The sequence below is a fragment of the Psychroflexus curvus genome (assembly GCF_020164585.1).
Taxonomy (GTDB): domain Bacteria; phylum Bacteroidota; class Bacteroidia; order Flavobacteriales; family Flavobacteriaceae; genus Psychroflexus; species Psychroflexus curvus.
Map to the genome: position 1 here is coordinate 115,344 of NZ_JAIQZF010000006.1, position 202,690 is coordinate 318,033.

Annotated in this window: 172 protein-coding genes and 1 tRNA gene (1 of these 173 running past the window's edge); 81 read left to right on the plus strand and 92 right to left on the minus strand. The window is 36.8% G+C overall.

All coding sequences use genetic code 11. The annotated features are described in order from the left end of the window. Positions 1 to 242 carry the 5' end (the start) of an acyl-CoA carboxylase subunit beta gene (locus LB450_RS10335; RefSeq protein WP_224488201.1) on the minus strand. 1,387 nt of this gene lie to the left of the window's left edge, so 242 of the gene's 1,629 nt are visible here — the first part of the coding sequence; it begins with the start codon at positions 240 to 242; its stop codon lies beyond the left edge, outside the window. A gap of 291 nt (positions 243 to 533) precedes the next feature. Here LB450_RS10335 and LB450_RS10340 point away from each other — a divergent pair, with 291 nt between their 5' ends. Continuing rightward, on the plus strand, positions 534 to 5,501 hold the full coding sequence (locus LB450_RS10340; RefSeq protein WP_224488202.1) for a translocation/assembly module TamB domain-containing protein: 4,968 nt from the start codon (positions 534 to 536) through the stop codon (positions 5,499 to 5,501). Then, on the plus strand, positions 5,494 to 7,767 hold the full coding sequence (gene tamL / locus LB450_RS10345; protein WP_224488211.1) for a translocation and assembly module lipoprotein TamL: 2,274 nt from the start codon (positions 5,494 to 5,496) through the stop codon (positions 7,765 to 7,767). The genes LB450_RS10340 and tamL overlap by 8 nt, the downstream gene beginning before the upstream one ends. Before the next feature lie 40 nt (positions 7,768 to 7,807). Here the strand turns inward: tamL and panB are convergent, their stop codons facing one another. Continuing rightward, positions 7,808 to 8,626 (minus strand): 3-methyl-2-oxobutanoate hydroxymethyltransferase, encoded by an 819-nt coding sequence (panB, locus tag LB450_RS10350; protein ID WP_224488213.1) that lies wholly within the window; start codon positions 8,624 to 8,626, stop codon positions 7,808 to 7,810. Between the two features lie 89 nt (positions 8,627 to 8,715). Here panB and LB450_RS10355 point away from each other — a divergent pair, with 89 nt between their 5' ends. The 5 genes from LB450_RS10355 to LB450_RS10375 all read left to right on the plus strand — a co-directional run bounded on the left by LB450_RS10355 (position 8,716) and on the right by LB450_RS10375 (position 14,866). Next, the gene (locus LB450_RS10355; RefSeq protein ID WP_224488215.1) at positions 8,716 to 9,888 is read left to right on the plus strand and encodes a GlmU family protein; all 1,173 of its coding nucleotides are present in this window, start codon (positions 8,716 to 8,718) and stop codon (positions 9,886 to 9,888) included. Positions 9,889 to 9,908: 20 nt separating this feature from the next. Beyond that, positions 9,909 to 10,892: an acyl-CoA dehydrogenase family protein gene (locus LB450_RS10360; protein ID WP_224488223.1), complete on the plus strand. Its 984-nt coding sequence runs from the start codon at positions 9,909 to 9,911 to the stop codon at positions 10,890 to 10,892. Between the two features lie 97 nt (positions 10,893 to 10,989). Next, positions 10,990 to 11,907 carry a YihY/virulence factor BrkB family protein gene (locus LB450_RS10365; RefSeq protein ID WP_224488232.1) on the plus strand — a complete coding sequence of 306 codons (918 nt, stop codon included), beginning with the start codon at positions 10,990 to 10,992 and terminating at the stop codon, positions 11,905 to 11,907. A 171-nt stretch (positions 11,908 to 12,078) separates the two neighbouring features. Further along, the gene (rpsA, locus tag LB450_RS10370; RefSeq protein WP_224488242.1) at positions 12,079 to 13,908 is read left to right on the plus strand and encodes a 30S ribosomal protein S1; all 1,830 of its coding nucleotides are present in this window, start codon (positions 12,079 to 12,081) and stop codon (positions 13,906 to 13,908) included. Between the two features lie 124 nt (positions 13,909 to 14,032). Beyond that, the gene (locus LB450_RS10375) at positions 14,033 to 14,866 is read left to right on the plus strand and encodes an alpha/beta fold hydrolase (protein WP_224488244.1); all 834 of its coding nucleotides are present in this window, start codon (positions 14,033 to 14,035) and stop codon (positions 14,864 to 14,866) included. A gap of 75 nt (positions 14,867 to 14,941) precedes the next feature. Here LB450_RS10375 and msrA read toward each other — a convergent pair whose 3' ends face one another. The 3 genes from msrA to LB450_RS10390 all read right to left on the minus strand — a co-directional run bounded on the left by msrA (position 14,942) and on the right by LB450_RS10390 (position 17,595). Then, the gene (gene msrA / locus LB450_RS10380) at positions 14,942 to 15,592 is read right to left on the minus strand and encodes a peptide-methionine (S)-S-oxide reductase MsrA (RefSeq protein WP_224488246.1); all 651 of its coding nucleotides are present in this window, start codon (positions 15,590 to 15,592) and stop codon (positions 14,942 to 14,944) included. Between the two features lie 123 nt (positions 15,593 to 15,715). Continuing rightward, positions 15,716 to 16,498, minus strand: a complete 783-nt coding sequence (locus LB450_RS10385) for a zinc ribbon domain-containing protein (RefSeq protein ID WP_224488247.1) — start codon at positions 16,496 to 16,498, stop codon at positions 15,716 to 15,718. 2 nt (positions 16,499 to 16,500) lie between these two features. Then, positions 16,501 to 17,595 (minus strand): Nif3-like dinuclear metal center hexameric protein, encoded by a 1,095-nt coding sequence (locus LB450_RS10390; RefSeq protein ID WP_224488256.1) that lies wholly within the window; start codon positions 17,593 to 17,595, stop codon positions 16,501 to 16,503. Between the two features lie 48 nt (positions 17,596 to 17,643). On the opposite strand from LB450_RS10390, the gene lpxK reads away from it, so the two are divergent. Together lpxK and LB450_RS10400 are read left to right on the plus strand one after the other, a co-directional pair. Next, a complete protein-coding gene (lpxK, locus tag LB450_RS10395) occupies positions 17,644 to 18,642 on the plus strand; it encodes a tetraacyldisaccharide 4'-kinase (protein WP_224488257.1) in 999 nt (332 codons plus the stop codon). 98 nt (positions 18,643 to 18,740) lie between these two features. Continuing rightward, positions 18,741 to 19,001, plus strand: coding sequence for a type B 50S ribosomal protein L31 (locus LB450_RS10400; protein WP_224488260.1), 261 nt, complete (start codon positions 18,741 to 18,743; stop codon positions 18,999 to 19,001). 127 nt (positions 19,002 to 19,128) lie between these two features. Here LB450_RS10400 and LB450_RS10405 read toward each other — a convergent pair whose 3' ends face one another. The 6 genes from LB450_RS10405 to LB450_RS10430 form a co-directional block, all read right to left on the minus strand. Then, positions 19,129 to 21,357, minus strand: coding sequence for an NADP-dependent isocitrate dehydrogenase (locus LB450_RS10405; RefSeq protein WP_224488261.1), 2,229 nt, complete (start codon positions 21,355 to 21,357; stop codon positions 19,129 to 19,131). Positions 21,358 to 21,520: 163 nt separating this feature from the next. Beyond that, positions 21,521 to 21,871, minus strand: coding sequence for a 50S ribosomal protein L19 (rplS, locus tag LB450_RS10410; protein ID WP_164004839.1), 351 nt, complete (start codon positions 21,869 to 21,871; stop codon positions 21,521 to 21,523). Positions 21,872 to 21,978: 107 nt separating this feature from the next. Continuing rightward, positions 21,979 to 22,656: a tRNA (guanosine(37)-N1)-methyltransferase TrmD gene (gene trmD / locus LB450_RS10415; RefSeq protein WP_224488263.1), complete on the minus strand. Its 678-nt coding sequence runs from the start codon at positions 22,654 to 22,656 to the stop codon at positions 21,979 to 21,981. 1 nt (position 22,657) lies between these two features. Next, a complete protein-coding gene (locus LB450_RS10420; RefSeq protein WP_224488265.1) occupies positions 22,658 to 23,956 on the minus strand; it encodes an MFS transporter in 1,299 nt (432 codons plus the stop codon). After that, a complete protein-coding gene (locus tag LB450_RS10425; RefSeq protein WP_224488267.1) occupies positions 23,956 to 24,567 on the minus strand; it encodes a hypothetical protein in 612 nt (203 codons plus the stop codon). The genes LB450_RS10420 and LB450_RS10425 overlap by 1 nt, the downstream gene beginning before the upstream one ends. Before the next feature lie 91 nt (positions 24,568 to 24,658). Next, positions 24,659 to 26,107 (minus strand): glyceraldehyde-3-phosphate dehydrogenase, encoded by a 1,449-nt coding sequence (locus tag LB450_RS10430; protein ID WP_224488268.1) that lies wholly within the window; start codon positions 26,105 to 26,107, stop codon positions 24,659 to 24,661. Between the two features lie 219 nt (positions 26,108 to 26,326). On the opposite strand from LB450_RS10430, the gene LB450_RS10435 reads away from it, so the two are divergent. Continuing rightward, the gene (locus LB450_RS10435; protein ID WP_224488270.1) at positions 26,327 to 26,965 is read left to right on the plus strand and encodes a MarC family protein; all 639 of its coding nucleotides are present in this window, start codon (positions 26,327 to 26,329) and stop codon (positions 26,963 to 26,965) included. Between the two features lie 152 nt (positions 26,966 to 27,117). On the opposite strand, the gene LB450_RS10440 is transcribed toward LB450_RS10435, so the two are convergent. After that, positions 27,118 to 27,819, minus strand: coding sequence for a DUF429 domain-containing protein (locus LB450_RS10440; RefSeq protein ID WP_224488272.1), 702 nt, complete (start codon positions 27,817 to 27,819; stop codon positions 27,118 to 27,120). Positions 27,820 to 28,017: 198 nt separating this feature from the next. Continuing rightward, positions 28,018 to 29,424: a dihydrolipoyl dehydrogenase gene (lpdA, locus tag LB450_RS10445; protein WP_224488273.1), complete on the minus strand. Its 1,407-nt coding sequence runs from the start codon at positions 29,422 to 29,424 to the stop codon at positions 28,018 to 28,020. Positions 29,425 to 29,719: 295 nt separating this feature from the next. Between lpdA and nhaC the strand changes: the two genes are divergently transcribed. From nhaC to LB450_RS10500, 10 genes are all read left to right on the plus strand, one after another. Then, entirely contained in the window at positions 29,720 to 31,192 is a 1,473-nt protein-coding gene (gene nhaC / locus LB450_RS10450) for a Na+/H+ antiporter NhaC (RefSeq protein WP_224488275.1), read from the plus strand. Positions 31,193 to 31,195: 3 nt separating this feature from the next. Next, positions 31,196 to 31,912: a bacillithiol biosynthesis deacetylase BshB1 gene (bshB1, locus tag LB450_RS10455; protein WP_224488277.1), complete on the plus strand. Its 717-nt coding sequence runs from the start codon at positions 31,196 to 31,198 to the stop codon at positions 31,910 to 31,912. A 145-nt stretch (positions 31,913 to 32,057) separates the two neighbouring features. Further along, a complete protein-coding gene (locus tag LB450_RS10460; protein ID WP_224488279.1) occupies positions 32,058 to 32,471 on the plus strand; it encodes an IS1/IS1595 family N-terminal zinc-binding domain-containing protein in 414 nt (137 codons plus the stop codon). 113 nt (positions 32,472 to 32,584) lie between these two features. Further along, positions 32,585 to 33,805 carry a hypothetical protein gene (locus LB450_RS10465; RefSeq protein WP_224488281.1) on the plus strand — a complete coding sequence of 407 codons (1,221 nt, stop codon included), beginning with the start codon at positions 32,585 to 32,587 and terminating at the stop codon, positions 33,803 to 33,805. 2 nt (positions 33,806 to 33,807) lie between these two features. Next, on the plus strand, positions 33,808 to 34,080 hold the full coding sequence (locus LB450_RS10470; RefSeq protein ID WP_224488283.1) for a DUF4212 domain-containing protein: 273 nt from the start codon (positions 33,808 to 33,810) through the stop codon (positions 34,078 to 34,080). 6 nt (positions 34,081 to 34,086) lie between these two features. Further along, positions 34,087 to 35,877 (plus strand): sodium:solute symporter family protein, encoded by a 1,791-nt coding sequence (locus tag LB450_RS10475; RefSeq protein WP_224488284.1) that lies wholly within the window; start codon positions 34,087 to 34,089, stop codon positions 35,875 to 35,877. Positions 35,878 to 36,157: 280 nt separating this feature from the next. Continuing rightward, positions 36,158 to 38,854: a sensor histidine kinase gene (locus LB450_RS10485; protein ID WP_224488288.1), complete on the plus strand. Its 2,697-nt coding sequence runs from the start codon at positions 36,158 to 36,160 to the stop codon at positions 38,852 to 38,854. Beyond that, on the plus strand, positions 38,851 to 39,225 hold the full coding sequence (locus LB450_RS10490; RefSeq protein WP_224488296.1) for a response regulator transcription factor: 375 nt from the start codon (positions 38,851 to 38,853) through the stop codon (positions 39,223 to 39,225). The genes LB450_RS10485 and LB450_RS10490 overlap by 4 nt, the downstream gene beginning before the upstream one ends. Positions 39,226 to 39,236: 11 nt before the next feature. Next, positions 39,237 to 43,097 (plus strand): acetate--CoA ligase, encoded by a 3,861-nt coding sequence (gene acs, locus LB450_RS10495; RefSeq protein WP_224488298.1) that lies wholly within the window; start codon positions 39,237 to 39,239, stop codon positions 43,095 to 43,097. Between the two features lie 162 nt (positions 43,098 to 43,259). Further along, positions 43,260 to 43,335, plus strand: a tRNA-His gene (locus LB450_RS10500). Positions 43,336 to 43,390: 55 nt separating this feature from the next. Here the strand turns inward: LB450_RS10500 and LB450_RS10505 are convergent. Continuing rightward, positions 43,391 to 44,728, minus strand: coding sequence for a M28 family peptidase (locus tag LB450_RS10505; protein WP_224488300.1), 1,338 nt, complete (start codon positions 44,726 to 44,728; stop codon positions 43,391 to 43,393). Positions 44,729 to 44,827: 99 nt separating this feature from the next. Here LB450_RS10505 and pheT point away from each other — a divergent pair, with 99 nt between their 5' ends. From pheT to lysA, 4 genes are all read left to right on the plus strand, one after another. Further along, the gene (gene pheT / locus LB450_RS10510; protein ID WP_224488302.1) at positions 44,828 to 47,254 is read left to right on the plus strand and encodes a phenylalanine--tRNA ligase subunit beta; all 2,427 of its coding nucleotides are present in this window, start codon (positions 44,828 to 44,830) and stop codon (positions 47,252 to 47,254) included. A gap of 72 nt (positions 47,255 to 47,326) precedes the next feature. Beyond that, on the plus strand, positions 47,327 to 47,767 hold the full coding sequence (locus tag LB450_RS10515) for a hotdog fold thioesterase (RefSeq protein ID WP_224488304.1): 441 nt from the start codon (positions 47,327 to 47,329) through the stop codon (positions 47,765 to 47,767). A 98-nt stretch (positions 47,768 to 47,865) separates the two neighbouring features. Then, complete coding sequence (locus tag LB450_RS10520; protein ID WP_224488306.1) at positions 47,866 to 48,588, plus strand: hypothetical protein; 723 nt, start codon at positions 47,866 to 47,868, stop codon at positions 48,586 to 48,588. 262 nt (positions 48,589 to 48,850) lie between these two features. After that, the gene (lysA, locus tag LB450_RS10525; RefSeq protein ID WP_224488308.1) at positions 48,851 to 50,056 is read left to right on the plus strand and encodes a diaminopimelate decarboxylase; all 1,206 of its coding nucleotides are present in this window, start codon (positions 48,851 to 48,853) and stop codon (positions 50,054 to 50,056) included. A gap of 34 nt (positions 50,057 to 50,090) precedes the next feature. Here lysA and LB450_RS10530 read toward each other — a convergent pair whose 3' ends face one another. From LB450_RS10530 to LB450_RS10555, 6 genes are all read right to left on the minus strand, one after another. After that, a complete protein-coding gene (locus LB450_RS10530) occupies positions 50,091 to 52,121 on the minus strand; it encodes a protein-disulfide reductase DsbD family protein (RefSeq protein ID WP_224488310.1) in 2,031 nt (676 codons plus the stop codon). Further along, positions 52,114 to 53,430: a tRNA lysidine(34) synthetase TilS gene (gene tilS / locus LB450_RS10535; RefSeq protein ID WP_224488312.1), complete on the minus strand. Its 1,317-nt coding sequence runs from the start codon at positions 53,428 to 53,430 to the stop codon at positions 52,114 to 52,116. The genes LB450_RS10530 and tilS overlap by 8 nt, the downstream gene beginning before the upstream one ends. Before the next feature lie 33 nt (positions 53,431 to 53,463). Then, positions 53,464 to 54,771, minus strand: a complete 1,308-nt coding sequence (locus LB450_RS10540; RefSeq protein WP_224488682.1) for an anthranilate synthase component I family protein — start codon at positions 54,769 to 54,771, stop codon at positions 53,464 to 53,466. Positions 54,772 to 54,776: 5 nt separating this feature from the next. Then, positions 54,777 to 55,304 (minus strand): NADPH-dependent FMN reductase, encoded by a 528-nt coding sequence (locus LB450_RS10545; RefSeq protein WP_224488314.1) that lies wholly within the window; start codon positions 55,302 to 55,304, stop codon positions 54,777 to 54,779. Between the two features lie 87 nt (positions 55,305 to 55,391). Next, positions 55,392 to 55,586, minus strand: coding sequence for a hypothetical protein (locus LB450_RS10550; RefSeq protein ID WP_224488316.1), 195 nt, complete (start codon positions 55,584 to 55,586; stop codon positions 55,392 to 55,394). Positions 55,587 to 55,688: 102 nt separating this feature from the next. Beyond that, positions 55,689 to 56,159 carry a DUF4442 domain-containing protein gene (locus LB450_RS10555; RefSeq protein ID WP_224488318.1) on the minus strand — a complete coding sequence of 157 codons (471 nt, stop codon included), beginning with the start codon at positions 56,157 to 56,159 and terminating at the stop codon, positions 55,689 to 55,691. Positions 56,160 to 56,416: 257 nt separating this feature from the next. Here LB450_RS10555 and LB450_RS10560 point away from each other — a divergent pair, with 257 nt between their 5' ends. From LB450_RS10560 to LB450_RS10570, 3 genes are read left to right on the plus strand one after another with little or no spacing between them, the layout of a single operon-like run. Continuing rightward, positions 56,417 to 56,761 (plus strand): PadR family transcriptional regulator, encoded by a 345-nt coding sequence (locus LB450_RS10560; RefSeq protein WP_224488320.1) that lies wholly within the window; start codon positions 56,417 to 56,419, stop codon positions 56,759 to 56,761. Continuing rightward, positions 56,754 to 58,325, plus strand: coding sequence for a PspC domain-containing protein (locus tag LB450_RS10565; protein WP_224488322.1), 1,572 nt, complete (start codon positions 56,754 to 56,756; stop codon positions 58,323 to 58,325). The genes LB450_RS10560 and LB450_RS10565 overlap by 8 nt, the downstream gene beginning before the upstream one ends. 5 nt (positions 58,326 to 58,330) lie before the next feature. After that, positions 58,331 to 59,176 carry a GIN domain-containing protein gene (locus LB450_RS10570; RefSeq protein ID WP_224488330.1) on the plus strand — a complete coding sequence of 282 codons (846 nt, stop codon included), beginning with the start codon at positions 58,331 to 58,333 and terminating at the stop codon, positions 59,174 to 59,176. A gap of 160 nt (positions 59,177 to 59,336) precedes the next feature. Here the strand turns inward: LB450_RS10570 and LB450_RS10575 are convergent, their stop codons facing one another. The 11 genes from LB450_RS10575 to purL form a co-directional block, all read right to left on the minus strand. Beyond that, positions 59,337 to 60,527 carry an LETM1-related biofilm-associated protein gene (locus tag LB450_RS10575; protein ID WP_224488332.1) on the minus strand — a complete coding sequence of 397 codons (1,191 nt, stop codon included), beginning with the start codon at positions 60,525 to 60,527 and terminating at the stop codon, positions 59,337 to 59,339. An 88-nt stretch (positions 60,528 to 60,615) separates the two neighbouring features. Continuing rightward, positions 60,616 to 62,391, minus strand: coding sequence for an AMP-dependent synthetase/ligase (locus LB450_RS10580; protein WP_224488334.1), 1,776 nt, complete (start codon positions 62,389 to 62,391; stop codon positions 60,616 to 60,618). Positions 62,392 to 62,525: 134 nt separating this feature from the next. After that, positions 62,526 to 64,238: a gamma-glutamyltransferase gene (ggt, locus tag LB450_RS10585; protein WP_224488336.1), complete on the minus strand. Its 1,713-nt coding sequence runs from the start codon at positions 64,236 to 64,238 to the stop codon at positions 62,526 to 62,528. A gap of 21 nt (positions 64,239 to 64,259) precedes the next feature. Beyond that, entirely contained in the window at positions 64,260 to 65,120 is an 861-nt protein-coding gene (locus LB450_RS10590; protein WP_224488338.1) for a universal stress protein, read from the minus strand. Positions 65,121 to 65,125: 5 nt separating this feature from the next. After that, the gene (locus LB450_RS10595; protein WP_224488340.1) at positions 65,126 to 66,733 is read right to left on the minus strand and encodes a BCCT family transporter; all 1,608 of its coding nucleotides are present in this window, start codon (positions 66,731 to 66,733) and stop codon (positions 65,126 to 65,128) included. A 21-nt stretch (positions 66,734 to 66,754) separates the two neighbouring features. Next, on the minus strand, positions 66,755 to 67,888 hold the full coding sequence (locus tag LB450_RS10600) for a hypothetical protein (protein WP_224488342.1): 1,134 nt from the start codon (positions 67,886 to 67,888) through the stop codon (positions 66,755 to 66,757). Between the two features lie 192 nt (positions 67,889 to 68,080). Then, complete coding sequence (locus LB450_RS10605) at positions 68,081 to 69,601, minus strand: SusD/RagB family nutrient-binding outer membrane lipoprotein (protein ID WP_224488344.1); 1,521 nt, start codon at positions 69,599 to 69,601, stop codon at positions 68,081 to 68,083. A 12-nt stretch (positions 69,602 to 69,613) separates the two neighbouring features. Then, positions 69,614 to 72,883 (minus strand): SusC/RagA family TonB-linked outer membrane protein, encoded by a 3,270-nt coding sequence (locus tag LB450_RS10610; RefSeq protein ID WP_224461186.1) that lies wholly within the window; start codon positions 72,881 to 72,883, stop codon positions 69,614 to 69,616. A gap of 430 nt (positions 72,884 to 73,313) precedes the next feature. Then, positions 73,314 to 73,481 carry a hypothetical protein gene (locus LB450_RS10615; RefSeq protein ID WP_224488346.1) on the minus strand — a complete coding sequence of 56 codons (168 nt, stop codon included), beginning with the start codon at positions 73,479 to 73,481 and terminating at the stop codon, positions 73,314 to 73,316. Between the two features lie 9 nt (positions 73,482 to 73,490). Continuing rightward, positions 73,491 to 73,991, minus strand: coding sequence for a cupin domain-containing protein (locus LB450_RS10620; protein WP_224488348.1), 501 nt, complete (start codon positions 73,989 to 73,991; stop codon positions 73,491 to 73,493). Positions 73,992 to 73,994: 3 nt separating this feature from the next. After that, on the minus strand, positions 73,995 to 77,663 hold the full coding sequence (gene purL, locus LB450_RS10625) for a phosphoribosylformylglycinamidine synthase (protein ID WP_322962778.1): 3,669 nt from the start codon (positions 77,661 to 77,663) through the stop codon (positions 73,995 to 73,997). A gap of 492 nt (positions 77,664 to 78,155) precedes the next feature. Here purL and LB450_RS10630 point away from each other — a divergent pair, with 492 nt between their 5' ends. The 5 genes from LB450_RS10630 to recG all read left to right on the plus strand — a co-directional run bounded on the left by LB450_RS10630 (position 78,156) and on the right by recG (position 85,871). Further along, positions 78,156 to 79,232 (plus strand): DUF3810 domain-containing protein, encoded by a 1,077-nt coding sequence (locus LB450_RS10630; protein ID WP_224488352.1) that lies wholly within the window; start codon positions 78,156 to 78,158, stop codon positions 79,230 to 79,232. A gap of 11 nt (positions 79,233 to 79,243) precedes the next feature. Further along, the gene (locus LB450_RS10635) at positions 79,244 to 82,234 is read left to right on the plus strand and encodes an amidohydrolase family protein (RefSeq protein ID WP_224488355.1); all 2,991 of its coding nucleotides are present in this window, start codon (positions 79,244 to 79,246) and stop codon (positions 82,232 to 82,234) included. Between the two features lies 1 nt (position 82,235). Continuing rightward, complete coding sequence (locus LB450_RS10640) at positions 82,236 to 83,528, plus strand: amidohydrolase family protein (protein WP_224488357.1); 1,293 nt, start codon at positions 82,236 to 82,238, stop codon at positions 83,526 to 83,528. Between the two features lie 5 nt (positions 83,529 to 83,533). Beyond that, on the plus strand, positions 83,534 to 83,680 hold the full coding sequence (locus LB450_RS10645) for a hypothetical protein (RefSeq protein ID WP_224488359.1): 147 nt from the start codon (positions 83,534 to 83,536) through the stop codon (positions 83,678 to 83,680). A gap of 88 nt (positions 83,681 to 83,768) precedes the next feature. After that, a complete protein-coding gene (gene recG, locus LB450_RS10650; protein WP_224488361.1) occupies positions 83,769 to 85,871 on the plus strand; it encodes an ATP-dependent DNA helicase RecG in 2,103 nt (700 codons plus the stop codon). Between the two features lie 312 nt (positions 85,872 to 86,183). Here the strand turns inward: recG and LB450_RS10655 are convergent, their stop codons facing one another. Genes LB450_RS10655 through LB450_RS10670 form a run of 4 tightly spaced genes read right to left on the minus strand, consistent with a single transcriptional unit; the run spans position 86,184 to position 92,351 of the window. Then, positions 86,184 to 87,578: an efflux transporter outer membrane subunit gene (locus tag LB450_RS10655; protein WP_224488363.1), complete on the minus strand. Its 1,395-nt coding sequence runs from the start codon at positions 87,576 to 87,578 to the stop codon at positions 86,184 to 86,186. Between the two features lie 3 nt (positions 87,579 to 87,581). Next, positions 87,582 to 90,740: an efflux RND transporter permease subunit gene (locus LB450_RS10660; RefSeq protein WP_224488365.1), complete on the minus strand. Its 3,159-nt coding sequence runs from the start codon at positions 90,738 to 90,740 to the stop codon at positions 87,582 to 87,584. A 5-nt stretch (positions 90,741 to 90,745) separates the two neighbouring features. Next, positions 90,746 to 91,864, minus strand: coding sequence for an efflux RND transporter periplasmic adaptor subunit (locus tag LB450_RS10665; RefSeq protein ID WP_224488367.1), 1,119 nt, complete (start codon positions 91,862 to 91,864; stop codon positions 90,746 to 90,748). Between the two features lie 7 nt (positions 91,865 to 91,871). Further along, positions 91,872 to 92,351 (minus strand): GbsR/MarR family transcriptional regulator, encoded by a 480-nt coding sequence (locus LB450_RS10670; protein ID WP_224488369.1) that lies wholly within the window; start codon positions 92,349 to 92,351, stop codon positions 91,872 to 91,874. 263 nt (positions 92,352 to 92,614) lie between these two features. On the opposite strand from LB450_RS10670, the gene LB450_RS10675 reads away from it, so the two are divergent. From LB450_RS10675 to LB450_RS10685, 3 genes are all read left to right on the plus strand, one after another. Beyond that, a complete protein-coding gene (locus LB450_RS10675) occupies positions 92,615 to 93,208 on the plus strand; it encodes a fasciclin domain-containing protein (RefSeq protein WP_224488371.1) in 594 nt (197 codons plus the stop codon). 261 nt (positions 93,209 to 93,469) lie between these two features. Then, a complete protein-coding gene (locus LB450_RS10680) occupies positions 93,470 to 93,895 on the plus strand; it encodes an NUDIX domain-containing protein (RefSeq protein ID WP_224488373.1) in 426 nt (141 codons plus the stop codon). Between the two features lie 12 nt (positions 93,896 to 93,907). Next, on the plus strand, positions 93,908 to 94,291 hold the full coding sequence (locus LB450_RS10685; RefSeq protein ID WP_224488375.1) for an acyl-CoA thioesterase: 384 nt from the start codon (positions 93,908 to 93,910) through the stop codon (positions 94,289 to 94,291). Positions 94,292 to 94,301: 10 nt separating this feature from the next. Here the strand turns inward: LB450_RS10685 and LB450_RS10690 are convergent, their stop codons facing one another. Next, positions 94,302 to 94,595 (minus strand): DUF3817 domain-containing protein, encoded by a 294-nt coding sequence (locus LB450_RS10690; RefSeq protein WP_224488377.1) that lies wholly within the window; start codon positions 94,593 to 94,595, stop codon positions 94,302 to 94,304. An 85-nt stretch (positions 94,596 to 94,680) separates the two neighbouring features. Between LB450_RS10690 and galE the strand changes: the two genes are divergently transcribed. From galE to LB450_RS10710, 4 genes are read left to right on the plus strand one after another with little or no spacing between them, the layout of a single operon-like run. Next, a complete protein-coding gene (gene galE / locus LB450_RS10695; RefSeq protein ID WP_224488378.1) occupies positions 94,681 to 95,706 on the plus strand; it encodes a UDP-glucose 4-epimerase GalE in 1,026 nt (341 codons plus the stop codon). Between the two features lie 15 nt (positions 95,707 to 95,721). Continuing rightward, positions 95,722 to 97,257, plus strand: a complete 1,536-nt coding sequence (locus LB450_RS10700) for an NAD(P)H-hydrate dehydratase (RefSeq protein WP_224488381.1) — start codon at positions 95,722 to 95,724, stop codon at positions 97,255 to 97,257. Between the two features lie 37 nt (positions 97,258 to 97,294). Beyond that, complete coding sequence (gene hutH / locus LB450_RS10705; RefSeq protein ID WP_224488383.1) at positions 97,295 to 98,785, plus strand: histidine ammonia-lyase; 1,491 nt, start codon at positions 97,295 to 97,297, stop codon at positions 98,783 to 98,785. Positions 98,786 to 98,828: 43 nt separating this feature from the next. Beyond that, positions 98,829 to 99,245, plus strand: coding sequence for a hypothetical protein (locus LB450_RS10710; protein ID WP_224488384.1), 417 nt, complete (start codon positions 98,829 to 98,831; stop codon positions 99,243 to 99,245). A 90-nt stretch (positions 99,246 to 99,335) separates the two neighbouring features. Here LB450_RS10710 and LB450_RS10715 read toward each other — a convergent pair whose 3' ends face one another. The 5 genes from LB450_RS10715 to recF form a co-directional block, all read right to left on the minus strand. After that, the gene (locus LB450_RS10715) at positions 99,336 to 100,169 is read right to left on the minus strand and encodes a hypothetical protein (protein WP_224488386.1); all 834 of its coding nucleotides are present in this window, start codon (positions 100,167 to 100,169) and stop codon (positions 99,336 to 99,338) included. A gap of 81 nt (positions 100,170 to 100,250) precedes the next feature. Further along, on the minus strand, positions 100,251 to 101,462 hold the full coding sequence (locus tag LB450_RS10720) for a bifunctional alpha/beta hydrolase/OsmC family protein (RefSeq protein ID WP_224488388.1): 1,212 nt from the start codon (positions 101,460 to 101,462) through the stop codon (positions 100,251 to 100,253). 4 nt (positions 101,463 to 101,466) lie between these two features. Next, entirely contained in the window at positions 101,467 to 101,766 is a 300-nt protein-coding gene (locus LB450_RS10725) for a DUF721 domain-containing protein (RefSeq protein ID WP_224488390.1), read from the minus strand. Further along, positions 101,756 to 102,181 carry a hypothetical protein gene (locus tag LB450_RS10730; RefSeq protein WP_224488392.1) on the minus strand — a complete coding sequence of 142 codons (426 nt, stop codon included), beginning with the start codon at positions 102,179 to 102,181 and terminating at the stop codon, positions 101,756 to 101,758. The genes LB450_RS10725 and LB450_RS10730 overlap by 11 nt, the downstream gene beginning before the upstream one ends. After that, positions 102,171 to 103,265: a DNA replication/repair protein RecF gene (gene recF / locus LB450_RS10735; RefSeq protein ID WP_224488401.1), complete on the minus strand. Its 1,095-nt coding sequence runs from the start codon at positions 103,263 to 103,265 to the stop codon at positions 102,171 to 102,173. The genes LB450_RS10730 and recF overlap by 11 nt, the downstream gene beginning before the upstream one ends. Positions 103,266 to 103,409: 144 nt before the next feature. On the opposite strand from recF, the gene LB450_RS10740 reads away from it, so the two are divergent. From LB450_RS10740 to LB450_RS10770, 7 genes are all read left to right on the plus strand, one after another. After that, on the plus strand, positions 103,410 to 104,177 hold the full coding sequence (locus tag LB450_RS10740) for a tetratricopeptide repeat protein (protein WP_224488403.1): 768 nt from the start codon (positions 103,410 to 103,412) through the stop codon (positions 104,175 to 104,177). Positions 104,178 to 104,179: 2 nt separating this feature from the next. Beyond that, the gene (gene ribH, locus LB450_RS10745) at positions 104,180 to 104,689 is read left to right on the plus strand and encodes a 6,7-dimethyl-8-ribityllumazine synthase (RefSeq protein ID WP_224488404.1); all 510 of its coding nucleotides are present in this window, start codon (positions 104,180 to 104,182) and stop codon (positions 104,687 to 104,689) included. Positions 104,690 to 104,777: 88 nt separating this feature from the next. Beyond that, positions 104,778 to 105,071 (plus strand): hypothetical protein, encoded by a 294-nt coding sequence (locus LB450_RS10750; RefSeq protein WP_224488406.1) that lies wholly within the window; start codon positions 104,778 to 104,780, stop codon positions 105,069 to 105,071. A gap of 3 nt (positions 105,072 to 105,074) precedes the next feature. Continuing rightward, positions 105,075 to 106,922 (plus strand): DNA mismatch repair endonuclease MutL, encoded by a 1,848-nt coding sequence (gene mutL, locus LB450_RS10755; protein WP_224488414.1) that lies wholly within the window; start codon positions 105,075 to 105,077, stop codon positions 106,920 to 106,922. Beyond that, positions 106,923 to 107,675, plus strand: coding sequence for a rhomboid family intramembrane serine protease (locus LB450_RS10760; RefSeq protein WP_224488416.1), 753 nt, complete (start codon positions 106,923 to 106,925; stop codon positions 107,673 to 107,675). Between the two features lies 1 nt (position 107,676). After that, positions 107,677 to 108,561, plus strand: coding sequence for a rhomboid family intramembrane serine protease (locus LB450_RS10765; RefSeq protein WP_323670372.1), 885 nt, complete (start codon positions 107,677 to 107,679; stop codon positions 108,559 to 108,561). A 5-nt stretch (positions 108,562 to 108,566) separates the two neighbouring features. Continuing rightward, entirely contained in the window at positions 108,567 to 109,598 is a 1,032-nt protein-coding gene (locus tag LB450_RS10770) for an endonuclease/exonuclease/phosphatase family protein (RefSeq protein WP_224488422.1), read from the plus strand. Here the strand turns inward: LB450_RS10770 and LB450_RS10775 are convergent. From LB450_RS10775 to LB450_RS10865, 19 genes are all read right to left on the minus strand, one after another. Further along, the gene (locus tag LB450_RS10775) at positions 109,588 to 110,220 is read right to left on the minus strand and encodes a WbqC family protein (RefSeq protein ID WP_224488424.1); all 633 of its coding nucleotides are present in this window, start codon (positions 110,218 to 110,220) and stop codon (positions 109,588 to 109,590) included. The genes LB450_RS10770 and LB450_RS10775 overlap by 11 nt on opposite strands. A gap of 3 nt (positions 110,221 to 110,223) precedes the next feature. After that, positions 110,224 to 111,792 (minus strand): signal peptidase I, encoded by a 1,569-nt coding sequence (lepB, locus tag LB450_RS10780; RefSeq protein WP_224488426.1) that lies wholly within the window; start codon positions 111,790 to 111,792, stop codon positions 110,224 to 110,226. Between the two features lie 11 nt (positions 111,793 to 111,803). Further along, entirely contained in the window at positions 111,804 to 112,520 is a 717-nt protein-coding gene (dapB, locus tag LB450_RS10785; RefSeq protein ID WP_224488434.1) for a 4-hydroxy-tetrahydrodipicolinate reductase, read from the minus strand. Position 112,521: 1 nt separating this feature from the next. After that, complete coding sequence (locus LB450_RS10790; protein WP_407692575.1) at positions 112,522 to 113,055, minus strand: DUF5683 domain-containing protein; 534 nt, start codon at positions 113,053 to 113,055, stop codon at positions 112,522 to 112,524. 37 nt (positions 113,056 to 113,092) lie between these two features. Then, positions 113,093 to 113,995: a ParB/RepB/Spo0J family partition protein gene (locus LB450_RS10795; protein WP_224488438.1), complete on the minus strand. Its 903-nt coding sequence runs from the start codon at positions 113,993 to 113,995 to the stop codon at positions 113,093 to 113,095. Between the two features lie 4 nt (positions 113,996 to 113,999). Next, the gene (locus LB450_RS10800) at positions 114,000 to 114,764 is read right to left on the minus strand and encodes a ParA family protein (protein WP_224488447.1); all 765 of its coding nucleotides are present in this window, start codon (positions 114,762 to 114,764) and stop codon (positions 114,000 to 114,002) included. Positions 114,765 to 114,851: 87 nt separating this feature from the next. Next, complete coding sequence (locus tag LB450_RS10805; RefSeq protein ID WP_224488449.1) at positions 114,852 to 115,733, minus strand: SDR family oxidoreductase; 882 nt, start codon at positions 115,731 to 115,733, stop codon at positions 114,852 to 114,854. A gap of 62 nt (positions 115,734 to 115,795) precedes the next feature. After that, positions 115,796 to 116,713 (minus strand): 1,4-dihydroxy-2-naphthoate octaprenyltransferase, encoded by a 918-nt coding sequence (gene menA, locus LB450_RS10810; protein WP_224488450.1) that lies wholly within the window; start codon positions 116,711 to 116,713, stop codon positions 115,796 to 115,798. A 4-nt stretch (positions 116,714 to 116,717) separates the two neighbouring features. After that, entirely contained in the window at positions 116,718 to 118,055 is a 1,338-nt protein-coding gene (gene purB / locus LB450_RS10815) for an adenylosuccinate lyase (protein ID WP_224488452.1), read from the minus strand. 70 nt (positions 118,056 to 118,125) lie between these two features. Continuing rightward, positions 118,126 to 118,803, minus strand: coding sequence for an SIR2 family NAD-dependent protein deacylase (locus LB450_RS10820; protein ID WP_224488454.1), 678 nt, complete (start codon positions 118,801 to 118,803; stop codon positions 118,126 to 118,128). Positions 118,804 to 118,808: 5 nt separating this feature from the next. Then, on the minus strand, positions 118,809 to 119,579 hold the full coding sequence (locus tag LB450_RS10825) for a carboxypeptidase-like regulatory domain-containing protein (protein ID WP_224488691.1): 771 nt from the start codon (positions 119,577 to 119,579) through the stop codon (positions 118,809 to 118,811). 63 nt (positions 119,580 to 119,642) lie between these two features. Further along, entirely contained in the window at positions 119,643 to 121,403 is a 1,761-nt protein-coding gene (locus LB450_RS10830) for a DEAD/DEAH box helicase (protein ID WP_224488455.1), read from the minus strand. Between the two features lie 68 nt (positions 121,404 to 121,471). After that, entirely contained in the window at positions 121,472 to 122,044 is a 573-nt protein-coding gene (gene rdgB / locus LB450_RS10835; protein WP_224488457.1) for an RdgB/HAM1 family non-canonical purine NTP pyrophosphatase, read from the minus strand. Next, the gene (locus LB450_RS10840) at positions 122,041 to 123,372 is read right to left on the minus strand and encodes a DUF58 domain-containing protein (RefSeq protein ID WP_224488459.1); all 1,332 of its coding nucleotides are present in this window, start codon (positions 123,370 to 123,372) and stop codon (positions 122,041 to 122,043) included. Before LB450_RS10840 ends, rdgB begins: the two co-directional genes overlap by 4 nt. Then, on the minus strand, positions 123,372 to 124,358 hold the full coding sequence (locus LB450_RS10845; RefSeq protein WP_224488461.1) for an AAA family ATPase: 987 nt from the start codon (positions 124,356 to 124,358) through the stop codon (positions 123,372 to 123,374). Before LB450_RS10845 ends, LB450_RS10840 begins: the two co-directional genes overlap by 1 nt. A 3-nt stretch (positions 124,359 to 124,361) precedes the next feature. Then, on the minus strand, positions 124,362 to 125,561 hold the full coding sequence (locus LB450_RS10850) for a DUF4350 domain-containing protein (RefSeq protein ID WP_224488470.1): 1,200 nt from the start codon (positions 125,559 to 125,561) through the stop codon (positions 124,362 to 124,364). Further along, the gene (locus LB450_RS10855; protein WP_224488472.1) at positions 125,554 to 126,327 is read right to left on the minus strand and encodes a hypothetical protein; all 774 of its coding nucleotides are present in this window, start codon (positions 126,325 to 126,327) and stop codon (positions 125,554 to 125,556) included. The genes LB450_RS10850 and LB450_RS10855 overlap by 8 nt, the downstream gene beginning before the upstream one ends. Beyond that, a complete protein-coding gene (locus tag LB450_RS10860; protein ID WP_224488474.1) occupies positions 126,317 to 127,201 on the minus strand; it encodes a hypothetical protein in 885 nt (294 codons plus the stop codon). Before LB450_RS10860 ends, LB450_RS10855 begins: the two co-directional genes overlap by 11 nt. Next, a complete protein-coding gene (locus LB450_RS10865) occupies positions 127,176 to 128,150 on the minus strand; it encodes a stage II sporulation protein M (protein WP_224488476.1) in 975 nt (324 codons plus the stop codon). Before LB450_RS10865 ends, LB450_RS10860 begins: the two co-directional genes overlap by 26 nt. 32 nt (positions 128,151 to 128,182) lie before the next feature. On the opposite strand from LB450_RS10865, the gene LB450_RS10870 reads away from it, so the two are divergent. Further along, positions 128,183 to 128,899 carry an RDD family protein gene (locus LB450_RS10870; RefSeq protein WP_224488478.1) on the plus strand — a complete coding sequence of 239 codons (717 nt, stop codon included), beginning with the start codon at positions 128,183 to 128,185 and terminating at the stop codon, positions 128,897 to 128,899. Continuing rightward, positions 128,900 to 129,529 carry a trimeric intracellular cation channel family protein gene (locus LB450_RS10875; protein WP_224488480.1) on the plus strand — a complete coding sequence of 210 codons (630 nt, stop codon included), beginning with the start codon at positions 128,900 to 128,902 and terminating at the stop codon, positions 129,527 to 129,529. 2 nt (positions 129,530 to 129,531) lie between these two features. Here LB450_RS10875 and LB450_RS10880 read toward each other — a convergent pair whose 3' ends face one another. Further along, complete coding sequence (locus LB450_RS10880; protein ID WP_224488488.1) at positions 129,532 to 130,248, minus strand: peptidylprolyl isomerase; 717 nt, start codon at positions 130,246 to 130,248, stop codon at positions 129,532 to 129,534. Here LB450_RS10880 and LB450_RS10885 point away from each other — a divergent pair. The 3 genes from LB450_RS10885 to LB450_RS10895 all read left to right on the plus strand — a co-directional run bounded on the left by LB450_RS10885 (position 130,236) and on the right by LB450_RS10895 (position 132,770). Further along, positions 130,236 to 130,874, plus strand: a complete 639-nt coding sequence (locus LB450_RS10885; RefSeq protein WP_224488490.1) for an NUDIX hydrolase — start codon at positions 130,236 to 130,238, stop codon at positions 130,872 to 130,874. The two genes, LB450_RS10880 and LB450_RS10885, sit on opposite strands and share 13 nt — an antisense overlap. Positions 130,875 to 130,914: 40 nt before the next feature. Beyond that, positions 130,915 to 131,733, plus strand: coding sequence for a lysophospholipid acyltransferase family protein (locus LB450_RS10890; protein ID WP_224488497.1), 819 nt, complete (start codon positions 130,915 to 130,917; stop codon positions 131,731 to 131,733). 86 nt (positions 131,734 to 131,819) lie between these two features. Next, a complete protein-coding gene (locus LB450_RS10895; protein ID WP_224488499.1) occupies positions 131,820 to 132,770 on the plus strand; it encodes an aldo/keto reductase in 951 nt (316 codons plus the stop codon). Between the two features lie 308 nt (positions 132,771 to 133,078). On the opposite strand, the gene miaE is transcribed toward LB450_RS10895, so the two are convergent. From miaE to LB450_RS10910, 3 genes are all read right to left on the minus strand, one after another. Then, positions 133,079 to 133,663, minus strand: a complete 585-nt coding sequence (miaE, locus tag LB450_RS10900) for a tRNA-(ms[2]io[6]A)-hydroxylase (RefSeq protein WP_224488501.1) — start codon at positions 133,661 to 133,663, stop codon at positions 133,079 to 133,081. 5 nt (positions 133,664 to 133,668) lie between these two features. After that, positions 133,669 to 135,540 (minus strand): DNA polymerase III subunit gamma/tau, encoded by a 1,872-nt coding sequence (locus LB450_RS10905; protein WP_224488502.1) that lies wholly within the window; start codon positions 135,538 to 135,540, stop codon positions 133,669 to 133,671. An 83-nt stretch (positions 135,541 to 135,623) separates the two neighbouring features. Then, entirely contained in the window at positions 135,624 to 135,797 is a 174-nt protein-coding gene (locus tag LB450_RS10910) for a YqaE/Pmp3 family membrane protein (RefSeq protein WP_224488504.1), read from the minus strand. Positions 135,798 to 135,950: 153 nt separating this feature from the next. Between LB450_RS10910 and LB450_RS10915 the strand changes: the two genes are divergently transcribed. Then, positions 135,951 to 139,193 carry a S41 family peptidase gene (locus LB450_RS10915; RefSeq protein ID WP_224488512.1) on the plus strand — a complete coding sequence of 1,081 codons (3,243 nt, stop codon included), beginning with the start codon at positions 135,951 to 135,953 and terminating at the stop codon, positions 139,191 to 139,193. 99 nt (positions 139,194 to 139,292) lie between these two features. Here LB450_RS10915 and LB450_RS10920 read toward each other — a convergent pair whose 3' ends face one another. Beyond that, positions 139,293 to 139,811, minus strand: a complete 519-nt coding sequence (locus LB450_RS10920; RefSeq protein ID WP_224488521.1) for a GNAT family N-acetyltransferase — start codon at positions 139,809 to 139,811, stop codon at positions 139,293 to 139,295. A 102-nt stretch (positions 139,812 to 139,913) separates the two neighbouring features. On the opposite strand from LB450_RS10920, the gene LB450_RS10925 reads away from it, so the two are divergent. From LB450_RS10925 to LB450_RS10945, 5 genes are all read left to right on the plus strand, one after another. Beyond that, complete coding sequence (locus LB450_RS10925) at positions 139,914 to 140,678, plus strand: MBL fold metallo-hydrolase (RefSeq protein WP_224488523.1); 765 nt, start codon at positions 139,914 to 139,916, stop codon at positions 140,676 to 140,678. 28 nt (positions 140,679 to 140,706) lie between these two features. Further along, on the plus strand, positions 140,707 to 142,074 hold the full coding sequence (locus LB450_RS10930) for an alpha/beta hydrolase family protein (RefSeq protein WP_224488532.1): 1,368 nt from the start codon (positions 140,707 to 140,709) through the stop codon (positions 142,072 to 142,074). 15 nt (positions 142,075 to 142,089) lie between these two features. Further along, positions 142,090 to 142,839, plus strand: coding sequence for a hypothetical protein (locus tag LB450_RS10935; protein WP_224488534.1), 750 nt, complete (start codon positions 142,090 to 142,092; stop codon positions 142,837 to 142,839). A 135-nt stretch (positions 142,840 to 142,974) separates the two neighbouring features. Then, positions 142,975 to 144,006 (plus strand): PAS domain S-box protein, encoded by a 1,032-nt coding sequence (locus tag LB450_RS10940; protein WP_224488536.1) that lies wholly within the window; start codon positions 142,975 to 142,977, stop codon positions 144,004 to 144,006. 295 nt (positions 144,007 to 144,301) lie between these two features. Continuing rightward, positions 144,302 to 145,333, plus strand: a complete 1,032-nt coding sequence (locus LB450_RS10945; protein ID WP_224488538.1) for a PAS domain-containing protein — start codon at positions 144,302 to 144,304, stop codon at positions 145,331 to 145,333. Between the two features lie 121 nt (positions 145,334 to 145,454). Here LB450_RS10945 and LB450_RS10950 read toward each other — a convergent pair whose 3' ends face one another. The 6 genes from LB450_RS10950 to aroQ all read right to left on the minus strand — a co-directional run bounded on the left by LB450_RS10950 (position 145,455) and on the right by aroQ (position 154,007). Beyond that, entirely contained in the window at positions 145,455 to 147,866 is a 2,412-nt protein-coding gene (locus LB450_RS10950) for an alpha-ketoacid dehydrogenase subunit alpha/beta (protein WP_224488540.1), read from the minus strand. 208 nt (positions 147,867 to 148,074) lie between these two features. Then, positions 148,075 to 151,098 (minus strand): AAA family ATPase, encoded by a 3,024-nt coding sequence (locus tag LB450_RS10955; protein ID WP_224488542.1) that lies wholly within the window; start codon positions 151,096 to 151,098, stop codon positions 148,075 to 148,077. After that, complete coding sequence (sbcD, locus tag LB450_RS10960; protein ID WP_224488544.1) at positions 151,095 to 152,306, minus strand: exonuclease subunit SbcD; 1,212 nt, start codon at positions 152,304 to 152,306, stop codon at positions 151,095 to 151,097. The genes LB450_RS10955 and sbcD overlap by 4 nt, the downstream gene beginning before the upstream one ends. Before the next feature lie 8 nt (positions 152,307 to 152,314). Next, positions 152,315 to 152,995 (minus strand): DUF2490 domain-containing protein, encoded by a 681-nt coding sequence (locus LB450_RS10965; protein ID WP_224488546.1) that lies wholly within the window; start codon positions 152,993 to 152,995, stop codon positions 152,315 to 152,317. A 2-nt stretch (positions 152,996 to 152,997) separates the two neighbouring features. Then, entirely contained in the window at positions 152,998 to 153,570 is a 573-nt protein-coding gene (locus LB450_RS10970) for a hypothetical protein (protein WP_224488548.1), read from the minus strand. Positions 153,571 to 153,590: 20 nt separating this feature from the next. Then, on the minus strand, positions 153,591 to 154,007 hold the full coding sequence (gene aroQ, locus LB450_RS10975; protein WP_224488550.1) for a type II 3-dehydroquinate dehydratase: 417 nt from the start codon (positions 154,005 to 154,007) through the stop codon (positions 153,591 to 153,593). 396 nt (positions 154,008 to 154,403) lie between these two features. On the opposite strand from aroQ, the gene LB450_RS10980 reads away from it, so the two are divergent. Genes LB450_RS10980 through LB450_RS10990 form a run of 3 tightly spaced genes read left to right on the plus strand, consistent with a single transcriptional unit; the run spans position 154,404 to position 157,334 of the window. Then, a complete protein-coding gene (locus tag LB450_RS10980; RefSeq protein ID WP_224488552.1) occupies positions 154,404 to 155,177 on the plus strand; it encodes a LexA family transcriptional regulator in 774 nt (257 codons plus the stop codon). After that, positions 155,178 to 155,834 carry a DUF2461 domain-containing protein gene (locus tag LB450_RS10985; protein ID WP_224488554.1) on the plus strand — a complete coding sequence of 219 codons (657 nt, stop codon included), beginning with the start codon at positions 155,178 to 155,180 and terminating at the stop codon, positions 155,832 to 155,834. A 9-nt stretch (positions 155,835 to 155,843) separates the two neighbouring features. After that, the gene (locus LB450_RS10990) at positions 155,844 to 157,334 is read left to right on the plus strand and encodes a BCCT family transporter (protein WP_224488556.1); all 1,491 of its coding nucleotides are present in this window, start codon (positions 155,844 to 155,846) and stop codon (positions 157,332 to 157,334) included. A 56-nt stretch (positions 157,335 to 157,390) separates the two neighbouring features. Here LB450_RS10990 and LB450_RS10995 read toward each other — a convergent pair whose 3' ends face one another. Next, the gene (locus LB450_RS10995; RefSeq protein ID WP_224488558.1) at positions 157,391 to 158,551 is read right to left on the minus strand and encodes a 3-deoxy-D-manno-octulosonic acid transferase; all 1,161 of its coding nucleotides are present in this window, start codon (positions 158,549 to 158,551) and stop codon (positions 157,391 to 157,393) included. 159 nt (positions 158,552 to 158,710) lie between these two features. Here LB450_RS10995 and LB450_RS11000 point away from each other — a divergent pair, with 159 nt between their 5' ends. The 3 genes from LB450_RS11000 (at position 158,711) to LB450_RS11010 (ending at position 160,841) form a co-directional block, all read left to right on the plus strand. Then, the gene (locus tag LB450_RS11000; protein WP_224488566.1) at positions 158,711 to 159,877 is read left to right on the plus strand and encodes a DegT/DnrJ/EryC1/StrS family aminotransferase; all 1,167 of its coding nucleotides are present in this window, start codon (positions 158,711 to 158,713) and stop codon (positions 159,875 to 159,877) included. Between the two features lie 216 nt (positions 159,878 to 160,093). Further along, complete coding sequence (locus LB450_RS11005) at positions 160,094 to 160,432, plus strand: type II toxin-antitoxin system HigB family toxin (protein WP_224488568.1); 339 nt, start codon at positions 160,094 to 160,096, stop codon at positions 160,430 to 160,432. Next, positions 160,395 to 160,841: a helix-turn-helix domain-containing protein gene (locus tag LB450_RS11010; protein WP_224488570.1), complete on the plus strand. Its 447-nt coding sequence runs from the start codon at positions 160,395 to 160,397 to the stop codon at positions 160,839 to 160,841. Before LB450_RS11005 ends, LB450_RS11010 begins: the two co-directional genes overlap by 38 nt. 228 nt (positions 160,842 to 161,069) lie before the next feature. Here the strand turns inward: LB450_RS11010 and LB450_RS11015 are convergent, their stop codons facing one another. The 6 genes from LB450_RS11015 to LB450_RS11040 are packed head-to-tail and all read right to left on the minus strand — an operon-like array spanning position 161,070 to position 165,722. After that, complete coding sequence (locus LB450_RS11015) at positions 161,070 to 161,345, minus strand: ATP-dependent Clp protease adaptor ClpS (protein WP_224488571.1); 276 nt, start codon at positions 161,343 to 161,345, stop codon at positions 161,070 to 161,072. A 45-nt stretch (positions 161,346 to 161,390) separates the two neighbouring features. Next, positions 161,391 to 162,215 (minus strand): 50S ribosomal protein L11 methyltransferase, encoded by an 825-nt coding sequence (prmA, locus tag LB450_RS11020; protein WP_224488573.1) that lies wholly within the window; start codon positions 162,213 to 162,215, stop codon positions 161,391 to 161,393. 1 nt (position 162,216) lies between these two features. Beyond that, on the minus strand, positions 162,217 to 162,969 hold the full coding sequence (tpiA, locus tag LB450_RS11025) for a triose-phosphate isomerase (RefSeq protein ID WP_224488575.1): 753 nt from the start codon (positions 162,967 to 162,969) through the stop codon (positions 162,217 to 162,219). 18 nt (positions 162,970 to 162,987) lie between these two features. Next, positions 162,988 to 164,055 (minus strand): ABC transporter permease, encoded by a 1,068-nt coding sequence (locus LB450_RS11030; protein WP_224488577.1) that lies wholly within the window; start codon positions 164,053 to 164,055, stop codon positions 162,988 to 162,990. Between the two features lie 6 nt (positions 164,056 to 164,061). Beyond that, positions 164,062 to 165,156 (minus strand): BT_3928 family protein, encoded by a 1,095-nt coding sequence (locus LB450_RS11035; protein ID WP_224488585.1) that lies wholly within the window; start codon positions 165,154 to 165,156, stop codon positions 164,062 to 164,064. 23 nt (positions 165,157 to 165,179) lie between these two features. Further along, complete coding sequence (locus tag LB450_RS11040) at positions 165,180 to 165,722, minus strand: DUF1599 domain-containing protein (RefSeq protein WP_224488587.1); 543 nt, start codon at positions 165,720 to 165,722, stop codon at positions 165,180 to 165,182. Positions 165,723 to 165,925: 203 nt separating this feature from the next. On the opposite strand from LB450_RS11040, the gene lon reads away from it, so the two are divergent. Next, positions 165,926 to 168,373: an endopeptidase La gene (gene lon / locus LB450_RS11045; protein WP_224488589.1), complete on the plus strand. Its 2,448-nt coding sequence runs from the start codon at positions 165,926 to 165,928 to the stop codon at positions 168,371 to 168,373. Positions 168,374 to 168,643: 270 nt separating this feature from the next. Beyond that, entirely contained in the window at positions 168,644 to 169,666 is a 1,023-nt protein-coding gene (porQ, locus tag LB450_RS11050; protein WP_224488591.1) for a type IX secretion system protein PorQ, read from the plus strand. Position 169,667: 1 nt separating this feature from the next. On the opposite strand, the gene LB450_RS11055 is transcribed toward porQ, so the two are convergent. Next, on the minus strand, positions 169,668 to 170,672 hold the full coding sequence (locus LB450_RS11055) for an arginase family protein (RefSeq protein WP_224488593.1): 1,005 nt from the start codon (positions 170,670 to 170,672) through the stop codon (positions 169,668 to 169,670). A gap of 112 nt (positions 170,673 to 170,784) precedes the next feature. Here LB450_RS11055 and LB450_RS11060 point away from each other — a divergent pair, with 112 nt between their 5' ends. The 9 genes from LB450_RS11060 to ribB all read left to right on the plus strand — a co-directional run bounded on the left by LB450_RS11060 (position 170,785) and on the right by ribB (position 179,566). Then, positions 170,785 to 171,927, plus strand: coding sequence for a trans-sulfuration enzyme family protein (locus tag LB450_RS11060; protein WP_224488595.1), 1,143 nt, complete (start codon positions 170,785 to 170,787; stop codon positions 171,925 to 171,927). Positions 171,928 to 172,052: 125 nt separating this feature from the next. Then, the gene (locus tag LB450_RS11065) at positions 172,053 to 172,691 is read left to right on the plus strand and encodes a peroxiredoxin (protein WP_224488604.1); all 639 of its coding nucleotides are present in this window, start codon (positions 172,053 to 172,055) and stop codon (positions 172,689 to 172,691) included. A 41-nt stretch (positions 172,692 to 172,732) separates the two neighbouring features. Further along, positions 172,733 to 173,047, plus strand: a complete 315-nt coding sequence (locus tag LB450_RS11070) for a thioredoxin family protein (RefSeq protein WP_224488607.1) — start codon at positions 172,733 to 172,735, stop codon at positions 173,045 to 173,047. Then, positions 173,028 to 173,276 (plus strand): DUF6952 family protein, encoded by a 249-nt coding sequence (locus LB450_RS11075; protein WP_224488609.1) that lies wholly within the window; start codon positions 173,028 to 173,030, stop codon positions 173,274 to 173,276. The genes LB450_RS11070 and LB450_RS11075 overlap by 20 nt, the downstream gene beginning before the upstream one ends. Before the next feature lie 97 nt (positions 173,277 to 173,373). Next, the gene (locus LB450_RS11080; protein ID WP_224488610.1) at positions 173,374 to 173,748 is read left to right on the plus strand and encodes a diacylglycerol kinase family protein; all 375 of its coding nucleotides are present in this window, start codon (positions 173,374 to 173,376) and stop codon (positions 173,746 to 173,748) included. Between the two features lie 51 nt (positions 173,749 to 173,799). After that, positions 173,800 to 176,196 (plus strand): DNA translocase FtsK, encoded by a 2,397-nt coding sequence (locus tag LB450_RS11085; protein ID WP_224488620.1) that lies wholly within the window; start codon positions 173,800 to 173,802, stop codon positions 176,194 to 176,196. A gap of 11 nt (positions 176,197 to 176,207) precedes the next feature. After that, complete coding sequence (locus LB450_RS11090) at positions 176,208 to 176,861, plus strand: LolA family protein (RefSeq protein WP_224488622.1); 654 nt, start codon at positions 176,208 to 176,210, stop codon at positions 176,859 to 176,861. Between the two features lie 10 nt (positions 176,862 to 176,871). Beyond that, positions 176,872 to 178,440: an LptF/LptG family permease gene (locus LB450_RS11095; RefSeq protein ID WP_224488624.1), complete on the plus strand. Its 1,569-nt coding sequence runs from the start codon at positions 176,872 to 176,874 to the stop codon at positions 178,438 to 178,440. Next, positions 178,433 to 179,566: a 3,4-dihydroxy-2-butanone-4-phosphate synthase gene (ribB, locus tag LB450_RS11100; RefSeq protein WP_224488626.1), complete on the plus strand. Its 1,134-nt coding sequence runs from the start codon at positions 178,433 to 178,435 to the stop codon at positions 179,564 to 179,566. Before LB450_RS11095 ends, ribB begins: the two co-directional genes overlap by 8 nt. A 72-nt stretch (positions 179,567 to 179,638) precedes the next feature. Here the strand turns inward: ribB and LB450_RS11105 are convergent, their stop codons facing one another. The 5 genes from LB450_RS11105 to LB450_RS11125 form a co-directional block, all read right to left on the minus strand. Beyond that, on the minus strand, positions 179,639 to 180,505 hold the full coding sequence (locus LB450_RS11105) for a sigma-70 family RNA polymerase sigma factor (protein ID WP_224488628.1): 867 nt from the start codon (positions 180,503 to 180,505) through the stop codon (positions 179,639 to 179,641). A gap of 116 nt (positions 180,506 to 180,621) precedes the next feature. Beyond that, the gene (locus LB450_RS11110) at positions 180,622 to 181,050 is read right to left on the minus strand and encodes a hypothetical protein (protein WP_224488630.1); all 429 of its coding nucleotides are present in this window, start codon (positions 181,048 to 181,050) and stop codon (positions 180,622 to 180,624) included. Then, the gene (locus tag LB450_RS11115; protein ID WP_224488632.1) at positions 181,047 to 181,436 is read right to left on the minus strand and encodes an alkyl hydroperoxide reductase; all 390 of its coding nucleotides are present in this window, start codon (positions 181,434 to 181,436) and stop codon (positions 181,047 to 181,049) included. Before LB450_RS11115 ends, LB450_RS11110 begins: the two co-directional genes overlap by 4 nt. 117 nt (positions 181,437 to 181,553) lie before the next feature. Further along, positions 181,554 to 182,099, minus strand: a complete 546-nt coding sequence (locus tag LB450_RS11120; RefSeq protein WP_224488634.1) for a carboxymuconolactone decarboxylase family protein — start codon at positions 182,097 to 182,099, stop codon at positions 181,554 to 181,556. A 109-nt stretch (positions 182,100 to 182,208) separates the two neighbouring features. Further along, on the minus strand, positions 182,209 to 182,643 hold the full coding sequence (locus LB450_RS11125; RefSeq protein WP_224488635.1) for an FKBP-type peptidyl-prolyl cis-trans isomerase: 435 nt from the start codon (positions 182,641 to 182,643) through the stop codon (positions 182,209 to 182,211). 187 nt (positions 182,644 to 182,830) lie between these two features. Here LB450_RS11125 and LB450_RS11130 point away from each other — a divergent pair, with 187 nt between their 5' ends. Together LB450_RS11130 and LB450_RS11135 are read left to right on the plus strand one after the other, a co-directional pair. Continuing rightward, on the plus strand, positions 182,831 to 183,265 hold the full coding sequence (locus tag LB450_RS11130) for a DUF2452 domain-containing protein (protein WP_224488645.1): 435 nt from the start codon (positions 182,831 to 182,833) through the stop codon (positions 183,263 to 183,265). Positions 183,266 to 183,270: 5 nt separating this feature from the next. After that, entirely contained in the window at positions 183,271 to 184,116 is an 846-nt protein-coding gene (locus LB450_RS11135) for a dienelactone hydrolase family protein (protein ID WP_224488646.1), read from the plus strand. Between the two features lie 79 nt (positions 184,117 to 184,195). On the opposite strand, the gene upp is transcribed toward LB450_RS11135, so the two are convergent. After that, on the minus strand, positions 184,196 to 184,858 hold the full coding sequence (upp, locus tag LB450_RS11140) for a uracil phosphoribosyltransferase (protein ID WP_224488648.1): 663 nt from the start codon (positions 184,856 to 184,858) through the stop codon (positions 184,196 to 184,198). A 131-nt stretch (positions 184,859 to 184,989) separates the two neighbouring features. On the opposite strand from upp, the gene LB450_RS11145 reads away from it, so the two are divergent. Further along, positions 184,990 to 186,951: an aconitate hydratase gene (locus LB450_RS11145; protein ID WP_224488650.1), complete on the plus strand. Its 1,962-nt coding sequence runs from the start codon at positions 184,990 to 184,992 to the stop codon at positions 186,949 to 186,951. Between the two features lie 138 nt (positions 186,952 to 187,089). On the opposite strand, the gene hpf is transcribed toward LB450_RS11145, so the two are convergent. Further along, the gene (hpf, locus tag LB450_RS11150; protein ID WP_224488652.1) at positions 187,090 to 187,392 is read right to left on the minus strand and encodes a ribosome hibernation-promoting factor, HPF/YfiA family; all 303 of its coding nucleotides are present in this window, start codon (positions 187,390 to 187,392) and stop codon (positions 187,090 to 187,092) included. A gap of 269 nt (positions 187,393 to 187,661) precedes the next feature. Between hpf and LB450_RS11155 the strand changes: the two genes are divergently transcribed. Further along, a complete protein-coding gene (locus LB450_RS11155) occupies positions 187,662 to 190,583 on the plus strand; it encodes an FAD-binding and (Fe-S)-binding domain-containing protein (protein ID WP_224488654.1) in 2,922 nt (973 codons plus the stop codon). Here LB450_RS11155 and LB450_RS11160 read toward each other — a convergent pair. Both LB450_RS11160 and LB450_RS11165 read right to left on the minus strand, forming a co-directional pair. After that, positions 190,578 to 191,375, minus strand: a complete 798-nt coding sequence (locus LB450_RS11160) for a hypothetical protein (protein ID WP_224488656.1) — start codon at positions 191,373 to 191,375, stop codon at positions 190,578 to 190,580. The genes LB450_RS11155 and LB450_RS11160 overlap by 6 nt on opposite strands. A gap of 30 nt (positions 191,376 to 191,405) precedes the next feature. Then, on the minus strand, positions 191,406 to 192,236 hold the full coding sequence (locus LB450_RS11165; protein ID WP_224488664.1) for a UDP-2,3-diacylglucosamine diphosphatase: 831 nt from the start codon (positions 192,234 to 192,236) through the stop codon (positions 191,406 to 191,408). 207 nt (positions 192,237 to 192,443) lie between these two features. Between LB450_RS11165 and aroC the strand changes: the two genes are divergently transcribed. From aroC to LB450_RS11180, 3 genes are all read left to right on the plus strand, one after another. Then, a complete protein-coding gene (aroC, locus tag LB450_RS11170) occupies positions 192,444 to 193,502 on the plus strand; it encodes a chorismate synthase (RefSeq protein WP_224488666.1) in 1,059 nt (352 codons plus the stop codon). 5 nt (positions 193,503 to 193,507) lie between these two features. After that, a complete protein-coding gene (locus LB450_RS11175) occupies positions 193,508 to 194,833 on the plus strand; it encodes a dicarboxylate/amino acid:cation symporter (protein ID WP_224488668.1) in 1,326 nt (441 codons plus the stop codon). An 80-nt stretch (positions 194,834 to 194,913) separates the two neighbouring features. Further along, entirely contained in the window at positions 194,914 to 195,846 is a 933-nt protein-coding gene (locus tag LB450_RS11180) for an SMP-30/gluconolactonase/LRE family protein (RefSeq protein WP_224488670.1), read from the plus strand. A 75-nt stretch (positions 195,847 to 195,921) separates the two neighbouring features. Here the strand turns inward: LB450_RS11180 and LB450_RS11185 are convergent, their stop codons facing one another. The 4 genes from LB450_RS11185 to LB450_RS11200 form a co-directional block, all read right to left on the minus strand. Beyond that, complete coding sequence (locus LB450_RS11185) at positions 195,922 to 197,730, minus strand: acyl-CoA dehydrogenase family protein (RefSeq protein WP_224488672.1); 1,809 nt, start codon at positions 197,728 to 197,730, stop codon at positions 195,922 to 195,924. Between the two features lie 127 nt (positions 197,731 to 197,857). After that, complete coding sequence (locus LB450_RS11190) at positions 197,858 to 199,045, minus strand: acetyl-CoA C-acyltransferase (RefSeq protein WP_224488674.1); 1,188 nt, start codon at positions 199,043 to 199,045, stop codon at positions 197,858 to 197,860. 118 nt (positions 199,046 to 199,163) lie between these two features. Beyond that, entirely contained in the window at positions 199,164 to 201,569 is a 2,406-nt protein-coding gene (locus tag LB450_RS11195) for a 3-hydroxyacyl-CoA dehydrogenase/enoyl-CoA hydratase family protein (protein WP_224488676.1), read from the minus strand. A 1-nt stretch (position 201,570) separates the two neighbouring features. Beyond that, entirely contained in the window at positions 201,571 to 202,029 is a 459-nt protein-coding gene (locus LB450_RS11200) for a MarR family winged helix-turn-helix transcriptional regulator (protein WP_224488678.1), read from the minus strand. Between the last annotated feature and the right edge of the window lie 661 nt (positions 202,030 to 202,690).

Here is a 202,690-nt window from a genome sequence, read left to right on the forward strand (position 1 = left end):
CCACCAGGACATCCGCCATGCTCTTCGTACATTCCATCTCCGGCAAAAGCTCCTATTTCTATAGAATCTTTCTTATCGTCAAGCAGGAAATCAATACGCTCCCTGGCTGTCATTTTACCTTTGCTGTGATGTTTTTCAATCTTTTTTTCACCTCCACCAAGGCTTACTTTAGCAAATCTACTTCTGAGATCGGAAACCAGAAGTTTGTTGTGATCTTCGTTTTTATTGAATTTTATATCCATGAATAAGGCTCTATAAGTTGAGTTGCTAAAATACAAAACCAATCCAATAAACCTTAAACGTTTGAGTTTACTCTGTATTTATTTTTCTTCGGATTTTGTTCTTAATAGCATTATTTTGCTTATTTAACTTAATTTAAACGCCATAGATCATTGATAAAAGCGATGTTATCATAAATTTGATTTTTATTTAAACTTGTGACTAAAAACCAGTCTTCTTTTCGACCCCTACATAAAAAGATACTTAGAATTCTACTAAGGTTCTTTCTCGGTCTCCTCATACTCTTTATTTTAATGGTTCTTTTTGTTAGAAGTCCATGGGGACAGGGTATTATAGTGGATGAGGTTACAGATTATGTCAGCGAAAAGGTGGATACCAAATTTAAAATTGGCAAACTTTACCTTACGTTTTCCGGAAATTTAACCTTAGAAGAGCTTTATCTTGAAGACAGGTCACAGGATACCTTAGTGTATTCTAAATATTTAGAAGCTAACGTGCCATTTCGACCACTTTTATTTGGTGACGAAATCCAAGTTGATTTTGTGAAATGGGACGGTCTTAAGGCCAATATAATTAGAAAAGACAGTATCGAGGGTTTTAACTTTCAATACATTATCGATGCTTTTGCCGTTCAGGGTGAAAGCGAATCTACAACTCAGAAAAACACTGAAAACACAACTGAAATTTCTGTAGGAAGTATTTCTTTTACTGATTTTGATCTCACTTATTACGATGAGGTTACCGGGATCGATTCTGAATTACATCTGGGGAGTTTAGAAGTGGATAGCGAAACAATTGATCTTCAAAACATGAAGTTTCATTTGTCTGAAGTCAGCCTAAGTGACACTTCTATCGCTTTTTCTCTAACTAAACCTGCAGTAACTTCAGAAGAGGAAGAAGAAGTTACGTCACCTTGGATTTTAGTCGATGAACTTAGCATTAAAGGTGTCGATATCAATTACAATTCTTTGCCAGATGGCATCGCTTCTGAAGCTTATATCGATGATTTTTACTTTTCTGACTTAGATATCAATCTTGACACTCAGGTTGTTGCTTTAGACCAGCTGGTGTGGAAAGACAGTCGAGTTAAACTCGAAATGGAATCGAGCTCAGCTTCTGATGAAAAAACTGAAAAAGTGGCAGAGTCCAGTCAGGGCTTTTCCTGGCCTCAATGGAAAGTGAATGTGAATGCGATCGATTTTCAAAATCAAACAATAGAATTTTATCAAAATGAGAAACGACCAAGGAAAGGTGAGTTTTCTGCAGAAGCTTTGTTTTTTGAAGAGTTTAATTTTAATCTAAATGATCTCATAGTTTCTAAAGACGAAAACCTGAGTTTTAATCTCAATGACCTTCGTTTCAGAGAGGGTAGTGGACTTGTTTTGGAAGAATTCCAGATGCAAACGCGATTAACTTCAGAAGAAACTACTCTGAATGATCTGAAGTTAAAATTAAATAATAGTTTAGTTTTTGCTGATTTCAATCTAAAGTACGCAACACTGGATGATCTTATAAATTCACCATTAACTTCTACTTTGGAATTTGATGTGAGTAGGCTTAAAGTCAATGTAAAAGATGCTTATGTGTTTTCATCTGAACTGAAAACTAACGATCAGCTACGGAATTTAGCTCAACATAATTTCGAAGGTAATTTTAAGGCCGAAGGGAATTTAGAAAAATTAAGGGTTTCCAAATTCAACCTTAACTGGGGTGAAAACACTCAGCTGCAACTGAAAGGGGATTTAAGCCAGTTTACAGATGTCGATAACTTAGGTTTCAATATCACAAATTTGACTGCTAAATCCAACAAACAGGATTTGTCTGAATTTATTTCAGAAGAGGACTTGGGGATTTCTTTACCAGAATCCGTTATTTTGAGTGGGATTTTCAGAAAAGTTGGCTCTGGTTTTTCGACTAAAAGTCAGTTGAAAAGTTCCTTGGGTAATATTCAGTTAGATGGGTATTTCAATTCCACGAACGCAATCGATTATAGAGTTAATTTTGATATCAAATCACTAAAACTAGGAGAATTACTACAAAATAAAGAGCTCGGTGACTTGAGCATGCAACTGAATTCAAACGGTAAAGGAAATTCAATTGACGAGCTTACGGCTGAGCTTTCATCAAAGGTGGATAGCATTCGCTGGAAAACTTATACCTTTTCAGGGATGGAAATCAACGGCAATCTAGAGGATGGAAATGGTGATGTAAGATTTGACTATACCGATGAAAATCTAAAATTTGACTTTGTCTCCAACATTGAATTAGATTCTGTTTCTCCTAAAGTGGATTTAAAGTTTAATTTGGAAGGAATTAATACGCGAGAACTCGGGTTCACTTCCAAAGATATAAGAGCTAAGCTGTTGGCCAATGTTCAATTTGAAGGCAATTCAAATCAATTTCAACTCGATGCTCAGCTTGAGGATACTCGTGTGGTTTATGATAATAGTTCTTATGACTTAGGAAATTTTGACTTTTCTTCAAAAGTGGATTCCACCCAATCCACAGCAGAAATCACAAGTCAATTTCTGAATGGAAACTTACAGGCTAATCATAATATTGAAGGAATTCTCAATGCGCTTCAAAATCATTTTGAAAAATATACGAAGGATTCTGTCTTGCCAAACAAATCTGCTCGTCCTGTCAATTTTGATGCTGATTTGAAATTTATCGACTTTCCCATCTTATCTGAAGTTTTCGTTGAAGGTATCCAGGATATGGATACTCTGAGGGCTTCTATTCACTTTGATGAGGAGAACAATCAATTAACCTCTAGCCTTAAGCTTCCTTATCTTAGCTACAACGACAGCGAGATTGTGGGATTGAACTTAGACCTAAATTCTACCGGGGATTTTGCAGAATTCAAATTTGTACTGGACAATATTGTAGCAGAGCCTTTAGATGTTGCTAAAACTCAACTTGATGGTGAATTTAAAGACAGTCAGCTCAATTTGAATTTGAATGCCTTCAAAGATGATAAGGACTATTTCAGTTCTGCTGTTTCTATCAGCTTTGAAGATGAAGAGCTCTACAGGTTGAATGTGTCGCCAGATAAATTGATATTGAATGGTTCTCCATGGATTATTCCTGAAGATAACGAGATCGTTTACCAGAACGATACCGTTAAAGTGACTAACTTCAAATTCACTAGAAATCGACAGGAAATTGAACTCACCAATAAATTAGATTTTGAAAACTACCATCTGGGAATTATTTTTGATAATTTTAGATTATCGACTATTACCAATTATTTAAATCCAGATGATAAATTGGCCAGTGGTAAATTGAGCGGGAATTTGGTTGTGATAGAACCTTTTAGTTCAAATGGCTTGATTTCTAATCTGGACATTGAAGATTTAAGAATTACAGAAGTTCCATTAGGAAATTTAGCATTCAAAGCTGAGGCAAGTTCAGGTGATAATTATAAACTCAATTTAAGCCTTAAGGATGCAGGTATAGATCTTGCTGTAAATGGAATCTATCAAACGAATACTTCAGAAACCACTGTTGATTTTGATATCGATCTAAGAACACTGGAAATGCAAACTTTAGAAAAATTTGCTACAGATTACATCAAAAATTCTAACGGAAACTTGAAAGGAGACTTCGAGGTCAATGGACCTTTAGATGAATTGGATTACAAAGGTTTTTTAGCATTCGATGGAGTTCAATTCAACTTATCAACTCTAAATACTCTACTCCAGTTTAAAAATGAAAGAATTGAGTTAACCAAAAACAAGGTCAGTTTTGATAACTTCACAGTTGCAGATCAACAAGACAATACCCTTACTACATCTGGATTTATTGATGTTGAAGAACTGATAAATCCAAAGTTTGATTTGTCTTTTGACGCCAACAACTTCCAGCTTTTAAACTCAACAGCTGAAGATAATGATTTATACTATGGAAAACTTGTTTTTGATGCTTCAGCAAAATTAAACGGAAATCTGGACTTGCCAAAAGTGGATTTAAACCTCAGCATAAAAGAGGAAACAGACTTAACTTATATAGTTCCAGAATCCCGGGCAAGTATAGAAGAAAGAGATGGTGTTGTTGTTTTTGTAAACAAAGACCATCCAGACAATATTCTCACTAAAAAAGATGATGAAGAATTGAAAGTAGTTTTAACGGGAATCGATCTAAACAGCACTATAAATATCCAAAAGCAATCCAAGGTTGCAGTTGTTTTTAATGAAAGGACCGGAGATAATGTGGTGGTTCAGGGTGGAGGAGATTTTAAGTTTTCTATATCTAGAACTGGGAAAATGAATCTTGTTGGTAAGTATGAAGTCACAGATGGAAGTGTGGAACTAAATTTTTACAATATAGTAAAACGAAAATTTAATATAGCGCCATCAAGTTCTGTAACATGGAATGGCAACCCCTATAATGCGGATTTGGATTTAAGAGCAATCTATAAAGTAGAAACCTCTGCCAGCTCACTTATGGCTTTTCAAACTGCCGGTGAGAATGTCGCAACTCAAAATAGATATAAGCAGCAACTTCCGTTTTTTGTTTATATGGATGTTGGTGATGAACTGATGTCTCCAGAGCTTTCTTTTAAGTTGGATATGCCGGAGGATAGACAAGGAGTAGCAAGCGGTTCAGTATATGGAAGAATTTCTCAGGTCAACCAGGAGGAAGACCAGTTGAACAAGCAGGTGTTTTCATTGCTGGTGCTCAATCGATTTTACCCCGTATCTGGAAGTGATGGAAGTCAGGGGGGACCAGCAACTATAGCAAGAGATAATATCAATCAGGCCTTGTCCGATCAATTAAACAGGTTTTCAGATAAGCTAACTGGCAATACAGGTGTTTCACTTAATTTTGACGTGAATAGTTATACAGATTACCAGGGGAGTACAGCTCAGGAACGAACCGATGTAGATATTTCAGCTCAAAAGAAATTATTTGACGACAGACTTGTTGTAGAGGCAGGGAGTCAAGTGAACGTTCAGGGAGATCAAAGACCTGGAGAAAGTCAGGGAGTTGTTGGAAACGTAAGTGTGGAGTACTTACTTACCGAAGACGGTCGCTGGAAATTGAGAGGGTTTAGGAAAAGTGAATATGAAAATGTGATAGATGGACAAGTCTTCATCAGTGGAATAGCGCTTATATTTACTCGAGAATTCAATAAGTTTAAAGTGCTTTGGGATAGTGCTTACAGAGAATCTTTGAAAGAAAAAGAAGTTGAAGTTGAAACTGAATCAAAGGAAGATTCTGAAGACAAACAAGAACCTGAAACCAAAACAAATGAGTAGATTTATAAAATTATCACTTTTTATACTTTTTGCTTTCTTGCTATTGTCTTCCTGCAGTGTCAGAAAATATTTACCTGAGGATAAAACCTTATACACTGGCGCTGAAATAAAATTTGAACGCAAAAAAGACGACGATATAAGCAAGCTAGAGGCTAAACTGAAATCTGCGGTTTCCCGAAATACAAATTCAAAAGTTTTAGGAATGCGTCCGGGTCTTTATTTTTATTTCAAGGCCAATAAGAAAAATCCTGGATTTATCAATAAATTCCTCAATAAACAAATCGGTGAGAATCCCTATTATTTTAAGAATGAAGATGTTAGAGCTGCAGAAGATATTCTTAATAACAGATTGGAAAACAGTGGTTACTTTGGCAGCAGGGTAACTACTAAGATTGAAACAGACTCCTCAGACCAGTCAACATCGGTGTTGTATTCTATTGACTTATCTAAACCTTACAGGCTAGGGTTGTACAAGCTTAATAAAACCACAGGAGATTCACTTCAGATTTACGAGGAGATAAAAGCATCGCTTCGGTATTCAGAACTAAAAGAAAACAGCCTTTTTGATTTAGATCTTTTAAAATCAGAACGTGAGCGAATAGATCAGTACTTGAAAGAGCGTGGTTTCTATAATTTCAATTCAGATTTTTTAATTTTTGAAGCAGACACAAATGCCTATGATAATCGCCGATTCAATTTATTTTTAAGATTAAAAACCGAGGTTCCAGAAAAATCATTGGTGCCTTATATAGTCGATGAAGTTAATATTCATCCCAACCGAACCCTTTCTAATGAAGAGAAAGTAAAAGATACGCTATTTTATAAGGGGTATAATTTTATTCAGGATTCAGTTTTTATTAGGCCCAAATATTTAAAACCTTACGTATTAATAAACCCAGGAGAGACCTACAATCCAAAGTTATCACGCTACACCAGTCGAAGACTGTCTTCTATCAGGACATACAAATTTGTAAATATAGATTATCAGGAAACCGACACCCTTACCGGCGAGAATGGAAAAAGACATCTCAATGCAGAGATTTATCTTTCCCCAATGAATAAGCGATCATTAAGGCTGGAGCTGCAAGGTGTCACCAAATCAAATAATTTTGCAGGACCCAATCTTAGCCTTGTTTATTCCAATAGAAATGTGTTTAAAGGAGGAGAATTGTTGAGGTTATCATTAAACGGTGGTTATGAGCAGCAGTTTTTTGGTAAAACGGGGAATCAGGGATTGAGCAGTATTCAATTAGGCCTGAACGGGTCTCTGTTATTTCCACGATTGATTTTTCCTATTGATCTCAATGAAAGTTTCAAATATGCCATTCCTAAAACTAAAGTAAGTTTGAGCATTGACTATCTCAACCGAACACAATTATATAATTTGAGCTCTATTTCTACTTCATTTGGCTATTTATGGGAAGGAAACAGTTATGTGACTCATCAGTTAAGACCCATTAATCTAGAATACGTTAGCTTAGGTAATACCTCAGAGGAATTTGATGAGATTTTGGATAGTAATCCTTTTTTAAGGAGAAGTTTTGAGCAGCAATTTATAGCAGGTCTCACTTATAATTTCACTTATAATGAAATAAAAGATCAAACAACCAGCGAAGGTCTTTACTTCGGTTTCAATTATGATATGGCCGGAAATGGTCTTAATTTATTTGGATCTCAAAACGAAGAAGGTCAAAATGAATTTATAGGCCTGGAATATGCCCATTACTTTAAGGCTGATATCGATTTGAGGTATCATTTAAGATTAAACCGAAAACGAAAAAAGTTAATAGGTAGAATTTTTGCCGGAGTGGGGCGACCTATGGGAACTACAGAGTCTCTCCCTTTTGTAAAACAATATTTTTCTGGAGGACCTTACAGCATAAGGGCTTTTAGAATAAGGTCTCTTGGGCCGGGAACTTATTCGTCAGAAGATGGAAGCAATTCCTTTTTCGACCAATCTGGGGATATCAAGTTCGAAGCCAACCTGGAATATAGATTTCCAATTACAGATTACCTCAATGGGGCATTTTTTGCGGATGCAGGCAATGTCTGGCTTATGAATGACAACAAGGCAACACCTGGCGGAAAATTCACATCGAATTTTATCAACGAAATTGGAGCTGGTGTAGGTTTAGGACTTCGGGTCGATGTTCAGGGATTTGTCATCAGACTGGATCTGGCAACCCCCGTAAAAGAACCCACAACCTCCTGGTATCTTGATTCATTAAATCCGGTTCTCAATTTCGCAATAGGTTATCCTTTTTAATTTCTAAAATGAATCTGCCAGTTAAGATTAGCAGCCGAATTTAATACTGCTCTTCATCAGAGGGAAACTTCTTAGCTTTAACGTCGTCGTTATAATGTTGTATCGCCTCTGTCATAACTGTATTTAAATCAGCATAACGTCTTAAAAATCTAGGGCTAAATTCCTTATTCATGCCTAGCATATCGTGCAAGACAAGTACCTGCCCATCTACACCGCCTCCTGCACCAATCCCAATCACTGGAACTTGAACGCTTTTAGCCACTTCTTCAGCCAATTTGGCTGGAACTTTTTCAAGAACGATGGCAAAACACCCAATGCGCTCAAGCATTACAGCATCTTCTTTAAGCTTTTGAGCTTCATATTCTTCTTTTGCCCTCACAGTGTAAGTTCCAAACTTGTAAATGGATTGAGGTGTCAAGCCCAGATGCCCCATCACAGGGATACCTGCTTTTAAAATTCGTTTTATAGAATCCTTTATTTCGCTTCCACCTTCAAGTTTAACAGCGTGAGCACCGCTTTCTTTCATTATTCTTATGGAGGATCTTAAAGCCTCTTTGGGGTCGCTTTGGTAACTTCCGAAAGGTAAATCTACAATGACCAAAGCTCTTTTTACTGCGCGTATTACTCCAGATGCATGGTAAATCATTTGGTCTAAAGTAATGGGAAGCGTAGTTTCATGTCCAGCCATGACGTTGGACGCCGAGTCTCCAACCAAAATCACATCTATTCCTGCCTGATCTACGATTTGAGCCATCGTGAAGTCATAAGAAGTCAGCATAGAAATCTTCTCAGAATTGGCTTTCATCTCAATTAAAGACTTTACAGTAATTCTTTTGTATTGCTTTTTGGCTACGGACATAATTTTAGTTTTATTTGAAGAGCTAAATTACTTAATTTTAAACTCAGGCTCAAACGATTTCATATTTCGTTACTTAAACACGTATTCTCATGACTATTATCCTTTTTGATGACCATTTACGGTCACAGTTTCTTCCGTTAACTTTTACAAAACCTATATCAGAATTACGTTTGGGGATACTCACCCTTAAAGAAAAGTGGGAGCGTATATCTAAAGCTACCGTGTCTCACAAGACTCAGGAGTATTTAGCGAAGAAATATCCCGAGCAGTTAGCAGAAAACAATCTATATGTCAATGCCAGATATTTAGCTTCAACTAAACTTCTGGAAGCTATAAAAAACTTAAATGATGATGAAGTTTTAAAACATGATGAAATTATTTTGGCTTACCGGTTAAAGAAAAATGAAGGTTTAGATCTTTCAAAATTGAAAGAAGTACAAGCAGATATCGAGTTGGAATTTGTTGAAAGTGCTACAGATTTATTTTCAAAAAATTACAAAGCCATTAAAGATGACTTTACTTTACTCACTGAAGGCAGAACTTCCCAACCCATCCCAGAAACAGTAATCTGCTTTAATGCAAACCAGATTTTTATTGAGGAAGGGGCCAGATTATATAATGGAACGCTCAATGCCACAGACGGCCCTATTTATATCGGGAAAGATGCTGAGGTGATGGAGAATTCAGCCATCAGAGGGCCTTTTGCTTTGTGTGAGCATTCAACTGTAAAAATGGGCGCGAAAATTTATACGGGTACCACCATTGGTCCGCATTCCAAAGTAGGGGGAGAGGTGAGTAACTCTATGATTTTAGGGTATTCCAACAAAGGACATGATGGTTTTTTAGGCAATTCAGTTATTGGAGAATGGTGTAATCTTGGCGCAGATACCAACACATCCAATCTGAAGAATAATTACGCCAATGTCAAACTTTGGGATTACGATTCAGCTCGTTTTAAAGATACCGGACTTCAATTTTGTGGTCTCATCATGGGCGATCATTCCAAATGCAGTATCAATATGATGTTCAATACCGGAACTGTTGTAGGCGTTAGCGCCAACATTTTTGGGTCAGGATTTCCTCGGAATTTTGTTCCGAGTTTCAGCTGGGGCGGGAGCCAGGGCGTTATGACTTACAAGCTGAACAAAGTTTTTGAAGTCGCTGAACTAGTGATGAAACGCAGAGGTTTGACCTTGACAGCAGACGATAAAGCGATTTTGGAAAACGTTTTTGAAATGACCTCAAGCTACCGTCGAGACTAAGATATTTGTAGAGTAAGTTTATGAGAAAAATCAAAAGTGAAGATTACAAGCGGCCGCAAATTTCTGAAGATTTATTAGAGGAATTATTTAAAAGGAATTGGTTTAAACTTTTTGTGCCAAAAGAGTATGGCGGACTGGAATCCGATTTAAAAACGGCGAGCCAGTACATCGCTGAAACCTCAACACACTTTGGAGGTCTGGGGTGGGTGTTGAATTTGGGTGCAGGAGCCAACTGGTTTTCTGGTTTTTTTGACCCTGAGACTGCCAAAACTATTTTTTCTTCTCCAAAAACAGTTATAGCAGGAAGTGGTGCGGATAGCGGCAGGTTTAAAATAAAAAAGACATCAGTTATTCTGAATGGCAGTTGGGGCAAGTGTTCAGGGGCTGCTCACGCTAACTACTTCAGTCTGAATGCAAAAAATGAAGAGACAGGGGAACTTTCATCTTTTGCAGTCCCGAGAGCATCAGTAGAATTTTCTGAGGATACATGGGAGATTTTTGGCTTAAAAAGCACCTCTTCTCTGACGATTAATCTGAACAATATCCGGGTTCCTGAACATTTTGGATTTCAAATCAATTCCATCAAAAATCATTTGGATTATAAAGTATTTCATATTCCATTTGAACAATTTGCCCGCATTTGTATGACATCTTGCTTTATTGGTATAGCACAATGTTTTTTAAACACACTTCAAACGGAACAGGTTTTTGATAAAAACTTTGAAACTGTCACTGAATCACTTCAGCAAAAAATCACGAAAGCAAGACAAAATCGAGATGCTTTTGCAGAACTGATTCAGGAGAACTCAAATGAAGGTAGGCTTGAGGATAAAATTCAGGCTGATTTGCGAAATGAACTTGGCAAAGGGAATATGTTGATTTTTGATGACATTCAGGAATTATTTAAGAAAGGAGGTTTGCCCATGGTGGAAGAAGACCGGGTTTGTCATTGGGCATACCGTGATGTATTGACAGCTATTCAGCATCATATGATAAAGCCTTGAAAGTCTAACAAACAATAAGTAAAACTATTAAATTTACCTAAAGCTTTTCTAAGTTATGACTTGTACTTCTATTTTTGCTTCTAGATATTCATAGTAGATGAAAAAAAAGATAAAAGCATTTTTAAAGTTGAAATACGTGCAAATTTTGGTAGATTCTATCAAAGATTTCACCTCCAACGAATCTATGAGTTTTGCAGCCGGAACCGCTTTTTATACCATATTTAGTCTTCCTGCTTTATTAATTATAATTTTAAATGTGGGAGCAAGCCTTTATGAAAGGTCAGAAATAAGAGAAGAGCTCTTTAATCAGATTACTAGTTTAGCAGGAGAGGAATCAAGGCAAACTTTAGAAAGTATTTTAGAAAATTTCGCTCTAAATGCTGACAATGCCTTTTCTGCTACACTTGGTATTTCAATACTTATTTTCAGTGCAACTACAGTTTTTGTGAGTCTTCAAAAGGGTATAAATCACATTTGGCACATCAAGCCAAAACCAGATAGAGGCTGGCTTAAACTGGCAATAGATAGGGTTTTAAGTTTTTCTGTAGTCTTAGTGATTGGCTTTATCCTTATTATATCCTTAATTTTAGATGCTGTCGTTTCTTATTCATTTGGCAAATTGGACGACGTATTTCCTGATCTTAATCTGGAACTGATTTCTACTGCTCAAATTGTTCTTTCCCAGCTTATTTTGATAGTGATTTTTGCTTTGATGTATAAAATCCTGCCAGATGCCAAGGTGAGATGGAAGGATACGTGGGCTGGAGCCGTTGTAACTGCCTTACTTTTTATTATTGGTAAGTTCCTTATCGGTTTCTACATGGGTACCAATAATTTAAGTTCGACTTATGGTGCTGCAGGTTCCCTTGTTATCCTATTGGTTTGGATTTATTATTCAGTAGTCATCTTTTTATTTGGAGCACAGGTGACTTATTACATTGCAAAAAATATCGGAGGAGGTGTCAAGCCTAAAGCACAGGCCGTAAGAGTTGAAGAAAGAGAACTAGAAGAATAATCGATAAAATTTTTAACTAAGGTTTTGATTATCAAAAAATAGCTGTATTTTTGCAATCCTTTTAAATGCAAGACAAGAAACGTTTAAAGGGTTGATTTTAAATAATTTAATCTCTTCTGTAAGTTTGCTTGAGTTTCTTGGACGAACAGAATACAAATTTTAAATCAGCATATGGCTGAAGACAAAACAACCAAAGAGCAACAATTTGTTGCAGGCTCAGAAGAATCAACTCCTAAAGTTGCCCCTTCTGAACAACAAGAAAACCCGAAACAATTTCTAGAGGATTTCAACTGGCATAAATACGAAGAAGGTATTGATGAAGTTGATGATGCACAGTTAGAGCAATTCGAGAAGTTAGTTGAGGAAAATTTCGTTGATACACTTCATAACGAAGTTGTAGACGGAACAGTAGTTCACCTTACCGATCAAGATGCTATTATAGACATCAATGCGAAAAGTGAAGGTGTAATTTCTTTAAATGAATTTCGTTACAATCCAGATCTTAAAGTAGGAGATAAGGTAGACGTTCTCATCGACATAAAAGAAGATGCAGAAGGTCAACTTATTCTTTCTCATAGAAAAGCGAGAGTCATCCGTGCATGGGAGCGTGTTAACAAAGCTCAGGAAGACGGTACTATCGTGAATGGTTCAGTGAAATGTAGAACAAAAGGAGGAATGATTGTAGATGTTTTTGGCATCGAAGCATTCTTACCAGGTTCTCAAATCGATGTGAAGCCTATTCGCGACTATGATGCTTATGTAGGAAAGAATATGGAATTCAAGGTGGTTAAAATCAACCATGAATTCAAGAATGTTGTTGTTTCTCACAAAGCGCTTATCGAAGCGGATATCGAAGAACAGAAAAAAGAAATCATTGGTCAGTTAGAAAAAGGACAAGTATTAGAAGGTGTTGTGAAAAACATTACTTCTTATGGAGTCTTTGTAGACCTTGGTGGAGTAGATGGATTGGTTCATATTACAGACCTTTCCTGGTCAAGAATCAACCATCCGAACGAAGTTGTAGAACTAGATCAAAAATTGAATGTTGTTATCCTTGATTTCGATGAAGATAAAACAAGAATTCAATTAGGTTTAAAACAATTACACAAACATCCTTGGGATGCTTTAGATGAAGGCCTTAAAGTAGGTGATGTTGTTAACGGTACAGTTACGGTTATCGCAGACTACGGTGCATTCATTGAAGTTGAAGAAGGTGTAGAAGGATTGATCCACGTTTCTGAAATGTCCTGGAGTACTCACTTAAGATCTGCTCAGGATTTTGTAAACGTTGGTGATAAAATTGAGGCTAAGATTCTTACTCTCGACAGAGAAGATAGAAAAATGTCTCTTGGTATCAAGCAATTGACTCCAGATCCATGGACTGACATTACAACTAAATATCCTGTAGGTTCTAAACATGTTGGTGAAGTAAGAAACTTTACAAACTTTGGAGTATTTGTAGAACTTGAAGAAGGTATTGATGGTTTAATTTATATTTCTGACTTGTCTTGGACTAAGAAAATAAAACATCCTTCAGAATTTTGTAAAGTTGGAGATAAACTGGATGTAGTTGTCTTAGAACTTGATGTGGAAGGACGTAAATTAAGCCTTGGACACAAGCAAACTGAAACAAATCCTTGGGATAAATATTCCGATGAATTTGCTGTAGGGACAAAGCACACAGCATCTATTTCTGAAATAGTTGATAAAGGTGCAACTGTTGAGTTTAACGAAGATGTAACAGCTTTTGTTCCACAACGTTATCTTGAAAAAGAAGACGGAACAAAACTAGTTAAAGGTGAAGCAGCAGAATTTCTCATTATTGAATTCAATAAAGAATTTAAGCGTGTTGTAGCTTCCCATACTTCAATCCATAAGGAAGAAGAGGCTCAGATCGTTAAGAAGGCTTCTAAGAAGTCTGAAGATGAATCTAAGAAGACTACTTTCGGAGATGCCAATGCAGAATTGCAGGCTCTTAAGGATAAGATGGAAAATAAATAAATAGTAGTTTATTTTAAAACTGAAACCCTGCTTGTAAAAGCAGGGTTTTTTTATGGTTAAACTTATTTTAATTCACTTCTATCTTTTAGGATTTGCTTTACCTTAGGATGAAAACAAAATAGTCATGAACGAATTAAACTCATCATCTTTAGAAAAATCTAGAGCTATTAAACTAGCCTATAACGATTATGGTTTTGGACAGCCTGTTATTTTAATTCATGGATGGCCCTTAAATCGTGTCATGTGGGAATACCAGGTAGACACCTTAGTCGATTCTGGGTATCGAGTCATTTCTTACGACAGGCGTGGTTTTGGACAAAGCTCAAAGCCCTGGGAGGGTTACGATTACGATTCATTAGCCAAAGACCTTAAAGATATTATAGAGAGTCTTAAACTGGAAAACGTAATTCTTGTCGGATTTTCAATGGGTGGAGGAGAAGTGGCCCGCTTTGTAGGTAGTTATGGGACATCTTCCATAGCAAAAGCAGTTTTAGTATCTTCGGTTACTCCGTTTATGTTGAAAACTGAAAACAATGATGCCGTAGATGCCTCCGTTTTTGAAGGAATGAAAGAAGGTATTTCAAAGGACAGACCTCAGTTTTTTAAGGATTTCGGCAAAAACTTTTATAATTACGATGCATTAGAAGGAGAACGAATAAGTGAGGCCATGCTTCAACTCACCTGGAATCTTGCCCTGCAGGGTTCTAGAAAAGCTACTTTGGATTGTGTTGATAGTTTTGGAAAAACTGATTTTAGAGACGATTGCAAAAAATTCGATATTCCAACTCTTATTGTACACGGCGATGAAGATCAAATCGTGCCCATTGATGTTTCAGCAAAAAAGGCTAAAGAATTAATTCCAAAATCTCAACTTAAAGTCATTGAAGGCGCGCCTCATGGATTGATGATTACTCATCACGAGGAATTCAATTCTATTTTATTGGACTTTTTGAAATAAATTCTGTTTTGAAATATGATAATAAAAAGCCGCAACTAGCGGCTTTTTTGTTAATATCAATAGGTGAGAACGGTATTACCGTTCTGATTTTGATTTCAAGAGTTCTGGAAATCTTACTTTAAATCTTCTGAATCTCGGCACCGAAACATTTTTGATGTAGGGATTGTTTGGATTGTTGACCTTGTAGTCCTGATGATAGCCTTCTGCCATCCAAAATTTATCAAAAGCCATAACTTCTGCTGCTATGGGTTTGTCGTATTCCTTGGAAAGACTTTCAATTTTGTCTTCAATGATTTTCTTTTGTTTTTCATTTTGATAAAAAATGATAGATCGGTACTGAGAACCAATATCTGGCCCCTGTCCGTTTTGTTGTGTCACATCCTGTGATCCAAAATAGACATCCACAAGGCTTTCAAAAGTTACGACTTCAGGGTTGTAAATAACCTCCACAGCCTCAGCATGTCCTGTTGTTCCGGTGTTTGAAGATTGGTAAGTCGGATTTTTCGTATGACCACCTGAATAGCCTGAAAAGACTTCTTCTACACCTTTTACACTTTCGTAAATGGTTTCCACACACCAGAAGCATCCGCTGGCAAAGTAAGCGCGTTTATAAACCTCGTCATCAAAACTTTCTGAAGCTTTCTCACTTGGGGAACTTGAGTTTTGAGCTTTTCCACAGCTTACAAAAGCGATGGAAAGTAGTATTAAACTTAAAAATGATTTCATTGTTTTTTTATTTCCAAAAGTAGGGGTTAATAAGAGTGACAGAAATTAAGGTCAAGTTAAATTTTAAACACAAAAAAAGCTCGAAGAGAACCTCGAGCTTTTTATGTAAAGTGATAAAGAGGTTTACGACAGTTTAGTAAACATCTTCTCCATTTTTTCTTCTTCTTCTCTTGCCAGTTCCTGATCTACAAGAATTCTTCCACTGTGCTCATCGATGATGACTTTACGTCTTGCAGCAATCTCCACCTGAACCTGTGGTGGTATAGTAAAAAATGAACCTCCGGAAGCACCACGCTCAATTGTTACAACGGCCATACCGTTCTTCACATTGTTACGTATTCTGGTGTAAGCTTTTACCAGACGCTCTTCAATGTCTTTTTTGAATTTGTCTGACTTTTCAGTTAAAGCTGTTTCTTCTTTTTCAGTTTCTTTTAAAATATTGTCAAGCTCGGACTTCTTGTGGTCTAGGTGATTTTGTCTTTCAGCTAACTTTTCTTTGGTCTCTTCTATGACAGTCGTTTTGTGCTCTATTTGTGCACTGTATTCTCTAATGTGTTTTTGAGCCAATTCGATTTCCAGTTCCTGGAATTCGATTTCCTTGGTTAAAGCATCAAACTCTCTGTTATTTCTAACGTTGTCCTGCTGACCTTTATATTTTTTGATCATAGCTTCAGCATCCACTATGAACTGTTTTTTCTCTTTTATCTTCTCTTCCGTTACCTTCAGGTCAGATTCTAACTTTTCAATTCTTTTGGTGAGTCCTGCAACTTCATCTTCCAAATCTTCAACTTCAAGAGGTAGTTCACCTCGCATATTTCTTATTTCGTCAATACGTGAGTCTATTAGTTGTAAATCGTATAGAGCTCTTAATTTCTGCTCTACGGTAACCTCTTTTTTCTTTGCCATAATCAATAGTATTGAATCGGATTGGTATTAATATTAGATAAAACGAGTGCAAAATTAGGGAATTTTTTCGTAAGATAAGCATGTATTAAATCTTTTGTATACTGCTCGCTTTCATAATGTCCTATATCTGCTAAAATGATCTGATCTTCAGCTTTATAGAAGTCGTGATATTTCAAATCGGCTGTAATATAGAGGTCAGCTTTTGCTGCTTTTGCATTTTCAATCGCAAATGCTCCACTCCCACCGAGTACCGCAATGCGTTTAATCGGTTGATCGTTGAGTTGAGAATGTCTTATCACTTTTGTTTTGAAAACTTCTTTTATAAGTGATAAAGTTTCGGTAATTCCCAAAGGTATAGCCAATTCTCCTAGCATTCCAATCCCTCTGTGCTGATCCTTATTTTCTAAAGTTTCTACTTCATAAGCTACTTCTTCATAAGGATGACTTTCAAAAAGCGCTTTTAATATTCTGGATTGTAAGTGGGAGGAAAACGTCATATGGATTTGGATCTCTTTTTCAAACTGTGTTTTTCCCGGCTCGCCAATGGTAGGATTGGACTTTTCATTTCCATTGAAGGTGCCAATGCCTTTAGCGTTAAAACTGCATAAGTCATAATTGCCAATACTGCCACCACCAGCTTCAAACAAAGCGTTTCTCACTTTCTCTGCATTTGCTTTTGGCACATAAGTCGTTAGTTTTTTAATGGTTTTGGATTTAGGAATTAGAACCGAGGTGTTTTTCAGTCCCAATTTTTCGCAAATCATACCGTTGACGCCGTTGGAGACATTATCTAGTGCGGTGTGCATTGCATAAACGGCGATATCGTGTTTTATGGCCTTATGGACCACGCGTTCAACATAGGTTTTTTGGTTCAGTTTTTTGAGACCAGAAAAAATGATAGGATGAAAGCTAATTATCAGGTTACAATTATTATCAATAGCTTCATCCACAACAGCTTCCAGTGCATCCAGAGTTATCAATGCACCAGTCACCTCCATGCTCTTTTTACCTATAAGTAAGCCGGTATTATCAAAATCTTCAGCATAATAAGAAGGCGAAAGTTCTTCAATAGCTTCAATAAAATCGTTTACAATCATCAGAAATTTATTTTAAACTCTAAATTTAAAAATTATAATTTCGCAGTCATGAAATTATTAAGATATTTACTCTTTCCTTTTTCAGTCTTATACGGCTGTATCATGTCCATGCGTAATTTTCTTTACAATACAAATCTCCTTCAATCCAAGGCTTACCCTCTTCCAGTCATTTGCGTTGGCAACCTGAGTACTGGTGGGACCGGTAAATCACCTATGATAGAGTTATTGGTGAGGACCTTAAAAGACAAATACCAACTCGCAACCTTAAGCCGCGGGTATAAGCGAACGACAGATGGATTTCTTGAAGTTCAATCTCATTATACCTCATCCGAAGTAGGGGATGAACCACTTCAATTCAAAATCAATTTTCCAGAAATTACTGTGGCTGTAGATGCTAATAGGCAAAGAGGAATTTCAGAATTACTTAAAAAACACCCACAACTAGATTTAATTTTGCTTGACGATGCTTTTCAACATAGAAAGGTGAAACCAAGCCTGTCTATCCTTTTAACGACTTACAACGATCTTTATACTCGGGATTTCATTCTGCCAACAGGAAATCTTAGAGAGTTTCAAACCGGAGCCAGACGAGCTCAATTGATTATCGTTACCAAATGTCCGGCAACACTTTCTAAAGGTGAGCAGAACAATTTAAGACATCAGCTCAAACCAAAACCTTATCAACACCTTCTGTTTTCTGCTATTCTTTATTCTGATTTTGTTATCAGCAAGACTGAACGTGAAAAGTTAGCTAGCTTCAATGATTTCACGCTTGTCACTGGTATTGCCAACCCAGAACCGTTATTGAGCCATCTGAAGTTGTTAGATAAAAACTTTGAACATATTCAGTTCTCAGATCATCATGAATTTTCTGAAAGTGATTTAGAGCTGCTTCAGAAGAAACCTAAGTTACTGACCACGCAAAAGGATTTCATGAGATTGAAATCAAAGTTGAAAACAGATCAATTGTTTTATGTACCTATTGAAACTCAAATTTTGAATCAGCCAGAATTTCTTAAGACTTATTTAGAAGAAGCTTTATTCTGACGCAGTAAAATATTGTTTTAATAAATCAATTATTTGTTTGTGTAATATAATCTTTTGGTTAAATTTGCAACCTGAAATAAATTAGTAAAGACGTTACGATGAAAAAAGGAATACATCCAGAAAATTATAGATTAGTAGCATTTAAAGATATGTCTAACGAAGATGTATTTTTAACAAAGTCTACGGCTCAAACTAAAGAAACCATCGAATTAGATGGAAGTGAATATCCTTTGATAAAGCTTGAGATTTCAAGAACTTCTCATCCTTTCTACACAGGTAAAACCAAGCTTGTGGATAGTGCTGGACGAATCGATAAGTTCAAAAACAAATACAAAAAATTCAAGAAAGAAGAAAAATAAGCTTAACGCTATTTTAAATACAAAGCCTTCCATTGTGAAGGCTTTTTTATGTCTAAACTTTTGTTCTGAGCAATAAAAAAGCCTTGAGATGAATACTCAAGGCTTTTAACTTTAGTAAAATACACTACTATTTTCTATCAATAATAGAGTTTAATGTTGCACTAGGACGCATTCTTTGAGTCACTATGTCTTCGTCTGGAAAGAAGTATCCTTTGATGTCCTGTGGATTTCCTTGGGCTTTAAGAAGCTCCTCATTGATTTTGCCTTCATTCTCTTCAAGATAGTTAGCTACTTTTTCAAATTCAGATTTCAGAACACTATCTTCATTTTGTTCAGCAAGTGCTTTAGCCCAGTAAAGTGCCAGGTAGAAGTGTGTACCCCTGTTATCGATTTCATTTACTTTTCTGGAAGGCGACTTGTCATTCTTCAAATATTGACTGTTAGCCTTATTTAATGTTTTAGCAATAACTTTTGCTCGTTCATTGTTAGTTTTATCGGCTATATCTTCAATAGATACGGCTAATGCAAGGAACTCACCTAAAGAATCCCATCTGAGGTGACCTTCTTTTACAAATTGCTGCACATGTTTTGGAGCAGAACCTCCAGCTCCGGTCTCATACAATCCGCCACCTGCAAGAAGTGGAACAATAGAAAGCATTTTGGCACTGGTTCCCAATTCCAAAATAGGGAAGAGGTCGGTTAAGTAATCTCTTAATACATTACCCGTCACGGAAATCGTGTCTTTACCAGCTTTCACTCTTTCAAGTGTATATTGCATAGCTTCTTTTGGATTCATGATTTGAATATCCAATCCTGATAAATCGTAATCTTCGAGATATGTTTTTACCTTTTTAATAAGATTGGTATCATGAGCTCTATTTTCATCAAGCCAGAAAATTGCAGGCTGACCAGTATTTTTGGCTCTTTTTACGGCAAGTCCTACCCAGTCTTTAATAGGTAAGTCTTTGGTCTGGCACATTCTCCAAATGTCTCCTTCCTCGACTTCATGAGATAGTAAAGCATGTCCTTCAGCGTTCAAAACATCAACACGTCCTTCTTTTGGAATGATAAAAGTCTTGTCATGAGAGCCATATTCTTCAGCCTTTTTAGCCATTAAACCTACATTGGACACATTACCCATTGTGGTGACATCAAAGGCACCATGTTTTTGACAAAACTCAATAACCTGTTGGTAAATTCCAGCATAGCTTCTGTCTGGAATCACTGCTTTCATGTCCTGAGTTTTATCATTTTTATTCCACATTTTCCCGCCAGATTTCAAAGCGGCTGGCATAGAGGCATCAATAATGACATCACTAGGAACGTGTAAGTTGGTGATTCCTTTAGAAGAATCTACCATAGCCAAATCTGCTTTTTTCTCGTAAATAGCTTCGAGATCGCTCAAAATTGCTTTAGACTTCTCTTCAGGAAGTTGAGATATTTTATTATAAACATCGCCAAGACCATTTGTTGGATCTACACCTATTTCTTTGAACTCAGCTTCATATTTATTGAATACCTCTTCAAAGAAGACAGTGACTGCATGGCCAAAAATGACAGGGTCTGATACTTTCATCATTGTAGCTTTGAGGTGGATAGAAAAAAGGACATTTTTTTCTTTTGCATCCTTAATTTCGTCAGTTAAGAACGTTCTTAAAGCCTTGGCATTCATTACAGAAGCGTCAATTACTTCATCTTTTTCTAAAGGAGTAGACTCCTTTAGAACAATGCTTTTTCCATCTTTATCCACATGAACAATTTTGACATCGTCTTCCTGTTGTAAAACTACAGACTTCTCACTTCCGTAAAAATCACCTTCAGACATTGCAGACACGTGAGATTTCGAATCATCGCTCCATTCCGCGAGCTTGTGAGGATGATCTTGTGCGTATTCCTTTACAGGTTGCGCGACACGACGATCGGAGTTTCCTTCCCTTAATACAGGATTTACAGCACTACCAAGAACTTTTGCGTATCTTTTCTGTACTTTTTCTTCATCGCTATTTTTAGGACTTTCTGGATAATCCGGAACCTTATATCCTTTGTCTTGTAATTCTTTTATAGCAGCTGTCAATTGTGGAACAGAAGCACTTATGTTTGGAAGTTTGATGATGTTTGCTTCTGGTGTTTTAGCCAGTTTACCTAAATAAGCTAAATTATCCTCTACTTTCTGATCATCAGTGAGATAATCATCAAAATTGGAAAGTATTCTTGCTGCCAGAGATATATCTTTCGAAGTTATTTTTATATCAGCAGTTTCAGTAAATCTTCTCACAATAGGTAAGAATGAATATGTCGCTAAAGCAGGTGCTTCATCCGTTTTGGTGTAAATAATTTTAGTACTATGATCTCCCATATGTAGTTGTTTATTTTTTTTGAATAAATTATATAAAATTGAACCCTTCAAATATAAAGATTAACCTTCTAAAAACCTTATCAGCTAGGTTATAAACCTGTTAAAAGCAAAAAACCTTCTCTCAAAATTGAAAGAAGGTTTTTTATACTTTAGAAAATCAAACTTAATTAGTTCTTTTTTCCTTAATTCTTGCTTTTTTACCTGTAAGGTTTCTGAAGTAATAAATTCTGGCACGTCTAACGCTACCTCTTTTATTAATTTCAATTTTTTGAATTGCAGGCATGTTGATTGGAAAAATCTTTTCAACTCCTACTGTACCACTCATTTTACGAATGGTAAAAGTTTTGGAAGCACCAGAACCTTTTACTTGTATCACAACACCTTTAAAGAACTGTGTACGTGTTTTCTGGCCTTCTTTAATTTCGTAGTAAACTGTGATAGTATCACCAGAAGAAAATTTTGGAAAATCTTTCTTTTCTACAAATTCGTCTTGAACAAACTTTACTAAATCCATTTTATTTTAGTTTTCTGTTATCCAAACCAACATTCACGCATCTCGTCAGAGGTTGATTTAGCGATTGCAAAAGTAAACAAAAAATACAATTATGCAAGCGATTATTTCTAATCTTCCAATAAATCGGGTCGCCTGTCTTTAGTTCTTTGTAAGGCCTTTTCATCTCTCCAGTCATCCACTTTCTGTTGATGGCCACTTAATAAAATCTTCGGAACTTCATAGCCTTTGTACTCTGCTGGTCTAGTATAAATAGGAGGGGATAACATGTTGTCCTGAAAGGCATCTGTGAGTGCTGAAGTCTCATTTCCGAGAACGCCAGGAATTAACCTGATGATAGAATCAGATAAAACAGCAGCAGCCAGTTCACCTCCGGAAAGGACATAATCCCCGATGGATATTTCCTTGGTAATGAACATTTCTCTCACTCTTTGGTCTACTCCTTTGTAATGACCGCAAAGCATAATTAGATTTCCTTTTAAGGACAATGAATTAGCCATACTTTGATTAAGAACATCGCCATCTGGAGTTAAGTAAATAACTTCATCGTAATCTCGTTCAGACTTTAGTTTGGAAATACATTTATCGATAGGCTCTACCATCATAACCATTCCTGCGCCACCACCATATTGATAGTCATCAATTTGTTTGTAGCTGGACGTTGTATAATCTCTAAGGTTATGTAAATGGATTTCAACTAACCCCTTTTCAATAGCTCTTTTGAGTATGGATGCTTCAAAAGGGCTTTTTAATAAATCGGGAACAACGGTAATGATATCAATTCTCATTTTAAACTTTTTTAAGTGTGAAGCTCAACATTATACAGCCTGCCAAAAGCAAGAGAAAAAACCAAAACTGGTAAGCAAGCCCAAAATATTCTGCTATCAGCCCAAAACTTGCAGCGACCATTGTAAACAGACCTATAAGGGTATTGGCAACAGAAACGTAAGTGGGTCTTTCGTTATCTGGTGCGTAATCTATAATGTACGTTTTTCGGCTTAATCTGGCTCCTGCGTAAGCAACCCCATTGATGAACAGAACAGGCATGAAATAATAAAAATTGAGAAAATCAGAATCAAAATAAACAAATACCAAGGCATAAAGTATACTCAGTATGGAAAGGCCGGCAGAAATTCTCATAAGTTTAAGACTGGATTTATCTGCCAGTCTTCCCCAAAAGGGACTACTTACGATTTGTGCTAAACTGCCAATAATGATGATGAAGCCTAAATAATTCCAATTATCCTGACTTGCATCTTTTGCCACTAAAATAAAAAATGGGTTAAGAAGAGGTATCGCCATCAGTAATGCTCTGGTGATGATGAAGTTTCTGTAAGAAGTGTCTTTTCTCAAAAGGGAGGCTCCGGTTCTAAATTCTTGAATTGGGCTTCTCCCACCTTCTGTAGACCCTGGTTCTTCTTCGATAGCAGAGAAAATAACAGCTGCAGCCATCCAAAGTATAGAAGCTATGGCAAATAGACTTACATAGAGCCATTTGCTGTCTTCACCTTTAAGGAAAAATACCAACACACCTCCAGCGATTAAGGCTAAAGCTCCTCCAAAAGTAGATCTATAACTCAACATTTGTCCTCTTTCGCCTTTAGGAACTGTTTTCCCCGTTACATCCTTAAAGCTAACAGAGCCTACTCCTGAAGCAATACTGAAAATAAGCAGCAGTAAAACTAGTGCATAACTTACTAGAATTTGATTTTCGATGATGGCTAACAGAATCGCTGAAACTAATAAACAGATTCCCTGCGTAAGCCCAGCACCAACCCAATAAGGTTTTCTTTTTTCTTTTTTTCTTAGTTGACCACTAACAAACAGCTGGGGCAGCAGCGACCCTACGTCTTTTATAGGGACCAACATACCAATGAGGAAAACTGGAGCTCCAAGAAAACTTAAGATCCAGGGTAAAGTAAGTCCCGGGCTAATCAATTTCTCAGCGAGTTTGGTCAGGCTACCGTTAAAAATATTTAAGGTGAAGTTTTTAGGGACTTTGGTGCATTCAGAATCTGGGATCGATGCACATGCTCTTGTTTCCGCATCTTCTGTCAGAAAATCATAAAATTCCTCTGTCTTCGACATTACTTGGTGTTCCCCTTGTTGAATTTTTGATTTTTATTCTTTTCGTCTTGGAGCTGTCTTCCTAATTTTTGTTGTTTTTCTAGAGCAATACGTTTGTAGTTTTCATAGTCAGCATCAAGATTTTTCAAATTCTGTCTTGCTTCTTTGGTCAGTAAATTACTTCTATTGAATTTGAACAGCAAGAATAAAAGAAGGGCTACTAAAACTACGACAATGGACCAGGCTACGGTATTATACAGAGATTTGGTTAAAGACGTCCCGAAAAATTGGATTTCGTCTTTCTGATTTTGAAGATTTGTAAGTTGAGTATTTAATTCTGAAACTTCCTTTTTCAGAGATTGTATTTGTTGCTCCTGGGACTGAATACTATCCTTCAATACTGAAATTTCAGTTGTCAAAAGATCAAATTCTGTTGAAATCTTTTCAATAGCAGCATTAATACTTACTTTTTCAACTACTTTATACTGTTGATAATTGTTGGATTCTTCAACGACAGATTTGAGATTTTCAATAGCTGTTGGTGTTTTCGCTTGCTCTTCTTCAGAAACATCCTGTGAAAAGCCTAAACTTGTAAATAATAAAGCAACTAGAACAAAATGTAATGGTCTCATATAAGTAATTTTCGCAAAAGTATCTAAAATGCTTTTAATACGAATCAATTTAAAAAAATAAAATCCTTAATTTCTTAAGGATTTTTATTGTTTAGTAGTAAGTAAATCGCCTTACGTTGGAGATATATTTAGCCAGTCGTATCACTTGGTGGCTATAGCCAAACTCATTATCGTACCAAATGTATAGTACAACAGAGTTTGTGCTTTCATCTGCAATGGTTGCATGACTGTCAAAAATGGCAGGGGCCGAAACCCCGACAATATCTGAAGAAACGAGTTCATTATCGATGGAATATTTGATTTGCTCTACCAAATCACCGCTAAGGGCAGCCTCTTTAATTTTGGCGTTGAATTCTTCTTTTGTTGTTTTGGTCTTAAGGTTAAGATTCAGAATAGCCAAGGAGCCATTTGGAACAGGAACCCGTATGGCATTGGAAGTTAATTTTCCTTCAAGTTTTGGAAGGGCTTTGGCTACCGCTTTGCCGGCACCGGTTTCGGTTATGACCATATTGAGAGCAGCAGCACGGCCTCTTCTGTATTTGCTATGCATGTTGTCTACCAGATTTTGATCATTGGTGTAAGCATGAATAGTTTCGAGATGTCCGTGTTCCACACCGAAATTGTCTTCAACAGCCTTAAGAATAGGAGTAATGGCATTTGTAGTGCAGGAGGCTGCAGAAAAAATGGAGTCTTTATGGATGTCATGATTTTTGTGGTTTACCCCGTGAACAATGTTGGGAATGCCTTTTCCTGGGGCTGTTAGTAAAACTTTTTCACTCCCCTTGGATTTCAAATGCCTGCTTAACGCTTCTTTGTCTCTGAAAGCTCCGGTATTATCTATAATTAAAGCTTTATCGATGCCATAAACCGTATAATCAATATCTTCCGGCTTGTTGGCAGAAATTATCTTGACGGTGGTGTCGTTTATGATTAAGGCAGAATTCTCCACATCAATTTGAACTGTTCCATTGAAGTCAGCGTGAATAGAATCATTTTTTAACAATGAGGCTCTTTTCTCTAAAACATCCTGAGTGATTTCTCCTCTGGTTACGATGGCTCTCAATCTCAACTGATTGCCTTTGCCTGTTTTGGCCATCAATTCTCTGGCGATAAGGCGACCAATTCTACCAAACCCGTAAAGCACAACATCTTTTGGAGTAATCGAGTTGAAATTCTCAGCATCTTTGAGTTTGTTGGAGATAAAGCTCATCACATTTTGATCCTTATTTCCGTTTTGTAAATACTCAAACGTAAGTTTTCCTATATCTAATTTTGATGGAGGGAGATTTAAATTTTTGATGCCTTCAGCTACTTCAGTAGAGTCAAAAATAGAAATAGGTTTATCTACGAATTTTCCTGCGTATTCGTGAAGTTTTAGAATTTCTCCTACATTTTTGTTGATAAGTGAATTTCTGAATAAAACGAGTTCGATGGATTTTTCATACCAAAGTTCATTGACGATGCTGATGAATTTTACAGAAGCACGACGTCTGTCGGCCTGGAAGGAAAGTTCCTTTTCATACACTTGAGATGGATTCATTGCGAAATAGAATTTTTAAAATTTTGGCAAAAGTATTAAACTCAATCGTTTTCGTAAGTAGTTTTTTAGGATAAAATTAGAATTTTTTTCTTCTCTAGAATTGAATTTATAATTGATTTTCTAAAAAAAACTTAGTGTGATTTTTATTAAGGGATGTATTGAAAATCAGAAAATTCAAAATACTTTTGCAAAATTTAAAACCAACTTATTTTACTTCAAATGACAGAGTTAATCTCTTTTGGAATTTTATCGTTTACCACTTTCTTTACTATTATCAATCCGCTTGGGGTTATGCCTATTTTCATGACCATGACTTCAGATTTGGATAAAGAAAGTCGAAAATCTACTGCCAAAAAGGCTATTATAGCTTCTTTTGTCACCATCATCATCTTTGCTTTTACAGGTCAGATTTTATTTAAGTTTTTTGGTATTTCTGTGAATAGCTTCAGAGTGGTAGGAGGGATTATCTTCTTCTTGATGGGTATGGATATGCTGCAGGCCAGATTGGGGAAAGTGAAAGTCCAGGAGGCTGAAATTAAAACTTATGTCAACGATATTTCCATTACGCCATTGGCAATCCCGATGATTTGTGGACCAGGAGCTATTACTAATGCCATCGTTATGATGGAGGATGCCCAGTCTGTAGAAATGCAGGCGGTTCTCATCGGCGCTATCATCCTGGTGATGGGAATTACCCTGACTATTCTGTTGAGTGCAGGTAAAATCATTAAAATTCTTGGTCAGACAGGTAATAACGTCCTGATGAGATTGATGGGGCTTATCATTATGGTAATCGCCATAGAATTCTTCCTGAGCGGTTTCAAACCTATTTTTCAAGATATTATAGCGCGGAGTTAAAGCCCATCCCTAACCCTTCCCTCCCGATCCCGATAGCTCTCGGGACTATCGGGAGGGAAGGGAATTAATAAATAAAGGAGAAGAGTATACGTTCTCCCTCCCCTGGAGTGACTTATAGGGAGGTAGTTCCCCCTTCGGGGGCTAGAGGGCATTCAATAGACAACTTTGACAAAGATTCCTTTATCGTCTGTATGTTGTTCATCTTCAATAACGTTTAATTCAGACGAATTGCCTTTTAAATTGGACACACAAAGCACCATCGCATCCAAAATATCGTCTGGTTTGACTTTTGATTTTGGAAAGGTTTCAGTTATGTTTTGATATAGTTTTTTAAGCTGAGGGTACTGCTTTTGAAGCAATTGAAAGCGTTCCAGAAACCCTTCTTTGGTTGATTTTTTTGTTTGAATCACTTCTGATTCGTTTAAATACTTAAAGCAGATTTCCGGATGACTTTCAAAAAATTCCAGTTCATTAGCTTTAATCTCCAGGAATTGATCTACTTCTTTTATTTTTTTGGAAATGTTGTAGCTCTGTATAGAAATGCTTTTTCCAAGAATGTCTTTATTTAGCTTTCTGGCCTCATCATAATCTTCAGCATAAATGGCTTTACGGCAAGCTGGAGTGAATATGGTAGAAGACCGGTTTCCAAGCTCTTTCCTCAATTTGGATTCGATGGTTCTTGTAAAATTTTCAGAAGACAAACCAATAGGAATATCGATTAAAACTCTTCGAAGATCTGGATGTGTTTTCATCAATTCATCAATCGATTTTACCGCCTCAAAAGAGAATTCTTCAGCATCGTGAAGAATGACAATCCAGCCAAGCGGACAGGAATCTATTCCAGCTAGTTTCATGTGTTGAATGCTTTAGGTGAACTAAAAATAGTAAATTATAAATAAAATTTTGATTCTTTCTGCAACTCAGGACGTATCAATAAGTTAGTTTTTATTTGAAGCTAGCTAACTTAAACATTTGAGTTAGCCTAGTCAAAATCTAAATAAAAAAAGCCGATACATGAGGATATCGGCTTGATTGTAATTCATTTTTTAAGCTTAAATATGTAAAGCTCTGTCGCCAGTTGCCGCAAGGGCAGCTTCTTTCACAGCCTCGGCGTAGGTTGGGTGAGCGTGACTCATCCGTGCGATATCCTCGGCACTAGCACGGAACTCCATAGCCGTAACCGCTTCGGCGATAAGGTCGGCCACTCGAGCACCTACCATATGTACACCGAGAACCTCATCTGTTTTCTTATCTGAAAAGATTTTCACAAATCCATCCACATCTCCACTTGCTCTAGCTCTTCCCAGCGCACGCATAGGGAACTTACCAGTATTAAATTCGATGTTTTCGTCCTTCAGTTGATTTTCATTTTTTCCAACGGAAGCTACTTCCGGCCAGGTGTAAACCACGTTTGGTATAAGGTTGTAATCGATATGTGGTTTTTGTCCCGAAATGACTTCGGCTACAAATGTACCTTCTTCCTCGGCTTTGTGAGCAAGCATAGCACCTTCAATTACATCTCCGATAGCATAAATATTTTCTGTAGAGGTTTGTAACTTTTTATTGACGACTACTTTGCCTTTGTCATTGATTTCAACGCCGGCTTTATCTGCATTCAAACCCTCTGTATATGGTCGACGTCCTACAGAAACCAGGCAGTAATCTCCCTTAAATTCAATTTCTTTTCCATCTTTATCATCTGCTTTTACAATGACTTCATCACCTTTTCGCTCAACAGATTTTACTTTATGAGAAAGCTTAAATTTGGCTTTTTGCTTTTTCATGGCTTTCATCAATTCCTTGCTCTGGTCTTTGTCCATGCCTGGAATGATGCGGTCCATAAATTCTATAACGGTGACTTCTGCGCCTAGTCTTTTGTAAACCTGACCTAGCTCAAGACCAATTACCCCGCCACCTATCATGATAAGGTGTTTTGGAATTTCTTTTAGAGAAAGCGCCTCGGTAGAAGTGATGATTCGTTCTTTATCGATGTCTATAAAAGGTAAGCTCGAAGGCTTACTTCCAGTGGCAATGATGGTGTTTTTAGCCTCAATTTCGGTTTCCTTACCATCGCTGTCTGTAACGATGATGTGCGTTTTGTCTTTGAAAGAACCAACACCCTGGAGCGACTCAATATCGTTTTTATCCATGAGGAAATCGATGCCTTTTGTAGTTTGTTCTACCACGCCAGACTTGCGTTTCATCATATTTTCTAAGTTGACTTTTACGTCTCCTGAAATATCGATACCATGTTCTTCAAAATGCTTAATAGCATCCTCGTAATGATGAGAGGAATCAAGTAAAGCTTTGGATGGTATGCAGCCTACATTAAGGCAGGTTCCGCCTTTGGTGGCGTATTTTTCAATTATAACAGTTTTTAATCCTAGTTGTGCGCAACGTATGGCTGCTACATAGCCTCCAGGTCCAGAGCCGATTACGGCTACATCATATGTGTTCATAAAACGAATTTTAGTTTCTTAAATAAAGTATTACAAATTTACACCTTCTGTCATAAAGGGCAATTGAATCGCTCCAAAACCTTGTTAAATTCCTGGAGGATTTCTACTTGTTGTTTTATTATCTCGATTTTGCTTTCTTTGAAACTCAAACAGGATTAATCTGATGAGTTTGTTATTTTAAAGAAGCTAGGGGCTGGTTATAGATTGATTATAAGTTGAGTTTGATAAAACTAAAGCTTTGTTTTGTGAAATAAGCCACAAAATTGTAACATTACGTCGATTTTAAAATCTTAACATGAGTGAATCTATAAATGCAACCGAGGAAGACCCGTCCAGCAACAAAATAAGACTCAGTATCTGGCAAGCTTTAATACCAGTGATTGCACTTATTGGGATGCTGGCTTATAATGTTTTTATATATGGAGATGATTCACTAGCGGGTTCCAATCAGTTTATATTGCTTATGGGTGCTGCTGTAGCGGCCATTGTTGGTGTTTCTAAAGGAGCCAGGTTTGAAACGATGATCGATGATGTTGCCAAAAACATTAAATCTACAACCGAGCCTATTTTAATTTTACTTATGGTTGGAGCCCTGGCTGGGACCTGGCTGCTAAGTGGAATTATCCCAGCTATGATTTACTACGGATTACAGATTTTGAATCCCACTATATTTCTTGCGGCTTGTGTGATTATATGCTCTGTTATTTCGATTGCTACCGGGAGTAGCTGGACAACATCCGCCACCGTAGGTATTGCCTTAATTGGTATCGCGGAAGCACTGGACGTTTCTGTTGCAATGACTGCTGGAGCTGTATTATCTGGTGGTTATTTTGGAGATAAATTATCACCGATGAGTGACACGACTAACCTTGCACCGGCTATGGCAGGCACAGATTTATTTACTCACATTAGATACATGACCATTACGACCGTACCAACGATAATAATCACACTAATTGTTTTTGTTATTATTGGTTTGAATCTTGATACAACTGGTCAAACCAATCCCTCAGAAATTTTGAATAGCATTGAAGCTTCTTTTAATGTGTCCGGATGGTTGTTTGTAGTACCGATCTTGGTTATTATACTTATTATCAAGAAAACCCCTCCATTGATAGCCTTGCTTATAGGCACGCTACTAGCTGCAGTTGCAGCACTTATTTTTCAGCCAGATTTGGTAAGATTAATTGGAGGAGGTGAGACACTTACTTTTGAAACCGCTTACAAAGGAATAATGAACGCCATAACTGTTGACATTACTATTCCTACAGATAATATAATTTTGCAGGGTTTATTTTCAGCTGGAGGTATGGCAGGAATGCTAGGAACCATATGGTTGATTATCTGTGCTATGGTATTTGGCGGTATTATGGATGCCATTGGAGCTTTAGAACGAATAAGTGAAGCTCTTCTGAATTTGTTTACGTCCACTTTTGGTTTGTTTTTCAGTACAGTCACGAGTTGTTTGGCTTTAAACCTGACCGCATCCGACCAGTATCTGGCTATTGTAGTTCCAGGTAAAATGTTTGCAAAAGCTTATGAAAAGAAGGGTCTGGCACCAGAAAATTTAAGTAGAACGTTGGAAGACTCTGGTACTGTAACATCAGTTCTGGTTCCCTGGAATACCTGTGGAGCTTACCATAGTGGAGTTTTGGGTGTGCCGGTAGTCGATTATTTTTTCTATGCGATATTCAACTATTTGAGTCCTTTTGTCACTTTGTTTTTTGCTGCATTCAATATTAAGATAAGACAATTGAGAAAAAAATAAATTATGAAGTTAGATATATTAGCTATTGGAGCACACCCTGATGATGTTGAACTGAGTTGTTCTGGAACTCTGGCTAAGGAGATTAGTAAAGGTAAGAAAGTTGGAATTTTAGATTTAACTAGAGGCGAATTAGGTACTCGTGGTACAGCTGAAACCCGTGAAAATGAAGCAAAAGACGCTGCTAAAATACTTGGTGTAAGCATGAGAAAAAATCTTGAATTCAGTGATGGATTTTTCACCAACAATACGGCCCATCAACTTGAAATCATTAAAGTTTTAAGAAAATACAGACCAGATGTGATTTTATGCAATGCTATTCACGATAGACATATAGATCACGGAAAAGGGAGTAAACTCGTTAGCGATTCATGTTTTTTAAGCGGTTTAAAAAAAATCGAAACCATTTGCGAAGGCAATACTCAAAAGGAATGGAGGCCTAAACATATTTACCATTACATACAATGGTATGATATTGAACCAGATATTGTAGTGGATATAACAGGGTTTATGGATAAGAAGATAGCATGCGTCAAAGCCTATAAAACTCAGTTTTACGATACACAAAGCAAAGAACCGGAAACACCTATTTCCAGCTCCAATTTTTTTGATAGCATTACCTACAGGGCAAGAAACCTTGGTAGAATCATCAATACTGAACATGCGGAAGGCTTTACAGTGGAACGCTATCCAGCGGTGAATTCCATTTTTGATCTTATCTAAAAGCCTTAATTTAAACGATAGAACACCCTGTCTCGACCTATTGAGACAGGGTTTTTTATTTTCAAGTGTTGTTAATCAATAATAATTTAAAATCTGCATATAAATTATATCGCTAAATTGATATATTTATGCAAAATAAATATATATGAAGTTTTGTCCTCAATGTCAATCAGAACAAATTGTAAAGAGTGGAGTCATTAATGATCGCCAACGCTATAAATGCAAGTCATGTAACTATTTTTTTACGGTTAATAAATTAGGAAAAAAAATAGATCAATACTATGTTACTAAAGCTCTTCAGCTTTACCTAGAAGGTCTTTCTTACCGCGAAATCGAACGTATTTTAGGAATTTCTCATGTAAGCGTGATGAACTGGGTGCGCAAGTATAACATCCAAAAAGTACAAAATGCAGATGTTCACCCAACTTACAAAATATTGAGTCAGGCTGAGCTTGGCAACTATTTTTCATCTGCAGAAAACACGAGGGGCTCTGGCATGATTATCACAGAACTTGGAGATAAGTTTATGGTGATAAAATGGGAACGCTTTAAAGAATAAGTATATGTTTTAGCATAAATATATATTATATTTTATTTAACAAACAATTATTTTGAAGTTCGTAACAAGTTATTAGCAATAAATAGTATAATTATTTAAAAACTTGTTACTCGATGAGATATTATGTTACATTATTAATATGTATTACATCTTTTGTAAGTCATAATGCTTTTTCACAGGGATCTCCAGATTATAAAGGGGGATTCAAAATTCAGTTTGATGAAGAGCAACCCGAAAAATTCTTAAGGATCATCTCCTGGGCTCAAGTTCAAATGAACTATCAGGATGATGTTCCGGAAAATGTGAGTCAAACCAATTTTCTGCTTAGAAGAGCTCGTCTTCTTTTTATCGGGCAAATCTCAAACGATTTTACCATTGTGTCTCATATCGGGCTCAATAATTTGAGTTCTCAAAACATGAATCCTGTTGGTATTGGAGACGAAGCTCAAGTTTTCCTTCATGATGCGTGGGTGCAATACAATTTGGGTGAAAAACTTACTCTTGGTGGAGGCTTGCATTACTTCAATGGTATTTCTCGGTTAAATAATCAATCTACCCTGAACATGTTGACCTTAGACAATAACAGGTCCTCCTGGTCTACATTGGGGCTTAGTGATCAATTTGCCAGGCATATAGGTGTTTTTGCCAAAGGTGAGTTTGGCAATTTTCAATACCAGGTAGCCGTCAACAATGCTATTAGCAATGGGTTAGATAATCGCCTTCCTGCTAAAAATCAGTCAACTTATACTGGACTTGCCAATCTGGGTTCTGCCGATGCACTTTACAACTATGCAGGCTATTTTACGTACCATTTATTCGAAAATGAATCCAATTATCTTCCTTATAAAGTGGGGTCTTACTTAGGAGGTAAAAAAGTTTTGACTCTAGGTACCGGTTTTTTTGCACATCCGAATGGAAGTTCGATTCAGAGTCAAAATGGAGTAGTAGGCGAGGACGTCATGCTTTATGCATTTGATGTGTTTTATGATGCTCCTTTAGGAAGCACTAATGCTGCACTGACAGCCTACGCTGTATTTCAGAATAACGATTATGGGGAGAATTATCTATTTGGCCCCTATGGTACCGGCTCTATGTTTTATGGCCATACAGGTTTAGTCATCCCAAGTCAAAATCAGGCGCTTAAATTTCAGCCCTATCTTTCTTATGGCGTACAGAGTTTTGATGCTACAGATGATAATCAAACTACATTGGGTATTGGAGCTAATGCCTACTTCAGCGGTCACAACTCAAAATTGACTTTAGAATATAAATCCCAATCTTTTGGAACTATAAACCAGAAAACAGTTAGCCTTCAGGCTATGATATATTTATAATTATGGAAACAGATAACAACAAAAAACAGAAACATGCTACCGCTTACTGGAAGGAAAACCTGAAATACCTTGCCATACTTCTCCCCATTTGGTTTTTGGTTTCTTATGGAGCGGGCATACTTTTTAAAGACTGGCTAGATCAGTTTCAGATTGGTGGCTTTAAGCTAGGCTTTTGGTTTGCACAACAAGGTTCTATTTACGTATTCATCATTTTGATTTTCGTTTACGTGAGGTTAATGAACAAATTAGATAAAAAATACGGATACGATAAATAAAAAACTATGGATGCTCAAACACTAACTTATATTTTCGTCGGCGTTTCATTTGCTATTTACATTGGAATAGCTATTTGGAGCCGTGCAGGTTCAACTAAAGAATTTTATGTTGCAGGAGGCGGCGTTTCGCCCCTGGCAAATGGTATGGCAACGGCAGCCGACTGGATGTCTGCAGCCTCTTTTATATCCATGGCGGGGATCATCTCGTTTATGGGATATGATGGCTCAGTGTTCTTGATGGGCTGGACAGGCGGTTTTGTCTTATTAGCCTTGTTATTAGCGCCTTACTTAAGAAAATTTGGAAAATTCACCGTTCCCGATTTTATAGGAGATCGTTATTATTCCAAGACAGCTCGAGCTGTAGCTGTCTTTTGTGCCTTAATCGTTTCTTTCACTTACATCGCCGGTCAAATGCGTGGGGTTGGCGTTGTATTTTCTAGATTTTTGGAAGTTGAAATCGAAACCGGTGTCATCATCGGTATGATTATAGTTTTGTTTTACGCAGTTTTAGGTGGTATGAAAGGTATTACTTACACACAAGTTGCTCAATACTGTGTCCTGATCTTCGCTTTCCTGGTTCCTGCTATTTTCATCTCTTTCCAGGCAACAGGAAATCCTATTCCTATGTTTGGTATGGGCGATACACTGGCAAGTCAGCCAGATACATATATGCTGGATAAATTGGATGGCTTGAGTCAGGAATTAGGGTTCAATGAATATACCGAAGGTTCAAAAAGTCTGATAGATGTGTTCGCCATTACTTTAGCTTTGATGGTAGGAACAGCTGGTTTGCCTCACGTTATTGTAAGATTTTTCACCGTAAAACGGGTGAAGGATGCACGTAAGTCTGCAGGATATGCTTTGCTATTTATAGGTATTCTCTACATTACAGCTCCAGCGGTAGCCTCTTTTGGTAAATTGAATCTGATGCAAACTGTAAATAAAAAAGAGTATGCTGATATGCCAAGTTGGTTCACTACCTGGGAAGATTTAGGTTTACTGGCATGGACAGATAAAAATTCTGATGGGAAGATCCAATATTTAGGTAAAGCTAAAGAAGGGGGAGACGCCTTAACAGGAATACCACAATTTAAAGATAATGAGAGAGGAGAAAGCGGGCAACGTGTCGTCACAAATCCTTCTGAAAATAAGAATGAGTTATACGTCGATAATGATATTATGGTGATGGCCAATCCAGAAATTGCAGATTTACCCAACTGGGTTTTTGCTTTGGTTGCTGCGGGATGTTTAGCTGCTGCACTGTCTACTGCTGCCGGTCTATTATTGGTGATTTCATCTTCAGTATCTCACGATTTAATTAAAAAAATGGTGTATCCTAAAATTTCAGATAAAGGAGAATTAATTGCTGCACGTTTAGCATCTGTAGTTGCTGTAGTGATAGCTGGTTACTTTGGAATTAACCCCCCAGGCTTTGTGGCTGCCGTTGTCGCACTGGCCTTTGGGCTGGCTGCTGCTTCTTTCTTTCCCGCTATTATTTTAGGGATTTTCTATAAACGAATGAATAAAGAAGGCGCTGTCGCTGGTATGATTGTGGGTATTTCGCTTATGCTGTTTTACATGGCAAAATTCAAATTAGGTTGGATAGGAGAGATTCCTGACAAATCAGAGTGGTGGTTTGGAATTTCTCCTGAAGGTTTTGGTACCGTAGCTATGCTTGTCAACTTTATCGTATCTATAACCATCAGCAAGTTTACTGCAGCACCTCCGGCAGATGTTCAGGAGATGGTAGAAAATGTAAGAATTCCTAGCGGAGCAAGTGAAGCTTCCGGACATTAAAACAATTTATATATTCTCAGGAGTTTGCAGTTATAAACGCATTCTCTTGAGAATTTTAATTAAATTAAAGACTTATTCCGAATCGAATGAAAAAGAGACATCAACAGAAACTTATTTTTTTAAGCTTTGGCTTGATTTTACTTTTCAATATCCCTTTAGTGCTTGCTTTTAATCAGGTCACTTCAGTTTTAGGATTTCCGTTGTTTTATTTTTTTGTATTCATAATTTGGTTAGCTAGTATTATCATTTCCTTCTCGATTCTTAAAAAATATTCAGATCAATGAGTAAAACCGCACTCATAGCGCTCATTTTTGTCTATTTGGGAATTTTATTTCTCATTGCTCTTTTTGCTGAAAAAAATAAAGGCTCAAAACTGGTTTCACATCCCGTTGTTTATGCGCTTTCCCTGGCGGTGTACTGTTCAGCTTGGACTTATTATGGCAGTGTGGGCATGGCAGCCAAGTCTGGAGTTGAGTTTCTTACGATTTACCTCGGCCCTATCATTGCTGCTCCCTTATGGATTGTTTTATTGAAGAAAATCATTCAACTTTCCAAAGTGTATAACGTTTCAAGTATTGCTGATTTTATTTCTCTTAGATATGGAAACAGTAGGTCACTTGGAGCTTTTGTGACCCTGGTTTGTGCTGCAAGTATTATTCCTTATATCTCACTTCAACTCAAAGCGATTTCTGAAACCTTCGAAATTGTTTCTACTTCTACACTTGGCATTGAAGGCTCTTCTGTGATTACAGATTCTACTTTTTATATCGCTTTAATTTTAGCCGTCTTTGCCTCCTTCTTTGGAACTTTAGCTCTGGATGCTTCCAAAAACAAAACAGGAGTTATGTTTTCTGTTGCTTTTGAATCTGTTTTGAAATTAACTTTCTTTCTTATTGTGGGGGTTTATGTCACCTACTATGTGTTTGATGGCACTTCAGATATTTATGAGCAGGCTGAACTAGGCTTAGACTTAAATCAGCTAAGTACCATCAAGGGTTTGAGCGGTGGCATCAACTGGTACTTCAGTATAGCGCTTTCTTTTTTAGCTATTTTCTTACTGCCACGTCAGTTTCAAACTTCAGTGGTTGAATTCACTAACCGAAAACAGCTTAAAACCTCCATTTGGTTTTTCCCGCTTTACCTTTTATTATTTAATGTGTTCGTCATTTTTATTGCCTGGGGTGGAATGCTGATTTTGGGCAATCAAGCCAACGCCGACTACTTTACACTTCTGATTCCCTTGCATTTTGGAGATCACTGGCTAGCCATATTAGTCTTTTTGGGGGGTCTTTCAGCAGTAATTTCTATGGTAGTAGTATCCACTGTAGCTCTTTCCACCATGTTGAGTAATAACCTCATTATCCCTTACGGCTTTATTAAGAATCTGACCAGGAGCAAATCGTTTAAAAACGAAAAAACCATCAAAAACATAAGACGACTTTGTGTGTTTAGTTCTATAATTTTGGCTTATTTACTTTATGCTCTGTTTGATCCGAAGGTTTCTTTGTTTTCAATCGGCCTTATTTCTTTTCTGATCATCGCCCAGTTAGCTCCAAGTTTTTTTATAGGTATGTTTTGGAACAGAGGCTCAGCTTTAGGTTCGAAAGCAGGAATCATACTCGGTATGATGATGATAGGGTTTACGTACCTGCTTCCTTTTATTACTGAAAATGTGTTGAGTAACAGTCAATTTGTAGAAAACGGACTCTATGGTGTACAGATGCTTAAGCCTTATGCGCTTTTCGGGATTGACTTACTGAACCCTGTTAACCATGCCTTGTACTGGAGTTTACTGTTTAATACAGGTGCTTATTTGGTTTTATCCGTCATCAAAAAAGGAAATTACCGAGAACGAAATTATGGAGAAATGTTTGTCAATAGTGAACGTGTAGTAGAGCTTAAAGAAAATGCTTACGTCTGGAAAGGAGAGGCCAACGTAGAGGATATACAGAATATATTGGTGCGTTTTCTCGGAGAAACCAAAGCAAATAAGGCTTTGAGAGTTTTCAGAAAGCGCTATCAGGTGAATCCAGAAGAAAAATTGGCAGATGCCAGATTTATCAATTTCTCTGAACGACTGCTGACCGGTGCTGTGGGAAGTGCTTCAGCTAAAATTTTAATTTCAAATGTGGCGAAAGAAAAGCCGGTGTCTCTGGTTGAAGTTTTAAAAATATTAGAGGAAAACAAAGAAACGATTTCCGTCAATAAGTCCCTGGAAGAACAATCTCAAAAATTAATCAAACTCACTTCTGAATTAAAATCTGCTAACGATGAACTTAAAATACAGGATCAACTGAAGGATGACTTTTTAGACACGGTAGCCCACGAACTCAAAACACCGATTACTTCTATCAAAGCAAGTTCTGAAGTATTAACAGAAGCAGAGGACATGCCATTTGAACTTCGTCAAAAGTTCCTGAATAATATCATCCAGGATACAGAACGCCTGAATGTGTTGATCAATGATATTCTGGATTTGGAGAAAATGGCTTCAGGAAGAGATGTTTTAAATTTAAAGCTTCAAGCTTTGGATAGGTGTATTGAAGATGCAATCAATGGCATTAGCAGTATCGCTAAACGGAAAAATGTAGACGTCAGATTTCAGAGCAAAACTCAAATTCAAACGGAATTTGATTATAGCAAAATGCTTCAGGTGTTTACTAACTTACTTTCAAATTCTTTAAAATTTGTTTCAGAAAACGACGGAAAAATAAAAGTATTTCTTGAAGAAAATTCAGAAGGAATCAGTTTTAAAATAAGAGATAATGGAAAAGGAATACCCGAAGAGGAACTTGATTTGATCTTTAAAAAATTCTATCAGTCCAAAAATCAAACCTTTAAAAAACCTTTAGGTAGCGGCTTTGGATTAGCGATTTGTAAACAAATTGTCCAGATGCATGGAGGCGAGATTTTTGCTAATTCAAACCTTGAGAAAGGTGCAGAACTCATTATAAAATTACCAAAACGAAACGCATGAAAAAGATTCTACTTGTAGATGATGAGCCTAACATAATCATGGCACTGGAGTATACGTTGAGAAAAAATGACTACGAAATCTTTATCGCCCGAGATGGGGAGGAAGCTGTTGCACTCGCAGAAAAACTGGTGCCTGATTTAGTGATTTTGGACATTATGATGCCCAAAGTGGATGGTTATGAAGTACTGGAACATTTGCGCGAGCACAACTCGCTTAAAGAGTCTACTCAGACTATTATTATCAGTGCTAAACAAAAGCAGAGCGATGTACAGAAGGCTTTGAGCCTTGGAGCTAAAGCATACATCAAAAAACCCTTTTCTATGAAGAAACTCTTGAATACTGTAAGTGAATTATTAATACACAATCCTTAAAATACACTGTTATGAATTATAAAGAAGTTTATCAAAAAAGTATCGAACACCCGGAAGAATTCTGGATGGAAGAGTCTAAAAATATCAAGTGGTTTAAAGCCCCGACCAAAGCACTGGAACAAACCACTGAAGGGATTTACCACTGGTTTCCAGATGGAGAAACCAACCTGAGCTATTTGTGTTTAGACCAGCATGTAGAAGATGGATATGGAGATGAGATTGCTCTTATTTATGACTCTGCTGTCAGACAAAAACAGTTAAAATATACTTATAGTGAGGTACTGGAAAAAGTATCCAAACTGGCTGGAGGCTTGAAGGATTTAGGCGTAGAAAAAGGGGATCGAGTTATCATTTATATGCCGATGATTTCTCATTCCTTGTTCAGCATGCTGGCCTGTGCCAGGATAGGAGCGATACATTCAGTTGTTTTTGGAGGTTTTGCCCCAGATGAATTGGCGATGAGAATAGACGATGCTAAGCCCAAAGTGATTATCACGGCGACTTCAGGAATTGAAGTGGATAGGCTTATTGCTTACAAACCAATGGTGGATGAAGCCATTGAAAAAGCCAAGCACAAAGTAGAAAAAGTTGTGGTTTTCAACAGAAAACTAGGAGTCGAATTTGAGGGAAAACCTTACGACATCGATTATACTAAATTGATGGAAAGGGCTAATCCCACTCAAGCAATTGCTCTTAAATCTAAAGACCCTTCCTATATTCTATATACTTCTGGAACTACGGGTTCACCAAAAGGAGTCGTGAGAGATACAGGTGGTTATGCCGTAGGTCTAAAATATTCGATGACTAATATTTATGGAACCAAACCTGGTGATGTGTTCTGGGCTGCTTCGGACGTGGGCTGGGTAGTTGGGCATAGTTATATTGTCTATGCACCGATGATTCACAGGAATACAACGATTATTTATGAAGGCAAACCTATCAAAACTCCAGATGCCGGCGCGTTTTGGAGGGTGATTGAAGATCATAAAGTCAATGTTATGTTTACTGCTCCAACCGCCTTCAGAGCGATTAGAAAAGAAGACCCAGATGGTGAGTTTATAAAAAAACATGATATTTCTTCTTTAAAATATCAGTTTCTAGCCGGTGAGCGATGTGATGAAACCACTTTAAAGTGGGCAGAAGAACACCTCAATGTTCCTGTGATTGATCATTGGTGGCAGACAGAATCGGGCTGGTCTATTGTGGCCAATTATATGGGACTGGATGCTTTACCAGTAAAACCTGGTTCGGCAGGAAAACCTGTCCCTGGTTATGACCTGGCGATTCTTTCTGAAGAAGGCGAAACCTTACCAGCCAACACTGAAGGTTTTATCTGTTCCAAATTACCGCTCCCTCCTGGATTCATGCAAACGCTTTGGAATAATCACGAACGCTACAAAAACGGATATTTAAGTAAATTTCCAGGCTATTACTTCTCTGGTGATGGCGGCTATATCGATGAAGAGGGCTATGTTTTTATCACTGGCAGAATTGATGATGTGATAAATATTTCTGGTCATCGCCTTTCTACGGCGGCTTTGGAAGAAGTTGTTTCTCAACATCCCTCCGTTGCTGAATGTGCCGTTGTTGGATTACAGGATGAGCTGAAAGGGGAAGTTCCGCTGGCTATTGTCGTTCCCAAAACGGGCGAAGAGGGCTATGAGTCTTACAAAATGCAGACTGAAATTGTTCAGTTAGTCAGAGATAAAATTGGTGCTATAGCTGCTTTAAAGAATGTGGTCATAGTCAAACGACTGCCAAAAACAAGAAGCGGTAAAACCTTAAGAAGAACCTTAAGAAAGCTTGTCGCCGGACAACCCTATAAACTTCCTTCAACAATTGAAGATCCAATGGTCATCAGTGAGATTATTGAAACCTTTAGTCAGGAGAAGATCGGAGCTTTTAGTAAAAATAAAGATCAGGTCACTCAATCTTTAAAAGGACTGACCAAGAGTTATTACAACATTGATTCGCTAGCGAAGTATATGGATGTATACAGGATTTCACAAAATGACCCGGAAAACTTCTGGGCTACCATTGCTGAAAGAAATTTTGTGTGGAAACGCAAGTGGGATTCGGTCTTGAAATGGAATCCTGAAAAAGCGGAGGTGAGCTGGTTTGGGGGAGCTCAACTCAATATCACCGAAAATGCTATCGACAGGCATTTAAAAACCAGAGGAAACAAAACCGCGATTATATGGGAACCCAATAATCCCGACGAAGAAGCACTTCATATCAGTTACACCGAATTATCGAAGCGAGTCAATAAAATGGCAAATGTGCTCAAGAAAAACGGAGTACAGAAGGGAGATAGGGTTTGCATTTACCTACCGATGATCCCCGAATTGGCCATTTCGACTTTAGCCTGTGCGAGAATAGGAGCAGTACATTCTGTGGTTTTTGCAGGATTTTCAGCATCTGCGCTGTCTTCAAGAATCAATGATTCAGATTGTAAGATGGTGATCACTTCGGACGGATCCTATAGGGGTTCTAAAAGCATTGATTTAAAAAGCATTGTAAACCAAGCCTTGGAAAGTACTCCTTCAGTAGAATGTGTTCTGGTCGCTAAACGCACCTTCTCAAAAATTGAAATGATTGAAGACCGTGATGTCTGGCTTCATGAAGAATTAAAACAGGTGGATGATAAGTGTGAAGCAGAAGTGATGGATGCAGAAGATATGCTATTCATTTTATATACTTCAGGATCCACGGGAACTCCAAAAGGCATGGTGCATACCACCGCTGGTTATATGGTTTACACTGCTTTTTCTTTCAAAAACGTCTTTCAATATAAAGAGAATGATGTGTATTGGTGTACGGCAGATATCGGTTGGATTACGGGACATTCCTACATAGTGTACGGACCACTTTTGAATGGTGCTACAACGCTCATGTTTGAGGGAGTACCATCTTACCCGGATTATGGTAGGTTTTGGGATATTGTAGAGAAGTACAAAGTCAATCAGTTTTATACCGCACCAACAGCCATAAGAGCTTTGGCAAAACAAGACATCGAATTTGTCAATACATACGATTTATCTTCTCTGAAAGTTCTCGGAAGTGTTGGAGAGCCTATCAATGAAGAAGCCTGGAACTGGTATAATGAAAACATCGGTAAAAAGAAATGTCCAATAGTAGATACCTGGTGGCAAACGGAAACTGGCGGAATCATGATTTCTCCGATTCCATTTGTAACACCAACCAAACCGACTTATGCCACACTGCCTTTACCGGGAATTCAACCTTCATTGATGGATGACAAAGGAAATGAAATAGAAGGTAATTCTGTGTCGGGTAAGCTTTGCATCAAGCAGCCGTGGCCAAGTATGGCAAGAACCGTTTATGGAAATCATCAGCGCTATAAAGACACTTACTTCTCAGCTTTTAAGGATGTGTATTTTACGGGTGACGGGGCGCTCAGAGATGAGGTTGGATATTACAGAATTACGGGTAGAGTAGATGATGTAATTATCGTTTCCGGACATAATCTAGGTACCGCGCCAATAGAAGATGCTATCAACGAGCATCCAGCCGTGGCAGAATCGGCTATCATAGGATTTCCTCATAATGTCAAAGGAAATGCTCTGGCGGGTTTTGTTATTCTGAAAAATGAAGGGGAAACCAGAAACAAGGAAAATTTAAGCAAGGAAATCAATCAGTTAATCGCCAGTAAAATTGGGCCTATCGCAAAACTAGATCGCATTCATTTTGTCTCTGGTTTGCCTAAAACCAGAAGTGGAAAAATCATGAGACGTATTATGAGAAAGATTTCTGCAGGAGAAACAGACCAGATAGGTGATGTTTCTACCTTGCTGGATCCTGATATTGTAGAAGAAATCAAGGAAAAAGTTCAGCCTTTTTTGGATGAATAAATAACTTTAATCAATAGAAATTTTTAATGAGAGTTATAACTTAGTTAGTATTAGGATGCTGAATAGGTTATAAATTCCAATATTAATTTTTCTTCTTATTTATCTAAATCGTTTTGTAGAATGCAATATTATATTAAATTTGCATCGTCTTACGAGACAACTGGTGGATGTAGCTCAGCTGGTTAGAGCACTGGTTTGTGGTACCAGGGGTCGTGGGTTCGAGCCCCATCTTCCACCCAAAAAAAAGGTCTTATCGATTTCGATAAGACCTTTTTTAGTTTAGATACTTTTCCTTACCGCATCGTTTTTGAAGGAAACACCACCACACTTTCATGCCCGTCTTTGCCTATAGCCGCTATTCCGAAGAAGAAATTATCGATAATAATTCCATCGACAGTAACTTCGTTGACGTTCTCGACATATCTGAAGTGATCCCAGGTTGGGGAAGTCGTAGATCTCCAATACACCTTGTAGCCTTTAACATCTTCCGGGTTTTCTTGTTCCCATTTGAATCTAACTGAAGGTTCTACAATACCACCGATAGCCACTTCAGAGGGAGCAGGAGGGGCCCAGGCTAAACTTGCCATGGAGATAGCGTTGACGGCAGTCAGTTTCTTGACATAATCAAAATTGACGTGCTCTATCACATCACCATAAGCAATACCACTTTCAACCCTTATGTCCTGGTGCTGCTGATTATAGTTTTCGTGAGCTTCCATGATTCTAATTCCGGGATAACCTAAGTCATTAAAGGGTCTGTGGTGTCCGCCACGTCCAAAACGGTCTAAACGGTAAATCATTATCGGATTCATTTCTGGCATATAAGTTTGTGTCGTTTCATAAACATACCTTGCCAGTTGTCTTGATTCTCCGTCGACTTCACCTCCGTAAAAACGTTTCATTTGTCGTTCCCTATCGGTTTCAGTTGGATTATGAGCTTCACTAAAAATTCTAAAACTTCTATTGTCTATAACTCCATCAAGACCTTCAATATTTCCAATCATATCATTATTCAAGATCCCAATGATATTCCAGTCGTTTTCTTTAGCGTATTTAGCCAAAAACTGACCGCCGTATAAACCTTGTTCTTCACCGCTTAATCCTACGTAAATAATGCTGTGATCAAATTCATATTGAGAAAGCACTCTTGCTGCTTCCATTGTTCCGGCCATTCCAGTAGCATTATCATTGGCTCCGGGAGCATCTGTCTCAAAATCCTGAGTATCGGATGCTCTAGAGTCGATATCCCCACTCATAATGATATAAGAATTTGGGTATTTTTTCCCTTTCTGAATCGCAACTACATTTTTGACTTCAGCAGTTTTTGGTATTCTGCTTCCGTCTTCTGGAGTTACGGTTTCACCTTGAAAAAAGACGTCCAGGCAATTATCACAGTTACCAGAGATTTCTTCAAACTCTGTTTTGATCCAGCGTCTGGCAGCACCGATACCACGGGTATCGCTCTCCGTCTCGCTGAAGGTGTTACGAGTTCCAAAATCAACAAGGTTTTGAATGTAATACTCTAGTTTTTCTGCAGATACGTCGTCAATGATATCATAGATCTTAGTATCTATCTGACCGTAAAAGACAGTCGAAATGGTCAAAAAGGCTATTGTAAGTGTAATTTTCATATAAATAAATTTTGGCTCAATTTACTATAATTTTAGAGGAATAAAAATTTTTAGAGCTAAGTGGGTTTGTTATCTTTGCGCCTTCTATAGATATATATTATGAAGATTTCTTATAATTGGTTAAAGCAATTTCTAAAAACCAAATGGACTGCCGAAGAAACTGAAGTTTTACTTACTGATCTTGGATTGGAGGTAGAAGGAATCACAGACTTCGAATCTATTAAAGGAGGATTGGAAGGTATAGTTGTAGGCTATGTCGAGTCTTGTGAATCTCATCCCAATGCCGATAGGCTGAAGATTACCAAAGTGAATATTGGTCAGGATAAACTGCTTTCAATTGTATGTGGGGCCCCAAATGTAGCACAAGGACAAAATGTTCCTGTGGCCACTATTGGTACTACACTTTATGATGAAAAAGGTCAGCCATGGCCTATCAAAAAAGGTAAGATAAGAGGAGAAGTCAGTGAAGGAATGATTTGTGCAGAAGATGAAATTGGTATTGGAAAAAGCCATGCCGGAATTATGGTTTTAGGTGAAAATTTGATTCCAGGAACACCTCTCAATCAGGTTTTTACAGTAGAGAAAGACCAGGTCTTTGAGATCGGACTTACTCCCAACCGTGCAGATGCGATGAGCCACTGGGGTGTGGCAAGAGACCTGAGAGCTGGTTTGATTCAGAATGAAGTTAATATTCCTCTAGATACTCCCTCGGTAAGCAGTTTTCATTTAGATAATAGGAGTTTAAGAGTCCCTATTTCTGTTAAAACACCTGATCTTGCTCCAAGATATTGTGGTGTAAGTCTTTCTGGGCTGGAAGTAAAGGATTCTCCAGACTGGCTTAAAAACAGGCTTAAGGCTATTGGGATAAATCCTAAAAACAATATTGTAGATGCAACCAATTATGTTCTCCACGAGTTAGGTCAGCCTCTACATGCCTTTGATTTGGATAAAGTCAAAAACAATAAAATTGAAGTAAAAACGTTAAAAAGCGGAACCAAATTCACCACTTTAGATGGTGTTGAAAGAGAACTCCATGAAGAGGACTTGATGATATGTGATGCCGAAAAACCGCTTTGTATCGCTGGCGTTTTTGGTGGAGCAGAATCTGCAGTGACTCAAAGCACTACCAATATTTTCCTTGAAAGTGCTTACTTCAATCCTGTAAGTATTAGAAAAACGGCAAAACGTCATGGACTCAATACGGATGCTTCCTTTAGATTTGAAAGAGGAATCGACCCTCACATTACAGAATTTGCCTTAAAGCGAGCTGTGATTTTAATTCAGGAAATTGCTGGCGGAGTAGTCTCCAGTGATATTGACGATTTTTACCCCAAGAAAATAGAAGACTTTCAAGTCTTCTTAACCTTCGATAAAATCAATCAACTAATTGGTCAGGAGTTGGATACAGGCGTTATCAAAACGATACTGACTTCTCTGGATATAAAAGTGAACAATGTTTCTGAAAGTGGTCTGGGACTTACGATTCCTGCCTACAGAGTGGATGTTCAACGCGAAGTAGATGTGATTGAGGAAATTCTGCGAGTTTATGGTTACAACAACATTGAGTCTGACAGTAAATTTAATGTTTCTGTCGCTAACTCGTCCAACTATGACGATTATAAAATTCAGAATAAAATTGCAAACCAATTAGTCTCTCAGGGATTCTTTGAAATTATGTCTAATTCCCTCACGACGAAGGCTTATGTGGAATTGGCAGAGGACCTTAAAGAAGAACATAATGTAGATATACTCAATAACCTGAGCAATGACCTTGGCGTCATGAGACAATCGATGTTATTTTCTGGATTGGAGTCAGTGAGTTATAATATCAATCGTAAAAAAACCGACTTAAAGTTTTTTGAATTTGGTAAAACCTATCATAAGGTTGATAACGACTTCAAGGAATTTAAACATTTAGCCTTGTTCCTCACCGGTTCAAAAACTCCTGATTCCTGGTCTCATCGTGAGGAAAAGACCAGTTTCTTCAGGTTAAAAGCTTATTTAGGGTTAATCTTTGAAAAGTTGGGCTTACCAAGTCTAGACTATCAATCCGTTGAATCTAAATCTATCTCTGAAGGACTTACAGGAAAACTGAACTCTCATGCTATTGTTGAATTTGGTAGAGTTAATGTCCAAATTTTGAATCACTTTGATATCAATCAAGACGTGTTGTATGCCGATATCAATTGGGATAATGTGTTGAATGCACTCCAGAAAAAACAATTAAAGATCAATGCCATACCTAAGTTTCCTTCAACCCAAAGGGATTTTGCCTTGTTGCTGGATCAGGGAGTTAAATTTGATGACTTAAAAGAAACGGCATTTAAAACAGACAAAAAAATACTACAAGAGGTTGATTTATTCGATGTTTATGAAGGTGATAAGCTTCCTGATAACAAGAAAAGTTATGCACTTCGCTTTAAGTTTATGGACAACAAGAAAACACTTACCGATAAGCAAGTTGATAAAGTGATGAAGAAATTGCAAAGCCAATTCGAAATAAAATTCAACGCCACTTTAAGGTAGATTATTAAATAACTTATATTTAATCCCTAGGCTTAAGCGTCTAGGGATTTTTTTGTTTTAAAAACTGATTTTATGGATTTACAGGATGATTTTATAAAAAAGATGATAGAAGAGGTTATCCCAATTCACAAGTTTTTGGGTCTGGAATTGCTTCATATAGAAAAGGATTATGTAAAGGTAAGAGTACCCTTTAGACCTGAAGTCGTTGGAGATATTCGTTCCAATAGATGGCATGGAGGCATTATTACAACGGTGATGGATTCAGTAGGAGGTATCGTTGGAGGGACTCATTTAAGTTCCATTAAAGATAAAATGGCAACTATCGATATAAGAGTTGATTTTTTATCGCCTGCTTTTGGCAAAGCTATAATTGTGGAAGGAAAGACCTTAAGGCTTGGCTCGAGAATTTTTGTCGCCAACATGAAATGCTTCTTAGAAGGGGATGCTGACCAAGTATCTGTAGCTGAAGGAAGAGGGGTTTATAATTTTATTCGATTAAACCAAAAGCGATAAGGCATTGAATATATACTTAATGGGTGTTAAATTTTCAAGTTGCAATTGCTTGAATTTAACTTACTTATTACTTTTATACCGAATGTTGAAAAAGATATATGATGTTTCCAAGAACAAACCTTAAAACACAGCTGAACAAAGAAAAATTCAAAACAACTTCTAACGAAGCTATTTTGAAACAGATTCATAAGGTCCTAAAAGACGTTGACGATAGAAATGATGAGATTTTAAATAAGGTAACTTCTGGAGATTCCAACGATTTTAACGAATTTGATTTTGATAAGCTTGAGTCCAGTGAAATTTACCATATTGATCAGATTGAAAAAATCTGCATCACGTACAGACTACGATTTTTAGATTCAAAATATTTTAAGGGTAAATTGCCTTATGAAGCGATTTCTAAAATTAAAACCTTAGAAAAAGAGCATGAAACCAGTTTGAAAGGCTTTAAAATTATGGCACCTTCCAAGTTGTTTAAATTAGAAAATGCAGATGATCCTTTGTTATTTGCACCTATTGGAAATGACTATTACTACTTGATTCACAAATGGGGAAACGATCTGAGTCCATTTCGTAAACTGATGATGTGGCCCTTTAAAACCTTTGAAAATTTTATGATTTTCGTATTCTTATCGGCCCTGATTTGTACCGCTCTTGTTCCTAGCGGTTTCTTTATGAGTCAGGATAATATCAGAACAGAATTTATTTTGCTTTTCTTATTTATGTTCAAGTGGATAGCGGGTATTGCTTTGTATTACGGTTTTGCAAAAGGTAAGAATTTTAACACAGCCATCTGGAGAAGTAAATACTATAATGCTTAAAATTGCAACATGATTATTTTTCAATTTATATACCAGCAGTTATCTCCCGCAAAATTTTGCGGGTTTCTTTTTAAGTCTTACAAAACCAAACTTAAAAGAAAATTAGTTTCCAAACTGATAAAACAAAAACGCATCAAAATCTCAAAAAAGTGCTATCTGAAATCTAAGATAGCGGCATAATCCCTTATTCATTTATGTTTACTATTTTAGCCGGATTAAAAATTTTAACCCGAATAACCTTATACATTAAATTTTAAAAACAATGACACACGCAGACCTTTTAAAAATCACACAAGAATTTGGTAGCCCAGTTTACGTTTATGATTCAGAAAAAATCACCAACCAGTATAAACGTTTGACGGAAGCTTTCAAAAAGGTCAAACACTTGCGTCTTCATTATGCGGTAAAGGCTTTATCCAATTTGAGTATTCTTAGATTATTCAATCAGCTTGGTAGTGCTTTGGACACAGTTTCCATTCAGGAAGTGAAGTTGGGTATTGCTGCTGGTTTTGAACCGGGTAAGATTATTTTTACTCCAAACGGTGTTTCAATGGAAGAGCTCGAAGAGGCAGTAGAACTTGGCGTTCAAATCAATATCGATAACCTGCTTATTCTTGAGCAGTTTGGAGCTAAGCATCCTACTGTTCCTGTTTGTATCAGAATCAATCCACACGTGATGGCGGGTGGAAACACAAATATTTCTGTTGGTCATATCGATTCCAAATTTGGAATTTCGATACATCAAATGCCACATGTTCTTAGAATTGTTGAAAATACTGGCATGACTATCAATGGAATACATATGCATACAGGAAGCGATATTCTCGATATTGGAGTGTTTCTTCATGCAGCAGAAATTCTTTTTGATGCTGCCGCTCAATTCAAAAATCTTGAATTTTTGGACTTCGGAAGCGGATTTAAGGTACCTTACCACGAAGGGGATATTGAAACCGATGTTGAAGAATTAGGAGCTAAACTGACCAAACGTTTCAATGAATTCTGTAAATCTTACGGTAAAGAATTAACCCTTGCTTTCGAACCTGGAAAATTCTTGGTTTCTGAAGCTGGTTTCTTTTTGGCTAAAGTGAATGTGGTCAAACAAACCACATCTACTGTATTTGCTCAAATCGATTCCGGGTTTAATCACCTTATTCGTCCTATGTTTTATGGATCGAAGCATGATATTATCAATATTTCGCACCCCAAACGCAACAAGCGATTTTACTCTGTTGTAGGTTATATCTGCGAAACCGATACGTTTGCTAACAATAAAATGATTTCAGAAATAAGTGAAGGCGATATTTTAGCATTCAAAAATGCCGGAGCTTATTGTTATTCCATGGCCAGCAATTACAACTCAAGATTTAGACCACCAGAAGTGTTATGGCATAAAGGTGAAGCTCACCTCATCAGACAAAGAGAAACTTTTGAGGACATTGTGAGAAATCAGATAGAAGTTGCTTTATAAACTTTATAATTCATTTCATACAAAAAAGATAGAGCTATTTAGTTCTATCTTTTTTTTTGGTTTTGAAGTTTTCCAGACCCGTTTCCAACCAACTTAAATAAGCCTCAGAAGAGGGTTCGTAAGCATTGGTTACATTCAGAATTTCCAAGTCTGGTGAGAGTAACACATAATAAGGCTGAGAATTATTTCTGAAATTCAACGTCTGGAACGTAGCCCATTTATCACCAATAGTTCTGATTTTTTTAACCGACCCATTTTTTCGTTCTAAATTGAAACGGTTTTCTTCATCTAATTTGGCTTTGTCATCCACATAAAGCGAAATTAGGATGTAGTCATTTTTGATAATGTCATAAACTTCAGGAACACTCCACACCTGTTCTTCCATTTTTCTACAATTCACACAGGCCAGGCCAGTAAAATCTAATAAAATAGGTTTGTTTTGAGCTTTAGCAGCTTCTAATCCGTTGTCAAAGTTTTTATAGGCTTTCAGTCCTAGTGGACCTTCGGTTTCTTTTTCATACACGCTGTAAAACAGAGGAGGAGGGAAGCCACTTATTAATTTCAGGTTAGCATGTGAACTATTCGTGAGTCCCGGGATTAGGTAAATCACAAATGCTAGAGTTATAATTCCTACAAAGATTCTTCCTTTGCTCAATTTCTGTAGAGGGCCGTCATGTGGAAATTTCAGTTTCCCAAAGAGGTACAACACCATGGCGACTCCTATCACAATCCAGATGCCAATAAAGACTTCTCTTTTCAAAATCCCCCAATGTTGTACTAAATCTGCATTCGACAAAAATTTGAAAGCAAGTCCCAGTTCTAAAAACCCTAAAACTACTTTTACTGTATTGAGCCAGCCACCGCTTTTTGGCAGAGAATTCAACCAATTGGGAAATAAGGCAAAAAGTGCAAAAGGCAAAGCTAAAGCCAGACCAAAACCGCCCATACCAAACGTCAGCATGGTGGCGCCGCCATCAGCCGTGAGTGACCCACCGAGTAAGGAGCCTAAAATAGGGCCTGTACAGGAAAAAGACACCAAGGCAAGGGTTAGCGCCATAAAGAAAATCCCAACAATTCCGCCTACACTCGTTGCTTTTTGGTCGAGTCGGTTGCTCCAGGAATTTGGAAGTGTGATTTCATAATACCCAAAAAATGAGAACGCAAACACAAGAAAAATAACGAAAAAGACCACATTTAAAATAGGATTTGTGGAAATGTTGTTAAGAATTTCTGGGTTGACGGAGTCGATAAGATGAAAGGGTAAACTCAGCAACAGGTAAATCAAAAAGATGAACACACCATACATAATCGCATTGATAAGTCCTAGTTTTTTGGTTCTGGCGCCTTTAGTAAAAAACGAAACCGTCAACGGAATCATAGGAAACACACAGGGTGTCAGTAGAGCGATAAGTCCTCCTACAAAACCTAAGAGAAAAATGCTAAGGTTACTGTCTTCCTCTTCTTCTGAATTTATTTGGAACTCACTTTCACCTTTAAGATCGAGTTTTAAAGCTTCTGTTTTTACTTTATCCTTGCTTTTTATTTCGATAGCTTTTGTCTCTGTGACTATCAAGTTAGAATTTTCTATACTGAAGCTAAAGCGCTTCTGATCCTGAGGCAAACACATCTCGTCATTACAGATCATGAAAAGGATTTCAAGGTCCAGCGAACCTTCCTTAGCCCTCACTTTAAAATCCTGCTTAAAGGTAGCTTGATCAAGGAAATAGGTTAAGTCGGTTTTAAAGATTTCGTCAAACTTGGTAATTCCATCGGGTTCCTGAGTTGAACCTGCTTTTTCTAAAATAGCAGAATCAAATTCAAAATTGAATTCGGTTGGAATTGGCCCATTTTCATCTTTTTTTAACTCAGTTTGAGAGGGTAAATGCCAGCCTTCGTCAATTTGAGCAGTAATTTCAACAGTGAAAATACTATCAGATTTTTTGACTACGGAAGCTTCCCAGCTGGAGGGGTTTATGGAATTATCTTGTTGTTCAAAACCAAATTGAGCCCAGGATTGAGCTGTAATAAGTAGAGAAAAAACTAATAATAAGTAGGTTCTAATCATTTAAAATTTCAATTTTGAGGATATCCTCAGTTGTAGGGCTTACTTTATACCTTTCATCTGTTCTTAAATTTAAAACCCAAATGATATCACCGTTTCCATTGCAAAGTAAAAGCTGTGAAGACTTGAGGTGTGGACTTATTTTTTCATCTTTTAGAAAATCACTCAATTTCTTTTTGCCCTCCATTCCAAACGGGTAAAAGTAATCACCATTTTCTAAAGATCTCACACTTAAGGGAAACTTAAGTTTAGACCTATCGATGTAGGCCACATTGGAATTGAAATCCCCAAGCTTTTCTACTTCGTTAAGTTTTAATTTAAAACCATCTAAGTCAATATTGTTTTGGTCTTCATCAATTTTAATAGGTTCAAACCTTTGATTTGAAATGGTAGATAAGACCAGTTTTCCTCGATCTTTCACAAGTAAATGAGAGGAAGAGCTAACTCGTTTACCAGTCTGAGCTTCAAGCAAATGATACACATCATCCCATTCTGTAAAGCCGAAAACCTCCAATAGTTGATATAAAATCGCTTTTTGGTTTGGAAAACTGTTTAGCTTTTCAATGTCGATTTCATAATGCTCGCCCTTTTTTCTGACCAGTGTTTTAAAAAGCAAATTGGTATAATCTTCAATCAGAAGTTCAGAATCCTGTAACTTCTGAAGACTGGATTCAAAGTTGGACAAAAATTGTGGGTTTAAGTCCATCAATGAAGGTACAACCTGGTGTCTTATTTTATTTCTTAAGTATTTTGTGGTCTCATTGCTTTGGTCTTCTCTCCATTCAATATGGTGTTCAATCGCAAAGCTCCTGATGTCGTCTTTTGGGAATTTCAGAAGAGGTCTTCTTATATATTTATTTTGACTTGGTATTCCTGTAAGCCCTTTAAGGCCAGTAGAACGGTTTAGATTGATGATAAAGGTTTCCAGACTATCATTAAGGTGATGGGCAGTGAGCAAAAAATTGTATGGAGTTGTTTTTATCAACTCATGAAACCAGTTGTAACGTTGGTTTCTAGCCGTAATTTGAACGGATTCTTTGTGTTCATCAGCTATTTTCTCAGTCTCAAATTCTTTGGTAAAAACCTCACAGCTCAATGATTTGGACAGGTCTTCAACAAAAAGAGCATCTTTTTCACTTTCTTTTCCTCGTAATTTAAAATTGCAATGGGCTAAAGCAAAATCTAAATTTGCATTAAAACACAGATGCGCCAACACCACAGAATCTACACCACCACTTGTGGCAATGATGAATGGCTGACTCAGCAATTCTGGAAACTCAGATTCTATATGTTTTTGGAATTGGTTTTGCATTTGTATAAAAGCACAAAATTAAACTTTATTGCCTTATTCTTCAGTAACAATAGTCGCATTAACAACATATTGTAACGCCTTGCCTTTTACAAGACATTCTTCATATTCCTGTTCAGGATTTGCCAGAGACGTTAAGGCGCTACCTACCATATAGGAAAGGTAGTTCTTTTCTGAATTGTAAAGCAAAGTTCTGATGACCACATTGAAATCGAAATCATTTTCAGGGGTGATATAGCCAATAGCTCCACTGTAAAGACCTCGTTTGGTAGATTCATAGGATTCTGCAATTTCCATGGCAGAACACTTGGGAGCTCCAGTCATGCTCCCCATGGGAAACAATGATTTCAAGATTTCAGCGACGGAGTAATCGGTTTTTACTTGAGAAGTGATAGTCGAAACCATTTGGTGAACCTGTTCATAAGAGTAGATTTTACATAGCTCTTCCACTTTTACAGATTTTTTTTCAGCTGTTTTTGACAAGTCATTTCTAACTAAATCTACAATCATGATATTTTCTGAAATCTCCTTAGGATCGTTTTGTAAGTTGAACTTTAATTGCTCGTCTTCTGTTCGGTTAGCGCTTCGCCTTGCTGTGCCTTTGATGGGCTGTGAAATCAATTTCTGATTTTCTTTTTTCAAAAAACGCTCCGGACTGGCGCAAAGGGCATAATAATGCTCTAATTTCAAAAAACTGGAAAATGGAGCTTTTGAAACTGAATTCAGATGGTCAAAGGTAGCATGAGGATTAATTTGGGCATAGTCGACAAAGAACTCCTGGCAGAAATTAACTTCATAAATATCCCCTCTTTGGATATGTGCTAATACCTGTCTGGCCTTTGCAACATATTCTTCTTTATTCCATTTGGGGGTAAATCTGAAAGGTTGAGAGGCTATGTTGGGCAGGTCTACTTTCAGTATTGACTCAAAATCAGTTTCAATTTCATCATCGACCATGTTTAGGTAATGCGCTTCTAGAGTATCTTCTTTTAAAAGCCATATTTTTTTTGGCTGAATAAAATAGAGTTCGGGAAATTGAAGTTGATCTTCATTTTCAGATGTAATAAATTCAGTGTCGTTTTTTAAGTCATAACTCAAATACCCAAATAACCAATCTTTGGTTTTAGTTTGATATTCATCCAGCCTTTCAAAAGCGTTCCGATCGTCAGATTTTATGGCTGTAAAGGCATCAACGGCGAGTACAGCTTTATAGTCTTGGTACAAATGCTCTTTGTGATTGGAGTCTAAAAAAATGATTTCTTCAAATTGCTTTCCCCAATAAAAAAGTTTTTTTTTGAAATCTCCTTTGAATAAATTCTTCTGAAATGTCCTGACTGTCCTCAAATTTCTCAAAAATCGTTCTCAAAATTAGTTAACAAGGATTCCAGATGTGTTTTATAGGTTTTGGTCATGCCATTATGGCCAAAGTTTTCACCAAATGAGGGCAAACTAAAGTGATGTATCACGTTACCTCCAAATTTCTTAAAATTGTTAATGGTATATTCCAAGCTCGATACCGCCCCGCCTTTACCTGGAGAGGTTGACATTAAAAGAATCGGCTTGTCTAGTAGGTATTTGCTATCACTTCTGGACAACCAGTCGGTCACATTTTTAAAAAAAGAGGACATGGTTCCGTTGTGTTCATTTACAGCAACGATTAATGCATCAGCGTTTCTAATTTCAGACCTTAATTTTTGAATATCGCCAGGTATTCCTTCAGAATTTTCAAGAGTTTCAGAATAAATAGGAACTTTTAAAGGTTTTAAATCGACGTAATTCACCTCAGAATTTTTTATAAAACTCAAAGCGTAGTGTAACAATTGATCGTTGATGGATTTTTCTGAATTTGATCCGGTAAAAGCTAAGACTTTTGACATTTTAATTTTTAGTAAAGGTACATATAAATGAAAAATCCACTATTTCAAAGGAGGAATAATGGATTTAAAATTGGGTGAAGTTTAATATTAATCTAGGTATACCAAACTTTGTCTTAAAGATGGATTTTTTTTAATCAAACTTAAAATAAAGTCTCTAAGTTCGTCGAGTTCATAAGGAAGTAAACGTTCTGTTGCCTTCTTTAGTTCTTTGCAAAATAAGCTGACATCAAAACTTACTTTTTTCAAAATTTCTTTAGTGTAAACAAACATTGCTCTAGGCATATTTCAAAATTTTTAGAGTTATGTAGAAGTGTTTCATTCAAATGTTTTCGTGAATATAACAAATTTATGCTTTTTGGGTTATGATAAATGTCATTAAATATATCAAAAATTACCATAATTTTTTTTTTTTCTGATTGTCCATTGAAATTTGAATTCTGATACAATCTCGCCAGTTTCGTTTTTTGCAATGGAAGTCATCCAGAATTTTTGACCTTCGGGATTTGTAAGACATTTACTGATATTTTCTTTCACCAGATCCACATCTTTACAATTGAAGGTTATTTTTCCTTTTGCCTTCTTATGAAATGATGAAGAATTTTCCTGAACCAACATAGAGATCTTCTCACCACTACCGCTGATTTCTTTCATTACAATTGCTCCTGTGCTCAATTCTGCAGCCATTGCCTGTACTGCAAAATACATGCTGTTAAAGGGATTCTGATTGATCCATTTATGAGTGACAGTTGTGATACACTCCTTTTCGTTTATCGTTTTTAAACGAACACCACATAGCCATGCTGAGGGTAATTTGGTAAATAAAAATAGATTTATTTTAGAGGGGGATAGCTTCATTTAAATACAATTTTAGAGCATTAAGGTAGTCATTTATTCAATTTAATGATGGGTTTTGAATTATTTTTGAATAATAAATTGCTTCACTGATAACTTAAAAAACAAGTTATATCCCTTGTTTTTACTACTGATTTGGAAGTATTTTCACATAAAGCTTTTGCTTCTATATGTTAATTAAAGATTAAATTATAATACTATGTATTGCAAAGTAGTGTTTAAAAAACATATCTTTGTATTGTATTATTTAAAAGGAGACTATGAAAATTGAAAACACAAAAGCTCAAATGCGCAAGGGAGTCCTGGAGTATTGCATTTTATCGGTGCTGAGTCACGATGATGCTTATGTTGCAGAAATTCTTGACACATTGAAGTCTGCAAAGTTGCTTGTGGTGGAGGGAACCATTTACCCTTTATTGACAAGGCTTAAAAATGCAAAGCTACTATCGTATCGATGGGAAGAATCAACAGGTGGACCACCAAGGAAATACTACCAACTTACCGAAGAAGGGAAAGATTTTCTTAGCGAACTTTCAGAAACTTGGACGGAATTGAGTTTTGCAGTCACAAAAATTACTTCTAAAAAACAAACTAACGATGAATAAGACAATTAACATTAACCTCGCAAACGTGTTCTTTCATATCGATGAAGATGCGTTTATTAAACTTGATAGATATTTAAAAACTATAGAAAGCTATCTTGCTAAAGAAGAAAGCAAAGACGAGATACTTCAGGATATTGAAGCCAGAATTGCTGAGCTTTTTACAGAATCAATGATTCATGAAAAGCAAGTTATTACCCTTTCACAAGTGAACGACATGATTGCCATCATGGGAGAACCAGAAGCTTATAAAATTGATGATGGGGATGATTCAACATCATCTTCTTCAAAATTCAAATCTTCCAGAAAGCTATATAGAGATATTGAAAATAACTATATAGGTGGAGTTTCAGCTGGTCTTCATCACTACTTGGGGCTCAATCTTCTTGTAATCAGATTGATTTGGATCATCTCAGCTTTATTTTCCTTTGGGGCTACAGTTGCGATTTATGTTATTCTTTGGGCAGTAACTCCAGCAGCAAGAACAACTGCTCAAAAACTGGATATGCAGGGAGAGCCAGTGAATTTGACCAATATAGAGCGTAAGGTAAAGGAAAGCTATTCCAAATTTGCCGATAAAGTTGGAGATATAGATTATGATAAATATGAACAACAAACCAGATCTGGAATCACAAAGTTTTTTGATGGTTTAGGAGAAGTTTTAAAAGCCCTTGGTGTTTTTATATCTAAATTTTTAGGCATTATATTGTTAATCATCTCTGGTGTAGTTTTGGTTGGATCTATGATTTTTCTGTTCAGTTTTGGGACTATTTCCATCTTCGAACTTGGAGACTTCAACAATATGGATATGTTCTCACTTGGTATTCCTTACTGGATACAAGTGGTTTTATTCTTCCTTGTTGGAGCGATTCCTTTTTTCTACCTACTTATCTTAAGTCTGAAACTACTCTTTTCAAATCTAAAATCGATCGGTAGAATAAGTCATATCACCTTAATAGGAATATGGATACTTTGTATCATCGTCATCACCACCTTAAGTGTAAAAAAACAACTCGAGCTTAGTTATGATGCTGAAGTTATAGAGGTAAAGTCATTAGCCCTTACTTCTGAAGATACGTTAAGAATCAAGATGGATACTAATCTTATGTATTCAGATGATCTTAGACAAAGTAAACTTCAGAAAATAGTTAAAGATGGATCTAATACGTCCAGATTATACAGTTCCAATGTATATGTCAATTTTAGAACCTCAGATGATGAGGAGTTGAAGGTGAGAGTAACCAAAAAGAGCTACGGCTCAAGTGAATCAATAGCCAGAGAAAGAGCTTCCTTAGTAGATTATGACTTCGAATTGGATAATTCCAATTTAAAACTCGACAACTACTTTCTCACTATGCCAGAGTTTATGAAACAAAATGTAAAAGTTGAAGTCACAGTTTATATTCCTGAGGATCAGATTATTTATTTGGATAAGAACCTTATGGATTTTAGCAGAGTCAGGAACTTTAGAAGCTCGGATTACAACACCTATCTAGGCTATGATCAAAATACCTGGAAGCCTTTAGATAGCATTATTAAAACAGATTCATTAACCACTCAAAATTAAACCTAATGAAAACTATTACTTACTCATTATTATTTAGCCTTTGCTTATCGCTTTTTAGCTGTGCCTTCAATATGGATTACCCTGAAAAGATCAAAGGAGAGGGAGAAGTCATCACAGAACAAATTGTGCTGGATTCTTTTAAGGATTTGGAACTCAAAAGGGGCTGGGAGGTCACCTTACAACCTGCTTCTTCCAACTATATGGTGGTAGAAGCCAACGAAAATTTGTTTGAAGTTCTTGAACACGAAAATATATCTGGAAAATTAGTCATTGGATCATCCAAACAAATTGCTAGCGCAGATGCAAAACAGATCACTCTTTATTTTACTGAGAAACTGGAGTCTTTAAAAGTATCTAGCGGAACTGAAGTGAGTTCTCCAGAGCGACTAAATTTCGATAACCTCATTTTAGACCTTTCAAGTGGCTGTGAAGTAACTTTAGACTTGGACTTAAGGTCTTTAGATTTAGAAACTTCAAGTGGTTCTGAGGCTAATTTAATTTTAAAATTGGATGATTTATTTGTAGATAGCTCTAGTGGTTCTTCAGCCGATATAGAAGTGAATGCAATTTCAACTAAAGTGGAATCATCTTCAGGCTCTGATGTTTTTTTGAAGGGAAGTAGTGGTCAATTGGAAGTCAGAACCTCAAGTGGTTCTAGCGTTAATTCAAAAGCATTGGAATCTGAAAAAGTTACCGCAAAAGCTTCTTCTGGATCTTCTATTTCAGTTTATCCACTAGAAGATCTTGAGGCAGAAACGAGTAGCGGCGGGAATGTGTATTACTATAACAAGCCTTTAGGAAGTTTGGATTTGAATAAATCAAAATCTGGAGGAGTCATAAAACTGAAATAAATTCAATAGACCTTAATCCTAAGTTTATGATCGCATTAGTTAAAATTATTACGGTTATCTTGATTTACTGTTTAGAATGTTATACCAATTATAACTTGTCATGAGATTAAAGGAAAAAACAGTATTCCCTTGATCTCAGTATATGGTATAATTGGTATTATTAATCCTTCTCATAGTTTTCGTTGAAGGCTGAAGGTAAAAGCTGCGGAATGAACTTTATGATAATAGGTAATAACACACTTCCTCCTGGTAATACGAAAATAGCCAGTGAGGGAATGCTTTTAAAAATGTCATAAAGCTGAGCTTTGACCTTTGATTTTTCATTAGTATCCAGCTCTCGTTGTGTGGATTGAGATAGAAGATAGACTAACTCTTTGCTTTGGATAATTTCTTTATAAAGCCGATTTTTATTTCTGCTCAACAAGAGTTTTACAGCTTTTTGGTTTTTCTGATAAAAGTGATTTAAAGGATTGCTGAAATGAAAGTAGGCAATGTTTTGTCTGTGTTTTGAAACAAATTTAAAGAGAAATTCAATACTTGTAGTAATTTGAGACTCTGAAAGTTTTAAATCAGAGCCCAGAGTATTCATGAATTTCAATTCATTGATTTCGATTTCTTCATCGCTGTAAACCGCCATACAGGCAAGATCAAAAATATATAGACCTCCCATATTATCCAAAACGCTGTTATAATCAATAGCTTTGGTATTCAATTCCTTTTCAGAACTAGTAAAACTATAACGTAAAGAGCTTTTCAAAAGCTTTAAGATGAGCGAATCATAAGTGGTTTTGTTGGTTTTTTGATCCAGTGCTAGGTAAACCGTTTGCATAATTAAACCCTCCATGGATTTTGCATACTCACTTGGTTTTGCAGAAGTCAATAAGGTTTTTCTGTAAGTCAATACATCTGTGAACAACAAAGCGTTGGTAATAAGGTGACTGAAATTTTTCTGAATAATACCTTCGTTGGTTTGGACCCGTTTGTGAATCAATTGCTCTAACCTTTGAGCTGCTTTGGTTTTGAATTTGAAAATCGACTTCAAAAACTCTTTTTGAAAATGAAGCGATTCATAAAATCCAATAAGTCTGTTTATGATTTCGCTGCTGGGCTGGTCTTCACAAATTTGATGATCCACATAAACCAGGCTAACTAGGAGGTTGATTTTAGCTAATTCCTGTTGCGTGTATTTAAGATTTTTGGTAAGCGGAATTAAAGCACTTTGACTGGACCCGTAGACAAAACCTGTAGTTCTTAGCCTATCATAAAATTCATTCTCATTCAAAGACAGAACTGTGGATTCACTGATGCGGTGCAAACACTTTATAAGCCAACCTGAAGCTGATGGATTCATAGAACAAAGAAACTTTATTTTTTATTATAATCGATATAAAATAAAAAAGGAGTCTAAAATTAGACTCCTTTTTGTAAGTGTTAACTCCTTAGTTGGAGTAAATTTTATTGTAAAGGTCCATGTACTTTTCTTTAATCACTTTTCTTTTTAGTTTCATAGTAGGAGTGAGCTGTTCCTCTTCAATTGTCCACACATCAGGAGTCAATTCGAATTTTTTGATCTTTTCCCAATTTCCAAATTTTTGATTGTAAAAATCGATCTCTTCCTGAACTCTGTCTATTAACTCCTGATGTTTTACCATTTCAGAAAGCGAGTTTCCAAGATGAAGGTTTTTACGCTCTCCCCATTCTTTAACAAATTCTTCGTTCAACTGAATCAAAGCGGCTGGCATTTTCTCACCTTCTCCTACAACCATAATTTGTTCTATGAAGCGGGATTGTTTCATGACATTTTCTATAATTTGAGGAGCAATATATTTACCGCCAGACGTTTTGAACATTTCTTTCTTTCGGTCAGTAATTTTAAGAAATCCATCACTATCAATCTCTCCAATGTCTCCCGTGTGGAAATAACCGTCTTTTAAGACTTCATCTGTTTTTTCTTTGTTTTTATAGTAGCCAATCATTACTTGAGGGCCTTTCACAAGGATTTCACCATCTTCAGCGATTTTTACTTCGGTTTCAGGAATTGGCCGACCTACAGTTCCAATTTTGAAACCACCATCGCGCATGTCATTTACAGATACTACAGGAGATGTTTCTGTAAGGCCATAACCTTCCATAACACCCATTCCCGCTGCATTAAAAACTCTTGCTAATCGTGGTTGTAATGCCGCACTTCCGGATGCAATCACCTGTAAATTTCCTCCCAGAGCTTCCTGCCATTTGGTGAAAATCAATTTTCTGGCAAGTTTTAAACGGGTTTCATACCACCAGCCGTTTCCTTCGTAAGGTTCGTATTTTAAACCAAGTTCCACTGCCCAGAAAAATAATTTTTTCTTTACACCAGTGAGGTCAGCACCTTTAGCAATGATTTTGTCATACACTTTTTCAAGGAGTCTGGGCACTGCAGACATCACTTCAGGTTTCACTTCCTTAAGGTTATCGCTTATGGTCTCAATAGATTCAGCAAAATAAATACTTACACCACTAAACTGGTACATGTATTGCAACATACGTTCGTATACATGACAAACGGGTAGAAAACTTAAGGCTTTCGCATTACCTTTATCTAATGGGAGTCGTGAAGAACTGTTGATGGCATTACTGGCAATATTTTTGTGGGACAGCATTACCCCTTTTGGTCGCCCGGTGGTTCCAGAGGTATAGATTAAGGTGGCTAAATCGTTTTCGGTGACCTTGTTCATTAAAGACAGAACCTCATCTTGATTACTTTCGTCGGCACCTAATTCCAAAACCTCAGTCCAGTTTTTAGCCCCTTCTATCTGATCGAAGGTGTAAACTTCTTTTAGAGATTCAATTTCTCCTTTTACAGCCATAACTTTGTCATAGACTTCTTTATCCGACACAAAACAAAATTTCGATTCGCTATGATTGAGAACATAGGCATAATCTTCTTCAGAAATGGTTGGATAAATAGGAACATCCTGAGCTCCAAGTTGCATGATACCAATGTCCATGATATTCCACTCCGTTCTATTGTTGGTTGAAATAATAGCGACTTTATCATTGGGTTTTACACCAAGTCTCAAAAGACCTCTACTTATTTTATTGAGCTGTTCTACATACTCTTTTGAAGAGGTAGATTTCCAGACGCCATCATATTTTGTAACTAGAGCGTCGTTTAGATTATATTTTTCCAGTTGGTAATAAGGAAAATCAAATAAGCGTTTAAGTGATGACATGTGATTTTAAATTTTTAATTAGGGAAAAATAATGAATATTTCCTTTAAATTCTATTAAATCTATTTTTTAAGCAGTTCATTTTTATTAAAATCTTAAAAATGATATTTAAATATTTGTAAATCAATAAGTTAATCTAAAACCCAAGGGCGGTATCATCTCCGCGATAATCTGCACCACCTTGTAACTTTCCATTTGACAATTTTAAAATGGCATCTACTTTTCCTAAAATTTTAGATTCCTGCTGAATAACCTTATAATTTCTATTTCTTAAAGAATCTAACAATTGAGATTCAAATCCAATAGTTTCAAATGTAATCACATCCGGCCACCATTGGTGGTGAAACCTGGGAGCATTGACGGCCTCCTGCATGGACATATCAAATTCGTAAACATTCAAAATCGTTTGTAGCACAGAAGTTATAATGGTTGAGCCACCCGGAGTGCCAAGGCTCATCCAAAATTCTCCATCCTTTTCAACAATACTGGGTGTCATGGAACTCAGCATTCGTTTTCCAGGCTCTATGGAATTAGCCTCAGCACCTATAAGCCCAAACATATTAGGAACTCCAGGTTTTGCACTAAAATCATCCATTTCGTTATTTAGGAAAATTCCGAGTGCATTACTGAATAATTTAGACCCATAAGCACCGTTCAAAGTTGTTGTAGCAGCAATAGCATTACCAAATTGGTCTACGATAGAGTAGTGGGTGGTTTCTTCGCTTTCGTAGCCTGTTATTTGACCGTGTTCAATTTCATCTGATTTTGTTGCCGTTTCGAAACTAAACCCCTGCATCCGTTGTTTAAGATAATGTTCGCTTAAGAGACTATCCTGTGGAATTTTTACAAAATCTGGATCACCTAAATAAAAACTTCTGTCTGCATAAGCTCTGCGTTCAGCTTCAGTAAGTAATTGAATGTATTTGGTAGAGTTATGACCTAAAGCTTTCAGATCATAGTCTTCAAGCATTTTCAAAATTTGACCTAATACAATTCCTCCGCTTGAAGGCGGTGGCATGGAAATGACATTGAGGTCTTTATAAGAGGTTTCAATGGGCTCCCTCCAAATCGCTTCGTATTCTTTTAAGTCCTGAAGAGTTATAATCCCTCCATATCTCGAAATAAAATCGACTAAAATCTCAGCAGACTTTCCTTCATAAAATTCAGCTTTACCATTGATTGAAATTCTTTCTAAAGTTTTTGCTAAAGCTAAGTTTTTTAAAGTATCACCACTTTGAAATTGCCTAGAAAACAGAATAGAATCCTTATTCACCTCCAAAAATGTAGATTGAAGTTTATTTAGCATATCCGCCTGCTTCGAGGTCACTACAAAACCAGTTCTTGCCAAATCAATACTTGGCTGAAGTAACTCTGATATAGGTAAAGACCCGAATTTTTCATTGACTTTAAACAGGCCTGCAACTGTACCAGGGACACCAATAGCCAGACTTCCAACTCTGCTTAATTGAGGATTAGGTGTTCCTGTTTCGTCAAGATACATAGTTTTAGTAGCAGAGAGCGGAGCTTTTTCCCTATAGTCTAAAGCGCCTGTTTGACCTTTATGGGTTCTATATACCATAAAACCGCCACCACCAAGATTACCTGCAAAAGGATAGCAAACTGCCAGAGCTATTTCTGTTGCTACCATAGCGTCAAAAGCATTTCCTCCCTTTTTTAAAATAGTAAGTCCTATTTCTGAAGCTTCCTGACGAGCAGAAACCACCATCGCAGAGTCTGCAATAATGGTTTCAGTTTTTGCTTCGTTGGTTTGACCCGGCCTCGTTTGACAGCCTAAGCTAAGCGCGATAAACAGCGAAAGGCTGAAATATCTTAAAATAGATGAATCCATAATTAATTTTGAATCACAAAATTAATCTTTAATAATGAGTAAAGGTATTTTTAATTCTCGATTAAATAAATCTTCAGTTATACTTCCCAAAGTAAGATTTGAAATTGGATTTGAACCTTTGTCTGATACCATAAGCAGGTTGACATCATTTTTATAAGCTTCTTTTTTCAGCCGGCTTGCTACATTAGCTTCTCGTCCTAGTATTTTATGTTGTTTTATATCATTGGAATTATCAACTTTTCTAAGAAAATTGTCGAATCTTTTGTCGATGTATTCATCCAACTTCGGATTTATTTTGGAGTTATTTAAATAAGGAGAAAAATGAACAGGTAAACTATAGACATGAACAGCTTCAATTTCAATATCATGTTTAGTTTTTAAAAAGTCGGCAAAAACAAAGCATTTTTTAGATGAATTCGAAAAATCTGTACCAACCCAAACTTTCTTCATTTCCATATTAGCATCCTGAGGCACCCACAAAAACTGGCATTTTGTTGTTCTCAACAACTTGAAAGCCAGAACACCAGAACCCTCATCATTGTTTTTATTTCCCATAATGAGCAAATCAATATTGTATTTATTGACGATGTAACTAATGATGGATTCTGTATAAGGATCGTCGGAAATGAGTACTTCCCACTCAATTTCAGAGGTGAAATTATTTTTGACTTTTTCGTTAATTTCTTCCGTGATAAGTTCTTCTAGATCTATATCTTCTAGCTCTTTTTCAAGCATATCTGAAATTTCGTAGCGTTTTATGTTATGAACGAAATAAATCTTGTCAACACTTACAATATCAGCAAAAAAAGAACTGTATTCGATGAGTTGTTGATCGATATCTGATAAATCTAAGCCTACTAAGATTTTTTTAATTGGTTCCATAATGATTATTTTTTATTTCTTTTCTTGATAATATTACTTACAATATTTTCGTAATCTTTCTTTTGATCGTCTTCTTTGGACTGCTCACGTTTCAGCACTTCATCTTTTAAGCCTCTATATAATGAAAAGCACATAATAAGGAGTATGATAGCGAAAGGTAAGCCTGTGGCAATAGATGCGGTTTGCAGAGCTCCAAGACCACCACCAATAAGTAAAACTGCTGCTACAGCACCTTCAGTTATAGCCCAGAAAATACGCTGACCAACTGGAGCTTCTATTTTTCCTCCAGATGTCAAACTATCGATAACTAAAGATCCAGAATCTGATGAAGTTATGAAAAAGCCCATTATTAAAATTATGCCCACAACATTTAGAACTACAGTGAACGGGAAATTTTCAAAAAAGATAAATAAAGCAGTTGCAACGTCGTTATCTACTGCAGTAGCTATTGTATTATCTCCGTTTAAAATCATATCCAATGCAGAAGTTCCAAAAGCAGTAATCCAAAAAAATGTAAGTAAACTTGGCACAATAAGTACGCCAAGTATAAACTCTTTGATGGTTCTTCCTTTAGAAACTCGTGCGATAAAAGTTCCTACAAAAGGGGACCAGGCTATCCACCAACCCCAGTAGAATAAAGTCCAGTTATTTTGCCAGTCACCACCTGTAAAGCTTTCATTCCACAGGGAAATTTCAACAACGCTGCTAAAATAATTTCCAAGATTTTCCAGATAGCTTTCAAAAATGAAAAGAGTTGGGCCTAAAATAACAACCAAAAGGAGCAAGACAACCGCTATTCTAATATTCCATTCACTCAATACTTTCACACCTTTATCTACTCCCAGTACAACCGAAATGGTTGCAATACCAGTAATTCCTGCTATAAGCAAAACCTGAGTTGTGATTCCAGAACTCATTCCAAAAACCTGTTCAAGACCAGCAGCAACCTGTTGCACGCCAAAACCCAGAGAAGTGGCTAAACCAAATAAGGTCGCCAGCACAGCAAAAATATCTATAACATCTCCAATAACTCCATAGATTTTATCTCCCAAAAAAGGATAAAACACACTCCTAATGGTGAGTGGTAAGCCTCTGGAATAGGTGAAAAATGCAAGAGCCAAACCAACCAAGGCATAAATTGCCCAAGCATGAAAGCCCCAGTGCAAAAATGTATAGTTCATAGCTTCCTTGGCAGCAGCTACCGTGTTTGCTTCTGCTCCAGGAGGATTTCCAAAATGCGTCACGGGTTCAGCAACACTCCAGAAAAGCAAACCAATACCCATACCAGCGCTAAAGAGCATCGAAAACCACGATAAAGTTTTGAATTCCGGCTCAGCATCTTTTCCACCAAGCCTTATTTTCCCATATTTACCAAAGGCTAAGAAGAGAACAAATATCAAAAAGACATTCACACTCAATACAAATATCCAGCCACCAAATTCAGCAACCTGGGTTTGGGTTTTGTTAAAAAATTCTTCCGCAGCATCCCCGTAAATGAGTGTAAGAACGATACCGATGACTATTAAGATAGTAGAAGAAAAGAAAACAGGACCATTGATTTCTAAACCAAAAATTGATTTTTTTTCATCACTTCTTGTTACTTTTTGAGACATAAATTGACTATTTAAGTTAAATTATCTTGATTTATTATCTGTTAAGAAATAATATCCAAAATTGATATTAAATCTTGCTTCCCAGCCTAAATTGGGTTTACCTGCACCGAGTTCATTGGTGAAATCACCTCCAAACCAGGAGTGATTATATCCTAGAGCATAATCTACATAAATATAAACATCTGCAGCTGAAACTAACATACCAGTCACATTCATTGCAGAGTTTTTAAATCCTTCAGCTTTTTTATCCATATAACCGAAGTCATTGTAAAACTGAAGATTAGTTATTGGACCAATATCTACAGGTAAATCATAAGATATGGCAGCGGTATACATTTCATAATCAGATGCAATATCATAAGGGAAGCCATAAGCTCCCATTTTTACAATATCCCTGCTTTCACCTAGAGCATTAATTGGGTTGTGTCTGGTCGTAATCAAAGAGGTTTTTAAATTCCATCGTTTATAAAAAACTTCATGATGTAAAGCTAAAGAATAATGGTCACCAACCTCTTTGGTATCAATATTATATAATCCGCCGTATTGAGCTGAAAGACCTAATCTTTGTTTAAATTCTTTTCCAGTTTTGTAAACAAATTTTCCGTTAAGCTGATTTATTTCTTTATTTCTCCCTACGATATCGTAGGCGTAACGCTCTGAATTTACTGGTCTGGAGCCTCCCAGGCTATATAGCTCGGATCCTTTAAAAAATGCCAGCTGATATTCAAATTTATCTCCGATATTCATGTATTTAAGACCCAAATCATGGTCGTCTTCTAAGCCTACATAATAGGTCAAGTTAAAAAACCAATTATGAGAATTATAAGTTTGAATTCCAAAGGGGACTTGAGTTAAACCTAGCTGTATGTCTTCCCTATCATTGACCTTATAACCTATCCAACCTTGTTTCATAAAACCACCACCAAAACCAGGAGCATAAAATCTGTATTCCGCATTTAGATAGACATCTTTATATTTCGCTTCTGTATTTATTCTAATAAAATCATAGACAAAATCTCCTCCGATATCTTTTTGGTCAGAATCCCAAGAACTAACAAGGTAATTGTAACGTAGAGCTCCACCAACATCTACAATGGGCTTGTCTTGTGCATAATTTAAAAGAGGAAGCAGAAATAATACCAAAAACCTTTTCATCAACCTATTAATTTGTAAAGTTAAAATTAACTAATAATTAAAGATATGAGCTTATTTCACTTGTATTTTTAATATTATTTAATTCTATACAAAAAATATGTTAATTTAATTTCGAGCTATTTTATTATACAAAAGACATAAAAAATCCCCTTACCGAAAAGGGGATTAATACATTTGATTTGATAGGGCGGCTTATTCCATCAAATACATTTTGGCATTTTGATTATTCCCGCCTAATCTGGAAACAGCTTCCTGATAATTTTCAGAATTCAAACTCTGTTCATTACCTGGATATAAAAACCTTACTGGCATTTGATCGCTGTTTAGATTTTCGCAAGGAACAGTCAAGAACTGTACAGCATCAACTGCAAAGTCATCACCATTATTGGCTTCATAAACCATTCTTCTGACATCAAAAAAGGGCTCCATTCCATGAAAAAAGGTAGCAATCCATTTTTGTTCCCAAATTTTGTTCAAAGTGTTGTCAAAGGCGACGCCAGAATTATCGTAAAAGTCATTAACTCCTGTCCATCCAAAGGTTTCTAAGCTTACATTGTAGTATTCCATTGAAGCAACGATACCGTTCTTGTAATGCGTTTCTGTATTGTTTGGTATCAAACCTTTAAAAGCGGCTTCAGCTAAAATAAGTTCTTGTTCTGCGTAAGTGGTTAAAATTCCGTTTGCCTGTTTTTCTCCAGAAGGATGGCTTGGGTAATCGTAATATCTGGCACCAAGTCTGGATCCTCCTTTATCACACGATCCAATAGCATTTCCATTGTCTGCGCCAGAATATGTAGCCTGTGCGCTCACAAATGTATTAATTTCTGTAATGTTATCCGGACGAGCGTAAACACCAAGACGTGGATCTGAATAATTCTCGAGCATGTTCACAGCTGGCTTTGCCATAACAACTGCATCGAAGTCACCTTGTTTAAAAGGAAAAATGGGGAAGTTATTTGGGAAAGATCCTAAATAATTCAGTGTCGCATTATCATTATTACTTTCAAAAAGATTTCCTTCAGCAAGTATAGTCTGCATGTCTCCAGACACATCTCTTTTATTACTTAAATGTAATAATATTCTCAGCTGAAGCACATTGGCTAATTTTTTCCATTTAGAAGGATTTCCATTATAAATGATATCACCTTCAACTTCAATATTGTTTGACACGGCTTCGTCAAGTAAAACTTCAGCTTGCTTCAAACGCTCGAGTAGTCCTCCATCACCATCTAAGATTGCTTGTTGTTGGTCATAAGCAGGGGTGAAGTTGTCAGATTCAGTTCCAGCTATAGCTTCAGAATACGGAATATCCCCATAAGCCATTGTCAGTGATGAATAAACCCAAGATTGCATTATGATGGCCGCTGCTTCCGTAGCTGTGTCCCCTTTGTTTGAGGCTATATTTTCAGCATCAGCAAAGTCAGCTAAGGCATCATATTGATTAAGCCAAAGTGTGGTAAAAGCATTCCACTCATACCTGTCTACCTCACTTCTTAAAGTTTTAGCTGTGATTTGAGCTATATTATTGGCGAGAAGAAAAGATTCTTTTACCATTGAGTTCATAGAACTTCTGGTTGCACCTGTTAATAAAACACCAGGAGAAACCACTTCAGGTTCATTAGGATTAGAGTTTACAGATTCAAAGTCAGAATCACAACTTATAAGCATAAGCATTACAAGCATTAAACTCCATATTGATTTAATATAAGTCATCTAAATTATTTTTTAAAGTTTGATATTTAAGGCTAATCCGAAGCTTGATGTCGATGGCAGTGGGTTACTGCCAAAACCATTGACAAAAATCCCATTCCTAATTGAAAAGGTTTCTGGATCTACAGTTGGAACTTCTGTGATTAAAAGCAAATTTCTACCTACCGCAGAAAGTCTAACTGATTCTATGCCATATTCTTCATAAAAACTCTTTGGCACATCGTAAGACAAGCGAACTTCTCTCAATTTAAACCACGTCGCATCGTAAGTAGCTGCTTCTATATTATCACGGTTAAACCCATTTCCATAGTAAGCATAGAAATAATCACGAGTTGGAACTGCAGTTTCATTCGGCGTACCGTCCGCATTTACCCCGGGACCAACTACACCAGCACCTGTTCCGGGAACCGGTGAATAAACTGGTTCACCCGCACCGTTGTAGGACACATTGTATTCCTGCCTTCCCTCCAGAGTAGATATATTTAAATTCGGATCATTATTGTTTGTAATAGTACCACCAGTATTAAACAGGGCGTGACCTCTAGAATAAAAGTTACCACCAACCTGACCGTCGAATAAGAAACCAAATGTCCAGTCTTTATATTTGAATGTGTTTTGCCATCCTATGCGAGCATCTGGCTGATAAGATCCTACTGTAACCTTTTCTTCGGTCATTTGTGGAATACCATTTTCATGTATAATGTTTCCGCTAGCATCTCTTTGAAAACCTAAACCTCTAAGCTGACCAAGTTTCTCACCTTCAACTGCTACGAGCTCTAAATCCTGAGAACCGCCATCACCAGGAAACACATCCGCTACTATTGGATAACTCCCTTCAACACCGTCTGGCAAAGACTCTACAATAGCTTCATTAATACCAATATTAAAATTAGTATCCCAAGAAAAATCTTCTGTTTCTATAGGCGTTGCATTAAGTTGAATTTCAAAACCTTTACTTCTAATTTCACCAGCATTTACTAATCTTGATTCCTTACCACTTGTTGTTGGTACTGGTAGAAATATAATTTGGTCCTTACTCAAGTTATTGTAATATGTAAAATCTAAACCTAATCTGTTATTGAAAAATCTTACGTCCGTACCGACTTCATATGAAATAGTACGCTCAGGTTTCAAGTTTGGATTAGTTGCGAATGTATTATTTGTGAATGCTGGATTATCTCCAAATAAAGCTTGTGGCTGATAAGTATTGGTTAACAAATATGGATCTGTGTCCGAACCTACTTCAGCATAAGCCGCTCTTACCTTTAAAAATGAAAGAGGTGAATCATATGGAATGTTCAATTTTTCAGAGAGTACAGCACTGGCCGAAAATGAAGGGTAGAAGTAAGAGTTATTTTCTTTAGGTAATGTACTGGACCAGTCGTTTCTACCTGTAATGTCAAGATATAACCATCTATCCCAGCTAAGACTAGCAAATCCAAAGATAGAATTAATACGTTTCTCGGCTCTTGGATTTTCAACCTGAACTTCAGCTCTATTGTTTGTTAATGTAAATTGAGATGGAATCAATAATTGAGAATTATTGGCGATCAAAATATTACTTTTTTGACGCATCATATTTCCACCCAATTTTAAGTCATAATTAAACTTGTCGTCAATATTATTTTTTGTGTAAGAAATGACAGCTTCAGCGTTTATTTCTTGAAAAGACAATTCGTCTTCCCTGTAGCTGCCAAATTGACCAGGAATAGCCTTTGTAGAAGTTGCCCTTCTAAACTGTCGTTGCTCATCTTTAAAATCAACTCCATAACGTCCTCTAATACTCAATCGGTCTGTTAAGCTGTAATTCAAAGTGGCATTACCTATGATTCTGTTTTCCTGGAAGCTATTGGTATTTTCTTCGGTCAACAACCAGGGATTATTTACCCATAATTCCTCTACATAACGTTGTTGTTCACCAACCTGTCCCTCTCTCCAGTAAGGTTTTAATTCATTAATACCAACTTGTCTAGGATACCATAACCAACCATACATGATAGAGTTACTTTCGTCATAACCACCGTTTGGAATATTATCAGATGAGGATCTGATGTTGAACAAGTTGACACGAACTTCCAGTTTGTCATCGAAAAGTTGTTTCCCAACACTAGCATATAAGGTGTTTCTACCTAATCCAGCACCAGGAACAATATTTTGATCATCCATGTAAGTATAGGAAATTCTATAGTCTCCATCCTCTGTGTTTTGACTCAAGGCAACATTGTGAATATTTAAAGTACCCGTTTCAAAGAAATCGTCAAAGTTATTTTCTGCAGGAGTAAAAGGAACAGCTTCACCATTGGAGTTGAATTGTTTTATCAATTGTCCATTCATGCGTGGCCCCCAATTTTCTCCAAAAGCATCGTAATAATCAACACCGTTTTGAGAGGTATAAATATCACCAGATTTATAACTGAATTTTCCATTACCTCCGAAACCGTAGGTGTTTTGAAAATCAGGTTTTCTTAAAATTGTTCTTCCTACGGTTTGTAAGTTTAATTCAACATTAATGTCATCATCTACATCGGAGCCTTTTTTGGTGGTGATTAAAATAACACCATTGGCAGCTCTGGACCCATAAAGTGCTGCAGCTGCAGGACCTTTTAATACAGATATGTTTTCAATATCATCTGGATTCACAACTTGCGATGAATTACCAAAATCGATAGTCGTTGACCCATTCAATCCATCACCTGGTGAAAACAATCCATTGGTTATTGGAATGCCGTTTACAACAAATAAGGCCTGACTGCTACCAGTTAAGGAAGTTTGTCCACGTATAGTGACGTTTGAAGAAGCAGTGGGGCCATTTCCAGAAGAATTTACAAAAACTCCAGCTACTTTACCCTGTAACTTATTTGATACGTTCCCAACTTTCACGTCAGAAACTTCTTCGGCTCCTAAACTTTGTACAGAATACCCTAGAGCCTTTTCCGAACGTTTAATGTCCAACGCAGTGACAATAACTTCATCTAATTGATTACTCGGATTTAAATTAATCTCAAAAGTGTCTTTACCCAAGATAGAAACGTTTCTACTTTTAAAACCCAAATAACTGACCTTAACTACTTTGTCCTTAGCTTTTACATCGAGTGTAAATTCACCGTCAAAGTTAGTGGTTGTTCCTCTTTTCGGATTTGAATTCTTGACGATGACATTTGCACCCATAAGTGGCACACCCTGATCATCTACGATGAGCCCTGTAATAGTTCGATCATCCTGAGCTAGTGCAACACTTGTAAATAATAGCATTAAACCCAGAATCTTAATGTAATGTTTAACCATGTGACTTGCTTTTTTATTTTTTTTGCGAATGTACACAATGATGTTTATAATTTTTAATCACATAATTAGTGGGAAAGATGAATCTTAATAAAAACTTAAAAAGTAGATTATTTTACATTAAAAAAATATCTTTTAATGCTTATAATCAGTTATTTATGATTTTAGTCTTAACATTTATTTACGATTAGACAATAAGAATATATGATAGCACGATAAGATTTTAATATTACTATGTATTAAAAAAATTAACATTTCAGAATTTATGCTTAACAATTGACACTTTTTTTCCTATGATTTTTCCCCTTAAAGATTTAAATAAAAACCTTTACTAAAAAGCATTTTCAAATAAAATCAACAGAAAGATAAATTATTTTAAGCCTTTGATAATTAGGTAATTTTTTAGAATATAAGTAGGAAATGCTTATCAGTGCTAATGCCTTTTACCTTTCCAGGTTCCACCATACTTGTAATTGGGTAGTTCCTGATGCTTTTCCAAACAGGTTTTACAGGCAAAAATCCATGCTTTGCCCTTTTTAATTTGGATGCGATACAACACCTCAAATTCTTCTTTACAAAGCACACAAGGTTTTGTTTTCAAATCTAAAATTTATCGCGTGAGTTTTTTGATGAGATCAGAATGTTTAGGAAATTTATTCTGAAGTTGTTCCTGTTCTGCTAACTCAAAGTCATTAAAATCAAATCCGGGTGCAACTGTACATCCAACCAATGCGAAACCTTCATTGTTTTCAATTTCGGCAGCAAACCAATGCTGAGCGGGGACGATAAATTGAGGCGTTTCATCTGAAGAAAAATCACTTCCGATTTTGATGTTAGAATAATAACCTTCAGGAGAAATCATATGTAATGAAATAGTATCCCCGGTATAAAAGTGCCAGGCTTCATCCTGATTGACTTTGTGAAATGCTGAAAATTCATCGGACGTCAACATGAAATAAATGCAGGTACTTACACTTCTAGCGGATTCAAATTCCAAAGGCAAACTAGACCCCGGAATTGTAATTTCACTTCTATAAGTTTCCTTAAAATAACCTCCTTCCGGATGTTTTTGTAGGTTTAATCTTTTAATCAGTTGTTCTTTAGTAAGCATAGGTTAAACTTTTTCCAGCCAGGTTTTCGCATTTTGAAAAGCTTCAATCCAGGGAGAAACTTCGTCTGTTTTTCTGTCTTTAGGATAATGGGCCCAATTCCAGGAAAAGGTGGAACGTTCCAGGTGAGGCATCATTACCAGGTGTCTTCCTGTTTTATCACAAAGCATAGCGGCATTATAATCAGAGCCATTTGGATTACAGGGGAATTCTTCTTTGAAGTATTTGGCGGGAATGGAATACTGACTTTCTTCAAGTGGTAAGTTAAACTTACCTTCCCCATGGGCTGCCCAGATACCCAAAGTTGAACCTTCAAGGCTTTTCAGCATGACGCTGTTGCTTTCAGAAATAGTGACCGCAGTGAAGCGACATTCAAATTTACCTGAGTCGTTGTGCAGCATTTTAGGTTTTTCATCATGATGCGGTGTGATAAGCCCCAACTCAACAAAGAGCTGACACCCATTACAAACCCCAAGTGATAAAGTATCCTCTCTGTTGAAGAAGTTGCGCAAAGCTAAATTGGCATTTTCATTGTATTTGAATGCTCCGGCCCAACCCTTAGCGCTGCCCAGAACATCAGAATTCGAAAATCCTCCAACAGCTGCAATGAATTGAACATCTTCCAGAGTTTCTGCACCAGACATCAAGTCGGTCATGTGGATGTCTTTCACGTCAAATCCAGCCAGATGCATAGCTCTCGCCATTTCACGTTCAGAATTTGAGCCTTTTTCTCTGATAATCGCCCCCTTGATGCGTTTACCTTCAACTGATTTTAATTTTCCATCAAAGTGAGCTGGAAACTTAAAGTTTAAGCCATTATGCTTAAAGTTATCGTGACGTTCTTTTGCTTTTTTCTCTCCACTTTGATGTTTGTCAAATTCATATGAGGTCTGTAACCAGTAGTTCCTGAAGGTATCCACATCAAAGCTTAATGTGTTGTTTTCATGAGCAATCGACAATTTTCCAGTTGAATTGACTTCACCAAGATATAAGGGTTGAATGTCGAGTTCTTTAAATTCAGAATTTAAGTCGCCATTAGCCTGAAATACAATACCTGAATTTTCGGCAAACAAGAGTTTGGTGATGTCTTTTTCTTCAAAAGCATTAAAGTCTAATTCTGCTCCCAAATCATTATCAGCAAAACACAATTCCAATAAGGTAGTAATTAAACCACCTGAAGAAATATCGTGGCCGCTGGCTAGTTTGTGCTGTTTGATCAGCGTTTGAATGGCATTGAATTTCTTTTTGAATTTTGCATCTTCATTGATGGATGGCGCTTTGCTTCCAACTTTATTCAATAATTGATGAAAAGCTGAACCTCCAAGTTCCAGGTCGTGCTGAGAGAAATCCAGATAATACACCGATCCTGCCTCTTTTTGAAACATAGGTTCAATCACATGGGTGATTTCATTACAGTGTCCGGCCGCAGAAATAATCACGGTTCCAGGAGAAAGCACTTCTTTGTCCTTATAACGCTGCTTCATCGATAGAGAATCTTTACCAGTTGGCACATTGATTCCCAAGTTGATAGCAAATTCTGAAACCGCTCTCACCGCATCGTAAAGTCTGGCGTCTTCACCTTCATTATTACAGGGCCACATCCAGTTAGCTGAAAGAGAAATTGAAGTTATTTCCTGTTCCAAAGGTGCCCAGATGATATTGGTTAGTGCTTCAGCGATAGAATTTTTAGCGCCAGCAACAGGATCGATTAAGCCTGAAATGGGCGAGTGGCCAATCGAACTGCCAACACCTTCCTTGCCGTTGTAGTCTAAAGCAACCACACCGCAATTGTTGAGTGGAACTTGCAATGGCCCAAGAGTTTGCTGTACGGCAACCCGTCCGGAAACGCATCTGTCAACTTTATTAACTAACCAGTCTTTGCAGGCAATGGATTCCAGTTGAAGCAATTGTTCAACGTAAGTGTATATGTTTTCTGAATCAAATTCAGCATTGGAATAGGTTCTTTCTACCCTTTGGTCGGTCATGATGGTTTTGGGAGAGCTTCCAAACATGTCCTCCAGTTTGAGATTCAAAGGTTTTTCCTGAGTTTTAGAATTTTTGAATATGAATTGATGGTCATCGGTGACTGTTCCCACCCGATACATCGGAGAACGTTCCCGTAAAGCCACTTTCTCTAAAAATTCAGAGTCTTTTTTTCCAATCACCAGACCCATACGTTCCTGAGATTCGTTACCTATGATTTCTTTAGCGGAAAGCGTAGAATCTCCAACAGGAAGTTTGTCAATATCTATATGGCCGCCAGTATCTTCAACCAGTTCACTTAAGCAATTGAGATGCCCGCCAGCACCATGGTCATGGATGGATCGGATTGGATTCTCTTCAAGTTCCACCAGGGCACGAATAGCATTGGCAGCTCGTTTTTGCATTTCGGGATTGGATCTCTGTACGGCATTGAGTTCAATACCGCTTTCGAATTCGCCGGTATCTGCAGAAGATACTGCAGCGCCTCCCATACCGATTCGGTAATTATCGCCCCCCAGAATAACGATATCATCGCCTTTTTTAGGAATGTCTTTTAAGGCCTGATCGGCTTTGCCGTAACCAACGCCACCGGCTAGCATGATGACTTTATCGTATGCCAATAGTCTGTTGTGTTCTTCGTGTTCAAACGTAAATAAAGACCCATTGATGAGCGGCTGACCAAATTTATTTCCAAAATCTGAAGCACCATTGGATGCTTTGATCAGGATGTCCAGCGGACTTTGGTACAGCCAATCCCGTTTGGGGATTGCTTTCTCCCAGGCTTTGTTATCGGTAAGTCTGGGATAAGACGTCATATATACTGCGGAGCCAGCAAGGGGTAAAGACCCTTTTCCGCCGGCAAGCCGGTCTCTTATTTCTCCACCACTTCCTGTGGCAGCACCATTGAACGGTTCTACAGTTGTAGGGAAGTTATGCGTTTCTGCTTTTAAGGAAATTACAGAATCGAATTTTGAATTTTTATATGCTGAAGCTATGTCTGGACGGGTAGGAGCAAACTGCTCAACCTGTGGCCCTTTGATGAAAGCTACATTGTCTTTATAAGCTGAAACAATTGAGTTGGGGTGCGTTTCAGAGGTTTTACGGATGAGTTTGAAAAGCGATTCAGGCTGCTCTTCACCGTCAATGATAAAGGTTCCGTTAAAGATTTTATGTCTGCAATGCTCTGAATTGACCTGAGAGAAACCAAAGACTTCAGCATCGGTTAATTTACGGCCCAGTTTTTTGGAAAGGCTTTCCAAATAACTGACTTCTTCCTCATTGAGCGCCAGGCCTTCCTGTTGATTGTATTCACCTATGTCATCTATGTCAAGAACAGGATCAGGTTGGATATCTATTGTGAAAATTTCCTGATCTAATCCATCATACTTTTGGTAAAGCATTTTATCGAAATCCTTGTCTGCCGAAGTCACCTCATAAAACTCTTCAATTCTCTGTACATCATCTATACCCATATTTTGAGTAATCTCTACAGCATTGGTACTCCAGGGTGTAATCATGACCTGACGAGGTCCGATAAACTTCCCGTCAATCTGCTTTTCATCAACGAATTGAGCATCGCCAAATACCCATTTGAATTTTTTGATGGTTTCGTAATCTGGACGTTTTACAAGAGAAACTGCGAAGTAGTGCGTCGAATCAGCTTTGAAGAAAATGATCATTCTTTGTTGGATTTGTGTTGTGTTTTGACGCCTTCAAAATTACGATAAATATGTGAGTATTTTTATAAAATGCTTAAGTTTGAGTTAAGGAAAAATTCTAAAGTATTAATGTCTTGTCGAGACGTTTGGATGATATCTTTCGACTTTAGTTTATCATGAGCTAAGTCTAATGATGGTTAAAAAATACTGACTGCCACACAAAGTGTTGGGGGCAAGTTTCTACCAATGACTTTTTTCTTTACTGATATCTAAACTTTTTTGTTTAAGTTCGAACCCTTCGGCTTGGATATATTTTTTTCACGCTAAGACCGCTAAGCTTTTCGCAAAGAACGCGAATTTATATAGTGATGATTATCAGTAATTTGCGTGACTTTGCGTTTTCTTTGTGAATCCTGTCTGCCCAAGTGACACACAGGCAGGTTTGCGTGAAGTTAAGCTTTGATTTTCAATATTTAAAATAGACTTATTATTCACAAAAAAATCAACCTATAACTCATATTTCAATTGAAAAACATCACCTTAAACTGTCTTGCTTTATTTTTTCCTATTCAGTTGCTTCTGATTTACGTACTGAAACAAAATCCTGCCTGGGTTGAAATGTATTACAGTGAAGGTTTATTTTTAGTCTTATCTCAGCTTCAGCATCATCTGACGTCCTGGATACCTTTTTCGCTTGGAGATTTGTTTTATTCTGCGCTTGTCATACTTATGCTGGTGTGGGTATTCAGGTCAATTAAGAGCAGGTTCAGAAAATTGGGCACTCGGCTTTTAGAAGCCCTGGCATTTTTGTCGTTAGTTTACTTTTTGTTTCATCTGTTCTGGGGGTTCAATTATTACCGACTCCCTTTGCACAAGTCCCTAGGCATTTCGACAGAGTACACTAAAGAGGAGTTGCATGAATTCACTTGCGATTTAATTCAGAAAACCAATGTTTTACATGCTCAACTGGCCGAGAATGACAGTTTGAAAGTAGATTATGAATTTAAGCAGAATCAACTCCAGAAATGGGTTTTTGAAGCCTATAAAAACTCAACCAATGAAGATTTGAAAATCCCGTTTCGGGTAGAAAATCTAAAAAAATCTTTGTTTTCCTTGCCACTTTCTTACGGAGGCTTTAGCGGGTATGTGAATCCGTTTACCAACGAAGGACAATACAATTATAAAATCCCCGGGTACAAACTTCCAACAACCATGGCACACGAAATTGGACATCAGCTGGGGTACTCCAAGGAAAACGAAGCGAATTTTATAGCCTCTATCATCACTATGCAGGACGAAAACAAATTTTTGCGTTACTCGGGTTTAACTTTTGCTTTGAAGTATAGTCTCAATGATATGTATAAAAAAGACCCTCTTTTATCGGAAGCTCTTATCACAGAACTCCACTCTGGAGTTTTGAAAAATTATAAAGAAGTTCAAGAATTTTGGCAAGCCTACACCGGACCTGTAGAATTAATTATGGAAACCGTTTACGGGAATTTTCTCAAAGTTAACAATCAGCCGCTAGGCATGGAAAGTTACGACTACGTCGTGGCTTTGCTAGTCAATTATTACCAACAAAAACAAACTACTAATCACTAAACCAAATTTCAATGAAACAAAAAGTCTTTCTTTTATTTTGCTTGTTGAGTGTTGGTCTTTTTGCTCAGGACTATTTTCCTGAAAACAAAGAGGTCAAGACCAGGACTAGCAATTACACCGCCGTAAAATCTGCCATTATTCATGTCTCACCTTCACAAACTATAGAAAACGCTACTTTGCTTTTCAAGGATGGAAAAATCGTGGAAGTTGGTCAAAATGTTAATTTCCCAGAGAACACCGTTGTAGTGGATGCCAGGGGCAAACACGTCTATCCTTCTTTTGTGGAAGTCTATTCAGATTTTGGAATCAAGGATATTACTAGCGCACCAGGAGCATCTCAACCACAGTATGACCCAAACCGAAAGGGCTATTACTGGAATGATCACATGAGACCAGAGCAATCTGCAAAGTCTCATTTTGAGTTTGATGAAAAGAAGGCTGAAACCATGCGTAAAGCAGGTTTTGGTGCTGTCAACACTCATATCGCAGATGGTTTTATGAGAGGAAATGGTGCATTATTTGCTTTAGCTGAAAGCGAAAATTTCAACGAAAACCTGTTGAAAGATGAATCTGGTTTTTACTACGAGTTTAGTAAAAGCAAGCAGTCTCGCCAGGCCTATCCAAGTTCAATCATGGGTTATACAGCCTTATTGAGACAATTTTACCATGATGCTAAAGCTTATGAAAATGGTCTTATCGATGAAAAAGATTTGGCTATCGAAGCGTATTTGGCTAAAAAGAGTATTCCTCAATTATTTTCTGTAGACAATTATTTAGATGCCTTCAGAGCTGATAAAATCGGGGATCAATTTGGTGTTCAATATACCATCATTGGTTCTGGGGATGAATACAAACGCATAGAAGACCTTAAGGAAATAAATGCTCATTTTATATTACCGCTCAAGTTTCCTGAAGCTTACGATGTGGAAGACCCATTCTTAAGAGAATATCTTTCACTTGGTGATATGAAACACTGGCAATACGCACCTTCCAACGCGAAAATTCTTGCTGAAAATGACGTTGATATTTCCTTTACGTCTAAAGGATTAAAATCTCCAGATGATTTATTAAAGAATTTGAAGAAAGTCGTTGAGCGCGGTTTAGATAAACAAACTGCACTTGCCGGATTAACAATTAAGCCTGCTAAAGCGATAGGCGCTTCAGAACTTTTAGGAACCTTAGAAAAAGGCAAGATTGCCAACTTTATCATTACTTCAGAAGAACTTTTTGAAGAGGATTTCAAAATTTATGAAAACTGGGTACAGGGGCAACGTCACCGTTTGGAGCCTATGGATGTGATTGATATTTCAGGCGCATACGATTTTGTTTTAAATGGTAAAACCTATGAGTTGACCATAAAAAACAAGTCAGGTAAATTTTCTGCTGAAGTCAAGCAAGATACCTTAAAGCTAGGAACCAAACTGACTTATGAAGACGAATGGATGACTTTGGTTATCAGTGATGCTGATAAATCTAAAGAAGAGTATGCGTTGTTAACTTCTAAAATAAACCCTTTTCAAACGCGAATTAGTGGGAAAGCCATTTTAGGTGACGGAAATACATCAACTTTTACGGCAACCCGAAAGCAAGCTGAAACTACTTCAGAACAAGAAGATGATGAAAAAGAGGAAGAGGATAAAGCTATGGAAATGCTTTCCATGACTTATCCCAATTCAGCTTATGGCAGAGATGCTGCTCAAACGCAACCCAAACGCATGTTGATTAAAAATGCAACAGTCATCACTGGAGAAGCGGAAGGCACTTTAGAAAATACGGACGTTTTACTGAAAGATGGTAAAATAGATAAAATAGGAAAAGACCTAAGCGACCGAAGAGCTGAAGTCATCGATGGAACAGGAAAGTTTTTAACCGCTGGTATTATCGATGAGCACTCTCACATTGCAGGAACTTCGATTAATGAAGGCGGACATAATTCGTCTGCTGAAGTGACTATGGAAGATGCTGTAGATCCAGATGATATAAGTATTTACAGATCTTTAGCAGGAGGTGTAACAAGCATCCAGTTATTGCATGGTTCAGCCAATCCGATTGGTGGAAGATCTGCTGTGTTAAAGCTGAAATGGGGAGAAAACGCTGAGGATTTAATTTATGACAATACACCAAAGCACATCAAATTTGCTCTGGGTGAAAATGTAAAACAATCCAACTGGGGAGGAAACTCAAGATTTCCTCAAACCAGAATGGGAGTCGAACAAGTCTTCAGAGATTATTTCTCACAAGCTAAAGCTTATGGAGAGAAAAAAGCTTCCGGAGAGCCTTATCGTCATGATGACGAAATGGAAACATTATTAGAGATACTTAATGGAGAACGCTACATCAGTTGTCACTCTTACGTTCAAAGTGAAATCAATATGTTGATGAAAGTGGCCGAAGAATTCGATTTTACAGTCAATACGTTTACGCACATTTTGGAAGGCTATAAAGTGGCCGACATCATGAAAGAACACGGCGCTGGTGGTTCTACCTTCAGTGACTGGTGGGCTTACAAATATGAAGTAAATGACGCTATCCCGTTTAACGCAGCGATTATGCACAAACAAGGGGTAACTGTAGCCATTAATAGTGATGATGGTGAAATGATACGACGTCTTAATCAGGAAGCGGCCAAGTCTATGAAATATGGAGGTGTTCCGGCGGAAGAGGCCTGGAAATTTGTGACGCTTAACCCTGCCAAGTTGTTGCATATTGATGGTAGAGTAGGAAGTATTAAAGAAGGAAAAGATGCCGATGTAGTGCTTTGGAATGGAGATCCGCTGTCGATTTATTCAACACCAGAGAAAACCATTATTGAAGGAGTGGTTTACTTTGATATCGAAAAGGATTTGGCTATGAGAGAGCGAATTCAGAAAGAAAGACAATTCTTAATCAATAAAATGATGAAAGTCAAAAGCAAGGGCTTGAAAACTCAGCCGATTGAGAAACAAGAAAAAGAATTTCTACACTGCGACAGTTTAGATGATATTAACCACATACACGAATAAGATGAATTATAAACACATATTGACAAGCTGTTTTGTTGCTTTGGCTTTGGTTCTTTCAAGCCAAGCACAACAAACACCAGCACCAAAACAAACCCAGGCTATTTCAATAGTAGGCGGTACAGCTCATATTGGAAACACAGACGTGCTAGAGAACTCCGTCGTTGTTTTTGAAGACGGAAAGATTACTTATGTAGGAACCGATGTGTCTGAAGCCAAAGGCAAGCGCATTGACGCTAAAGGGAAACACGTATATCCGGGATTTATAGCACCCAATGCCACTTTAGGCCTGGTTGAAATCGATGCTGTAGCGGCAACACGTGATGAAGATGAATTAGGGAAGATGCTTCCGCACGTGAGAAGTTTGATCGCCTATAATGCAGAAAGCAAAGTTGTGGAAAGCATGCGTCCTAACGGTGTTTTGATGGGGCAAATCACACCAAAAGGTGGTCGTATTTCCGGGACTTCTTCTGTGGTTCAGTTTGATGCCTGGAACTGGGAAGATGCTGTGATTAAGGAAAACGATGCGATTCATATGAACTGGCCAAGTGGTTTCAGCAGAAGCGGAAACTGGTATGATGCCGACAGAGTCTGGGAAAAAAATAAAGAGTATACCGGAGAGATAGATGAGGTGGTGGCCTATTTTAACAACGCTAAGGCTTACGTTCCCGGATCAGCAGATAAAGATCTGGAATATGAAGCTATGGCTGGGTTGTTTGATGGCTCTAAAGGTTTATTTATCCATGTTGAAGGTGAAAAAGAGATCAGAGATGTCATCAGTTTTAAACAGAAAATGAATCTGGATAGAGTTACTATTGTAGGAGGTTATCACGCTCATAAAGTGGCTGAAGATCTGGCTGCAAATGATATTTCTGTACTCGTTCAACGGACGCATTTGAATCCAAATTTTGAGGACGATGATTACGACTTGCCTTACAAATTGCCAAAATTATTGAGTGATGCTGGAGTTTTAGTAGCCCTTGAAGGAAGTGGACGCATGGAACGTATGAATTCCAGAAACCTGCCTTTCTATGCAGGAACCGCGGCAGCCTTTGGCGTTGACAAGGAAATGGCTGTGCAGATGATTACACTGAATAGTGCAAAAATTTTAGGCATGGAAGATCAAATCGGTTCTTTGGAAGTAGGTAAAGACGCTACACTTTTTGTAAGTGAAGGCGATGCGCTGGATATGAAAGGAAATATTTTGACAGAAGTTTACATTCAGGGAAGAGACGTGAGTTTAGAAACGCATCAAACTGAATTGTATGAGCGGTATTCTAAGAAGTATCAGGATTAACTAAATTGAATTGTCACGTCGAGCGCAGTCGAGACGCTTTTGAAGGACCTTTCGACTGCGCTCAAGGTGACATTCCTTTCGACTGCGCTCAAGGTGACATTCCTTTCGACTGCGCTCAAGGTGACATTCCTTTCGACTGCGCTCGAACTTAAACAAAAAGCATAAAAAAAGCTGCTCATTTCGAGCAGCTTTTTTTATGCTTTAAATTCTTCTTCTAATGAATTATAGTATTTTCGTTTTATGGATGTGAAAACCTTACAAACTCCCATAGAATACCTTAAAGGCGTCGGTCCGGGACGGGCAGATTTGCTGAAAACGGAATTGGGCATTCATAGGTTTCAGGACTTGCTTCAGTTTTTCCCTTTTCGTTATATCGACAAGTCCAGATTTTATAAAATAACTGAATTGCAGGACACCTCTGCTGAAGTTCAAATCATCGGTAAAATTACCAATGTGCGTACAGTACCTATGAAGCGTGGAAAGCGTTTGGTAGCCGAATTTGAAGATGAAACGGGTTCCATGGAGTTGGTTTGGTTTCGAGGTCATAAGTGGATTGTCGAAAATCTAAAAATCAATACACCTTACGTGATTTTTGGTAAACTGAATTACTTTAAGGGTAGCTTTTCCATGCCTCATCCAGAAATTGATGAAATAGAAAAATCCAAGATCCAATCCCAAATCAGACTTCAGCCGGTGTACCCTTCCACCGAAAAACTAAGTAAGCGAGGAATATCCAATCGAGTCATCAGCACCTTGATTTTTGGTTTGCTTGAACAGGCTAACCGATTTCAGGAAACTTTGCCCAACACTGTCTTATCCGATCTGAAAATGCTTTCTAAAACGGAAGCCATGCGGAATGTGCATTTCCCTCAATCTGCAGAACTGTTGTCCAAAGCACAATTTCGGCTGAAATTTGAAGAGTTCTATTACATTCAGTTGCAGTTGCTGAGAAAAAATGCGGTGCATAAAGCCAAAATTAAGGGATTTACCTTTGAACAGGTTGGAGACTATTTCAATTCCTTTTATAAGTCGGTCTTGCCTTTTGAACTGACCAATGCTCAAAAGCGCGTTTTAAAAGAAATCCGTAAAGACCTGGGCAGCAATGCGCAAATGAACAGGTTGCTACAAGGGGATGTGGGTTCCGGAAAAACCATCGTGGCACTGATGACTATGCTTATGGCCATTGATAATGGCTTCCAGGCTTGCCTGATGGCTCCTACAGAGATTTTGGCTAGTCAGCATTTTGAAGGTTTATCAGAGCTTTGTGAACCTATCGGGGTTGAAGTTGCATTGCTAACGGGCTCTACCAAAAAGAAAGACAGAACCATCCTGCACGAACGTCTTCGTAACGGGGACTTACACATTTTAATAGGCACCCATGCCCTGATCGAAGATACGGTTCAGTTTAAAAACCTGGGTCTGGCGGTGATCGATGAGCAGCATAGATTTGGAGTAGCTCAGCGGGCCAAACTCTGGAAGAAGAATTCCCTGCCACCTCATGTTTTGGTGATGACAGCAACGCCAATTCCAAGAACTTTGGCCATGAGTCTTTACGGAGATTTGGATGTGTCTGTAATCGATGAATTGCCTCCTGGCAGGAAAGCCATCAAAACCGTGCATCGCTATGACAGCAACCGGTTGAAAGTCTTTAAATTCATCAAAGATGAAATCGATAAAGGGCGTCAGGTGTATATTGTCTATCCGTTGATTGAAGAATCGGCCAATTTCGATTATAAAGACTTAATGGATGGTTATGCGAGTATTGAGCGGGAATTCCCAAAGCCCAAGTATCAGGTGTCCATTGTTCATGGTAAGATGAAGCCGGAAGACAAAGCTTACGAGATGGAACGTTTCGTGAAAGGCAAAACTCAGATTATGGTGGCAACCACGGTTATAGAAGTTGGCGTAAATGTGCCCAATGCGAGTTTGATGATCATCGAAAGTGCCGAGCGATTTGGTTTGTCTCAGCTTCACCAGTTACGAGGTCGAGTAGGGCGAGGGGCGGAGCAAAGTTATTGTGTGCTCATCACTGGCAAGAAATTAAGCTCAGATGGCAAAACCAGAATGGAAACCATGACGGCTACCAATGACGGCTTTCAGATTGCTGAGGTGGATTTAAAGTTACGTGGCCCTGGGAACCTGATGGGGACGCAGCAAAGCGGTATTCTAAATTTAAAAATCGCTGATTTGGTCAAAGACAATCAGATTTTAAAAACCGCCAGAAGTTATGCTCACCACGTCATTAAAGCTGATCCTAACTTCCAGATGGACGAGCATCAAATGATCAACGTGACTTATAGAGCCATGTTTAAAGACCAAACGATCTGGAATTATATTAGTTAGATTTTATTTTGACTTTACCCGAATACCTTTGAGTTTTCTAAACCACTTATCAAATTCAGATGTTTTTTTAGTAATTATCATCGAAAACCGTATCCAACTAGATACAAATATAAATGAGTTTTTCAAATACTTCCTCAAACCCTTCAGAAATTCATCTCACAAAGCTGGAGGTTTAAGCTAACGCATAACCTTAAGAAATGTATCGTAAAACATCAAACCAACGAAATTAGAATCAGAATAAAAAAGCAACCCCTTTCATAGCATTAAGATTGTTTTAAAATGATTTTATGACTGCTTTATTGTGTGATTTATTTACTGCCAACCTCCGCCAAGACTTCTGTAAAGCTCTACTACAGCCCTGAACTTATCGAAATGGATTTGACTGACTTCAAGTTTTGTATTTAAAGCATTTTCCTGGGCGTTGAGGACTTCCAAATAATTGGCTAAACCATTGTTTAGCAATTCCTGAGAATCGTCTAAAGCTTTTTGATAAGCCTCGTATTCTTTGGTTTTAACCTCAATTCTTTGAGTCGCATTCTTATAATTAAGTAGAGCGTCGGACACTTCTCTGCTTGCCGTGAGCAATGTTTTTTCAAAATTTAAATAGGCCTGTTGTTTTTCGCTTAAGGCTACTTCATATCCAGTTTGAATTTGTCTTTGGTTGAAGATAGGCTGCGTTAAACCGCCTATTAAATTTAAAAACAGTGAATTGGGCGAAATAAAGTCTGAGGGATTTAAGCTTTGAAAACCGCCAGTTGCTGAAATGGTAACGGAAGGGTAGAATCTAGCCTTAGCAGCATTGGTCAATTCAAAAGCGTTAATCAACTGATATTCTGCGGCTATGACGTCAGGTCTGTTTTCTAACAAATCTGAAGCAACTCCTGTTGTGAGTTCCTGATTTACGCCTTGAGCTGAAAACTCACTTCGTTTTAAACTTGCAGGTGATTCCCCTTTTAAAATTGAAAGTGTATTTTCCAGGAGTTTGATGTCATTTTCCAAATTGAGCAATAAAGCTTTAGCGGCATAGACCTGTGCTTCTGTTTGACTGACTGCAACTGAAGTTAGATTACCAGCCTCCTTGAGTGCCTTGGTAGTTTCAAGACTTTTACCTCGACTTTCCAGCGTCTGCTCTGTGATTTTTACCTGCTCGTCCAGCGCCAGTAATTGATAATAACCAGAAGCAATTCTTGATATTAAATTTGTTTTAACGGCTTTATGTGCGGCTTCAGTTTGCATAAATCTTGCCTGAGCAGCTCTTTCATTGCTTTTTATTTTCCCCCAAATATCGGCTTCCCAGGATAAACTGGCATTGAGTTCATATTGTTCTACAGAAGAGAAGAAACCTCCAAACTGTGAGTTGGGGGATAATTCTTGCCTTGTATACGTCCCATTCATGCTGACAGAGGGATAAAAACCAGCTTTTCCTTGTTTATAGTAAGAATTGGCTATGCTTATTTGCTGCAGAGCAATCCTTATATCCTGATTGTTTTCCAGGGCTTCTTCAATATGATTTTGAAGAATCGTGTCTGTAAACATTTGTTTCCAGCTCACTTTTGAAATAGACGCAGAATCAGCTGCTAGTTGATCGGTTCTGTAATTTATCGGGTCTATTTTTTCTTCTGGTCGCTCATAGTCTTTAGCTGTAAAACAGGACTGTAGAGGCAATATACAGATGAGGACGAGAATGGATTTAATGCTGTATTTCATGTTCTATTCAGATTCTTTAGAATTAATTTGAGACTTTTCAACTTGTGCTCTACTGGACGGACTTACTTTTTCCTGTAACCACTGAAAAACCACAAAGAGTACTGGAATAATAAAGACCCCAATAACAGTTCCTACAAGTAAACCACCTGCCGCTCCAGTTCCAATAGAATTATTTCCTTTTGCTCCAACACCGGTAGCTAAGACCAATGGAAGAAGACCCAGTATAAAAGCAAAAGAGGTCATTAAAATAGGTCTTAGTCTTACTTTAGCGCCATCTAATGCTGCATCGTAAATACTCATGCCTTCATTTCGGCGCTGTATGGCAAATTCCACAATCAGGATAGCATTTTTGGCCAGTAAACCGACCAGCATAATCAAGGCAATTTGAAAGTAAATATTATTTTCCAAGCCAGCTAAGTTTGTGCTCCAAAATGCTCCCGCAACACCTATGGGTAATGACAAGATAACAGCTAAGGGAAGCAGGTAGCTTTCATACTGTGCAGCCAGAAAGAAGTAGACAAACAGGATACTTAAAGCAAATATGATAATAGATTGTCCGCTGGCTGCAATCTCTTCTCTGGTGATACCAGAAAAGGCGATATCATAATCATTGCCTAATTGCTGGCCTGCTACCTCTCGAATAGATTGAATAGCGTCTCCAGAGCTAAAGCCTGGTGTGGCACTTCCATTGATGGTAACGGCGTTGTAAAGATTGAACCTGTTGATAACCTGTGGACCATAAGCCCTTTCTAAATCTACAAATTCTGATACAGGTGAATTTTCTCCGGAAGGCAGTCTTACATAAATACTATTGAGACTTTCTTCATCTTTTCTATCTTCTGGTAAAGCCTGGACAAAGACTCTGTATTGTTTTCCAAAATTAGAAAAATTTGAAACAAAAAAGCCTCCCAGATAGGCCTGCATAGTTGATAAAACATCATTTACAGATAAACCACTGGCCTTGATTTTTGGGACATTCAATTTCAAATTATATTGGGGAAATTCTGTGCTGAAAGAGCTATTTGCAAAAGCTATGGAAGGTTCCTGAAATAAGTGACCAACAAACATGTTGGCTGTAGTATCCAGTTCTTTTAAAGATCCAGCAGATTTATCCAAAAGCTGCATTTCAAAGCCGTCTGCAGCTCCATAACCAGGAACACTAGGTGGTGTAAAAAACTGAATTTGAGCATCAGGTATCGAAGAAGTAACCTGGTTTAATTTCCCAACTATGGTATTGATCTGAGTAGCATCTGTAGTTCGCTTTTTCCAATTATCCAAAATGATAAATCCTTGTGCATAAGAACTACCAGAACCTGAGAAGAAGTTTCTACCGGTAATCAGCGAAGCGGTTCTTATGCCTTCGATGTTTTGAATTCTATCATACACCTCTTCAGTTGCTTGAAACGTTCTGTCCAGAGAAGCACCTACAGGCAATTCCATGTTCATAAAGACAACACCTCTGTCTTCTGAAGGAACAAAGCCTTTAGGGGTTAATTCATTAGCGAAATAAATGCCAACTCCAGCAATAATCAAAATAAGGAGTGTGACCCATTTTTGTCTTACCAAAAATTTTAAAGAATGCACATACTTACTTCTCACTGCATTAAAGCCAGCATTAAAGGCATTGTAGAAACGCTGCAATACATTGGGTTTGTCTTTTTGTTCTTTGGGTGGTTTTAAAAATAAAGCACATAAGGCAGGGCTCAAGGTTAGTGCATTTACAGCTGAAATAATTATAGCTACAATTAAAGTCACACCAAACTGCTCATAAAACACCCCTGCCGGACCTTGTATAAACGTAATCGGAATAAAGACCGCAGCCATGACTAAAGTAATGGAGATAATAGCACCACTTATTTCACTCATTGCAGTAATGGATGCTTCTTTTGCATCTTTGGCTTTTCCTTCTAGTTTTGCATAAACCGCTTCAACCACTACAATGGCATCATCTACCACAATTCCAATGGCTAAAAGAAGAGCGAAAAGTGTAAGCAAATTAATAGAATACCCAAATAAATTCAAGAAGAAAAAAGTTCCGATAATGGATACAGGGACCGCTATAGCGGGTATTAACGTTGATTTTAAATCCTGCAGAAATAGAAAAACCACCAGGAACACAAGTAGGAAAGCTTCGATGAGTGTTTCCTGAACTTTATCGATAGAGGCTGTCAGGAACTCATTGGTGTCGTAATTGACAAGATATTCTACACCTTCGGGAAAGTTTTTTTCAAGCTCATCCATTTTGACGTAAATCTTCTCAATGATCTCCTGTGCATTCGATCCAGGGGTCTGGAAAATACCAAAGTTAACACCAGGATAGCCGCTACTTCTTGATAAGGAATTGTAAGAAAAGGCATCGAGTTCCACTTCTGCAACATCTTTTAATCTAAGAAATTGATTATTGTCAAATGTTTTCAAAATGATGTTGCCATATTCTTCAGAAGTTTTTAGTCTTCCTTTGTAAGTGATGACGTATTCAAAAGCTTTTCCAGCATTTTGACCTACAGAGCCCGCTGCAGCTTCCTGACTTTGTTCTCTTATCGCTGCGATGACTTCAGCAGAATTTATATTGTAATTCGCCATCTTGTCTGGATCCAACCAAACTCTCATCGAATAGTCTTTACCTCCGAAGACAGTCACATTAGCCACCCCATTGATTCGCTGTAATTCTGGCTTGATATTTATATTCAGGTAATTTTGAACATAAGTATCAGAATAATCCTTATTGGTTGAATAAATTGCAGCATAAAGCAGAGCAGAATTTTGCTGCTTAGCTGTTATCACACCACTTCTTAGGACTTCATCTGGTAACACTGAATTTGCTCGTGCCACTCTGTTTTGAACATTTACGGCAGCAATATCCGGGTCGTATTCTTGTTCAAAAAACACAGTAATACTTGCACTACCATCATTACTGGCAGAAGATTTAATGTAGGTCATACCTTCCACACCATTGATTTGCTCTTCTATAGGAATAATGACACTTTCCAGGATAGTTTCAGCATTGGCCCCAGGAAAACTTGTAGTCACCTGTACAGTTGGCGGAGCAATGTCAGGATATTGAGTTACTGGTAGCTCTTGTATGCCAAGAATTCCCAACATCACGATAATAATGGAAACAACTGTGGATAAAACGGGTCTTTCTATAAATGTTTTTAGCATGATTTCTATTTAAAAACTTTATCAAATGAATTGACAATTGAATCCATTGTCGATGATGTAGGTCTTATCTTATCATTATTTTTGATTTTATTGACACCTCTCCCTACAATTTTATCACCTTCACTTAAACCAGATTTTATAACAAGATAAGGATCGGCTCTTACCACATCAATAGCTTTTTCAGTAACTGAAGAATCAGATGTGTTGAATTTAAAAACAAAACTCTTTCCTTGTCTGGAGAACGTGGATATCCTCGGAACTACAACAGCGTCTTCATTATAACTTGGTATTTTAATTCTACCAGTTAAACCGTCTTTCAGCTTTAAATCAGGATTGTCGAATGTGGCACGAAATCTTACTGTTCCAGTCTCTCTGTTGACCTGACTTGAGATACTTGTTAGCTTTCCCTTTTTATCATACACTTTCCCATTTGACATAACTAAAATGAGCTCAGGAAATGATGAAAGTAAATCTGATGTTTTCTCAGAAGTTTTATTGAACTGGTCCACCATATTCAAATACTCTTTCTCGTTCACGGAGAAGTAGGCAAAAACTTTATTTGTTTTCACTACTCTGGTCAATGCTAGTCTGTCCGTTGGATTGATTAAAGCTCCATCTCTATAATTGATAGTTCCCACAAAACCGTCAACGGGACTCTTTATAGTGGCATAATCTACATTTGCTGAAATACTTTTTAGATCGCTTTTTGCTGTTTCCAGTTGAGCTTTAGCCGTTTCTAACTGGTTTTGACTTACAATGTTTTTTTTAACTAAAGGTTTCAATTTTTCAACCTCTATTTGAGCGGCATTCACCCTAGCTTTTGCTGCTGAAGCGTCTCCGCTTAAGCTTCTGGTTTCGAGTTCAAATAAAATTTCATCTTTTTTTACAGCGGCCCCTTCTTCTACTAATACCTTTGTAAGATAACCTGAAACTTTTGCTCTTATCTCACTACTCACAATACCTTGCAGTTGAGTAGGATATTCCGAAAATGTGGTAATGTCTTTGGTTTCAACTTCGATAAGGGGAAGTTGGGGTGGTGGTGGAGCTTGTTGCTGACTTTGGTTTTGACAAGAACTCAATAGTAAAGCTGATATAGCTAGCAAAGTAATGGACTTTTTTTTCATTATTATCTTAGTTATGACTTGTATGTTCAACGTTTTTAAGAGTGTCTAAAATTTTTTTCTTTTCACTTTCAAGATGATCTTTGAAGAGCGTAACATGTTTCTGATTCAATTTCTCGTCTTTTTTGTATTGAATAACTTTAGAAAGCATTTCAATCTCTCTTTCTGTTTTTTCCAGGTTAAGCTCAAGAGTTTTCTTTAAGTAATCACACTTAGTCTTAAAGTAACGCTTTCTCTTATCCTCTTTAAAAATAAAATTTACCCGACCTTCTTCAATCAAAAAATTTAATTGATTTGAAACTGAACTTTTACTGGCTCGTGTGAAATCGATAATTTCCTCAAAAGTAAGTGTTTCTGATTTTGATAAAATTAGAATTGAGTATATTTTAGAGGCTAGTGGTGGTAGTTTATGTTCTCTTTCAAAATGTAAACTCAATTCCTCAATGAGGTTGTTATTTATCATCGGAATAGAGCTATGATTGCGGTTCATATAGCAAATGTAATTTTAGTTCGGTTCTAAGCGAACTGCTATGGGATAAATAAATGTTAACCTTTGATTATTCATAGGGGAGGGAGGATGGAAATTAAAAACTTAAAAAGCTGGTCTTAATCGCATAATGAAATTAGTCTTTCAAGAGCTATGAGTTTAAATTATGAACTATTAAAGCATCAAGAATTAACAATAAATTAAATGCTAGCATAGTTTTGTTTAAGTTTTTTAAAATACTTTTGAACAAATTAAAACATATAACCATGAAAAAAGTAATTTTAAGTTTAAGCGTGATTGCAATGATTGCATTTACTTCTTGTAAAAACAACGAAAACAAAGAAAATGAATCTCAGAAAGACGAAGCAGCTATGGAAGCTGAGAGCTCTGCTGAAGAAACTATGGCTGAACCACAAACTGTTGTAGAAATTGCAGTGGGTAACGAGGACTTCAGTACACTAGTAACAGCTGTGAAAGCGGCAGAATTAGTAGAAACACTCAATAGTGAAGGACCATTTACAGTATTTGCACCAACCAATGCTGCATTTGCAAAATTACCTGAGGGAACTGTAGCAACTTTAGTAGAACCGGAAAACAAAGAACAGCTTACTGGTATTTTAACTTACCATGTTGTATCTGGTAAATTTATGGCTGCAGATGTAGTAGCTGCTATAAATGATAATGGCGGAAGTTTAGTAATTCCAACAGTACAGGGCGAAGAATTAACAGCAACTCTTGAAGGAGAAAGCGTAATTCTTACTGATGCTAATGGTAACAAATCTACCATAGTGATGACAGATGTTGACGCTTCTAACGGAGTCATTCATGCTATCGATGCTGTAGTTATGCCAAAATCATAAGTATTACCCTTACAAAACGTTTAAACCCCTCAGAAATGAAGGGTTTTTTTATGCTTAATTATAAACATAAAAATATAAGCTTATATTTTATCATTTCGAAATAAACTACTTTATGTAGCTTGTTCTAGTCCATTTTTTTAATTTTAAAATGTCAACTTAACACCTTAGCGAACTTGTATTTCAACTAAGTAAAGCAAGTTTAGTTTTCTAAGAGTAGTTGGTAAGAAATTAAATTTTTTAACAGTAAAATTTCAAGAGCAGATGTCTTATTCCCCTTCTATTTTCATAACTGTTGATGCTGTTGTCATTTTGAAAGAAGAACAGCATAATTTTGTATTGCTCATCAAAAGAAAAAACGAACCTTATAAAAATCATTGGGCATTACCTGGGGGATTTGTAGAAAAAGACGAGCTGATAAAAACCGCATGTCAGCGTGAATTGAACGAAGAAACCGGACTGGATTTAGATGAAAGTGTTCTTGAGTTTTTAGATTATTACGACCAAATAGGACGTGATCCAAGAAGCAGAACAGTCACTTTTGCTTTTATTGCTGAAATTGATAAAAGAAGCGACGTGAAAGGAAGTGATGATGCGGATGAAGCGCTTTGGTTTGATCTTAAAAATTTACCTACTTTAGCTTTTGACCATTCTGAAATTATTCAGCATGTATTAAACAGGAACAAGTAAAACTAAGAATTTATGAGATTTCATACTAGAAAATGGATAAAACCCGAGGATTTGAACCCTAACGGAACCTTATTTGGAGGCAGGCTTTTAGCCTGGATTGACGAAGAAGCCGCTTTATATTCGATCATCCAACTGGAAAATCAGAAAACAGTCACCAAATACATGAGTGAAATCGATTTTCAAAGTTCAGCTCAGCAAGGTGATATCGTCGAAATAGGGATTGAAGTCGTCAAATTCGGGACAGCCTCTTTAACCTTAAGATGCGAAGTGAGAAATAAAATGACACGGCATACCCTAATCAAGGTGGACAAAATTGTCATGGTTAGCCTGGATGAACATGGCAATGCCAAACCTCATGGTAAGACAAAAGTTGAGTTTGTTAAGGACAGACTGTAGTAAGATTAAATTATTTTGGCAAATATTTGCGTTCCACGATAAAAGGACCAAAAGGTAATATCGAACTTAGAAAAACAATAAATAAGATTTTTACCGACCAATTTAATTTTTCAAACATCCAGTATCCGCCCAGGAGATAAAGTATAAAAAGGATACCGTGAGCCATACCTACAATCCTGACATATTCTGGCATGTCCCAAATGTATTTTAAAGGCATGGCTATAAATAATAGTAATAAAAAAGAGATAGCTTCCAGAATACTTACCCATCTAAAAGCGCTTATTGTTGTATCAACTTTTGACATATATATTTTTCTTCAAAAATAAGATTTACATTAGTTATGCCTTGCAATTTTTGTAATTTGCATAACAAATTTAACACATCTTATTATGAAAATTCTTGTTACAGGGGGGCTTGGTTTTATTGGTTCCCATACTGTGGTTGCTCTTCAAAATAAAGACTACGAAGTCGTTGTTATAGACAATTTGTCTAATTCGTCTTTAAAAGTTCTTGAAGGTATTACAAATATTACTTCCAAAACTCCAGAATTTCACAAACTGGATTTAAGAGATAAATCAAGTCTTTTAGATTTTTTTGCCAAGCATCAGGATATTTCTGGTATTATTCATTTTGCGGCTTCCAAAGCTGTAGGTGAAAGTGTAGAAAATCCTCTTTTATATTACGAAAATAACCTTGCAGCACTCACTTATTTGCTTCAAAATCTGGTAAACTTAACAGAGCAGAATATCATTTTCAGTTCCTCCTGTACGGTTTATGGGGAAGCCAGTGAGCTTCCTATTTCTGAATCTGCCCCTGTTAAAAAAGCGATTTCTCCTTATGGAAATACGAAGCAAGTAGGTGAAGAAATTATATCAGACACCTGTGCTGCTTATGATAATCTAAAGGCTATTTCATTAAGATACTTTAATCCTATCGGTTCACATCCCACCAATGAAATTGGAGAGTTGCCTATAGGAACTCCTCAAAATTTAGTGCCTTTTATTACTCAAACCGCCATAGGGAAGCGTAAAGAACTATCTGTTTTTGGGGATGATTATCCAACTCAGGACGGAACCTGTATCAGGGATTATATTCACGTGATGGATTTGGCAGAGGCACATGTAGTGGCTTTGGAGCGAATTATGAGTTCCAAAACTGAAGAAAACTTCGAAGTATTTAACGTGGGAACAGGCATAGGTTCTTCAGTATTGGAAGTCGTTAAGGCTTTTGAAAACGCTTCTGGAGAAAATCTGAATTATAAGATTGTAGGCAGACGTCCCGGAGATGTGATTGCAGCCTATGCAGATACTAAAAAAGCAAATATGACTTTAGGCTGGAAAGCAAAACGAAGCCTGGAGGAAGCTTTGAAAGATGCCTGGGAATGGGAGAAAAGTCAGGCCAAGGCCAGGGTTTAATTTTAAATTTTTATCATGAAAATTTTAAACGCATCACAATTAGCAGATTTAGACAGCTATACTTGCGATGAGCAAGCTATAAGCTCGTGGGAATTGATGGAGCGTGCTGCCGGCTTGGCTTACGAAGCTGTCAAAACCAGACTAAAGTCGACTTCGCAACAGATTAAAGTTCTTGCTGGTCCAGGAAATAATGGGGGAGACGGACTGGCTATTGCTTATTTTTTAGCAGCAGACGGCTATGATGTAGACGTACTATTGGTCAATTTTACCTCCTCACGATCAGATGATAATCAAAAAAATCTGGTTCGACTCAAAAATAAATCTAAATGCGACATCCGGGACTTTGAAAAAGATACTGAACTCCCCGAAATAAATTCTGGAGACCTTGTTATCGATGCGATTTTTGGAGTGGGTCTCAATCGTTCAATGCCAGATTTTGTTCAAGAACTTGCAAAACATGTAACTAAGTCATCTGCGTATACTATTTGTATAGATGTGCCAAGTGGCATGTATCTGGATCAATCTCCTGGCAAGAATGAAGAAGTATTTAAATCGAATTTGACACTGACGTTTCAAACGCCTAAATTGTCTTTCTACTTACCTGATTATTCAAGATTTGTAGGAAAAGTAAAAATCATAGACATCGGTTTAAGTCAAAAACGCTTAAGTGAAATTTCTTCTGAATTTAATTTCGTTGACTTAGCTTTTGCAAAAAAGCTTTATCAGTCTAGATCCCGATTTTCACACAAGGGAACTTATGGTCACGCTGTTTTGATTGGTGGAAGCCAACTGATGCTGGGTAGTGTTATCCTATCCTCCAAATCCTGTATGCGCTCTGGTGTGGGTAAAACAAGCGTACTTATGCCAAGTAGAGGCCATTTGGCTTTAATTCAACATCTGCCAGAAGCCATGCTGATTGAAAATACATCTGAGGAATTTATCAGTTATCAGGAACTCGATTTTAAAGCAGATGCCATTGGTATTGGTATAGGTATAGGAACTTCTGAGAGCGCCTTAAAAGCTTTAGAGGCATGGTTAGATAAATCTACCAGCCCTTTTGTTATTGACGCCGATGCTCTAAATCTTATTGCCAAGCACAAAGATTTGCAGGATAAAACCCGCCCGGGAACCCTGGATGAGCAGGCTCACAAGAAATCCATTTTAACCCCACATCCGGGAGAACTCGAAAGATTGGTGGGAGGCTGGAAAGATGATTTCGAAAAATTAGAAAAACTAAAAGATTTCTCTAAGCAATTGGACGTGGTTGTGCTAGCTAAAGACGCCTATAGCCTTTGCGTTTATCGGGATGAAGTTTTTGTAAATTCTTCGGGCAATTCAGGGATGGCAACCGCAGGAAGCGGTGATGTACTTACCGGTTTGCTTACCGGCCTGTTGGCACAAGGCTATTCGAGTCTGGATGCTGGTGTTTTAGGAATGTTTTTGCATGGTTTGGCTGGAGATATGGCTGCTAAAGAAACATCAGAAGAAAGTTTGTTAGCCTCTGATATTTCAACTTATTTGGGACATTCTTTTTCAAAACTAAAAGACTAAACAATTCTTAAATCTTATATTTGAAAAAAGATATTCAATGTCCCTTATTCACTATATAGATTCCAATGTTCTTGGATTTTCTCAGCTTCAAATCTTACTTGAAGACAATTATAAGTTAGCTCTAAGCGAAGAAGCTACCTCTAAAATCAATATTTCCAGAACTTACCTTGACTCAAAACAGAAAGAAAGCAAAGCTCCTATTTACGGCGTGAATACTGGATTTGGTTCGTTGTGCGATATCAAAATCAATGAAGATAAACTCACTTATTTACAGGAGAATTTAGTCATGTCTCATGCCTGTGGAACTGGCGATCGCGTTGAGGAGTCGGTTGTGAAATTGATGCTGTTGCTAAAAATACAATCCCTCAGCTACGGGTATTCTGGAGTTTCCATTGAATTGGTAGAGCGACTGATCGGTTTCTATAACGAAGGTGTTTTCCCAGTAATTTATGAACTTGGATCTTTGGGAGCTTCAGGGGATTTAGCTCCTTTAGCACATTTGGCATTGCCTCTTCTTGGAAAAGGAGAAGTTGTTATTGATCAAAAAGTTGAAAAGTCTTCTATTTTGAAGGATAAATTTGGTTGGGAGCCTCTAGTTCTTCAATCTAAAGAAGGATTAGCTTTGCTAAACGGAACTCAGTTTATGAGTGCTCATCTGCTTAGGAATGTATTGAAAACTCAGCGATTGATGACATGGGCAGATACCATTGCTGCTATTTCTATAGATGCTTTCGACTGTAACTTATCCCCTTTTGATGATTTGGTGCACAAAGTAAGACCTCATAAAGGCCAGATACAAACTGCAAAAACAATTCGGAATTTACTTGAGGGGAGTAAGATGGGTGCCAATCAAAAACAAAATGTACAAGACCCTTATTCTTTTCGTTGTGTGCCTCAGGTTCATGGGGCTACAAGAGATGCGCTTCGCTATGTTGAGCAAACCCTGCTGACAGAAATTAACAGTGTCACAGACAATCCTAATGTGTTTGCAGAAGAAGATAAAATCATATCTGGCGGTAATTTTCATGGACAACCTTTAGCGATTTCAGCAGATGTGATGGCTATTGCAGTGAGTGAAATGGGAAATATTTCTGAACGCAGAATATACCAACTGGTTTTCGGACTCCGTGGTTTACCAACTTTTCTTGTGAATTCTCCAGGGCTTAACAGCGGCTTTATGATACCTCAATATACCGCTGCAAGTATTGTAAGCCAGAATAAGCAATTGTGCACTCCAGCAAGTGTTGATTCTATTGTGTCTTCCAATGGCCAGGAGGATCATGTAAGCATGGGTGCCAATGCTGTGACCAAACTTTCTAGAGTTGTTGATAATTTTGAACGCATTTTGGCTATTGAGCTTTTCAATGCCTCTCAGGCTATGTATTTTAGGCTTCCCTTAAAAAGTTCTGAAATTGTTGAAGACCTCTTGAAAGCGTTCAGGAGCAGAGTTCCATTTGTGAATGAAGACAAAGTGATGGCCACAGAAATTCAAAAAGCAATTATTTTTATAAGAAATCATAAAATATAATCTAATACCAAGAATACATTTAATTTTGAAGAAAAATCAAATTATGAATTACAAAATTAGTTTATCACTAGTAGTTTTATTTCTTATAGCCTCTTGTGCTACCACGGTTAATTTTCCTGTTTCGGAAACCGTTCCGGGTGCAGATATAACTGCGAAAATCAAGTTGGATGTAAATAAAAATTATAAGATTAATCTAAAAGCCGAGAACCTGACTTCACCGGAACGTTTAAATCCACCAAGAGAAATGTACGTTGTATGGATCGAAACCGGGAGAGGTACTAAAAACCTAGGCCAGTTGGAAATGTCTAGCGGCTTGTTTTCGACTACACAGAAAGGTTCTTTGATCACTACAACTCCTTTTGAGCCTAAAAGAATTATAATTACTGCAGAAAGAACTTCGAGCAATAATGAGCCAAGTTCTTACGTGATAACGTCTTCAGAAAATTTTGAAATCGATTGATTCCTGAAATTTGAAATCATCAGCCATAAAAAAAACCATCCGCCTTAGGCGGATGGTTTTTTTTGGTATAAAATTTATGAGCTTTAATTATTACATTTCATTGCCACTCTTCATTTTATCATCTTCTTCAAGGGTAATTGTTCTTGAAACCGAGTTAAATGGACCAGGAATTGGTTCTAAATTTTTATCAACTAAGGTGAGCTGAATCTTATTTTTACCCATCGGTAATCCTTCAATAACATGAGGCACCCATTCGTTGATCAAATACTCCTCATTATTATTGATAGTTACTGTAACCTTATTTCCTTCTTCACCAATTTCAGTACCGACTAAAAAGAAATCTAAAAGGACTTTTTTAGTATCCTCACCTTTATAAGTTCCTTTTGGTCTGCTGTAGAATAAGTGTTCTGCGGATAAATCAATGTCCATTTGTTGGTCTTCAGAAGGGTTTCCAGCTCTTATTTTTTTCACTACAAAAGAATTAGTATTCTTTACAGATTCATGATAAGATCTGGATAAAAATGCAAGTAATACATGATCGCCCTCAGATATTTCCTTACTGAATTTACTTTCGTAATGCGCTGAGTAAGGATTATTGTCTAAGATGTAATGTATATGTTGTCCATTAGCTGAATTTGCCAGGCCGTTTTCTCCAGCATTTTCTGATTGAACACCAAGTTCATAATTTTCTACTGTAAAATTAAAATCAACTGTTCCAGCTGGAACTTCTATAACATCACCACCTGGATGAGTTAAAGTTGCATCAGGGAATTTTGGTGATTCTATCTGTAAAGGAGTAACTGTTATTAGTGTATCTGTTACACCAACAGCATCCGTATTTTCACTATCTTTTTTACCCTCTTGTTTGCATCCTATAACTAGAATTAAACTTAGAACTAAGGTTAATAAACTTATCTTTTTCATGATTAATTGATTTAAAATTCAATGTAAATGTAGTTTAAATACTGACTTCGCTAAAATAAAAGCACTAACTTAACATTACTTTTAGTTTACCAATTCTGACGATATCTCAATGTCAGAAGTTAAAGTTTTATGCACAGGGCATCTATCTCCTATTTCGTGTAAGCGCTCTATTTGAGATTCGTCCAGGTTTCCAACAATCTCTACTTTTTTGTAGAAAACATCTTTTTGTTGAGTTTTTCCATCTTCACTTTCAACCTTCTTTTTTTCATGACCCACGTGGACACGCACTTCTTTAAGTTCCCACTTTTTGTGTCGGGCGTAGACATGAAGAGTCATCGCAGTACACTCAGCAAGTCCGGCTGTTAGTAAATCGTATGGAGCCGGACCAAAGTCATCTCCATCGTGATCATCAGGTTCATCACCTATAAAACCAAAATCACCAACTTTAAGATGTGTCGTAAACTTATCTTCATCCTTCAGAAACGCTGCAGACTGACTTTCTGAAGATAGGGCAGGGTTTTCAACTTTAGAAAGATCCAGACAATTGGAAGCCCAATGTCCTATAAGATTACCTATATAGGATGCGTTGATATTTTCATTCAAAAGATGATCTGCTTTATCTAAACTGATAAAACTTTTAGGGTGATGTGCCCATTTATACAAATCTTCGGCATTATCGATTCCCACAATTTGATCTTGTGGTGAGTGCATAATTAAAAGAGGTTTCTTTAAATCACCTAAAAATGATTTCGTGTCCAGTGTTTTTAAAACCTCTAAGAAATGCTTTTTTATTGTGAAATCTCTACCTCCAATGTTGACGACAGACTCATCGTTATTGGTGATAGTGTCAACACTGTCTTTTATCAAATTCTGAACATGCGAAGGCTGAGATGGGCTTGCAATAGTGGCAATAGCTTTAATGTTATCCAATTGCTTGGCTGCATACAGAGCTGCAGTGCCGCCAAGCGAGTGACCAATGATTAAGCCCGGGGCCTTGTATTCCTTCTCAAGAAATTTTGAGGCTTCAAGCAAATCTTCTATGTCATGAGAAAAATTGGTATCTTCAAATTCACCTTCGCTTTGTCCCAAACCAGTAAAATCAAATCTTAAGACTGCTATTCCAAGTTCGGTTAAGGCTGAAGATATTTCCCTTATCACTTTTAGATTTTTACCACAGGTGAAACAGTGAGCAAAAATCGCATAAGCTTTTGGATGCTGTGTTGCTGGAAATTGCAATCGACCAACAAGCTTATTACCGTTTTTATTCTTAAAAGTCACTTTTTTAAGTTTCATAATATTATCGTAAAATTAATTTTGAGATCAGCTCCCGGCCTAAGCTTTCATTGAGTGTTTTAATAATTTTTTCTTTACCATAACTCAATTCTTCTCTAAGTGTAGAAGACGAGAGGTGAACGGTTAGCGTATGATTTCTGAACTTGACCTCGTTCGTGTAGTTTTTGATTGCCGGCCCAAGTTGAGTCATCCATGCATTTTCAACATCCACCTTATTCAGTCCAGGATTTAACCTGTGTTTACTCTTGAAGATCTCCATTAAATCTTTCATAGACTGCTCTTCATTTGCTCTTTTATTTTTCATCTAAGCCTATAGTTTTAGGTTCGTGTCTTTTGTAAGTATAAATAAAATTTTGTTCGTTTTTTACTACAAACTTGTCTTCTTCAATTTTCAACAAGGTTTCAGTCCAGGTGTCGTAATCGTTTTTATACACTAACACCACACTATCCTTACGGTCTTGAACAGTGAAATATTCTCGATTTTGTGAAGATTTGTAATTCCCAAGTAAATTTGGTTGCATTTTTTTTCTGTATCCGATGGAATCTTCAATTTGAAAATAATCCACCATTTGATTCATTTTGTAGGACTTATCACCATAAGGAGTCTCCGCTTTTTCAATTTCCCAAAAGCCATTAAGTTTTGAAACTTCTTCAAAGTCTGGCTTTGAGTTGCAGGACATCACCAGTAATGCACTGATTAATAAATAACTAAATTTCATGTTCCAGGTTTATCATTTTATATTGAGTTGCATTTTTCTTAACAACCTCTTCGGTTCGTTCAGGGTGCGTATCGCTGATGCACATTTGACCAAGTTCAGCATTGGTGACCATTTTAACGATTTGTGACACCCGGTCTTCATCAAGTTTGTCAAAAATATCATCCATAAGTAAAATAGGTTTGACGCCGTAATGCGATTTTAAAAAATCGTACTGAGCGAACTTTAAAGCAATTAAATAGGACTTTTGCTGACCCTGAGAACCAAATTTCTTTACAGAATGTGATTTTATTTTGAAGATTAAATCGTCTTTGTGCGTGCCGTAATTTGAAAACTGACGTTGTAAATCTGTTTTTAAACCTGATTTTAGAATTGTTTCAAATGAATCTTCATCATTAAACTGACTTCTATAAGTCAAACTGATGTTTTCTCTGGAATTGCTTATTTCCTGATACCTTTTTTGAAGAATAGGTTTGAATTCTTCTATAAATTCCTGACGCTTATCAAAAATAAGTTGTCCTAGTTCTTTAATCTGGTCATCATAAACTTCAAGACTTGTTTCATCATAAGTTCGGTTAGCTGCAAAATATTTTAACAAAGCATTGCGTTGAGAAAGCACTTTGTTGTACCTCAATAAGGTGTCCAGATACAATTTGTCGCCTTGAGAAATTACCCCATCCATAAACTTTCTTCGGGTTTCGCTGCCTTCTAGGATAAGGTCACGATCTGTAGGAGAGATGATCACAAGCGGGATGGTTCCTATGTGATCGCTTAGTTTTTCATAATCTTTTCCGTTTCTTTTAATCAATTTGCGTTGTCCTTTCTTGTAAGAAGTGATTATTTTCTCAGATTTTTCACCATTCATAAAATCTCCTTCCAGCATAAAAAATTCTTCGCCATGCTTCACATTCTGACTGGTAATAGGATTGAAATAACTTTTCCCAAACGCAAGGTGATAAATGGCATCTAGAATATTGGTCTTCCCGATTCCATTTTTACCTACAAAGCAATTTATTTTAGAATCGAACTCCAAAGTCAGCTGTTCAAAATTTTTATAATTAATAAGTGTCAGTTTATTTAAAATCATGTGATTACTTCAATTTACGTTTTGCTGTAAATGTTGGGGCTTTACTTCTGAATTTAATAAAAGTTGAAATGTAAAAATATCAAATAAATAGTGTATTGTATATGGAATAAAATTATATTTTTGCGACCTGAACAAAATACAATTATGGCATCATACAAGAAAAGAGGTTACAAACCAGATAACAAAGCTGAACGCGAAGAGAAGATTGAAAGCGAATCTACAACAGCTGAAGTATTTAGCACGTTAGATGAAGGCGCTAGTTCTACAGAGCAGTTTTTATCTAAATATCAAAAACCTATTTTTGGTGTTATTATCGCCATTGCAGTTGTTATCCTGGCATTTTTGGGTTATCAGAAATTTATTCAGGAGCCGAACGAAGCTGAAGCTGCAAATGAAATGAACCAGGCACAACAGTATTTTAACTCTGCTATTGAATCTACGGGAACACAGCAGGACTCACTTTTTACAAGATCACTTCGGGGTGGTAATGGGAAATTTGGTTTTGAAGACATTTCCTCTAATTATAGCGGAACTAAAGCTGGTGAGTTGGCCAATTATTATGCTGGCATCGCTCATTTAAATATTGGGAACTATCAGGAAGCTATCGACTATCTGGATAAATTTAATGTAGATGATGAAATTTTAACGCCATTGGCAAAAGGTTCTATTGGAGATGCGTTTTTACAATTAGATCAGCCTGAAGAGGCATTAGGTTATTTTGAGAAGGCTGCAAAAATGAGAACCAACGAGTTTACGACTCCAAAGTTTTTGATGAAAGCTGCTGTAACAGCCATCAGTCTGAAAGACGGAGAAACGGCTGAAAAACACTTGAACAGAATAAAAGACGAGTTTCCGAATTCTGAAGAAGCCAGAAATGCAGACGTTTATCTAGGCCAAGCTGAAGTTCTTTAAAAATGGCAACCTCAGAAAAAAATCTTTCAGTTTACGACAAGGAAAACCTTCCTGATGCCAAAGACATGAAGATTGGTTTTGTGGTTTCAGAATGGAATCCAGAAATTACAGAAAGCCTTTTTCAAGGCGGTTTTGACACTTTAATAGATGTTGGAGCTATCAAGGAAAATATTGTAAGATGGAATGTCCCTGGTAGTTTTGAGCTGCCTTATGCTTGCAAAAAAATGCAGGAAAGCTTCGAAATGTTAGATGCTATCGTTGCTGTGGGGAATGTGATTCAAGGCGAAACCAAGCATTTTGATTTTGTTTGTCAGGGTTTGACTCAAGGTATCATGGAACTCAATTTGAAAGGCGACATTCCTGTTATTTTCTGTGTGCTTACAGATAATACCAAAGCTCAATCTGAAGCGCGTTCCGGAGGAATCCATGGCAATAAAGGGACAGAAGCAGCTATTGCGGCCATCAAAATGGCACAACTCAGGAAAGATGCCAAATTTTATAAATCTAATTAGCAGTTAGAATAGATTTCCCATTTTAAATAAAGGTTTAAGTCTTAAGAATTGATGGAATTTCTTTAATTTTGAAAATTCATCAAAAATCATGTTTAAACTCAAATCACTTAAGTTAAGGAAGAATTCAAGGTATAACTATACCCCGCGGTACTATAAAGGGAAAGACACAGGCAATCCGTATAGTTTCGATTCTAAATTTTCTAAATACAAAGACACACATAATGCCATTGATTTTGGTTCGCATTGGGCGGAGGCCCGTGAAAATTCCAGAAACAGAGGAAATAGAGGTATCAACAGAACCATCATTCTCATAGCTTTAATTTTAACTTTTATCTTTTTATGGATCATTGATTTTGATCTGTCAATCTTTTCTTCAAATTAGTCAATGAACAGTATCATTCACTTACTACCAGACCATGTGGCCAATCAAATAGCTGCTGGAGAGGTCGTACAACGCCCTGCTTCTGTGGTGAAGGAGCTTCTGGAAAACGCAGTAGATGCAAATGCCACATCTATAACTTTGCTGGTAAAGGAAGGAGGTAAGACCTTGATTCAGGTCATTGATAACGGTTTAGGCATGGGCGATACAGATGCTCGCTTATCTTTTGAACGCCATGCTACGTCAAAAATTAATTCAGCTGACGATTTATTCCGTCTGCACACTAAAGGGTTTAGAGGAGAGGCTTTAGCCTCTATTGCAGCCGTTTCCCATGTAGAAATGAAAACCAAAACAGAAGATGAAGACCTCGGTTCTCATCTCATTATTGAAGGAAGTAATATTGTTCAGCAAGAACCTTGTGTCACACCTGTGGGAACTTCTATAGCCGTTAAAAACCTTTTTTTTAATATTCCTGCACGACGTAATTTTTTGAAATCTACAACAGTCGAGCAAAAACACGTCATCGATGAATTCCAGAGAGTAGCTTTGGTTCATCCTTCTGTTGCTTTCAAATTAGTTCATAACGGTAGTGAGCTTTTCAACCTTCCTGCAGCTAACCATAGACAACGTATAGTTGGTGTGATGGGTGCCAGAACCAATGAGAAACTGGTTCCTGTAAAAGAAGAAACAGACCTGATCAAGCTCACAGGTTTTGTAGGTAAACCAGAATTTGCCAAGAAATCTCGTGGTGAACAATTTTTCTTTGTGAATGATAGGTTTATAAAACATCCCTATCTGCATCATGCCGTTTCCAGCGCTTTTGAAGGTTTGCTCAAAGACAAAGCTTATCCATCTTATTTTTTGTATTTGCAAGTGAATCCTCAATCTATTGACATCAATATTCATCCCACTAAAACAGAGGTGAAATTTGATAATGAACATTCTATTTATTCTATACTTAGAAGCAGCGTTAAGCATAGTCTTGGTCAATTTAATGTGTCTCCAGTTTTGGATTTTAACAAAGATTCGAGTATGGATACAGACTATGTTCAGCATAAAACCAGAGCTAAAATCCCATCAATTGACGTCGATAGAAATTTTAATCCCTTTGAAGCTGAAAAAGAATCAGGTTATTTTAAAAAGAATACAGGTTCATTTCAATCGAAATCGACTGCTAATTGGGAATCGCTTTATACGGAATCCATAGATGGTGATGATACTATAATGGATATTGAAGTGGAAAGCGAACAAATTTCTCCTTCACTTTTTCAGGGTCAGGAAAAAACTTATCAATCGTCAGGTACGTTCCAGCTTCAGCGTAAATACATCATCACTTCTACAAAATCTGAAATGCTTATTATAGATCAGCACAGAGCCCATTTCAGAATATTGTATGAAGAATTACTAAAAAATATTACCGCTCAACCTGCTTTGAGCCAACAGTTGTTATTTCCTTTAAAACTACAACTGGATTCAAATGAAATCAGGGTTTTTAAAATCCTGAAAGAGTCATTGGTTAATGCTGGATTTTCAATTTCAGAACTTGGAGAAGACTTTGTAAAAATAAATGGCATTCCCAACCGTTTACCCGAGAGTGAAACCTCAATTTTACTGGATCAGCTTTTATCTGATTTTGAAAGTGACATTCCAGATTCTGGTTTTGACCAAACCGATAGACTGGCCAAGTCGCTTGCGCAAAGTATGGCCATAAAAAACGGAACCCTTCTTCAAAAAGAAGAACAAACAGAACTTGTAAATCTGTTATTTTCTTGTAAAGAACCAGTGCTAACTCCGCTAAATCGATTAGTTTTCGTTAAACAGTCTGCTGCAGACTTCGATAAAAAATTTATGTAAATGGGTAGAATAACCGAAACAGTAAAAGTTTTATTAATAGCCAACATTTTATTCTTTTTTGGAGCAAATTTTTTAGGGGATTATGCCTATAAAATTTTCGCTTTATGGTTTCCGGAAAATCCAAATTTTGGGTTTTGGCAAATCATCACCCACATGTTTATGCATGGAAGTTTTTCTCATATCCTTTTCAATATGTTTGCCCTGTACATGTTTGGAAGTTTGCTGGAGCAATATCTAGGACAGAATAAGTTTTTATTTATCTACTTTTCAGCAGGACTTGGCGCTGCAGGCTTTCAGATTCTTTTTAGTTATATAGCTTTTAATGATGCTTATCAGGTTTATCTTGATGCTGGTGTTAATCCAAGTGAGATTTCAAAACTATTCGAAAGCGTAATGTCCACAGGGGAATACAGGGTGTATTCATCTATTCCGAAAGATGTAAGCACTCAATTATTAAGTAACTATGTCACACCTATGGTAGGTGCTTCCGGGGCCATATTTGGAATTCTAGCTGCCTTTGCAGTGGTTTACCCTAATTTGCCCTTGTATATCATCTTTGTTCCTATACCCATTAAGGCAAAATATTTAATCGGAGGTTATTTCCTATTAAACCTGTTTTCTGCTATAACTGGAGTAACTTTGCTCGGGCCATCCAATACTGCTTATTGGGCGCATATTGGTGGTGCAGTAATCGGGTTCATCACCATGTATTACTGGAAGAAAAACTCATTTGATGCAAATAGATGGAATTGATATGGACTGGAAGCAAAAAATAACCTATAAATACAATACAGCCGATACTTTAGAGAAGCTTATCGGTATAAATGTGATTTTGTTTATTCTCACATTTGTCTTTAGAACCCTTGGATTCTTATTTCAAATTCCAGCCGACTTTTTTGTGGAATGGCTTGTCTTTCCCAAAAGTTTACTGGAGTTTGCCTACAAACCCTGGACGATTTTTACGTATGCGTTTATGCATTCTGGTATATTCCATATTCTGTCCAATATATTGATTTTGTATTTCTCAGGAAAATTCTTTTTGACCTATTTTTCAGGAAAACGCATGCTGAACTTATATTTCCTTGGCGCTATTTGTGGTGCCTTGATTTATGCTTTAAGTTATAATCTGCTACCAGCGTTTAGTGGTACTGGAAAATCTTATTTGATAGGGGCTTCGGCTTCAGTTATGGCAATTTTAGTTGCTGTGGCAACTCAGGCACCAAACTTACAGGTGAAATTAGTCTTTTTGGGCAGTCTTAAACTTTGGTGGATAGCTGCTTTCTTAGTGGTCTTAGATGTGGTCCAGATACCAATGTCCAATCCAGGAGGGCATTTAGCTCATCTTGGTGGTGCAGGGATTGGATACTTATATACCACTCAACTCAACAAAGGGAATGATATAGGTTCCTGGTTACAATCTTTTACAGATTGGTTTGCAGAGTTCTTTCAGCCCAAAACGAAGAAAAGCCATATGAAAACGGTTCATAAGAATTCAAAAAACAAAAAATCAGCCAGTCCCAGCAGAACAGATAATCAGAAAAAGATTGATAAAATCTTAGATAAGATTAGCAAAAGTGGATACGACAGCCTTTCTAAAGAAGAAAAGGATTTTCTATTTAAAGCAGGTAAAGACATGTAGTTGTCATGAAGTCTAAGCTCAATTTCCTTCAAAAAATAGTTTTTGCTTTCAATATCTTTTTTGCAGCTTGTTTACTAGTGGCTTACATTTTACCATTTGTTCCTCCAAAATTTTCTGCTTTTCTCTCTATTCTGAATTTGGGTCTGCCCATATTCATGCTCATCAATCTTGGATTTGCATTGTATTGGATGATAAGGCTAAAGCTTCATTTTATTTTATCTGCCATACTCGTTCTTGCAGGTTATTCCTATGTTAGTAAAATCATTGTGCTTAATAATCAATCAAAAGAGATTACTGACAGTTCATTGAAAGTCATGAGTTATAATGTACGTCTATTTGATCAATACAATTGGACTGATAAACACAACGTACCCAAGAAAATCTCAGAATTCATAGCTACTGAAGCTCCCGATATTGTCGCCTTTCAAGATTATATGAAAAAAGATGGATTCACTATGCCTGCTTATCCTTATTCCTTTGTGAAATTTAAAACGACTTCTTCAAAGATTGGTGTTGCCATTTATAGCAAATATAAAATCATAAATAGAGGAACTATCGATTTTCCAAATACGCACAACAATGCCATTTATGCGGATGTACTGATAGATAAAGACACGCTGAGGCTTTATGCAGTTCACTTAGAGTCTCTTAAAATCATTCCCGATGTCAAGGAGTTACAGAAAGAAAATCATCAAAAACTAATCAGTAGGGTAGGCAAGTCTTTTGAAAAACAACAAGAGCAGGCTGAAATGCTTATCGAAAATTTTAAATCTACTCATTTGCCTAAAATTGTATGCATTGATATGAATAATACGCCATTTTCTTATGTAGCCAGCTTACTGTTGGACCATAATCTTGAAGATGCTTTTATAGAGTCTGGAAGTGGATTGGGAAAAACCTTTGATTTTGACTTTCTGCCAATGAGGATTGATGCTGTTTTCAATGAAAAAAGTATTGAAAATGTCAATTTCAAAAATTACAACATCAAATTATCAGACCACTATCCTATAATGGCAACCTTTAAACTTAACGAATAAGTTTTTGAGACTGCAAATAATCTATTGCCGAAGGGCCTTTATTGAATAACAAATCGAGTATACTGAGATTGGGAATATAATCGTATTTAGACTGAAATACTTGAATGTAATTTTCAAGTTCAGCTTTTTGTTTGCGCTTTGAATTTACTAATTCACGCTGATTATCGTAATTTTCAGTTGTCAACTCATATTCTTCCGTAAATTTAAAATCAAAGTCAAGGTTTAAACATTCAAATACAACCTGCATACATTTCAAATTAAAATCCATTAAGAAGGTTGCTTTTTTTTCATAGAGATCTACAAATTCGTCCTCATAAAATTCAAAAAATGGAGAAGTTCTGTATGCAGCTTCTAAAGACTTCCAGTGCAAACGCTGCCATTTGAAGGCATTTTCAATGCGAATATCTTTGTATTTCTGGTGTTTTTCTGTTTTGTTTTCGCGATGTTTTATAGGGACATTGAGCAGAAGTTTTCCATTGGCTCCATAGATATATTGACGAGTTCTATAGGTTTGTTTTTGATAATTATCTTGCTTTTCTATTGCAAAATCATCTGTCTGAGCAATGAAGGTATATTGATCTATTGGACCGAAATAGCAGGGATGAATTAGAACTGGTTTCAAGTTTTATTGTTTCTTTTTGATGAAGTAATTATACCCTATGATCAGAACTACTCCAATCAGAAAATAGACTAAATAGGAGGAAGGCTTCCCTTCACCGCCAACAGTGGTAAATAATCTCTCCCACCTCACCTTGTCTACTAGATCACTAGCATTAGGATCCAGACTCATCCAGATGAACACGGGTTTACCCACGACATGATTTTGAGGGACATAGCCCCAGTATCGGCTATCCTCACTATTGTGACGATTATCGCCCATCATCCAGTAATAATCTTGTTTAAAAGTATATTCATCTATAGGATTACCGTTGAGATAGACCTGTGAGCCTTTTACTTCAAGTTTATTTTCTATACCCATTTCAGAGCCTTCATAAACTTCAATAATTCTGCGGTATAACGAAAATGACTCCAGGTCAAGTTTTACAGTTTTTCCAGCTTCAGGAATATAAATAGGACCAAAATTATCTCTGTTCCAATTCACTTTTCCGTTGTTTGGGAAAATGCCTGTATCAGCTTTGCCTTCCGGTGAAATGATTCGCTCTACAGATTTAACATTGGGGTGATTTTTAAACTTAGCTAGATTTTCCTCAGTTATTGCATTGACTTGATAAAGATCTCGACTTCTGTCAATCCATTGCAATCCGTCTGTAATACCATAGATTTCAACAAGACTGCGCATGTTAAAACCCTGACCTTTTCCTTGAACTATATAAGAAAACTGAGGTTTTGCACGGTCTGAAAGTTGTAAGGGAGCACTGTTGACATAAACTTTACCATCAATTATTTCCAAAGAATCTCCAGCCACACCCACTGCACGTTTAACGTAATTCGATTTTTTATCTAAGGGTTTGTCGTAATGTCTGCCAGACTGGTCTCTAAACATTCTTACGGTGTCTACCGGCCAGTTGAAAACAACTATGTCGTTGCGCTGAACGTTTTCAAATCCAGGGAATCTTAGGTATGGTAACTGTGGGGAATTAAGGTATGATTTGACTCCCAAAAGAGGAATCGTATCGTGTACCATGGGAAATGAAACTGCGGTTTGTGGTAACCTGGCCCCATAATGAAATTTACTGACAAATAGAAAATCACCAACGAGTAGAGTTTTTTCCAAAGATGAAGTAGGAATTGTAAACGGCTGCATGATGTAGGTATGTACAATCGTTGCTGCCACTACTGCAAATAAAATGGAGCTTACAAAATCTCCTGTTTTTGATTTGGCTTTTAGACTTCTATCCTCGATGTACTCATGCTTTGTGAAATAATTGATATAGTAGGTATAAAAACCAAATGTAAAAAGCTGCAGGAGGGTGTCTGTCGTCGAGTTTTTCCCAAAACTTCTGGCCGTCTCTACCCAAATGACTGGGAACATAATCAGATTGACAATAGGCACAAAAATCAAAAATACCCACCACCAGGGTCTGTTGATGATCTTAAAAAGAATGATGGCATTATAAACAGGAATAGCAGCTTCCCACCATTTTCTACCTGCACTCTGGTATAATTTCCAGGTTCCAAAAAAGTGAAGTGCCTGAATAAATAAGATGAAGAGTAATATATCAGTAAATGACATGAATGCTTGTATTAAGTTGGTGAATTAAGTTGAAGGACATCTTTCATGGAGTAAACGCCTGTGTTTTGTTTAAGAATCCATTCAGCAGCAATGACTACTCCATGAGCAAACCCCTTTCTAGATTTAGCATTATGGGAAATAGAAATAGTATCAATCTCAGAATCATAAGTCACATCGTGAAATCCAAAAACACCTGCTTTTCTTTCAGCATCTATACCAATAGAGGTTTTGTCATTTTGTGGTGGATGATTCCAGGTTTGGTAATCTGACTCCTGGATAATTTGGTCTGCTAAGCTTATGGCTGTGCCGCTCGGAGCATCTTTCTTTTCTAAATGATGAATTTCTTTCATTTGGACATTATATTCTTCTATGCCAGACATTATTTTTGCTAAATAAGAATTCAGTTCAAAAAAAATATTCACACCTACACTAAAGTTAGAGGCGTAAAGAAACCGACCAGATTCTGATTTACAGACTTCAACAGCTTCTTCATATTGATTGAGCCAGCCTGTTGTGCCTGAAACGATTGCAACATTGTTTTCAAGACAGCTGGCAATGTTCGTAAAAGCAGCTTCAGGAATACTAAAATCAATGGCAACATCTGCTTTTTTCAACTCAGTTGTATCTATTTCATCTGAGGTGATATAAACGATATCGTGATTTCTTAATTGGGCAATTTCTTCAACGGTTTTGCCCATTTTTCCGTATCCGAGTATAGCGAGTTTCATTTTAATTGAATTTAAAATTCAAAGTTAAGCTATAGTCCAGGTTTCCACTCAAATAATTTGGTTCAAAATTGGGTCTTAGTGAAAGATCATCAGAAACATCAAATTGTCTAAGGTGGGCATCAACATTAGCATCAATTATATTCAGTAAATAAAAGCCTACTGTAGCCAATATGGCAAATTCTTTATTTTGCCTAAACTGCTTTTGAGCATTGATTAAGCCTTCATTATTTAAAATGTTCTGATATTCATCGTCAGTAAATCCTGCAAGTCTTCGTTTATAGGCATCTCGATACTGATTGTAAAGCTTGTCGTTATAAAGAACCAAGTAAAAACTTGTTCCAATTCCTGCATAAACCAAAGGAATCTTCCAGTAGCTTCCGTTATAGGCCTGACCAAGCCCTGGTAATATGGCTGAATAAAAAGCTGATCTGGCAGGAGCTAAGGGATCGTAAAGGTCAAGTTTAAAGGCTTCTTTGGTAGAAGTCATGGTACTTTTAATATTTAACGAATCTTGTCCCTGACCCGTTGCTACAATTAAGCCGCCAAAAAAAAAGACAAGCGAATAGAAAAAATTACGAGTCACCTTGAATTAATTTTTTGATTCTTTGAAAATCTTCATCAGAAGAAAAAGGAACAATCAGTTTCCCGTTGCCTTTTTTATTGACTTTCATTTCCACTTTAGCACCAAAGTAAGATGAAATTTGTTTAAGAGCTTTTTGCTTCTTTTCATCAACTTTCGGCTCTGCTTTAACTTTAGGGTTTTTAGATTTGTCCTGAATTCGTTTTACAAGGGCTTCAGTTTCTCTGACTGAAAGCTTATCCTTTAAAATTTGTTCGTAGACCTCAAGTTGAACATCTGTGTTACTGATATTGATTAATGCCCGACCGTGACCCATACTCAAAAAACCATCTCTCATTCCAGTTTGGATGATAGGATCCAGTTTCAGGAGCCTCAGATAATTGGCAATAGTAGATCTGTTTTTGCCCACTCTATCGCTTAATTCTTCCTGAGTTAAGTCTATTTCATCGATAAGTCTTTGATAAGAAAGCGCCACTTCAATAGGATCGAGATCCTGTCTTTGAATGTTTTCAACCAATGCCATTTCTAAAGACTCCTGGTCGTTGGCGATTCTTATGTAAGATGGAATCGTTTCTAAACCAAGCATCTTGGAAGCTCTGTAACGGCGTTCCCCGGAAACCAGCTGGTACTTATTAAAATCCAGCTTCCTTACGGTGATAGGCTGTATCACACCAAGTTCTCTAATGGAAGAGGCTAATTCTTTGAGCGCCTCTTCGCTGAAACTAGTTCTAGGCTGAAAAGGATTAACTTCAATGGCCTCAAGGTTTAACTCAACAATATTACCAACAACTTTATCTGCATTTTCATCATCTGCAGATTTGATGTCATTTTCCGGGTCATTGAGTAAGGCAGAAAGTCCCCTTCCTAAAGCTTTTTTCTTTGTCGTTTTAGCCATGAATCTATTTTGACTTTTTTATAATTTCTTCAGCCAGGCTTAAATAATTATTGGCCCCTTTACTAGCCGCATCATATTTAATGATGCTTTCACCATAACTAGGAGCTTCGCTTAGACGTACATTTCGCTGTATAATTGTTTCGAAAACCATGTCATTGAAGTGTTTTTTAACCTCTTCAACTACTTGGTTAGACAAACGCAATCTGGAGTCATACATGGTAAGCAATAAGCCTTCTATACTGAGTTGTTGATTGTGTATTTTTTGTACGCTTTTAATCGTGTTTAGTAACTTTCCGAGTCCTTCTAGTGCAAAATATTCACATTGAATTGGTATTAATACAGAGTCTGATGCGGTCAGTGCATTTAACGTAAGTAAGCCTAAAGATGGGGCACAATCGATGAGAATATAATCGAAGTTCGATTTTATTGGCATTAAAGCCTCTTTCAACATATACTCGCGTCGCTCCACATCAACCAGCTCAAGTTCAATAGCGACTAAATCTATATGAGAAGGGATAAGTTCGAGATTAGGAGAATCAGTTTCAATGATGGCATCTTCAGCATTTTTGGTATGCTCCAGAAGTTGATAGGTGCCGATTTCTACGGACTCTATGTCGATACCCAAACCTGACGTTGCATTGGCTTGAGGATCTGCATCAATTAATAAGACTTTTTTTTCTAAAACACCTAAGGCTGCGGCAAGGTTTACTGCAGTTGTTGTTTTACCAACTCCACCTTTTTGGTTTGCAATCGAAATTATTTTACCCATTAAATGTCTGAATTATTAGATGTAAAATTACAATTATTTATGGCATACCAATATGCATAAATTAGTTAAGAGATTAAAACTATAAAATTAATTTTTTTTCTGAGCGCGAATCATTTGTTCCAGCTGATCCCACATCTCTGGTGTTACGGCCTCAAGAAGATTAAATTGCCCGGCACCTTTCAGCCATTCACCACCATCTATGGTAATCACTTCGCCATTGAGGTAGTGCGCAAAATCAGAGACCAGATAAGCGGCTAAATTTGCTAATTCCTGATGATCGCCGACGCGTTTAAGCGGTACTTTTTTGGCTAGATCAAATTTTTCTTTGAGTTCTCCAGGCAGCAATCTGTCCCAAGCGCCTTTGGTTGGGAATGGCCCCGGAGCAATGGCATTAAAACGAATGCCATACTTGGCCCATTCTACAGCAAGTGATCTTGTCATGGCTAGAACTCCAGCTTTTGCAGTAGCACTAGGCACAACAAATGCTGAGCCAGTCCAGGCATAAGTGGTGACTATATTAAGAACGGTTTTATTGGTTTGTTTTTTGTCAATCCAGTGTTTTCCTAAAGCTAAAGTACAATTCTTAGAGCCTTTCAAAACGATATCAATAATGGTATCAAAAGCATTGGCAGATAATCTTTCGGTTGGAGAAATGAAGTTTCCTGCAGCGTTGTTTAAGAGTACATCCACTTCACCAAAAACTTCATGGGCCTTTTCAATCATGTGTTCTACTTCTTCATAATGCCTCACATCACATTGAACAGGTAAACATTTCCCTCCGGTTTCCTCTTCAAGAGCAGAAGCCGTTGTTTTCAGTTTTTCTAGATTTCTGCTGGTAATGACTACGTTAGCTCCAAGTTCTAAAAAGTAGCTGGTCATTGATTTTCCTAAACCACTTCCACCTCCAGTAACAATTATGGTCTTGCCTGATAAGGCGTCATCGCGTAACATTTTCTTTTTAAAATCCATCAGATATTTTTTTCTCAATTTACAAATTAATGTTTCAAAATCAAGTTTTCTCTCTAGTCAATTCAATAATTGATAAACAATAAAATCAAAAAGAACGAAATGGAGAGAGCAAATGTGCTTAGGGCTACTTTTTTAAGTTCGGGGTCTAAGACTTTTGGATTCTTATATTGAGTGATTTTTTTTAAGTGAATGGCTAAGGGGACAAAAGCTAAAAGCGGGACTAAAAGCCAAAAGGGTTCACTGTTGAGATGCATTGTTAGAAAAATCAGAAGACTCAAAAAAGCACTAAGAATAAGACTAGAATGGTAGACTTTAGCAAATCGCTTTCCGAAGATGACCACCAGGGTTTTTTTATTAGCATTTTTATCGCTTTTCTCATCTCTCATATTATTCAAGTTGAGAACAGCACTGCTGAGTAAACCAATACTCATCGCTGGTAATAGAAGCCATAAATCAATCTGTTTGGTCATTAAAAAATTAACTCCCAAAACACTAACAAGACCAAAAAAGATAAAGACAAATAAGTCGCCGAGACCTCTATAGCCATAAGCAGAATTACCTACCGTATATTTAATAGCAGCTATAATTGCTGAAGCTCCCAGAACCATAAATACTACACTCAGTATAAAATTATCTTTTCCAAAACTCACATAGATAAGCGCAAGCGCTAAAAAAGCTGTTACCACAGAAGTCAGGATGATCCCTTTTTTCATTTGCTTATCAGTAATTACACCGCTTTGCAAAGCCCTCATAGGACCAATTCTTTCCTCGTTGTCAGTTCCTTTGACGCCATCACCATAATCGTTAGCAAAATTGGATAGAATCTGCAATCCTAAAGTGGTAGCCATTGCCAGCCAGAATATTGTAGAATCAAATTCGCCTGAAGGAAAAGCCAGGGCAGAGCCTACCAGAATTCCAGATAAGGAAAGCGGTAAAGTGCGTAAGCGCGCTGCAGAAATCCAGGCTGCGGTTTTACTCATAATCTTAAATTCCTGTATAATTGGAGGGGGTTATGGCTCTTAGTTCAGCTTTTACAGAATCAGAGACTTCCAGCGAATCTATAAATGTAGAAATACTTTCTTCATCTATTTTTGAATTGGTTCTCGTCAAGCCTTTTAAAGCTTCGTAAGGATTTTCAAAGTTTTCACGCCTCAATATAGTCTGGATAGCTTCTGCGACTACAGCCCAGTTGTCATTGAGGTCTCTTTGAATTTTATCTGCGTTTAAAACCAATTTGTCTAAGCCTTTTGCTGTAGATTGTAAAGCAATCAGCATATGCCCCATGGGCACACCAATGTTTCTCAATACTGTGCTGTCGGTTAAGTCCCTTTGCAAACGACTTATTGGTAATTTTGCTGAAAGATGCTCGAGTAAAGCATTAGCAATACCAAGATTGCCTTCAGAATTTTCAAAATCTATGGGATTGACTTTATGCGGCATCGCCGAAGAGCCAACTTCTCCTTTTTTGATTTTCTGCTTGAAATAATCCATAGATACATAACTCCAGATGTCTTTATCAAAATCAAGCAAAATCGTATTAATTCGTTTCATGGCATCAAAAATGGAAGCCATATTATCGTAATGTTCAACCTGAGTCGTAGGGAAGGAGTGCTTCAATTTTAATCGGTTTTCCACAAACTCTTTTCCAAAGGCTTTCCAGTCGATGTCTGGATAAGCTACTTTATGGGCGTTGAAATTTCCTGTAGCGCCACCAAATTTGGCAGAGGAAGGAACAGCAATTAACTGACTCAATTGTTCTTGCAACCTTACTACAAAAACGTCGAATTCCTTACCCAATCGGGTAGGGGAAGCAGGCTGTCCGTGTGTTCTGGCCAGCATAGGGACTGCAGCCCATTCTTCAGCTTTAGCTTTTATCCTGCTGATAATTTGCTCCAGTTCCGGGATATAAACCTCATGAATGGCATCAAGTAAACTTAGCGGCACAGCCGTATTGTTGATGTCCTGAGAAGTCAATCCAAAATGAATGAATTCTTTAGAGGTTTTTAAATTCAAATGGTCCATTCGCTCTTTGATAAAGTACTCCACAGCTTTCACATCATGGTTAGTAACTTTTTCAATCGATTTGATGTGTTCAGCGTCTTCAAGACTAAAATCCAAATAAATAGAGCGCAAACTTGGATATAGAGAATTATCCACATCTTTCAGTTGAGGAAGTGGTAATTCGCACAAAGCAATAAAATATTCAATTTCTACACGTACTCTGTATCTGATCAAGGCATGTTCGCTAAAAAAGCGACTCAGTGATTTCGTTTTGGAAGCGTAGCGTCCATCTATAGGGGAAATAGCATCAAGAGAATTCATGAATTCAAATTTAATTTTGCCAGCAAATATAAGCTTTCAAGACCACATTCTTGAGCAAAACGTGTTTACTTCAGTCAAGAAGTTTGTTCACTACTTTCTTAACGCCAGTTGTGGCATTTTCAGCAAACACATGAATGTGCTTTGAAGGATGTATGGAAGGGCTGGGATCAATAAAATAAATAGGGGTAAGTTCAGGAGCAAAATCGATAAGTCCTGCTGCAGGATAGACTTGCATGGACGTGCCAACTATAATGATAATATCAGTTTGCTGCAAAATATGAATAGCCTTATCCATCATTGGAACAGCTTCGCCAAACCAAACCACATGCGGTCTTAACTGATGGTTTTCCTTATTGACATCGCCTAATTTTAAGTCATCTGTCCAATCATAAATGAGGGTTTCATCGTTCACGCTTCTTGCTTTCATGAGTTCACCATGGAGATGGATGACTTTGGAACTGCCTGCCCGCTCATGCAAATCATCTACGTTCTGTGTAATGATGTTGACATCATATTGTGTTTCCAGATCAACCAAAGCTTTATGTGCGGCGTTTGGAAAGACAGTTTTTAACTGTTGCCGTCTTTTATTGTAAAACTCTAAAACCAATTTTGGATTTTGTTCAAATCCCTGGGGAGTAGCGACCTGCATTACATCATGACCTTCCCAAAGTCCATCGTGGTCTCTGAAAGTTTTTACACCACTTTCTGCGCTTATGCCTGCTCCAGTAAGTATGCTGATGTGTTTCAAATTGCTTATCTGTTTATAGCTCGGTATTCTTCGTAACAACTGCTTATAGCATCAAGCACCTGTAAGTCGTTAGCTGAAGTGATAAAGTCTCTGGAATAATTACATTTATCCAAAACCTGATCGATATCGTCTTTGCTAATTTGAAGTACTGCTGAAAGTGTTTCTCGGTCGAATTTATCCTGAAGTATTTCCTGAATACTTTCGTTCATCTTCATCTTGCGCAAGCGTCGCATCTGTTTATCCTTTCTGCTAAAGGTTTTATATAACAGATCAGCAGGGTTGGAAATAGATTGTAAAACTTTAGAAATAGAGCTACTTTGGTAATTTCCGCCTTCGTATGCGTAGTCTAAACCGGAGATGCTATACCTGTAATTATCGTAAATAGGGATGTTTTTGGCGTCAATTTCTAAATAACCGGTGAGTTGTACCTCTTGTAATTTGACTTCTTCCAAAGCAATAGCAGATTCTGTCATTTTGATCTTGACATCACCAAATTTAACCCAGTCATCAGTAATCTTGACCTGTATGGATCTAAAGCCTAAATAGGAGAGGTATAATGTATCATTTATTCTTGCTTTAATTTGAAATGCACCTTCTTCATTTGTTGTAGAACCTCTTACTGTATTGATATTTACAATGTTGACGTTTTCTAAAGGTTTGTCGTTGGCAGCATTCATCACAGTTCCTGAGATGATTTCCAATTCTTGATCCTGACTCCAGCCTATAAGTGAAGTTAGAAAAAGGGAAATAAATAAAAATAAAGGTTTGATATCCATAAAAATAAAAATAGTCATTTCGATGTAATTTGCTTACACCAAAATGACTTTTTATAACTTGATTTAGCTTTTCTTTCTTCTTCTTTCAAAAGAGCTTTTTACATTGGACCCTCCTGATTTTTTTCCTTTAAAATCTGAAGATTTATTTTTATCAAAGCGCTTTCTCGGTTTGCGATCTCCGCGGTCACGACCTCCGCCGCCACCTTTTCTACCGCCACCACTTTTTTGGTCTTTTGTGATTTCAACGTTCACGTGTCTGCCTTTCAGCATAAATGAGTCGAAGGTACTTTGTACTTTTTCAACATCATCGGTAGCCACATTAAAGAAAGAGAATGTGTTTTTCACGTCTACTTTAGCAACACCATCACGGTCTAGGTTTAGCTGTTCTTTAAGGAAATCTTTCATAGACATCCAGTTGAAACCGTCTTTCTCACCAATATTGATGAAGAAACGCGTCTCATCACCATAATCTTTACCAGAAGAATATGCTTCATCTGCAGAATGCTGAGTGATTTTAGGAGCATTTTTATAGTAATTGTGAAATCTTGTAAATTCTACAGAGAAGAATTTTTTGATGATTTCTTCTTTGCTCAGGTCTTCAAACTGGGCTTCTAAATCCGGGATAAATGAATCTATCTCAGGATTGATGGTTGTGCTCTTGATTTCATCGGCTAGGTGAAATAACTGACGTTTACAAATTTCATCACCAGAAGGCAATTCTTCCTGAGTGAATTTCTGACCGATTATTTTTTCAACCTGACGAATTTTTCTAACCTCACTTTTAGTCACAATAACCAAAGATTTACCTTCTTTTCCAGCACGACCCGTTCTTCCACTACGGTGAGTGTAGGTTTCGATTTCGTCTGGGAGTTGGTAATTGATCACATGAGTAATATCATCCACATCTATACCACGGGCAGCAACGTCTGTTGCCACAAGCATCTGAATTTGTTTCTTTCTGAAGCTATTCATCACCATGTCTCTTTGAGCCTGGCTCAAATCTCCATGAAGGGCAGAGGCACTATAGCCGTCTTCAATAAGTTTTTCAGCTACTTTTTGAGTGTCTCTTTTGGTTCTGCAAAAAATCACTGCGTAGATGTCCGGATTGGCATCTACAACTCGCTTGACAGCACTGTAGCGGTCGCGACCACCTACGATAAAGTATTCGTGGCTTACAGATTTAGTCGAAATATTTTTTTGACCAACTGTGATTTCTTTAGGTGTCTTCATGAATTTTTTAGCAATCATCGACACTTCTTTCGGCATCGTTGCACTAAATAACCATGTGTTTTTCTGATCTGAAGAATGAGATAAAATCTCTTTAATGTCTTCAAAGAAACCCATATTCAACATCTCATCAGCTTCGTCAAGAATACAAATGTTGATGTTTGAAATATCGATAATATTTCTCTGGATCATATCTTTCATACGTCCAGGAGTCGCTACAATAATTTGAGCTCCTCTCTTTATTTGCTTAGCCTGATCAGTAATACTTGCTCCACCATAAACTGCAACGGTGTTGAGATTTTGGTAGTATTTCGCATACTGTTTTAGCTCGTTGGTAATTTGCATACACAACTCACGCGTTGGAGAAAGAATTAAACCCTGTGTTTTTTTGGAATTAAGGTCGATATTCTGAATTAATGGAAAACCAAATGCTGCGGTTTTTCCTGTACCTGTTTGGGCTAGCGCTACCATATCGGTAGGCTCTTCGATTAAGATAGGAATTGTTTGTTCCTGTACTTCACTCGGGGACTCAAAACCTAAATCTTGAATTGCTTTCAAAATTTCAGGGCTTAAGCCTAATGATTCAAATGTAGTCATAAGTAATTTAAAAATAGGTGCAAAGGTAAGTATTCCTAAACTGGTTATGAGTGGTATTTGTTATTATTTTAGGCTTTTAAGAATTCTATGAGTTGCTGGAAGGCTAAACCGCGATGACTTATCTTGTTTTTTTCCGAAGCTGGCATTTCTGCAAAGGTTTGCGAATAGCGTTTAGGCTTGAAAATGGGATCATAACCAAATCCACCCTTACCCGCAGGCTCTTTTGTAATCTCTCCTTCACAAAGTCCTGTAAACACTTTTTCTTCGTCTCCATTTTTGAAGACAATAACAGTTTTAAAACGTGCCGACCTGTCTTCTTTACCCTTTAGTTCCTTTAATAATTTCTTTTTGTTAGCCTCATCGCTTTTATCCTGACCAGCATACCTCGCCGATTTAACACCTGGTTTTCCACCTAAAGCATTTACTTCAAGCCCTGTGTCGTCTGCAAAACAGGGTAAATCAAATAAGTCTGAAATCGTATCCGCTTTTATTTTTGCATTGGCTTCAATGGTTTCTCCATGTTCCACGATTTCTTTGTGATAGTCTAAATCGTTTAAAGATAGAATTTGTATATGCTCTGGAAGTAAAGCTTGAATTTCATTGACTTTATTGGGATTGTGAGTAGCGAATATCAGTTTCATAAGAGTCCTTTTGCTTTTATTTCTAAATATTTATTGATGGTATTGACCGATAAATCTTTTGGCTTGGTCAAAACGGTTTGTATGCCGTTTTTCTCCAGTTCTTTCACCATCAACTGTTTGTTATAGATAAATTCCTGAGCGATGGTTTTTTCGTAAATTTCTGTCAGCCTTGTGGTTGACTTGCTGGCTAATTCTTCCAGTTCTGTGTTTTCAAAAAAGATAACCACCAAAAGATGAGATTTGGCCAAAGCTCTTAGGTAGGGGAGTTGTCTCTTCAAACTGGTGATGTGCTCGAAATTTGTGTACAGCATCAATAAGCTACGCTGGGTAATTTTTCTTTTGCTGTGCGCATAAAGTCTGTTGAAATCAGACACCAGAAAGTTTGTATTGATGCCATATAAAGTTTCCATTAGCGTATTTAAATGTGTTTTCTTTGAATTGGCTGGTACAAAATTTTCAATCTTATCGGCAAAGGTCAACATACCGACCTTATCCTTTTTCTTTAAAGCAATATTGCTGAAGGCTAAAGTCGCATTGATGGAATAATCTAGCAGGGATAATCCTTCAAAAGGCATTTTCATCACACGGCCTACATCTACGATATTATAAATAGGCTGAGATTTCTCATCCTGATATTGATTCACCATCAGGCTGTTGTGCTTAGCCGTTGCCTTCCAGTTGATGGTTCGGATATCATCGCCAGTTACATAATTTTTGATTTGCTCAAACTCCATGGTGTGCCCGATTCTCCTGATTTTCTTCATCCCATACTGGCTCATTTTTTGGTCGATGGATAAAAAATCTAAGGCCCGCATTTGGATAAAAGATGGATAGACTTTTACTATGCCTTCATTTTCAAACCTGTAACGTCGTTTAACCAGTTTAGACCTGGTACTCACATAGCAATTGAGATATCCAAATTTGTATTCTCCACGTTTTACGGGGGTAAGCGTGTAATTATAAGCTCGTTTGGAGTTTCCTGTTAAGGACAAGATTTTCAAAAAATCTCTTTTCTGAAATTGCTCTGGGATTTCATCTATGACTTCCAGATGAATGGGAAAATTGTATTTATTTCCAAAATGAAGTTCAACACTATTGGCATCGCTGTTTGAAAATTTTTCAGGTAGAATTCTATCGGCTGAAAACTTTTTTGCCTTGAATAATCTAAAAGTGTCAATTACTAGTAATCCAATAAAAATAATTAGTAAACCAGTGCTGATGACATAGAGGCTTTTAAACCAAAAAGAAAGCAAAAACAGACCTGATAGGCTATACAAAACCGTATAAACCCGTCTACTAAAATAAAGAGATGAAATGAATTGACGCACTATCTAGGGATTTCTACAGATTTCTGAATGAGATCAATGATCTGTTCCGGGGTTGTGCCTTCCATTTCCTTTTCCGGCGAAAGAATAATTCGATGGTTCAGCGTTGGTTTAAGACTCATTTTGACATCTTCTGGTGTCACAAAATCCCTCCCCTGAATAGCTGCAAAGGCTTTAGCTACTTTTAAAATAGATAAAGAAGCTCTCGGAGAACCGCCAAGCAGTAAATGTGGATGCTTCCTGGTTTGCATAACGATTTCTGCGATGTAGTCAAAGATTTTGTCCTCCACCACAATCTCATGAATTTGATCTCTAAACTTGAGCAAAGTTTCCACATTCATAACTGTTTCAATTTCATTTAAAGGGAGTTTGGCCTTACGATGATGCTGTAGTTTCAAAATCTGGACTTCTTCCTCTAAGTTGGGATAATCGATTTTCAATTTGAATAAAAATCGATCTAACTGAGCTTCGGGCAGAGCATAAGTTCCTTCCTGTTCAATTGGGTTTTGCGTGGCTATCACCATAAATGGAGGAGGCATTTTATATTCCTTTCCATCCATCGTGATTTGTTGTTCTTCCATGACTTCAAACAAAGCCGCCTGAGTTTTAGCAGGAGCTCGGTTGATTTCATCGATCAATACAATATTGGAAAAAATGGGACCTTTTTTAAATTCAAAATCCGATTGGTCTGCTTTTAAAATTGAAGTTCCCAGCACATCACTTGGCATCAGGTCTGGTGTAAACTGAATCCTATTAAATTTAGTATCAATGGATTTTGCAAATAACTTTGAAGTTATGGTTTTAGCAATTCCAGGGACCCCTTCAATAAGAACATGACCGTCGGTGAGTAAGCCAACGATAAGCAGTTTTATAAAATCATCCTGTCCTACAATGACTTTAGAAAGTTCGTTTCCTATGGCTTCAGTCGCCGATTTAAGTTCTTCTAAGGGTATTCTGTTATTGAATTCTAGTGAATTTTCGTCTTGCATAATCTAGCTGTTGAAAGTTGTAAGTTTAGTATCTAAAGTTTTTAACTCGTTTTCGGTAATCACTTCAGAGGTATTGATGTGTTCAATATACTGAAATAATGTTTTTAAGGCCTCATACTCTTTGTTGGTTTTGGAAGCTAAATTTTGAAGAAATGAGGTGTTGATCTCGTTTGTGGATAACTGATACGCAGACCTGATGTGTTCCAAAAAGGCTGTAATTTGTTTCTGGGCAATGGCTTTATGGTCTTTTTTGTCCAGATACATTCCAGCGATGGTTTGCGCGAACTCATAAGATCGGTTTTTAACTACGGGAATAATAGGGATGGGGCGTTGTTTTCGTTTTCCTCCAAAAAAAACAAACAATAGCGATGTGATGATAATGAGGTAGTAAGCAGACTTTAAATAGGGATTGGAAAGTAAATAATATAGAGGATTGGTAATACGTTCTTTCCCGGATTTATAATAATCATCCCAGAATAAAGGCTGATTTAAATCCAAATAGCCTAATGTTCTGGAGGTGTAATCGCTATTATTTCCATCTACCATAAAATAATTGGTATAGACTTTTGGGGCGAGGTGAAGAAGGAATTTTCCCTTTCCCCAGTTCACCTGGATGTAATTGCTATGGTTTGAGGCTTCTGAGATTTTGGTGGTTTTTGGCTTTACTTGGCCAAGAGCCGTTGTGTTTGCTGAATCTATTTCAGAAAAATACAAATATTCAAAGGCTTTTCTTGAGGTTTTGAATTCGGATAATCTATGCGGTTTCTCTATTAAATTGAAGCTGGGCTGGTATTCAATTTCAGAATTACTTACATGAAAGCTGACATCAAGTTTTAGGGTGTCTAATAAAACCTTTGGAATCCCTTCTGAAGCTATGAACGCTGTATTACCTTTACCCACCCAACCTAGAAGACTTTTACTTTCCTCTTTGGTTAAATTGACAAATCTATTCAGAAAGAAGTAAGTCCCCGGCTTTTGTAAACTATCCTGAAATATTTCAAAAGGAGATTCTTCAAAATGCTGAATACCATCAGTGACTGTTTGTAAGCCTTTGTAGAAGATTTCTGTCGCTAAGGCCCTGTCATCTGTATGTACGTAACTCGCTGTCCAGTCTGTCGGTTTTTCGGCGGTTTCGTCCATGATGATAATCAGAACCACAAGACCAATCACTCCCCAAAGCAGGCCTTTCATTTTCTTATCCATGGACTTTGCTGTTTTGGATGTTACTGATGAGATGTTCAAAACGACTCTTAGCGCTTTTAAAATCTGCCACTTCAAGTTTAAAATCACCGTACCATACAAATTCATAAAATTTTGAGGCGTAAGTAAAATCTGATTTTATGGCTTGTTGAGTGATTTCAGATTTATAATCTGTATTTGTTTTTTGAAATTGATATTCGATGAAATTATAGTCCTTTAAATGTTTTAAAATGCTTAAAAATAAATAGCGTGAAGCAAGTCTGTAATTCCCTTCGGATTCTGCTTCTTCTATTAAAGTTGATAAATCTTTTTGCTGAATTAAGAGTTCATCTTCAGATAAATTGATCTCACTTTGATCTGCCGGAGGTGATTTTTGATTCACCACATAATATTTATTAAAAAGCCAAACGATGAGTACACCTAAGCCGATAATTAATAGAATCTTTAGAGTCAGGGCCAGATAATTCCAGAAACTCCCTTCAGAAATTCCCGAGAGCAACCAGTCCAAAAATTTATTCCATTGCAAGTCTAGCCAGCGTTGAATTTTAGCCAAGAAAGATTTTTGTTCATTTATATTAAAGTAATTATAATCCTCATTAGCTTGGTAGGGTTCGATAAGGGATGTATCAAATTCTACTGGTTCAGGACGTTGCTCCAGGCTATCGCGAGGTTGGAGATTGGAAGTAGCCCACATAAAACCTGTCCCTATTAAATTCAGAATAAAAAAGAGAGCTAATGCATGAAAAAAATGAGTGGATTTAACTTCCAATGCGATCGATATCTTCTAATGTTCCTGTTTTATTGTGAAATTCGTTTAAGTTGAAATAAATCAAAGCAACACTGATGAGTGTTACTAAACTCAATATATATTGCGCTAATGATGCCAAAACGTAAAAGGTCATGTATAACCAGTTGCTGGCCAGGTTTGCTGTACCAGGCGTTTGGGAGCCTTCCTGCAAAGAGGTGAAAGTCTCTAAAGCACTCATAACAATGATGGGAATTTGAAATAAGCTGCTGATTAACCACATCAAAATTGTCATGATGAGTAAGGTGGCGAAAGTGATCCACCAGTTTTCCTTGATAAGTTTAAAGCATTCTGAAAACGCGTTTGAAAAAGATTTTTCCTGAAACACGATAATTGGAAAAATTAAAGTCAGAGGAACAATTAAATAAACTCCTGGGAGAATACATAAAAGAAAACCAATGGATATCAAAATTCCATAGACTATAAAACTACCAAGGTTTGTGATGAAAAACTGACCTATATACCGGTTAACCTCGTCGTCTTTGACTTCCCCTTCGTTTTTGACATAGCTTTTTATAATGCTATTGATAGTGGTGACACTTAAGGCCGAATAAGCGATAGAGCTAAGTAACACAAGAAGGAGTGAAATTCCAGTTGAGGAAACCATTTCTAATAAAAAATTACCAGGACCATCTGCAATTGTTAAATCAACTGTAAGGCTGAGGGACTGGTATTGATAATATGTACTTGCTGCTACAACGAGCAGTAAAAGCCATCCGACGTGTTTGAGATAAAGCCTGAAGATAGTTTTGTATTCTTCTCTGATAAATTTGAAAGTGTCTGAAATAATAGCGCCAAGATCACGCTCTTTCTTAAAGTTGATGTAGTTGCTTTGCATGTTTGCTGTGGGTTAGTTGTGGTAAAATAACGTAATAATAGATGATTAAAGTTAATGATGATAATATAATTAAAATAGCAAGCCAATCTGGCATGCCTGTGAGACGAGTGACAAAGCCTTCTAGAAAACCAGCAAGTATAAAAAAAGGAATGGTACTAATTACGATTTTAAGTCCTGCCTTCACCCCCTGAGTAAAAGACTGCAAGCGGGTGTAAGTTTTTGGAAATAAGATGCTTTTTCCCATGACGAGTCCGGCACAGGCAGCAACAATGATGACCGAAATTTCAATTGTTCCATGAATCCAGATGGTTCTGGCAGATTCCCAGAGAATACCCTGCTCATAAAAAAAGTATTGAAACGAGCCCAGCATGATGGCGTTTTGCAGAATGATATAGATAGTTCCCAATCCAGCAAGAATTCCAGCGACGAAAGCAAACAAAGCAACCTTAATATTGTTGAGTGTAATTCCCAAAAACATATCGGTTTGGCTGGCTTTTTTATAAACCGCCATAGGATCTCCTTTTTGGATGTTTTCTATGGTAGAATTGACATAAGCGTCTCCCAAAATCAACCTGACAAAACCATCATCTGAAGCTGCAGAGTAGGCTCCAATGACACAGAAACCTAAAAATAATAAAAAAGCCAGTAGTAAAGTTGATCGATATTCGTAAAAGAAAAGGGGAAATTCTTTTATGTAAAACTGATAGATTTTGTTTTTGGATTCTCTTTTAGTCTTATAAATTTTTTGATGTACTCCAACGGAGAGTTCATTCAGGTAAGCTAAAGTCTCACTATTGGTATAAAAAGTTTGCGCATAATTGAGGTCTTCTGTGAGCTCTACGTAAAGTTTGGAGAGTTCACTTGGAGAAATACTCATATTATTTTGCACAAGCCTTTCAAATTTTAACCATTTGTCTTTATTTTGCTTGACAAAAGCCGCCTCTCGCATTTGTATATAATTTATCCAAAGAAAAGCAATCTATGAGTCATTTTCAAATAGAAACCGCACAAAATGTAAAGATTCAACAAAGTGTGGCTACAGTATGGGATAGAATTCTGGCTTATATCATAGATTTTATAGTTATAATGGCTTATATTCTAATCACAATTGCTGTTATGACAGGATTGCTAGATGTATCTCCTTTTCAAGGTGCAGTAACCTCAATGGTTCTTGGGTTGCCTCCTTTTTTGTACCATCTCCTTATGGAAACCTTTATGAACGGACAGAGCATAGGAAAGGCTTCCATGAAATTGAGGGTCGTTAATCTAGATGGATCCAAACCTCAGTTTTCCGGGTATTTGATCCGATGGCTGCTCAGGTTTGTAGATGTGAGTTTAACCAGTGGAGGAATTGCTATTGCGACGATACTAATAAATGGAAAGGGGCAACGCCTTGGTGATCTTGCAGCCAAAACAACAGTTATTACTGAACGTCGGAAAACAGGATTTAAAAAAATGCCTTTATTCGAGATAGATGATTCTTATCTTCCTCAATATCCACAGGTAGCAACTCTAAAAGATGATGACCTTAGACGCATCAAATCAATATTTGATAAAGCTCAGCAAGATGGTGATCATTCTATCATCATAAAACTAGCGGCTAAAGTGGCAAGTCAACTTGAAATTGAAACCAAGCAATCCCCACAAACTTTTATACAAACTGTATTGAAAGACTATCAATACTATAGCATTCATTAAATGGAATATACACTTATACTTGACATTCTAGGCGTGATTGCCTTTTCTATATCGGGAGTGCTTTCTGCCCTCAAGAAACGCATGGATGCATTTGGCATATTTATTATTGCCTTTGTCACTTCTGTAGGAGGAGGAACCTTAAGAGATGTATTATTGGGTGTTCCTGTGATGTGGATGCAAAATCTAACCTATGTTTATGTCATTATCATCACTGCAGTGTTAGCCGTATTCTTCAGAAAAAAATTGTTTTATTTAAGAAAATCACTTTTTTTATTTGATACATTCGGAATTGGTCTTTATACGGTGGCTGGTGTAGAAAAGGGAATAGCGGAAGGACTTCCAGCTATAATTTGTATTGCTTTAGGGACCGTAAGTGCTTGCTTTGGAGGTGTGATAAGGGATATACTATGTAATGAAATCCCTCAAATTTTCAGAAAGGAAATTTATGCAACAGCCTGTATTTTAGGTGCCTTTAGTTACTTTGTGTTTTTAAAACTAAACTTACCTTTAAGTCTCATTTTTATATTTTCAGGTCTAGTTGTAATTATTGTAAGGCTTTCTGCTGTAATTTTCAAACTCTCATTACCTACGGTCTATAAAAAAGATGAAGATATCGAAGATTATTGGTAAGATTAACGCACTACTTTTATATCCAGACCGACATTTGTTAATGGCCATTCACTATCGTCTGTCTCCAAATCGTCTATTTTTTCGACCACATTCATGCCTTTGATAACTTTTCCAAATACGGTATGATCACCATCCAAATGGTAAGCTCCATTTGGTTTAGTCACCACAAAAAACTCAAATGGAGATGAGGCGTTACTCACATTTTGTTCAGCATATTTGGCGGCAGAAACCATTCCGTAGTCGTGAGGATATTTAGGAGTAGATTCATTCGGAATCAAATAATCGCCGACGGCTCCTCTAAACTGATGTGTCGACATTCTATCGCTATTTCCGCCCTGCACCACAAAATCATCATCAACTCTATGAAAAACAGTAGTATCAAAATAACCTAATTTAGCTAATCTTATAAAATTAGCACGGTGAAGAACAGGTTCAGGAAAAAGTTCGATGGTGAAAGTTCCAAATTCAGTTTCAACATCTACAATAGTTTCTGGGTTTTCTTTTGCGTAAGTTTTCAGAAAAGGAATTAATTCTTCCTGTTCCACAAACTTTATTTGAGATAAATCTCTATCTGTACGACCATTGGAAGGAATTTTAACTTCAATCTCCTTTTCAATAGTGTCTCTTTCGACCTCTTTTTCCTTAGTTGAATTATCTTTGCTTTCTTTACAAGACATAAGCATAACTACAAGACATACTATAAAAAATGGACTTTTCATCATTAACGAGTTTGGTTTCAAAATTAAAGAAAATAGAACTTCCTGGCGAATCTTTTCATTACCAACTCGCACCTTTATTTAGACAAGATGAGCTTAAAAAAATAAATTTAAGTGGAAAAGATCCAAATTATGCTGGAGTAGTTTCTTTGTTATACCCCAAAAACGGTAAAGCTTATATGGCTTTTATCCTCCGGAAAACCTACAAAGGAGTTCACTCCAACCAGATAGGCTTTCCAGGCGGTCGATATGAAGAAGTGGATAAAAATTTGATGCAAACGGCTCTCAGAGAAACAGAAGAAGAAATCGGTGTTTCGGTAAACAGCATTCAAGTCATAAAACCTCTTACTGAACTCTATATTCCGCCTTCCAATTTTTTGGTACATCCTTACTTAAGTATCATAGATGTAGAGCCAATTTTTGTGTTACAAGAAAGTGAAGTCGAAAATATTATTGAAATTCCGCTTTCTGTTTGTTTGGATCAAAACAATCTCAATACCGAATTTATAGATGCTTCTTATGCCAAAAATGTAGAAGTCCCAGCTTTTAATTTTGAGGGACATGTGGTTTGGGGAGCTACTGCAATGATTTTGAGCGAAATAAGAGAGCTCTTTGCAAGATTATCATAAGTCTATAAAACCGTATATTTGCGAAGCAATATTTTAAGGTATGAGCTTATTCAAGAAAAATCCTTTTGGACATTATTTATTTTTAAAGAAATGGTTGATAAGAATCATGGGGGGACTTACTCATCAACGCTATCAGGGTTTTAATGACCTTCAGATTGAAGGCTCTTCTATTATAAAAAACCTACCAGATAGAAAAGTTTTATTTGTATCCAATCATCAAACTTACTTTGCTGACGTGGTGGCAATGTACCATGTCTTCAATGCCTCGTTAAGCGGTAGAGATGATAATATCAAAAATGTAGGTTACCTCTGGAATCCAAAACTCAATATCTATTATGTTGCCGCAGCCGAAACCATGAAAAAAGGCTTGTTGCCCAAAGTATTGGCTTATGCAGGTTCTATCAGTATAGACAGAACATGGCGAGCTGGAGGTCAAAAAGTGAATCGGCAAGTGAAAATGAGTGATATTTCCAATATTGGAAAGGCATTGGATGATGGTTGGGTCATTACTTTCCCTCAGGGCACAACTAAACCCTGGAAACCTATAAGAAAAGGAACAGCTCATATCATCAAAAAATATAAGCCGATTGTTATTCCCATCGTCATAGATGGGTTTAGACGATCGTTTGATAAAAAAGGAATTCGAATCAAAAAACGAAATATTCTTCAGTCGATGGTTATTAAAGAACCACTAGAAATTGATTACGATAATGAAGAAGTGGAAAGCATCATTGAAAAAATTGAATATGCGATAGAACAGCATCCTTCATTTTTAAAAGTCATTCCAGAAAGTGAGATAAAAGCTCATGAATCTCTCAATGAGAAACGGCGTTTTAGTGCCAAAAACAATAAAAATTAAAAAGACATAGTTAAATCTAAACTAAAAGAGGTTTTCATTTTTGATATTCCCTTGTTTGAAACTAATTTTAAACAAAACACAAAATCATGAAAACTTTAAAATTTAATAATGGCGATCAGCTTGATGTTATAGGTATTGGAACTTGGAAATCCGAACCAGGCGAAGTCAAAAAAGCCGTAAAGCACGCATTAAAAATAGGATACAGGCACATAGATTGCGCAGCCATCTATGGTAATGAAAAAGAAATAGGTGAAGCTTTTAAGGAGGTTTTTGAAGAAGGTGACATCAAAAGAAGTGATGTATTTATCACTTCTAAACTTTGGAATAATGCCCACCGAAAAGAAGATGTAAAACCAGCTTTAGAGAATACCCTCAAAGATTTACAACTTGATTACTTAGATTTATACCTCATGCACTGGCCAGTTGCTTTTAAATCTGGTTTAGAAGGATTTCCAGAGTCCGATGATGATTTCTTATCTTTAGAAGAAGTTCCCCTTAAAGAAACATGGGAGGCTATGGTAGATCTCAAAAACCATAATTTAGTCAAGCACGTAGGAGTTTCCAATTTCAGTCAGGATAAGCTGAATCAATTGATGAAAGATTCTGATGTGAATCCAGAAATGAATCAGATAGAGTTGCATCCTTACTTACATCAAACCGATTTGGTGAACTTCTGTAAAGGAAATGATATTTTAGTAACCGCATATTCTCCTTTAGGTAGTCAGGACCGCACAGAAGAAATGAAAGCTGATAATGAACCAACGCTTTTAGATAATGAAGTTGTGAACGCAGTCGCTGAAAAGCATGAGGCGTCACCAGCACAAGTGCTTATAAGTTTTCATTCTGAAAGAGATGTGGTGACCATTCCAAAATCGACCAATAAAGAGAGGATTCAGGAAAATTTTGAAAGTCGAAATGTAAGTTTAGATTCAGACGATATGAAGAAACTCAGTGGTCTGGATAAGCACTACAGATACGTTAACGGAAAATTCTTTGAAACCTCTGACGGAAAGTATTCCAATATTTTTGACGAGTAACTGAAGAATACTGAATATGGAATAAGAAACACCAAATCTTGAATATTTTATTTCAACTTCCTCCTAATTCCTAAAACCTACCAACTCAATTACTCAAAAACTCACAAACTACTGACTACTAAATTTAGAAAATCAGAGTGAAACAACTTTTAACTAAGCTAGTTTCATTCTGATTTTTTATCAAAAAAATGGAATGTGATGCTTTAAACTTAGAGATAATTTAAATTTGACTCACGACTCACGACTCACGACTCACGACTCACGACTCACGACTCACGACTCACGACTCACGACTCACGACTCACGACTCACCATCCATGCACCGAAGCTCCGTCCTGGAAAGACTCCAAAATTTCAGCTTCATAATCTAGCAGCTCCGACCATTTTTGATTCACTTCATCCACATCATGGTATTGACGTGCAAATCCTAAAAACATGGTGTAATGATTGGCCTCGCTTATCATCAGTTTGCGGTAGAAACGCTTCAATTTTTCGTCGCTCAATTCCTCAGACAATAATCTAAAACGTTCACAGCTCCTGGCTTCTATCAAGGCTGCATAGAGCAGGCGATGAGCAAGTTGCGTCTGTCGACTGCCCCCTTTAGGAAAAAAAGTCACCAGTTTTGCCACATAATCATCTTTGCGATCTCTTCCTAAAGGAATATTTTTCTCTTTCAATAAGTCATGCACCATTTTGAAATGACTCATCTCCTCCTGCACCAGTTCTGTCATAGCCGTTACTAACTCGGTATATTCCGGAAAAGAAACAATCAAAGAAATGGCGGTAGACGCCGCTTTTTGCTCGCAATAGGCGTGATCTATCAGGATTTCATCAATATTTTTCTCGGCGATGTTTGCCCATCGCGGATCGGTAGGTAATTTTAGTCCAAGCATAACATTTATATATCTAGATCAAAAGTCGTTCTCAACAATTCCAAATTTGGATTTTTCTCACACAATTTTTCAAATTTCTCTCGCGGTGTGTACACGTATTTCTTTTCAGACGTATGGTTCACGGAAATGTCCAGACTTATCAGGGTATTCTGCAGTTTTTCTCTCAGATACCTCATCAAATCTCCCTGGTCCTGTATCAAATTCAGTCGCATGGAGTCGTTGGGGAGTTCCAGTTTTATCACTTTACCATCGAGTTTTGGTTGGGAGGTTCCCATGACTGAAGCCACGATTTTACTACCATTTTCAGATAAAAGCTGGATATATTCTTTCCAGGCTTTTTGCATATCTTCTTCGGTAAATTCCGATGTCAAAACCTCTTCCTCAGGCTTATCTTTTTTCAGCTGTTCCTTCAGCCTTTTCTTCTCCTGTATGCTTTTTATAGAAAGCCCGTTCACCTTTTTAGGCGTATGCTTCAGGGAAGGCCTTATGCGTTCCTGAGGTTCTTCAACAGTATGTTTTTCTTCTGAACTTCCTGACTGTATCTCGCTGACAGGTTTTGCTTCGGTTGACTTTGCTTCGGTTGGATTTGTGTTTTTAGCTGGTGAGCTTTGCGCTTCGGTTGACTTCAGGTCAACGTCCTGAGCTGGGGAAACCTCTGAAATATTTTCTTTCACTTTATCCTCAGGTTCAACTGAAGCTTTTTCGACCGGTTTTTCTGTAGTGGGTTGAGATTGAGCTACTTCAGTAAATTGAGAAGAAGCCTCCTCCACCTCTTTGGGACTTAAGATGTGTTGCTTAGTCTTTTTTTTTTCGGTGGAGTTTGGATCGGTAAGCGAAGCTAACTTCATCAGACAAAGCTCCACATGCAAACGTTGGTTTTGACTCAATTTGTAATTAAAATCACAGGTGTTGGCTAAATCTATTCCTTCCTGTAAAAATGTATAGGACGTCGCCTGCGACTGCTCAAAATATCTGGATTTGGTAAGTTCCCCAACTTCCAGCAATGAAATCGTCTTCTGATTCTTAGCAACCATTAGGTCTCTGAAGTGAGATGCCAGTCCTGCAATAAAATGTTGTCCGTCAAAACCTTTGGCTAGAATCTCATTAAAGTAAATTAAAGTTTCAGGGATATTGTTTTCTAAAAGAAAATCTGTAGTTCTAAAGAAGGTTTCATAATCTAAAACGTTCAGGTTCTCAGTAACTGCTTCGCGAGTAAGCTTATTACCGCTAAAACTGACTACCCTATCGTAAGTAGACAATGCATCACGCATAGCGCCATCCGCCTTTTGAGCTATGATATGTAACGCATCTTCATCTGCATCAACGCCTTCTTTTATAGCAATATCAGCCAAATGTTCTTTGATGTCTCTAACGGTGATTCGTTTAAAATCAAATATTTGGCATCGCGATAAGATAGTTGGAATTATTTTGTGCTTCTCTGTAGTTGCTAAAATAAAAATAGCATGCTTTGGCGGTTCTTCCAATGTTTTCAAAAACGCATTAAAAGCCGACTGAGAAAGCATATGCACCTCATCGATAATATAAACTTTATACTTTCCAGATTGTGGTGGAATTCTTACCTGGTCGGTAAGATTTCTGATGTCATCTACAGAATTGTTGGATGCCGCATCCAATTCAAAAATATTGAATGCAAAATCAGTGGTTTCATCATCTGTAGCATCCTGGTTGATTTTTTTGGCAAGGATCCTTGCGCAAGACGTTTTTCCAACACCTCTAGGCCCCGTAAAAAGAAGGGCTTGAGCTAGATGATCGTTGTTGATAGCGTTAAGCAATGTATTGGTAATTGCCTTTTGTCCAACAACGTCTTCAAAAGTTTCTGGTCTGTATTTTCTGGCAGAGACAACAAAATGTTCCATGTCACAAATATAGTTTTATGAAAAGTATTCGGCAACGCCAGTTCAATTTTAATTTAAAATTTTAGAAACCTAGTTGATGCAAGTCAAACTTTCTTGTCATCGTTTTTAGCAATGATCCAAATGGCATGCACAATGCCAGGCACAAAACCTAAAATGGTAAGTAAGATATTGAGCCAAAAGGCTCCTCGGATTCCAACGGTAAGAAAAACGCCCAAGGGCGGAAGTAGGATGGCAAATATAATTCTGAGAATACTCATAGGTTTGATTTCAAAATTTTGCCTAATTTATTGAATTATCTTTCCGGTAACAAACTATTTAAGATTTAACTGCAGAGCCCTTTCAAATTCAAAATTCCAATTTTTGCACACAATTTTTATAAATTAGGCATCTCAATCATTTTACAAATTCTTATGAAAAAATTATATGTATTTCTGTTGATCGCTTTTATTTCAGTTGAAACCTTTAGTCAGGGGACCATGTTATTACGACAGCCTACGTTATCGGCTGATGATGTGGTTTTTGTTTATGCCAATGACTTGTGGAAAGCACCGCGATCCGGTGGTGATGCGATTCGGTTAACCACTTATGAAGGCTATGAATCTTCTCCTCATTTCTCGGATGACGGGGAATGGATTGCCTTTAGTGCAGCATACGACGGCAATACAGATGTCTATGTGATACCCGTTGAAGGAGGAAGCCCTAAACGCCTGACTTATCATCCGGGAGGTGATATTGTGCAAGGCTGGACGCCTTCTGGTGAAGTGCTGTTCCGAACAGGAAGAAAGTCACACCCTACCCAAACCACACAATTATATACGGTTTCTACTGATGCTAGTTTTCCTCAGCCTTTAGTAGATGTTCGTGCAGCTTATGGTGAAGTTTCTGAAAATGAAAAATTCTTAGCCTACACCCCAATCACCTCATGGGATCCCGAGTGGAGAAATTACCGGGGCGGACAGGCCTTACCCATTTGGATTTTAAATTTGAACAACAAGGAACTGACAAGAACTCCACAGTTAGACAAGGAAAGGCATTTGGACCCAGTTTGGGTTGGACAAAAAGTATATTACTTGTCAGAGCGAGATTATGTGAGTAATATCTGGAGTTATGATATGACCTCTCAAAAAGAAGAACAGATTACCTTCCATAAAAAATTTGATATCAAAAGTTTAGATGCTTTTGGAGATCAGATTGTATACGAACAAGGGGGGTATTTACACACCCTGAATACAAAAACCAAATCAGTTAAACAGCTGGAAATCAATGTAGCTGGTGATTTGAATTTTAGCAGGGAACGATGGGAAGATGTTACGGCAGGAAATGTGAGTAACCCAAACCTTTCGCCTAATGGCAAAAGAGCTGTTTTTCAGCATAGAGGTGATATTTTCACCTTCCCCAAAGAGGAGGGAAGCTGGAGAAATATCACACAAAGCAGTGGTGTGGCAGACAGGTTTCCAATCTGGTCGCCACAGGGAGATAAAATCGCCTGGTTTTCAGATGCAAGTGGTGAATATCGATTGGTAGTTGCCAATCAATTTGGTGAAAACCAAAGATCTTATGTTTTAGAAAATCCAACCTTTTACTTCACTCCAGACTGGTCACCAGACGGAAAACTGATCAGCTATACCGACACTGATTACAACCTGTGGTACATCAATTTAGAAAATGGAAAAGTTAAAAAAGTAGATACAGACGGTTTTGCACATCCTAACAGGACTATGAATCCTAACTTTTCACCTGACAGTAGGTTCATTGCTTATGAAAAACAGCAAAACAGCCATTTCAAAGCTATTTTCGTTTACGATATAGAATCGGGAAATACTCATCAGGTGTCAGATCCATTGGCAGATGCTACCTCACCACAATGGGATAAATCTGGAGAGTATCTGTATTTTTTGGCAAGTACAGATTATGGATTAAACACAGGCTGGCTGGATATGAGTTCTTATGATCCCTCAGTTACCAGAAGTTTATATACAGTAGTTTTAAGCGCTGATGGGAAGGCTCCAAATTTGCCAAAAAGCGATGAAGAAGCAGCTAACAAAGCCGAAGACGATAAAGACAAAAAGAAGACTGATAAAAAACAAGAAAACAAAATCGTAAATATTGATTTTGAGAATATTCAAGACAGAGTAGTTGCATTGAAATTGCCAGCAAGGAATTATCAATTTATTAGAAGTTCTCAGGAACAAAAGCTATTCATAGCAGAAACGATTCCAAACCAAGATGGATTAAAAGTGCATGACTATGACGTAAAAGAAGAAAAGGCTGAAGATTTTGAAGAAGAAGTAAGTCAAATGGTGGTGTCCAAAAATGGAGATTTTACACTTTTTCAAAAAGGAGGAAGCTGGAACGTAACGGATACCAAAGGAAAAGTAAAACCGGAGGATAACATTTCAGTTTCAGCCAAAATGAATGTTGATCCAAAAGCTGAGTATGCGCAGATTTTTAAAGAGGGCTGGAGGTTTATGCGTGATTTTCTTTACGTTGACAATGTCCATGGCGCACCCTGGGATAAAGTGTATAGCTGGTATCAACCATGGGTTGAGCATGTTCATCACAGAACTGATTTGAATTATTTGGTAGATATCTTAAGCGGCGAAGTGGCTATAGGTCATTCTTATGTTTCTGGTGGAGATATGCCAGATGTGGAACGAGTTCCTGTAGGTTTGCTAGGAGCTGATTATGAAATTGAAAACGGTCATTATAAAATCAGCAAAATATATGACGGTGAGAAATGGAATCCAGATATTGAAGCTCCTTTGGGTCTAACCGGCCAGAAGATAGAAGTAGGAGATTATATTTTGGAAGTGAATGGAAGACCCATCACTGCAGATGATAATATTTATGAACACTTCGCACAGACTGCAGGAAGGACAGTGTCTTTGATGGTCAATAGTAAGGCATCATTATCTGGTGCAGAACGCGTTTATGTCGAACCGGTCAGAAGAGAAAATGGACTTAGGTATATAGACTGGGTAGAAAGCAACAGACGCAAGGTCGATGAGATGTCCGACGGAAAACTGGCCTATGTCTATATCCCTAATACAAGTCAACCAGGATTTACGAGCTTTAATCGTTATTATTTCTCACAACAGGATAAAAAGGGAGTTGTTTTAGACGAAAGAAACAACGGAGGTGGTTCTGCTGCAGATTACATGATAGATATTATGACCCGCGAACCTATTGGCTATTTCAATAGTAAAGCTGGAGATAATAGACCCTGGACATCGCCTTTGGCTGGGATCTGGGGGCCAAAAGTGATGATCATCAACGAAAGAGCTGGTTCTGGAGGGGATTTACTGCCTTATATGTTCAAGAAAAAAGATATTGGTCTTTTGGTAGGAACGCGCACCTGGGGCGGACTTGTGGGTACCTGGGATACGCCACAATTTATTGATGGCGGTAGAATGGTAGCGCCAAGAGGTGGTTTTTATGATACCGATGGAGAATGGGCTGTTGAAGGTGAAGGTGTAGCTCCAGATATTGAAGTGATTGATGCTCCTAAAATGGCTTTACAAGGCAGGGATGCACAGTTGGAAAAAGCAGTACAAGAAGCCCTGAAATTACTGGAAACCGAAGAATTTAAAATGAAACCAGAGCCTGAAGCTCCGGTGAGATGGAAGCGACCCGAAGGCTATGACAAGAACTAATTTAAAGTCTTACAATAAAAAAAAGAATCGTGAAAGAAAATATCTTTTGCGATTCGTTTTTTTATTATGAAGCGAGGTAAGAATTTAATATCTGAAAATCTATACCCTCTTCAGCATCACATAATTGGGATTGGAGTGTTGTTCGCTGATTTTAAAGTCGTGTTCGCCAATGATTTTGAAATGGCTCTTTTTATAAAATTTGAGTCCCTTTTCATTTTCGGTCCAGACAAAAAGCCATAAAGCTTTCTGATGTTGTTTTTTGGCGAGTTCTAAATTATGAACTAAAAGCATCTCACCAAGCCCAAGACCGTAGAAGTCTTTTAAAAGATAAAGCCTTTCAAATTTGGCCACAGGTAACAGGTCTGTAAGCGGATGTTGTTCGTCCAGGATAAGTTTGGAATAGCCTGCGAGTTGATTATCCACATAGATTTTACTGAAATAGATACGTGGATTTTCTAAAGCTTCAGATAAGGTCCTGATTGAAAAGTGCTTATCGATGTAATTCTGGATATCTGCTGGACTGGCACTATGCCCATGCGATTCTACAAAAGTCTTCTGACTCAGCTCTGCCAGGGATTCAACTTCAGATGAACTTATAGGCTTTATGGCAATTGACATTTTGAATTTTTCTGCAAATAAAAGCATTCGCAACAACTTAACTTCATAATAAAAGTTGAATTATCTTTGAACATCAAGTTAACTTGAATCAAAATCAGAAGAATGACTTATCATCACCTTAGAAATGCGACTGCTATAATTCAAACAAAAAATGATTTTATATTGGTAGACCCTATGCTTGGTGACGTGGGGACGATTGAGGCTTTTGCTAAAGAGCGTTTTCCTCCTTATCGAAACCCTTTGGTTGAGCTACCAAAAAGCGCTGAATCTTTGCTTGAAAAAATAACGCATGTGCTGATAACTCATCAACACGCGGATCATCTGGATGAGGCTGGAATTGCTTTTCTGAAGGACAAACAGCTTAGGGTGACTTGTAGTGTTTTGGACGCGAAAGATTTGAAGGAGAAAGGATTACGAGTAGTTCAGGAATTGGACTATAACACGTCTCAAACTTTTTTGGAAGGAAGTATTGAGGGAATTCCGGCCCGTCATGGTTATGGTAACGTAGCTGAGTTGATGGGGAATGTGATGGGATTTTATATAGAATTACCCGATGAGCCAAGTTTATACCTGGCGTCTGATACCATTCTGACGGATGAAGTTGCCAAAGTTCTGGTGAATTACCAGCCCAAAATCTCTGTTATTCCATGCGGCTCTGCTCAGTTGGATGCTTATGACCCTATCTTGATGACTAAAGAAGATATTGTGAGGTTTACCAACTTGAATTTTGGAACAACGATTTGTAATCATCTGGAAGCTTTGAATCACTGTCCGACCAAGAGAGAACCCTTAAAGTCAAAATTTAAGGAACAACATCTTAGCCACAAAGCCTGGATTCCTGAAGATGGGGAATCGAAAATGTTTTAATCCTTAATTAACCACTTTTAATATATATATGAAAACAATTTACATCTGCTTACTGGCCGTTTTACTTTCATTTTCAAACTATGCTCAGGACCTCTCTGGTGACTGGACTGGCAAATTGAAGTTTGAAGGATATACGCTGGATCTTAATTTCAAAATCTATAAAAATGAAAGTGATCACGTTTCCTTATTAAGTGTTCCCGCACAATCTCTTAATGATTTTAAGGCAAGCTCTACGTCTTTAGTGGATTCGATATTAAAGATTGAACTGAAGCCTTTAGGAATTAAATACCAGGGGAAATGGTCTTCAAAAGATACGGTTGTCGGAAATTTTTTTCAAAATAACCTGTCTTTAAAATTGAATCTAATTCGTGGTCATACTAAGTTGAACAGACCACAGGAGCCGCAGCCACCTTTCAAGTATTACGTAGAAGATGTGGTGTTCAGAAACGAAACCGACAGCATCAACCTTGCAGGAACACTTACTTTACCCAAAAAAGAAGGAAAATTTCCTGTAATTATCTTGATAAGTGGTAGCGGTCCGCAGGATAGAAATAGTACTATTATGGGACACAAGCCTTTTCTGCTGCTGGCTCACGAACTTACTCAAAGTGGAGTAGGAGTGCTGAGGTATGACGAAAGAGGTGTTGGACGGTCTGAGGGTGATTTTCAGGAAACCAGCCTCGATGATTTTGTATCTGATGCAAAGTCAGCCTACAACTTTTTGAAAGTCAGGAATGATGTAGATCAACAAAACATAGGCCTTTTAGGTCACAGTATTGGAGGGGTTATAGCTCCAAAACTTGCTCTGCAGGAAGATGTGTCTTTTATGGTGTTGCTAGCAGCCCCAGGTATTGATGGCGATGAAATGATGCTGAAACAAAGAGCAGATTTTCTTAAGCTCAGAGGAATGAATGCTACTCAGGTAGAACAATCCAATGCTATTTTTGAAAACACGTATAATTTTATCAGGACAACCAGCGCAAGAGGCAAACAGCTGGAGGCTGAACTGACTCAGTTTATGACCGATAATTATGCAGACACGATGCTGGAGAAAGAATTGATGGCTATTGTAGAGCAATTGTCATCTAAAGAAATAGTGGGTCTTTTAAGAAGCAGACCTTCAGAATATCTAGGATTGGTTGATTGCCCTGTACTGGCTATCGGGGGAACAAATGATTTCCAGGTGTCTTCAAAAGAAAACTTAGAGGCAATTGAATTCGCACTTAAAAAAGGAGGCAACGAAGCGGTTGAAGTAAAAGAATTTGAAGGGGTAAACCATCTATTTCAGGAAAGTGAAACTGGAGATATTAGTGAGTATGCAACGATTGAACAGACAATGTCCCCGGAAGTCTTAGCGTATATAAAAGACTGGTTGACCAGAACTTTAGATAAATAACTTAAAATTAAGCCAATGAAAAATTTATGTTTTACTTTGACATTACTGTGCTTCGCTAGTCTCCTTTCTGCTCAGTCTATGAAAGGTGCCTGGCAATTGATAAGTTTAAATGGTGAAAAGGTCACCGACAGAGAGGTTATTAAAATAGCGACAGATAATTATTTTGCCTTAGGTTCAAAGCGCATTGAGGACAATTCATTTCTGGGAGCAGCTGGAGGAGAATACAAATTGAAAGGTGATAAACTCATTGAAAAGAGAGATTTTGATACGTATGACAGCTCGAAAATTAATGCAGTAAAAGAATATCGACTAACCTGGATCGACGATAAAAAAGTTCAAATAACTGATAGTAAGCACACAAAGATTTGGAAAAAACGATCTTCAGAAATCGACGAATTATCAGGAAATTGGGTGATTACAGGTCGAAAGCGCGGGGGAGTTATGATGGAAATGAAACCACTTGACAGACGTACGATTAAAATCTTAACTGCAAATCGTTTTCAATGGGTAGCGTTTAATTCGGCTACTAAAACATTTATGGCATCAGGAGGCGGAACTTACTCTGCTCAGGATGGAATTTATACTGAGCATATCACTTTTTTCTCAAAAGATAAAAATAGAGTAGGAGCCCATCTTGATTTCAACTTTGAAGTCATCGACGGCAAATGGCATCATAAAGGACAAAGTTCTGGAGGAAAATCTATTTATGAAATTTGGTCACCCTACTCTGAGACTTACCCTAACGCATTAAAGACTCAAAATTAAAATATTCATTTTATCATTATTTTATAGAATAATAGTGATATCACAAATCCTTGTTGTCGCTTATTGCTATAAATGCATTTTTATTTACATTTGTTTAACAAATGGTGAGTGGTCACTTATTCTAAATACAAATTAATGCAAGATGAAATCCTTATTAATCACATATCTCAATCTCTTATAAATTCTAAAATATATGATGTAGTCGTAACCGATATAAATGGAGATTATGTTTTTGTAAATGAGACTTTTCACAGTCGGTTTTCATTTATAACAGATGATTTTACGGGAAAGCCTTCCTCTATAGCCATGCATCCTGATGAATACCTTAAAACTGAAGATATAGTCATTAAGTGTTTTGCAAACCCAAAGCATTGTTTCCCCATAGAATTAAGGAAGCCCTTACGAAATGGAAAAGGGTATAACTGGACACAGTGGGAGTTTTCAGCTATTTTAGACAATAATCAAGAGCCTATAGGTATTCTGTGTATAGGTTTTGATATTACTGGACCAGAGCATAATAACTTGCAACTTAAGGAGTTTCAAACGAAGCTGACTAAAACTATTGAGTCTATTCCTCATCCTATGCTTATTCTGGATGATGAACAAAACATAAATTATATCAACAGGGAATTTGAGGTTGTTTTTGGGTTTTCTATTAGTGAAATTATAGGTAAAAAAATAGAAATTCTTTTTCCGGAACATCATAAAGAAAATTATAATAGACTTCTGGGGAATTACATTGCTGAAAATCAAAAAAAAATTAGAGTGAATCCCTACCGAGATTTCAAAAACAATAAAAATGAAAATATAACGGTAGGTATCAGTTTAAATAGTTTTTATGACAACGGTAATCTAAATATCATCATGATTATCGAAGACCTGACTTTAGCTAAGCAAAATCAAGATACGATTATCAATCAAAATAATGCTTTCAGACAAATCGCCTGGAAACATTCTCATGAACTCAGGAAACCAGTGGCTAATATTTTAGGTTTATCCAATTTACTCGATATTAAAGATTTAAAGAGTGAAACCAATTATAAAACCATTTCTTATTTAAGGGAAGCTGCAAATGAACTTGACCTTATCACACAAAGTATTGTGAAAGAAGCAATTGAGAATGAGTGTGAAGTTGAATTCGAAAAAAATAAACGTAATTTGTTTTAGATCATTAAGTTTTTAAAATCAGAAACTTATATATAGGATACTTCTTTCCAGTATTTTTTTGTTGAGAAAAAAAGAATAGGTTTCACAAACATCATTAGCTATGAAATTTGGCATTTAATTTCAGAGGTAAATCCCAGCGGTTTCATGAGTCAAAAATATGATTTTTAAAATCTATTATTTTTTCACAGCAAAATGTTTTAAGCCGTAATAATTATTTTTACGCTTTTAATTTTGATATCATTTTTAAATTATATTTACTTTACTATTGGTGAGCAATCACTTTAAATTCATATAAATGCAAAATGGTTTTATTACTGATACCATACCACAAGCTCTTAAAAATTCTAAACTTTATGATGTTGTAGTTATAGACTTGAGTGGAAATTATATGTTCGTCAATGAAACGTTTCAAAATCGATTTTCATTTATTACTGATGATTTTATCGGAAAACATTCTTTCATTACCACGCATCCTGATGAATACCATAAAATTGAGGAAATAGTCATGAAATGTCTTTCCCATCCTCAACATTGTTTTCCTGTTGAAATCAGAAAACATATTGAAAATGAAAAAGGATATATCTGGACGCAATGGGAGTTTTCAGCCATACTAGATAAAGATCAGCAGCCTGTTGGGATTTTATGTGTCGGCTTTGATATTACCAGACCAGAGCATAATAATATGAAACTTAAAGAATCTAAAAATAAAGTGACTAAAACAATTGAGGCTGTTCCTCATCCCATGCTTATTTTAGATGATAAACAGACCATAGGATTTGTCAACACCGAATTTGAAGTTGTCTTTGGATTTTCACATGATGACATATTAGGTAGAAAATTAGATATCCTGTTCCCGGAAAATCTTAAAGAAAAATATTCAAGACTTTTCGCTAATTACATCAATGATGAACCTAAAAAATTAAGATTAAATAATTATCGAAATTTTAAAACCAGTAAAAATAAAAACTTAACAGTGGGTATCAGTTTAAATAGTTTTAAGGATGATGATAATCTTAATATCATTATGATCATTGAAGATTTGACACTGGCTAAGCAAAACCAGGATACAATTATCAATCAAAACAATGCCTTCAGGGAAATCGCCTGGAAACATTCTCATGAGTTGAGAAAACCTGTGGCTAATATTTTGGGACTCTCAAATTTGCTGGACCTTAATGATCTTCAAAGTGACACCAATTATAAAACCATTTCTTACTTAAAGGACGCTGCCAAGAATCTCGATCTTATCACTAAAAGTATCGTGAAAGAGGCATCCAAGAATGAGTACGGTGTTAAATTCAAAAAAAATAAACGTAATTTGTTTTAAATCCAGTAGTCTTAAAAATTAAAAAACTTATAAGTTGGATTTAATTCAGTATCAGGTCGAATTTTAAACAAAAAAAGCCATCCGCCTAAGGCGAATGGCTTTTTTGTTTGTTAAAAGATAATTACATCAGTTTGGGATAATCCTCCGGTTTAAATTCACGTAGAATAGCATAAACTTTTTCAAATACATCTTCTGCAGAAGGTTTAGAGAAATAATCCCCATCCGTTCCATAAGCCGGACGATGGGCCTTCGCTGTGAGGGTTTGAGGTTGACTATCCAAAGATTTATAACCATTTTGTTCTTCTAAGATTTGCTGAAGAATATATGCCGAAGCTCCTCCAGGTACATCTTCATCAACTACCAATAGCCTGTTTGTCTTCTCAAGGCTCTTCACAATGTCGTGATTTAAGTCAAACGGTACCAAAGACTGGCAGTCTATGATTTCCACATCGATATCGACTTCCTGCAAATCCTTAGCAGCTTGCTCAATGATTCTTAAGGTTGAACCATAAGAAACAATAGTTAAGTCACTTCCCTCACGAATAGTTTCTACCTTCCCAACAGGTGTTTTAAACTCTCCGAGGTTATTTGGTTTTTTCTCTTTAAGTCTGTATCCATTTAAACATTCAATAATAAGTGCAGGCTCATCGCTTTCCAGCATGGTATTGTAAAACCCAGCCGCTTTGGTCATATTTCTTGGGACCAATACATTAACGCCGCGTATTAAATTTAGAATTCCACCCATAGGTGAACCTGAATGCCAGATGCCTTCCAGTCTGTGTCCACGAGTTCTGACTATCAGTGGTGATTTTTGTTTTCCTTTGCTTCTGTAAGCAGTAGTGGCCAGGTCATCGCTCATAATTTGTAAAGCATAAAGCAAATAATCCAGATATTGAATCTCAGCTATTGGCCGTAATCCTCTTAAGGACATTCCAATACCCTGACCTAAAATGGTAGCTTCACGTATTCCTGTGTCGGCTACTCTTAATTTTCCATACTTTTCCTGAAGTCCTTCCAGACCCTGATTGACATCACCAATTTCTCCGGCATCTTCTCCAAAAATTAAGGTTTCTGGTCGGGTCTCAAATATCTTATCAAAATTATCTCTTAATATAACTCTGGCATCCACATCTTCAGCATCTTCGTCATAAGTAGGTTCTAAAGCTTCAATGTTGGTAGCCTTACCATCATATTCACTCCACAGATGGCTACTGTAATCGGGCTGGGTTCTAGCTCTGAACTCTTTGATCCACTGAATCAGTTTCTTTTTTGCATCAGACTCTTCTCCTCTTACATAGCGCAAAGCTTTTCTTGCTGTGGAAAGAATGACAGATTTTATTGGCTCGTCGTTTTCTTTGAGTTCTTTTACCAAAGAAGCGATAAAGTTTTTATTTTCAGAAGAATTTGCAAGATCAGTCAATAACTTAACCACTGTTCTATTTTCAGATTTGGCTGTTTTTCCAAAAGCAGTCCAGGCCGCCTTTTTGCCATCTCTTACTTCTTTTTTGATGCTTTTTTCAAGTTCTACCAATTCTTCTTCAGTACAAAATCCGTTGGAAATCATCCATTCACGCATCTTTGTGTTACAGTCGTGCTCTCTTTCCCACTGCAATCTTTCATCCGTCTTATAGCGTTCGTGCGATCCGGAGGTAGAATGACCCTGGGGTTGAGTGACTTCAACAACATGAATCAAAACAGGGACATGCTGCTCTCTGGCAATTTTCTCTGCCTTCTCGTAAGTTTCAATTAAAGCAGGATAATCCCAGCCTTTAACGACTAATATCTTATAACCGTTGGTATCGTTTTCTTTTTGAAAGCCTTTAAGGATTTCAGATATGTTTTCTTTGGTGGTTTGATGTCTTGCATGAACCGAAATTCCATAATCATCGTCCCACACATTGATGACCATTGGTACTTGCAACACACCAGCTGCATTGAATGTTTCCCAAAAATGACCTTCACTTGTACTTGCGTTTCCAATAGTTCCCCAGGCGATTTCATTACCGTTGTTAGAAAATTTTTCAGAATCGATGCCATCTACATTTCTATAAATTTTGGAGGCTTGGGCAAGACCAAGCAAACGTGGCATCTGACCCGCAGTAGGAGAGATGTCTGCACTTGAGTTTTTTTGTTCAGTTAGGTTTTTCCAGCTTCCATCTTCATTTAAACTGTGCGTCATAAAATGACCACCCATCTGGCGACCGCCAGACATAGGTTCATCTTCCAGATTGGTATTGGCATAAAGTCCAGCAAAAAACTGCTCAATCGTCAATTCTCCGATAGCCATCATAAACGTTTGATCTCTATAATAACCAGAACGAAAATCTCCATTTCTAAACGATTTGGCCCAAGCTAACTGAGGTACCTCTTTTCCATCACCAAAAATTCCAAATTTTGCTTTACCAGTTAAGACTTCACGTCTTCCAAGCAAACTGCATTCTCTACTGGTGACGGCTATTTTATAATCTTCTAGAACTTGTTTTTTGAACTCGTCAAAAGAAAGATCTTCTTTTTTTTGAAGTTTATCTTGCATTTTATCAATTTTATGACTCTTGCGAAGATACTAAATTCCGATGAGAAATTTCGCTAGCAAAGAAAGCATAAATGAATAATTCGTAATAGAATAAGGATTAATTTATTTTTTATAAAAATATATCAATTTTAATGAAGTTAAATTGATGATTTATCAATCTAATAGCTCTAAAAATAATCAAATTTGCTTTATCGACTTTAGTTAAACTTTAGCCAACCACCTGCAGCTGACTGTAGCCCTGAGCATTTCTTTCCAAGACAATTTGCGTTTGAATTCTCTCTTTTAACGTGCTAACATGGCTTATGATACCAATGGTTTTGTTGCTTTCAGCCTGTAAACGTTCCAGCGTATCTAAAGTGACATCTAGTGTTTCAGGATCTAAAGTTCCGAAGCCTTCATCGATAAATAAACTATTGATTTCCACATTTCTGGAAGCTAAATCAGACAATCCCAGAGCCAAAGCCAGACTCATCAGAAAGGTTTCTCCTCCAGACAGGGTCTTCACAGATCGTCGCATTCCCCCCATATGATGATCGATCACATAAAGCTGGTCTTTGTCTTCCTTAGGTAAATAGCGATCCAATTCATAGCGGTCGTTCAGGTGTTTTAGGCGTTTATTCCCCAAGTAAATCAAACGTTGCAAACTCAAATCTTGTGCAAATTTATTGAACTCTGTTCCCGTAGCATCCCCAATCAGCTTGTTCAGAATCTCCCATTTTTTGTTGGCTTTCTGCTCCTCAGCTATACTTCTCTCTATACTTACAAAACGTTCAATACGGTCTTTGTTATTTTTCAACTGCCTGTTGACTTCTTCAATTTCGTTTTTTGTGTTCTGGAAAGTATTGGACAAGTCAGTTATAGCCAATTCAGCTTGATTTTTATCAGTGAAAAATTCAAATCTTAAGTCATTAATCTGAGTTTTGATGCCTTTTAGTTTTTCCTTCTGAATTTGTATTCGTTCGTTTAATTCATTGAGCTGTTGGCTTAGTGCCTGGTAGTCTGCCGACTTCATTCGAGATGAATTGGCCTTCGAAATGCTTGAAAATGCACTGGCTTTTATTTTAGGCTCTAAGTTCTCCTGAAGTTGTAGCCGTTTGCTTTCAACTCGGCTTAAGTTTTCATTCTCTTTGCTTAATGATTTTTTAGTTGTGGATATATTCGAATTTAAAGTGATCCAGTTTTTCTTCAGTTCAGAAACTAAATTATCTAAATGCTCTCCAGCATATAGAGTTCTCATTTTAGCCTTTAACTGACTTCCTTGTTCCTTGATTAACTGAAGTTTATACAAAACATCTATAGAATTTTCTAAAGCCTGAATTTCTGCCTGGAGCTGTTTTGTTTTTTCAAGATTTTCAATCTCCTGCCCGACAGAACCTTCTAACTCCAAAAATGTTTTCCCTTCAAGTTGAGGAAGAATAAATTCAAAGTTTTTAGCAAAAACCTCTTTTCTTTGGGTCAGATTCAGCTTTAAATCTTCAAGTTCAGCTTTCTGTTCTTCAACACGTTCGGTTTTTGAATCTTGCTGAGCATTTAAAGTTTCAATTGCTTTGGAAAGCAACTGAAGCTCCTCTTTTTTAGTTTTCAACTTTTTATCCAATTCAGAATCAAGAGCAGGAGCATGCTCAAAATACGGATGGTCTTTAGAACCGCAGACAGGACAGGGCTCGTTCTCTACCAGTTTTTTTCTGAGGTCTTCAACTTCCAGCCTTAAGTTTTGATTTTCTTTTTCAGTCTCCAGATGTGTGACCTCTTTTTTAAGGGTCTCGAAAGCAGTTTCTTTTTCTGAAATCAGTTTCGGAAATTTAGCGAGTTCTTCTTTATCCAACTTGATTTGCTGGCTAAGTCTGGCAGACCTTTCTTCTAATTCAGTTAAGGATTTATCCTCATGTTTAGCTTCCTTGACCTGATTCAACAACTGGTTTTTCGCTTTTATGCTCTCATCTAAAGTTGTATCACCCTCAAGCTGAATGGCAAAACCTTCAACTTTTTGTTTTGAAACCTTCAATTTGTCCTGAAGTTCACTTCTAAAATCAGGTATAGCTTGAGTTTTGAATTTCAAATTCAAAACCTCCAGTTCTCTGGTCAAAATTTCAAGTTTAGACTTATAGTCGTTGAGTTTTAGTTGCTTTTCGTTCTCAAGCTTCTGATATTCTTTAAGCAATTCATCTAATCGATGCTCAGTTTCAGAAGCTTCAACTTCAGTGTTAAGAAGTTCCTGAACCTTACTTTTTAAATCTTTAATCTGTGTTTGAAGTTGAGATAGATCGTTTTCTAAAGTTTCTATGGTTTCAACCTGACTTTCCTTTTTTTCTGCAAGAGCATTATATTCCATAAGTTGTTCTTCAAAAGCCAAAGTTTTAGAGTGTTTGCTTAATTTATCGGCATTTTTACTTTGAAATTCCTTAAATTCGGTCTTGTACTGCTCAAGTTTTTTGGATTCAGCTTCCAGTTCATTATCTCGTTTCTCCTTAGTTTTAAGTTGATCCAGGTCTTTTTCATAGCGAGAAAGTGAGAGTTGTTGCTCTTTCTCTTGTTTTTCAAGCTCAGCTTTATTTTTCTGCTTCAGTTGAAGTTCTTCTTCACTTAAAAGCTTTAGCCTGATATCTTCCATCAAAGTTTTTTGACTGGAGATTTTAGACCTCAGTGCATTATATTTTTCAAATACTTTTCTTCCAATTTGTCTGTAAATCGACGTATTGGTGATTTTTTCTAAAAGCTCACTTCGCTCTTTTTCATTGGATTGAAGCAGGGTTGCAAATTCTCCCTGAGATAATAAAACCGATTTTACGAATTGATCATAAGACAAACCAATCAGCCGTTGAATCTCTGTCAGTACCTCAGATTTCTTTTCACTAAAAAAAGTTTCAGTAACAGGATTCCATAAATCCATCTGATACTCCCTTAATTTATTATTTCTATTGGTTGAAATGGACCAGGTAGAAGTGAAGGTGCCAGAATTGCAGGAGAATTTGACTTTTGCGTAAGCTTCTTTTTGGTATTTGGTCAGTATGCTTCCATCCTGTTCAATCTTATTTTTGGTGACACTTGGTATTCTAGGGGTTCTGCCGTAAAGTGCCAGACAAATCGCATCGAGCAGGGTGCTTTTTCCACTTCCCGTTGGTCCAATGATAGCAAACAAACCACCAGTGTTTAGTGGTGATTCATTAAAATTGATTTCATGTTCACCTCTTAGTGAATTGATGTTTTTAAAATGCAGGCTTTCAATTTTCATTCTTCCGTATAATTCAGTTCTTCGAGGATTTCTTCAAAAGCAGAGATGAGTTCCAGCTTGGTGTCTTCGGTTTCGTCACTACCTTCCAGTTTCTTTTGAAAAACCTGTTTTGGTGTAAAATCAGACACCTGACTTTCTGCAGTAGAAACTCCACGCTCAACTTCAGAAGCATTTTTGAAGGTTACTTTATGCTTTACGATTTCGCAGTTTTCAATATCAAAAGCTTCAATCATCTGTTCCAACTCATAGGTTATGGAAGCGGAAGATTCGGCTTCAATCATTTCGATTTCTATCAGAGTTTTTAAGGGATGATCATTTTTAACCAATACCAACTTTTCTTTGACCTCTTCCAGACTTCCTTTGATCAAAATCAAATCTCTGAATTTGGGAATACAAATGCTTTCGGGTTCAAAAGAGATTTCCGTATCGATGACTAAAATGCGTTTTTCATTTTTTCGTTCACTAAAGGACAATGGAATAGGAGAGCCGCTATAAAAAATAGGCGTGTCGGCTGTTAGTCGCTGCGGCTTGTGAATATGTCCTAGCGCTATATAATCGTATTTATTGCCAAAATGTGAAGCCTCCAGACCTGCTAAATTCCCGATTTGGATATCGCGCTCACTTTCTGACACGCTGGCACCCGTTGCAAACAAATGTCCCATACCCATCAGAGGAACATCACGAAAATTTTCTTTGGCAAGTTTAGCTGTTTCCTGAAAGTGAAAGGCAATACTTTCTTTCATAGCTTCCTGTTTGTTGTCATGATTTTCAGCATCAAACTGTCGCTGAAAGTTTCTGCTTCTTAAATAAGGAATCGCTGCAATGACTAATTTGATATCATTTTCAGAAGAAATCGGAATCAAACTGTCTTCAAACTGCTCTGGCATTTGTCCAATGACATGGATGTCCAACTGATTAAGGATTTCTTTTGGAGCATCCAAAACACTTGGGGAGTCGTGATTTCCTCCAGTGATGATGATTTTGAAATCAAATTTTTTGAGTTTGATGAGTGTCCTGTAATACTGACTTCTAGACTCGCTGGATGGGTTTGAAAAATCGAATACATCTCCAGAAATCAATAAGACATCAATAGGGTTTCGATTTAGATACTCACAAAGCCAATTGACGAACAGGTCAAAGTCTTCAGCTAAATCTGTTTTATGAAGTCGTTTTCCAATGTGCCAGTCTGCCGTATGTAGTATTTTCATAAATGAGCTTAAAGTGATTTGTAATAGCCTAATTTAAACCATAAGCGATGTCTGAATCTATCTTCAACCAGATAATCATCGGTTCTGTAATCTAAACCTACTTCAAATTTATTTTTATCATCGAAATAAAAGCCGAGGGAGACGGCAAATCTATTTTCCAAATCGTCTTCACTGCTTTGAGTCATATAGATGAGCTCGTTGGATACAGATAAATATTTTTCACCTGGATCCAAACTCAAGCCTTGTAAAGGAACCTGTCCTTTTATTCTGTAGCGCGCTCTGAACAAGAGCGGTGCTTCTTTATAAAAAGTCTCATCGATTCGGATTCGATGACCAATTCTGTAGAATGATTCTCTTTGCAGAATAGAAACTTGCTGAATTGTTCTGTGCGTGTTTTCGCCTTCTTCGATTCTATATTGATAACCAATTCCTGCTTTGACGAATGGTGAAAGTTTCCGACTGATGAAGCTTTGTAGATCGGTTAGTCTGTGTACATATTCAAGCTCTTCGTTGAGGTTGTTGGAGTCATATATTCCATTTTGAGATTCAATTTTGTGAGTCACAGAATAGTTTTCTGAAATCTTATAACTTAGTGAAGCTTCTGGAAGAAAGCCAAAAGTAAACCGTTCGCCTTGAGCTTTAACTGAAAATGATACTATAAATAAGACTATTAAAAAGCGTTTATTCATCTCTAATAATCTAGGTTATCAGTGGCTTTCAAGTTGATGACTCTTTTTTCTAGAAAAGTGCCTTTGGCATCAAACAAGCCTTCCCACAACTCATCTTCAGTATCTGATTTTCCGTAGAATTCAATTTCATAATTTATGGTGATATCTTCAAATTCATCTTCATCGATGACATCTTCAAGATTCTCTCCTTCGCCTGTATATTGAATCTGGATTTTTGAAATTGAAAACTTGGTGTAATTGGCTTTTAAATAGGTCAAAATGACTTTCAGCACTTCCCTTTCGAGTTCATTTTCATCGATTAAGACTTCCACATTCCGGACATTCCCATCTAAGTCAAATTCAACGCTATGCAGATGATTTTTGTGCTTTAGCTTAGCTTCAAAGACTTCTTTTTCTCCATCAGTCTGTAAATACCATTTGGTTTTACGTTTCTTTTCGAAAGCATCATTCAGCCATTCTATGGCTCGCTCATGAACCTCTCCTTTTTTTACTCTTTTTTCAACTTCATTTTTTTCCTGAGCATTGCCGATGGCGACACATAAAAGAAAAAATAAGATGGTATTAATTTGTAACATACCTGTGTAAGTATAATTTTTTAATCAAGGAAACTTCTTATCGCTAATTCATAACTCCTCAAACCAAAACCAATAATGATACCAAAAGCGTTCGGTGAAACATAAGAATGTTTTCGAAATTCTTCCCTGGCATGGGTGTTGGAAATATGCACTTCAATAACCGGTGTCCCAATGGCCTTGATAGCATCTCCAATAGCCACCGACGTGTGAGTGTAAGCAGCAGCATTGAGGATAATACCATCCACATTATCATCTGCTTCCTGTAATTCTGAAATTAATTCGCCTTCTATATTAGATTGGAAGTAAGACAACTCAACGGCTTTAAACTCAAACTGAAGTTCAGTGAAATAATCTTTAAAAGTAGACTTACCGTAAATTTCGGGTTCTCTTTTTCCTAATATATTCAAATTAGGACCATTGATGACATGTATTTTCATAGGGCTTATCTTAGTTCTCAAATTTATTAAAATAAATACTTTGTTACTACTATATTTTATAAGTTATAATTTTGAATAAGATAAAGAGCTTGTTTTAACTTTATAAAACAAGAGTATTCTTTAATGAATCACGCATCCCTTTGTTTTAAGTTCGAGCCTGCCTTCCTAAGCGGAACGCAGGCAGGCAAAGTCGAAAACCTTATTAAGCTACAAGGCTATAAATCCATCTCGACTTTTACCCTGTCTCTTACCCTTAAAATCAATTGAAGTATACAAAAACCTACTTTAGCTTTTTGTACACATAACGCTTAGTCAACTTTTTTATGTAAAAATTTGAATTGATTAGGATTTTTTCCTTAATTTTATGGAATTATTCCTAATTAAGTATAAACGGTCATGAAATCAGATTTACCCTTAGAAATTCAGCGTTTTAAACAAATTCGAGAAGAAAACAATTTTACGCAAACTGAGTTTGCTGAAATCCTGAATATTAAAAATACCACTTCAGATATTGAACGAGGTAAAACCAAGCTTTCAGGTCAGGTGGTGATGACGCTTTTAAAGATGTTTGAAGTCAATCCGCTTTGGCTATATGGCGAAAGCTTTCAGAAAAAACTGGATGTGCATCACATCAATTCTATGCCGAAGGTGATTTCTGTCGATGAAACCAATTCAAGAGAAAACATGCTGCTGGTGAACCAAAAAGCTGCTGCGGGTTATCCCCAAAACATTGGCGATGCCGAATGGTATCATCAGTTGCCAGCTTTTGAAATGCCTATCCCTCAGTTCAGAAACGCATCTTATAGAGGTTTTCAGGTAGAAGGGGATAGCATGGAACCCAACTTTCATTCTGAAGACTGGGTTCTTGGAAAATCAGTGGAAAGTCTTCAACAGGCTATGAATCATAAAGTTTATGTATTTGTTTTACAGGATTCTGTAATGGTTAAAAAATTGCATAAACATCCACACTCTCATAAAATTTCACTGATTTCTACCAATTCCTATTATCCACCCTATGAGGTGGAAGCTTCCGAAGTTCAGGAAATCTGGGAAGTGACCAGTAAACTAACCTTCTCCATCAATGAAAATTCAGAAAATAGCATGCTTAAAAAACTGGAGCAGTCTATGGAAGAATTGAAGACTCAACTTAATTCGATAAAACCTAGCTAGATGAATTTTGAACGTTTATTCGATTTTCTTGAAATCCTCAACAAAAACAACAGCAAGGAGTGGATGGATGAACATAGAAGTCAGTACGAAACCGTAAAAGCAGATTATGTAAATTGGCTTGAAGATTTGGATCTTAAACTTTCCAAAATCGATGAGGATTACTATTCCTCTTCAGGTAAAAAAGCCATCAATCGCATCAATAATAATCTATTGTATCATCCCAACAAGCCCACTTACAAAGACCATTTTGGAGCCGGGCTGGACAAACGCCCTAAGACTGGTGACTTTTATATCCATTTAGGCATCGATGAGATTTTTGTGGCTGGAGGATTTTATAAACCCAAATCTGAATATCTGAAAAGTATTCGTGAAGCCATAGATTATAACGGAGATGAATTTAAAGACATCATCAATTCCAAAACCTTCCGAAACCATTTTGGAGGCTTAATGGAAGATGTGGACCAATTGAAAACAGCGCCCAAAGGCTTTTCTCAGAGCCATAAACATATCGACCTGCTAAGACTGAAAAGCTTCGCATCTATGAAGCCTTTTGAAAGAAAAGATGTCCTTGCAGAAGATTTTAAAAACAAGGTCATCGAAACTTATAGAGCTATGCTATCCTTCAGAAGGTATCTAAACAAAGCGGTAACCGTGTAATTCTATTTTTTGAAATTTCTCCGGGACAAAAATCAGTTAGTCATAGCCTCCCTTTTCATTTTTGGGCTTACAGGGCTGTGTTTTGTCATTTTTCCTGAAGGCTCTTTTCAAATCATTCATACAACTTCTGTTTGGGTGAGATCCTTATTTGGACAGCTCTACCTGGTCCTTGGCTTATGTATTTGCCTTTATCTTTTAGTGATTGCCTTTTCTCCATTAGGAAAAAAGAAACTGGGTTCTGGTAAGCCGGAATATTCCACTTTGTCATGGCTGGCCATGATGTATTCTACTGGCATGGGAGCCGGTATTATCTTAAGAGCTGTCCATGAACCTGTTTTTATGATGCAGCAGCCCGGAATAGAAATCTTAAGACCAGAGCAAATACATGGCTTTGAAATGACTTTTTACCACTGGGGATTCACAGCCTGGGCTTTTTACGGACTTTTTGCCTTATTCATTGCCTACCTGCTTTTTATCAAAAATGAAAACATTCAGCTAAGCCATCTCCTCCCAAAACTGTCAAATCCTGTAGTTACCAAATGTATAGATCTGCTGGTCATACTCACCACTGTTTTTGGTGTCGTTAGCGCTGTGGCACTTGGTATTCGGCAGGTAGAAGGCGGTATCAACTTCGTTGTTGGGTCGCGGCTCGGAATCATATTAAGCCTTAGCCTTTGTGTTCTTATTTTTTCTTTGGCTTTATTTTCTTCGATAAAAGGCTTAAGAAAAGGCATCCGCCACTTGTCAAACATCAATATTTCTTTAACGCTGGTACTATTGGCTTATGTCATTTTCAATACAGATGTAGGTCTGATTTTCAGTAACTTTTATGAATCGATTTTAGCTTTGATTCAGGATTTTATACCCCTTAGCCTGGCGATAGGAAACTTCGATTTCAGAGAAGAATTTCTATCGGACTGGACCTATTACTACTGGGCGTTTTGGCTGGCCTGGGCACCTTTTACGGGTATTTTTATCGCCAGGATTTCGAAAGGAAAAAGTATCAGAGAATTGATTTTGGGTGTGCTTATTGTGCCGAGTTTAGGCTCGTTTCTATGGTTTACAAGTTTTGGGACAGCCGCTGTAGAACTTATCAATTCAGAATTGGTGAGCAGTTTTGCTTTCAATGATGTGTTTTCGGCCACCTTTGTGCTTTTGGAACAGTTCCCATTTGGGTTTTATGCTGTGATTTTGGCCATTTTACTCTTGGTGGGATTTCTAATCACTTCGGTCGATTCAGCCATATACGTCCTGAGTATGTTCTCCGATCTCACCAAAATAAACCCATCATCTTATCACAAATGGATCTGGGGCATTCTATTGTTTCTGGTGACTTTAGGGTTTCTGATGATTGGAAAATTTAGTGGAGCCAGTGATGTGCTCGAGGCTGTCCAGAAGTTACTCATCGTAAGTTCATTGGCCTTAGCTTTGCTTAGTATCCCCTTTATTATTGGATTTACACTAAGCCTCATTCGACATCATAATTCCAAGCAGGATTGAACCCGCCTGCGTGTCTTGATCGGGCAGGCCCGCCTGCGTGTCTTGGACAGGCAGGTTCACAAGTCAATAGATGATATAATTTTTTGGGTTGCCCCAGCTTCAGAGTTTACAAAATGTCCGCAAATCTGTCCGCTTTTCTCTCTAAATGTCTTATCTGTAACAAGTTTTTTGAATAAGCCTTCAAATTCTTTCTCAGAATCTACACTAAAAACCCCTCCCAGACGTCTTAACATCTTAGCCTCGGGAAATTTGTCATAATTTTCACCAATAACAATTGGAATTCCAAAAGCCGCAGGTTCCAGAATGTTATGCAGTCCGCTTAATCCCATGCCTCCTCCAACATAAGCCATGTTGGCATAGCTGTAAATTTTGGTCAGTAGACCAATCGTATCTATGATAAGAACCTCGTAATTTTGAAGATTTTGATTTTCAATTTCAGAATAGCATATCACTTTTTTGCGGATGTCTTTTTTTAATTTCTGAATTTGTGCGGCGTTGATTTGATGCGGAGCGATAACCAGCTTCACCTGTGCAGGTGCCTTGTTCATGGCGTCCAGAGTGATAGTTAGATCTTCAGGCCAGGTGCTTCCAAATACCATGGTGAGTTCACCTGAAGCTGTAAAGTCATCCATGAAACTTAACTTATTATCCATACCTAACTGAGCAATGACACGGTCGTAGCGGGTATCCCCTGAGATGCTGGCTTGTTCAAAACCATGGTTTTTTAGCAGTTTTAAGGACTCTTCGTTCTGAACAAAAAGATGGTCAAACTTACCCAGGGCCTTAGCCATAAATTTTCCCATGGGTCTAAAGTACAGCTGCTCTGGTCTGAATAACCCAGAAATAAGATAAGACTTGACTTGCCGGTTGTTTAACACATCCATCAGGTTCGGCCAAATTTCATATTTGACAAAAAAAGCGGCTTCTGGGTTAAGGATATCCAGAAATCGTCTGGCATTTTTTTTAGTATCCAGCGGTAAATAGGTGACTATATCCAGTTTAGAATCCTTCTTTTTAATTTCATACCCCGAGGGTGAAAAGAAACTCACTGCGATTTTATAATCGGGATGCGTTTGTTTTAAAGCTTGAATGACAGGAACCGCCTGCTCATATTCGCCAAGAGAAGCGGCATGAAACCATATAACTTTATCATCTTCAGAAACTTGAGATTGTAATTTGCCTTTCCAATTCGCTCTTCCTTCTACAAATAACTTCATCTTAGGACTGATTAATTTTAAGACAGGCAGGAGTAATTTAAAACTAGATATGATGAACTGGTATAAAGACTTCAAATTAGATTTTTTTCAAAAATAAGCTTTTAGCTGAATTGTCTCTTTAGATACTTAATATTCTTATTTTTGTGAAGAAAAAAAATTATGAGAAAACTACAAATGGTTGATCTTAAGGGTCAATACGATAAAATAAAGGATGAAGTCGATGAGTCCATTTTTGAGGTTTTAAATACAACGTCCTATATCAACGGGCCTGCCGTAAAGCAGTTTCAGGAGAATTTGGAAGAGTATATGGGTGTTAAGCACGTGATTCCATGTGCCAACGGAACCGATGCTTTACAAATTGCAATGATGGGACTGGGCTTAAAGCCAGGGGATGAAGTCATCACCGTCGATTTTACTTTTGCAGCGACTGTAGAAGTGATTGCGCTGTTAAATTTGACGCCCGTTCTCATTGATGTAGATAAAGATACTTTCAACATAGATTTAAATAAACTGGAAAAAGCGATTACACCCAAAACCAAAGCTATTGTGCCTGTGCATTTGTTTGGACACGTTGCTCAGATGGAAGAAATCACGGAAATAGCTAAAAAGCATAATCTCTATGTGATTGAAGATAATGCCCAAGCCATTGGAGCTAACTATACTTTTAAAGATGGGTCTCAGCAAAAGGCCGGTACGATTGGGGATGTAGGAGCGACATCCTTTTTTCCTTCCAAAAATCTGGGAGCCTACGGAGATGGTGGTGCTATTTTCACAAACGATGATGAGTTAGCTCATACGATTAGAGGCATTGTCAATCACGGGATGTATGAGCGTTACCACCATGATGTGGTGGGTGTCAATTCAAGACTGGACAGTGTACAGGCGGCGGTTTTGGACATCAAACTCAAGCATTTGGATCATTACAGTTCAAGACGTCAAAATGCAGCCAGACATTACACAGAGGCTTTGAGCAAATCTGAACACATTGAAACGCCGCAAACTGAAACTCACAAAAAATGCGATAATTCAAATGGCATTTGCCATACCTGCGATTGTCATGTTTTTCATCAGTACACCATCAAAATCAAAAATGGAAAGCGCAACGCCTTAGCAGAGCATTTTAAGAAAAACAACATTCCACACGGTATTTATTATCCAATTCCGTTGCATTCTCAAAAGGCTTACAAAGATGAGCGTTATGATGAAAAGGAGTTTGCCGTTACCAATCAGCTGGTAGAAGAAGTGATTTCTTTACCCATGCACACCGAACTGGATCAAGAACAAATCGATTATATCACTTCAGAAATTATTAAGGTAGTAGGGTAGTTAACTATGGATTATCTGGTAAATAAAGTATTTTTTTATCACCCTGAACTTGTTTCAGGGTTTTTTTTGACCCCTCAGGCTAGTGCGAGACTTCTGTTAGCCGACAAAGGCTTGCTCGCGACAGCGATAGGTACGAGCAAGATGCAGGAGCCTGCAAAGCAGAAACAAGCTAAAAAAAGTTACCAAATAAGGTAACTTTAGCTATCTTTGCATGGTATGAGAATAATCAAAGAGTCCACTTTAACCAAAATTTGTAGGCAAAGTCGGTATCAGCTGGCTGAAGAGTCTCTTAAGTCCTGGATTTATGAGGTTAGATACTCCACATGGAGCAATGCTAACGAATTGAAAGCAAAATATGGTAGTGCCAGTATTATTAGTTCAAAGCGAGTGGTGTTCAATATTAAAGCTAATGATTATCGCTTGATCGTCGATATAGAATATAAATTAAAAATTGTTTTTGTAGTCTGGTTCGGAACTCATAAGGAATATGATAAAATAGAAGTCAAAACTATAAAATATGAAAATAAAACTATTAAAAACAGAGCAAGACTATAACGAAGCCTGCGAACGTATTTACACTTTGATAAATAGTGATAAAAATTCGATAGAATCCACCAGTTCAAAAGGTGAGGAGATTGAACTTTTATCTTTGCTTGTAGAAAAATACGAAAGAGAACATTTCCCCATAGAAGCGCCAAGCCCAATAGAGGCCATAAAATTTCGAATGGAGCAAATGAATTTGAAACAAATTGATTTAGCACCATTATTTGGTGGAAAAACTAGAATATCTGAAGTTTTAAATGAAAAACGACCCTTAACCTTAAAAATGATAACCCTTCTAAATAGGTATTTAGGGGTGCCTCTAGAATCGTTGATTACAGGAAATAAAGATGTGAAACTGGATCCTGAAAAACAACAAAAACTTTTAAATATAGATTCAATTAAAAAATACGTCTCAGATTGAAAAGTGACCTTGATTTAAAACGCAGGCGTGTGCCAGTCGGAGTACTGAAATGATAACTTAATTATAATAAGGCTAGTGCGAGACGTCTGTCAGCCGACAAAGGCAGTCTCGCGCTAGCAATATAGAAAACTGAGATAGGGCACGAGCGAGACGCTCGCGTGAGCTTTCGGATAATTAATAATTTAGAAAAATTGATAAACAAAAAAGCCTCGAAGATCGAGGCTTTTTTTATATGATTTCAGCGCTTATACCAGCTCTTAAAATTTCGGTACATCGGGGCTTCAGATCGTCAAAATCCCCAGATTTGACGGCGCATTTCCCTTTATAATGAATAAGTAAAGTACATTGTTCTGCTTGTAAAGCATCGTGATCACAAGTCTTGATCAGGGTTTCGATGACGTGGTCAAAGGTGTTGACTTCATCATTATACACAATGATTTCGTGTGAATCTGTCAGCTTTTCCTCAACATCAACTTCTTCTAAAACTTCTTCCTTAACACTCATAATCCATTTTTAGTGCAAATATAAAGAGAAAACTAAAATCAATTTTTAATTTTTTGTGAATTTGGCGGCTACCCAATTTTCTTTTACCTGATTCTTAACGAATGTCAATTCATTTTTAAAGGCTTCCTTCTGAATCAATTCCAGGTCTTCCTTATAAAATCCACTGAAATAAATTATACCTCCAGAAACTAAGTGACTGGTATAAGTGGACATGTCTTCCAGTAAAATATTTCTATTGATGTTGGCTAAGATCAAATCGTAGTCATTTTCAATTTTCTCAGCGCCCCCCAGAATAACCCGCCCTTCACAAGAGTTGCGTTCCAGGTTTTCTTCAGTATTTTCGACACACCAGGTATCAATGTCAATATAATCTACAGATTTAGCGCCTCGAATATCAGCTAGAATCCCTAAAACACCAGTGCCGCAACCCATGTCCAGCACCCTTTTGTCTTCACAGTCTTCGTCGAGAAGCAGTTCAGAAATTTGATAAGTCGTGGCATGATGACCAGTACCAAAAGACATTTTTGGTTCGATGATGATATCGATTTCAGCCTTGGTTTTGGGATGAAAAGGTGCTCGTATTGTGCATCTGTTATCGATGTGAATAGGGTGGAAGTTTTTTTCCCACTCTTCGTTCCAGTTGACCTGCTCTATGGTCGATTTGTTATAAGATATTTCAAACTCATCAGATTTCAAAACATGCACTTCTTCCAAAAGAGAATATTTATCCTCAGTTTGTTCGATATAGGCCAGAAGTCCGTTGTCGAAATCCTCGAAGCTTTCAAAAGGCAATTCACCCAATTCAGCCAGTAGAATATCTCTACCAGACTGAAGTGGGTGAATTGTAAATTTATACTCTATGTAAATCATTTTAAAACGACATCACGATTTCAGCAAAGCTATTTGCATCCAAAGAAGCACCACCGATAAGTCCACCATCAACATCTTTTTTGGCAAAAATTTCTTTAGCATTGTTAGGTTTTACACTCCCACCGTAAAGAATTGAGGTTTGGTCGGCAATATTTTGATTGTATTTTTTAGCTAGTACATTACGAATATGTTCGTGAATTTCCTGAGCTTGTTCTGGAGAGGCCGTTTCTCCGGTTCCGATAGCCCAAACAGGTTCGTAGGCGATAACCACATTTTCCATCTCCGAAGCACTGAGGTGAAAAAGTCCCTTTTCCAACTGGTCCTTAACCACATCAAAATGCTTGTCAGCTTTTCTCTGATCCAGCATTTCACCGATACAAAACATAATTTTAAGGTCATGTTTTAATGCAGCCGTTGCTTTTTTAGCGAGTAATTCATCAGATTCGTTATAAATTGCTCTCCTTTCACTGTGACCAATGATCACGTATTCCACACCTACACTTTTAAGCATGTCTGGAGAAATTTCACCCGTGTAGGCACCTTCTTCATTCTCATTGATATTTTGAGAGGAGATTTTGATTGAAGAATCATTTAAATTTTGATGAACAGCATACAGGTTTGTGAATGTTGGTGCAATAACCACCTCAACCTCTGCCTTGGAAAAATCCTTGAGCTTCAATTCGTTTAAAAGATGGAGCGATTCATCCAGATTGCAATTCATTTTCCAGTTTCCAGCTACAATTTGAGTTCTCATATGTATTATTTTACTTGTTTATATTCTTGGATCTAATAATTTATAAATAATATCCACTAAGATATTAATAATGATAAAAATGATGGCAATCGTTAACACGGCTCCCATGATAATTGGCAAATCTAAGGTATTTAAGGCATCTACTATTTCTTTTCCAATTCCATTCCACCCAAAAATGTATTCTACAAAAACTGCCCCTGCAAGCATAGATGCAAACCATCCTGATATGGCGGTGACTACGGGATTTAAGGCATTTTTTAAACTATGATTCATAATGACTGAATAGGAATTTAGTCCTTTAGCTCTTGCGGTTCTTATGTAATCTTGTTGGAATACTTCCAAGAGAGAACTTCTCATCAATTGAACCACTACTGCCAATGGTCTAATTCCAAGTACAAATGCTGGTAAAATCAGATTTTTAAAGTGAAATATTTTTTTTTCTCCAAAATCGTCAAGTTCATATAAATTACCTGTCATATTGAGTCCCGTGTATTCTTTGAGGACGTATCCAAATAGCCAGGCCGCTAAAATGGCAGAAAAGAAAGAAGGCAGGCTCATGCCAAACGTGCTAAAGACTTGTATGCTCTTATCTATCCAGGTATCTTTTTGAAGTGCAGAAATTATTCCCAAAATAATTCCGATAATGAGTGCTATCACAATGGAAGAAATTGCAAGAATAGCGGTGTTTGGAAGGGTTTGTTTGATGATGTTAAGCACTTTTTGATCCTGCCGTTGAAAAGAAGTCCTTAGATACGGTGTCTTCAAGAAAATAGCACCATCAAAAAAAGAGATCAGCTGAGTTCCCGTATATTTATCTTCTTCAAAAAAGGTGAAATCTACTTTGTCTGAACTATGCCAGGAAATCGGTGATAAATCATTGATATAATAGAGATACTGCTGACCAATACTTTTATCAAAACCATACTTTTCTTTTTGGAGTTTGAGTTGTTCTTGTGTTTCATTTTGACCAAGCATCATTTGAGCTGGATCACCTGGCAGGACACTAAACAGAAAAAAAATCACGGTAACTACACCAAGAACGGTGAAGAGGGCATAGATAGTTTTCTGTAAGATTTTTTTTAGCAATTGATATTAGTTTTGAAACTCATCTGCATCACTCCAATGGAGTTTATTGGTTATTGTTCCTTTCTTGAGTACAACCAAGCCTGGATTAGCCCTGACAATTGTTTTAATTGTTGTTTCATCAGCAAAATAGAAATTAAAATCCAGATCGAAATCAGATTTTATCCTCGAAATATCCTTTTGTCCTGAAGCGGTTAGTCCAATGATTTTGAAATTTTGCTTTGATGCTTTTTGAAGTGCTGACACAATTTCAGGCCAGCCTTCGCGTTCAGTTTTAGAAAGATTATAAGTAACAACAATAAGCAGTTTGTCTTCCTGCATCAGTTCTTCAGTATAATCTTCGCCGTCTTTCATCAAAGCAAAATCGTGAATAGGAGGCTTGTATCCTTCTTCGATTAACCTTGTTTCAACTCCAATAAATTCGCCAGCCACTTCCGGATAACTACCAGTGGTGATATGCGTTTCCTGACTGCCATTGACGTCAAATGTCCATTCATATTCATACACTGCTTTTTTGGCATTTTCTGGATAGCTGATAGCTTCTGGGATATTTGTACCAATTTTGTAGGCTCTAAAATCAATAGCAGGGAGATGCATCAAGACATGATAAGCAAAATATAAACAAGTAATTGTAGCCGCAAATACTACCCATTTTAAGGATGCTTTAGCAAAAATGGGGTTAAGATATTTTTCATTGAAAAATAATATCAAAATCAAAATCAGCAATATGACATCTTTTCCAAAAGATTGCCAGGGCGTTAGTGGAATGGCATCACCAAAGCAACCGCAATCGGTAACTTTATTGAAATAAGCTGAATAAAAGGTAAGGAAAGTAAAAAACAGAATCATAAGCAGAAGACTCCATCTGGTAAACTTTGGCGCATAACCTATGAGAAGGGTTAAGCCTAAAAGCAATTCATAAATCACAATAAATATGGCCAATACCAAAGCGTAGGGAACCAAAAATTCGAGATTGAGAACACCTACGCCGAAATATTCTTCAAGTTTGTATGAAAAACCAACGGGATCATTCAATTTGACAAACCCGCTAAACATGAATAAAACTCCGACAAATAGTCTTGAAAAGCCTACGATATATTTCATACGATTATTTTAAAATGCTGGTTTCATTTTCCTTTGAAGTTTAAATGAATAAGAGCAAAAACTGAATAATTAATGATATCCAGATAGCCTGCTTCGATACCTTCGCTTACCAAAGTTTGACCTGCATTATCTTCAATTTGCTTAATACGCAGGAGCTTTTGCAGAATAAGATCGGTGAGTGAACTCACTCTCATTTTTCTCCATACTTCTCCATAATCGTGGTTTTTGTCGATCATCAGAGTTTTAGCCTTGTCAACTTGAAGGTTGTATTGAATTAAAGCTTCTTCAGCAGTAAGGTCGGCTTTTTCAGATATACCTAATTCGATTTGGATTAAAGCCATAATCGAATAATTGATGATTCCAATAAATTCAGAATCTTCGTTTTCTTCTACTTTTTGAGTTTTATTTTCCTGCAGGCTTCGGATTCTACTGGCTTTTATAAAGATTTGATCGGTTAAGGAAGTGAGTCTTAAAATTCTCCAGGCAGTACCGTAGTCTTTAGTTTTCTTAACAAAAAGATCTCTGCTGTCCTTAATAATAAGGTCAAATTGTTCGTTTGTCTTCATAGCTTAACAAAAAGGTAAATTTCGACTAATTATAATAGAATACAAAAACAAAACGTAGAATAGTAGTAATTTAGCGTGGCATAGGAATTGAACCAATAAAAACACAATCGTGATTTCAATTGGAAATCAAGATCTTTCAAACTATTAAACGTAAAAAGAGCAGCTGAGTCAGTAATTACTGACATTTTGACAAAAAAATAATTATGGCAAAATCCGGACTATTTAATCTAGATAATTTATCATCAGAAAATATAGATGAAGATGCAGAGTTAATCCCTTTAATGACTTCAGAAGATGAAGAAGAAATAAATCGAGAAGTCTTACCTGACGATCTACCAATTCTACCCTTAAAGAACACAGTTCTCTTTCCAGGAGTTGTAATTCCTATTACAGCTGGCAGAGATAAATCTATTAAATTAATTAATGATGCCAATAATGGTAACAAAATAATTGGCGTTGTCGCTCAAAGAAATGACGAAGATGAGCATCCAAATTATAAAGACATTCACAAAGTTGGTGTAGTGGCAAGGATTCTTAGGGTTTTAAAAATGCCTGATGGGAACACTACAGTCATTATCCAGGGAAAAAAGAGATTTAAAATTTCTGAACCTGTGAGTGAACAACCTTACTTAAGATGTAAGATTGAGGAATTTGAAGAGTTTAAACCTATTCCAGACGACGAAGAATTTAAAACCATTATAGATTCTGTGAAGGATTTATCGCTTCGTATTATAAAGGACAGCCCTAATATTCCTTCTGAAGCTTCATTTGCAATCAAAAACATTGAAAGTTCTTCTTTCTTAATCAATTTTGTGTCTTCCAACATGAATGTAGAAGTAGAAGACAAGCAAAAACTTTTAGAAACAAGTGACCTTAAAGAAAGAGCCCTTTCTACTTTAAAATATATGAATGTTGAGTTTCAGAAGTTAGAGCTCAAAAATGACATTCAGTCTAAGGTTCAAAGTGATATGAGCCAGCAACAGCGTGAATATTTTCTTCATCAGCAGATGAAAACTATCCAAGAAGAGTTGGGTGGAGTGTCTTCTGAAGGTGAAATTGAGGAAATGCGCGAGCGTTCGAAATCAAAAACGTGGAAAGATTCTGTAAATTCTCATTTTAAAAAGGAATTGGCTAAACTTCAAAAAATGAATCCGCAAGTGGCTGAATATTCAATTCAGAGAAATTATTTGGATTTATTTTTAGATCTGCCCTGGGATAATACAAGTGAAGATCTCTTTGACTTAAAAAGAGCTCAAAAAATACTTGATCGAGATCATTTTGGTCTGGAAGATGTCAAAAGAAGAATTATAGAATATTTAGCAGTTCTCAAATTGAGAAAAGACATGAAATCTCCGATCCTTTGTTTATATGGTCCTCCTGGTGTTGGTAAAACATCGCTAGGGAAGTCTATAGCTGAAGCTTTGGGTAGAAAATATGCAAGAGTTTCTCTTGGGGGTTTACGTGATGAAGCTGAAATACGCGGTCATAGAAAAACCTATATTGGAGCGATGCCAGGTAGAATTATTCAGAGTTTGAAGAAAGTAGGTACCAATAACCCAGTATTTGTATTGGATGAAATTGATAAACTAGGTAACAGTCATCAGGGCGACCCGTCTTCTGCCTTGCTGGAAGTCTTGGACCCAGAACAAAATAACGATTTTCACGATAACTTTTTAGAAGTGGGTTATGACTTATCAAAAGTGATGTTTGTAGCCACTTCTAACGATTTATCCTCTATACATCCGGCACTAAGAGATAGAATGGAAATTATTCGTGTGAATGGCTATACGGTAGAGGAGAAGATTGAAATTGCCAAACGTCATTTATTGCCTAAGCAAATAAAAGAGCATGGTATCAAAAAAGAAAATATCAAGCTTGGTAAGCAACAACTCGAAAAAATTATAGACGGGTATACAAGAGAATCCGGGGTACGTAACCTCGAGAAGAAAATTGCGAAAGTAGTAAGAAACATAGCTAAAAGTATTGCTATGGAAGAAGACTATGATGTGAAAGTGAGCAGTGAGCAGGTAGAGAAAATTTTAGGGCCTTACAGACCAAAAAACACTTACGAAAACAACGAAGTTGCTGGAGTAGTTACTGGTCTGGCATGGACGAGCGTGGGAGGTGAGATTCTATTTATTGAATCCATATTATCTAAAGGAAAAGGCAATTTAACGATTACCGGAAACTTAGGAAAAGTGATGAAAGAATCTGCTACTATTGCGATGGAATATATCAAGTCCAATGCAGAAAAGTTCAATTTGAACCCAGATATTTTCACAGATTACAATGTACACATTCACGTTCCTGAAGGCGCAACACCTAAAGATGGACCAAGTGCAGGAATCACCATGTTAACCTCTTTGGTTTCACTTTTCACTCAGCGTAAAGTGAAAAAGAATTTGGCAATGACAGGAGAAATTACCTTAAGGGGTAAAGTATTACCGGTTGGAGGTATTAAAGAAAAAATTCTTGCTGCTAAACGTGCTAAAATCAAAGAACTCATCCTTAGTGAAGAGAACAGGAAAGACATTGAAGAAATAAAAGAAGATTATTTGAAAGGCCTTACTATAAACTATGTTAACGAAATGCATGAAGTTTTAGATTTGGCTATTTTGAAGCAAAAGGTTAAGGACGCGAAGATACTTTAAAGCTTTTGGTAAGTGGACCTAAATACTATTATTTGTTTAAGCTCGAACCTGCCTTCCTAAGCGAAACGCAGGCAGGCGAAGTCGAGAACCAACTCCATCTCGACTCCGCTCGATGCTAAAACACTTAAAATCCTAGCATTCCATTAAATCAAATTTTTAAATTTTCTGAGGCTCGATGTGACATTATCCATTACAACTAGTACAATTAAGTATTAATTCAAAATAAATTACATTGCAAAGCGTTTCTTAACAGGGAGCTAAAGACTTTTCATGAAACCTAAGTTATTTTTTCTTGTTATTGTTTTAGGTGTGACTTGGTCTTCTTTGGCTCAAATTGGCGGTCAGAGTACCTATCAGTTTCTGAATTTGCCTATCTCTCCAAAAATTTCTGCACTTGGAGGAAAGAATGTAACTTCTTATTCTTCAGACCCAGCAAATGCAATGGCTAATCCTGCCCTGATTAATTTTGAAATGCACAATCAACTGTCTACCAATTACATGAATTATTTTGCGGATGTAAATTATGGAACTGCTTCATACGCTTACGACATAGGCAGAAGAACACAAATCTTACAAGCAGGTGTTACTTATATCGATTATGGGAGTTTTGATGGGTTTGACGAATCTGGTAATTCAACAGCAGAATTTGGTGGTCAAGAGACTGCATTCTCTGTTGGCTATGCGAGACGAATAGGAAGAACCGATTTTTATGCAGGAGCCAACTTAAAGTTAATATCCTCAAAACTTGAACAGTATACTTCTTTTGCTGGAGCCTTAGATTTAGGTTTAAGCTATATTTACTCGGAGTGGGATTTGGTGATTTCAGGAGTTATGAGAAATGCAGGATTTCAATTTAAAGCATTCAATGATGTTAGAGAATCTATGCCGTTTGAAGTGATTTTAGGAATTTCACAAAAATTAAAAAAAGCACCAATCCGCTGGCATATTACCTTAGAAAACTTACAAGAATGGAATATAGCATTTCGAAATACAGCCAGAGATGTACAAGATTTGAGCGGAAATGTAACAGCAGATGATCCTGGTTTTATCAATAACGCTTTGCAACATGCTATTTTAGGAGCAGAGCTTTTTCCCGATGGTGTTTTCAGTATTCAGCTCGGCTATAACTTCAGGAGAGGTGAGGAGCTGAGAATTCAGGATCAAAGGGCTTTTTCCGGACTTACAGGCGGGGTGAGTATACGATTCAATAAATTAAGATTCAGTTACTCCTATGCGCAATTCAACAGAGCCGCAAGCTCAAGTTTTTTTGGACTGAACATCGATCTTCAATAAGTTAGTCATCGTTCCTGATAAAATCAGAAATAAAATAGCTCAACACATAACCGATGCTTTCTTTTTGATTGGCTTCAAAACCACATATATGAAAGAATTGAGCTTGTTCTTTTCTAATCACTTTTAAAAATGTTCTTATATCTCTCACGCTAAACCCTGAAGAAGAGTCGCAACAGGAAGACAAGCCCTGTATAGATTTTAAATCCAGTTTAAAACCCAGTTCCCGATTTAAAAAATCAACCGCATTTTTGAAACGTATACACTTATCCAAGGTAGTAAGGTGCAAACAATCCTCATATAAATAAAAACCCAAATTTTTAGAGGAATTCATAACATCAAGATTTTCCTGGGAGACATAATTTTTATGTATCCCAAACGTATGATGCTTATTTATGTACACAGTATCAAAATAAGCTTTGTTTTGTTTGAGATGGTCTGTGTTATTTTCAAACATTACATTGACTCGTGTTGAAATATCCAAGAGGCTAACCGTTGATTTTTTAATTAAACTCACACCTTTTATGAGGTCAAATGTATTGCTGTGTTGCCCGCCAATGGCGATGGGTATTTTACCAGAAGCACAAATGGCTTGAACAATTTTATAAATAGTTTTTTCAAGTATGCTGTGGAGTAGGTTTATTTTTTCTGAACCTGCCCGTCCAAGAAACGCAGGTGGGTTTGATTCCAGTTTATTTAGTTCTTCAGAAATGACTTCACTATCAAGTTCGCCTAAAACAATCAGGTTTTCTCCCCGATTAAACTCATTATGTTGAATATTCAATAAACTTTTTAAGACGGTCTGAAACATATCAAAGTGTCCAAGTTCAAACTCTTCGGATGAATTTAAAAGTGTGGGTATTCCAAACAACACGTACTCAGCTTCGTTACTTTCCAGTTGATCAAGACCCGTAACCGTGATGACTTTTTCTCCAAATTTCTGTCCACTTGAATCATGATGAATATGTTTTGAGAGACTTTTAGCGTCACTAAATTTGAAATAAGTCATAAGATTAGGTTTATAACCTTTGAAATTATACAAAAATTCGTTTATTCAAAAATTTTATACTCTAAATCTAGTAGTTAATTGTAATGAATTAAATTTGAGAAAAAATAAGAAAATGCAAAACGGACTTAATACAATATGTGTTCACAGTGGAGAAGTAGAAGATAAAGTGTATAATGGAGCTGTATCTCCAATGTATTTATCTACAGCCTATGCTTATGACGGACTAGAAACTTCTATTTATCCCAGATATTTCAATAGTCCTAATCAACATATGTTAGCAAAAAAAGTTGCTGAACTGGAACATGCTGAATCCGCCTTGATTTTTGGAAGTGGAATGGCTGCTATTACTACTGCCATGTTAAGCCTATTGAAATCCGGGGATCACGTTATACTTCAAAATCAAATTTATGGAGGCACCAGAAACTTCATCATTGAAGAATGTCAACAGTACGGGATTCACTACGATTTTGTAGATGTGAATAATCCGGCTGCCCTAAAATCTACTTTGAGACCAGAAACCAAACTGATTTATATTGAAACTCCTTCCAATCCTTTGCTAGAGATCACGGATATAGCTATTGTTACTCAGTTTGCAAAAGAGAATAATGTTTTGACAATGGCAGACAATACCTTTGCTAGCCCAATCAACCAAAGACCAATTGATCTTGGTATAGATATAGTCATCCATAGCGCTACAAAATACCTTGGCGGGCACAGCGATATTACTGCCGGAGCTGTAGCGTCTTCCAAAGAAATTATGAAAAACGTGTTTTCTAAAGCTAAAAATTTCGGTGGCAGCTTAGCAGACCAAACGGTTTGGCTTTTAGAACGAAGCATGAAAACATTAAACTTAAGAGTCACTCAACAATCTATAAATGCACAGAATATGGCAGAATATCTGGAAAATTCTGAATATGTAGATCGTGTCTATTATCCAGGTTTGAAATCTCACCCTCAGCATAAACTGGCTAAATCACAAATGCTAGGTTTTGGAGGAATGTTGTCTTTCGACTTGAATGATAAATGTGATATTTCAAAGTTTTTTAATGGATTGCAACTCATAAAAAATGTATTGAGTCTGGGAGGCGTAGAGAGTACTGTTTTATCTCCAGAAAAAACATCGCATTCACTTCTAAGCCCGGAAGAGCGAAAAGCCCAGGGCATAAAATCAAATCTTGTAAGATTTTCAGTTGGTATTGAAGATACACAAGACCTTAAAAGAGATCTTCAGATGGCATTTTCATCAAGTTTGTAAGTATCAGCTCATACTATAAACAGAACTTATTAAAGTATAAGAAGAGATGTTAAAAATCTTATTTCAACCCTCTTGTTGTATCGTATTTTTGTAACTGAATTATTAATCAATTAAATAGATATTATATGTCAATAGTAGGAAAAAAATTCCCAGATTTAAAAGTAAACGCCATGGACGAAATGGGTGACACGTTTGAAATCAATGTTTTAGAAAAAGCTCAGAAGGAAAACAAGAAAGTTGTTTTATTTTGGTATCCAAAAGATTTTACTTATGTGTGCCCAACTGAATTACATGCTTTTCAGGAGGCTTTACCAGAATTTGAAAAAAGAAACACAATTGTTATAGGTGCTTCTTGTGACACAGCAGAAGTTCACTTCGCCTGGTTGAACACTTCTAAAGATCACGGTGGTATAGAAGGTGTGACTTATCCAATTCTTGCCGATTCTAACAGAAATTTAAGCAGTAGACTTGGTATCCTCGACATTACAAATGAGCGTTATGATGATGAAGATGGACACCTTACTGTAGATGGAGATAATGTATCTTACAGGGCTACTTATTTAATCGATGAAGAAGGTACAGTATTCCAGGAAAGCATTAATCATATGCCATTAGGAAGAAATGTAAATGAATTTATCAGAATGGTAGATGCCTATACTCATGTGCAAAAACATGGTGAAGTTTGTCCAGCCAACTGGGAAGAAGGAAAAGATAGCATGAAAGCAGACAGAGAAGGTGTTGCTTCTTACTTATCTAGTAACTAATTTTCTTAGTTTTTCAACTGAATCAATTAAAATAAGAAATTATGTTTAAAGAAATAAATCAAGATAATTTAGCAGAGTCGGTTAAAGACAACGATATAGTTGTAGTTCAGTATTCAGCTACCTGGTGTGGAAACTGTAGATTGATGAAGCCTAAATTTAAAAAGTTAGCAGGTGAGAACGAAGATATTCCGTTCATAATGGTAGATGCAGAAAAATTTCCTGAATCTAGAAAGTTAGCGAACGTAAATAATCTTCCAACTTTTGCAACTTTTGTAAATGGAGAATTTAAGAACCAGGTTCAAACCAACAAATTTGAATCCCTAAAAGAATTAGTCAATGAAGTTACCAGTAATTAAGCATTTTCAGAAAAACAATGATGTTCAAAAACTTGAACACACCATTGAAGTTTTAGAATCTTTTACAGAACACAGGTCTGTTAAAGAAGATGAAATGGATATCGTTGGAGAGATAATCACTAATATAGCTGGTGCTATTGAAATGGATAAAATGGTAAAAGAAGGTATGTCTGAAAAAGACGCCGCCAATACATTTGCTCAGCGTGTATTAGGTTCTATCGATAGATAGAACATATAATTTACAGATTATGAAAGGAAACTGCTCTTGCAGTTTCCTTTTTTTATGTGTAAAAAAAAAACGTAAATTTCGATTTATAATAAGTGAAATGTTTCAGTTGAAAACCATAAAAGAGCGTCTCAAGTCTTTTGTTTATGCATTTAGAGGCCTGTCCTATTTAGTTTCTAAAGAAGACAGTTTTAAATTTCAGCTTTTGTTTTCTGCTGTTTTTATTTTTGCTGGCTTTTATTTTGAGATTTCTACTTCAGAATGGTTTGCTCAACTTGGCATGATGGCTTTGGTATTGAGTGCAGAAAGTCTAAATTCTGCTATTGAACAATTGGCGGATTATATTCAACCTAAACATGACAAAGCCATAGGTAAGATTAAGGATATTTCGGCAGGGGCAGTATTGGTCTCTGGCATTTTTGCTTTCGTCATCGGTTTAATTATTTATATTCCTCATATCCTGGCTTTAATTTGATTAGTTAAAGCGGTTTATATTTGTATTTTTGTTTCCTACTTTATTATCTCTATGGCTAAAACAAGACGGAGCAAAACAACTCAACCAAAGCAAGCAAAGACTAGCTTCAGTTTTAAAGCATCTAAACGAACCAAAATTATTTTTGGAAGTTTTCTATTATTGTTTTCCGTAGGTCTTTTTGTTTCTTTTATCTCCTATTTTTTCAACTGGCAGGCAGATCAATCTATGCTTGGAAATGTTTTGGAAAGAGATGAAACCGCAAATAACTGGCTTAGCAAATTTGGGGCTTATGTTAGCCATTTACTCGTTTATAAAGGTTTTGGCGTTCCTGTAATTAGCCTTCCAGCCATGCTATCTATCACGGGTATATACTTATTTCTAAATTTAAAGCTTTTTAAAATTAGATCCCTTTGGTTTTGGGGGACATATCTCATACTATGGTTCTCTTTGTGTTTTGGTTTTTTTGCTAGCTCTCACCCCATTTTAGGGGGAGTAGTTGGGTATGAATTGAATGATTTTCTTCAGGACTATATAGGTAAATTAGGCGTTGTTCTTGTTTTAATATTTATGTTGATTATCTATTTGGTGTCTAGGTTAAATTTGACTCCCGATGCCTTGTTAAAATCTTTTACTCATCACAAAAAGAATGTGAAAGAAGAAGTTTCTGAAATTAAATTTGAACGTCATATAAATACAGAAGAATCAGAGTCTGAGCATGTCACTCCTTCAAATTCAAAAGCAGCTGAAAACCAGAATCAGGATAAGGATGTTGAAATAGAAAGTTCCTTTAGCGAGAAATCTTCAACAGAACCAACCGAGAAAGAAAAAATTGTTATCAAGTCTGAAGATGAGGATGATGTTGAAATGGAGGTGGAGACTGCTCAAGATGAGGAAGAATCCGATCAACTCAGTAAAAAACTTGTGCAGGATTTTGGTGAATTCGATCCTACCTTGGAACTGGCTAATTATCAGTTCCCGAGTATAGAATTACTAAAGGATTACAATTCTGGCCGTGGGATTACCATAGATCAAAAAGAACTGGAGCAGAATAAAAATAAAATTGTAGACACTCTTAAAAACTATAAAATTGAGATTGCCCAAATTAAAGCTACGGTTGGGCCTACCGTTACACTTTATGAAATAGTACCTGAGGCAGGGATTAGAATCTCAAAAATAAAAAATCTGGAAGATGACATTGCTCTATCACTTTCTGCTTTAGGGATAAGAATCATTGCTCCAATTCCGGGTAGAGGAACAATTGGAATTGAAGTACCTAATCAAAATCCGTCCGTTGTACCGATGAGGTCTGTTGTTGCTTCCAATAAATTCCAAAATGCAGAGATGGAACTTCCTATTGCTATGGGAAAAACCATTTCTAACGAAACGTATACAGTAGATCTTGCCAAAATGCCACACTTGCTTATGGCAGGGGCTACCGGTCAGGGAAAATCTGTAGGACTTAATGTCATACTGACTTCACTTCTGTATCAAAAACATCCAGCCGAAGTCAAGTTTGTTTTGGTGGATCCCAAAAAAGTAGAATTGACTTTATTCAATAAAATCGAAAGACATTATCTGGCAAAGCTACCGGATACGGAAGAAGCTATCATTACTGATAATACTAAAGTCATAAATACACTGAACTCACTTTGCATCGAAATGGACAATCGTTACGATTTATTGAAAGATGCCATGGTTCGCAATATCAAGGAATACAATACCAAGTTTAAAGCTCGAAAATTAAATCCAGAAAACGGTCATAAATTTTTACCTTATATTGTTTTGGTTGTAGATGAATTCGCAGATCTTATAATGACTGCGGGTAAGGAGGTTGAGATGCCTATAGCCAGGCTTGCTCAACTGGCGAGAGCTATTGGGATACATTTGATCATTGCTACGCAGCGACCATCTGTAAATGTAATCACAGGAATGATAAAAGCTAACTTCCCTGCAAGAATGGCCTTTAGAGTGACTTCCAAAATTGACTCCAGAACTATTTTGGATGCTGGTGGAGCAGATCAGCTTATTGGTAGGGGAGATATGTTGTTTACTCAGGGCAATGATTTAATTCGCCTGCAATGTGCCTTTGTTGATACTCCGGAAGTTGAAAGAATTACCGACTTTATAGGTTCACAAAAAGCTTACTCAGATGCTCATCTTTTACCAGAGTATTCTGGGGAAGAATCTGGCATAGGTGTTGATAATGATATCGAGGACAGAGACAAACTCTTTAAAGATGCTGCAGAAGTTATAATCACAGCTCAACAAGGCTCCGCTTCCCTTTTACAACGAAAATTAAAACTTGGTTATAACCGGGCCGGTCGAATCATAGATCAACTTGAAGCCGCAGGAATTGTAGGCCCTTTTGAAGGAAGTAAAGCAAGACAAGTTCTCGTGCCAGATTTTACAGCACTTGAAGAGTTACTCAAAAACGAACAGAATTCATAATTTATCATATCATGAAAACAGTAAAGACGTTAAGCTTAATTTTTTTAATTCTATTTATTTCAAATATCGGTTTTGCTCAAAATGATAACGAAGCTAAAGCATTGGTAAAAGAGGTGCTGGATAAAGTTGAGTCTTACGATAACTTTGTTATTGATTTTACTTATTCTCTCGAAAATACGGAACAGAACGTAAAACAAGAAACTCGTGGTGATGTTAGTATTAATGACAAAAAATATGTGTTGAACCTCATGGGAACCACTCAGATTTTTGACGGAGAAAAAATATACACTATTGTTCCTGAAGATGATGAAGTTACTATTTCTAAGTATGATGAATCAAATAGTGAGCAAATCACACCTTCCAAAATGTTGACTTTCTACGAAGAAGGATACCGTTTCAAAATGGATTTACTACAAGATGTTGGTGGTCGAAAAATTCAATATGTTGAGTTGATTCCGATGGATTCCAATAATGAAATGAAAAAAATCCTACTTGGTATTGATAAGCAGACCAAACATATTTATAATCTAATTCAAATTCAACCAGACGATACAAAGATTGAATTTAGAGTTACTAAATTTAAAACAAACGAACCTTTATCCGAGAAGCATTTTCAATTTGATAGATCAAAATATGCAGATTATTACATCAACGAATTAGATTAAATTTCAGGTATTGAAAATTCTAGACCGATATATTTTAACCTCATTTGTGAAAACCTTTTTTTCTGTTTTTACGATTTTGATGTTTATTTTTATTCTTCAGTCGGTATGGAGATTTATTGAAGAATTCGCAGGAAAAGACATCGATCTGGATATCATTTCAAAGTTTTTGTTTTTTCTCCTTCCTAACCTAATTCCAATGGTTTTGCCATTGACAATCCTGCTGGCTTCGATCATGACTTTTGGAAGCTTTGCAGAGCAGTATGAATTTGCAGCTATGAAATCTGCTGGTATTTCGTTGCAGAGAGCAATGCGAAGCCTTATTGTCTTTATTTTACTACTCGCTGTTGTTACTTTTTATTTTTCGAATACTGTTATCCCTCATGCCGAAGGTAAGGTGCTGAATATGCGTAAAAATATTGCCCAGGTAAAACCATCGATGGCTATTGTTGAGGGTGCTTTCAATGATTTGGGAGATATAAATATTAAAGTGAGTAAAAAAAGTGGTCCCAATGGTAAAAATCTGAATGATGTTATTATTCACAAGAAGTCTGAAAGTAGAATAGGAAATTATACGGTGATTAAAGCAGATCGAGGTGTTTTGGAATCGGGATTAAATTCCAATGTACTGTCTCTTGTTTTGTATGATGGTAATTATTACGATGAAATTCCAACTAAAACCTATCAGCAAAACTTAAAGGCTCCTTTTGTGAAATCTGCATTTGAAATATATGTCTTAAATATTGATTTATCAGATTTTAACGATGTAGACCTCAAAGATGAAAGTTACAGACATCCTTATAAAATGCTGAATATAAGCGAACTTAAAATCCAGTTGGATTCATTTTCTAGTGATTATAATCAAAGAAGAGAAAGCTACGATAGATTCATAAAACAAAGAAGTGGAGTAAATAGAGTTTTAAATACTGAAAAAAAAATTGAAACTAAAGAAGACGATTCAAGAAAAATTAATCAAAGTATTGACAAACGTTTAAGCAATGAACCTGTATCTTCAGATTCATTAAATGCTAAAGTAGAAAGTTACGACCTTTATTCAACATTATCTGTAGACAGCCTGTTTTGGGAGTATAACGATAGGCAGCGGTCACAGCTTTTCAATGTGGCAACTAATTCAGTGAATAGTATTATCCCACAGATTAGTTCTAAGAAAAATCAGATGAAACAAAGGAAGATGTTATTAAACAAGATTGAAATGTCAATGCATAATAAATATGCTTTGCCATTTGCCTGTATTATCTTATTCTTTGTAGGGGCGCCTTTGGGAGCTATTATAAGAAAAGGAGGTTTAGGACTCCCTATGGTCGTAGCCATTATAGTGTTTTTGACTTACCACTTTATAGGTTTATTTGCCGGTAATAGTGCGGAGGGAGGTAGTATCCCTGCATTTTTAGGATCCTGGTTATCTACTATAATTCTTTTTCCTTTTAGTGTTTATCTCACTTATAGAGCTACAACAGATCAGGGATTTGTGAATTTAGATTTTATATTTGTCCCCATTGAAAAGGGGATAAAAAAGATTAAAACGAACATTTTTAATATCAGAAATAAAGAAAATGACTGAAAGAAAAATTAAGCTTGACTCCATACAAGAAGCTATTGATGACGTAAGAGCTGGTAAAGTAATAATTGTTGTAGATGATGAAGATAGAGAGAACGAGGGTGATTTCTTGGCAGCTGCAGAAAAAGTAACTCCTGAAATCATCAATTTTATGGCTAAATATGGCAGGGGCCTTATTTGTTCACCTCTTACCGAGGGAAGATGTAAAAATTTACATCTGACTACAATGGTCGGTAATAATACCGATCCTATGGAAACGGCGTTTACAGTCTCTGTAGATTTGAGAGGTAACGGTGTTACTACAGGTATCTCAGCTTCCGATAGAGCTAAGACTATTCAAGCACTTTGTGATGAAAGTACAAAATCTGATGATCTTAATCGTCCAGGTCATATTTTCCCGCTAATTGCAAAAGAAGGCGGCGTTTTAAGAAGAACCGGACACACAGAAGCATCTATAGATTTTGCAAGATTAGCAGGATTAAAGCCTGCTGGAGTTATTTGTGAAATCATGAATGAAGATGGAACTATGGCCAGGCTCCCTCAGCTTGTGGACGTAGCTAAAAAACACGATCTTAAATTAGTTTCTATTGAAGATCTTGTAGCTTATAGAATGCAACACGATTCTTTAATTGAAAAATCCGAGGATTTTGAATTAAATACCAGATTTGGTCAATTTAGACTAAGAGCTTACCACCAAACGACAAATGATCAGGTGCATTTAGCTTTAACAAAAGGTACCTGGAAAACAGATGAGCCTGTATTGGTAAGAATGAATTCCACCTTGGTAAATAACGATATCCTTGGAACATTGACATCCAACGCAGACCAGAAATTGGACGATATGTTTAAACTGCTAAATGTTGAAGGAAAGGGAGTTATCGTTTTTATAAACCAGGATATACAGGGATTAAATTTAATTTCAAGATTAAAAGAACTAAAGCAAAATCAAACCGGTGACATTGCTAAGGCTCCAAGAGTAATGATGGACGAAAAAGACTTTGGTATCGGTGCTCAAATACTACATGACTTAGGCGTTCATAAAATAAAATTAATGTCTAACTCTCAACATAAAAAAAGGGTTGGAATGATAGGATATGGTCTTGAAATTATCGATTATGTAAATTATTAAAATTTGTTATTCCGATCAAAAAAAAACCATCCGCCTCAGGCGGATGGTTTTTTTTTGATTTTAAGATAAACCCTATCCTAAATACTTTTTAAGCATTTTATTTTTGGACTGATGCTTTAGACGTCTGATCCCTTTTTCTCTAATTTGTCTTACGCGTTCTCTACTTAAATCAAAAGTATCGCCAATTTCCTGAAGCGTCATTGCTGGCTGATTACCAATGCCATAATTTAGTCGAATGACATCAGCTTCACGTTGAGATAAAGTTTCAAGAGCTCTGTTGATTTCGATACTCAAAGAATCTCTCATCAATTGATCGTCTGGAGTAGGTGAGTCCCCGGAACTTAACACATCGTATAAATTAGAATCATTTTCTCCTTCTTTAAAAGGGGCATCCATAGAAAGATGACGCCCAGAATTTTTGAGAGCAACTTTCACCTGAGATTCGCTCATATCTAATTCTTTGGCAATTTCTATTGCAGAAGGTGGGCGTTCATTAACCTGCTCGAGATGAGAAAATGTTTTATTTATTTTATTGATGACTCCAATTTTATTAAGAGGAAGCCTTACGACACGTGATTGTTCCGCGAGAGCCTGTAAAATGGATTGTCTAATCCACCAGACAGCATAAGAAATAAATTTGAAACCACGAGTTTCATCGAATCGCTTAGCTGCTTTCACTAGACCTACATTTCCTTCATTAATTAAATCTGGGAGTTTTAAGCCTTGATTTTGATATTGTTTTGCAACAGAGACGACAAACCTTAAATTAGCATTAGTTAATTTTTCCAAAGCCATCTGATCGCCTTCTCTAATACGCTGAGCTAACTCCACCTCTTCTTCAGCGGTTATTAAATCTACTTTACTTATATCCTGAAGATATTTGTCTAAAGACTTAGATTCACGATTAGTGACTTGTTTGGTAATTTTAAGCTGTCTCATATATAATTTTTATATAATAGTTAATAACTGAAATCTTGCTATAATACAACTAAAAACTTAGAAAGTCAAGTATATTAGACTTATATGTATGTCAGATTCAGTATTTTATTATATAATTAAGAAGTCAAAAGAAATAAACTGTAACCAAAGATGAAAGTCCATTGAAAAGTTCTAATCCAATTTAGAGTGGCTAATTTTCTGGAGGAGATTTTAAGGTCCAAATTACCCTCGATTTTTTGATGAAGTGGGACAAAATAAAGAAAGGTGCTTATCCAAGTTGAAAGTACGAGAAGTAGATAAATCAGGTTAATGGTTGAAAACTCAAAAAGAGATAGATAAACAGCGATTGCCATTTGAATAAACATTAAGGGCGCCACTACGACTGTTATTCTAGGAGTATAATACTTATGCCATTTTAAAAGGTCTGATTCCTGATAAAATGAAAACCCAGGATAGACAATAAGTTGAACCATCCAGATAAGCACTACTAGCCCAAAATCTATGACCAGTCTAAGTGAGAATATATGTTCTAAAATCAAATTCATTTTTCTGTGAGTTTCCAGTTATAGCTTTGATGAACTTTTTTAAGAATAAAGAAAAAAGGAATCCACCATATGAAATCATTTGTAATTAACGTATAAAAAAATTCAAAAGGGACTTTACCTTCTAAATAATTGAACACAAAACCCAGAGGACCGAAAATTTTTCCTAAGAAGCCTACAGCTACAATAGGCCAATGCCTTAAGGGATCAAATGAAGCCCACCAGTAACCCAATCCAAATACGCCTATCACCATGCCCATTCCCTGCCAAATCATAGGCTGAGTTGGAAGTTCCATCCCAACGAGTTCAAAAAAATGATTTGGAAAAATAACCACCCAGGCTCCCCAAAGGAGATTATATACAGCTGCTAATTTTAGTGTTAATTTCATTTTTCAAAAGTAAATAGACCACTGTGAAACAAGTTTAAATATTTATAAAATTCTTCAAACAAAAAAAGCGTCCAGCTTAACGACTGAACGCTTTTCAAATTATGTTATATACTAAGATTATTTCTCCCATTTAAACTCCGCAAACATATCGTCAACTGGAGTTTTACCAATGTGATTGATGTAATTACTCATCGTTTTCATACCAACACCTGTAACCACTCCAGCAATGTGCTCATCTCCGTAGCCTGCATCTTTGAAGGCTCTTGTGGCTTCCTCTGTAGGATACCCTCTTTCTTTTGCCACAGAAGTTGCAAATTTTGAAAGCGCATCCAACTTAGCATCTGGTAAGTCTTTTTGAGCTCTTAGTGCATCCAAGATATCTCGGGAAACATTACTTTGCTTCATCGCTATAAAACTATGGGCAGCTACACAATAGGTGCAGCCGTTATAAATGGCAACAGATAATAAAACCACCTCTTGCTCTTGTGATGTAAATCCAGAATCATTTCTGAAGGTTTCGTCTGCCTGTGTATAAGCTTTTAGCAGAGATGGGTTATTCGCCATCATTTTGAACAAGTTCGGTACAGCTCCCATTTTGGTTTTTGTATTTTCCATAATTCCTTTTGCTGGCTCTTTTGCTTCGTTTATTTCTAATAATTTCATATATCTGATTTTTAATTTGTTTGAAGAGTCGAGATTTTGTGAATGATCTTACAAAAAAAAAACCACTCAAAGGAGTGGTTTTAAAGTATTATGTATAGAATTGAAGAAATTAGCTTTTAATTTCAACTAGTTCTAATTCAAACGTAAGATCATGACCTGCGAGCGGATGATTTGCATCTACTACGATATGGTCATCTTTTACTTCAGCAACTCTTAATTGTCTTTCAGTTCCATCAGGATTTTGAGAAACCAATCCCATTCCTACTTCTGGTTTAATTTCTTCAGGAAGTTGGTCTTTGGGTACTTCTTGAAAAAGCTCTTTTTTCACGTCTCCGTAAGCTTCTTCTTTAGGTATTTCAATGGTTTTTTTCTCAGCTTCTTTCATATTGAGAACACCAGTTTCAAATCCAGGAATGATTGTACCTTCACCAAGTGTAAATTCAATTGGCTCTCTTTCCAAAGAACTGTCAAAAACTTGACCTGTTGAAGCTAACTTTCCAGTGTAATGTACTTTTACTGTGTCTTTTTCTTTAACTTGACTCATAATAATAATTTATTGATTTCTAATTAATTAGAATTCTTACTTAATTAGTTGCAAAGGTATAATTTAAGACCCCAAACCCAATTTTATATGGATTTAATTCAAGATTTTAATGGAATTTTAACCTTAACTAAGATAAGTGTTGTCAAAATTGAATATAATTTAGCCATAAATACTATTACGTAACTTTATGGGAGATAAGTCAAAAAAACCAGATCAGGTGGTTTATAATGAAGAAACCGAAAAATATGAGGCTGGACTATTGCCTTACGCAACAAATTCAAGCGCTCCCAAAATTACTCCTACAGACTTGACTGGTTGGAAAAATTCTAATGTGAGCAAAGTCAATCATCAAATCAAAACAGAATATGAAGAGCTAAGAAACCAATATGAAAAGTTGATGGCTCAATTCGAATATAACAATCTTATTTACAGTGCAGAGTTCAGCTTCGAACCTATTGTTGGTCAAACCTATCATTTATATAAAAAGAAAAACGGAAATATTTTTTTATCAATCATTTCTCCAAATGAGTGTAATTTTCAGTTTAAAGGGAGCTTTAAATTGAATGAAGATAAAATGTGGATACGCTTAAATACGAAAGCTAATACTAAATCTTTAAAATAAGACAGATGAAAATTTACAAATGGATGCTGTTAATTTTAGTAATTGTTTTTACAGCATGCAAGTCAGAAACGAAAGATAAAACTGAAGATGGTGTCAATGTTGTTATTGAAAAAAACGACATAAAAATAATTGGAAAAGAAATTTCTTATGATACCGATTCTACTCTCATGAGAGGTTACATTTCACATAATGAAGCCCTGGAAGGAAAAAGACCAGGTATACTTGTAGTACATGAATGGTGGGGTCACGATGAATTTGCTAGAGAAAAAGCAGATGAACTTGCTGAGCTGGGATATGTTGCACTGGCTGTAGATATGTATGGTCAAGGAAAACAGGCGCAGCATCCTGACGAAGCCATGGAGTTTTCCAGCAACGTGATGAAAAATTTTGACACCGCTAAACAACGCTTTATGGCGGCAATGCAAGCTTTAAAAGCAGACAAGAACGTAGACCCTGATAATATCTCAGCCATTGGTTTTTGTTTTGGAGGTAGTGTAGCCTTAGCTATGGCTAACTCAGGAGTAGATCTCGATGCTGTTGCGGTTTTCCATAGTGGATTAGGATTGCCAGTCATGCCTACCGAAGATATAAAAACAAAGCTTTTAATTCAAAATGGTGCTGAAGACAAAATGATAACCGATGAACAGGAAAAAGAATTCAAAGCTCAATTAGATGCTGTGAATGCTGATTATGAGTACATCGCTTATGAAGGTGTAATGCATTCGTTCACTAATAAAGATGCCGATAGTCTGGCGAAAAAATATGAACTTCCATTGGCGTATGATGAAGAAGTTGCAACAAAATCCTGGGAAAAAATGACAAATTTTTTAGAAGATATTTATAGCAACTAGTTAAGTTTGTTGCCAATGAAAAGCCTGCTTGGTATCATTATCCAAGCAGGCTTTTCTGGTTTATGGCTTTAAAGGTAATTTATAATTTTTGTCCATAAGCTAAATCACCAGCATCACCAAGTCCTGGGATAATGTAGCCTTTCTGATTCAATTTTTCATCTATCGCTCCAATCCATAGATGGGCATTTTCTGGCAGATAATCCTGGATCAAATCAACTCCTGGTTGAGCACCTATAACGGACAAGACATGAATTGATTTAGGATTTCCTAATCGTTCCAGGGCTTTAAATACATTAATCATAGAAAGTCCCGTAGCCAGCATTGGATCTACCAAGACAAGCGTTTTTCCTTCAAGGCTTGGAGAAGCTAGATACTCTATAACAATTTCGAAATCCTCTTCAGGATTAGAATCGCTGGATTTCTTTCTAAATGCAGAGACAAAAGCATTATCTGCTTCATCAAAATAATTAAGAACACCGTTATGCAGCGGTACGCCAGCTCTTAAAATGGAACCTATAACTATATTTTCATTCATTTTATTAAAAGATGATATGCTGAGAGGAGTCTTAAATTTACGGGATTTAAAATCTAAGGACTTACTCATTTCATAACTTAAAATTTCTCCAATCCTTTCAATATTTCTTCGGAATTTCATTCGGTCTTTCTGTATGGTTTCGTCACGAATTTGATATAAATAATGATTTAAAATTGAATTGGTTTGACTTAAATTATGAATTGTCATGAGGGTTTTTTTTCAAAAGTAATTTATTTTAAACACAGTTCCCAATCGAAGTTAAGAGTTTAATCTTTGTTAATTGAATTTAGAGTTGTTGCATATTTAGTAATTTAAAAGTCAATTTAATATTAATAGACATGGCAAAAAATGTAACTCAGAAATTAATTGAATCTCATCTCATAGAAGGTGATATGACGGCAGGGGAAGAAATTGGAATTAAAATAGATCAAGCATTACTTCAAGATGCAACAGGTACTTTAGTTCAGCTTGAACTTGAAGCAATGGGTTTGGATAGAGCAAAAACAGAAGTTGCTGTTCAATACGTGGATCACAACCTACTTCAAACCGACTATAAGAATGCAGATGACCACCAATTTTTAAAATCAGCGGCACAGCGGTTTGGATTATGGTTTAGCCGGCCAGGAAATGGAGTAAGTCATCCTGTACACATGGAACGCTTTGGGAAACCAGGAAAAACAATGGTAGGATCCGATTCTCATACTTGCGCAGCAGGATCACTAGGTATGCTTGCTATCGGTACCGGAGGTTTAGACGTTGCTGCAGCTATTGCAGGACAGCCTTATTTTGTAAAAATGCCAAAAGTCATGGGGGTAAAACTCACAGGTAAACTTCCAGACTGGGTCAGTGCAAAAGATGTAGTCTTAGAAATGCTGAGAAGGCACGATGTGAAAGGAGGAGTGGGGAAAATTATAGAATATTATGGTGCTGGTTTAAAAGAATTAAGTGCTATGGATCGTCACGTTATCGCGAACATGGGAGCAGAACTTGGTGCAACCACGTCTGTATTTCCAAGTGATGAAGAAACTAGGCGTTTTCTGAAATCTCAAAATAGGGAAGAAGACTGGACTGAGTTACTGGCTGATGAAGGCTGTAAATATGATCATCATGATGAAATTATTTTGGATGAGTTAGTGCCGTTGATTGCTTTACCAACAAGTCCAGGCAATGTGGTCCCTGTTTCAGAAGTTGCTGGAAAAGATATCAGTCAGGTGGTAATTGGTTCTTCTGCCAATCCCGGTTTAAGAGATTTTTGGATCGCAAGTGCTATTGTAAAAGACAAAAGCATAAGTCCTGAAGTAAGTTTTGACATTAACCCAACATCAAGACAAATCATGCAGAATATGATTGAAAACAAGACCTTTGGAAATCTTATAAAATCTGGTGCTCGATTTCATCAGTCCGGCTGCATGGGATGTATAGGTATGGGCCAGGCTCCAGCAAGCGGAACCATAAGCTTAAGAACCATGCCTCGTAATTTCCCCGATAGAAGTGGAACTAAAGATGATCAAGTTCATTTATGTAGCCCCGAAACCGCCGCAGCATCCGCACTGATGGGGAAAATAACAGACCCAAGAGATTTGGAGAAAGAATTTGGTATGAAGTATCCTAAATTCGAATATCCAACTTACGAAATTATCAATACCGATATGCTTGTTGCTCCCATAGAGGATAACAAAAATGTAAAATTGGAAAAGGGACCTAATATCAAGACCTTACCGGAAATTCCAAAACTTGAAAAATCTTATCAAGTTCCAGTTTTACTAAAAATGGGAGACAATATTTCCACAGATGAAATATTGAAAGCTGGCGCAGAGGTTTTGCCTTTCAGAAGTAACCTGCCAGAAATTAGTAAATATTCCTTTACTGTCATTGATGATACCTTTTATGATAGAGCCATGGAGGCTAAAGCATCCAGAGGGGGACACGTGGTTGTAGCTGGTGAAAATTACGCGCAGGGTTCAAGCCGTGAGCATGCTGCTTTAGCCCCTAAATACCTTGGGCAAATCGCCGTGATTGCTAAAAGTTATGCCAGAATTGCCTGGCAAAACCTAGTTAATTTTGGTATTCTACCTCTAGAGTTTATCAATGAATCTGACTATGATTTGATTGAACAAGGAGATGATATAGAATTAAAAGATGTTATTAGTTCTGTTGAATCTAAAGAGCCTATCGATGTGGTAATTCATAAATCCAATGGTGCCAATAAGACCTTTCAAGCTAATCATACGTTAAGTGATCGTCAGATAGAAATCCTTATTAAAGGTGGGATTATTAACGATTTTAGAGAACGACTTTAATATTTTATTCAAAGTCAAAAGAGTTTGAACTATTTACTAGAAGCAGTTTCTTAAATTCTTTTTGTTTAAATAAATCAAATAAAAAAACCAGTCTCAAGTATGTTAAGAGACTGGTTTTATATTATAAGTTGTTAGATATTATCTGGTTGACATCTTTTCTTTCTTCTTTTGAAGTTGTCTTTTGATATCATCGGCTGTGTTTGAAATAGCCATTTCAAAAGATTTTTCATTAGAAGATGCAAAAACGTTTTGACCTGGAGCACTTAATTTGATTTCGCAAATCATTCCCGTTTCCGGGCTTGATGTATTTTCAGTTTTAAAAAAAACTTCACCTCTTACGATCCAATCGTATCTATTTTCAAGTTTTTCTAATTTTTTAGTGACTAATTCTTCTAGTCTCTCACTTGCTGTGACGTGTACGTAATTGAAATTGATGTCCATAAATTATAAATTTTAAGTTGTCTATTTATTTTTGATTAGAAGGAGATGTTGAATCTTCTCTAACCTTCAGCTGATTTATAAATTTAAGAAATTAAATTCACTGATTTCCATTTTTTCAAAATTTTAATGTGAAACTGACTTATTTAACTTTTACTTTTAATCCAAAAACGAACTAGTTGAGTTGTCTAATAAATTTCTGTTTAATATTATCGTTTGTTTACATTTGATTTGTAGTCTTCTATGTTATTTTTGAATTTGATTCAAGACTAATGCAAAACCCACTGTTCCAAAACTTATCCGCCTCTCTGGAAGGAAATCTTTATATTGATAAACTGCACAAATCTATTTATGCTACAGATGCATCGGTATATAGGGAAATTCCACTTGCCGTCATTTATCCTAAAACCCAATTAGATCTAAAAAAGATTATTGAGTTTACCCTAAAACATAAACTTTCTATTACACCTCGTGCTGCAGGAACTTCCTTGGCTGGCCAGTGTGTTACCGACGGAATTGTTCTTGATTTGAGTAAGTACTTTGTAAATAAACTTGAATTTAATGCCAATAGTAAGACGATTCGTCTACAACCTGGGGTTGTTCGGGATGCTTTAAATAAAAGCTTTAAGAAGGAGCATCTGTTTTTTGGGCCTAATACGTCTACAAGTAATAGGTGTAATGTGGGTGGGATGTTCGGTAATAATTCATCAGGAACGACTTCCATTAAATATGGTGTGACACGAGATAAAGTTATTTCTTCTAAAGGTTTTCTTTCCGACGGGAGTTTTATTGAAGTCAAACCGCTTACCAAAAAAGGATTTCAGCAAAAATTAGAATTGAATTCACTTGAAGGTGAAATTTATAGGTATTTCAATACTCTTTTTCAAGAAGATAATATTGAAAGTCTTCTGGAAACTGGTTTCCCTAAAGCTTCTATTCATCGAAGAAATACTGGTTATTCCATAGATGAACTTTACAATTCTTCCTTTTTCAAAACTGATTCCAATACTCACTTCAATCTCAATAAACTCTTGTGTGGAAGTGAAGGAACCTTATATATCGCCACCGAACTGGAACTTAAATTAGACGATGTCCAGCCTCAATATTCTGCAATGGTAGCAGCGCATTTTTATAGTATTTCAGACTGTTTAGAATCTGTAAAGACTACGGTTTCTCATGATTTATTTACATGCGAAATGATGGATAAAACCATTCTGGATTGTACTAAGAATAGTATGAAATACAAAGGTCACAGGTTTTTTATTGAAAAAGACCCCGAAGCTATTTTGATGCTTGAACTTAGATCTGATTCGCTTGATGACTTGAAACAGCAAGTCAGGAATCTTTTATCAGATTTAAAGTCTTCCACCAAATCCTATGCTTCTCCTGTTTTAAAAGCTGGTGAAATAGATCTGGCTGTAGAATTAAGAAAAGCAGGACTTGGATTACTTGGAAATCTAAAAGGTGATGAAAAGGCAGTAGCCTGTATTGAAGATACGTCCGTTACTATTGAAGATTTACCTCATTACATTTCAGATTTTTCCAAAATCATGAAATCCTATAATCAAAAAGCAGTGTATTACGCCCATGCTGGAGCCGGAGAACTGCATTTAAGACCTATTTTAAATTTAAAAACGTCCAAGGGTGTTGAAGAGTTTAAAACTATATCCACCGATGTCGCTCATTTGGTAAAATCTTACGATGGTGCTTTAAGTGGAGAACATGGCGACGGAAGAGTAAGAGCTCCTTTTACGAAGTTGATGGTTGGTGAAGAATGTTATAAGTTATTTCAGCAAATTAAGCATGTTTTTGATCCACATAACCTTTTAAACCCCGGTAAAATTGTCAATCCAAAACCCATCGATACAGATTTACGATATGAAGTGGATAGACATGAACCTGAGGTGTCTACCAAACTAGATTTTTCCAGCAATCTTGGTATTTTAAGAGCTGCAGAGCAGTGTAATGGGAGTGGAGATTGTAGGAAATCTCACGAATTTGAAGGAGGAATGTGCCCGAGTTATCAGGCCACCAAAAATGAAAAAGATACAACAAGAGCAAGAGCTAATATGCTAAGGGAAGTCTTAACCCAAAAGCATCAGGATGAAAATGCCTTTGACGATAAGAATCTGAAAGAAATTTTTGACCTCTGTATAAGTTGCAAAGCTTGTAAAAATGAATGCCCCAGCAATGTTGATGTTGCAGCATTTAAAACTGAATTTCTTTATCAATACCAAAAGGCAAATGGAATTGAATTGAGAACTAAAGTTTTTGCGAAGAACAATCTTATCAATAAACTAGCATCCCCTGTAGCACCAATTTACAATTGGTTGAATACAAATTCACTTACCTCTAAATTTATAAAACAAACTGCTGGAATTGCAAAAGAGAGAAGTTTACCTAAATTGAGCTTTCACTCTCTAAGACAAAAAATTGATAAAGGTTTAATTTCATTAAAACCCATTGGTGAAACGAAAAAATCTGTTTATCTATTTGTAGATGAATTTACCAATTTTTTAGATGTTGAAATAGGTATTGATGCTATAGAATTGCTCACCAAACTTGGTTATGAAGTAAAAGTCTTAAAACACGAAGAAAGTGGAAGGGCTTATTTTTCAAAAGGATTGCTAGATGAAGCTCAGCATTTCGTAGATAAAAACATAACTACTTTCAAGACAAAAATTACAGAAGAATCCCCTTTACTGGGAGTTGAACCATCTTCAATTTTAAGTTTCAGGGATGAATATTTAAAATTGGCTTCAGATAAAAATTCAGCAGAAGAACTTTCTAAACACGTGTTTTTGATTGAAGAATTTCTAAATGCTGAAATTCAGTCTGGAAATTTAAAATCAGACCAATTTTCAGATGAAAAAAAAGAGGTTAAAATCCATAACCACTGTTATCAAAAAGCCTTATCCAACCAAATTCATACGTTTAATCTCCTGAATTTACCCAGAAACTTTAAAGTTACTTTAATTCCATCTGGCTGTTGTGGTATGGCTGGAAGCTTTGGTTTCGAGAAAGAGCATTATAAAGTAAGCCAGGATATAGGGGAATTAGTTTTATTTCCTGCTGTGAGAAAATCGAATGCTATTATTTGTGCAAACGGCACGAGTTGCAGACATCAAATAAAAGACGGAACTAAAAAAGAGGCTCTGCATCCAGTCTCAATATTGAATAAGTACGTTCTATGAATTCGGACTTAATAAATAAGTCTCTATCTCTTGAGAGGAGTTAAAATCAACATCAGGAATTTCTATCCCTAGTTGTTCCGGGATATCTTCAAAAATGATTTTTGTATTTACCTCGCTTTTTACGAGACCAATATCTTTTGCATAGTAATTAGTAATGCTAGTGATTTTTTGTTTTTGTAATACAGTGAAAGTGTTGAAAACGATAAACACGTTTGCTGAAAGTGACACTTGAATTTCTGATATGAAAACGTCTTCGTAACTCATATTATTTATGACTTTTGAAGTCAAAAACCCTTTGTGTACTGAACTTATTTCAAATATGAAATCAACAGGAAAACCATTTATATCTTGCTGGAATGTTCCAGAGGACACAGACATAATACCTCCCTGAGATGAATTTACATCGTAAAGGACCATGTCCTGGAGAGGTATTTCTAAATTGGATAACTCACTTTCTAAATCTATACTGTAATCGCCTTCAAGAACTATCCTTTGATTTGCATTTTGCTTATAAACCTTGCCAGAAGAAAGCATACTGCTGAAAACCCCAACCGATTCATCGCTGGTTTGAGTAAAACCGTATTTATTCTGAATCTTCTCATTTACAGACACTATTTCAGTGCCTTGAATATTTACTGAATTTTGGTTGAACTGATTCTTATAAGTCCATGCATTTCCAACTTCAAGTGGAAAATAATCAACATCAGAATATAAAGAAGGATCTTCTTCTTCTGAACAGGATAAACAAAAGGAGATAAATATTAACGTAAATGCAAATGTGAATTTTTTCATGATTATGAAGATACAAACAAATTACGGAAATTATCCGTTTTTAATTTTCTTACCAGCAAAATCTTTAAATTCATTTACAAAATCTACCAAATTAATAGGAGAATTATCTTCGAGTTCTTTTTCAAAATGACTATACTGAAAAAGATTCCAGCGTTTATTGTGATATTCCAATGCGGTGAGGTTCTCAACCCAATCCCCTGAATTTAAATAAAGACAAGTGCCATTTTTGTTTACCTTTCTGGAAATCTGAGGTTGATGGATATGACCGCAAATAACGTAATGATAACCATTTTCTATAGCCAAGTCTGTTGCTGTTTTTTCAAAATCATCTATAAATTTTACTGCTTTTTTTACTGAATTTTTAATCTTTTTGGAAAGTGAATATTTTTCTCTTCCTAATTTCATTAAAATGAAATTCAAAAATCTATTGCCTAAAATGAGCATATCATAGCCCCAGCCACCAAGTTTAGCAATCCATTTAGCATTTTGAACAGAAATATCAAACACGTCCCCATGAAAAAACCAGGCTTTTTTGCCATCTAGATTCAAAATCAATTTGTCTACAAGTTTGATGTTTCCTATTTCAAAGTCACTCAACTTTCTAAGCATTTCGTCATGATTACCAGTAATGTAAACGATTTCTGTACCAGACATTGAAAACTCAATTAAAGTTCTAATGATTTCAAGATGTGTTTTTGGGAAATAATTTTTTCTGAATTGCCAAATATCAATGATATCTCCGTTTAGAATAATTTTTTCAGGAGCTATTGATTTCAGATAATTGAGTAACTCCTGTGCATGACAGCCAAAGGTGCCTAAATGAATATCGGATAAAACAACTAAATCTATTTTTCTTTTCAAAACCTTGTGTTTTTATAAAGTAACGGAAATATAAGCTTTAGTTAGTAAACTAAATATCATGAAAGTTTGAGCTATATGTTATGTAATCGACTAAGTACTTAACCATAATTTTACCTTATTTATAAAAATTGCTATATTTATTAGCTAATCTGTTTTGATTGTTTTTTGATTATTGCCTAAAACAATTACATTTGTTCAAAACATCATATGGCATCAAATAGTTTCGGGAATTTTTTAAAACTCACCACATATGGTGAATCCCATGGAGTTTCTATTGGAGGAATTCTCGACGGAGTACCACCAGGAATCAAACTTGATTTGGAGAAAATTCAACTTGAATTGGACCGAAGAAAACCCGGACAATCTTCTATAGTTACGCAACGAAAAGAATCTGATATTGTACACTTTAAATCGGGGATCTTTGACGGCGTAACTACAGGTTTACCTATAGGATTTGAAATCCAAAACACAGATAATAAATCTAAAGATTATGGTCATATCAAAGACGTTTTTAGACCTAATCATGCTGATTTTACCTACGACCAAAAATATGGTCAAAGGGATTATAGAGGCGGAGGACGGTCTAGTGCCAGAGAAACTGCATCTTGGGTTGTTGGCGGAGCTATAGCCAAACAAATTTTGACTGATGTGAAATTCACAGCCTACACACATTCTGTTGGTGCTCTTGAATTAACAGAAAAAGATTCAATCGACTTTAATGCTATAGAGAAAAACCCTGTACGGTGTCCCAATCAGAAAGTAGCCTCAGAAATGGAAGCTTACATCAAGCAAATCAGAAAGGAAGGCGACACCATTGGAGGTATTGTAAAATGTGTGATTTCCAACGTTCCTAAAAATTTGGGTGATCCCATTTTTGAAAAACTACATGCCAGTCTTGGCAAAGCCATGATGACTATCAATGCTGTAAAAGGATTTGACTACGGTTCAGGTTTTGACGGTATTTCCATGAAGGGAAGTGAGCATAATGATTTGTTCAATACCGATGGTACTACCAAAACTAACCATAGCGGGGGCATACAAGGTGGTATATCCAACGGAATGGATATTAACTTTAGAGTGGCTTTCAAACCTGTAGCCACCTTGATGCAAAAACAAAAAACGATAAATAAACATTCAGAAGAAGTAGAAATGCAGGGGAAAGGAAGACACGATCCATGCGTAGTTCCCAGAGCAATCCCTGTCGTTGAAGCCATGGCGGCTTTAGTAATAGCAGATGCTTATTTACTCAATAAATCCCTTAATTAATAAAAATGAAAAAATTAGAACTACACTGGCAGATTCTTCTTGGAATGGGCCTCGGAATCTTATTTGCTTTTATATTATCTTATTTTGAATGGGGTAGTGAATTTATTTCAGATTGGATTAAGCCTTTTGGAACTATTTTTATAAATGCATTGAAGCTGATAGCAGTTCCTCTGATATTGGCCTCCTTAATAAAAGGGGTTTCAGACTTAAAGGATATTTCCAGTTTATCTCAAATGGGTTTGAGGACGATTTTAACTTATCTGTCGACTACTATTATTGCAGTAAGCATCGGACTTATTATTGTTAATGTTTTTGAGCCTGGAAAAAGTATAGAAAGCGATACCAGAGAAGAGCTTGTTGAAAGCTATGGTGGAGACGCAGAATTAACTCGTCAAAATGCTGAGAAACAAAAAGAATCTGGTCCATTACGAGCTCTTGAAGATTTGGTACCCGATAATATTTTTGGCGCAGCATCTAATAACTCTAACATGTTACAGGTTATTTTCTTTGCTATTTTTTTCGGAATAGGAATGATTCTTATCCCTGAAAAAAAGTCAAGACCCATCAAGGAGTTTTTCGATTCGCTAAATGAAGTGATATTGAAAATGATAGATTTGATTATGCTTGCTGCACCTTATGGTGTTTTTGCTTTATTAGCAGCACTTGTAGTTGAAGCTCCAAGTACAGATTTATTTGTTGCACTAGCTTATTATGCTATTTGTGTCGTTGGTGGTCTGTTACTAATGATTGGTTTTTATGCGTTGATAGTTGGAATATTTACAAAAAAGTCTCCACTATACTTTCTCAAAGGAATTTCACCTGCTCAATTATTAGCTTTTTCAACAAGTTCCAGTGCCGCCACTTTGCCTGTAACTATGGAGAGGGTAGAGGAACACCTAGGGGTTCATCGTCAAGTCTCAAGTTTTGTATTACCCATAGGCGCTACAATCAACATGGATGGAACTAGTCTTTATCAGGCTGTTGCAGCTGTTTTTATAGCTCAGGCATTTGGAATTGAATTAAGTTTTGCAGCTCAGTTGGGTATTATCGCCACAGCCACTTTAGCTTCAATAGGTTCTGCAGCAGTTCCTGGAGCAGGAATGGTGATGTTGGTTATTGTCTTGGGTCAGGCTGGTATTCCTGAAGCTGGTTTAGCCTTAATATTTGCTGTAGACCGGCCACTGGATATGATAAGAACTAGTGTGAATGTTACTGGAGATGCCGCCGTTGCAATGCTTGTAGCAAAATCACAAGATAAGCTGGGTGATCCTCAAGTTAAAGAATGGGATGATAAATACAAAAAAGAAGATTTTGATAATCAAATTGAATAGCTAAAGACTAGCTCAAACTGATCAAAGCAGTTTATTATTTATGTGCTTCTATTTTCAGTTTGAATCCAGGACGAATTTGGTTGTCAAACTTCAATCCAAAAATTATGTATACACATTTTTTAAAAATCAAAAACATGAAAATTTCTGATAGTTTATTTTTAGTTCTAAGTACGGTCATTCTGTTTTTATCATGCAAAACAGAAGAAAAAAAGTTTTTTGGAGAACCTCAAGTCATCGCAAGTGGATTTCAATTTACGGAAGGTCCCCACTGGCTTGATGGGGAAGGTTTGATTTTCAGCGATATTCCAGCAAGTAAGATTTATATATGGAAAGCCGATAAAGATACTGTTGAGGTATGGCTCGATCCTTCTGGTCGCTCAAATGGTATAGATGCAATGCCAAACGGAGATATTATTATCGCACAACATTCTGGAAAAATAAGTCGTGTAAATTCTGATAAAAGCACAAAAACTTTAGCTTCAACTTACAAGGGGAAAAAACTTAACAGTCCAAATGACTTAGCCATTACATCTGATAGCGTTGTGTTTTTTACAGATCCAACTTTCGGTGTAAGCGGTGAGCCTGAATTAGAGTTTTCTGGTGTGTATCAACTAAAAAATGATAGTTTAAAACTTGTTTATGACGAATTTAAACTGCCCAACGGTATAGCTCTATCAGCAGACGAAAGGTTCTTATTTGCAGGTGATTCTGAAACTGGTGACATTATAAAATTTAATCTTGATGAAAAAGCTGAAATCATTTCTAAAGAACTTTTTGCCAATATAGGTGAGCCTACTGAATTAGGTGGAGCTGATGGCATGCTAATGGATAATGATAACCGTTTATATACAACAGGACCTAATGGTCTGACAGTTTTTGATGAGTCAGGAAAACAAATAGCTCAACTAAAGTTCAAAGAACAAATCACCAACCTATCATGGGGAAGTGAAGTAGGTGAGACTTTGTTTGTAACTGCATCTGATAAAGTATATAAAGTTGAGGTACAGAATTGAATTCAATCCCAATTATAAATAAAAAGGGCTGTCTACAAAAAGACAGCCCTTTAATTTAGATGAATTATGGAACACTTACATTGCGTACTTATTGTCTTCAACAATTTTATCTGCAATCGTATTTCTAAGATCAACAATGTTTGGATAATTTTCGTATTTAGTATAACGCTTTAACCCCATCAACATCATTTTTTGCTCGTCGCCTTCAGCAAAAGAAATAATTCCTTCTTTAGCTTTTTCATTGATTTTATCCACTGCTTTGTATAATCTCAGTTTAGCCATAGCGATTTGAACTTTTTGAGTATCTTCTCCAAAACGCTTAGCATTTTTTTCTGCTCTTAATATCGCAGACTCTGCCATATACGTTTCAATTAAAATATCAGCAGAGGCCAATAGAAGCTGCTGATGTTCTTCTAGCTTTTCACCATATTTTTGTGCAGCACTTCCTGCCACCATCAAAAATACTTTTTTGAGTTTTTTAAGCATCGCTTTTTCCTCAGAAAGAAGTTGTGTATAGTCTGGCGTTTCAAACGAAGGAATACCGGTAAGTTCATCTGAAACAGCTTTAGCTGGACCAAGTAAATCTACGTGGCCCTTCATGGCTTTTTTAACTAACATACCAACAGCTAGCATCCTGTTGATTTCATTTGTTCCTTCATATATTCTGGATATTCTAGCATCTCTCCAAGCTGACTCCATTGGAGCATCTGCAGAAAATCCCATACCCCCGTATATCTGAATACCTTCATCGGTGCATTTTTGAATATCTTCTGATACGGCTACTTTTAAAATAGAACATTCGATAGCAAATTCTTCGACACCTTTCAATTCTGCTTCTTGATGTGAGCTACCACTTTCTTTTCTTAAATTGATTCTGTCTTCAATGTTTTTTGAAGCTCGATAAGATGCTGCTTCACCAGCATAAGTAGACATAGCCATTTCAGCTAATTTAGATCGAATGGCTCCGAATTTTGAAATTGGCGTATCAAACTGTACTCTGTCATTGGCATAACTCACAGCAGAACCTAAAACTCTACGTTGAGCATCAAGACAAGCAGCGGCTAATTTTATTCGGCCAACGTTTAAAGCATTCATAGCTATTTTAAAACCACCATTTCTTTCTCCTAGTAAGTTTTCAGCTGGAACTTTAGTTTCATTGAAAAACACTTGTCGGGTAGAAGAGGAGTGTATACCTAATTTCTTTTCTTCATCTCCCATCGAGATTCCGTTTTCTAAATCTTTTTCAACGATAAAGCCTGTGATGTTTTTATCATCTTCTATTCTTGCAAATACGATGAATATGTCACAAAACCCAGCATTGGAAATCCACATCTTTTGACCAGTAATCTTATAATGAGAACCATCTTCAGATAAAACAGCTTTAGTTTTTCCTGAATTGGCATCGGATCCAGCACCGGGTTCGGTTAGACAATAAGCCCCGAACCATTCACCAGTTGCCAATTTTGGGATGTATTTTTGCTTTTGCTCTTCGGTACCATATAAGGTAATGGGTAAAGTACCAATTCCAGTATGAGCACCAAAAGCTGTTGCGATAGATCCTGTAGCACCAGATATATAATCACAAACAAGCATCGTGGAGACAAAATCCATTCCCAGCCCTTCATATTCTTCTGGTACAGCTACACCTAAAAACCCGAGTTCACCAGCCTTACGCATAACTTCCTCAGTCAAATCGTAATTTTTCTTTTCGAACTCTTCTTTTTTAGGCCAGATTTCTCTGTCGACAAACTCTTTAACAGAGTCTCTCATCATTTTTTGTTCATCAGAAAAATCTTCAGGTGTGAAAATGTCTTCTGCTTTGGTTTCTTTTACAACGAATTGACCACCGCGGATCATATCATCTAGTTTTTCTTTTGTTTCCATAAGCCTCTCCCCATCCCTCTCCAAAGGAGAGGGGGTAAATTGGGTTTTTTTTAGTTAAACTTCGTTTTATTATTTAATTTTTTAGCAATACTAGTTTCCTCCCCTTTGGGGAGGCTAGGTGGGGCGGTTAAAACACCTCATATATCCCGGCAGCTCCCTGTCCAGTTCCTACACACATGGTTACCATGGCATATTTATTTTTTAGTTGTCTTTTCTTCATTTCATCAAATATCTGAACTGATAATTTAGCTCCAGTACAACCTAAAGGGTGACCAAGAGCAATGGCACCACCATTCACGTTTAAAATATCCTGATTGATATCCAATTCTCTAGCTACAGCGAGGGATTGAGAAGCAAAAGCTTCGTTCAACTCGATGAGTTCAATGTCTTTTAGTTTTAAATTGGCTTGGTCAAGAGCTTTTGGAATGGCTTTTACTGGACCAATTCCCATAATTCTTGGCTCAACACCTACTGTAGCGTAAGACACCATCCTGGCAACTGGTTCAAGATTCAGTTCTTTAACCATTTTTTCACTCATTACCATAACAAAAGCAGCACCATCACTCATTTGCGATGAATTTCCAGCCGTAACGCTTCCGCCTTCAGCAAAGACAGGTCTTAACTTATTGAGAACTTTTTCAGAAGTATCTGCTCTTGGTCCCTGATCTTTATCAACCGTATAGGTTTTGGACTGTTTCTTACCATTAGAATCCACAAAAATATCTTCAACTTCTATGGGAACTATTTGTTCTTGAAAACGATTTTCTTCTTGTGCTTTAATTGCCTTTTGGTGAGAACGATACGCAAACTCATTCTGATCTTTTGCACTGATATTATATTTCTCAGCTACTGCTTCAGCAGTTAATCCCATTCCCCAGTAATAGCTTTCGTTTCCAGCTTTTGCGGTTTCATAATTAGGAACAGGTTTGTAACCACCCATAGGAATATAACTCATGCTTTCCGCTCCTCCTGCAATAATACAATCGGCCATTCCACTTTGAATTTTTGCAGATGCCATAGCAATGGTTTCTATCCCTGAAGCGCAGTATCTGTTGACGGTTACACCTGGGATTTCTTCAGATTTAAGCCCCATTAGCGAAACTAATCTTGCCATGTTCAAACCTTGTTCTGCTTCAGGCATGGCATTTCCGACCATAACATCATCAATTCTGGATTTGTCGAAATCTGGTAACTGCTTCATCATGTGTTCTATGGTTTCAGCTGCCAAATCATCTGGTCTCTTAAAACGGAATACACCCTTTGGTGCTTTCCCTACTGCGGTTCTGTATCCTTTTACTATATATGCTGTTTTCATTTTCCTATCCCTAACCCTTTCCAAAGGAAAGGGGATTTTTGTGGGTATTTTTTTCGGTTAATAAATTTATACTTTTACGATCTCCAGGTCTTCCCTTTGGGAAGATTTAGATGGGCTACTAATTTCTAAGCGGTTTTCCTTTCTTGATCATGTGTTGTAAACGCTCAAGGGTCTTTCTTTCTCCACAAAGAGATAAAAAGGCTTCACGTTCTAGATCTAGTAAATATTGTTCAGAAACATAATTTGCTTCAGATAAATCTCCTCCAGACATCACATAAGCAAGTTTGTTGGCGATTTTATGATCGTGTTCACTTATATATTTTCCTGCTTTCATTTGGTCAGTTCCAACTAAAAATGCACCCAAAGCCTGTCTGCCTAAAACTTTTATATCATTGGTTTTTACAGGTTGTGTATATCCGTTTTGTGCCATGAGTTTGGCTTGTTCTTTTGCTATAGCAAGCTGTCTGTCTCTACTCACGACAACAATGTCTTTACCTCTTTCTAAAATATTTAGGTCATAAGCTTCATGTGCGGATTTAGCAACTTTGGCCATGCCAATAGTCAAGAAATTTTCTCTCAACCTATTTAGCTCAACATCATCTTTTTGGAAAGTCATCGCCGCACGTCTGGTCATTTCCTTAGAACCACCTCCACCAGGGATAACACCTACACCAAATTCAACAAGACCGATATACGTTTCTGCATGAGCGACAACTTTGTCCGCATGCATGGATAATTCACATCCACCGCCAAGCGCCATCTGATGTGGAGCAGCCACGGTAGGAATAGAGGAGTAGCGCATCCTCATCATAGTATCCTGGAAGTATTTTATAGCTCCGTTGAGCTCCTCATATTCCTGTTCTACAGCAAACATGAAAATCATTCCAATATTGGCACCAACTGAGAAGTTGTCGCCTGTGTTTGAAATCACAACGCCCTCATATTCCTTTTCGGCAATATCCATGGCTGCATTTATGCCGTTAAGTACATCGCCTCCAATTGAATTCATTTTACTTCGGAATTCTATATTTAAAATGCCGTCACCAAGATTTTCTGCTACTAAATCTTTGTTGCTGAAAACTTCATGACTTTCTCTGATGTTATCGAGTATGATAAAGGCATCCTGACCAGGTATCTTCTGATGGGATTTTTTATCTATATCGTAGAAATAGGTTTTACCAGATTTGACGTGATAAAATGATTTATCTTTTGATTCTGATAACGTTTTAATCCAGTCTGAAACTTCAAAACCCTCATTTTTCATCAACTGAATACCTTTCTCCAAACCGATGGCATCCCAAATTTGAAATGGACCGTGCTGCCAGCCGAAACCAGCTTTCATAGCATCATCTATTTTATAAAGAGCGTCGGTAATTTCAGGGATTCGGTTTTGTACGTAAGCAAATAATGCAGCAAAGTTTTTTCTATAAAACTCACCTGCTTTGTCTTTACCTTCTATTAGGACTGGGAACCTATCAGCAACCACGTCAATGGACTTAGTTTTTTCTAATGTGTCAAATTTAGCTGATTTTTTCTCGCGATACTCTAAGGTATCTAAGTCTAAAGATTTAATCTCACTAGAACCATCATCATTTTTAATTTTCTTATAAAATCCTTGACCAGATTTACTACCCAGCCATTTTTTGTCCATCATATGATCGATAAAGTCAGGCAACTTGAATAATTCGTGTCGCTCATCCTTTGGAACATTTTCATAAAGTCCATTGGCTACATGAACTAAAGTATCCAAGCCAACAACATCAACAGTTCTGAAAGTTGCAGATTTTGGTCTACCTATAACAGGACCAGTTAATTTATCGATTTCTTCAATTGTCATATCCATATCTTTTACCATATGAAATAAACTCATGATACTAAATATTCCAATTCTATTCCCTATAAATGCAGGTGTGTCTTTAGCGATAACAGTTGTTTTACCAAGAAATTTTTCACCATAATTATCGAGAAAATCTAATACTTCTTTAGATGTATCCGGGCCAGGGATAATTTCTAATAGTTTAAGATATCTAGGTGGGTTGAAGAAATGCGTACCACAAAAATGCTTTTTGAAATCATCAGATCTACCTTCCGTCATAAACTTGATGGGGATACCAGAGGTGTTTGAAGAAATTAAAGTACCTGGCGTCCTGTGTTTTTCAAGATTTTCAAAAACTTGTTTTTTAATATCAAGTCTTTCTACAACCACTTCTATGATCCAGTCTACATCTTTTACCTTAGAGATATCATCTTCAAGATTTCCTGTCTCTATTCTTTTCGCAAACTCTTTATGATAAATAGGGGAGGGATTGGATTTTAGAGCAGTTTGTAAGGCTTCATTCACCACTCTGTTACGTACTGAGGTATCTTTCAGAGTTTTCCCTTGTTTTTCCTCGGCTTCTGTGAGTTCTTTAGGTACAATATCTAATAGCAGTACTTCTACTCCAATATTTGCGAAATGACAAGCGATGCCACTTCCCATTATACCTGAACCAATAACAGCAACTTTTTTGATTCTTCTTTTCATATTATTGTTGAATTTTAGTTTGTTCTTTCTTGAAAATCATTTTTTCAGAAATAAGTCTATTTATCTGATCGGTTACTCTTAAAAAAGTATCTAAATCTTCTTTTGAAACATTACTTTTTACAGCTTCATCAAATGATAATACTACATATTTCGAATACTTTCTCATCTCCACTCCAAAATCAGTCAAATGGATAAGTACACTTCTTCCATCATTAGGATTTCTTTCTCTTTTTATGAGTCCTTTTTTTTCCATAGTCTTTAAAGTTCTGGATAAACTAGTAGACTCAACACCCATTTTAGGACCTAAAGCAGTTGAAGGAGTCCCGTTTTCTGGATCTATACTCAATAAAGCAAAACCTGTAGCCATACTACTTCCTTTTTTGTTTGCTTCTTCATTATACATTTTAGACACTGCAATCCAAGTGGATCTTAAAACGTAATCAATAGTTTTTTCCTTCATAAGTCCAAATATAATAAAATTTATTATGCACGCATAGTAATTCTTGTTTTTTTCACATCGCTGAAAGTAAATTCGATTTAGTAAGTGTAAGGAGTAGTGGTAGTTAAGTTTGTTCAACCAAAAAGAGGTAAAAAACCTCTTAAAAAGTTTGGATTGAAGAGGGAAAGAGTTGTAGTTTTGCACCCCGCTAATTGAGGTACTGAGAAGATAACGCAAGGATAAAGTAGGGATAACGTTAAGCTGTTTTTACTTGTGAGATGAGGAATTAAGTTGTAGATTTGCGCTCTCAAAAAAAAGTTAGTTTTCGTTCTTAAAAAAGTTTTATTTTTTTTTCAAAATTATCACTTGTTGAATCAAAAATAAGTATTAGTTTTGCATCCGCTTAGAGAAACAGGCGTACGGGTTTAAGTATCTTTGGTTAGATTTTAAACGACAAGAATTTCTCTTCATCCCTTAAGTGGGAGGTGTTGACTTCGGGTTGGCATAAGAGAAAAAGTTCATTGACATATTGAATTGACAATTATAAGTAAGAGATTACTTATAGAATTAGAAACATTAAAAGATTAGACTAATTGTAACAGATTAGAGTTAATTCCTGAGAATAAGATGTAAGAGTCGAATTCATTTAGACGTTAAGATATATAAGATTTAACGATGAAGA

Bases quoted from the DNA above. Each gene is read 5' to 3' on its own strand.
- LB450_RS10340 (WP_224488202.1), top strand. From the start codon at position 534: ATGGTTCTTTTTGTTAGAAGTCCATGGGGACAGGGTATTATAGTGGAT.
- tamL (WP_224488211.1), top strand. From the start codon at position 5,494: ATGAGTAGATTTATAAAATTATCACTTTTTATACTTTTTGCTTTCTTG.
- panB (WP_224488213.1), bottom strand. From the start codon at position 8,626: ATGTCCGTAGCCAAAAAGCAATACAAAAGAATTACTGTAAAGTCTTTA.
- LB450_RS10355 (WP_224488215.1), top strand. From the start codon at position 8,716: ATGACTATTATCCTTTTTGATGACCATTTACGGTCACAGTTTCTTCCG.
- LB450_RS10360 (WP_224488223.1), top strand. From the start codon at position 9,909: ATGAGAAAAATCAAAAGTGAAGATTACAAGCGGCCGCAAATTTCTGAA.
- LB450_RS10365 (WP_224488232.1), top strand. From the start codon at position 10,990: ATGAAAAAAAAGATAAAAGCATTTTTAAAGTTGAAATACGTGCAAATT.
- rpsA (WP_224488242.1), top strand. From the start codon at position 12,079: ATGGCTGAAGACAAAACAACCAAAGAGCAACAATTTGTTGCAGGCTCA.
- LB450_RS10375 (WP_224488244.1), top strand. From the start codon at position 14,033: ATGAACGAATTAAACTCATCATCTTTAGAAAAATCTAGAGCTATTAAA.
- msrA (WP_224488246.1), bottom strand. From the start codon at position 15,592: ATGAAATCATTTTTAAGTTTAATACTACTTTCCATCGCTTTTGTAAGC.
- LB450_RS10385 (WP_224488247.1), bottom strand. From the start codon at position 16,498: ATGGCAAAGAAAAAAGAGGTTACCGTAGAGCAGAAATTAAGAGCTCTA.
- LB450_RS10390 (WP_224488256.1), bottom strand. From the start codon at position 17,595: ATGATTGTAAACGATTTTATTGAAGCTATTGAAGAACTTTCGCCTTCT.
- lpxK (WP_224488257.1), top strand. From the start codon at position 17,644: ATGAAATTATTAAGATATTTACTCTTTCCTTTTTCAGTCTTATACGGC.
- LB450_RS10400 (WP_224488260.1), top strand. From the start codon at position 18,741: ATGAAAAAAGGAATACATCCAGAAAATTATAGATTAGTAGCATTTAAA.
- LB450_RS10405 (WP_224488261.1), bottom strand. From the start codon at position 21,357: ATGGGAGATCATAGTACTAAAATTATTTACACCAAAACGGATGAAGCA.
- rplS (WP_164004839.1), bottom strand. From the start codon at position 21,871: ATGGATTTAGTAAAGTTTGTTCAAGACGAATTTGTAGAAAAGAAAGAT.
- trmD (WP_224488263.1), bottom strand. From the start codon at position 22,656: ATGAGAATTGATATCATTACCGTTGTTCCCGATTTATTAAAAAGCCCT.
- LB450_RS10420 (WP_224488265.1), bottom strand. From the start codon at position 23,956: ATGTCGAAGACAGAGGAATTTTATGATTTTCTGACAGAAGATGCGGAA.
- LB450_RS10425 (WP_224488267.1), bottom strand. From the start codon at position 24,567: ATGAGACCATTACATTTTGTTCTAGTTGCTTTATTATTTACAAGTTTA.
- LB450_RS10430 (WP_224488268.1), bottom strand. From the start codon at position 26,107: ATGAATCCATCTCAAGTGTATGAAAAGGAACTTTCCTTCCAGGCCGAC.
- LB450_RS10435 (WP_224488270.1), top strand. From the start codon at position 26,327: ATGACAGAGTTAATCTCTTTTGGAATTTTATCGTTTACCACTTTCTTT.
- LB450_RS10440 (WP_224488272.1), bottom strand. From the start codon at position 27,819: ATGAAACTAGCTGGAATAGATTCCTGTCCGCTTGGCTGGATTGTCATT.
- lpdA (WP_224488273.1), bottom strand. From the start codon at position 29,424: ATGAACACATATGATGTAGCCGTAATCGGCTCTGGACCTGGAGGCTAT.
- nhaC (WP_224488275.1), top strand. From the start codon at position 29,720: ATGAGTGAATCTATAAATGCAACCGAGGAAGACCCGTCCAGCAACAAA.
- bshB1 (WP_224488277.1), top strand. From the start codon at position 31,196: ATGAAGTTAGATATATTAGCTATTGGAGCACACCCTGATGATGTTGAA.
- LB450_RS10460 (WP_224488279.1), top strand. From the start codon at position 32,058: ATGAAGTTTTGTCCTCAATGTCAATCAGAACAAATTGTAAAGAGTGGA.
- LB450_RS10465 (WP_224488281.1), top strand. From the start codon at position 32,585: ATGAGATATTATGTTACATTATTAATATGTATTACATCTTTTGTAAGT.
- LB450_RS10470 (WP_224488283.1), top strand. From the start codon at position 33,808: ATGGAAACAGATAACAACAAAAAACAGAAACATGCTACCGCTTACTGG.
- LB450_RS10475 (WP_224488284.1), top strand. From the start codon at position 34,087: ATGGATGCTCAAACACTAACTTATATTTTCGTCGGCGTTTCATTTGCT.
- LB450_RS10485 (WP_224488288.1), top strand. From the start codon at position 36,158: ATGAGTAAAACCGCACTCATAGCGCTCATTTTTGTCTATTTGGGAATT.
- LB450_RS10490 (WP_224488296.1), top strand. From the start codon at position 38,851: ATGAAAAAGATTCTACTTGTAGATGATGAGCCTAACATAATCATGGCA.
- acs (WP_224488298.1), top strand. From the start codon at position 39,237: ATGAATTATAAAGAAGTTTATCAAAAAAGTATCGAACACCCGGAAGAA.
- LB450_RS10505 (WP_224488300.1), bottom strand. From the start codon at position 44,728: ATGAAAATTACACTTACAATAGCCTTTTTGACCATTTCGACTGTCTTT.
- pheT (WP_224488302.1), top strand. From the start codon at position 44,828: ATGAAGATTTCTTATAATTGGTTAAAGCAATTTCTAAAAACCAAATGG.
- LB450_RS10515 (WP_224488304.1), top strand. From the start codon at position 47,327: ATGGATTTACAGGATGATTTTATAAAAAAGATGATAGAAGAGGTTATC.
- LB450_RS10520 (WP_224488306.1), top strand. From the start codon at position 47,866: ATGATGTTTCCAAGAACAAACCTTAAAACACAGCTGAACAAAGAAAAA.
- lysA (WP_224488308.1), top strand. From the start codon at position 48,851: ATGACACACGCAGACCTTTTAAAAATCACACAAGAATTTGGTAGCCCA.
- LB450_RS10530 (WP_224488310.1), bottom strand. From the start codon at position 52,121: ATGATTAGAACCTACTTATTATTAGTTTTTTCTCTACTTATTACAGCT.
- tilS (WP_224488312.1), bottom strand. From the start codon at position 53,430: ATGCAAAACCAATTCCAAAAACATATAGAATCTGAGTTTCCAGAATTG.
- LB450_RS10545 (WP_224488314.1), bottom strand. From the start codon at position 55,304: ATGTCAAAAGTCTTAGCTTTTACCGGATCAAATTCAGAAAAATCCATC.
- LB450_RS10550 (WP_224488316.1), bottom strand. From the start codon at position 55,586: ATGCCTAGAGCAATGTTTGTTTACACTAAAGAAATTTTGAAAAAAGTA.
- LB450_RS10555 (WP_224488318.1), bottom strand. From the start codon at position 56,159: ATGAAGCTATCCCCCTCTAAAATAAATCTATTTTTATTTACCAAATTA.
- LB450_RS10560 (WP_224488320.1), top strand. From the start codon at position 56,417: ATGAAAATTGAAAACACAAAAGCTCAAATGCGCAAGGGAGTCCTGGAG.
- LB450_RS10565 (WP_224488322.1), top strand. From the start codon at position 56,754: ATGAATAAGACAATTAACATTAACCTCGCAAACGTGTTCTTTCATATC.
- LB450_RS10570 (WP_224488330.1), top strand. From the start codon at position 58,331: ATGAAAACTATTACTTACTCATTATTATTTAGCCTTTGCTTATCGCTT.
- LB450_RS10575 (WP_224488332.1), bottom strand. From the start codon at position 60,527: ATGAATCCATCAGCTTCAGGTTGGCTTATAAAGTGTTTGCACCGCATC.
- LB450_RS10580 (WP_224488334.1), bottom strand. From the start codon at position 62,391: ATGTCATCACTTAAACGCTTATTTGATTTTCCTTATTACCAACTGGAA.
- ggt (WP_224488336.1), bottom strand. From the start codon at position 64,238: ATGGATTCATCTATTTTAAGATATTTCAGCCTTTCGCTGTTTATCGCG.
- LB450_RS10590 (WP_224488338.1), bottom strand. From the start codon at position 65,120: ATGGAACCAATTAAAAAAATCTTAGTAGGCTTAGATTTATCAGATATC.
- LB450_RS10595 (WP_224488340.1), bottom strand. From the start codon at position 66,733: ATGTCTCAAAAAGTAACAAGAAGTGATGAAAAAAAATCAATTTTTGGT.
- LB450_RS10600 (WP_224488342.1), bottom strand. From the start codon at position 67,888: ATGAAAAGGTTTTTGGTATTATTTCTGCTTCCTCTTTTAAATTATGCA.
- LB450_RS10605 (WP_224488344.1), bottom strand. From the start codon at position 69,601: ATGACTTATATTAAATCAATATGGAGTTTAATGCTTGTAATGCTTATG.
- LB450_RS10610 (WP_224461186.1), bottom strand. From the start codon at position 72,883: ATGGTTAAACATTACATTAAGATTCTGGGTTTAATGCTATTATTTACA.
- LB450_RS10620 (WP_224488348.1), bottom strand. From the start codon at position 73,991: ATGCTTACTAAAGAACAACTGATTAAAAGATTAAACCTACAAAAACAT.
- LB450_RS10635 (WP_224488355.1), top strand. From the start codon at position 79,244: ATGAAACAAAAAGTCTTTCTTTTATTTTGCTTGTTGAGTGTTGGTCTT.
- LB450_RS10640 (WP_224488357.1), top strand. From the start codon at position 82,236: ATGAATTATAAACACATATTGACAAGCTGTTTTGTTGCTTTGGCTTTG.
- recG (WP_224488361.1), top strand. From the start codon at position 83,769: ATGGATGTGAAAACCTTACAAACTCCCATAGAATACCTTAAAGGCGTC.
- LB450_RS10655 (WP_224488363.1), bottom strand. From the start codon at position 87,578: ATGAAATACAGCATTAAATCCATTCTCGTCCTCATCTGTATATTGCCT.
- LB450_RS10660 (WP_224488365.1), bottom strand. From the start codon at position 90,740: ATGCTAAAAACATTTATAGAAAGACCCGTTTTATCCACAGTTGTTTCC.
- LB450_RS10665 (WP_224488367.1), bottom strand. From the start codon at position 91,864: ATGAAAAAAAAGTCCATTACTTTGCTAGCTATATCAGCTTTACTATTG.
- LB450_RS10670 (WP_224488369.1), bottom strand. From the start codon at position 92,351: ATGAACCGCAATCATAGCTCTATTCCGATGATAAATAACAACCTCATT.
- LB450_RS10675 (WP_224488371.1), top strand. From the start codon at position 92,615: ATGAAAAAAGTAATTTTAAGTTTAAGCGTGATTGCAATGATTGCATTT.
- LB450_RS10680 (WP_224488373.1), top strand. From the start codon at position 93,470: ATGTCTTATTCCCCTTCTATTTTCATAACTGTTGATGCTGTTGTCATT.
- LB450_RS10685 (WP_224488375.1), top strand. From the start codon at position 93,908: ATGAGATTTCATACTAGAAAATGGATAAAACCCGAGGATTTGAACCCT.
- LB450_RS10690 (WP_224488377.1), bottom strand. From the start codon at position 94,595: ATGTCAAAAGTTGATACAACAATAAGCGCTTTTAGATGGGTAAGTATT.
- galE (WP_224488378.1), top strand. From the start codon at position 94,681: ATGAAAATTCTTGTTACAGGGGGGCTTGGTTTTATTGGTTCCCATACT.
- LB450_RS10700 (WP_224488381.1), top strand. From the start codon at position 95,722: ATGAAAATTTTAAACGCATCACAATTAGCAGATTTAGACAGCTATACT.
- hutH (WP_224488383.1), top strand. From the start codon at position 97,295: ATGTCCCTTATTCACTATATAGATTCCAATGTTCTTGGATTTTCTCAG.
- LB450_RS10710 (WP_224488384.1), top strand. From the start codon at position 98,829: ATGAATTACAAAATTAGTTTATCACTAGTAGTTTTATTTCTTATAGCC.
- LB450_RS10715 (WP_224488386.1), bottom strand. From the start codon at position 100,169: ATGAAAAAGATAAGTTTATTAACCTTAGTTCTAAGTTTAATTCTAGTT.
- LB450_RS10720 (WP_224488388.1), bottom strand. From the start codon at position 101,462: ATGAAACTTAAAAAAGTGACTTTTAAGAATAAAAACGGTAATAAGCTT.
- LB450_RS10725 (WP_224488390.1), bottom strand. From the start codon at position 101,766: ATGAAAAATAAAAGAGCAAATGAAGAGCAGTCTATGAAAGATTTAATG.
- LB450_RS10730 (WP_224488392.1), bottom strand. From the start codon at position 102,181: ATGAAATTTAGTTATTTATTAATCAGTGCATTACTGGTGATGTCCTGC.
- recF (WP_224488401.1), bottom strand. From the start codon at position 103,265: ATGATTTTAAATAAACTGACACTTATTAATTATAAAAATTTTGAACAG.
- LB450_RS10740 (WP_224488403.1), top strand. From the start codon at position 103,410: ATGGCATCATACAAGAAAAGAGGTTACAAACCAGATAACAAAGCTGAA.
- ribH (WP_224488404.1), top strand. From the start codon at position 104,180: ATGGCAACCTCAGAAAAAAATCTTTCAGTTTACGACAAGGAAAACCTT.
- LB450_RS10750 (WP_224488406.1), top strand. From the start codon at position 104,778: ATGTTTAAACTCAAATCACTTAAGTTAAGGAAGAATTCAAGGTATAAC.
- mutL (WP_224488414.1), top strand. From the start codon at position 105,075: ATGAACAGTATCATTCACTTACTACCAGACCATGTGGCCAATCAAATA.
- LB450_RS10760 (WP_224488416.1), top strand. From the start codon at position 106,923: ATGGGTAGAATAACCGAAACAGTAAAAGTTTTATTAATAGCCAACATT.
- LB450_RS10765 (WP_323670372.1), top strand. From the start codon at position 107,677: ATGGACTGGAAGCAAAAAATAACCTATAAATACAATACAGCCGATACT.
- LB450_RS10770 (WP_224488422.1), top strand. From the start codon at position 108,567: ATGAAGTCTAAGCTCAATTTCCTTCAAAAAATAGTTTTTGCTTTCAAT.
- lepB (WP_224488426.1), bottom strand. From the start codon at position 111,792: ATGTCATTTACTGATATATTACTCTTCATCTTATTTATTCAGGCACTT.
- dapB (WP_224488434.1), bottom strand. From the start codon at position 112,520: ATGAAACTCGCTATACTCGGATACGGAAAAATGGGCAAAACCGTTGAA.
- LB450_RS10795 (WP_224488438.1), bottom strand. From the start codon at position 113,995: ATGGCTAAAACGACAAAGAAAAAAGCTTTAGGAAGGGGACTTTCTGCC.
- LB450_RS10800 (WP_224488447.1), bottom strand. From the start codon at position 114,764: ATGGGTAAAATAATTTCGATTGCAAACCAAAAAGGTGGAGTTGGTAAA.
- LB450_RS10805 (WP_224488449.1), bottom strand. From the start codon at position 115,733: ATGGATTTTAAAAAGAAAATGTTACGCGATGACGCCTTATCAGGCAAG.
- menA (WP_224488450.1), bottom strand. From the start codon at position 116,713: ATGAGTAAAACCGCAGCCTGGATTTCTGCAGCGCGCTTACGCACTTTA.
- purB (WP_224488452.1), bottom strand. From the start codon at position 118,055: ATGAATTCTCTTGATGCTATTTCCCCTATAGATGGACGCTACGCTTCC.
- LB450_RS10825 (WP_224488691.1), bottom strand. From the start codon at position 119,579: ATGGATATCAAACCTTTATTTTTATTTATTTCCCTTTTTCTAACTTCA.
- LB450_RS10830 (WP_224488455.1), bottom strand. From the start codon at position 121,403: ATGACTACATTTGAATCATTAGGCTTAAGCCCTGAAATTTTGAAAGCA.
- rdgB (WP_224488457.1), bottom strand. From the start codon at position 122,044: ATGAAACTGATATTCGCTACTCACAATCCCAATAAAGTCAATGAAATT.
- LB450_RS10845 (WP_224488461.1), bottom strand. From the start codon at position 124,358: ATGCAAGACGAAAATTCACTAGAATTCAATAACAGAATACCCTTAGAA.
- LB450_RS10850 (WP_224488470.1), bottom strand. From the start codon at position 125,561: ATGGATAAGAAAATGAAAGGCCTGCTTTGGGGAGTGATTGGTCTTGTG.
- LB450_RS10860 (WP_224488474.1), bottom strand. From the start codon at position 127,201: ATGCAAAGCAACTACATCAACTTTAAGAAAGAGCGTGATCTTGGCGCT.
- LB450_RS10865 (WP_224488476.1), bottom strand. From the start codon at position 128,150: ATGCGAGAGGCGGCTTTTGTCAAGCAAAATAAAGACAAATGGTTAAAA.
- LB450_RS10870 (WP_224488478.1), top strand. From the start codon at position 128,183: ATGAGTCATTTTCAAATAGAAACCGCACAAAATGTAAAGATTCAACAA.
- LB450_RS10875 (WP_224488480.1), top strand. From the start codon at position 128,900: ATGGAATATACACTTATACTTGACATTCTAGGCGTGATTGCCTTTTCT.
- LB450_RS10885 (WP_224488490.1), top strand. From the start codon at position 130,236: ATGGACTTTTCATCATTAACGAGTTTGGTTTCAAAATTAAAGAAAATA.
- LB450_RS10880 (WP_224488488.1), bottom strand. From the start codon at position 130,248: ATGAAAAGTCCATTTTTTATAGTATGTCTTGTAGTTATGCTTATGTCT.
- LB450_RS10890 (WP_224488497.1), top strand. From the start codon at position 130,915: ATGAGCTTATTCAAGAAAAATCCTTTTGGACATTATTTATTTTTAAAG.
- LB450_RS10895 (WP_224488499.1), top strand. From the start codon at position 131,820: ATGAAAACTTTAAAATTTAATAATGGCGATCAGCTTGATGTTATAGGT.
- miaE (WP_224488501.1), bottom strand. From the start codon at position 133,663: ATGCTTGGACTAAAATTACCTACCGATCCGCGATGGGCAAACATCGCC.
- LB450_RS10905 (WP_224488502.1), bottom strand. From the start codon at position 135,540: ATGGAACATTTTGTTGTCTCTGCCAGAAAATACAGACCAGAAACTTTT.
- LB450_RS10910 (WP_224488504.1), bottom strand. From the start codon at position 135,797: ATGAGTATTCTCAGAATTATATTTGCCATCCTACTTCCGCCCTTGGGC.
- LB450_RS10915 (WP_224488512.1), top strand. From the start codon at position 135,951: ATGAAAAAATTATATGTATTTCTGTTGATCGCTTTTATTTCAGTTGAA.
- LB450_RS10920 (WP_224488521.1), bottom strand. From the start codon at position 139,811: ATGTCAATTGCCATAAAGCCTATAAGTTCATCTGAAGTTGAATCCCTG.
- LB450_RS10925 (WP_224488523.1), top strand. From the start codon at position 139,914: ATGACTTATCATCACCTTAGAAATGCGACTGCTATAATTCAAACAAAA.
- LB450_RS10930 (WP_224488532.1), top strand. From the start codon at position 140,707: ATGAAAACAATTTACATCTGCTTACTGGCCGTTTTACTTTCATTTTCA.
- LB450_RS10935 (WP_224488534.1), top strand. From the start codon at position 142,090: ATGAAAAATTTATGTTTTACTTTGACATTACTGTGCTTCGCTAGTCTC.
- LB450_RS10940 (WP_224488536.1), top strand. From the start codon at position 142,975: ATGCAAGATGAAATCCTTATTAATCACATATCTCAATCTCTTATAAAT.
- LB450_RS10945 (WP_224488538.1), top strand. From the start codon at position 144,302: ATGCAAAATGGTTTTATTACTGATACCATACCACAAGCTCTTAAAAAT.
- LB450_RS10950 (WP_224488540.1), bottom strand. From the start codon at position 147,866: ATGCAAGATAAACTTCAAAAAAAAGAAGATCTTTCTTTTGACGAGTTC.
- LB450_RS10955 (WP_224488542.1), bottom strand. From the start codon at position 151,098: ATGAAAATTGAAAGCCTGCATTTTAAAAACATCAATTCACTAAGAGGT.
- sbcD (WP_224488544.1), bottom strand. From the start codon at position 152,306: ATGAAAATACTACATACGGCAGACTGGCACATTGGAAAACGACTTCAT.
- LB450_RS10965 (WP_224488546.1), bottom strand. From the start codon at position 152,995: ATGAATAAACGCTTTTTAATAGTCTTATTTATAGTATCATTTTCAGTT.
- LB450_RS10970 (WP_224488548.1), bottom strand. From the start codon at position 153,570: ATGTTACAAATTAATACCATCTTATTTTTTCTTTTATGTGTCGCCATC.
- aroQ (WP_224488550.1), bottom strand. From the start codon at position 154,007: ATGAAAATACATGTCATCAATGGTCCTAATTTGAATATATTAGGAAAA.
- LB450_RS10980 (WP_224488552.1), top strand. From the start codon at position 154,404: ATGAAATCAGATTTACCCTTAGAAATTCAGCGTTTTAAACAAATTCGA.
- LB450_RS10985 (WP_224488554.1), top strand. From the start codon at position 155,178: ATGAATTTTGAACGTTTATTCGATTTTCTTGAAATCCTCAACAAAAAC.
- LB450_RS10995 (WP_224488558.1), bottom strand. From the start codon at position 158,551: ATGAAGTTATTTGTAGAAGGAAGAGCGAATTGGAAAGGCAAATTACAA.
- LB450_RS11000 (WP_224488566.1), top strand. From the start codon at position 158,711: ATGAGAAAACTACAAATGGTTGATCTTAAGGGTCAATACGATAAAATA.
- LB450_RS11005 (WP_224488568.1), top strand. From the start codon at position 160,094: ATGAGAATAATCAAAGAGTCCACTTTAACCAAAATTTGTAGGCAAAGT.
- LB450_RS11010 (WP_224488570.1), top strand. From the start codon at position 160,395: ATGAAAATAAAACTATTAAAAACAGAGCAAGACTATAACGAAGCCTGC.
- LB450_RS11015 (WP_224488571.1), bottom strand. From the start codon at position 161,345: ATGAGTGTTAAGGAAGAAGTTTTAGAAGAAGTTGATGTTGAGGAAAAG.
- prmA (WP_224488573.1), bottom strand. From the start codon at position 162,215: ATGATTTACATAGAGTATAAATTTACAATTCACCCACTTCAGTCTGGT.
- tpiA (WP_224488575.1), bottom strand. From the start codon at position 162,969: ATGAGAACTCAAATTGTAGCTGGAAACTGGAAAATGAATTGCAATCTG.
- LB450_RS11035 (WP_224488585.1), bottom strand. From the start codon at position 165,156: ATGAAATATATCGTAGGCTTTTCAAGACTATTTGTCGGAGTTTTATTC.
- LB450_RS11040 (WP_224488587.1), bottom strand. From the start codon at position 165,722: ATGAAGACAAACGAACAATTTGACCTTATTATTAAGGACAGCAGAGAT.
- lon (WP_224488589.1), top strand. From the start codon at position 165,926: ATGGCAAAATCCGGACTATTTAATCTAGATAATTTATCATCAGAAAAT.
- porQ (WP_224488591.1), top strand. From the start codon at position 168,644: ATGAAACCTAAGTTATTTTTTCTTGTTATTGTTTTAGGTGTGACTTGG.
- LB450_RS11055 (WP_224488593.1), bottom strand. From the start codon at position 170,672: ATGACTTATTTCAAATTTAGTGACGCTAAAAGTCTCTCAAAACATATT.
- LB450_RS11060 (WP_224488595.1), top strand. From the start codon at position 170,785: ATGCAAAACGGACTTAATACAATATGTGTTCACAGTGGAGAAGTAGAA.
- LB450_RS11065 (WP_224488604.1), top strand. From the start codon at position 172,053: ATGTCAATAGTAGGAAAAAAATTCCCAGATTTAAAAGTAAACGCCATG.
- LB450_RS11070 (WP_224488607.1), top strand. From the start codon at position 172,733: ATGTTTAAAGAAATAAATCAAGATAATTTAGCAGAGTCGGTTAAAGAC.
- LB450_RS11075 (WP_224488609.1), top strand. From the start codon at position 173,028: ATGAAGTTACCAGTAATTAAGCATTTTCAGAAAAACAATGATGTTCAA.
- LB450_RS11080 (WP_224488610.1), top strand. From the start codon at position 173,374: ATGTTTCAGTTGAAAACCATAAAAGAGCGTCTCAAGTCTTTTGTTTAT.
- LB450_RS11085 (WP_224488620.1), top strand. From the start codon at position 173,800: ATGGCTAAAACAAGACGGAGCAAAACAACTCAACCAAAGCAAGCAAAG.
- LB450_RS11090 (WP_224488622.1), top strand. From the start codon at position 176,208: ATGAAAACAGTAAAGACGTTAAGCTTAATTTTTTTAATTCTATTTATT.
- ribB (WP_224488626.1), top strand. From the start codon at position 178,433: ATGACTGAAAGAAAAATTAAGCTTGACTCCATACAAGAAGCTATTGAT.
- LB450_RS11105 (WP_224488628.1), bottom strand. From the start codon at position 180,505: ATGAGACAGCTTAAAATTACCAAACAAGTCACTAATCGTGAATCTAAG.
- LB450_RS11110 (WP_224488630.1), bottom strand. From the start codon at position 181,050: ATGAATTTGATTTTAGAACATATATTCTCACTTAGACTGGTCATAGAT.
- LB450_RS11115 (WP_224488632.1), bottom strand. From the start codon at position 181,436: ATGAAATTAACACTAAAATTAGCAGCTGTATATAATCTCCTTTGGGGA.
- LB450_RS11120 (WP_224488634.1), bottom strand. From the start codon at position 182,099: ATGAAATTATTAGAAATAAACGAAGCAAAAGAGCCAGCAAAAGGAATT.
- LB450_RS11125 (WP_224488635.1), bottom strand. From the start codon at position 182,643: ATGAGTCAAGTTAAAGAAAAAGACACAGTAAAAGTACATTACACTGGA.
- LB450_RS11130 (WP_224488645.1), top strand. From the start codon at position 182,831: ATGGGAGATAAGTCAAAAAAACCAGATCAGGTGGTTTATAATGAAGAA.
- LB450_RS11135 (WP_224488646.1), top strand. From the start codon at position 183,271: ATGAAAATTTACAAATGGATGCTGTTAATTTTAGTAATTGTTTTTACA.
- upp (WP_224488648.1), bottom strand. From the start codon at position 184,858: ATGACAATTCATAATTTAAGTCAAACCAATTCAATTTTAAATCATTAT.
- LB450_RS11145 (WP_224488650.1), top strand. From the start codon at position 184,990: ATGGCAAAAAATGTAACTCAGAAATTAATTGAATCTCATCTCATAGAA.
- hpf (WP_224488652.1), bottom strand. From the start codon at position 187,392: ATGGACATCAATTTCAATTACGTACACGTCACAGCAAGTGAGAGACTA.
- LB450_RS11155 (WP_224488654.1), top strand. From the start codon at position 187,662: ATGCAAAACCCACTGTTCCAAAACTTATCCGCCTCTCTGGAAGGAAAT.
- LB450_RS11160 (WP_224488656.1), bottom strand. From the start codon at position 191,375: ATGAAAAAATTCACATTTGCATTTACGTTAATATTTATCTCCTTTTGT.
- aroC (WP_224488666.1), top strand. From the start codon at position 192,444: ATGGCATCAAATAGTTTCGGGAATTTTTTAAAACTCACCACATATGGT.
- LB450_RS11175 (WP_224488668.1), top strand. From the start codon at position 193,508: ATGAAAAAATTAGAACTACACTGGCAGATTCTTCTTGGAATGGGCCTC.
- LB450_RS11185 (WP_224488672.1), bottom strand. From the start codon at position 197,730: ATGGAAACAAAAGAAAAACTAGATGATATGATCCGCGGTGGTCAATTC.
- LB450_RS11190 (WP_224488674.1), bottom strand. From the start codon at position 199,045: ATGAAAACAGCATATATAGTAAAAGGATACAGAACCGCAGTAGGGAAA.
- LB450_RS11195 (WP_224488676.1), bottom strand. From the start codon at position 201,569: ATGAAAAGAAGAATCAAAAAAGTTGCTGTTATTGGTTCAGGTATAATG.
- LB450_RS11200 (WP_224488678.1), bottom strand. From the start codon at position 202,029: ATGAAGGAAAAAACTATTGATTACGTTTTAAGATCCACTTGGATTGCA.